The 230686-nt window shown below is 69.4% G+C and carries 203 protein-coding genes, 7 tRNA genes, 1 other RNA gene and 1 pseudogene (2 of these 212 cut by a window edge); 134 read left to right on the top strand and 78 right to left on the bottom strand.

Features of this window, described 5'->3' with window-relative positions:
- Both CCK91_RS06780 and CCK91_RS06775 read right to left on the bottom strand, forming a co-directional pair.
- A protein-coding gene (locus CCK91_RS06780) for a hypothetical protein (RefSeq protein WP_133059943.1) crosses the window boundary here: on the bottom strand, positions 1 to 720 show its 5' portion. The gene continues 327 nt to the left of window position 1, outside the view; 720 of the gene's 1047 nt are visible here — the first part of the coding sequence; the start codon lies at positions 718 to 720; the stop codon falls past the left edge of the window.
- Between the two features lie 23 nt (positions 721 to 743).
- Positions 744 to 1859, bottom strand: a complete 1116-nt coding sequence (locus CCK91_RS06775; RefSeq protein WP_086473412.1) for a hypothetical protein — start codon at positions 1857 to 1859, stop codon at positions 744 to 746.
- A 781-nt stretch (positions 1860 to 2640) separates the two neighbouring features.
- On the opposite strand from CCK91_RS06775, the gene CCK91_RS06770 reads away from it, so the two are divergent.
- From CCK91_RS06770 to CCK91_RS06760, 3 genes are read left to right on the top strand one after another with little or no spacing between them, the layout of a single operon-like run.
- Positions 2641 to 3087: an OsmC family protein gene (locus tag CCK91_RS06770; protein WP_086473411.1), complete on the top strand. Its 447-nt coding sequence runs from the start codon at positions 2641 to 2643 to the stop codon at positions 3085 to 3087.
- Entirely contained in the window at positions 3087 to 3458 is a 372-nt protein-coding gene (locus CCK91_RS06765) for a hypothetical protein (protein ID WP_086473410.1), read from the top strand. The genes CCK91_RS06770 and CCK91_RS06765 overlap by 1 nt, the downstream gene beginning before the upstream one ends.
- Positions 3455 to 4156: an ArsR/SmtB family transcription factor gene (locus CCK91_RS06760; RefSeq protein ID WP_086473409.1), complete on the top strand. Its 702-nt coding sequence runs from the start codon at positions 3455 to 3457 to the stop codon at positions 4154 to 4156. The genes CCK91_RS06765 and CCK91_RS06760 overlap by 4 nt, the downstream gene beginning before the upstream one ends.
- 162 nt (positions 4157 to 4318) lie before the next feature.
- Here the strand turns inward: CCK91_RS06760 and CCK91_RS06755 are convergent, their stop codons facing one another.
- Positions 4319 to 4633, bottom strand: coding sequence for a hypothetical protein (locus tag CCK91_RS06755; protein ID WP_086473408.1), 315 nt, complete (start codon positions 4631 to 4633; stop codon positions 4319 to 4321).
- A 144-nt stretch (positions 4634 to 4777) separates the two neighbouring features.
- On the opposite strand from CCK91_RS06755, the gene CCK91_RS06750 reads away from it, so the two are divergent.
- Entirely contained in the window at positions 4778 to 5311 is a 534-nt protein-coding gene (locus CCK91_RS06750; RefSeq protein WP_207568196.1) for a cysteine hydrolase family protein, read from the top strand.
- 21 nt (positions 5312 to 5332) lie between these two features.
- Here CCK91_RS06750 and CCK91_RS06745 read toward each other — a convergent pair whose 3' ends face one another.
- Positions 5333 to 7072 (bottom strand): PHP domain-containing protein, encoded by a 1740-nt coding sequence (locus CCK91_RS06745; RefSeq protein ID WP_133059942.1) that lies wholly within the window; start codon positions 7070 to 7072, stop codon positions 5333 to 5335.
- 178 nt (positions 7073 to 7250) lie between these two features.
- Here CCK91_RS06745 and CCK91_RS06740 point away from each other — a divergent pair, with 178 nt between their 5' ends.
- Positions 7251 to 7982: a hypothetical protein gene (locus CCK91_RS06740; protein ID WP_086473405.1), complete on the top strand. Its 732-nt coding sequence runs from the start codon at positions 7251 to 7253 to the stop codon at positions 7980 to 7982.
- Positions 7983 to 8018: 36 nt separating this feature from the next.
- On the opposite strand, the gene CCK91_RS06735 is transcribed toward CCK91_RS06740, so the two are convergent.
- The 5 genes from CCK91_RS06735 to CCK91_RS06715 form a co-directional block, all read right to left on the bottom strand.
- Positions 8019 to 9920, bottom strand: coding sequence for an ABC transporter ATP-binding protein (locus tag CCK91_RS06735; RefSeq protein WP_086473404.1), 1902 nt, complete (start codon positions 9918 to 9920; stop codon positions 8019 to 8021).
- 129 nt (positions 9921 to 10049) lie between these two features.
- Positions 10050 to 10274 carry a hypothetical protein gene (locus tag CCK91_RS06730; protein WP_086473403.1) on the bottom strand — a complete coding sequence of 75 codons (225 nt, stop codon included), beginning with the start codon at positions 10272 to 10274 and terminating at the stop codon, positions 10050 to 10052.
- Positions 10275 to 10383: 109 nt separating this feature from the next.
- Positions 10384 to 11433, bottom strand: coding sequence for a FecCD family ABC transporter permease (locus CCK91_RS06725; protein WP_086473801.1), 1050 nt, complete (start codon positions 11431 to 11433; stop codon positions 10384 to 10386).
- Positions 11433 to 12440, bottom strand: a complete 1008-nt coding sequence (locus CCK91_RS06720) for an iron chelate uptake ABC transporter family permease subunit (protein ID WP_242664418.1) — start codon at positions 12438 to 12440, stop codon at positions 11433 to 11435. The genes CCK91_RS06725 and CCK91_RS06720 overlap by 1 nt, the downstream gene beginning before the upstream one ends.
- 7 nt (positions 12441 to 12447) lie before the next feature.
- On the bottom strand, positions 12448 to 13515 hold the full coding sequence (locus CCK91_RS06715; protein WP_086473402.1) for an ABC transporter substrate-binding protein: 1068 nt from the start codon (positions 13513 to 13515) through the stop codon (positions 12448 to 12450).
- Positions 13516 to 13626: 111 nt separating this feature from the next.
- Between CCK91_RS06715 and CCK91_RS06710 the strand changes: the two genes are divergently transcribed.
- Complete coding sequence (locus CCK91_RS06710) at positions 13627 to 14445, top strand: helix-turn-helix domain-containing protein (protein WP_086473401.1); 819 nt, start codon at positions 13627 to 13629, stop codon at positions 14443 to 14445.
- A gap of 92 nt (positions 14446 to 14537) precedes the next feature.
- The gene (locus CCK91_RS06705) at positions 14538 to 14864 is read left to right on the top strand and encodes a hypothetical protein (RefSeq protein ID WP_086473400.1); all 327 of its coding nucleotides are present in this window, start codon (positions 14538 to 14540) and stop codon (positions 14862 to 14864) included.
- 39 nt (positions 14865 to 14903) lie between these two features.
- Here CCK91_RS06705 and CCK91_RS06700 read toward each other — a convergent pair whose 3' ends face one another.
- From CCK91_RS06700 to CCK91_RS06690, 3 genes are all read right to left on the bottom strand, one after another.
- Positions 14904 to 16349 (bottom strand): PepSY-associated TM helix domain-containing protein, encoded by a 1446-nt coding sequence (locus CCK91_RS06700; protein WP_086473399.1) that lies wholly within the window; start codon positions 16347 to 16349, stop codon positions 14904 to 14906.
- Positions 16294 to 18420: a cytochrome c oxidase assembly protein gene (locus CCK91_RS06695; RefSeq protein ID WP_242664417.1), complete on the bottom strand. Its 2127-nt coding sequence runs from the start codon at positions 18418 to 18420 to the stop codon at positions 16294 to 16296. Before CCK91_RS06695 ends, CCK91_RS06700 begins: the two co-directional genes overlap by 56 nt.
- 245 nt (positions 18421 to 18665) lie before the next feature.
- Positions 18666 to 19283, bottom strand: a complete 618-nt coding sequence (locus CCK91_RS06690; protein ID WP_086473398.1) for a hypothetical protein — start codon at positions 19281 to 19283, stop codon at positions 18666 to 18668.
- 185 nt (positions 19284 to 19468) lie between these two features.
- Here CCK91_RS06690 and CCK91_RS06685 point away from each other — a divergent pair, with 185 nt between their 5' ends.
- The 5 genes from CCK91_RS06685 (at position 19469) to CCK91_RS06665 (ending at position 25643) form a co-directional block, all read left to right on the top strand.
- Positions 19469 to 20398 (top strand): WcbI family polysaccharide biosynthesis putative acetyltransferase, encoded by a 930-nt coding sequence (locus CCK91_RS06685; protein WP_086473397.1) that lies wholly within the window; start codon positions 19469 to 19471, stop codon positions 20396 to 20398.
- On the top strand, positions 20395 to 21705 hold the full coding sequence (locus CCK91_RS06680; protein ID WP_242664416.1) for a glycosyltransferase family 2 protein: 1311 nt from the start codon (positions 20395 to 20397) through the stop codon (positions 21703 to 21705). The genes CCK91_RS06685 and CCK91_RS06680 overlap by 4 nt, the downstream gene beginning before the upstream one ends.
- Before the next feature lie 97 nt (positions 21706 to 21802).
- Entirely contained in the window at positions 21803 to 22702 is a 900-nt protein-coding gene (locus CCK91_RS06675) for an SDR family oxidoreductase (RefSeq protein WP_086473799.1), read from the top strand.
- Entirely contained in the window at positions 22699 to 24099 is a 1401-nt protein-coding gene (locus CCK91_RS06670) for an alpha/beta fold hydrolase (RefSeq protein ID WP_086473395.1), read from the top strand. The genes CCK91_RS06675 and CCK91_RS06670 overlap by 4 nt, the downstream gene beginning before the upstream one ends.
- Positions 24096 to 25643 carry a GMC family oxidoreductase gene (locus CCK91_RS06665; RefSeq protein ID WP_242664415.1) on the top strand — a complete coding sequence of 516 codons (1548 nt, stop codon included), beginning with the start codon at positions 24096 to 24098 and terminating at the stop codon, positions 25641 to 25643. The genes CCK91_RS06670 and CCK91_RS06665 overlap by 4 nt, the downstream gene beginning before the upstream one ends.
- Positions 25644 to 25823: 180 nt before the next feature.
- On the opposite strand, the gene CCK91_RS06660 is transcribed toward CCK91_RS06665, so the two are convergent.
- Complete coding sequence (locus tag CCK91_RS06660; protein ID WP_086473394.1) at positions 25824 to 26759, bottom strand: SDR family NAD(P)-dependent oxidoreductase; 936 nt, start codon at positions 26757 to 26759, stop codon at positions 25824 to 25826.
- An 86-nt stretch (positions 26760 to 26845) separates the two neighbouring features.
- On the opposite strand from CCK91_RS06660, the gene CCK91_RS06655 reads away from it, so the two are divergent.
- Positions 26846 to 27388 (top strand): TetR/AcrR family transcriptional regulator, encoded by a 543-nt coding sequence (locus tag CCK91_RS06655; protein WP_086473393.1) that lies wholly within the window; start codon positions 26846 to 26848, stop codon positions 27386 to 27388.
- Between the two features lie 113 nt (positions 27389 to 27501).
- Complete coding sequence (locus CCK91_RS06650) at positions 27502 to 28200, top strand: hypothetical protein (protein WP_086473392.1); 699 nt, start codon at positions 27502 to 27504, stop codon at positions 28198 to 28200.
- A 66-nt stretch (positions 28201 to 28266) separates the two neighbouring features.
- On the opposite strand, the gene CCK91_RS06645 is transcribed toward CCK91_RS06650, so the two are convergent.
- From CCK91_RS06645 to CCK91_RS06635, 3 genes are all read right to left on the bottom strand, one after another.
- Positions 28267 to 29211 (bottom strand): GNAT family N-acetyltransferase, encoded by a 945-nt coding sequence (locus tag CCK91_RS06645; RefSeq protein WP_165766996.1) that lies wholly within the window; start codon positions 29209 to 29211, stop codon positions 28267 to 28269.
- Between the two features lie 96 nt (positions 29212 to 29307).
- Positions 29308 to 30069 (bottom strand): SDR family NAD(P)-dependent oxidoreductase, encoded by a 762-nt coding sequence (locus tag CCK91_RS06640; RefSeq protein WP_086473390.1) that lies wholly within the window; start codon positions 30067 to 30069, stop codon positions 29308 to 29310.
- A 103-nt stretch (positions 30070 to 30172) separates the two neighbouring features.
- On the bottom strand, positions 30173 to 31078 hold the full coding sequence (locus CCK91_RS06635) for a LysR family transcriptional regulator (protein WP_086473389.1): 906 nt from the start codon (positions 31076 to 31078) through the stop codon (positions 30173 to 30175).
- Positions 31079 to 31227: 149 nt separating this feature from the next.
- Between CCK91_RS06635 and CCK91_RS06630 the strand changes: the two genes are divergently transcribed.
- From CCK91_RS06630 to CCK91_RS06615, 4 genes are all read left to right on the top strand, one after another.
- Positions 31228 to 32382, top strand: coding sequence for a tyramine oxidase subunit B (locus tag CCK91_RS06630; protein WP_229938800.1), 1155 nt, complete (start codon positions 31228 to 31230; stop codon positions 32380 to 32382).
- 93 nt (positions 32383 to 32475) lie between these two features.
- On the top strand, positions 32476 to 33735 hold the full coding sequence (locus CCK91_RS06625) for an ammonium transporter (protein ID WP_086473388.1): 1260 nt from the start codon (positions 32476 to 32478) through the stop codon (positions 33733 to 33735).
- On the top strand, positions 33732 to 34886 hold the full coding sequence (locus CCK91_RS06620; protein WP_086473387.1) for an FAD-dependent oxidoreductase: 1155 nt from the start codon (positions 33732 to 33734) through the stop codon (positions 34884 to 34886). Before CCK91_RS06625 ends, CCK91_RS06620 begins: the two co-directional genes overlap by 4 nt.
- Positions 34883 to 36115: an allantoate amidohydrolase gene (locus CCK91_RS06615; RefSeq protein ID WP_086473386.1), complete on the top strand. Its 1233-nt coding sequence runs from the start codon at positions 34883 to 34885 to the stop codon at positions 36113 to 36115. The genes CCK91_RS06620 and CCK91_RS06615 overlap by 4 nt, the downstream gene beginning before the upstream one ends.
- 66 nt (positions 36116 to 36181) lie before the next feature.
- On the opposite strand, the gene CCK91_RS20120 is transcribed toward CCK91_RS06615, so the two are convergent.
- A complete protein-coding gene (locus tag CCK91_RS20120) occupies positions 36182 to 37339 on the bottom strand; it encodes a DUF4396 domain-containing protein (RefSeq protein ID WP_369821874.1) in 1158 nt (385 codons plus the stop codon).
- Between the two features lie 26 nt (positions 37340 to 37365).
- On the opposite strand from CCK91_RS20120, the gene CCK91_RS06600 reads away from it, so the two are divergent.
- Positions 37366 to 38130 carry a hypothetical protein gene (locus CCK91_RS06600; RefSeq protein WP_133059940.1) on the top strand — a complete coding sequence of 255 codons (765 nt, stop codon included), beginning with the start codon at positions 37366 to 37368 and terminating at the stop codon, positions 38128 to 38130.
- Positions 38131 to 38146: 16 nt separating this feature from the next.
- Here CCK91_RS06600 and CCK91_RS06595 read toward each other — a convergent pair whose 3' ends face one another.
- Positions 38147 to 39043, bottom strand: coding sequence for an esterase/lipase family protein (locus CCK91_RS06595; protein WP_086473384.1), 897 nt, complete (start codon positions 39041 to 39043; stop codon positions 38147 to 38149).
- A 26-nt stretch (positions 39044 to 39069) separates the two neighbouring features.
- Entirely contained in the window at positions 39070 to 40275 is a 1206-nt protein-coding gene (locus tag CCK91_RS06590; RefSeq protein WP_086473383.1) for an ROK family protein, read from the bottom strand.
- A 226-nt stretch (positions 40276 to 40501) separates the two neighbouring features.
- Here CCK91_RS06590 and CCK91_RS06585 point away from each other — a divergent pair, with 226 nt between their 5' ends.
- The 4 genes from CCK91_RS06585 (at position 40502) to CCK91_RS06570 (ending at position 45373) form a co-directional block, all read left to right on the top strand.
- Positions 40502 to 41800, top strand: a complete 1299-nt coding sequence (locus tag CCK91_RS06585; protein WP_086473795.1) for an extracellular solute-binding protein — start codon at positions 40502 to 40504, stop codon at positions 41798 to 41800.
- Positions 41797 to 42708, top strand: a complete 912-nt coding sequence (locus tag CCK91_RS06580) for a carbohydrate ABC transporter permease (RefSeq protein WP_079002413.1) — start codon at positions 41797 to 41799, stop codon at positions 42706 to 42708. The genes CCK91_RS06585 and CCK91_RS06580 overlap by 4 nt, the downstream gene beginning before the upstream one ends.
- Complete coding sequence (locus CCK91_RS06575) at positions 42708 to 43601, top strand: carbohydrate ABC transporter permease (RefSeq protein ID WP_086473382.1); 894 nt, start codon at positions 42708 to 42710, stop codon at positions 43599 to 43601. The genes CCK91_RS06580 and CCK91_RS06575 overlap by 1 nt, the downstream gene beginning before the upstream one ends.
- 65 nt (positions 43602 to 43666) lie before the next feature.
- Positions 43667 to 45373: a glycoside hydrolase family 13 protein gene (locus CCK91_RS06570; protein WP_086473794.1), complete on the top strand. Its 1707-nt coding sequence runs from the start codon at positions 43667 to 43669 to the stop codon at positions 45371 to 45373.
- Positions 45374 to 45444: 71 nt separating this feature from the next.
- Here the strand turns inward: CCK91_RS06570 and CCK91_RS06565 are convergent, their stop codons facing one another.
- The 5 genes from CCK91_RS06565 to CCK91_RS06545 form a co-directional block, all read right to left on the bottom strand.
- Positions 45445 to 46626 carry a serine hydrolase domain-containing protein gene (locus CCK91_RS06565; protein ID WP_086473381.1) on the bottom strand — a complete coding sequence of 394 codons (1182 nt, stop codon included), beginning with the start codon at positions 46624 to 46626 and terminating at the stop codon, positions 45445 to 45447.
- A complete protein-coding gene (locus tag CCK91_RS06560; RefSeq protein ID WP_086473380.1) occupies positions 46623 to 47615 on the bottom strand; it encodes a glycoside hydrolase family 68 protein in 993 nt (330 codons plus the stop codon). The genes CCK91_RS06565 and CCK91_RS06560 overlap by 4 nt, the downstream gene beginning before the upstream one ends.
- Positions 47616 to 47678: 63 nt before the next feature.
- Entirely contained in the window at positions 47679 to 48503 is an 825-nt protein-coding gene (locus tag CCK91_RS06555; RefSeq protein WP_086473379.1) for a carbohydrate ABC transporter permease, read from the bottom strand.
- Positions 48500 to 49414 carry a carbohydrate ABC transporter permease gene (locus CCK91_RS06550; RefSeq protein WP_079705826.1) on the bottom strand — a complete coding sequence of 305 codons (915 nt, stop codon included), beginning with the start codon at positions 49412 to 49414 and terminating at the stop codon, positions 48500 to 48502. Before CCK91_RS06550 ends, CCK91_RS06555 begins: the two co-directional genes overlap by 4 nt.
- A gap of 73 nt (positions 49415 to 49487) precedes the next feature.
- Positions 49488 to 50843, bottom strand: a complete 1356-nt coding sequence (locus CCK91_RS06545; RefSeq protein WP_079705827.1) for an ABC transporter substrate-binding protein — start codon at positions 50841 to 50843, stop codon at positions 49488 to 49490.
- Between the two features lie 227 nt (positions 50844 to 51070).
- On the opposite strand from CCK91_RS06545, the gene CCK91_RS06540 reads away from it, so the two are divergent.
- Complete coding sequence (locus tag CCK91_RS06540) at positions 51071 to 52096, top strand: LacI family DNA-binding transcriptional regulator (RefSeq protein WP_086473378.1); 1026 nt, start codon at positions 51071 to 51073, stop codon at positions 52094 to 52096.
- 48 nt (positions 52097 to 52144) lie between these two features.
- Here the strand turns inward: CCK91_RS06540 and CCK91_RS06535 are convergent, their stop codons facing one another.
- The 9 genes from CCK91_RS06535 to CCK91_RS06495 all read right to left on the bottom strand — a co-directional run bounded on the left by CCK91_RS06535 (position 52145) and on the right by CCK91_RS06495 (position 61880).
- Positions 52145 to 53035: a siderophore-interacting protein gene (locus CCK91_RS06535; RefSeq protein WP_086473377.1), complete on the bottom strand. Its 891-nt coding sequence runs from the start codon at positions 53033 to 53035 to the stop codon at positions 52145 to 52147.
- Positions 53032 to 54846, bottom strand: coding sequence for an ABC transporter ATP-binding protein (locus CCK91_RS06530; protein ID WP_086473376.1), 1815 nt, complete (start codon positions 54844 to 54846; stop codon positions 53032 to 53034). Before CCK91_RS06530 ends, CCK91_RS06535 begins: the two co-directional genes overlap by 4 nt.
- Entirely contained in the window at positions 54839 to 56491 is a 1653-nt protein-coding gene (locus CCK91_RS06525; protein WP_086473375.1) for an ABC transporter transmembrane domain-containing protein, read from the bottom strand. The genes CCK91_RS06530 and CCK91_RS06525 overlap by 8 nt, the downstream gene beginning before the upstream one ends.
- A complete protein-coding gene (locus CCK91_RS06520; RefSeq protein WP_086473374.1) occupies positions 56488 to 57276 on the bottom strand; it encodes an ABC transporter ATP-binding protein in 789 nt (262 codons plus the stop codon). Before CCK91_RS06520 ends, CCK91_RS06525 begins: the two co-directional genes overlap by 4 nt.
- A gap of 11 nt (positions 57277 to 57287) precedes the next feature.
- The gene (locus tag CCK91_RS06515; RefSeq protein ID WP_086473373.1) at positions 57288 to 58334 is read right to left on the bottom strand and encodes a FecCD family ABC transporter permease; all 1047 of its coding nucleotides are present in this window, start codon (positions 58332 to 58334) and stop codon (positions 57288 to 57290) included.
- On the bottom strand, positions 58331 to 59440 hold the full coding sequence (locus CCK91_RS06510) for a FecCD family ABC transporter permease (protein WP_242664414.1): 1110 nt from the start codon (positions 59438 to 59440) through the stop codon (positions 58331 to 58333). Before CCK91_RS06510 ends, CCK91_RS06515 begins: the two co-directional genes overlap by 4 nt.
- Positions 59437 to 60498: an ABC transporter substrate-binding protein gene (locus CCK91_RS06505; RefSeq protein WP_086473372.1), complete on the bottom strand. Its 1062-nt coding sequence runs from the start codon at positions 60496 to 60498 to the stop codon at positions 59437 to 59439. Before CCK91_RS06505 ends, CCK91_RS06510 begins: the two co-directional genes overlap by 4 nt.
- A gap of 162 nt (positions 60499 to 60660) precedes the next feature.
- The gene (locus tag CCK91_RS06500) at positions 60661 to 61503 is read right to left on the bottom strand and encodes a helix-turn-helix transcriptional regulator (protein ID WP_086473371.1); all 843 of its coding nucleotides are present in this window, start codon (positions 61501 to 61503) and stop codon (positions 60661 to 60663) included.
- Entirely contained in the window at positions 61500 to 61880 is a 381-nt protein-coding gene (locus CCK91_RS06495; RefSeq protein WP_086473370.1) for a hypothetical protein, read from the bottom strand. Before CCK91_RS06495 ends, CCK91_RS06500 begins: the two co-directional genes overlap by 4 nt.
- Before the next feature lie 143 nt (positions 61881 to 62023).
- Here CCK91_RS06495 and CCK91_RS19805 point away from each other — a divergent pair, with 143 nt between their 5' ends.
- Complete coding sequence (locus tag CCK91_RS19805) at positions 62024 to 62911, top strand: DUF2510 domain-containing protein (protein ID WP_086473369.1); 888 nt, start codon at positions 62024 to 62026, stop codon at positions 62909 to 62911.
- Positions 62912 to 63006: 95 nt separating this feature from the next.
- On the top strand, positions 63007 to 63384 hold the full coding sequence (gene trxA, locus CCK91_RS06485; protein ID WP_086473368.1) for a thioredoxin: 378 nt from the start codon (positions 63007 to 63009) through the stop codon (positions 63382 to 63384).
- Between the two features lie 20 nt (positions 63385 to 63404).
- On the opposite strand, the gene CCK91_RS06480 is transcribed toward trxA, so the two are convergent.
- From CCK91_RS06480 to CCK91_RS06460, 5 genes are read right to left on the bottom strand one after another with little or no spacing between them, the layout of a single operon-like run.
- On the bottom strand, positions 63405 to 65795 hold the full coding sequence (locus tag CCK91_RS06480; protein WP_086473367.1) for a glycosyl hydrolase family 95 catalytic domain-containing protein: 2391 nt from the start codon (positions 65793 to 65795) through the stop codon (positions 63405 to 63407).
- On the bottom strand, positions 65795 to 67093 hold the full coding sequence (locus CCK91_RS06475) for a glycoside hydrolase family 27 protein (RefSeq protein WP_242664413.1): 1299 nt from the start codon (positions 67091 to 67093) through the stop codon (positions 65795 to 65797). Before CCK91_RS06475 ends, CCK91_RS06480 begins: the two co-directional genes overlap by 1 nt.
- The gene (locus tag CCK91_RS06470) at positions 67090 to 68625 is read right to left on the bottom strand and encodes an alpha-N-arabinofuranosidase (RefSeq protein ID WP_086473366.1); all 1536 of its coding nucleotides are present in this window, start codon (positions 68623 to 68625) and stop codon (positions 67090 to 67092) included. Before CCK91_RS06470 ends, CCK91_RS06475 begins: the two co-directional genes overlap by 4 nt.
- Positions 68626 to 68662: 37 nt before the next feature.
- Positions 68663 to 70873, bottom strand: a complete 2211-nt coding sequence (locus tag CCK91_RS06465) for an alpha-galactosidase (RefSeq protein ID WP_086473365.1) — start codon at positions 70871 to 70873, stop codon at positions 68663 to 68665.
- A 53-nt stretch (positions 70874 to 70926) separates the two neighbouring features.
- Complete coding sequence (locus CCK91_RS06460) at positions 70927 to 71925, bottom strand: LacI family DNA-binding transcriptional regulator (protein WP_086473364.1); 999 nt, start codon at positions 71923 to 71925, stop codon at positions 70927 to 70929.
- 258 nt (positions 71926 to 72183) lie between these two features.
- Between CCK91_RS06460 and CCK91_RS06455 the strand changes: the two genes are divergently transcribed.
- From CCK91_RS06455 to CCK91_RS06425, 7 genes are all read left to right on the top strand, one after another.
- Entirely contained in the window at positions 72184 to 73443 is a 1260-nt protein-coding gene (locus CCK91_RS06455; RefSeq protein ID WP_159453329.1) for an ABC transporter substrate-binding protein, read from the top strand.
- An 82-nt stretch (positions 73444 to 73525) separates the two neighbouring features.
- On the top strand, positions 73526 to 74482 hold the full coding sequence (locus tag CCK91_RS06450; protein ID WP_086473362.1) for a carbohydrate ABC transporter permease: 957 nt from the start codon (positions 73526 to 73528) through the stop codon (positions 74480 to 74482).
- On the top strand, positions 74482 to 75375 hold the full coding sequence (locus tag CCK91_RS06445; RefSeq protein ID WP_162852288.1) for a carbohydrate ABC transporter permease: 894 nt from the start codon (positions 74482 to 74484) through the stop codon (positions 75373 to 75375). Before CCK91_RS06450 ends, CCK91_RS06445 begins: the two co-directional genes overlap by 1 nt.
- Positions 75372 to 77726 (top strand): beta-glucosidase family protein, encoded by a 2355-nt coding sequence (locus CCK91_RS06440; RefSeq protein ID WP_086473361.1) that lies wholly within the window; start codon positions 75372 to 75374, stop codon positions 77724 to 77726. Before CCK91_RS06445 ends, CCK91_RS06440 begins: the two co-directional genes overlap by 4 nt.
- 2 nt (positions 77727 to 77728) lie before the next feature.
- Positions 77729 to 79981: a beta-L-arabinofuranosidase domain-containing protein gene (locus tag CCK91_RS06435; RefSeq protein WP_086473360.1), complete on the top strand. Its 2253-nt coding sequence runs from the start codon at positions 77729 to 77731 to the stop codon at positions 79979 to 79981.
- A 49-nt stretch (positions 79982 to 80030) separates the two neighbouring features.
- On the top strand, positions 80031 to 81041 hold the full coding sequence (locus CCK91_RS06430; RefSeq protein WP_165766995.1) for a LacI family DNA-binding transcriptional regulator: 1011 nt from the start codon (positions 80031 to 80033) through the stop codon (positions 81039 to 81041).
- Positions 81042 to 81065: 24 nt separating this feature from the next.
- Positions 81066 to 81776, top strand: coding sequence for a cyclodeaminase/cyclohydrolase family protein (locus CCK91_RS06425; protein WP_086473790.1), 711 nt, complete (start codon positions 81066 to 81068; stop codon positions 81774 to 81776).
- A 7-nt stretch (positions 81777 to 81783) separates the two neighbouring features.
- Here CCK91_RS06425 and CCK91_RS06420 read toward each other — a convergent pair whose 3' ends face one another.
- Positions 81784 to 82791 carry a diacylglycerol/lipid kinase family protein gene (locus CCK91_RS06420; protein WP_242664412.1) on the bottom strand — a complete coding sequence of 336 codons (1008 nt, stop codon included), beginning with the start codon at positions 82789 to 82791 and terminating at the stop codon, positions 81784 to 81786.
- A 79-nt stretch (positions 82792 to 82870) separates the two neighbouring features.
- Here CCK91_RS06420 and arfB point away from each other — a divergent pair, with 79 nt between their 5' ends.
- Positions 82871 to 83293: an alternative ribosome rescue aminoacyl-tRNA hydrolase ArfB gene (gene arfB, locus CCK91_RS06415; RefSeq protein WP_086473357.1), complete on the top strand. Its 423-nt coding sequence runs from the start codon at positions 82871 to 82873 to the stop codon at positions 83291 to 83293.
- 111 nt (positions 83294 to 83404) lie between these two features.
- On the top strand, positions 83405 to 84391 hold the full coding sequence (locus CCK91_RS06410) for an NAD-dependent epimerase/dehydratase family protein (protein ID WP_086473356.1): 987 nt from the start codon (positions 83405 to 83407) through the stop codon (positions 84389 to 84391).
- Positions 84392 to 84403: 12 nt separating this feature from the next.
- On the opposite strand, the gene CCK91_RS06405 is transcribed toward CCK91_RS06410, so the two are convergent.
- Positions 84404 to 85735: an LLM class flavin-dependent oxidoreductase gene (locus CCK91_RS06405; protein ID WP_086473355.1), complete on the bottom strand. Its 1332-nt coding sequence runs from the start codon at positions 85733 to 85735 to the stop codon at positions 84404 to 84406.
- On the bottom strand, positions 85732 to 87087 hold the full coding sequence (locus CCK91_RS06400) for an O-acetylhomoserine aminocarboxypropyltransferase/cysteine synthase family protein (RefSeq protein WP_086473354.1): 1356 nt from the start codon (positions 87085 to 87087) through the stop codon (positions 85732 to 85734). Before CCK91_RS06400 ends, CCK91_RS06405 begins: the two co-directional genes overlap by 4 nt.
- Before the next feature lie 211 nt (positions 87088 to 87298).
- Here CCK91_RS06400 and CCK91_RS06395 point away from each other — a divergent pair, with 211 nt between their 5' ends.
- From CCK91_RS06395 to CCK91_RS06380, 4 genes are all read left to right on the top strand, one after another.
- Positions 87299 to 87958, top strand: coding sequence for a ThuA domain-containing protein (locus CCK91_RS06395; protein WP_242664411.1), 660 nt, complete (start codon positions 87299 to 87301; stop codon positions 87956 to 87958).
- 177 nt (positions 87959 to 88135) lie between these two features.
- Positions 88136 to 88486 carry a hypothetical protein gene (locus CCK91_RS06390; protein ID WP_079705855.1) on the top strand — a complete coding sequence of 117 codons (351 nt, stop codon included), beginning with the start codon at positions 88136 to 88138 and terminating at the stop codon, positions 88484 to 88486.
- Between the two features lie 50 nt (positions 88487 to 88536).
- Complete coding sequence (locus CCK91_RS06385; RefSeq protein WP_086473353.1) at positions 88537 to 89580, top strand: LLM class flavin-dependent oxidoreductase; 1044 nt, start codon at positions 88537 to 88539, stop codon at positions 89578 to 89580.
- A 45-nt stretch (positions 89581 to 89625) separates the two neighbouring features.
- Complete coding sequence (locus CCK91_RS06380) at positions 89626 to 90402, top strand: SGNH/GDSL hydrolase family protein (protein WP_086473352.1); 777 nt, start codon at positions 89626 to 89628, stop codon at positions 90400 to 90402.
- A 24-nt stretch (positions 90403 to 90426) separates the two neighbouring features.
- On the opposite strand, the gene CCK91_RS06375 is transcribed toward CCK91_RS06380, so the two are convergent.
- Together CCK91_RS06375 and CCK91_RS06370 are read right to left on the bottom strand one after the other, a co-directional pair.
- Positions 90427 to 91998, bottom strand: coding sequence for a molybdopterin-dependent oxidoreductase (locus tag CCK91_RS06375; protein WP_086473351.1), 1572 nt, complete (start codon positions 91996 to 91998; stop codon positions 90427 to 90429).
- A 90-nt stretch (positions 91999 to 92088) separates the two neighbouring features.
- Complete coding sequence (locus tag CCK91_RS06370) at positions 92089 to 92733, bottom strand: FMN-dependent NADH-azoreductase (protein ID WP_086473350.1); 645 nt, start codon at positions 92731 to 92733, stop codon at positions 92089 to 92091.
- Between the two features lie 71 nt (positions 92734 to 92804).
- Here CCK91_RS06370 and CCK91_RS06365 point away from each other — a divergent pair, with 71 nt between their 5' ends.
- The 3 genes from CCK91_RS06365 to CCK91_RS06355 all read left to right on the top strand — a co-directional run bounded on the left by CCK91_RS06365 (position 92805) and on the right by CCK91_RS06355 (position 95413).
- On the top strand, positions 92805 to 94103 hold the full coding sequence (locus tag CCK91_RS06365) for a kynureninase (RefSeq protein WP_086473349.1): 1299 nt from the start codon (positions 92805 to 92807) through the stop codon (positions 94101 to 94103).
- 10 nt (positions 94104 to 94113) lie between these two features.
- A complete protein-coding gene (locus tag CCK91_RS06360; protein WP_086473348.1) occupies positions 94114 to 95040 on the top strand; it encodes an aldose 1-epimerase family protein in 927 nt (308 codons plus the stop codon).
- A gap of 133 nt (positions 95041 to 95173) precedes the next feature.
- The gene (locus CCK91_RS06355) at positions 95174 to 95413 is read left to right on the top strand and encodes a hypothetical protein (protein ID WP_086473347.1); all 240 of its coding nucleotides are present in this window, start codon (positions 95174 to 95176) and stop codon (positions 95411 to 95413) included.
- Between the two features lie 14 nt (positions 95414 to 95427).
- Here the strand turns inward: CCK91_RS06355 and CCK91_RS19615 are convergent, their stop codons facing one another.
- The 3 genes from CCK91_RS19615 to CCK91_RS06345 all read right to left on the bottom strand — a co-directional run bounded on the left by CCK91_RS19615 (position 95428) and on the right by CCK91_RS06345 (position 97055).
- Positions 95428 to 95592 (bottom strand): hypothetical protein, encoded by a 165-nt coding sequence (locus CCK91_RS19615; RefSeq protein WP_165766994.1) that lies wholly within the window; start codon positions 95590 to 95592, stop codon positions 95428 to 95430.
- An 80-nt stretch (positions 95593 to 95672) separates the two neighbouring features.
- Positions 95673 to 96092 (bottom strand): organic hydroperoxide resistance protein, encoded by a 420-nt coding sequence (locus CCK91_RS06350; protein WP_064293757.1) that lies wholly within the window; start codon positions 96090 to 96092, stop codon positions 95673 to 95675.
- 63 nt (positions 96093 to 96155) lie between these two features.
- On the bottom strand, positions 96156 to 97055 hold the full coding sequence (locus CCK91_RS06345; protein WP_086473346.1) for a LysR family transcriptional regulator ArgP: 900 nt from the start codon (positions 97053 to 97055) through the stop codon (positions 96156 to 96158).
- A 68-nt stretch (positions 97056 to 97123) separates the two neighbouring features.
- Between CCK91_RS06345 and CCK91_RS06340 the strand changes: the two genes are divergently transcribed.
- The 4 genes from CCK91_RS06340 to rnpB all read left to right on the top strand — a co-directional run bounded on the left by CCK91_RS06340 (position 97124) and on the right by rnpB (position 99813).
- Positions 97124 to 97741 (top strand): LysE/ArgO family amino acid transporter, encoded by a 618-nt coding sequence (locus tag CCK91_RS06340; protein WP_086473345.1) that lies wholly within the window; start codon positions 97124 to 97126, stop codon positions 97739 to 97741.
- A gap of 36 nt (positions 97742 to 97777) precedes the next feature.
- Positions 97778 to 98593 (top strand): Nif3-like dinuclear metal center hexameric protein, encoded by an 816-nt coding sequence (locus tag CCK91_RS06335; RefSeq protein ID WP_086473344.1) that lies wholly within the window; start codon positions 97778 to 97780, stop codon positions 98591 to 98593.
- Positions 98594 to 98637: 44 nt separating this feature from the next.
- Positions 98638 to 99375, top strand: coding sequence for a zinc ribbon domain-containing protein (locus CCK91_RS06330; protein WP_086473343.1), 738 nt, complete (start codon positions 98638 to 98640; stop codon positions 99373 to 99375).
- A gap of 71 nt (positions 99376 to 99446) precedes the next feature.
- An RNA gene (gene rnpB, locus CCK91_RS06325) (RNase P RNA component class A) lies at positions 99447 to 99813 on the top strand.
- A 57-nt stretch (positions 99814 to 99870) separates the two neighbouring features.
- Here the strand turns inward: rnpB and ppgK are convergent.
- Together ppgK and map are read right to left on the bottom strand one after the other, a co-directional pair.
- Positions 99871 to 100647 (bottom strand): polyphosphate--glucose phosphotransferase, encoded by a 777-nt coding sequence (gene ppgK / locus CCK91_RS06320; RefSeq protein ID WP_079705867.1) that lies wholly within the window; start codon positions 100645 to 100647, stop codon positions 99871 to 99873.
- Positions 100648 to 100703: 56 nt separating this feature from the next.
- Entirely contained in the window at positions 100704 to 101558 is an 855-nt protein-coding gene (map, locus tag CCK91_RS06315; protein ID WP_086473342.1) for a type I methionyl aminopeptidase, read from the bottom strand.
- A gap of 34 nt (positions 101559 to 101592) precedes the next feature.
- Between map and CCK91_RS06310 the strand changes: the two genes are divergently transcribed.
- From CCK91_RS06310 to CCK91_RS06295, 4 genes are all read left to right on the top strand, one after another.
- Positions 101593 to 101778 carry a hypothetical protein gene (locus CCK91_RS06310; RefSeq protein ID WP_064293764.1) on the top strand — a complete coding sequence of 62 codons (186 nt, stop codon included), beginning with the start codon at positions 101593 to 101595 and terminating at the stop codon, positions 101776 to 101778.
- Between the two features lie 104 nt (positions 101779 to 101882).
- Positions 101883 to 103847 (top strand): hypothetical protein, encoded by a 1965-nt coding sequence (locus CCK91_RS06305; protein WP_086473341.1) that lies wholly within the window; start codon positions 101883 to 101885, stop codon positions 103845 to 103847.
- A 97-nt stretch (positions 103848 to 103944) separates the two neighbouring features.
- A complete protein-coding gene (locus CCK91_RS06300) occupies positions 103945 to 105300 on the top strand; it encodes a glutamine synthetase family protein (RefSeq protein ID WP_079705870.1) in 1356 nt (451 codons plus the stop codon).
- A 21-nt stretch (positions 105301 to 105321) separates the two neighbouring features.
- Positions 105322 to 108315 (top strand): bifunctional [glutamine synthetase] adenylyltransferase/[glutamine synthetase]-adenylyl-L-tyrosine phosphorylase, encoded by a 2994-nt coding sequence (locus CCK91_RS06295; RefSeq protein WP_086473340.1) that lies wholly within the window; start codon positions 105322 to 105324, stop codon positions 108313 to 108315.
- 75 nt (positions 108316 to 108390) lie between these two features.
- On the opposite strand, the gene glnA is transcribed toward CCK91_RS06295, so the two are convergent.
- Positions 108391 to 109815 carry a type I glutamate--ammonia ligase gene (gene glnA / locus CCK91_RS06290; RefSeq protein WP_056005986.1) on the bottom strand — a complete coding sequence of 475 codons (1425 nt, stop codon included), beginning with the start codon at positions 109813 to 109815 and terminating at the stop codon, positions 108391 to 108393.
- A 139-nt stretch (positions 109816 to 109954) separates the two neighbouring features.
- Between glnA and CCK91_RS06285 the strand changes: the two genes are divergently transcribed.
- Complete coding sequence (locus CCK91_RS06285) at positions 109955 to 110386, top strand: RDD family protein (protein ID WP_086473339.1); 432 nt, start codon at positions 109955 to 109957, stop codon at positions 110384 to 110386.
- 88 nt (positions 110387 to 110474) lie between these two features.
- On the opposite strand, the gene CCK91_RS06280 is transcribed toward CCK91_RS06285, so the two are convergent.
- Positions 110475 to 111179: a DUF4191 domain-containing protein gene (locus CCK91_RS06280; RefSeq protein WP_071260054.1), complete on the bottom strand. Its 705-nt coding sequence runs from the start codon at positions 111177 to 111179 to the stop codon at positions 110475 to 110477.
- A gap of 131 nt (positions 111180 to 111310) precedes the next feature.
- Between CCK91_RS06280 and CCK91_RS06275 the strand changes: the two genes are divergently transcribed.
- Positions 111311 to 112828 carry a hypothetical protein gene (locus CCK91_RS06275; protein WP_165766993.1) on the top strand — a complete coding sequence of 506 codons (1518 nt, stop codon included), beginning with the start codon at positions 111311 to 111313 and terminating at the stop codon, positions 112826 to 112828.
- A 28-nt stretch (positions 112829 to 112856) separates the two neighbouring features.
- Here CCK91_RS06275 and CCK91_RS06270 read toward each other — a convergent pair whose 3' ends face one another.
- The 3 genes from CCK91_RS06270 to CCK91_RS06260 form a co-directional block, all read right to left on the bottom strand.
- Positions 112857 to 114296, bottom strand: a complete 1440-nt coding sequence (locus CCK91_RS06270) for a 2-oxo acid dehydrogenase subunit E2 (RefSeq protein WP_086473337.1) — start codon at positions 114294 to 114296, stop codon at positions 112857 to 112859.
- 61 nt (positions 114297 to 114357) lie between these two features.
- Positions 114358 to 115731, bottom strand: a complete 1374-nt coding sequence (gene lpdA / locus CCK91_RS06265; RefSeq protein ID WP_064293772.1) for a dihydrolipoyl dehydrogenase — start codon at positions 115729 to 115731, stop codon at positions 114358 to 114360.
- 95 nt (positions 115732 to 115826) lie between these two features.
- A complete protein-coding gene (locus CCK91_RS06260) occupies positions 115827 to 117329 on the bottom strand; it encodes a leucyl aminopeptidase (RefSeq protein WP_086473336.1) in 1503 nt (500 codons plus the stop codon).
- A 120-nt stretch (positions 117330 to 117449) separates the two neighbouring features.
- Between CCK91_RS06260 and CCK91_RS06255 the strand changes: the two genes are divergently transcribed.
- From CCK91_RS06255 to CCK91_RS06235, 5 genes are all read left to right on the top strand, one after another.
- Complete coding sequence (locus CCK91_RS06255) at positions 117450 to 118373, top strand: proteasome assembly chaperone family protein (protein ID WP_086473335.1); 924 nt, start codon at positions 117450 to 117452, stop codon at positions 118371 to 118373.
- A gap of 9 nt (positions 118374 to 118382) precedes the next feature.
- Positions 118383 to 119690, top strand: a complete 1308-nt coding sequence (locus tag CCK91_RS06250) for an MFS transporter (RefSeq protein ID WP_086473334.1) — start codon at positions 118383 to 118385, stop codon at positions 119688 to 119690.
- Positions 119691 to 119875: 185 nt separating this feature from the next.
- Positions 119876 to 121198, top strand: a complete 1323-nt coding sequence (locus CCK91_RS06245; protein WP_086473788.1) for an RNA polymerase sigma factor — start codon at positions 119876 to 119878, stop codon at positions 121196 to 121198.
- Between the two features lie 4 nt (positions 121199 to 121202).
- Complete coding sequence (locus CCK91_RS06240; protein ID WP_086473333.1) at positions 121203 to 122465, top strand: MurT ligase domain-containing protein; 1263 nt, start codon at positions 121203 to 121205, stop codon at positions 122463 to 122465.
- A complete protein-coding gene (locus CCK91_RS06235; protein WP_086473332.1) occupies positions 122462 to 123211 on the top strand; it encodes a hypothetical protein in 750 nt (249 codons plus the stop codon). The genes CCK91_RS06240 and CCK91_RS06235 overlap by 4 nt, the downstream gene beginning before the upstream one ends.
- A gap of 107 nt (positions 123212 to 123318) precedes the next feature.
- Here CCK91_RS06235 and CCK91_RS06230 read toward each other — a convergent pair whose 3' ends face one another.
- Entirely contained in the window at positions 123319 to 123549 is a 231-nt protein-coding gene (locus CCK91_RS06230) for a DUF7455 domain-containing protein (protein WP_079705880.1), read from the bottom strand.
- A gap of 231 nt (positions 123550 to 123780) precedes the next feature.
- Between CCK91_RS06230 and CCK91_RS06225 the strand changes: the two genes are divergently transcribed.
- Complete coding sequence (locus tag CCK91_RS06225) at positions 123781 to 125859, top strand: DNA gyrase/topoisomerase IV subunit B (protein WP_242664409.1); 2079 nt, start codon at positions 123781 to 123783, stop codon at positions 125857 to 125859.
- Between the two features lie 92 nt (positions 125860 to 125951).
- Here CCK91_RS06225 and CCK91_RS06220 read toward each other — a convergent pair whose 3' ends face one another.
- Positions 125952 to 128459 (bottom strand): DNA gyrase/topoisomerase IV subunit A, encoded by a 2508-nt coding sequence (locus CCK91_RS06220; RefSeq protein ID WP_086473330.1) that lies wholly within the window; start codon positions 128457 to 128459, stop codon positions 125952 to 125954.
- Positions 128460 to 128546: 87 nt separating this feature from the next.
- Between CCK91_RS06220 and CCK91_RS06215 the strand changes: the two genes are divergently transcribed.
- A complete protein-coding gene (locus CCK91_RS06215; protein ID WP_242664408.1) occupies positions 128547 to 129689 on the top strand; it encodes an alkaline phosphatase family protein in 1143 nt (380 codons plus the stop codon).
- A 12-nt stretch (positions 129690 to 129701) separates the two neighbouring features.
- Here CCK91_RS06215 and sepH read toward each other — a convergent pair whose 3' ends face one another.
- Complete coding sequence (gene sepH / locus CCK91_RS06210; protein ID WP_086473329.1) at positions 129702 to 130820, bottom strand: septation protein SepH; 1119 nt, start codon at positions 130818 to 130820, stop codon at positions 129702 to 129704.
- 199 nt (positions 130821 to 131019) lie between these two features.
- On the opposite strand from sepH, the gene CCK91_RS06205 reads away from it, so the two are divergent.
- The gene (locus CCK91_RS06205) at positions 131020 to 131313 is read left to right on the top strand and encodes a DUF4193 domain-containing protein (RefSeq protein WP_056005937.1); all 294 of its coding nucleotides are present in this window, start codon (positions 131020 to 131022) and stop codon (positions 131311 to 131313) included.
- Positions 131314 to 131400: 87 nt separating this feature from the next.
- Here the strand turns inward: CCK91_RS06205 and CCK91_RS06200 are convergent, their stop codons facing one another.
- Positions 131401 to 131847, bottom strand: coding sequence for a DUF3093 domain-containing protein (locus CCK91_RS06200; protein ID WP_086473328.1), 447 nt, complete (start codon positions 131845 to 131847; stop codon positions 131401 to 131403).
- Positions 131848 to 131885: 38 nt separating this feature from the next.
- On the opposite strand from CCK91_RS06200, the gene dut reads away from it, so the two are divergent.
- The 7 genes from dut to CCK91_RS06165 all read left to right on the top strand — a co-directional run bounded on the left by dut (position 131886) and on the right by CCK91_RS06165 (position 140394).
- A complete protein-coding gene (gene dut / locus CCK91_RS06195) occupies positions 131886 to 132395 on the top strand; it encodes a dUTP diphosphatase (protein ID WP_079705885.1) in 510 nt (169 codons plus the stop codon).
- Positions 132392 to 133012 carry a DUF3710 domain-containing protein gene (locus CCK91_RS06190; protein WP_086473327.1) on the top strand — a complete coding sequence of 207 codons (621 nt, stop codon included), beginning with the start codon at positions 132392 to 132394 and terminating at the stop codon, positions 133010 to 133012. The genes dut and CCK91_RS06190 overlap by 4 nt, the downstream gene beginning before the upstream one ends.
- A gap of 117 nt (positions 133013 to 133129) precedes the next feature.
- Complete coding sequence (locus CCK91_RS06185) at positions 133130 to 133807, top strand: DUF3159 domain-containing protein (RefSeq protein WP_086473786.1); 678 nt, start codon at positions 133130 to 133132, stop codon at positions 133805 to 133807.
- Between the two features lie 246 nt (positions 133808 to 134053).
- Positions 134054 to 136873: an aconitate hydratase gene (locus CCK91_RS06180; RefSeq protein ID WP_086473326.1), complete on the top strand. Its 2820-nt coding sequence runs from the start codon at positions 134054 to 134056 to the stop codon at positions 136871 to 136873.
- A gap of 143 nt (positions 136874 to 137016) precedes the next feature.
- On the top strand, positions 137017 to 138981 hold the full coding sequence (gene dxs / locus CCK91_RS06175) for a 1-deoxy-D-xylulose-5-phosphate synthase (protein WP_086473325.1): 1965 nt from the start codon (positions 137017 to 137019) through the stop codon (positions 138979 to 138981).
- Positions 138982 to 139036: 55 nt separating this feature from the next.
- A complete protein-coding gene (locus tag CCK91_RS06170) occupies positions 139037 to 139420 on the top strand; it encodes a MerR family transcriptional regulator (RefSeq protein WP_056011194.1) in 384 nt (127 codons plus the stop codon).
- Positions 139417 to 140394 carry an aldo/keto reductase gene (locus tag CCK91_RS06165; protein WP_086473324.1) on the top strand — a complete coding sequence of 326 codons (978 nt, stop codon included), beginning with the start codon at positions 139417 to 139419 and terminating at the stop codon, positions 140392 to 140394. The genes CCK91_RS06170 and CCK91_RS06165 overlap by 4 nt, the downstream gene beginning before the upstream one ends.
- Positions 140395 to 140499: 105 nt before the next feature.
- Here CCK91_RS06165 and CCK91_RS06160 read toward each other — a convergent pair whose 3' ends face one another.
- From CCK91_RS06160 to CCK91_RS06145, 4 genes are all read right to left on the bottom strand, one after another.
- Positions 140500 to 142641, bottom strand: a complete 2142-nt coding sequence (locus tag CCK91_RS06160) for a 3-hydroxyacyl-CoA dehydrogenase NAD-binding domain-containing protein (RefSeq protein WP_086473323.1) — start codon at positions 142639 to 142641, stop codon at positions 140500 to 140502.
- A complete protein-coding gene (locus tag CCK91_RS06155; RefSeq protein ID WP_064293790.1) occupies positions 142642 to 143847 on the bottom strand; it encodes a thiolase family protein in 1206 nt (401 codons plus the stop codon).
- 74 nt (positions 143848 to 143921) lie between these two features.
- Positions 143922 to 145169: an HRDC domain-containing protein gene (locus CCK91_RS06150; protein ID WP_086473322.1), complete on the bottom strand. Its 1248-nt coding sequence runs from the start codon at positions 145167 to 145169 to the stop codon at positions 143922 to 143924.
- Positions 145162 to 145758 (bottom strand): DUF3000 domain-containing protein, encoded by a 597-nt coding sequence (locus tag CCK91_RS06145; protein WP_079002473.1) that lies wholly within the window; start codon positions 145756 to 145758, stop codon positions 145162 to 145164. Before CCK91_RS06145 ends, CCK91_RS06150 begins: the two co-directional genes overlap by 8 nt.
- Before the next feature lie 25 nt (positions 145759 to 145783).
- Here CCK91_RS06145 and CCK91_RS06140 point away from each other — a divergent pair, with 25 nt between their 5' ends.
- Positions 145784 to 147040 (top strand): alpha/beta hydrolase family protein, encoded by a 1257-nt coding sequence (locus CCK91_RS06140; RefSeq protein WP_079705892.1) that lies wholly within the window; start codon positions 145784 to 145786, stop codon positions 147038 to 147040.
- Between the two features lie 16 nt (positions 147041 to 147056).
- Here the strand turns inward: CCK91_RS06140 and CCK91_RS06135 are convergent, their stop codons facing one another.
- Positions 147057 to 147491, bottom strand: coding sequence for a SufE family protein (locus CCK91_RS06135; RefSeq protein WP_086473321.1), 435 nt, complete (start codon positions 147489 to 147491; stop codon positions 147057 to 147059).
- Between the two features lie 83 nt (positions 147492 to 147574).
- Complete coding sequence (locus CCK91_RS06130; RefSeq protein WP_086473320.1) at positions 147575 to 148477, bottom strand: sulfurtransferase; 903 nt, start codon at positions 148475 to 148477, stop codon at positions 147575 to 147577.
- A gap of 136 nt (positions 148478 to 148613) precedes the next feature.
- Here CCK91_RS06130 and zapE point away from each other — a divergent pair, with 136 nt between their 5' ends.
- From zapE to CCK91_RS06115, 3 genes are all read left to right on the top strand, one after another.
- Positions 148614 to 149675, top strand: a complete 1062-nt coding sequence (gene zapE, locus CCK91_RS06125; protein WP_086473319.1) for a cell division protein ZapE — start codon at positions 148614 to 148616, stop codon at positions 149673 to 149675.
- Positions 149676 to 149873: 198 nt separating this feature from the next.
- A complete protein-coding gene (locus tag CCK91_RS06120; RefSeq protein ID WP_086473318.1) occupies positions 149874 to 151103 on the top strand; it encodes an ammonium transporter in 1230 nt (409 codons plus the stop codon).
- Between the two features lie 98 nt (positions 151104 to 151201).
- Positions 151202 to 151747 carry a type II toxin-antitoxin system PemK/MazF family toxin gene (locus tag CCK91_RS06115; protein ID WP_240773637.1) on the top strand — a complete coding sequence of 182 codons (546 nt, stop codon included), beginning with the start codon at positions 151202 to 151204 and terminating at the stop codon, positions 151745 to 151747.
- A 20-nt stretch (positions 151748 to 151767) separates the two neighbouring features.
- On the opposite strand, the gene CCK91_RS06110 is transcribed toward CCK91_RS06115, so the two are convergent.
- The 5 genes from CCK91_RS06110 to CCK91_RS06090 form a co-directional block, all read right to left on the bottom strand.
- A complete protein-coding gene (locus CCK91_RS06110) occupies positions 151768 to 152091 on the bottom strand; it encodes a hypothetical protein (RefSeq protein ID WP_086473317.1) in 324 nt (107 codons plus the stop codon).
- A 105-nt stretch (positions 152092 to 152196) separates the two neighbouring features.
- Positions 152197 to 152919: an HAD family hydrolase gene (locus CCK91_RS06105; protein ID WP_086473316.1), complete on the bottom strand. Its 723-nt coding sequence runs from the start codon at positions 152917 to 152919 to the stop codon at positions 152197 to 152199.
- Positions 152920 to 152994: 75 nt separating this feature from the next.
- A complete protein-coding gene (locus tag CCK91_RS06100; RefSeq protein ID WP_086473315.1) occupies positions 152995 to 156375 on the bottom strand; it encodes an ATP-binding protein in 3381 nt (1126 codons plus the stop codon).
- Positions 156372 to 157229: a DUF4194 domain-containing protein gene (locus tag CCK91_RS06095; RefSeq protein WP_086473314.1), complete on the bottom strand. Its 858-nt coding sequence runs from the start codon at positions 157227 to 157229 to the stop codon at positions 156372 to 156374. The genes CCK91_RS06100 and CCK91_RS06095 overlap by 4 nt, the downstream gene beginning before the upstream one ends.
- Position 157230: 1 nt before the next feature.
- Positions 157231 to 158778 (bottom strand): DUF3375 domain-containing protein, encoded by a 1548-nt coding sequence (locus tag CCK91_RS06090; protein ID WP_165766992.1) that lies wholly within the window; start codon positions 158776 to 158778, stop codon positions 157231 to 157233.
- A gap of 248 nt (positions 158779 to 159026) precedes the next feature.
- Between CCK91_RS06090 and CCK91_RS06085 the strand changes: the two genes are divergently transcribed.
- Together CCK91_RS06085 and CCK91_RS06080 are read left to right on the top strand one after the other, a co-directional pair.
- Positions 159027 to 159707: an esterase/lipase family protein gene (locus tag CCK91_RS06085; protein ID WP_086473784.1), complete on the top strand. Its 681-nt coding sequence runs from the start codon at positions 159027 to 159029 to the stop codon at positions 159705 to 159707.
- A complete protein-coding gene (locus CCK91_RS06080; RefSeq protein WP_242664407.1) occupies positions 159704 to 160504 on the top strand; it encodes a glycosyltransferase family A protein in 801 nt (266 codons plus the stop codon). The genes CCK91_RS06085 and CCK91_RS06080 overlap by 4 nt, the downstream gene beginning before the upstream one ends.
- Positions 160505 to 160555: 51 nt before the next feature.
- Here CCK91_RS06080 and CCK91_RS06075 read toward each other — a convergent pair whose 3' ends face one another.
- From CCK91_RS06075 to CCK91_RS06060, 4 genes are read right to left on the bottom strand one after another with little or no spacing between them, the layout of a single operon-like run.
- A complete protein-coding gene (locus CCK91_RS06075; protein WP_119863543.1) occupies positions 160556 to 161437 on the bottom strand; it encodes a glycosyltransferase family 2 protein in 882 nt (293 codons plus the stop codon).
- Positions 161434 to 162420 (bottom strand): glycosyltransferase, encoded by a 987-nt coding sequence (locus CCK91_RS06070; RefSeq protein WP_242664406.1) that lies wholly within the window; start codon positions 162418 to 162420, stop codon positions 161434 to 161436. Before CCK91_RS06070 ends, CCK91_RS06075 begins: the two co-directional genes overlap by 4 nt.
- Before the next feature lie 44 nt (positions 162421 to 162464).
- The gene (locus tag CCK91_RS06065; RefSeq protein ID WP_242664405.1) at positions 162465 to 163607 is read right to left on the bottom strand and encodes a glycosyltransferase; all 1143 of its coding nucleotides are present in this window, start codon (positions 163605 to 163607) and stop codon (positions 162465 to 162467) included.
- The gene (locus tag CCK91_RS06060) at positions 163604 to 164740 is read right to left on the bottom strand and encodes a glycosyltransferase (RefSeq protein WP_086473311.1); all 1137 of its coding nucleotides are present in this window, start codon (positions 164738 to 164740) and stop codon (positions 163604 to 163606) included. The genes CCK91_RS06065 and CCK91_RS06060 overlap by 4 nt, the downstream gene beginning before the upstream one ends.
- A gap of 133 nt (positions 164741 to 164873) precedes the next feature.
- Here CCK91_RS06060 and CCK91_RS06055 point away from each other — a divergent pair, with 133 nt between their 5' ends.
- Positions 164874 to 165932: a hypothetical protein gene (locus CCK91_RS06055; RefSeq protein WP_242664404.1), complete on the top strand. Its 1059-nt coding sequence runs from the start codon at positions 164874 to 164876 to the stop codon at positions 165930 to 165932.
- A 36-nt stretch (positions 165933 to 165968) separates the two neighbouring features.
- On the opposite strand, the gene CCK91_RS06050 is transcribed toward CCK91_RS06055, so the two are convergent.
- Positions 165969 to 166709: a histidine phosphatase family protein gene (locus CCK91_RS06050; protein ID WP_086473310.1), complete on the bottom strand. Its 741-nt coding sequence runs from the start codon at positions 166707 to 166709 to the stop codon at positions 165969 to 165971.
- A 163-nt stretch (positions 166710 to 166872) separates the two neighbouring features.
- Here CCK91_RS06050 and CCK91_RS06045 point away from each other — a divergent pair, with 163 nt between their 5' ends.
- Entirely contained in the window at positions 166873 to 168474 is a 1602-nt protein-coding gene (locus tag CCK91_RS06045; RefSeq protein ID WP_086473780.1) for an MFS transporter, read from the top strand.
- 87 nt (positions 168475 to 168561) lie between these two features.
- Here the strand turns inward: CCK91_RS06045 and CCK91_RS06040 are convergent.
- Positions 168562 to 168634, bottom strand: a tRNA-Val gene (locus CCK91_RS06040).
- Between the two features lie 168 nt (positions 168635 to 168802).
- Between CCK91_RS06040 and CCK91_RS06035 the strand changes: the two genes are divergently transcribed.
- The 7 genes from CCK91_RS06035 (at position 168803) to CCK91_RS06005 (ending at position 171406) form a co-directional block, all read left to right on the top strand.
- A tRNA-Gly gene (locus CCK91_RS06035) sits at positions 168803 to 168874 on the top strand.
- A 60-nt stretch (positions 168875 to 168934) separates the two neighbouring features.
- A tRNA-Cys gene (locus CCK91_RS06030) sits at positions 168935 to 169005 on the top strand.
- A 59-nt stretch (positions 169006 to 169064) separates the two neighbouring features.
- Positions 169065 to 169136 (top strand) — tRNA-Val (locus CCK91_RS06025).
- Positions 169137 to 169483: 347 nt separating this feature from the next.
- A complete protein-coding gene (locus CCK91_RS06020) occupies positions 169484 to 170755 on the top strand; it encodes an HNH endonuclease signature motif containing protein (protein WP_086473309.1) in 1272 nt (423 codons plus the stop codon).
- A 359-nt stretch (positions 170756 to 171114) separates the two neighbouring features.
- Positions 171115 to 171186 (top strand) — tRNA-Gly (locus CCK91_RS06015).
- 56 nt (positions 171187 to 171242) lie between these two features.
- Positions 171243 to 171313, top strand: a tRNA-Cys gene (locus CCK91_RS06010).
- A gap of 21 nt (positions 171314 to 171334) precedes the next feature.
- Positions 171335 to 171406 (top strand) — tRNA-Val (locus CCK91_RS06005).
- A 96-nt stretch (positions 171407 to 171502) separates the two neighbouring features.
- On the opposite strand, the gene CCK91_RS06000 is transcribed toward CCK91_RS06005, so the two are convergent.
- The gene (locus CCK91_RS06000) at positions 171503 to 172156 is read right to left on the bottom strand and encodes a lysoplasmalogenase (RefSeq protein WP_165766991.1); all 654 of its coding nucleotides are present in this window, start codon (positions 172154 to 172156) and stop codon (positions 171503 to 171505) included.
- Between the two features lie 223 nt (positions 172157 to 172379).
- Between CCK91_RS06000 and thrS the strand changes: the two genes are divergently transcribed.
- From thrS to CCK91_RS05940, 12 genes are all read left to right on the top strand, one after another.
- Complete coding sequence (gene thrS, locus CCK91_RS05995) at positions 172380 to 174302, top strand: threonine--tRNA ligase (protein WP_242664494.1); 1923 nt, start codon at positions 172380 to 172382, stop codon at positions 174300 to 174302.
- The gene (locus CCK91_RS05990; RefSeq protein WP_086473306.1) at positions 174299 to 174859 is read left to right on the top strand and encodes an HIT family protein; all 561 of its coding nucleotides are present in this window, start codon (positions 174299 to 174301) and stop codon (positions 174857 to 174859) included. Before thrS ends, CCK91_RS05990 begins: the two co-directional genes overlap by 4 nt.
- Positions 174860 to 174957: 98 nt before the next feature.
- On the top strand, positions 174958 to 175863 hold the full coding sequence (gene pdxS / locus CCK91_RS05985; RefSeq protein WP_079705912.1) for a pyridoxal 5'-phosphate synthase lyase subunit PdxS: 906 nt from the start codon (positions 174958 to 174960) through the stop codon (positions 175861 to 175863).
- Positions 175864 to 175893: 30 nt separating this feature from the next.
- Positions 175894 to 176490, top strand: a complete 597-nt coding sequence (pdxT, locus tag CCK91_RS05980; RefSeq protein WP_086473305.1) for a pyridoxal 5'-phosphate synthase glutaminase subunit PdxT — start codon at positions 175894 to 175896, stop codon at positions 176488 to 176490.
- Positions 176491 to 176589: 99 nt separating this feature from the next.
- The gene (locus CCK91_RS05975) at positions 176590 to 177351 is read left to right on the top strand and encodes a YebC/PmpR family DNA-binding transcriptional regulator (protein ID WP_079705914.1); all 762 of its coding nucleotides are present in this window, start codon (positions 176590 to 176592) and stop codon (positions 177349 to 177351) included.
- A gap of 96 nt (positions 177352 to 177447) precedes the next feature.
- Positions 177448 to 178080, top strand: a complete 633-nt coding sequence (ruvC, locus tag CCK91_RS05970) for a crossover junction endodeoxyribonuclease RuvC (RefSeq protein ID WP_086473304.1) — start codon at positions 177448 to 177450, stop codon at positions 178078 to 178080.
- Positions 178077 to 178703 (top strand): Holliday junction branch migration protein RuvA, encoded by a 627-nt coding sequence (gene ruvA / locus CCK91_RS05965; RefSeq protein ID WP_064293816.1) that lies wholly within the window; start codon positions 178077 to 178079, stop codon positions 178701 to 178703. The genes ruvC and ruvA overlap by 4 nt, the downstream gene beginning before the upstream one ends.
- Positions 178700 to 179731 carry a Holliday junction branch migration DNA helicase RuvB gene (gene ruvB, locus CCK91_RS05960; RefSeq protein ID WP_086473303.1) on the top strand — a complete coding sequence of 344 codons (1032 nt, stop codon included), beginning with the start codon at positions 178700 to 178702 and terminating at the stop codon, positions 179729 to 179731. The genes ruvA and ruvB overlap by 4 nt, the downstream gene beginning before the upstream one ends.
- A gap of 72 nt (positions 179732 to 179803) precedes the next feature.
- Complete coding sequence (locus CCK91_RS05955; protein WP_085510869.1) at positions 179804 to 180187, top strand: preprotein translocase subunit YajC; 384 nt, start codon at positions 179804 to 179806, stop codon at positions 180185 to 180187.
- 64 nt (positions 180188 to 180251) lie between these two features.
- On the top strand, positions 180252 to 182003 hold the full coding sequence (gene secD / locus CCK91_RS05950; RefSeq protein WP_064293819.1) for a protein translocase subunit SecD: 1752 nt from the start codon (positions 180252 to 180254) through the stop codon (positions 182001 to 182003).
- Positions 182003 to 183043: a protein translocase subunit SecF gene (secF, locus tag CCK91_RS05945; protein WP_086473302.1), complete on the top strand. Its 1041-nt coding sequence runs from the start codon at positions 182003 to 182005 to the stop codon at positions 183041 to 183043. Before secD ends, secF begins: the two co-directional genes overlap by 1 nt.
- 48 nt (positions 183044 to 183091) lie before the next feature.
- Positions 183092 to 185347 carry a RelA/SpoT family protein gene (locus tag CCK91_RS05940; protein ID WP_086473301.1) on the top strand — a complete coding sequence of 752 codons (2256 nt, stop codon included), beginning with the start codon at positions 183092 to 183094 and terminating at the stop codon, positions 185345 to 185347.
- Here the strand turns inward: CCK91_RS05940 and CCK91_RS05935 are convergent.
- The 3 genes from CCK91_RS05935 to CCK91_RS05925 all read right to left on the bottom strand — a co-directional run bounded on the left by CCK91_RS05935 (position 185334) and on the right by CCK91_RS05925 (position 188275).
- Positions 185334 to 186011 carry a hypothetical protein gene (locus tag CCK91_RS05935; RefSeq protein WP_086473300.1) on the bottom strand — a complete coding sequence of 226 codons (678 nt, stop codon included), beginning with the start codon at positions 186009 to 186011 and terminating at the stop codon, positions 185334 to 185336. The two genes, CCK91_RS05940 and CCK91_RS05935, sit on opposite strands and share 14 nt — an antisense overlap.
- Positions 186012 to 186105: 94 nt before the next feature.
- The gene (locus tag CCK91_RS05930; protein ID WP_369808437.1) at positions 186106 to 187335 is read right to left on the bottom strand and encodes a DUF349 domain-containing protein; all 1230 of its coding nucleotides are present in this window, start codon (positions 187333 to 187335) and stop codon (positions 186106 to 186108) included.
- Positions 187336 to 187468: 133 nt separating this feature from the next.
- Positions 187469 to 188275, bottom strand: coding sequence for a peptidylprolyl isomerase (locus CCK91_RS05925; protein WP_086473299.1), 807 nt, complete (start codon positions 188273 to 188275; stop codon positions 187469 to 187471).
- A gap of 184 nt (positions 188276 to 188459) precedes the next feature.
- Between CCK91_RS05925 and CCK91_RS05920 the strand changes: the two genes are divergently transcribed.
- The 40 genes and pseudogenes from CCK91_RS05920 to CCK91_RS05725 form a co-directional block, all read left to right on the top strand.
- Positions 188460 to 189911 (top strand): replication-associated recombination protein A, encoded by a 1452-nt coding sequence (locus tag CCK91_RS05920; RefSeq protein WP_082915828.1) that lies wholly within the window; start codon positions 188460 to 188462, stop codon positions 189909 to 189911.
- Positions 189912 to 190133: 222 nt separating this feature from the next.
- Entirely contained in the window at positions 190134 to 190763 is a 630-nt protein-coding gene (gene rpsD, locus CCK91_RS05915) for a 30S ribosomal protein S4 (protein WP_064293825.1), read from the top strand.
- Between the two features lie 160 nt (positions 190764 to 190923).
- Entirely contained in the window at positions 190924 to 191157 is a 234-nt protein-coding gene (locus CCK91_RS05910; RefSeq protein ID WP_064293826.1) for a hypothetical protein, read from the top strand.
- 69 nt (positions 191158 to 191226) lie between these two features.
- Positions 191227 to 193881, top strand: coding sequence for an alanine--tRNA ligase (alaS, locus tag CCK91_RS05905; RefSeq protein ID WP_086473298.1), 2655 nt, complete (start codon positions 191227 to 191229; stop codon positions 193879 to 193881).
- 1 nt (position 193882) lies between these two features.
- On the top strand, positions 193883 to 194353 hold the full coding sequence (gene ruvX, locus CCK91_RS05900; RefSeq protein ID WP_242664402.1) for a Holliday junction resolvase RuvX: 471 nt from the start codon (positions 193883 to 193885) through the stop codon (positions 194351 to 194353).
- Between the two features lie 13 nt (positions 194354 to 194366).
- Positions 194367 to 195938: an endolytic transglycosylase MltG gene (gene mltG / locus CCK91_RS05895; protein ID WP_242664401.1), complete on the top strand. Its 1572-nt coding sequence runs from the start codon at positions 194367 to 194369 to the stop codon at positions 195936 to 195938.
- Positions 195939 to 195954: 16 nt separating this feature from the next.
- On the top strand, positions 195955 to 196854 hold the full coding sequence (locus CCK91_RS05890) for a shikimate dehydrogenase family protein (protein ID WP_086473778.1): 900 nt from the start codon (positions 195955 to 195957) through the stop codon (positions 196852 to 196854).
- A gap of 94 nt (positions 196855 to 196948) precedes the next feature.
- Positions 196949 to 198163, top strand: coding sequence for a chorismate synthase (gene aroC / locus CCK91_RS05885; protein ID WP_086473296.1), 1215 nt, complete (start codon positions 196949 to 196951; stop codon positions 198161 to 198163).
- Positions 198156 to 198674, top strand: coding sequence for a shikimate kinase (locus CCK91_RS05880; protein ID WP_086473295.1), 519 nt, complete (start codon positions 198156 to 198158; stop codon positions 198672 to 198674). The genes aroC and CCK91_RS05880 overlap by 8 nt, the downstream gene beginning before the upstream one ends.
- Positions 198671 to 199768 carry a 3-dehydroquinate synthase gene (gene aroB, locus CCK91_RS05875; RefSeq protein WP_086473294.1) on the top strand — a complete coding sequence of 366 codons (1098 nt, stop codon included), beginning with the start codon at positions 198671 to 198673 and terminating at the stop codon, positions 199766 to 199768. Before CCK91_RS05880 ends, aroB begins: the two co-directional genes overlap by 4 nt.
- 52 nt (positions 199769 to 199820) lie before the next feature.
- A complete protein-coding gene (locus CCK91_RS05870; protein WP_086473293.1) occupies positions 199821 to 200264 on the top strand; it encodes a type II 3-dehydroquinate dehydratase in 444 nt (147 codons plus the stop codon).
- A 116-nt stretch (positions 200265 to 200380) separates the two neighbouring features.
- Positions 200381 to 200944, top strand: a complete 564-nt coding sequence (gene efp / locus CCK91_RS05865) for an elongation factor P (RefSeq protein WP_056005785.1) — start codon at positions 200381 to 200383, stop codon at positions 200942 to 200944.
- Positions 200941 to 201357, top strand: a complete 417-nt coding sequence (gene nusB / locus CCK91_RS05860; protein ID WP_064293834.1) for a transcription antitermination factor NusB — start codon at positions 200941 to 200943, stop codon at positions 201355 to 201357. Before efp ends, nusB begins: the two co-directional genes overlap by 4 nt.
- Positions 201358 to 201359: 2 nt before the next feature.
- The gene (locus CCK91_RS05855) at positions 201360 to 201770 is read left to right on the top strand and encodes a VOC family protein (RefSeq protein ID WP_086473292.1); all 411 of its coding nucleotides are present in this window, start codon (positions 201360 to 201362) and stop codon (positions 201768 to 201770) included.
- A gap of 68 nt (positions 201771 to 201838) precedes the next feature.
- Positions 201839 to 202384, top strand: a pseudogene (gene pyrR, locus CCK91_RS05850) (bifunctional pyr operon transcriptional regulator/uracil phosphoribosyltransferase PyrR); the annotation flags it as partial.
- A complete protein-coding gene (locus tag CCK91_RS05845; RefSeq protein WP_071260160.1) occupies positions 202381 to 203340 on the top strand; it encodes an aspartate carbamoyltransferase catalytic subunit in 960 nt (319 codons plus the stop codon). The pseudogene pyrR and the gene CCK91_RS05845, both read left to right, overlap by 4 nt.
- On the top strand, positions 203333 to 204700 hold the full coding sequence (locus CCK91_RS05840) for a dihydroorotase (RefSeq protein ID WP_207568194.1): 1368 nt from the start codon (positions 203333 to 203335) through the stop codon (positions 204698 to 204700). The genes CCK91_RS05845 and CCK91_RS05840 overlap by 8 nt, the downstream gene beginning before the upstream one ends.
- The gene (locus CCK91_RS05835) at positions 204700 to 205287 is read left to right on the top strand and encodes a PH-like domain-containing protein (RefSeq protein ID WP_086473291.1); all 588 of its coding nucleotides are present in this window, start codon (positions 204700 to 204702) and stop codon (positions 205285 to 205287) included. The genes CCK91_RS05840 and CCK91_RS05835 overlap by 1 nt, the downstream gene beginning before the upstream one ends.
- Before the next feature lie 2 nt (positions 205288 to 205289).
- A complete protein-coding gene (gene carA, locus CCK91_RS05830) occupies positions 205290 to 206456 on the top strand; it encodes a glutamine-hydrolyzing carbamoyl-phosphate synthase small subunit (RefSeq protein ID WP_085510883.1) in 1167 nt (388 codons plus the stop codon).
- Positions 206456 to 209746, top strand: coding sequence for a carbamoyl-phosphate synthase large subunit (gene carB, locus CCK91_RS05825; RefSeq protein WP_086473290.1), 3291 nt, complete (start codon positions 206456 to 206458; stop codon positions 209744 to 209746). The genes carA and carB overlap by 1 nt, the downstream gene beginning before the upstream one ends.
- Positions 209743 to 210588 carry an orotidine-5'-phosphate decarboxylase gene (pyrF, locus tag CCK91_RS05820; RefSeq protein WP_207568193.1) on the top strand — a complete coding sequence of 282 codons (846 nt, stop codon included), beginning with the start codon at positions 209743 to 209745 and terminating at the stop codon, positions 210586 to 210588. Before carB ends, pyrF begins: the two co-directional genes overlap by 4 nt.
- Positions 210589 to 210616: 28 nt before the next feature.
- On the top strand, positions 210617 to 211495 hold the full coding sequence (gene gmk, locus CCK91_RS05815; protein WP_064293842.1) for a guanylate kinase: 879 nt from the start codon (positions 210617 to 210619) through the stop codon (positions 211493 to 211495).
- A 68-nt stretch (positions 211496 to 211563) separates the two neighbouring features.
- On the top strand, positions 211564 to 211821 hold the full coding sequence (gene rpoZ / locus CCK91_RS05810) for a DNA-directed RNA polymerase subunit omega (RefSeq protein ID WP_056005756.1): 258 nt from the start codon (positions 211564 to 211566) through the stop codon (positions 211819 to 211821).
- Positions 211822 to 212024: 203 nt separating this feature from the next.
- Positions 212025 to 213218 carry a methionine adenosyltransferase gene (gene metK, locus CCK91_RS05805; protein WP_085510887.1) on the top strand — a complete coding sequence of 398 codons (1194 nt, stop codon included), beginning with the start codon at positions 212025 to 212027 and terminating at the stop codon, positions 213216 to 213218.
- Positions 213219 to 213244: 26 nt separating this feature from the next.
- A complete protein-coding gene (locus CCK91_RS05800) occupies positions 213245 to 215179 on the top strand; it encodes a primosomal protein N' (RefSeq protein WP_242664400.1) in 1935 nt (644 codons plus the stop codon).
- A gap of 28 nt (positions 215180 to 215207) precedes the next feature.
- Positions 215208 to 216137 (top strand): methionyl-tRNA formyltransferase, encoded by a 930-nt coding sequence (fmt, locus tag CCK91_RS05795; RefSeq protein ID WP_086473288.1) that lies wholly within the window; start codon positions 215208 to 215210, stop codon positions 216135 to 216137.
- Positions 216134 to 217621, top strand: a complete 1488-nt coding sequence (locus CCK91_RS05790) for an RsmB/NOP family class I SAM-dependent RNA methyltransferase (RefSeq protein WP_369821873.1) — start codon at positions 216134 to 216136, stop codon at positions 217619 to 217621. The genes fmt and CCK91_RS05790 overlap by 4 nt, the downstream gene beginning before the upstream one ends.
- A gap of 10 nt (positions 217622 to 217631) precedes the next feature.
- Positions 217632 to 218300, top strand: coding sequence for a ribulose-phosphate 3-epimerase (gene rpe / locus CCK91_RS05785; RefSeq protein WP_086473287.1), 669 nt, complete (start codon positions 217632 to 217634; stop codon positions 218298 to 218300).
- 64 nt (positions 218301 to 218364) lie between these two features.
- On the top strand, positions 218365 to 218628 hold the full coding sequence (locus CCK91_RS05780) for a phosphoribosyl-ATP diphosphatase (protein WP_064293847.1): 264 nt from the start codon (positions 218365 to 218367) through the stop codon (positions 218626 to 218628).
- A 76-nt stretch (positions 218629 to 218704) separates the two neighbouring features.
- Entirely contained in the window at positions 218705 to 219544 is an 840-nt protein-coding gene (hisG, locus tag CCK91_RS05775; protein ID WP_064293848.1) for an ATP phosphoribosyltransferase, read from the top strand.
- A gap of 47 nt (positions 219545 to 219591) precedes the next feature.
- Entirely contained in the window at positions 219592 to 220356 is a 765-nt protein-coding gene (gene hisF / locus CCK91_RS05770; protein WP_086473286.1) for an imidazole glycerol phosphate synthase subunit HisF, read from the top strand.
- The gene (hisI, locus tag CCK91_RS05765; protein WP_086473285.1) at positions 220353 to 220742 is read left to right on the top strand and encodes a phosphoribosyl-AMP cyclohydrolase; all 390 of its coding nucleotides are present in this window, start codon (positions 220353 to 220355) and stop codon (positions 220740 to 220742) included. The genes hisF and hisI overlap by 4 nt, the downstream gene beginning before the upstream one ends.
- Before the next feature lie 13 nt (positions 220743 to 220755).
- Positions 220756 to 221448 carry a Trp biosynthesis-associated membrane protein gene (locus CCK91_RS05760; RefSeq protein ID WP_086473284.1) on the top strand — a complete coding sequence of 231 codons (693 nt, stop codon included), beginning with the start codon at positions 220756 to 220758 and terminating at the stop codon, positions 221446 to 221448.
- Between the two features lie 115 nt (positions 221449 to 221563).
- Positions 221564 to 221794, top strand: coding sequence for a DUF6704 family protein (locus tag CCK91_RS05755; protein ID WP_079705940.1), 231 nt, complete (start codon positions 221564 to 221566; stop codon positions 221792 to 221794).
- A gap of 2 nt (positions 221795 to 221796) precedes the next feature.
- Positions 221797 to 222573, top strand: a complete 777-nt coding sequence (gene trpC / locus CCK91_RS05750) for an indole-3-glycerol phosphate synthase TrpC (protein WP_086473283.1) — start codon at positions 221797 to 221799, stop codon at positions 222571 to 222573.
- A gap of 2 nt (positions 222574 to 222575) precedes the next feature.
- Positions 222576 to 223820: a tryptophan synthase subunit beta gene (trpB, locus tag CCK91_RS05745; RefSeq protein WP_086473773.1), complete on the top strand. Its 1245-nt coding sequence runs from the start codon at positions 222576 to 222578 to the stop codon at positions 223818 to 223820.
- Positions 223817 to 224629, top strand: a complete 813-nt coding sequence (gene trpA / locus CCK91_RS05740; RefSeq protein WP_086473282.1) for a tryptophan synthase subunit alpha — start codon at positions 223817 to 223819, stop codon at positions 224627 to 224629. Before trpB ends, trpA begins: the two co-directional genes overlap by 4 nt.
- 75 nt (positions 224630 to 224704) lie before the next feature.
- Positions 224705 to 225718 (top strand): prolipoprotein diacylglyceryl transferase, encoded by a 1014-nt coding sequence (gene lgt / locus CCK91_RS05735; protein ID WP_079002517.1) that lies wholly within the window; start codon positions 224705 to 224707, stop codon positions 225716 to 225718.
- A gap of 118 nt (positions 225719 to 225836) precedes the next feature.
- Positions 225837 to 230399 carry a glutamate synthase large subunit gene (gltB, locus tag CCK91_RS05730; protein WP_086473281.1) on the top strand — a complete coding sequence of 1521 codons (4563 nt, stop codon included), beginning with the start codon at positions 225837 to 225839 and terminating at the stop codon, positions 230397 to 230399.
- Positions 230392 to 230686, top strand: the 5' portion of a protein-coding gene (locus CCK91_RS05725) for a glutamate synthase subunit beta (protein WP_086473280.1). Its footprint extends 1163 nt past the window's final position; only the first 295 of its 1458 coding nucleotides appear in the window; the start codon lies at positions 230392 to 230394; the stop codon falls past the right edge of the window. The genes gltB and CCK91_RS05725 overlap by 8 nt, the downstream gene beginning before the upstream one ends.

The following is a 230686-nucleotide window of genomic DNA, read 5'->3' as shown; positions in this document are numbered from 1 at the left end:
GGGCGTAAGTCCGCTGTACGTATCGGCGAGGAACTCAAACGGAACGTCCCCGATACGCATCGCCCAGTTCCGCGCGACACCACTCATTGTCGGCATCAGCGGATCGAGCTCTCGAAGCTCGACCTCGCTTCGCCCCTGGTATTCGTACGCGAACATGCGCGATTCCCACAGCATTGAAAGGATCTCTCGTGTGTCTTTCGTTGCGCAGTTGTCGAACGCGTCCTTGAGGGTGGCGAAGAAAGCTTCGACCGTGGGCGGGCGTGCATCCTCCCGCTGGTATGAGCGGACGAGCGAGTTGTAGCTGCTTAGGAGAGCATCCCACCGGGCTTTGCCGACGTCGCCATGTCCGTGGCGATCTAGGTGGTCGGCCAGAGCGCGGCCCATGCCGGTCGTTCCGATGTCCGTGCCCCATCGTGCGGCGTGGGGGCCGATCAGGGTTTCAACGAGCTTGCTGGTGAGGAAGTATCCCTTATCGACGAGGGTGATGTTCGCAGCGCCGGCGAGACGGTCGAGACTCTCGAGCAGCACCGCCCGGTTCCTGGGGAGCAGGGCCGTCTTCGACTTCATTTCTGGAGCCTGAGTGAGAGTGGCGTCCCGCATCCAATCTCGAAGTTCGGCGGCTTGGTCCGCAGCAAGGGCCACACTTGCGTGCACAAAAACCGGGTGCTGGCTTGCGACGAGGTTCTCGCCTTCTGACCCGGATTCGTCACAGCCGATCACCCTCACCTTCCTCGCGGACGGCATCACGCTTCCCGCCAATCCCGTAGGGCAGTGCTGAGTTCCGAGCTGAGGTCGCGAACGAGAGCATCGAGGCTTTCGAACGTCTCGGCAGTCAGGCTCTCAACTATCCCGAACATCGGAGTATTCGAAAAGGCGATCTGGATCTTGCCTCGAATCTCGTAATGAACACTTCGGTTCCGTACCGTCCTCATCCCTGGCGCGGACAACCGGTGAGCGTCAACGGATGAGACGATTTGACGAACCTTGTCCCGCGCTGGTGACGAAGCCGAGGGCAGTGCGTTGAGGATCTTCGTCAGGGACGACAGTGCGTGCCACAGGCTGAGTAGGCGCGCCCGAAAGGCCGCGGCCACGTGTGTTCCCGTGAGCAGGGGAATGAGCTTGGCCGCGGTGTTGACCTCTGACTCAACGAGGAGAAGGAGGAGCTTTTGGTCGAGGCTCAGATGTTTGTCGTACCCGCGCTTGAGGTAGCGCCCAACGAAACGGTCGTTGTCTTCGACCATATCGATAGGGCTGAGACTGAGGGTCGTAGCCGTCTCGACGGTTCCACCCGACAGGTAGGTGTAGACGCGCATCGACCTGAAAAGTTCTTCGCCGAACTGCGCGAAGAACTGCGGGTAGTCCTCCTGCGGCACAGCATCGAGACCGAATCGCAGGTGAAGGGGAATTGTTGCTCCCACGACGTCACCGTTGAGCGTGTAGTAGCCGAGGTCCGGCTGCAGCCACGAGAAGCCTCGTCTGACCGTTTTGAACAGCAATGTCCGCTGCGACATCCATGCCTGATGAATATCGGCTTCGAAGTCGCAAAGGAGTTTGTCCTTGCTGGTCTGGTTGTCGAGCATCTTCGTCGCGTGGCGGGCGAGAGCGATGGAGGGATGTTCCGCATCCGGCAGGTACTCGACGAAAGCCGGGAGCGCAACGTCGGGGTTTGGAGAGGTGAGGAACTCTCGTCCTTCGTAGGCGATGCGTGATGCATGCCCTGAAAGGAGGAGCGGGACCATGGTCCGTGCCCGTCCATCGTGTCGGAACGCGCTCGTGAGAACGTCACCGATCCACATGGCGTCCTCGAGGAGCAGCTGTCGGGCGACGGCGATCCTGAGTTCATCTGTCGTGGGCATCATGTGGTGACCATATCGGAGCCTGGAGGCGAGACCATGATGCGCTCGCCTCGATCGCCCACGAGATGTGAGCGGTCGAGAGACGAACGGAGTGAACTTGAACAGGCGGACTACACCGTTCTCTGGAAGATCATCGCACCCCGTCGCCCTCACTCGTAATGAGGAGGTCAAGGCGGTACGCAGCGAGACGCTCTGCCGCTACCTGCGGCTCGTCCCCGAGTCGTCCCCTCGCGGTGCAATGTAAGCCGCCTAGAGGAGTTCCAGGGAATGTCAGAGGCCCGGAATTATGCGGAACTGCTCGATCCGAGAGTCTTTACACCGTGGATGTCGTCGGTTCGATCCCGGCAGGGCCCACCGAAGGAAGCTCCCCGAGATCACGGGCATCTCGGAGCTTTTTCGCTCAGCCGTGCGCGTCTCATCGCCGGACACGCTGTGTTGGACCACGGAGCACGCCGTGTCCGATCAGATGTGCCAGCCCCTGGCTCCGGGCTGGTGGCGACGCGCCCGCCGGGCCGTGGGGGCGACCAGCAGCCCACCGTCGTCGTCGACGATGACCTTCGCGCTGAGACCGCAGACCTGCAGGAGCAGTTCTGCGGTGATGTGGAGAACAGCAGGCCACCCAGCATGACAAACCTGGAGAGCAGACCCACGGTAATCGCCGCGCATAGGACCCGCGCCACCAGGCAGAACGCGACCGCCACACCGAGTTCTCCCGCGAACCACCGAACGCCGTAGCGGTGTTGTTTCGGTACTTGCCGAAGCATTCGCGTCCTAGCGTGGTTTCATGACGACGCACAACTACACCGCTACCGTGACGTGGAGCGGGCGGACCGATGCCTACCAGACCTACAGTCGGCGCCATGAGGTGCGGCTGGGGGATTCATCGATCGACCTGAGCGCAGCGGCCGAGTTCCGAGGCGACAGCGGGTTGCCGAACCCTGAGCAATTGTTGGTGACGGCGGCGAGTTCGTGTCAGCTGCTGTCCTTCCTCGCGGTCGCCGCCCATGCAGGCGTCGAGATCATCGACTACCGGGACGCGGCGACCGGGATCATGCCGGACGACGCACGTCCGGTGCGGCTCACCGAGATCGTGCTTCGACCGACGATCGTAGCCCAGGGCACGACGACGGCCGTGGTGGAGCGACTCCTGGAGAAAGCCCACCGGCAGTGTTACATCGCGAACAGCCTCACCGCCGTCGTCACCCTCGAACCCGAGATCACGGTGCGGTGATGTTCGACATCGAGATCCCGGCTCCGGACGGTGCTTCCTCCCTCGCGGCGATCGGACGCGCACTGGGTGCGGCCGGTATCGGTTTGGAGGGTGGGGGCCTGTGGTCGGGAGTGGCGCACTATCTCGTAGCCGAAGGGGCTCGCGCTGCGGAGGTATTGCGTGGGACCGGGTTCGGGCCGGTGCTCGTGCGGGAAGTGCTCCTGGTCGATCTCGACGTGGATGCGCCGGGCGCGCTCGGACGGATGATGGAGCGGCTCGCCGGGGCCGGTGTCGTGTTGCACGGTCAGTACAGCGACCATGACAACCGCAAGGTGCTGCTCGTGGACGATGTCGTCGTTGCCCGTCGAGCGCTCGAAACGGCCGGGTCGTGACCGGCGACGCGGACATCTCGGTGCCGGCGCGAGCACTCGGTGATCCCGCTCGCGGACGGATCGTGACAGCTCTGCTCGGTGGCCGTGCCATCCCCGCCGGGGAGCTCGCCCGCGCTGCCGGTGTCTCAGCCTCCACCGCCAGCGAGCATCTCCGGGTACTCCTCGACGCAGGCATCGTCGCGGTCGACCGGGTGGGCAGGAACCGCTTCTTCCGTCTGACGAACGACGAGGTCGCCGGGGCGGTGGAGGCGCTCCAGGCCATCGCCCCTCGCACGGTCGTGCAGTCCTTCCGACAGCACCGAGTCTCGGCCGATCTCCGGGAGGCGCGGACCTGCTACGACCATCTCGCCGGAGACCTCGGCCTACGCGTCACGGACCTGCTCGTCCACGCAAGCATCCTCTCGAGCATCCGCACCGCGGCGACGGGAAACGCCCCGTCACCGTTCCCGGCCGGCCCCGTTGTGGAGTCGCTCCGCCTGCATCCTGGTTCGGGTCCACGGCCGTGGTCACGCGGATGCCTGGACTGGACCGGGCGCCGTGCTCACATCGCCGGCCAGGTTGGAGCTCAAATCCTGGAGGCGATGGAAACGCAGCAGTGGATCGCCCGTCGCCCCGACTCGCGGGCCGTGCGCCTCACTAATCGCGGTGCGCTGGAACTCAGTACCTTGGAGGCAACGATCTCCGCACGCGAGGCGTAGCCAAGCTGCACTACTGAGCCTCACGTGCGAGCGGTCGTCGACGACACGACCGTCGTCGAATGCGCGTCAACCTGACGTGAAGTCGCCCGTCACAGGCGAGGAACTACGGGTCGACCCGCAGCCGTCGTGCCGATGCTCAGCGCCCGGCGGAAGCCGTGCGCGTTAGTCCGCTTGTTCGGTTGCGTGCTGTGGTCTGGGCGCTTGGTGGAGAGACCGAACGGCGTGCACGACGGCGCCGGCGAGCAGCCAGAACACGGCGATGGTCAGTCCAGCCACGATCAATGAGAGACCGCCGGCCGCGCCGCTGTAGCTCGAGAACGTTGCAGCGGTGACCAGCAGACCGATCGCCACCAGGATGGCAGCCGCCAATCCCATCGTTCGCAAGTATGGATTGGAGTAGCGTTCTCGCGGCGTGTTGGTGTTGTACTTGGCCTCGATCTCTTCACGGCTGATGGGAACGTTCGGCTGGTCGGTCATGCCGGCGAGCCTAGCGGCCGCATTCGGCGCTTTGTCCGGAAATGGGGGCCTTCTGGCTCGATGGGCATGGCACCTCCACCGGGCCCGCTGCACGGTGGAAGCATGAACGATCCAGTCACCGCCCGGGAGAAGACCGCGCTCCTCGTGATCGACGTCCAGCAGGCATCCGACGATCCACAGTGGGGGCAACGCAACAACCACGATGCCGAATCGAACGTCGGGATGGTGCTGAGCGACTGGCGCCTGGCCGGTCGACCGGTGTTCCACGTCAGACATCAGAGCGCCAGCGAGGGCCAACTGTTCTCGCTGGGTGGGCCCGGTTACGAAGTCAAGCCGGAGGCTCGCGAAATCGCGGGGGAGCCGATCGTGGTCAAGACCGTCAACAGTGCGTTCATCGGCACTGATCTGGAGGTGCAGCTGCGCCGTGCCGGCATCTCATCGTTGGTCATCTGCGGCCTGACGACCGACCACTGTGTGTCCACCACAACCCGCATGGCGGCCAACCTCGGTTTCCACGTCACCATCGTCAGTGATGCGACGGCGACGTTCGAGCGACTCGGTCCCGATGGGCGGCGGTGGTCTGCGACCGAGCTGCACGACGCCGCCCTGGCCAGCCTGCACCAGGAATTCGCGGTGGTCCAGACGACGAACGAGGTCGTCCGCGCGGCAGGCTCGTGAGCTGACAGGGCGTCGCTGGGCTCAGCGCACGCTGATGAAGATCGGATTCGTGTACAGCCAGGTGTCGGCCCAGGGGTCGGCTGGGGAGACCGGGTACGGCTGGGGTGCCCGCGGGTCGACCTCGGCGCCGAGCGGACCGACCCCGTGCACCTGGCCATCGCTGCCGCGAAGGCGGACGTAGCCGTCCTCAGTGGCCGGCGCGAGCGGCACCACGACACGGAACGGGGAGTCGCTGCGATCGGCGACGTCGAGCATCTCGACGACTCGGGTGCCTGGTGCGCGCTGTTCGTCACGGTCGGCGACGGGCCCGGTGACGCGCCCGCGGATCAGGTCGAGGTGCGCGAGTCTCGGCGTCGTGCCCCGCGAGGTCGGCGTCGTCGTGGGCGTGACGTCGACCACGAGCTCGAGGGCTGTGCCGCTTTCGACGGTGAGGGTCCCACCCAAGGTGACGCCGGTCTCCGGCTGGTCGGTGGCACGGAGCACGACGGAGAGCCCGGCGACGAGGTGCCCGTGGTCGACCCAGACACGGCCGGCGCGGATTGCGTCGAGCAGGGAGACGGACGACCGGTCGACGGCCCCGACGTGCGTCCGACTGAACTCGCCCGGCCAGAAGTCGGCGCCGTTCTGGGGCGTGGCCGTGGCGATCGGGTCCGGCCGACGGCCGGCGCGGTTGAAGTTCGCGAGCGTCGCCCCGGACTCCCAGCCCGGCCCCGTCGGGAAGTCGCCCACGCGTGTCGCGTCGGACTCCTTGAGGTGCAGATCGCTGTTCGTGGTGACCCACCAGCGCCTTCCCTCGCTCAGGAGCGAGTCCCATACGCCGCCGACGACGGCCGTGGTCCAGTCGAAGCCGCCGTGCGTCAGATAAGCCTCCGCGGGGTAGCCGGGGAAGGAGAACTCGCTGGGGGCGTTCTCGTACTCGCCACGCCGTGAACGTTCGGTCGCGTTCGCTGCGATCGCTCCGGCCTGGGCGCCGGGAGCGCCCTCCATGCCGACGAACACCTCGGGGTCGGCGTCCTGCCACGCACGGAGCTCGCCGGGCGAGTCGATGCCGAGGCGGCTCGGGTGGTTCGCCAGGACGATCACGTCGTCGATGACGCCTGCACGCTTCTGGGTGCCGAGCCAGGCGATCCCGTCGGTCGCGTGCACGAGCCACTCGGCGGCGTCTTCGGTGCCGGGGCGCGGTTTCTCCCATCCGTTGAGCTTGCCGTCGTGGTCGAGCTCGAAGCGGCGCAACACGAGGGTCGTCTGGGGCCCGGGCGCGATCAGCACGGTCGCGTGCTCGGCTCCCGGGATGTACCACTCGAGCCCCTGGAGCACGAGCATGTCGGGGCGAGCCGCCCGCGCGGTGTCGATCTCGCGTGCCGCGTTGAACACCCCGCCGACGTTGGCATGCCCCTTGTTGCTGTGCTCGGTGAAGGCGATCGCGTCGACCGCGAAACGTTGCGCCTGGTCGAGGATCGTCGTCATCGGGTACTTGGCGTCGTGCGAGTAGACCGAGTGCACGTGGTGGTCGAACACCAGCCAGGAGAGCGCGTCCGGGTCGACGACTGCCGACGCGGACGGCAGCGGCGCGGCCTGGGCAGAAGCCGCGCTCCCGAGCCCCTGGGCGGTCGCTCCCACTGCGACCGTCGCAGCGACGGAAGCCCCCAGGAAGGACCGGCGGGAGAGGCCGGGCCGGGCCGATGCGCCCCGCTTCACCTCGGGCACGGAGGATGAGCCACCAGTTGGCGCGGGCTGCTCGAGGCGGGGATCGAAGGGCATGGCATCACTTTCATCGGACGGACGCGCCGATCGTAGGCAGCGGAGGTGAACCTCGGCCCAACGGCCGGTGCCATGAGTGACGCCCCGCGTTCACGACCCATTCACCTGCGTGGGCGATAGTCCTGGCGTCACCGGGTATCCCCGTCCCGGAGGCCCACCGCACCCACCAAAGGTCCCGATGTCTTCCACCGTTCGCGTCATCCACCGTTCTCCGCTCCGTGCCGCAGGGCGCACCCTGCTCGTCACGGCAGCGCTCAGCGCCAGCGCGGTGCTCTGCCTCGCCGGCGCTGGTGCTGCCGTCGCCGCCTCGGCGCCGGCACCGCTCACGCTGCGCGACACCGCCGGCGCCGCGGTCACGTCAGGTGACGCGCGCGCCGTCCCGTCGTTCGGCTCCGCGGTGCTCGCCGCGGGCTGCCCAGCCGATGCGGACGACGCCGCCCGACTCTCCGTGACGGCGGGAGGGGTCACCGTCGTCACGTCTCCGACCGTCACGGTGGCCGCCGGGCAGCCGGTCGAGGTGCCGATGGCCATCTCGTTCCAGGAGGTCGTGGACGGCGGCGTCGAACAGGGAGATGCGACCCTCGCGATTGAGTGCCTCGTTCTCGAGTCAGGCATCCCGTCATCGGTGGTCACGGCGGCGACCCTGCCCGTCACGTTCGCCGCGGGAACCTGGTCGGTGCCCGGCGCTCAGGTCGAGCCGGTTCCTCCGACGGTCACGCCGACCGCGGCCCCACCCTCGGGAGGTTCTGGAGCAGGGGCGATCGCGTCGCCGGGCCCCTCGGCCACAGCGCGACCCTCCGCTGACGGAGACCTGGCGCTGACGGGCTGGCAGCTCGGCGGGGCCGGCGTCGTCGCCGCCGGCCTGCTCGCGGGCGGCGCCGCCCTGCTCCTGCGCAGGCGTCTCCGGTAACCCATCGGCCCGGAGGCTGCGACGGGGCGACCGCGGTCAGGTCTCGCTCGGTGTCTCCTCCGCCGCTGCCAGGTTCTTCTGGACGGCGAACTGCGTCCGGTGCAATTCTTCGTACCGCCCACCGGCAGCGAGCAGCTCCTCGTGCGTGCCCCGCTCCACGATCGACCCTTCCTCGACCACGAGGATCAGGTCCGCACTGCGGATGGTCGAGAGCCGGTGCGCGATGACCATCGCCGTCCGACCCTCGAGCGCCTCGCTGAGCGCGGCCTGCACCGCGGCCTCCGAGGTCGAGTCCAGTGCCGCTGTCGCCTCATCGAGGATGACGACGCGCGGCTCGGCGAGGAGCAGTCGTGCGATGGTCATCCGCTGGCGCTCACCACCGGAGAGTCGGTAGCCACGCTCGCCCACCATCGTGTCCAGCTGGTCCGGCAGGGACCGGATGAGTGGCTCGAGCCGCGCGCGGCGGACGGCGTCCCACACCTCGTCCTCGGACGCCTCCGGCCGTGCGAGGCGCAGGTTGGAGCGGATCGTCTCATGGAACAGGTGACCGTCCTGCGTCACCATGCCCAGGGTGTGCCGCATGGAGGCGAAGGCGACATCGCGGACGTCCGTCCCCGCGAGACGCACGGCGCCCTCGTCGACGTCGTACAGCCGCGACAGCAGCTGCGCGATCGTGGACTTCCCCGCTCCTGACGAGCCGACGAGGGCGACGGTCTGCCCCGGCTCGATCCGGAAGGAGACGCCGTGCAGCACCTCCTCGCCGCCGCGGGTGTCCAGCGTCGAAACCTCTTCCAGGGAGGCGAGGGACACCTTGTCCGCGGACGGGTAGGCGAAGTGGACGTCGTCGAACTCGACGGACACCGGACCATTGGCGACGGTGACGGCGTCGGGCTTCTCCTGGATGAGCGGTTCGAGGTCGAGCACCTCGAAGACGCGCTCGAAGCTGACCACCGCGCTCATGATCTCCACCCGGGCGTTCGCGAGGCCGGTCAGCGGCGCGTAGAGGCGGGTGAGGAGGAGCGCCAGGGTGACCACCTCACCGGTGTCCAGCTGCCCGGCGAGTGCGAGGAAACCGCCGAGGCCGTACACGAGGGCGAGCGCGAGGGCGGAGACGAGCATCAGCGCGGTGAAGAAGACGAACTGCAGCATCGCCGTCCGGACGCCGATGTCGCGGACGCGGGCGGCACGGACGCGGAACTCCTCAGCCTCCTGATCCGGTCGACCGAACAGCTTGACGAGCGTGGCACCGGGCGCTGAGAAGCGCTCGGTCATCTGCGTGCTCATGGCCGAGTTGTGGTCGGCGGCTTCGCGACGCAGCGCGGCGAGGCGGCTACCCATGCGGCGCGCAGGTACCAGGAAGATGGGCAGCATCACCACGGCGAGGACCGTCACGAGCCAGGACGTGCTGAGCATGACGATCAGCGTGAGGATCAGGGCCACGAGGTTCGTGATCACGCCGGACAGCGTGCCGCTGAAGGCCTGCTGCGCGCCGATCACGTCGTTGTTGAGGCGGCTGACGAGCGCGCCCGTCCTGGTGCGGGTGAAGAACGCGATCGGCATCTGCTGCACGTGGTTGAAGACGGCGGTGCGGAGGTCCAGGATCACGCCTTCGCCGATCCGCGCCGAATACCAGCGCGTCACGAGGGACACGGCGGCGTCGGCGACGGCAACGAGGGCGATGACGACGGCGAGGCGGACGATCGTGGATACCTCGCCCCGGGCGACGATGACGTCGACCACCTGGCCGGCGAGCACCGGGGTCGCGACCGCGAGGAACGCTCCAGCGACGGAGAGCGCGATGAAGACCAGCAACTTGGACCGGTAGGGCACTGCGAACGTCATGATGCGCCGCACGGACTCACGGGATATGCCGTGCTTGCCGTCCTTGGCGGTCGAGATCTTGTACAGCGAGCTCCAGGCCGCGCTTTCCATGCTCATTGCGATTCCTCACGCCCCGCTGCGCATGAGCACGTCCCTGACCCCGGTCACGACCCGGGTGGCGACGCGAACGCAGACCTGCGAGAGCGTATCAGCCTCGCCGTTCCCGACCTGAACGCTCTGGAGGCGTCAGCGTTCGGCGCGCAGGGCCGTCCACATCACGACGAAGGCGGCGGCGATGCCGAGCACGCTTCCGGCGAGCCCGACGATCATGGCGGGATGGCCGGTGTCTGCGAGGCCGATCGAGCACGCGACGACACCGATGCCGGACGCCATCAGCGCGACGAAGCTGAAGGCGGCGAGGATGAAGCGCTTCGTGGTTCGGGTGGGATCGGGGGCGGGAGGGAGCGACATCGTGCCTCGTCTCCGCCGTCGCGTGGGCTGCGTCGGCTCTTCGGCATCAGGCTAGAGGGCCGCCGATCGATGGGGTGAGGGGGTATCCCCGGTCCTCACGACAGAACGGTCACGAGCGCCTGCGGATCTCGTGGACGAGGAGCCACACGAGGTAGCCGCCACCCACGATCACGGTGACGACCCCCACCGGCAGCGATGTCGGCAACAGGTGCTGCGCGACGATGTCGGATGCGAGCAGCACGAGCGCCCCGAGCAGGGCGGACGGCACCAGTGCGATGCCGGCGGTGCGGGTGATCCGCTGCGCGATCTGCGGGGCGGCGAGGGCGACGAACGCGATGGGTCCGGCCGCGCCCGTGACGACAGCCGTGAGCGCGACGGCGCACGCCACGAGACCGAGGCGTGAGCGTTCGACCCGCGAGCCCAGCGCCTTCGCCGCGTCGTCGCCGAGCTCGAGCTGACGGAGTGATCCGCCGAGCGGACCGAGGGCGATGATGACGGCCAAGATCACCACTGCGGCGGGGAGGAGTTGCGCCCAACCCACGCTGTTCAGCGAGCCGGCACCCCACACGGTGGCGAGCATCGCGACTTCGAGCTTCGCCCTGAGTACAAGGTATGAGCTGAGCGCTTCGAGCATGGCGGAGACACCGATGCCCACGACGATGAGACGGAAGCCCTGGACGCCTCGACGGTAGCTGAGGAGGTAGACCAGCGCTGTGGCGATCAGCCCGCCACCGATGGCACCACCCGCGACGGCGGCCGACCCGGCACCCGCACCGATCACGATGATCACGATGAGACCGCCCGCGTACGATCCCGCGGTGAGCCCGATGATGTCAGGGCTTGCGAGTGGGTTGCGGGTGAGGGACTGGAAGATCGCGCCGGAGAGTCCGAGGGCCCCTCCGAAGAGCAGCGCTGCGAGGACCCGCGGGAGGCGCCACTCGAGCACCACCGTCCGCACCAGACCGCCTGACCCACCGACGAACGCCGACGCCACCTCGTCGACCGACAGGGGCAGATCGCCGAGACACAGCGCGAGCAGCGCCAGGGCGAGGAGGATCGCGCAGAACACCCCGCACACGATGATCGTGCGCAGCCGGACGCGGAGGGAGAGCGAGCGTCGACGCCACACGACCGCGCGGGGTCCCGTTTCGACCCCGATCACAGTGTGCTCGCCTTCGCGCGCCGCACGAGGTGGATCAACACGGGCGCACCGATGAACGCGGTGACGATCCCGACCGGGACGTCACTCGGCCAGAGGATCACACGACCGATCACGTCGGACGTGAGCAGCACGGCCGGCGCGATCAGGATCGAGTACGCCACGATCCACCGCTGGTCGGGGCCGACGATCCACCGCGCGATGTGGGGCACCATCAGGCCGACGAAGCCGACCGGTCCGGCGATCGCGGTCGCCCCGCCCGCCAGCAGGGTGATCGCGACGACCGCGAGCACGCGGGTGCTCACGAGGCGCGTGCCGAGTGAGGAGGCGAGATCGTCGCCCAATGCCAGGGCGTTCAGCGATCGAGCACTGAACAGTGCGATGACGACGCCCGCGACGACGAAGGGGAGTGCCGGCAGGATGACGTCGAAGCCGCGCTCGACGAAGGACCCGGCGTTCCACCCGCGGAGCTGCCTGAACGTCACAGGGTCGAGGAGCATCATCGCGGTCGTGATGCCGCTGAGCACCGCTGCCAGGGCGACGCCGGCGAGGGTCAGCCGGACCGGATCCGCGCCACCACGTCCTGACGAGCCGATCACGTAGACGAGTGCCGTCACGACCAGGGCTCCCAGGAAGGCGAACGGTAGGTACTGCACGGGCGTGCGAGCGCCGAACAGGACACCGATCGCGACGAAGAGTGCCGCGCCCGCGTCGACGCCGAGGATGCCCGGATCACCGAGGGGATTGCGGGTGAGGCCCTGGATCAGGGCGCCGGAGACGCCCAGCCCGACGCCGACGACGAGTCCCGCCACGGTGCGGGGGATCCGCAGATCGAGGACGACCAGATCGGTGACGGAGCCGTCGGGCCTCGTGAGTGCCCGCCAGACGTCGCTCGGGCCGACGGGGTGGGACCCCACGAGGACGCTGAGCAGGATCGCGGTCGCGAGTGCCGCGACCGCGATCCAGAGCCCCAGCGAACGGCGCCCGCGGGGGGTGCGCGAGGTCACCGACGGGTCAGCCGTCGACGCTCTGCGGAGCTGTGCCAGCGACGGCGTCCACCAGGCGCGGCACCAGCTGCTCGAGGACGTACTTCTGGCTGAGTGGGGTGAGGAAGTAGATCGCGCCGGCGAGCTCGCCGTCGGTGAAGACCGCTCGCCCGCCGGTCACGGCGTCGAGGCTCGAGGTGGTGCCGAAGCCCAGCACTTCCTGGACGGCATCCGCGGACTCCGTGGCGAAGACGATCACGTCAGCGTCGATGACACCGACGTTCTCCGCGGCGATCTGCGCCTGTCCGCCCTCGCTCGGGACGTACTGCTGCAGCCCGGGCGTGATCGTGAACCCGAGATCCGTCAGGAAGTCGGTGTTGAGGCCGTCGGGGTAGACCCACAGGTTGCCGTCCCACGGCCCACCCTGCGAGAAGGTCGCCGTGAGGCCCGCGAACTCCGGGTGCGCTGCTGCCGCCGCCGCGTAGGCCTCGTCGACGCCGGTGATGAGCGCCTCGCCTTCCGCCGACCGACCCACGGCTTTGGAGACCATCCTGGTCTGGTCCCGCCAGTCCGCGAAGTAGAGCCCAGCGCCCTCCTCATTGGTCACGGTCGGCGCGATCTCCGCGAGCTTCCCGTAGTTCTCCTCGGTCATGCCGGCGTTCGTCCCGATGATCAGGTCCGGCCGCAGTGACGCGATCTTCTCGTACTCGAACCCGTCGGTCGTGGTGAGGACGGTCGGCTCGGCATCGCCCAGGAGATCCGTCGCCCACGGCCACACCGCATACGGCTGCTCGCCGTACCACTCCGTCGTCGCGATCGGTGTGACACCGAGTTCGAGGAGGATGTCCTGCTCGGTCAGACCGACCACGACGATCCGCTGCGGCTCCGACGGGATCACCGTCTCGCCGTACTCGTGCTCGATCGTCACCGGGAACGAGTCGCTCGGCTCGGTCGTGTAGTTCGGGTTCTCGGCGGTGGTCGACGCGGCGCTCGAGCAGGCGGAGAGCGCGACACCGACGAGGGCGAGCGCGCTCACCGCGGCAAGCAGACGAGCGGTCCTCGCGCTCGGGGCGCGGTGGTGCTTCGGGACGATCATGGGGTCCTTCATCGGTTCGGCTGGCGGGATGACGACAGTCAGGTTAGCCTTGCCTAATCGCTTCGCGCTATCGCGCTGAGTGGACAGGACTTGTCGAATGGAGACAGCTGGATGTCTGGTCGCGATCACTCGGACGGCGAAATCAAGCTCCTCGGCCCGCTGGATGACGCCGAAGGGACATCGGGGGAGTTCCGGGTTTCCCGCTCGCGGGTCGACGCGACGACACGGTTCGACGAGCACTCCCACCGCGAGGACCAACTCGCGTGGATGAGTTCCGGCGCGATGGAGGTGTCGGTCCTCGGCGATCGACGGCGACTGCGGCGAGAGCACCTCGCATGGATCCCCGCGGGGATGGTGCACGAAATGAGCTTCAGCGAGCCCGGCGAGCTCATCAGCGTCTACGCCGACCCGGAACTGCGCCCCCAGGGCGGCCGGTGGAACGGTGCACGGACCGTCCGGGTCGACGACCTGTCGGGAGCGCTGCTGGCGCACCTGCTGGAGGCCGATCCGGCCGGCCGACGTCGATGGCGGTGCTGGACGCTCCTGGTCGACCTGCTGTCGGCTGCGGCTCGCGATGACGAGGCGTTGGCCATGCCCCGTGAGCCGCGCGCGCGTGCCATCGCGTCGGCCCTGATGGCGGACCCCGCCGACCCGCGCGGGCTCGACGATTGGGCCTCGGCGGCAGGTGTCAGCTCGAAGACGATCGGCCGGGCGTTCGTGGACGGCACGGGATGCACCTTCCGTGAGTGGCGGGTCCGCGTGCGCCTGCATGCTGCCGCGGGCATGCTCGGACAGGGTGCCGCCGTACAGGATGTCGCACCCGCGGTCGGCTACGAGTCGGTGAGCAGCTTCATCGGGGCCTTCCGGGCCCGGTTCTCCGTGACCCCCGCCGTCTACGCCGCGAGGAGCCGGTCGGCGGAGGTCATCTGACGCGAAGTCGGATGCGGCTTCAGGCGACTTGGGGAGAGCGACCGTCTCCGTCGGTCTGGCCGACGCCGCTGCTTCCGCTCTAGGGTGGCCGTATGGCCCACCCGCACGCACGGCGGGCGACCACCCGGACACGTCTCGTCCTCCGGGTGATCGCCGGTGTCGTCGCCGCCGCGGCCGCCACCGTGTTCCTGCTGGCGATCTGGATGGTGGTGTCGAGCCGGTTCGGCTGGGACGAACGCGACGTCCACGGCTACAGCCTGCTCTTCGGAACCCCGATTGCACTCTTCGCCGGGCTGGTCATGGCAGTCTCCTTCCCGCTGGCGGTGCCGCCGGCGCACCGGAGCCGTACGCGGGCCGTGTCCCTGGGAGTGCTTGCGGCGACCGTCGTGCTGCTCGTCATTGCAGTCGTCACCGCCTGAATCCACCCAGCGTGACCTCTCCGCATCGCTCCTCAGCGATCAACCGGTCTCGGCCGATCGTAGGCGGGCTCGGAGTCCGAGCAGGACGTCGACCACGACGAAGGCGGCCAGGCTGAGGCCGAGGAGCGGCAGGAGCGTGCCGATACCGGCCGCGACGACGAGGACCGCGACGATGCCCCACCAGGGTGCACGGCGGATCGCGCCGCGCGCTGGTGTGCGGCCGACGATGCGTCCAGGCTCGCGGGTCGGTCGTCGCTGCCACCACATGACGTAGCCCCAGACGATCATGGCGATGATCCCGGACGCGAGGGCGAAGAGGAGCAGCTGGTTCGGGAGGCCGAACATGGAGCCCATGTGGGTGTCGACGCCCCATCGGGTGAGCTTCGCGGCGAGGGGGTAGTCCGCGAAGTCGACCCGATCGGTGACCTGCATCGTCCGTCCGTCGATCGCGACCGCGTCGACCTCGGTCGGGAAACTGCGCTGGATCTCCTGCACCACCCACGCCGTGCCCGCGGTGGCCGGTGGCGTGATCTCGACGAGGCCCGTGTTGACGTTGACCTCCCGGGCGACGGAGAGCACCGCGTCGAATGTCGCCGGGTTCGCCGTCACCGTCTCGGGATCGGATGTGGGAGCCACGGTGCCTCCGTGGCCGGCATGCTCATCGGCCGGTGCGGACTCACCGCCGAGGTCGGTGGTCACGGATGGCGTGGACCAGTCGAAGGCGGCGCGGAGGGTGCCGACGTTGCCGCCGCCGTACTGCGACCAGGTGATGCCGGTTGCGGAGAGGAACAGTGCGCCGACGAGGAGCCAGATGCCGGTGGAGGTGTGCCAGGAGAGGATGCGCCGGTACCCCTTGGCTCGGTTGTTCGGGCGGACGAAGTCCTTCTTGGTGCGAGCTTTGCGGATGCGGGCGATCCAGAGGCCGAGGCCGGCGAGGGCGACGACACCGAGCCAGGAGGCGGCGAGTTCGCTGTAGAGGCGTCCGACCTCGCCGAGGTGCAGGTTGCGGTGGAGCTGGTCGATCCAGGTGCGCAGCGGCAGTGCTCCGCTGGTGCCGTACGCGGTGAGGTCGCCGCGGATCTGGGCGGTGGCCGGGTCGACGAACACGGCGCGGGTCTCGCTCTCGCCGAGCCCGTCACCGGTGTACATGACGCGCGTGGTGTCGCCGGGGTTCGGTGCGGGGCGCACGGCGACGATGGTGTCCTGGTCCTTCGTGTACGCGTTCGCAGCTTCGATCTGGTCTGCGAGCGGCAGATACTCGTCGGCCTCCGGCGCATGGAGCTGCTCGGCGTACACGAGCTGCTCGAGTTGCGGGGTCAGGGCGTAGAGCGCGCCGCTGGTCGCCGCGACGAGGATGAACGGTCCGACGAAGATCGCGGCGATGAAGTGGAGGCGGAGCAGCAACTGCGAGAACCAGCCTCGGCTGCGGTCAGGTTTCGGGGGTGGGCCGTCGGCGTCGAGTTGGGTCGGTGCGTGTGTGGTCACGGGTGGTCCTTTCGAGGAGCCTGGTCGTGGTCGTTGATGCGGGCGAGGCGGGCGTTGTAGTCGGTGAGTTCCGCGTCCCGTCGCGGTCTGCACGGCGGTCGTAGCGTTTCGCGGCACGTTCGTCACTCCGCACCCACTGGGACACGACGATCAGGGCGACGAGGACGGCCGGGATCTCGCCGACGCTCCACGCGATGCCGCCGCCGACCGCCTGATCGGCGAGGAGGGCTGCGGTGTTCGTGTAGCCGAGGGCGGTCCACCACCCTTCGGCGAGCACGGTGGCGCTCGACATGATCGCGAGTCCGAAGAAGGCGTGGAAGGCGAGGGTCGCGAGCAGCAGGATGATCCGGAACGGGTAGGCCGGGCGGTTCGGGCCCGGGTCGATGCCGATGAGGACCCAGAAGAACAGGTACCCGGTGGCGAGGAAGTGCACCGTCATCAGGATGTGACCCTGGTGGGCGAGCATCGCCCACTCGAACCAACCCGTGTAGTAGAACACCACCAGACTCCCGGCGAAGAGCACTCCTGCGACGGCCGGTTTCGACAGCAGCCGCAGGTACCGCGAGTGCACGACGGCGAGGATCCACTCCCGGAGGCCTCGGCCTCCGTCGGTGCGACTCGGCAGGGTTCGCAGTGCGAGGAGGATCGGGCCGCCCAGGACGAGCAACGGCGGCACGATCATCATGAGCGCCATGTGCTGCAGCATGTGCGTGCTGAAGTGGATCTGCCCGTACACGGCGAGGCCACCGCTGGTCGCGTACAACAGCGCCGCGCAGCCGGCCAGCCAAGCGATCAGGCGGACCACGGGCCAGGCGTCGCCGCGGCGCCGGAGCGTCCGGAACGCCCACAGGTACCAGGCCGCACCGACCACGGCGAGGCCGGCCCACATCCAGTCGACGTGCCACTCGGTGAACATCCGCAGTGGCGTCACCTCCGGCGGGTAGGCGAACCCGAGGAGCCGGCGGCGGACGTCGTCGGCGACCGGCTCCTGCGACACCGGCGGTTGGCTGCGCGACAACGCGACCGAGACGCCCATCGTGACCGCCATGACGACGACCTCGACGACCGCGAGCCGGATGAACGTCGACCGCTTCCCGGGTTCGGCCTGCAGCCGGGGGATGAGCCGGAGCCGGTGCCACACGCCGGCGAGTCCGAGCAGCACGAGCGCGACGGTCTTCGCGACCAGGAGCAGCCCATACTGGGTGAGGAGGTCCGTCGGGCCCGCGAGTCGCAGCGAGGCGTTCACGAAGCCCGAGAAGGCCACCGCACCGAACGCCCAACCGGCGAGCACCGAGTAGCGTGCGACGACCGCGCCGATCTGATCACCGATCTTCCGACGGAGCAGGATCACGGCCACGAGACCGCCGACCCAGGCGGTGACGCCGATCAGGTGGATCGCGAGCGAGTTGACCGCGTTGCCGTGCTCGTCGGAGCCTGCAGCATGACCAGACAGGGACAGCGGAAGCAGTGCGAAGACGGCGATCGCGTTCGCGGCGGCGATCCACGCCAGACGGCGGGCGAGGAGCACGATGCAGAACACCACCAGCACGCACGCGAGCGAGCACACCAGGGTCTGCCCGAGTTCCAACTGCGTCGCGTAGAACACGAAGGTCTTCGCGAACGTCGGCGAGGACACCGGCACACCGATGGAGTTCGCCGCGGTGAACACCAGCACTGCGATTCCCGCCGCGAGCCAGACGGAGGCCGCCCAGGCCGCCCAGCGGATCGCCTTCGACTGCGAGAACGACACGACACCCGGGAGGATCCGCTGCCCTGGCAGCAGGAAGGTCGCAGCGATGAGCAGGCCGATCGTGACCGACGCTGCCGCATCGTGGACGACCCTCGCGACCGGCAGACCGCGAGTGACGATCACCCCCGGATCCGACAGCAGCGTGCCGGTCGTGAACGCACCGGTGAACTGCAGCGCGGAGAGCGCCACGACGACCGCCACCGGCAACGCGGCCAGCATGACGGCTTCAGGTGCACGGATCGGCACGAGGACGGGCGACGGGCCTCGCTCACCGCTCGGATCGGCTTCGGGCGCATTCGACGGAATGGTTGTTTCGGCCACAGGAGGTGGCTCCTTTCCCGCGGGCTCGAGTGGACGAACCCTGCGGCACAGCTCACCCGCCGAGCCCGCGATCGCACCCGAACGGGCGCCGGGGCAGGGCCGAGCGGCGGAAATGGTGGCACTCCGCCGGTGCGCGGCGCGTCGGGACGACCATGGTTGGAGGGTCGTCGTCGAGGAAGCGTCCTATGCGCACGCAGCGGTGACCGTCGACCGAGCGAGCAGCTCGGCGAGGTCGTGCCGTGATCTCAGAGGAAGGACAGCGCCGGAGGCCCGCGCAAGGCGGTCGTCTCCGGATACACGCCGAGTGGGCGCAGGATCGGCACGTCACGCTGCGGCAGCACCCGCGCGGGCAGCACCGGCGACGCCAGGGCCGCGAGGACCGCGGGCACCAGCCGTGCGAGGACGAACTCCGTGATGGCTCCGGCCGTCGACAGCAGCGTCTCGGCTCGGTGGAGCGCGGCGATGGTCACGAGGCCGGCGACGAGGTGGGCGAACCACATGGCGGCACCGGCGTGGCCGTCGTGCATCATCGGCATCGACGACGTCTCGAGGATCACCGGTGATCCGTGGGAGAGGTGGCCGCTCGGCGTCGTCGTCGAGGTGGTGCCCTGGGCGGTGCCGAGGACGAAGAGCGTGTGGAACAGGACCTGACTCACCGCGACGGAGACTGACAGACGGACGATCGAAAGCCGTCTGCCCGCGAGCAGGACGCAGACGAGCGTCGAGAACACGAGTGGCACGACGACACCGAGGACGCCGGGCAGGGAGCCGCCACCGGCGACGTGCGACAGGAGCGCGACGAAGGTCGAGAACGCCGCGGCGACCACACCACGAAGGGTGCGGGTCGAGCGGGCGGACGACATGTGCCCATTCTTGCAGACCGTCATCACCGTCATGAGGCCGCGCCGTGCCGCCAGGCGAGCAGCGCCGCCCCGATGGAGCGCGGTACTGACGCGCATGTCCGACGCTGATGGCAGACCCCGGCGTCCCGGCGCAACCCCGATGTGGCAGGACCACGCCACGCACGGCGACGGTATACCGTCGACGCATGAGCCACACCCTGGAACCGGGCACGACCGCTGCGCCCGCCGGGTCGCCGGCGGAGGCACGCCGCAAGCACTACGCGGAGTTCTACGGCCTCGCACCGTTGCCGACGGACTTCGGGGTGGTGCTCGGCAACTGCCAGGCTGAATCCCTGCGCACCGTGATGGATGCGCCGGACCGCAGGTTCGTGCGCGTGCCTGCCGTGCATGAGATGACCCCCGAGGACGCGGAGCGGCTGCACGAAGTGGTGGGCGTCGCGCACACCGTGGTGTCGCAACCCGTTCGGGACGATTACCACGATCTGCCTCTCGGCACGCGTCAGGTGGCAGCCTCCACGAGCGGCCGCGTGCTCACGGTGACGCCGGTGCGCTTCGGGGGCTTGCATCCGTTCCAGGCCGCCGTCCGGGTCCCCGGCGTCGAGGAGAACCCGCCGATCGTGGCGTACCACGACGTCCGGACGCTCGCCGCCGCCGCAGGCCTCCCCGTCGCGTCTGCGCTCCAGCCGGACGCCGTGCGCGGGATCGGCCGCGCCTCCGTCGAGGAACTGCGGAGACGCGAGGCTGCGACCGACGTGCCGGTCTCCGACCTCTTCGACTCGGTCACCGCCGACCACGCGCGCACCGTCAACCACCCGGGGAACGCGATCTGGCTGCCGCTCGGCGCCCGCATCCTCGAAACCCTGGGGGCCCCTGGTGGCGTCACCGACCCCGGACGCCCTTTGCTCAACGCGGTGCGCGCCCCCATCGCACCCGAGGTCGTCGACGCCTGGTCGTTGACGGACGAGCCCCGCGACCACTGGATCCTCGAGGGCGTCGAGGTCGACGACGCCGAGGTGCGCGCCGCCCACACCGATTGGTATGCGTCCCACCCCGAGTTCGTCGTCGCTGCCGTCGACCGGCTCGCGGCCCTGCTCTCCGTGTGGCGCAACGCGTGACCGGGAGTGCGCAGCCGTGGGTCGTCGGCAACCGATGGGACACGCTCGACGACGTCCATCCTGATCCGTTGCCACGCGTCTCGGCGATCGTCGCGCACTACGACCAGCCCGGTGAGCTACTCCGGACCCTGCACGCCCTCGCCGCGCAGGACTACCCGCGTCACCTCCTGGAGGTGATCGTCGCCGACGACGGATCCCCGGGTGACGTGTCGGTTCCGGACGACGTGATCCTCGTCCGGCAGGAGGACCAGGGGTTCCGGCTTGCCGCCGTCCGCAACCTGGGCGCGCGGGCGAGCAGTGGCGAGGTGTTGTGCTTCCTCGATGCCGACACGGTCCCCGAGCCGGGGTACGTGCGCGCACTCACGCGGCTGCCCGCCCTGCTGCCCGAGGCGGTCACGGTGGGGCGCCGTCGCCACGCCGATTTCGCCGGGGTCGCCCCGGAGACACCGGTCGTCGAGGCGGCCACCGGCCGTGAGCTCGCCGAACCGGCGTGGCTCGCCGACGAGTACGCGCGCAGTCGGGATCTGCGCGACGCGGACGACCGCTCCTATCGATTCATGATCGGCGCGGTCATCGCATGCTCGCGGAGCCTGTTCGACGAGGTCGGCGGATTCGACGAGTCCTTCACCTCCTACGGGGGTGAGGACTGGGAGTGGGCGCACCGCATGTGGCAGGCGGGAGCGGTCTTCGCCCATGTCCCGACCGCGGTGGCATGGCACGACGGCCCCGAGTGGGCCGAGCGCGACGGCTCAGGCATGGACCGCGCGAACGCCCAGACCATGCGACTGCTCTCGTCGATCCCCGTGTCGGGGTCCGCGCCGCGGGCGCTGTGGTCGGACACGGTGGATCTCGCCGTGCGGTTGCGGGGCGTCCACACGGCGGCCGCTCGGTTCGTTGCAGCGGACTCGCTGTTCACCGCCTTCCCGCAGGCGCGGTTCGTCCTCGAGGACGGCGGAGCGGAGGAGCTCGGGGGAGACCCGCGCGTCCTCAGCGAAGCAGCCGGAGTCGACGCCCGAGTGACGTGGGAGCTCGACCGTCCGATCGTGATACTCGACCCGACGTGGATCATCGATCTCGTCGGCCGCCTCGGCACCGGGGACGTGGGCTCCGTCGAGCTCGTCGACACGGACGGCGCGTCGCTCGGCCGCCTGCGATCCCGGCGGGCCAGGCGGCGCGAGGAACGCTGGGGCAGTCCCGATGCCTTCGAGACGCAGCAGCTCGTCGCCGACGGTGTCCACCAGCTCCGGCCTGATCCCCGGGTGGCGGCCTGGGTCGGCGGCTGGGGCGGACCCTCGTCGTTCTGTTGACCCGATCGGCGACGACGCGCTCCACACGTCTGCACCACCGGACGCACTGAGTGCAACCCCACCGGTTCCGGCCTGCGTCTCGTTTAGCGTGGTCGTCATGTCTCCGCGCGACCAGTACGACCTGACCAACCCCGTGACCCAGTACGACCGGGTCGAGCCACCACTGCAGCACCAGCCGGAGCCCGGCGTGCAGGCCAGGATGACCCCCGTTCCCGACCTCGGTGAAGCGAGCTACCGGGGCAGCGGACGGCTGGCCGGTCGGAAGGCGCTCATCACGGGCGGCGACTCCGGTATCGGTGCGGCCACAGCGATCGCGTTCGCCCGCGAAGGTGCGGACGTGGTCATCGCCCACCTCCCGGGTGAGGAGGAGGACGCCGAGCACGTGCTGTCGCTCATCGCCGACGCAGGGCGCCGAGGCAAGGCGATCGTCGCCGACATCTCGCACGCCGACCAGTGCCGTCGGCTCGTCGCGGAGGCCGCCGACTTCCTCGGAGGCCTGGACGTCCTGGTCAACAATGCGGGCAAGCAGATCGCGGTCGACCGGGTGGAAGACCTCAGCGACGAGCAGTTCGAGGAGACCTTCCGGACGAACGTGTTCGCGAACTTCTGGATCACCAAGGCGGCGCTCGAGCACCTGGGCGAGGGTGCGAGCATCGTGAACACGGCGTCGCTCGAGGCGTACAAGCCGTCACCCGACCGGCTCGACTACGCGGCGACGAAGGCCGCGATCAACAACCTCTCGAAGGGCCTCGCGCTGCAGCTCGCCTCGCGCGGGATCCGCGTGAACGTGGTCGCTCCCGGCCCAGTGTGGACCGCCTTGCAGGTCTCCGACGGCGTCTCCGACGAGCAGATGGAGCACTTCGACGACGAGAACACCTACCAGCGTGCCGGGCAGCCGGCTGAACTCGCGCCGGCGTACGTCTACCTCGCCTCGGCGGAGTCCGGCTACGTCTCCGGGGCGACGCTGAACGTCAACGGCGGCATGGTCACCCCGTGACCGCGGCTGCGTGCACGGTCTTCTTCCTCCCCGGGCTGGGCCTCGACGCCGCCGCGGTCGCACCCGTGGCTCGTGAGCTCGATGCTCGGTTCCGGGTGATCGCCGTCGAGCTGCCCGGCCAGGGAGACACGGCCGACGCGCCGGACGGCTCGGTCGACTCGCAGGTCGACGCTGCCCTCGCCGTGATCGCGGAGCAGGCCGACGGCGGACCCTGGCTGCTGTGCGCCCACAGCATGGGCGGCAAGGTCGCCGCCGGGATCGCCGCCCGGGTCCGCGACGGCGACGTCCCCGTCTTCGGCCTCCTCGGTGTCGTGCTTCTCGCGCCGTCACCGCCCACGCCCGAGCCGATGCCGGACGCCAAGCGCCACCAGATGCTCGCCTGGGTCGAGGACGGGCCCATCGCCGTGGCGGACGCGCAGACCTTCGTGGATGACAACGTGGGTGCGCCCCTGCCGGCCGAGCTGCAGACCGCCGCCGTGGCGTCCGTGCAGGCCATGTCGCCCGTCGCGTGGCGCCGCTGGCTGGAGCAGGGGAGCGTGGAGGACATCGCGTCCTCCGTCGGCACCCTCGACCTCCCGTGCACCGTGCTCGCCGGAGATCAGGACGATGCTCTCGGAGCCGCGGTGCAGCCCGAGCTGCTCTCGGACGTCTACCCCCGCGCACGATTCGTGTCGCTCGCCGGAGCCGGACATCTGCTCTCCTTCGAGCGTCCGGTCGAGGTGGCGCGCGCGATCACCGAGCTGTGGGACGAGATCGTCGCCCACAGTGCGATCGTCCCCGCGGAATGGGGGCTCGTCATCGCGTCCCCGCGGACCACGCCGCGGGTGCGGGGTGCGCTGGCACGCCGCGCCTTGCCGGACGACCCCCGGTATCGGCCCCGTGTGCTGAGCACGGAGCAGCTGGACCTGCTCCGAGCCGTCGCCGCTCGCCTGGTTCCGCAGCCGGCGGGTGGGCGGATCGACCTCGCCGCGCGAGTCGACGCCGACCTCGCAGCCGGTGGTGGCGACGGATGGCGGCCGGTCGGAGGACTCACGGACGACGAGGCCTACCGCGCCGGGCTGGATGACCTCCGAACCGCTTGGCCGGACTCGGCCGATGATCAGGATGCCGTGATCCGTGCCGTGATCGACGGCCAGGGCGTCCCCGGGGGCGCCATCGACGGAGACGATCTGCGGCGCTGGTTCGAGGACCTGCGCGTGGACGTCACGCGGGAGTGGCTCATCCACCCCGCGTCGTTGGCCCGGGTCGGGTACGACGGGTTCGCGACCGGAGCTGAGGACGTCGACTTCGCCGGTTACCGCGAGCTCGGTGCCGACACCCGAGATGACTGGGAGCCCGCCGACCTCGGCGCGGCACCCGCCCCCACACCCGCACAGCAGCAGGAGGACACAGCGTGAACCTGGACGCGATGAAGACCTACGACCTCGACGACAGCGTCGATGTCGTGGTGGTCGGTACCGGTGCGGGTGGTGCACCACTGCTCGCGCGACTCGCTGAGGCGGGGCTACGCGTCGTCGCGCTCGAGGCCGGGCCGAATCACGACCCCGCGGAGTCCACGCCCGACGAGGTCGACGCGACGACGATCAACTGGATGTCCAGCCGGTTCAGCGGCGGAGACGCTCCGACGGCGTTCGGCCCGAACAACAGCGGGTTCGGCGTCGGCGGTGGCACCGTCCACTGGGGCGCGTTCACGCCCCGTCCGGACGCCCGCGACCTGCGTCTGCGCAGCGAGACCGGTCTCGGGCGCGACTGGCCAATCGACCATGCGGAGTTCACCCGCTACGTCGAAGAGGTCGAGGCGACCATCGGCGTCTCAGGGCCTACGCCGTATCCGTGGGACCCATCGCGCAGCTACCTGTACGCGCCGCCGAAGCGCAACGCTCCGGCAGACCTCATGGCGAAAGGCGCCGAGTCGCTCGGTATCCGTGCGACCGACGCACCCGCCGCGATCATCACGCGCGACCGCGATCAGCCGCACCACGGCCTGCGACGCGCCACGACGAACGTCGGCTCGATCCACCAGGGCGAGCGCCACGGTGCGAAGGCGACGACCGCCATCACGTACCTGCCTGCTGCGGTCGCGGCGGGAGCGGAGATCAGGCCGGACGCCGTCGTGCACACCATCGAGCGGGATGCCCGCGGTCGGGTGACGGGGGTCGTCTATCGCCAGGACGGCGTCGACAAGCGGCAGCGCTGCGAGGTGCTCGTGTTGGCCGGCGGCGGGGTGGAAACTCCTCGGCTCCTGCTGCACAACGACCTCGCGAACGCCAGCGGTCAGGTCGGACGGAACTTCCTCGCCCATGGCGCGGTGCAGGTGTGGGGACGGTTCGACGAGCAGATCCGCGGCTACCGCGGCTACCCGTCGGCGCTCATCACCGAGGACTTCGTCCGCCCCGAAGGTGCTGACTTCGCCGGAGGATATCTGCTCCAAAGCCTCGGCGTCATGCCGTTCAACTACGCGACCACCCTCGTGCGCGGCGGCGGTCTTTGGGGCACCGAGCTCGTCGACGAGCTCGACGCGTCCCGGTACAACGCCGGCATCGGGATGAACGCCGAGTGTCTGCCCACCGACGGCAACCGGCTCGAGCTGTCGTCGGAGGAGGACGAGTGGGGTCTACCGCGTGCGACCATCTCGTTCTCGCCCGGCGACAACGAGCAGGCCATCGACCGCCACGCCATCCGCACGATGACGGACATCCTCACGGCGGCCGGGGCACGGAGCACCAGGGTGCTCGCGCGCACGGCGCACACGCTCGGCACGTGCCGGATGAGCGACGATCCGAGTGACGGCGTGGTCGACGGGGACGGTCGATCGCACGACATCGACAACCTGTGGATCTGCGACAACTCCACGTTCCCGAGCGCGCTCTCCGCGAACCCGGGCCTGGCACAGATGGCGCTGTCGCTGCGCACGGCCGACCGGCTGCTCGCGGCCCGGTAGCCGCCACAGCACGGCTCGGCGAGGAGTCGGACCGTGCTGTGGCGCCTTGACTCGCACCCAGTGGGTCGAGGCGCTCCGTACCTTCATCGATGCCCGATGAGATGACACGCACCGCATCAGGCCGGGCCCATCCCACCGGACGTGCCAGCTCGACGAGGCGGGCTCCGGGGTCGCCTCGCGTCAGGCGCCGACGTCGATGGTCACGCCCGCGAGGTCCTCGACCTGCCGCCAGAGGGACGACGCCGCGTCGCCCGCCGGCGTAGCAGTCCTGGCCGTTGGAGCGATGGCGACGGGAGCGCCCCGAAGTCGGCCGACCGGCGAGAAGTACTCGCCGCCCCGGACTTCGGGATCCGTGAGCGCCCTGACCGCGGACCAGGCGGCGGTGTCCTTTCCTTGTGCCCAAGGCGTGTACGGATTCCGCTGGTATGGAGTCGTGTCGTCGCGGATGCCAGGTCGCTCCGGGGTCTTCGCATCGACGCCGACACCGGGCCGGGTCACGACCGATGCGGCGGGCAGTCCGACCGCTCGGAGCCTGCGGTCGAGCTCGAAGGCGAAGACCTCCGTCGCGGTCTTGGCCTTGGTGTAGGCCACGACCCCGATCGCGGGCACCTGATGGAGGTCGTCAAAGCCGACACGCAGCAGTTGGACGAACCCGGTCGAGGTGTGGACGATCCGAGCCACCGAGCCATGATCCACGGCCGTGGCGACCAATGTCGGGAGCAACCTGGCAAGCAGTCGGGCGTTGGCGGCCACGTGGGTGCCGAGCAGGAGGGGCAATCCGTCCGCAGTCAGCTCGCGTCGGTTCATGCTCATCGCACCGCCGTTGAGCAGGACGGCGTCGAGGCGGGGGAGCAAGGCGAGTTCGGCAGCAGCCTCGTCGACGGCGGCGAGCGAGCCGAGCTCGAGTCCCACGTGGCGGACCCGGGCCTGCGGGACTCGGCTCCGAATGGAGGTGGCGGCCCGTCGCAGCTTGTCATGCGATCGGGAGGCGAGCACGACGTCCGCGCCAGCGGCAGCCAGCTGCTCCGCGGCGAAGTACCCGATTCCGGCGGTGGAACCGGTCACGACGATGGTTCGTCCTGTCTGGTCTGGCAGGCGGGTGGGGTCCCAGGTCATACTGTCCTCGTTCCTTAAGCGGATGATCTATCCGTTTGGACGATAGCACAAGCGGATAGGCAATCCGTTTGGCGTAGAGTGGTCCTATGGCCGCTCTCCGTTCCGACGCAGCACGTAGCCGGGCGAACATCCTCGATGTCGCCCGGACCCACGACCGCGCGACGCTTCGACTCAACGACGTCGCCCGCGAGGCCGGGGTCGGGGTCGGAACCGTCTACCGGCACTTCCCGACGGTCCACGCACTCATCGAAGCGCTGTCAGCCGACGCGCTCGACGCGATGCTCGAGACCTCTCGGCGTGCCGCAGCCGAGCCGGATCCGGGCGATGGGCTGGCGCTCTACCTCGGTTCGGCACTCAGGCTGCAGCTCGAGGACGGCGGTCTGCAGGCTGTCCTCCTCTCGCCGGAGGACGAGGCCGACTCCGTGCGGAACGTCAAACGCGAGATCTTCGAATCCTTCACGACCGTCCTCGAGGCGGCCCGCGCCGCGGGTGCCGTCCGCGCCGATCTCACGGTCGATCGTCTGTCGCACCTCGTGTGCGGAATCGAGCACGCGGTGCGGCTCGGTACTCCCGAAGACCTGCCCCTCCTCCTGCAGGTGATGCTCGACGGGCTGAAGCCTCGACCGTGATCACCGGCGCAGCCCCGATGGACCCGGCTTCGGCGAACTCGGCCGCGCCGTGCGGACGGTTCCGGGTGGCCCTGTCGCCTTCCCCCGGCACGCGGTCGGCGTAAGGTCGGCACATGCACCCCGAGCGAACCCGCCAGCCGGCCCTGCGGCGAGCACCATCGAGGCCGCCGGCCGCGTCATCCACTGCGGCAGCCTGGAACGCCTTCCTGCTCCGCCCTGAGGCGAGAGCGTGGATCAGTGCCACCGAGCGTGGACAGCGACAGCCTGAGGTCGGCGACGTTGCGCTGGAGGTCCTGCTCCTGGAGTACCGTCGCCCGGCCCGCCTGGCGCTCGGGCTCGTCTCGTCCGTAGCACTCGTCGCGGCCGCCACCCTCTCCGTCGCGACCGTGACCGTCCTCGGTCCGTTCTGGGTGGGGGAGAGCGGGGCGCTCTTCGGCTTCGTGGTCCTCGTCGGGTTCGCGGTCGCGTTCACGAGCGTCGTCATCCTGCTCGGGCTGCAGGTCTCCGAGAACCGCATCATCCACGCCATCTCCGTGTGGTCCGGCGTCACTCCGGGAACCGGCGGCCCGCCGGAGCCACAGACGGCGACTGCGCAGTCCGTGGACCGGCGGGAGGCGGCGGCGACGCGCACCCTCTTCCTGGCGGTCTCGGGCGCAGGGATCGCCGCAACCGTCGTCTCGATGGTCTGGCTGTCCTCCGCCGAAGGCGGATCGTTCGTGCTGCCACTCGTCGTCGCTGCGGTCTTGCAGCTGATCATCTGGCTCGCGGTCTGCTTCGGGGTCGTCCGCGTGCTGCGGTCGTCGCGGGTCTGACACGCGCGGCGGTCGACCGTGTCGCAGTGCTCGGCTGACACGGTCGGAACCGAGCCCGGGGCGAACCTACTGCTCGTGCACGATCCGAACGCGCGTGACCGAGAAGCCGGCTCGTTCGAACGCGCCACGCATCGGCGTGTTGGCGGCATCCGTGGTGCCGACGATCCGGTCCTGTCCCGACCCGTGGTGCACGTGGACCATCTCCGCCAAGAGGTCGTGCACGTAACCGTGTCCGCGATGCTCGGGGAGCACGCCCAGGTAACTGATGCTCGCGTCGTACGCCGTCCTCGTCGGGATGATGAACCCGGCGGTCGTCCCGTCGAGGAGCTCAGCGACCCGCCAGGCGTCGCGTTCGCCGGGGAGTGATCGGTAGAACGCCAGGTCGTCGTCCGCGAGCGCCTCGAGCCCTTCGCGCGCGACCATGTCCTGCGTGTGCGCATCGAGGGTGCCGGTCGCGACCAGGGCGAACAGCTCGTGGAACGCGTCGTCCGGGGCGGCGACGAAACGGAGGCGCTGCGATCGTCCCGGCACGGGATCGGAGCTGGACCTCGCGAAACTGACCCGCTCGGTCGTGCGCGAGAACCCGCCCGCGCGTGCAGCCTCATGGCGCCACCGCACCGCCTCCACACTCGCAGCGTCATCCGCCCACGCAGGGGAGACGTCGACGTTGAACTCCAGTGCGGGTCCCGCGCCGAAGGCGTCCAGTCCGGCACGGATGAGCGCGGCACCGACACGTTCGGGCTCCGCGACTTCGACCGTGGTGGTGACGCAGTCGAGTGTGGCGGGCCGGTTCGCGTCCGCCTGGCCCCACCAGAGTGCTCGTGCCACCGGGCGACCGTCCTGCTCGGCGATCCACGACCATTCCGGCCGATAGTTCCGACTCCCGAGTTCGGCGGTCAGTCGTTCCGAGTCGATCCAGGCGACGGGTTCGTCGCAGCTCCACGCTTGCAGGAGGGGGACGTCGTCCAGGGTGGCTCGTCGGATGGTGAAGTCGTCGCGGGTGTCGGTCATCGGTTCCAGCTTGGACAGGCGCGACTCGTTTGTCCAGGCCATGCCGCAAGCCCGGCGCGCCGTCGCCAGCGGCGGGACGCGCGAGAGGTTGCCCACTTAGTCGATGGTGTGGCCGCCGTTGACGGTGATCCGCTGCCCGGTGATGAAGCCGGCCCGGTCCGAGGCGAGGAAGGCGACGGTCTCCGCGATGTCGTCGATGGTGCCCATCCGCCCCATCGGCACTTCGGCCAGGTAGGCGGCGATCTCCTGCGGGGAGGCATCGGCGTGGCGCTCGACGGGGATCCATCCGGGTGCAACCAGGTTCACGGTGATCCCGGACGGTCCGAGTTCCCGAGCCCACGAACGGGTCAGGCCGAGCTGCGCGCCCTTCGCCGCGACGTAGGCGGACATCTCCGGCAGGGCCCGCTCGAACATGTCGGATCCGATCTGGATGATCCGGCCGAATCGTTGCTCGCGCATGTGCGGGACGGCCGCCCGCACCAGCAGTGTCGGGCTCTTCACGAAGAAGTCCAACTGGGCGAGGTGGTCGTCCCAGTCGAGGTCGTCGATCGCGACCGTCGGTTGCGGCCCGGTGGCGTTGGCGACCAGGACCGCGAGGGGACCCGCGGTTCCCGTGATGCGCTCGACGAGCGAGGAGACGGCTTCCTCATCCGTCACGTCCGCGCTGAACGCGTCGGCGGCACCGCCGGCCTGGCGGATGGACTCGACGACCTCCGCAGCCTGGTTGGCCCCGGAGCGGTAGTTGACGGCGACGAAATAGCCCTCGGCACCGAGTCGCCGGGCGATCCCCGCGCCGAGGCCTCTGGATGCGCCGGTCACCAATGCGACCCGTCGTCCTGCGGACGCGAGAGACGTCATGCTGTTCCTCTCCTGGTGGTGAGCTGCCGACCGGATTCCCGGCCTCGCCGAGCCTGGCCTTCCCGAGGATACCCGTCGCATTGAGACTGTCTCCGGCTGACCTTCACCCGAGCTGCGCGGCCGCGTCGCGGAGACACGCGATGAACGCTTCGTGGACCGGGCTGTCGTCCGCCCGTTCCTGACGAGCGGCCAGCAGGCGTGTCGTCGGCGACCCGGCGAGCGGCACGACGACGATCGACGGCGGCACCAGCTGCCGCACCGACTCGGGCAGGATCGTCATGCCCACGCCGGCCGCGACGAACCCGAGTGCGGTCTCCTGATGGACGACCTCCTCGACCACCTGCGTCCGACTCGACGTGCCGAGGACCTCCGCGACGCGGTCCACGAATCCTGGCATGAGCGCCCGCGGGTAGGAGATCATCGGGACGTCCATGAGCTCCTCCGCGGTGACCTCGGGTCGGCCCGCCAGCGCATGACCCACCGGGAGGCACGCCACGAGACGCTCCTCGAAGACGACCTCGGTGGTGAGCGCTGGAGAGCTGTCGGATGGCGTCTGCGGGACCTCGTCACGGACGATCCCGACGTCGAGCGTGCCGTCGCGGAGCCGGTCGAACTGTTCTCCTGAGGTCAACGGCACCAGGCGTAGCGTCACCCCGGGGCGGCTCGCCCGGAACAGCTGCACGACACCGGGGAGGACCGTGTAGTTGGCCGAACTCACGAACCCCGCGGTGAGCTCCCCGGCGAGACCGTCGACGAAGTCGCGCATCTCACCCCGGACCGTGTCGAGCTCCTCGACGATGTGTCTCGCCCGCGCCTGGAGATGTCGTCCAGCGGGGGTCAGCGCCACCCGCCTCGTCGAACGGTCGAACAGCGCGGTGCCGACCTCCTGCTCGAGCCGTGCGACCTGGACGCTCAGCGGTGGCTGCGACATGTGCAGCCGTCGAGCGGCGCGCCCGAAGTGGAGCTCCTCGGCGACGGCGAGGAAGTAGCGCAGCTGGCGGAGCTCCATCCCATCGACGATACGACCCTCGTATTACCGCGCTGTTTCGTCCAGATTGCGAGCGGAACGCTCTCAATCGAGGTTCGAATCGGTATTTGACCAGGACGATCGCGACCGTGTTCGCTGAGGACCACACACCCCGACCTGGAGGACCACCCGTGACCGCAGACGCTTCCCCGAACACCCGGATCGACATGCTCTACCTGAGCGAACCGGAGGTCATCGCCGCCGGCATGAAGGACATGGCCCACTGCATGGAGGTCATGGAGGAGGTGTTGGTGCTCGTCGCGAAGGGTGACTACCGGATGGCCGGCCCGACCGCCAACTCGCACGGAGCACCGATCGGGTTCCCCTCCACCTCACCGTTCCCCGGCATGCCGCTCGACGCCGCCGACCGCCGGTTCATGGCGATGCCCGCCTACCTCGGCGGACGCTTCGACACCGCCGGCGTCAAGTGGTACGGGTCGAACGTCGACAACCGCGAGCGTGGCCTCCCGCGCTCCATCCACCTCATCGTGCTCAACGACAAGGACACCGGCGCGCCCTACGCGATCATGTCCGGCAACCTCGAGAGCGCCTACCGCACCGCTGCCGTGCCGGGAGCCGCCGCGAAGCTCCTGGCACCGGTGGACGCGAAGTCACTCGGCATCATCGGGCCCGGCGCCATGAACAAGAGCGCCCTGCACGCCATGACCACCGCCCGTCCCTCGCTCGACACCATCCGCATCCACGGGCGCCGACGGTCGACCTCCGAGGCGTTCGCCGACTACGTCCGCGAGCACTACCCGCAGTTCACGACGATCGAGATCGCCGAGACGGTCGAGGCCGCCGTGCGTGACTCGGACATCGTGTCCGAAGCCGTCACCGGCCTGGTCGGCTCGGAGAACTACCCGTTCATCGACGGCGACTGGATCAAGCCGGGCGCCTTCCTGAGCCTGCCCGCCAACCTGCGGATGGACAAGGAGTACACCCTCTCCGGCAAGGCGCGCCTCATCGCGGACGCGAAGAAGATCTACGAGGCGTGGGCCGAGGAGTATCCGGCGCCGTCACACGAGACCGCGTTCGGCATGATCGGCCTCCACTGGCAGGACCTCATCGGGACCGGCGAACTCGACGAGTCACGCGTGGTCAACATCGGAGACGTCTTCGATGGGAACGCCGTCGGGCGCGAGTTCCCCGAGCAGCCGGTGCTCTTCAGCGTCGGTGGGATGGGCGTCGAGGACGTCGCGTGGGCGAAGACGATCTACGAGAACGCCGTCGAGCAGGGGATCGGCACGAAGCTCAACCTCTGGGACGCCCCGGACCTGGCCTGACCGCCGACCGGCACCGAGCACCGACACCTGTTCCACCCGAACCCGACGCTGTGGCCGCCAGGCCGCTGTGCACCTCGAACGATGGAGTGATTTGTGGACGCTGGAAACGTCGCCTGGATCCTGACGAGCTCGGCGCTCGTCGCCCTCATGATCCCGGCCCTGGCTCTGTTCTACGGCGGGATGGTCTCGTCCCGCCGCATCCTCAACATGATGATCATGTGCTTCGGCGGGGCCAGCCTCGTCGCGCTGCTCTGGGTGGCCTTCGGGTACTCGCTCGTCTTCGGTGACTCCGTCGGCGGGCTCGGACTCATCGGGAACCCGTTCGAGTTCGCGGGGCTCGACCAGGCACTCGTCGACGACCCCGATGCCGGCATTCCCCTCGCACTCTTCGCGGCGTTCCAACTGCTGTTCGCCGGGGTGACGACGGCACTCGTCGCCGGCGCGGCCGCCGGTCGCATGAAGTACGGCGCCTGGTTGTTGTTCGCCGGGCTCTGGGCGACGCTCGTGTACTTCCCGGTCGCGCACTGGGTGTTCGCCTTCTCGAACGACACGGCGACCGGTGGATGGATCGCGAACACCCTCGGTGCCGTCGACTTCGCCGGCGGGACGGCCGTGCACATGAACGCCGGCGTCGCGGCGCTCGCACTGGCCCTCGTGCTCGGGAAGAGCAAGGACTGGGGCGGCAAGCTCCGTCCGCACAACCGCCCGCTCGTCCTCGTCGGCGCCGGGTTGCTCTGGATCGGGTGGTACGGCTTCAACGCCGGCTCGGCGCTGGCAGCCGGCAACGCGGCAAGCGTCGTGTTCCTCAACACCACCGTCGCCGCCTGTGCCGGGCTCATCGGCTGGTCCATCGTCGACCGGCTCCGCCACGGAGCGGTCACGAGCCTCGGCAGCGCATCGGGGATCATCGCCGCCCTCGTGGCGATCACCCCCGCCTGCGGTGCCGTCTCGCCCATCGGTGCCATCATCATCGGGGCCATCGCGGGCGTCGTCTGCTGCCTCGCCATCGAGTGGAAGTTCCGGCTCGGCTTCGACGACTCCCTCGACGTCGTCGGGGTCCACCTCGTCGGAGGCATCATCGGGACGCTCCTCATCGGGGTGTTCGCGACGGATGCGGCTCCGAACGGACGTTCGGGTCTGCTGTACGGCGGCGGATTCGAACTGCTCGGCGTGCAGACGATCGCGACCGTCGCGGTCCTCGCCTACTCGTTCATCGTCACCTGGGTGATCGCGAAGCTGATCCAGATCACCATCGGTCTGCGGATCCCCGAGGAGCACGAGGTCGCCGGGATCGACGAGCACGCGCACGCCGAGCGCGCCTACGAGGACGAAGACCTGGAAGCACGCGCATGACGAGCGTCATCGTCGTCGGAGCCGGGCTCGCAGGTGCTGCGGCGGCCTGGCGCCTCGCCCAGGCCGGGCACGACGTCACCGTCCTCGAGCGGAGTCGCCCGGCCAACGAGTGGGGATCGTCCCACGGATCGGCCCGGATCTTCCGCTACGCCTACCCGGAGGCGTCCTACACCCGTCTCGTCCTCGCGGCGGCGTCAGGGTGGGACGAGCTCGGCCTGGAACACGGGCGTCCACTGATCACGCAGACGGGGGCGCTCGACTTCGGGACGACCCGCCGCCCGGAGCACCTCGCGTCAGTGCTGGCGGAGCACGGCATCGATCACGAGCTGCTCTCCCGAGACGAAGCCAGAGCCCGTTGGGACATCGGCTTCGACACGCCCACTCTGTGGCATCCGGGAGCCGGCGTCATCGACGCGGAGCGGGCGGTGATGGCGATGCTCGAATCCGCCGTCCGCGCCGGGGCCACGGTCCTGAACGATCAGCCGGTCGAGCGGGTCGCGCGGACTGCCACCGGATACCGGGTGCTCGGGTCTCGGGGGAGGGCGTTCGATGCGGAGCAGGTGGTCGTCGCAGCCGGCGGCTGGCTTCCGGACCTCCTCGGCGAGCTCGCGCTGCCGGGCGGGTTCCTCGACGCGTTCCCGGCCCTCGAGGTCAGTCAGGAGCAGGCGTACCACTTCCCGTATCGGGACCGGATCGGCGTCGACGCGGAAGATCCGGCGCGATCCGGTTCAGTGTGGCCCACCTTCATCCACAAGTCCGAGCGGATGCAGGTCTACGGGCTCCCCGGTGGGCGCGACGCCGAGTGGCGTGGTCAGAAGGTCGCCGAGTACAACGGCGGCAGGCGCATCCCCTCGGCAGCCGATCATGACGGCGTCGTCGACGACGCGAACCGCCGACGGGTCGTCGCCTACGTCCGCGAGTTCCTCCCGAGCCTCGTCCCGGAACCGTATGCGGAGACGACCTGCCTGTTCACGAACACCCCGACGGAGGACTTCGTCATCGACCGGGTCGACGGGATCACTGTCCTGGCGCCCTGCTCCGGCCACGGTGCCAAGTTCGCCCCGCTCATCGGCGAATACGCCCTCGCGCTGATCGAGGGGCGAGACGTTGTGCCAGCGATGTTCCGGCCGAGCCTGGCAGCGGTCCGGTGACCCGCGACACCGTGGTCTCGCTCCTAGACGAGATCGCGGGGATCGGTCGGGATCAGCGTCGGGGAGGCTACTCGAGGCCTGTCTATTCCGCGGCTGAACTCGAGCTGCGGGAGTGGTTCGTCGGTCAGGCCGAGCGCCGTGGCCTCGACGTGGACATCGACGGGAACGGGGTCATCCGTGCCTGGTGGCATGCGCCATCACGTTCGACGGCGGGTGCGGTGGTCACCGGGAGCCATCTCGACTCGGTGCCGGGCGGTGGCGCCTACGACGGACCACTCGGGGTCGCATCGGCGCTGGTCGCTATCGATCACCTGCGCTCGCGTGGCGTCGAGCCGACCAAGCCGATCGTCGTCGCCGTCTTCCCCGAGGAGGAAGGCTCGCGCTTCGGCGTCGCATGCCTCGGCTCACGGCTCCTCACCGGTGCGATCAGTCCGGAGCGGGCGCTGGCCCTGCGCGACGTGGAGGGCGACACGTTCGCCGAGGTCCTCGCACGCAACGGTGTCGATCCGCGGGGTGTGGGGCCCGATCCGGCCGGGCTCGGAGCGATCGACGCGTTCGTCGAGCTCCACGTCGAGCAGGGTCGGGCGCTGGTCGACCTCGATCGCCCGGTCGCGATCGGCTCGAACATCCTGGGGCATGGACGGTGGCGGGTGTCGATCCGCGGTGAAGGGAACCATGCGGGGACGACCCTCATGCAGGATCGACGGGACCCGCTCGTCGCGGCCGCTCGGATGATCACCGATATCCGCGCGATCGGAAGCGCGACGCCTGACGCTCGGGCGACCGTCGGCCGGGTGCTCCCGTTGCCGGGAGGCACGAACGTGATCGCGTCGAGCGTGGACTTCTGGATCGACGTCCGCCATCCCGACGACGTCGTGACCGCCGCGATCGTGGCGGCGATCACCGAACGCCTGTCGCTCGTCGCAGCGGAGGAGGGTTGCGTGGCCGCGATCACCGAGGAGTCGTTCAGCGCCACGACCGACTTCGACCCGTTCCTCCGCGGGCGTCTCGAACGGATGCTGCCGGAGGCGCCCGTGCTCGGTACCGGAGCGGGGCACGACGCCGGAGTGCTCGCGTCGCACGTGCCGACCGCGATGCTCTTCGTCCGGAACCCGACCGGCGTCTCCCATTCGCCGGAGGAGCGCGCCGAGGACGCCGACGCCGAGGCCGGCGCCGTGGCACTCGCGGACGTCCTGGAGGGACTGGCGGTCGGCGTCGGGACCACCTGATGGCCTCGGTCGGCCGTGTGCGGGAGATGGTCCTGCTTGTCCGGCCGGCCGACGAGCCGCGGGACGTCAGCGGTGGAGCTCGTGGACGACGGCGTGCCCCTTGCCGCGGCTGATCAACCAACGGTTGACCGGTGTGGTGACGACGAAGGCCAGGGCGAGAGCGGCGACCAGGGAGCCCCAGAAGAGACCACTGGTGAGGCCGGCGTCCATCGCTCCGGGGATGGCGAGCATCGCGGTGTTGTCGATGATCTCCATGACCGCGATCGACACGGTGTCCGCAGCCAGCGCGACACCGATGGCGGCGCGCCAGGACAGGCCCGCGCGCAACACACCACGCATCGTGAGCGCGTAGCCGAAGACGAAGGCCAGTGCGATCGAGAGCACCACGGTCCCGAGATTGTGCAGTCCGAGGGCGGTGCCGATCACCATGCCCAACACCTCGCCGATGGCACAACCGGTGAGGCAGTGGAGGGTGGCGGTGGCCGCCATCCGCCAGGAGGTCGCGTTGTCGGATGCGTGGCCGTGGTTGTGGTGGGTGTGGTCGCTCATGAGCACTCCTTCGGTTCGCCCATCAGCCCGAACAATACCCCTTAGGGGTATATTCCGCTCGTCTGATCCGCGTGCCTGGCGGCGGACCGAGCTGTTTCGGTCCGGCAGGTGGGCGTGCTGCCCGTCGTTGGTCAGGATGGTGAGGACTTCGACGGGGATCCCGCCATATGCACCGATGGCGTGCGGGATCATCGTGCTGAATTCGGCGGCATCGCCCGCTTCGACGATGATGAGCCTCTCGCCGAGTCGGAGTTCGGCGGTGCCGGTGAGTACGGTGAACCAGTCTCGTCCGGGATGCACCCCCGCTTCCTCCGCCGGTGGTGCTGGTGTGGTGATGCGCATCTTCGCCACGCCCAGGCCGTTCGGGGCGCGATTGTTCGCGAGCGTCCACACGGTCATCCCGCGCTCGTGCACCTGACGAGGTCGGATCACGACGTCGGTGTCGTCCGTCGGTTCGATGAGCTGATCCACGCTCGCGTCCAATGCCCGGGCGATGGGGATCAGCTGGTCGAGGGCGATCCTCCGGGCTCCAGTCTCGATCCGGCTGAGGTTCGACGGACTCAGGAAGCTGCGTTCCGCAAGCGTGTCCAAGGACCAACCGCGGGAGTGGCGGAATGCTCTGATCCCGCTGTCCACGATGACGAGGTCGCTCGCACTGGATACGCTGTCCGACAACGGTGGCTGAGTGAATGGAGCGCGTGATGAGTTCGGTCGATCCCCGGGAAGTCCGTCGTCGCCAGGCGGAGGCTCGGGTCGGTTCGCCGGGCGCTGCGGTCGGGATCGCCGTCGGGCTCGGGTTGATCACCGCCGGTGCGGCTTTCGTCGCCCGTGCGATGTTCGGATTCGCCGAGTTCGACCTGATGGACGAGGTGAACGAGCCACCCCTGGCGATCTTCGGGATGATCGCCGGCCTCCCGACGATCATCCTGGGCTTCCTGATCCATGCCGGAGCGAGTCGCCGGTTCACCGGCCGGGTCCTGAGCGCACCCGGCGTGGGTCCCGGGTCCATACTGTTCGTCGGTCTCGCCGTCGGGGCCTGGTGGGGCGTCGGTTCGATGACCACTGTCGGCGAGCTGTGGCTGGTCCCGGCCGCTCTGACGGGCCTCGCCGCCGCGCTCCTCATCATCGGAGCGATCGTCAGAGCGCGTCGTCGATCACGTCAGGACGGCCTCCGTCAGCTGGTCGCGACGGGGCGGATCGTGCCGGCGGTCGTCGTCGAGATCCCCGAGATCGACGCGTCCTCCGGCGGCCTCGTCGGCGAGATCACGGCGACGTTCACGGACACGGCCGGGGTGGACCGCTGGGTGACGAAGCTGGGCCAGTGGAAGCGCGCGGAACTGCCCGCGACGGGCGATCCGGCCATGGTCGTGTTCGACCCGGCCCGACCCTCGGACACCGCTCGGATCTGGATCGGACCTGCGGGATCGAGCACGGCCGCCGACTTCACCCGCTGGCACCAGGGCTGAGGCACGGTCCTTCCGGTCAGGAGTCGAGCGCCTCGTCGACCACGGCGAAGACCTCGGGATCCCAGGTGAGCGCGCGCTCCCACGGGAGGTCGAAAGCGTCGGCGAAGAAGATGCTGTGGACGTCGTCCTCGAAGGAACGGCGGACCACGCGGGGGAGCACGTCGACCGGGACGTCGTCGGCTCGGGCGCTTCGCAGGGCCACCAGACCGTCGTGTGGCCACAGCTGCCGGGGTTCGGCTGCCGTGTGGAAGTGACCCGCACCGACTGCGGTGACGGCGACGCCATCGAGGAAGCCGGCCTGCGTCGTGTTCCACTCGCGCAGGAACCGGCGTGAGACCTCGTCGGCAGCGCCCTGGGAGTTCTCTGCGGCATAGCCGCTCGAGCGCTCGAGGATCGTCGTGGTCCCCTCGTCGCCGTGGGCGTCGTGGACCGAGACCTCACCGGTGAGCACGTCGCCGAGGAGCGATCCCTCCCATGGTGTGCCGAGGGTGACGAGGCGGCCGATCGACGGGCCGGAACCGCGCAACTCGCGGATCGCGGCACGAGAGAAGAGACCGCCCATGGAGTGGGCGACGAGGTCGACGCTCGCGAAGCCGTGTTCGTCGGACAGCCACCGCAGGAACGCGGCCAGGCTCGTCCCGCCGGCGTCGATCCCACCGACGGCGTTGACGGTCACCTCGGCGGGCAGCACGATCGGGACGTCGGCGAACCCCTGCCAACCCGCGTCCTCGTGCACCTCCCCGGCACCGATCCGTGCCGGCGCGGTGAAGACCGGGATCTCCCGCCCGAGCAGGTGCGCACGCAGCGCGGTGAGGGTGTTCCCGGCGGCGAGGCCGGAGCCGGCGGCATGGTCCGGACCCGTGAACGGGGTCACGGCCGCACCTCCTGACACGAGGACGATCGCATCGGCCATGGTGCTCCTTCCGGCTGGCTACGACGTCAGCGTACTGGTCGGGCGAGGTCGATCCGCAGTGCGTTGCGACGCACGTCGTCGATCGCGGTCGCGACCGCACCCTGCGCCACCATGTCGGCACCGAGTTCCGACGCGACGAGCACGGGAGGTTCCGCGCTCATGTAGCCGGGGATGCGCTCCGACGCGACCTCGAGCAGCTGCGACATCGACGGAGCGATCCCGCCGGCGAACACGATGCGCTCGACGTCGAGCAACCCGCCCAGGATGGCGCTCATCCGCGCGATGCGATCACCCATCCGGCGCACCAGGTCGAGCGCGACCGTGTCGCCATGGTCCGCCGCAGCGAGGACCGACTGCGCATCCACCTGCGCAACCGGTATGCGGCTGAGCGGGCTGCTCTCCGGGAGCCCGCCGCTCTCGCGGTACTCGCGACCCCAGTCGCGCAGGAGTGCGGCGATGCCTCGCGACGAACCGACGCCGTCGACGAGGTCGAGGAGGTGCAGCTCGCCCGCCCGGCCGCGACCGCGGACGAGTCGACCGTCGACGACGTATCCGGCTCCGAGCCGCTCGCCGGTGACCACCGTGATGTAGGAGTCGACGCCGACGCCGGCGCCGATCGCACCCTCGGCGACGGCGGCGAGGTTCGCGTCGTTGTCGGTGACGACCGCGCAGCCGTGGTCGCGGATGCGCTCACCGAGCCGAGGGTTCATGCGGTCCCAGAAGACGTTGCCCTCGGGTGACCGCCCGAGTGCGTCGATGGGGGCCGGGACGCCGAGCACGATGCAGAGCGGCGGTTTCGGCCCGCACTGCCGCAGGGCCTCGTCGATCGCCGCGTCGACGGCGTCGACCCGTGCCTCAGCGGTGGCCGCCGGATCGACGGTGTGGTGCGACCTCGCGAGTTCCCGACCGCGCAGGTCTGCAGCGATGGCGGTGATGGAGTGGGCTCCGGCGTCGACACCGACGACGATCCCGGCGTCGATGCGCAGCTCGTAGCGACGGGCGGGGCGACCTTTCCGATAGGCGGCACCGGCCTGACGTGCGTCGTCGAGCTCCGTCAGCCAACCCAGTCCGATGAGTTCGTCGGAGAGCGTGATCGCCGTCGATCGTGACAACCCGGTGGCGGTGATGACGTCGGCCGCGGTGAACGCGGACGTCGCCCAGGCGTGATCGAGGACGGCGGTGATGCTGGAAGAGCGCGGCTCCGCTGCCCGCTCCGTCGTCGTCGCTTCCATGACCGACAACGATATCCACGATCCGCAGGCCGCGCGCGGATGCCGAGCCGGGGAGGCACTGCACCGTGCGCAGAACCGTGAACGATCACGGTGTCCGACCCGTGGATGTCGTGATGGAACCGGTGCTTGACCAGACGCCGAACGGATGGCAGAGTTTCTGTCATCAGTTGATTTACTCTCTGTATTTAGTCAGCGGATCCATCGATGGAGCCGCGGAAGGACAATGATGTCGAACCCACTGAAACGCGCGATACGCGCCACGGCCGGAGTGGCGGGGGTGGCGCTCCTGGCCAGCGTCCTCGTCGGTTGCTCGAGTGATGGTCGCGAGACCATCCACTTCACGTTCAGCAAGCGTGAAGCGTTCACCTTCATGAACCAGGCCGTCGCGGACTACAACGCCTCGCAGCAGCAGTACGAGGTCGTCATGGACACCTCGGGGCCCGATCCGCTCGCGGCCAGCTTCGTCCGCGGCAACCCGCCGGACCTCATGCTCTCGAACTACAACCACGAGGTGTCGCGCTTCGTCGAACGGTGCGCGCTCTCCGACCTGTCCGACACGACAGCGGCGGCGTCCATCCGCAACGACCTCCAGCCGTTGCTCGACCAGTACGGCGTCTGCGAGGGACGCACGAGCGCGCTGCCCTACTCGGTGATGGCCGCTTCCGTCATCTACAACAAGACGATCTTCGCCGAGTACGGCCTCGAGGTGCCGACGACCTGGAGTGAACTCATCGCCGTCTCCGACACACTGAAGGCGGCCGGCGTGGCGCCGTTCTACGCGACGTTCGCCGATGCCTGGACCGCCAACCAGGGTTGGTTCGACTACTCGGTCGGTGGTGCCGTCGACATCCCGGACTTCTACGACCGGCTCGCGGAGGAAGGCACCGAGGTGGGACCGGATGCTCCGGTCTCCTTCGAGAAGGACTTCCTGGATCCCATCGAGAAGATGCAGCTGCTCGCCAAGGAGTACACACAGGCTGATGCGCCGAGTCGCACCTACGACGCCGGCAACGTCGCCTTCGCCGAGGGCAAGGGCGCCATGTACTTGCAGGGCCCGTGGGCGTTCAGCCAGATCGCACTCACCGCACCGGATCTCGACCTCGGGACGTTCCCGCTGCCGATGACCGAAGACCCGAAGGACCTCAAGGTCCGGGTGAACCTCGACCTCGTCACCATCATCCCCGAGGAGGCGAAGAACCCCGAGGGTGCCCGCGACTTCCTCGAGTACCTCTTCCAGCCGGAGGTGATCCAGGCCTACAACGAGTCCCAGCTCGGATTCGTCCCGACGGACGACGGCAAGGCTCCTGACGACCCGCGCGTCGCGGGCATGATCCCGTACTACGACGCCGGCGCGTTCTACCAGGGGCCGGGCGTGCTCAACCCCCGCGCCATCCCGACCGAGAACTACGCGCAGTCGCTGGTCCTCGGCACCAACGCGGCGTCGATGCTCCGCACCATGGACGCGGACTGGGCACGACTCGCGTTCCGACAGCCGCCCGTCACGAGCAAGGAGGGTTCCGAATGAGCGCCACCACATCGATCGTGACCGGAGGCAACCCGAAGGTCCGACGCAGCACCAAACGGGTCGAGCCGATCTACTACTTCTTCCTGTTCCCGGCCGTCATCCTGTTCACACTCGCGATCACGCTCCCCGGCGTCGTCGGCATCTTCTTCAGCTTCACCGACTCCATCGGGATCGGCGACTGGGAGTTCATCGGCTTCACGAACTACATCGCCGCGTTCAGCGACCCGGCCATCCTCACGAGCTTCCTCTTCACCTTCGGGTTCTCGCTCGTGACGGTCATCGCGGTGAACGTCATCGCGTTCCTGCTCGCGGTCGGCCTGACCGCGAAGATCCGCTTCAAGATGGGGCTCCGCGGGATCTTCGTCATCCCGATGGTCATCTCGGGCATCATCATCGCCTACGTGTTCCAGTTCCTCTTCATGAACTCGGTACCGGCCGCCGGCTCGGCGCTCGGGATCCCGTTCCTCGAGACCAGCATCCTCTCCAACCCGGACCTGGCCTGGCTCGGCATCGTGATCGTGACGGCCTGGCAGTCGATCCCCGGCACGCTGCTCATCTACATCGCTGGTCTCCTCGCGGTCCCCGGTGATGTCTACGAGGCGGCGTCGCTCGACGGCGCGAACAAGCGCCAGCAGCTGCTGCGGATCACCCTGCCACTGGTCATGGGATACGTCGTCATCAACGTGATCCTCGGCTTCAAGAACTACCTGAACGCCTACGACATCATCGTCGGCCTGACCAACGGTGGCCCGGGAACCTCCACGCGGAGCATCTCGATGACGATCATCCGCGGGTTCCAGACCGGTGACTACGCCTACCAGATGGCCACGGCCACCCTGTTCTTCATCATCACGATCATCATCGCCCTCGTGCAACTCTCGGCGACGCGCGGAAGGAACGCACTCTGATGGCCACGCCAACCGTGCTCAGCACCCAGTCCATCACCACGGCGAACGCCACCCCGAAACAGCGGACCAGGGGAGAGCGGGTGAGCTGGTCGACGACGATCATCCTGCTGCTCTGCGCCGTGACCGTCCTGCTGCCGCTCTACGTGACGATCTCGATGGCGTTCAAGACCGACACCCAGTCGGTCGACGACAACGCCTTCTCGCTCCCGGCACCGTTCAGCATCGACGGCTTCGTCCAGGCCTGGACGCTCACGAAGTTCCCGGTCGGCTTCGCGATGTCGCTCCTCGTCACAGCAGGGACCGTGGTCGCGACGATCATCCTCGCCTCCTTCGCCGCGTACGCCATCGTGCGCAACTGGGATCGCCGACTGTTCCGCTTCTCGTTCTTCTACCTGCTCGCCGCGATGTTCATCCCGTTCCCGGTCGTCGCACTGCCGCAGATCCAGCTGACCGGTCGGGTCGGACTCGACAACCCGTTCGGGGTGATCATCCTCGCCACGATGTTCCAGCTGAGCTTCAGCGTGCTGCTGTTCACGGCGTTCCTGCGATCGATCCCGATCGAACTCGAGGAGAGTGCGCGCATCGACGGTGCGAGCACCTGGCAGACGTTCTGGAGACTGATCTTCCCGCTCCTGGCTCCCATGAGCGCCACGGTCGGCATCTTCGCGTTCCTCTACGCCTGGAACGACTTCATGATGCCGTCGCTCATCATCTCGGACGCGGGACTGCAGACCCTCCCGGTGCGACAGAACCTCTTCCAGACCCAGTTCAGCAGCAACTACAACGTCGCCTTCGCCTCGTACCTGATGGCGATGGCCCCCGCGATCATCGCCTACCTGTTCGCGCAGCGTTGGGTGATGTCGGGCGTCACCCAGGGTGCCGTCAAGGGGTGACCCGCCCGACCGACCGCCCGACACCGGATCCATCCATCATCAGAGAGACCGAGGACCACGCCGTCATGACCGACGCACTACTCGTCGACACCGACACCGACACCGAGTCCGCCGATGCCGGGCGGACGGCCGCCGCCAGCTGGTGGCGTCAGGCCGCCGTGTACCAGATCTACCCGCGGAGCTTCGCCGACGCGGACGGGGACGGTCTCGGCGACCTGCCGGGCATCCGCTCGCGGGTCGACTACCTCACGGACCTCGGGATCGACGCGATCTGGCTTAGTCCGTTCTATCCCTCGGCGCTGGCCGACGGCGGGTACGACGTCGCGGACTACCGCGACGTCGACCCGCGGCTCGGCACGCTGGAGGACTTCGACGAGCTGATCGCCGCCCTGCACGACCGCGGGATCCGGGTCATCGTCGACATCGTGCCGAACCACACCTCGGATCTACACGAGTGGTTCCAGGAGGCGCTCGCCGCCGGCCGCGGGTCGGCGGCTCGCGACCGGTACCTCTTCCGCGAGGGGAAGGGAGCATCGGGGGAGGAACCGCCCACCGATTGGGAGTCGGTCTTCGGCGGCCCCGCCTGGGAGCGGGTCGAGGACGGCCAGTGGTACTTCCACAACTTCGCCACCGAGCAGCCGGACCTCAACTGGGACCACCCCGAGGTCCGCGCCGACTTCCTGAAGACGTTGCGGTTCTGGTCGGATCGGGGCGTGGACGGCTTCCGGATCGACGTCGCGCACATGCTCACGAAGGACCTCACCGAGCCGCTGCCGAGTCGTGCTGAACTGGAGCTCATGCCGCAGGACGGCACCCACCCGCTGCTCGACCGCGACGACGTGCACGAGGTCTACGCCGAGTGGCGGCGGGTGTTCGAGGAGTACGACCCGCCGCGCACCGCTGTCGCCGAAGCGTGGGTGAGTTCACCTGAGCGCCGGGCGAAGTACGCATCGGCCGAGGGACTCGGCCAGGCCTTCAACTTCGACCTGCTCGAGGCGGACTTCGATGCCGACGAGTTCCGCACGGTCATCACCGACAACCTGGCACAGGCGGCGGAGACGGGGTCGTCGACGACGTGGGTGCTGTCCAACCACGATGTGACCCGTCACGCCACGCGGTACGGACTCCCGCCCCTGGCCGGGCGACCGGTGAAGCAGGGCACCGAGTGGGTCGCGGCGGGTGGTCCCGAGTCCGACATCGATCGCGACCAGGGGCTCAAACGCGCCAGAGCGGCGACGCTCCTGCTCCTCGGGCTTCCCGGGAGCACCTACCTCTACCAGGGTGAGGAGCTCGGCCTGCAGGAGGTCGCCGCGATCACGGCGGAGCAGCGTCAGGACCCCGCGTTCTTCCGCGGCGGCGAGTACGACGGGCTGGGCCGCGACGGTTGCCGCGTGCCGCTGCCATGGTCGGCGGACGGACCGGCCTTCGGCTTCGGAGGTGCGGTCGCGCACCTGCCGCAACCAGCCTGGTTCGCCGAGTACGCGGTCGACGTGGAGGCAGCGGATCCGACCTCGACGCTCTCGCTCTACCGCGAGGCACTCCGGCTGCGACGACTACTGCAGACCGAGGAGCGCCTCGAGTGGATCGAAACGGGGAGGCCCGACGTCGTCCGATTCGTGCGGCCGAACGGTTGGCAGGTCGTGACGAACTTCGGCACCGCGCCGTTCCCACTCCCCGCGGAGGCCGGACCGGTCGTGCTCGGCGCGCTCGTGGACGGGGAGCTTGCCGGAGCGTCGACGGTGTGGATCGCCTCGCCGAGCCTGCTCGAGTGATCGTCGAGCGCTGATCGGGGCGGAATCGACCTGGCCCCGATCAGCCGACCATTGTCGCGAAGCGATCCGTGTCAACGAACGGTGCCGGTGAGGGACTCGTGCAAGGCGTCGATGATCGCCGAGGCGCGCACGTCGCCGACGCCCTCCATCTGATTCGTCAAGAACGCGAACCCGATGTCCTGGCGTGGATCGGCGAACGCGACCTGTCCGCCGGCACCGTCGTGCCCGAAGCTGCTCGACGACAGGTAGTGGCGGGCCTCGCTGTCGAGCTGGAACCCCATACCCCAGGCCGGCCACGGCCCGGGAACCTCCCAGACGGGCGGACCGGACGATTGCACGGTGGTGGCCGCGGCGATGGTGGGCACGTCGAGCAACCGGACGCCGTCGGTCTCGCGGAACGAGGCCGACCAGATTGCGGCCAGGGCCCGGGCGCTGGCGATCCCTCCGGCGCCGGGAATCTCCGCCGCCTGGACCTCGGTTCGGTTGAACCCGGCCTCCGGGCCGACGAGTTCGGGCGGCAGAGCACCGCCGAGCGTCATCGCCTGCTCCGACCAATCGACGACGCCCGCTGTCCGGGCCGCCGCCTGGACCCGCGTCAGCTCCGCGAGCGAGTCGCCGACGAGCATGGTGGCGACCCGCCCGTGTTCGGAGGGAGGCAGACCGATCCACGCGTCAGCGCCGAGCGGACGCGCGACCAGGTCCTGGAACGCTGCTCCGACGCTCATCCCCGTCACTCGGCGGACGACCTCACCGATCAGCCAACCGTGGGTGATCGCGTGGTAGGCGTATCCGGCTCCCGGCTCCCAGAGCGGCGCCTGCGCCGCGAGTCGCCCGGTGACCGTGTCCCACGCGAGCAGCTCGCTGGGGGTGAGCGGGATCCGTGGTGCGGAGAGCCCTGCCCGATGCGCGAGCAGCTCCCGCACGCGCACCGCCGACTTGCCCGCAGCCGCGAACTCCGGCCAGTACTCGACAACCGGTGCATCGTAGGAGAGCCGTCCCTCCTGCACGAGCCGCGCCGCCAACAGCGACATCAGACCCTTCGTACAGGAGAAGACCACGCTCAGCGTGTCGTCACGCCACGGGATGGAGGCCGCGGCATCGGTGGTCCCGGCCCAGAGGTCGACGACGGACACGCCACGGTGACGGACGGCGAGCGCGGCACCCATCGTCGGCTGGCCGTCGAAGGCACGCTCGAACGAGGCGGCGACCGACTCGAAGCCGGGGGAGACCAGGCCGTGCACCGTTACCGTCATGAGCCCACCTCGTCCATGGTCGCACGTCGAGGCTTCGGGGGTTCCGGTCGTGGTGGGAGGAGATCCTCGACCGGCAGCGGGTCGCTGATCGTCCCGACGAACCGACCGTCGTCGTCCTGGTTGACGAACGCGAGCAGCACCTGCCTACCTGATCGGTCCGTGATGATGCGCCCGCTGTAGAGCCGTTCGTCGAAGATGAGCCTCGCGTCCTCGGGGAAGAACGGTCCCGCAGGGCCCGCCGCGGGAGCGATCCACACCCCTCCCGTCTCTCCGGACACCTTGCGCGAGCCGGCGAGCATCGACGTGTCGCAGGAGAACAGCACGGACCAGCCCTCCGCCGTCTCGATCGGTTGCAGGACTTCCAAATGCTCGAACCCGGCACCGGGCTCACTCAACGGGGGAGCGGGACGCCACGAGCTGAGGTCATGGGAGACCGCGTGTCCGACGACGCCGCGGTCCGAGTCCGGACCGCGATTCGCCCGGGCGGTCACGAGCATGTGCCAGCCGTCACCGGCCGGATCGGCGAACACCCACGGGTCGCGCCACGCCTCCTCCGGCCAGCTGCCGTCACCGAGTCGTTCGTACCACGGGCCGTCGGCAGCCAGGACGGGGCCGTCCTGCTTCGACCAGGTGTGCAGGTCGCTCGACGTCGCGACGCCCACCGTCTCGATGTTCGCGTGGCTCTCCGCGTCGAGGAACCGCGAGCCCGTGTAGAAGAGGTACCAGCGGTCGTTCGGCCCCAGCACGACGCTGCCGGTCCAGGTGGCCGTCCCATCGAAGGCGGACGGCTCGCCCGGCGACAGGACCGGCCCGAGATCGGTCCACGTCCGCAGGTCCTCCGAGGTCGCGTGTCCGATCCGGGCGTTGCGGTGCCGTCGCTGGGGGTCGCCGAGCGATTTCGGCGCGTGCAGGTAGAAGAGGTGGAAGGTGTCGCCGTCGTCGGCGAACCAGAAGTCCCACACCCAGTGGTCGTCGATTTCGAAGGTCATGTACGGAGCCGATCGTGGAAGGAGTGGGTTGATTCAGGGCGCTGGTGCGGAGCCGTCATGGGGTCAGCCCTTGACGGCGCCCTGCAGCAACGCGGTGATGAACTGGCGCTGGAAGACGACGAACACGAGGATCGTCGGGACGACGATGAGTAGCGCGCCCGCGTTCAGCAGCGGGATGCTGTTGCTGTACTGCCCCTGGAAGAACGTGAGAGCGCCGGCGACCGTCCGGTTGAGCGGGTCGGACACGAGCACCACCGGCAGGAGGAACTGGTTCCAGGTCCACAGGAACAGGAGGATGGCGAGTGCCGACAGCGCCGGGCGGGCGAGCGGCAGTTGAATGCGCACGAATTCCTGCCAGGTCGTCGCACCGTCGACCCGAGCCGCTTCCGAGAGCTCGGAAGGGATCCGCACGAAGTGTGCTCGCATCCAGACCACGCTGAACGGCATGAACAGGCCGATGAGCGGCAGGATGATCGCCCACTGCGTGTTCAGCAGTCCGAGCGATTGGATCTCGTAGTACAGCGGGATGATGAGCGACTCGAACGGGATCGTGAGTCCGACGATGAGGAAGACGAACACGAAGCCTCCACCTCGAATCCGCAGGTTGCCGAGCGCGTACCCTGCCAGTGTCGCGAACAGCAGACTCACCGGTACGACGCCGAGGACGATCAGTGCGCTGGAGCCCATCAGCTGCCACACGTGGCCGGTCTCGAACGCGAGGACGAAGTTGCCCCACTGCGGGTCGGTGGGCCAGGTCAGCCCCGTCGGGTTCACCTCTGCAGGCTGCAGGGCCGCCGAGATCATGTTGAGGAGGGGCAGGACGGTGAGGACGAGGACGACGACCAGGATGGCACGGCCGAGGATGACTTCGGTCTTCGAGGTGATCATCGATCGCTCACTTTCGCCAGACGCTGCAGGGGGAGGACGCAGGCGAGGACGAGCACCATGAGGACGATGCCGAACGCCGAGGCGAGGCCGACGTCGCTCTGGGTGAACCCGATGCGGTAGATGGAGATGCCGGGCACGAGGGTCGAACGGCCGGGGCCTCCGAGGGTGGTGGTGTAGATGATGTCGAAGCTGCTGAGTGCGGCGATGACCGTGATCGTCACGAGCACGGAGATCTCCTGACGCAGTCCCGGCACGGTGATGGTGGTGAACTCGCGCAGCCAGCCGGCGCCGTCCAAGCGGATCGCCTCGTACAGGGACGAGTCGATCTTGCCGATACCGGTGAGGAACAGGACGGTGCAGAGGCCCGTGAGCACCCACGAGCCGATGAGTCCGACCGCGGGCAGCGCCGTCTGGAAGTCACCGAGCCACGGACGCGCCAGACCGCCGAGTCCGACGGCGCCGAGGATCTGGTTCACGGCGCCCGTCTGCGCGTACATCCAGGACCAGGCGATACCGGCTGCCGCGAGCGGGATGATCTGCGGGAGGAAGAGGATCGTCTGTGACACCGTGGAGAACGGGCCGGGACGCATGGACCGCATCAGGTTGGCGAGAACGAGCCCAGCGGACACCGGGATCGCGGTGAAGAAGACGATGAGGATGAACGCGTTGCCGATGGACCCGAGCAGGTCGGGGTCGGTGAACACCCGCAGGTAGTTCGCGAACCCGACCCATTCGGACGGACCGACGCCGTTCCATCGGTAGAAGGAGTACTGCACGCCCGTCAACAGCGGATAGACGACGAACCCGATGTAGGCGAGTAGGGCGGGGATGGTGAAGAGCCACCCGATGAGGACCGCCCGCCGGGCCGCGGTGCGTCCGCGGGCCCGACGGGGTGCAATCGTGCCGGTCATGCCGGCAGCCCACGTCGGAGGTCGGCGTGCGTGAGCCGCACGCAGAGGATCGGTCGATTGCGGGTCATGGTGCTCAGCCGGCCAGTTCCTTGGTGTAGAAGTCCTGGACGGCGTCCACGAAGTCCTGGCCGGTGATCTTGCTCGTGACGAGCAGCTGGGACTCGGGGATGATGGCGCCCGCGTAGATACCGGCGGTCGCGTTCGACATGAAGTCGACCTGACCGTTCTCGGCGCCGATCTGCGCGGACATCTTCAGGGCGTCCTCGAGGAGGGAACCGGCCGGCACGGTGGGCAGCGCCTGGCTGGGGTCGCCTCCAGGAGCGGCTCCGGTGACGTCCACGACGATCTGGCGGGCTGCCTCGTCCGTGTGGATCCAGTTGAGGAAGTACACGATCTCGTTGAGGTGCTTGGACTTCGCCGCCACCGAGAAGGAGTTGGCGGCACCCATGGCCACGTGATCGCCGCCCGCCTTCACCGGCGGGACGAGGAAGAAGTCGACGTCGTCACCCATCTTCGCCTGCGTGTCCGCTGCGGCCCAGTTGCCGTTGAAGGTGAAGAGTCCCTCGCCGCCTTGGAACCGACTCACGAACGACGCGTAGTCGATCGCGTTGATGTCGCTCGGGAAGTATCCCGCGTCGGCCCAGCTCCGGATGAGCTCAGCGCCTTGGACGTTGCCCTTCGTGTCGTACGTGGCACCGGGCTTGTTGAAGATCCAGTCCGACATCTCGGCCTTGTCGCCGTACTGGTTCATGGCCGCCTGGATGACGAAGTTGACGACGCCGTCCTTGTCTCCCGCCATGATCGGCAGGACCCCGGCCGCCTTCGCGGTGGCGAAGTCGTCCTCGAGTTCGCCGAGCGTCGCCGGCGGCGCGTCGATTCCGAGTTGCTTGGCCAGCTTCAGGTTCATGTAGATGCCCGTCACGCTGTAGCCGAGGCCGAGCTGGTACAGCGATCCCTTGCCGCGGATGCCGTCGGCGTCGACCCGCAGCGGCGCGAGTTGCGACTCTGACCAGGCGTCCCAGCCGTAGGCCTCGGAGTACGGGTCGAGATTGGCGAGCAGGCCGTCCTTCACCGTGTCGCCGATGGTCGGGAGCCTGATGAGGTCGGGCGGGGTGTCGCTCGCGAGGAGTTTCGGCGCGTTCGCCGTGAGGTTCGCGAAGGTGTCGCGGTTGATCTTGAAGGTGATGTTCGGGTGTTGCTTCGTGAACTCGTCGGCCAGCTTCTCGGTGACCGGGAAGCCGGTCTCGTCGGCGATGGTGAGCTCGACCTTGTCCTTGGTCAGCGTGGTGCTGACGTCGACCGATGACGAGGCTGCGGGCGCCGAGCCGCCCGGAGCGCAGCCGGTGAGGGCGAGCGCGGAGGCCGCGGCGAGCGAGGTGAGGGCGACCGCTGAGCGGACGACTCCCCGACGGGAGGGACGGGTGAACATGAGGAGACTCCTTTGTCGAAGGTGCAGTGCTGTGACGTGCGCCGAGCGCGTCGAACCGCCTCGGCCGCGCGCCTGAGGGGGACGAGCGGGTAACCGGACCGGCCTACCTAAATCCATGTAGTTCGTCACTAAAAGGTTTTAGATAGCAGTAATGTTCTGCGGAGGCCCGAGGTTTGTCAAGTGTGATCTGATGGACGGGTCGGAGACCGGAACCGAGGGGAGTAGCGATGGCTCGAAACAGGGTGACGCTGGCGGATGTCGCGCGAGAGGCGGGGCTGTCGATCACCGCGGCCTCGATGATCCTCAACGGTCGTCCGGAGACCGGGCTGTCGAAGGAGTCCCATGATCGTGTCTTCGCCGCCGCCGAGGCGCTCAACTACCGGCCGAACGTGGCCGCCCGCGGACTCCGGACGGACAAGACCCGCACGATCGGGTTCATCTCCGACGAGATCGCCACCACACGGTACGCCGGTGGACTGATCAAGGGCGCTCTCGAGGCCGCCGAGGAGGCTCGCCACGTCATCCTCCTCCTCGAGACCGGCGGTGATCCCAGACGGGAGGCCGAGGCGATCGGCGCGGTCCTCGATCGACAGGTCGACGGCATCATCTTCGCGACCATGCGATCGCGCGAGTTCTTCGTTCCCGAGCTTCCGACCTCGACCTCGGTCGTCATGCTGAATGCGACGAATTCGCATCATCCCGTCTCCGTCCTCCCGGATGAGTTCGCCGGCGGACGCGCAGCGATCGAACTGCTCCTCGACCACGGTCACTCAGCGGGCATCGCGCTCATCGGGCAGAACGACGAAGTGGAGCGGGACCGCTTCCGTTCCGCGACGGTGGAGGCCCGGGTGGCCGGTATCCGCGGGGCGATGCGGGAGCGCGGCCTGACCTTCGTGGCGGAGGAGTCCATCCCGGTCTGGGAGCCCGAGCACGGCTATCGCGCGGTGCACGAACTCTTCGCTCGGCGGGACGACGTCCGGGCCCTGCTCTGCCTCAACGATCGTCTCGCCTTCGGTGCTTATCAAGCGTTGGCCGAACTCGGTCTGTCCGTGCCCGGAGACGTCTCCGTCGTCGGGTTCGACAACGACGAGGTCGCCTCCTATCTGCGCCCGGAGCTCTCGACCATCGCGCTGCCCCACGAGGAGATGGGCCGTCGTGCGGTCAAACTCCTGCTCGAGGGCGCATCGGGCGAGCCGGTGCTCGTCCCGATGCCGGTGGTGTCGCGCTCGTCCGTCGAACCACCGCGCGGCTGAACGGACTCGAACCGGAGGACGGCCCTCCGGCGGCGGGCCCCACCGCGGTCAGAGGCCGAGGCGGTCGAGCTGCTCCTCGAACCGGATCTGCACGTCCTCCGGCTCGGCGTCCTCCTCGGTGCTCCAGATCGCGTCGAGCTCCTGTTGGACGGACGCCGGGAGGGCGGCGAACTTCTCGTCCCACGCGGCGATCGGCGTCCAGTACCCGACGACCTTGAACCGGGTGGCGGGTAGCCCGAGCTCCTTGCGCAGGTACTTGCGCACGTCGCGGAGGGCCACCGTCTCACCCGCCACCCAGATGTAGCCCTGATCGAGCGGGAGGCGCTCGTCCACCACACTCCGGACGAGCCGGCCCAGCGCACTCGGGCCGTGTCCGTTGCCGCCCACCACCCAGGTCACCGTCACATCGTCGTTCGTCTCGATGACGATCCGATCCCGCTCGCTCGGTACCTCGAGCACCACGCGGGTCCGCAGTCCGGGCGGTGTCTGTTCGACGATGCGCTTGACTGCGGGAAGACCGGTGAGGTCAGCGACGAGGACCTGCCAACCGATGTCGGCGGGCGGCGCGTACAGGCCGGTGGGCGAGTTCAGGCCGAGCACGTGCCCGGGCTGGGCGCGAGCCGCCCACGGCCCCGCGACCCCGGCCTCGTGCACGACGAAGTCGATGTCGATCTCGAGGGGGTCCTGCCGCACGGCGCTGATCGTGTAGGTCCGCATCGGTGCCTGCGGGGAGCCCTCCGGCGTCTCCCACCAGTCGCCTGCCGGTACCGGGAGCGAGACCTCCGTCGGGTCGGCACCGTGGGGGAAGAAGACGCGGACGTACTCATCGCCCGTGCCGGTGCTGACGAAGTCCTCGACGCCCGGACCGCCGAGGGTGATGCGGATCAGGTTCGGACTCAGGGGTGTCGCTGCGGTCACGATGCCGCGGTGGATCTTCATGGCGTCTCGGCCTCTCGGGTCGGTTCGGTGTGCTGGGTCGGGTGCGGCCTGTGCGCGAGCCAGGACTCGCGGTAGGGGCCGGGGGAGGCGAGGAGTTCCGCGTGCGTGCCGTGCTGGACGATCCGACCGTCCGCGAAGACCGCGATCCGGTCGGCGGTGGCGGCCTGCTCCAACCGGTGCGCGATCAGCAGCGCGGTCCGGTCCGTCCGGAGGACGGCGATCGCCGCTTCGACGGCGTCGCGATGGTGCAAGCCGACGTCGGCCGTCGCCTCATCGAGGATCACGATCGCCGGGTCCGCCAGGAACGCCCGAGCGACCGCGAGTTGCTGGATGCGTCCCTCGTCCAGCGGCACGGGCGACTCCCTCGAGTCGGTCGGGTCCGCCGCCGGGTCGTCCTGCAACGCGGTGACCGCCCACTCGGCTCCGACGGCACGGAGCGCCGAGACCATCTCGTCCCGGCTGGCGTCCGGAGCCCCGAGCCTGAGGTTGTCGGCGATCGAGCCGCGGAAGTGGTGGAGCTCCTGCGACAGGTAGTACGGGGTGTCGTCGACGAGCACACGCCCCGACGTCGGGGGATGGTGTCCGGCGACGACCCGCGCCAGGGTGCTCTTGCCCGAGCCGGACGTGCCGACGAGCGCCGTGGTCGTTCCGGGCGGCACGTCCAGGGTGACCTGCGTGATCCCGCGGTCCGTGGTCCGGTACCGGAATGTCAGGTCACGCACTCGGATCCCGGGCGGTGCGGCGACACCGTCTGCGGCACCGCCGACGGGCGAGCGTGAATCCGTCATTGTGGACGACGAAGCCGCCGCGAGGTCGATGACCCCGACGAGCCGAGCCAGCCCGACCGTGGCCCGCTGGATGTCGTCGAGCCCGAAGATGAGCCGGCCGACCGGATCGAACAGCCGGTGGAACAGGAGCGCGGCGGTGGTCACGAGCCCGACGGTGATCGTGCCCTGCAGGTTGAGGAGGAAGCCGGTCGCCAGGATCGCCGACAGCCCGACGAGCTCACCCGAGTTGATCCATCGGAACAAGCGGTTCGCGACCCGCACGCCCTCGATCTGCGCGTCGATGGAGGCGGCCGCGCGTTCCCGGACACGTTCGAGCGCGTGGTCCGTGCCCACGAACGCGGCGAGGGTCTCCGCGCCGTCGACCGCGTCCAGCACGGCCTGACTGCGCGATGCCTCGCGGATCCGGACCGTTCGGAACACCACTCGGGATCGCCGGAGGAACGCCCGGGTCCCGAGGACGTAGCACGGCACCGAGGCGAGACCGGCGAGCGCGAGCCACGGGTCGACGGCTGCCAGGGCGACGGCCGACACTCCGATCGCGAACCCGGCGGAGAGGAGTGTCGGGGCGACGTTCCCGCCCGCCTCCGCGACCGCATCGACGTCGCCGGTGACCCGGGACAGGAGATCGGCACGCTCGCCGTCGTCGACGGTGCTCACCGGGAGCCGCATGGCCGAGGCGAACACGTCCTCGCGCAGTTCGGCGAGCAGGTCCTGCACCAGCCCCGTGAGCACCCGAGTCGCCCACAGCGTCACCGCGACGGCCCCGACAGCGCCGACGGCGGCTGCGGCCACCCAGCCTGAGACGACGCTCAGCCCGGTATCGGAAGCGACGGCGTCGACGATCCGCCCGAGACACGCGGGCATCACGACACCCAGTGCGGCGGCTGCGAGGAAGAGGACCACCACGGCGGCGGTCCGTCCGCGGTGTCGTCGGAGGAGGGCACCGACGACGGTTCGGACGCGGGAGCCGTCGGCGACGGGGAGCATCTCGGCGGTGGTGGGCTCCATGGCGGGATCAGTCATGGCGGGTCTCCGAACCGGGAGTGAGCTCGACGACTCTGTCGCAAGCGTTCAACAGGACAGGCGAGGTGGTGATGACGACGACGGTGCCGTCGTGCGCCGCGAGTGCTCGGGCGATGCGGGTCTCCGTGAGGACGTCGACGGCCGACGTCGGTTCGTCGAGGACGAGCACGTCCGCACCGGCATGGAGCGCCCGGGCGATGCCGATGCGCTGGCGCTGCCCGCCGGAGAGCCGCCTACCCGCCTCACCGACCGGTGACGACCAGCCGCCGAGCTGCACGACCGCATCGTCGAGCGCCGCCATGCCCACGAACACCGCGTCCGGGTCGCCGGTCACGTCATGACCGCGGACCGCCTCCGCCAGGGTGCCGCTCATGATGCGCTGGCCATGCGGTGGCGCGACCACACGACGGCGGTACGCCACCGGGTCGAGGTCCACCTGGTCGACGAGCCTGCCGTCGACGGCGAGCGAGACGCTGCCGCGCTCCGCGGGGGTCCGCATGCCGAGCAGGCGGGAGAGGGCGCGCGCGGTGTCGCTGTCTGGCGGCCGGATGCCGAGGAGTTCACCAGCACGGACGTCCACCGGTCGGTCCTGGTGTTCGAGGAGGAAGGACAGCACGACGTCGGTCGCAGGGCCGGAGTCGGACGGCTCGTCCGGCCGACCGCGCGCTTCGAGCAGGTCGTCGGCGTCGACGACCGCGGCCAAGCGCTTGGCGGAGGCGAGCTTGTGGATCCAGTTGGACGGGAATGTTCCCGCCTGTGCGAGGTATCCGCTGATGAACTGCGCGAGGCCGAGCACCGTCACGAGCTCGCCGATGCTGATCCGCCCCTCCGCGGCGAACCAGGCGGACAGGCCGACGAGTGCGGCCATGACGAATGCCGCCAGCGTGCCGCTCACGGCGTCGAAGAGGGCGAGGGACCGCCCGGCGGCCGTCGCTGCGCGTCGTGAGACGTCACTGGCGGCGTCATAGCGGCGAACGGCCTCAGCACGCCCGCCGATGCCCACGAGCACCCGGAACCCGCTCATGAAGTCGGCGGCCACCGCTCCGGCCTCGGTCGCCGCCCGTTGCTCGGCGAAGCCTCGGCGTTCCAGTGGTCGAGAGACGACGCGCATGACGAGCATCATCCCGATGGTCGACACGAACACCACGATCGTCGCCACCGGCGAGATCACCGACATCGCCAGGGCGGCTCCGATGATGGCCGCGATGGTCGCCGACTGCTGCGCGACCGACCAGGCGACCCCGGCCACCCGGTAGGTGTCGGACGTGACGACCGTCAGCGCCTCACCCGCCGAAAGGTTCTGTCGCGAGAGCTGCGGCCGAAGCATCCGGGACAGCGTGAGGTGCCGGAGCGCCTGTTCGCCGTGCCCGTAGATCGACACCATGAGGCGCGACGCCGACTGGTAGCTCACCGTCAGGACGAGGAAGGTTCCGACCAGGACCCCGATCCAGATCCCGAGGGCGACCGGATCGGACGGCACCACCGCACGGTCGATGGTCGCCCCGATGATCACGGGGATCGCCGCCTCCGACAGAGCGTGCACGATGAGGAGGCCGGTCGCGGCGACGAGCATGGCGCCGCGACCGTCCGCTCCCAGCGCGATGCCGAAGAGGCGCCGCGGCGTGCTGGTCGTCGTCTTGCTCATCGGGTCCGCCGTCCGAGCGGGAGCACCAGCGGGGTGCCGGAGACGGGGTCGGTGATGACCTGGCACGGCAGGTCGTACACGGCCTCCACGAGGTCGGCGGTGATGATCTCCTGCGGATCGCCCTGAGCGACGATCGCGCCGTCGCGCATCGCGACGAGATGGGTCGCATAGCGGGCGGCGTGGTTGAGGTCGTGGAGGACCGCGACGAGGGTGGTGCCGTTGCGGTGCAGATCCGTGAACAGCTCCATCAGCTCGATCTGGTGCGCGATGTCGAGGAAGGTCGTCGGCTCGTCGAGCAGCAGGTGCTTGGTCTGCTGGGCGAGTGCCATCGCGACCCAGACGCGTTGCCGCTGGCCGCCCGAGAGCTCGTCGACCAGCCGGCGGGACAGCTCCGTGACCCCGGTCGCGGCCATCGCCTCCGAGACTGCCGCTTCGTCGGCGCTGCTCCACGTCCGCATCGCGCTCTGGTGCGGGAACCGCCCGCGCCCGACGAGGTCGGCGACGGTGATCCCGTCGGGGGCGATGGCGGATTGGGGGAGGAGCCCGAGTCGGCGGGCGGTGTCCTTCGGTTTCGACGCGCGGATGTCAGCACCATCGAGGAGGACCGCGCCGGCGGTCGGGCGCAGGAGCCGCGCGAGTCCGCGGAGCAGGGTCGACTTGCCGCAGGCGTTCGGTCCGATGATGATCGTGAACGAGTCGTCCGGCACCTCGAGCGACAGCTCGGAGACGATCGGAGCATCCCCGTAGCCCAGGGTGAGGTCGCGGGCGAGGAGCGACGTGGTCATGGGGGTTCCTTTCACGTGCGGCGCACGAACTGGGCGGCCAGCAGGCAGGTCAGATAGATGCCCCCGACCGAGAGCGTCACCACGCCGACCGGGACCGCGAGCAGCTGGGCGACGGCGTCGGAGACGACGACCAGGGCGGCTCCGGTGAGCATCACCGGCGCGAGGCCCATCGGAGTGTTCGAGCGGGTGAGCCGTTGAGCGATCTGCGGGGCTGCCAAGGCGATGAACGAGATCGGGCCGGCCGCGGCGGTGACGAGCGCCACGAGGGCCACACCGACGACCATGGCGATCAGCCGGGTGCGTCCAGGGCGCACTCCGAGGGCCATGGCGGTGTCGTCGCCCATCTCGAGCACGGGGAGCGAGCGTCGGAGTGGCCGCGCCAGCAGGGCGAACACGACGAAGGCCGTTGCGGCGGGGAGCAGCTGGTCGAAGCCGAGCGAGGCGAGGGATCCGGCCCCCCACGTGGCCGCCATCATCGCCTGCTCGACGCTGACGGAGATGAGGATCCAGGAGGTGAGGGAACCGAGCCCGGCCGAGACACCGATGCCGACGATGATCAGCCGGAACGACGACATGGTGTGGCGGTTCGCGAGGAGGGCGACCAGGAGGGCTGTCAGCAGACCGCCGACGAGTGCCCCGGCGGCTTTGAACAGGTAGGTGTTGAGCCCGAGGACGAGCATCGTCAGCGTGACGCCGAACTGCGCGCCGACACCGAACCCGATGATGTCCGGTGAGCCGAGCGGGTTGCGGGTGAGCGACTGGAAGATGCCCCCGGCGAGCGCGAGCGCCGCTCCGCAGAGCACCGCGAACAGCACCCTCGGCAGTCGCCACTCGGTCACGACCTGGCGGACGTCCGGGTCGGATGCGGGGTCGACGATCGCCCGGATCACCGCGTCGAAGCCGATCTCGTACGCTCCGATCGTCGTCGCGAACAGCCCTGCTCCGATGATCACCACGATGAGAGCGAGGCACACGAGGACGGACCGCACGGGTACGAGCGTCGCGATGTGCGCGGTCTCCACGCGGATCAGCCGTCGTCCGTGGTCGATGACGCTCACAGTCCGCTCACCCGCTTCCGACGCACCAGCATGATCAGGATGGGGGCGCCGAGGAGGGCCGTGACGATCCCCACCCGGAGCTCTCCGGACGGCAGCACGATCCGGCCGAGGACGTCGGCGAGCAGCAGGAACGCGGGGCCGATCACCATCGAGTACGTCAGCACCCAGCGTTGGTCGGGGCCTGTGAACCACCGCACGACATGGGGGATCATGAGTCCCACGAAGGCGATGGGACCGGCGGCTGCGACGCCCGTGCCGGCCAGGAGGGTGACGGCCACGACGACCCACACCCGGGTGCTGCGCACTCGCGCACCGAGCGCCTGGGCGAGCTCGTCTCCCAGGGTCAGGGCATTCAGCGACCGGGCGCAGAGCAGACCGATCACGAGGCCCGCGACGATCAGCGGAGCAGCCCACGTGAGCTGGTCGAGGGTGCGTCCACCGATGGATCCCACGCTCCAGAAGCGCATGACCTGGAGGGTGCCTTCGTCCCGCAGCACGATCGCGGTGGTGAAACCGGTGCAGGCGGCACCGAGGGCGACCCCTGCGAGGGTCAGTTTCATCGGGGTCGCGCCCGAGGCCCCGACGGATCCGAGCGTGTAGACGATCACCGTGAGGATGAACGCACCCGCCAGGGCGAACGGGACGTAGGTGCCGGGAGTCGTCAGTCCCAGGACACCGACCGCGAAGGTCACGGCGAACGACGCGCCGGCGTTCACCCCGAGGATGCCCGGGTCGGCGAGCGGGTTGCGGGTGAAGGCCTGGATGAGCCCGCCGCAGACGGCGAGCGCCGCACCGACCAGGATGCCGAGCAGCGTCCGTGGGACGCGCAGCTCCATGACCATGAGGTGCAGGGGGTTCGCGTCGTCGTAGGCGACGAGCGCGCGGACGACGGTCAGTGGATCGATGGCCCGATTGCCGATGGCGAGTGAGGCGACGGCTGCGGCGATCAGCACCACCGTGGCGACGAGGAGCCCGACGGCGAGGGTCCCGGTGCGGTGGGGCGAGACGTCTGCGCGTCCGGCCCAACCGGGCATCGGGACGTCCGCCGCCCCGCCCGCAGCAGGCGCTGCTGACGGGGCGGCGGACCGGGAGATCTCCGACGTCACTTGCCGTCGATGGTCGGCTCGCCCTGCAGTGCCGCTGCGAGGTCGTCGACGTAGCCGGGCAGGACGTACTGCAGGGACAGGACGGTCGGCGCGCTGATCGCCGAGGCCTTGGCGGCGTCGGCGTAGATCACGTAGGACCCGGCGGCGATCGGCGACCAGCGCGACACCACGGCGTTCTCGACCGTGTACGTCCCTTCCTCGGCACTTCCGCCCCATGCGGCGAACAGGTCGGCGTCCACGTCGTAGAGCTGTTCGAGGCTGACGCCGGTGTACCAGTTGTCGCCCTCGGCGCTCGCGAGGAAGCTGTCCATCGCCGAGGTCGAGGTGAAGCCGAGCGCTTCGGTGATGCGGACCCGCGGGTCGTACTCGAGGTAGACGCCGAGGTCCGTCCCGCCCTCGTTCAGGGTGAGGCCCCAGACGAAGCTCTTGTCGTCGAACTCGGGGTGTGCGTCGGCGAGGGAGGTGATGAGGTCCTCGGTCTCGCCGATGAGCTCCTCGGCCTTGGCCTCCTCCGACATCGCCTTCCCGACGGTGCGGGTCATGCCCTCCCAGGTGCCCGGGTTCCAGGGTCCCTCGATGTAGGGGACGGTCGGGGCGATCTCGGTGAGCCGCTCGTATTCGATGTCGGTGACACCGGAGTAGAGGCTCAGGATCAGGTCGGGCTTCAGGGACTTGATCGCCTCGTAGTTCGGGCCGTCGTCCGTGAAGGGGATGATCTCGGGCATCTCGCCGTACGCCTCGGAGACGTAGTCCTCGAACCAGGGCTGGTAGCCGCTCTCACCGGCACCCCAGACCTCTTCGATGCCGACGGGGTTGGTGCCGAGGGCGGCGACGATGTCAGGCGTCATCCACCCGAGAGCCACGATCCGTTCCGGCTTCTCCGGGATGACGGTCTCACCGTGGGCGTGTTCGATGACGACGCCGTCGGTCGATGCCGTCGTCGATCCGGTGTCGCCGGTGGCGGCCGAACATCCGGCGAGGGCGAGAGCGGTGGCGATGACGGCGGCGAGGAGGGTGGATCCTCGGCGGACGTTCGGGCGCGCGAAAGCGTGCGGCATGGGGCTCCTTTGAAGAGGGGGGAGTGGGATCACCGCTGGCGATCCAGAAGTTAGGTAAGCATGTCCTAACAGAACGATCGTAGGGCGCTTCCGCGCGCGACAGCGTCGAGGAACCGACGAGTTCTGTCGCGGATCCGACACGGTGGTGCGTGCCCGGGTGGATCAGCGCCAGTAGAGCTGGTGGGCGGGGTCCGCCTGCACCCGTGCCACGTACTCCCGAGGGGTCATGCCGAACCGGGCTCGGAAGCTCGCGGAGAAGGCGCTCGAGGACGCGTACCCGCACCGGTGCGCGGCCGCCCCGATCGGCATGCCGTCGATGATCAGCCGCGCCGCCAGCGTCATCCGGACGCCCGTCCGCCACCGGGCGAAACTCATCCCGGTGTCGTGCTGGAAGATCCGTAGCACGGTGCGCTCGTGGAGGCCGTGCACGTCGAACAGCTCGCGCGCGCCCCGGAGGTCACCCGGGTCGGCGAGGATCGCACGGACGAGCGGACGGACACGATCGTCGGACGGCATCGGGATCTCGCCCCAGCCGTCCGCCGACTCCGCGGCGGGCTGCTGCAGCATCTCGATGAGCACCGCCTGTGCACGGACCCGGAGGTCGGTCGGCATGTCGTTGATCCCGAGGTGGAGCAACATCTCCTGCACCGCACGCGGGACCAGGACCTGGGTGACGGTCTCCACGGGCGCGATCAGCGAGGTGGCGGGGAGGTAGGTGTAGCACCCGGTGGAGTCGCGTTCGTGGTGCGCGGTGTGCGGCGTGTGTGCTGGGATCCAGACGCCCTGACCCGGTGCGAGGCGCCACATCGCGTTCGGGAGATGCACCCACACGGTGCCGCGGTAGCACCAGGCGAGCATGGCGTCCGGATGACGGTGCGGTGGCGAGAGCGGTCGGCTCCCGGTGTCCTCGTCGGTGACGACGCCGGTGCCCATCAGATACGGTTCGGCGACGGACGACGGATGCTCGGGGCTCGCGTCCCAGTCGACCTGGCTGTACGGGCTCAACGCGCGCTCGTGCCGGCGTCGCCGATCAGCGGGAGGCCGTCGTCGTCGAAGTGGACGCCCTTCGCTGCCAGCCGGCGTTCCGCCTCGTGGTGGACGACGCCGCGCTTGCGCGGATCGGCTTCGAGGAGACGGAGCAGGAGCTCGTCGGTCGCGTTCGGGTGCAGCGCGATCTCGATGCGCGCACCCCAGAAGCGATCCTTGAGGAAGAGCTCCAACGCCGCTGGGTCGGCTGCCGGGTTGTGCGCCGCAGCGGCGCGGATCGCCTGATTGGGGTCCTCCGCCAGGACGGAGAACTCCTCGAACGTGCTCGCCGATCGCGCAAGCTCGTAGCGACGTTGCTCGTCGGCGATCTGCTCCGGTGTCTTGCGTCTGGCCACGGTGGTCCCTTCATCGCGTCGCCGTCAACCTACCTGGCTCGCACGATGTTCGACAACGGCGGCTTGCCGCGATGACTCGCAGACGGGACACTGGGGTCGCTGCATGGACGTCATGAGCGTGATCTTCGGGGGAAGGAGCAGCGATGACCGCTGCACCGGGATGGTACGAGGCGGGGAAGCCGGGCAAGCTGCGCTGGTGGGATGGAACGCGGTGGACTGCTCAGGAGGCCGACGCCGCGCGACCGGTGCAGCAACAGCAGGTGCCGGTCGCACCGCTGGCGCCGACTCCCATGGTGTCGCCGTCGCAGCTGCCGTCCGGACCGCAGCTGGGCTGGTATCCGACCGGGCCGGATCAGCTCCGATGGTGGGACGGCTCGCATTGGACGGGGCTCAGGGTCAAGAACGGGAAGCCCGGGACCGATTGGGCGACCACCGAGCAGCCGAGCTTGGCCTGGGTGTTCGGATCGGTCTTCCTCGTGCTGGCGATCGCGCAGTTCAGCCTCGGCGCGCTGTCTACCCACCTGTCGTTCAACGGATTCCCGATGCTCCTCCTGACGCTGCTCTGGTTCGGTATCGCCGCCCAGACGACCGCCGTGCGGCGGATCCCGCAGCCGGTCGGTGCCCCGGTGGTCGTCGACGTGGTCCGTCCGTTGCCCGGTGAGCAGGACGGCCCCGGTGCCGGGTGGTACTCCGTGTCGCCTCGGGCGACGAGGTGGTGGACCGGCTCACGCTGGGCCCAGTACGTCGGAACCCAGTACGGCATCCGGCCGACGTTCCATGGAGCGCGCGCGTTCCGCACCTATCTCGTCATGTCCTGGGTCGTCCTCGGGATCGGTGTGCTCGCCGTGATTGTCGGTGTGGTCATCCTCGTCAACAGCAGCGGCGACGGCTACGGCTTCCTCGGAGGGTTCATCGGCGGCATCGTCGTGGGTGGCGGTGTCCTGTTCGCGGTCCTCGGCGGGGTGCTCCTGATCATGTCGCGGATACAGCGCCGGCTCCTGCTCCTCCCGGAGCAGCCGCCCGGGCGCTGACCGCGGCGCGGCACAAGGGGAGGACGGCCCGTCGTCCGCGGGTAGGCTCGTCAGTCGGATGCGACGCGTCCGACCACCGATCCGAAGGGCACACGATGACCACGCAGGAACTGACCATCTCGAACTTCGAGGACACCGTGTCGGCCGACGGCATCGTCCTGGTCGACTTCTGGGCCGAGTGGTGCGGCCCGTGCAAGGCTTTCGGCCCCGTCTTCGAGCAGTCGAGCGAGCAGCACCAGGACGTCGTGTTCACCAAGGTCGACACTGAGGCGAACCAGGAGCTCGCGAGCGGGATGCAGATCACGTCGATCCCCACGCTCATGGCGTTCCGCGACGGCGTGCTCGTCTTCTCGCAGGCCGGTGCCCTCCCCGCGCCGGCACTCGAGGACCTCATCTCGCAGGTGCGCGGTCTCGACATGTCCGAGGTGCACGCCGCCATCGCAGCGGCGAAGGCCGAGGCACAGGCCGAGTAGCGGACGTCGGGAGGAGGCGGTCAGTCTTCCGGATCGCCGGGCGGACGCGCGAACTCAAGCCGGTGGACACCGGGCTCGTCGAGCCCGATCCGCCGCCGCCCGGCCGGGGCGCCGTCCTCCAACCGGGTCGGCAGTGCGCCGCCAGGGCCCGTGATGGTGATCATCGAGCCGTCGTCCGGCAGCTCGACGAGCACGCCGCCGGCCGTGAGAAGCAGGGTCGCCGCGACGGGGCGATGACGGCTCCACTCGACATCCGCGACGTGTCCACCCCGGACCCGGAACCCTCGGAACCGTCCCGCCGACCACTCGGCCGGGAGGGTCGGCAGCAGCGACAGGACACCGCCGTGCCCCTGGACGAGCAGCTCGACGACACCGGCCGTCCCACCCAGGTTGCCGTCGATCTGGAACACGTCGTCGAGGTCGCCCATCGGGTGCAGGTCGAGCAGCGAGGCCGATGACATCGGACCGAGTAGCGTGTCGAGCGCCTCGGACGCGAGCCCTGGATCACGGAGTCGTGCGGCCAGGCAGAGGACCCAGGCCATGCTCCACCCGGTTCCGCCACCGCCGTTCGCGAGTCTCCGTCGCAGTGCGCGTCGGGCTGCCTCGAATTGCTCGGGCGTGGCCGATTCGGTGATCCGGGTCCCCGGGTACAGACCGTACAGGTGGGAGAGGTGTCGGTGGCCGGGCTCGGTCGGCTCCCGCTCCTCGGCCCACTCCAGGAGTGTTCCGTCGCGGCCGACCTGCGGCAGTCGGAGGGTGGCCACGGTGTCGCGTGCTCGAGCCAGGAGCCCGACGTCCGCGATGCCGTCGCCGACCCTCTCCGCGAGGGCGAGGTACTCGCGGAGGCACTCGTGCGCCAGCTCCTGGTCCATCGCCACGCCGGCCGTCACCGCCGCCGTGTGATCCGTGTCGACCACGAACCGGTTCTCCGGTGAGGTCGACGGACTCACGACCAGCGATCCGGCGGCATCCGTGACGACCATTCCCAGGACGAACGAGACCACCGGCTCGACGGCCTGCAGGACGGCGACGCGTGCGGCGTGATCAGCTCCGCCGTCGTCCAGACGGCGGTGGAGGTGCGCGACGAGCCAGGGGAGCGCGCTCGGCCAGTTCGCCCAGTGCGCGTCGAGCGGCACGGCGTCCGTGTGCCTCCAGAGGTCGCTGTTGTGGTGGGCTGCCGCCCCGTCGAGGCCGTAGGACTCGCCGGCGGTGCGCTGCCCGGCGTCAACCAGTTCGCCGATGAACCGGGTGAGTGGCTCGACCAGGTCACCCAGGCCGGTGCTCTCCGCCGGCCAGTAGTTCATCTGGAGGTTGATGTTGGTGGTGAAGTTCGCGCTCCAGGGTGGCCTGACCTGATCGTTCCAGACCCCCTGGAGGTTCGCCGGTTCGGTCCCCGGTCGGGAGCTGCCGATGAGGAGCGCCCGTCCGAGGTCGAAGTACCGCTCCGCGAGGTCGGCCGACGCGGACGCCGATGCCGAGAGGTCCAGATCGACGCGGTCGAAGAGCGACCGATGGTCGGCGACGTGCCGATGGAGCAACGCTTCGCCGGATCGCTGCAACGCACTCGAGACCGTCGCCCGGGCGTGCTCCAGCAGCGTGGACGGGTCGCCCAACGGCCGATCTCGCCACCCGCGGTGTCCGGATCGTGCACCGGCGACGAGGCGGAACCCGCCCGGGATCGGTTGCACCGCGATCGACAGCGCCCAGGCCATGCCGGTGTCGACGAGACCGTCGGCGTCCGGGACGTCGGTCGGGTACCGGATGGCCTCGTCATCGTCACCGCCGAGATACGAGGGTCGCACGCTCGCGGGCGCACGGCCGGTCGCCGACCACCACCGGGTGTCGCCGACCGTGCGCTCCTCCGTCCTCGACGGGTGCGGCGTCGCGAACCCGACCCTCGGTTCACGGACACCGTCACCCAGCAGCTCGACGACCAGCACGTCGTCCACCGCCGACACGAACGCGTGGAGCGTGACCGCCTCGCCACCGCTCGCGGACGTCGTCTCGACGACGCCGCGCGCGAGATCGGAGGTCCGTGTCGAGCGCGAACCGCTGTCGGGCGACGCGTAGTCGATGGTGAGGCGCCCGAGCGGCTGGAAGGACTCGGTGAACGTGGTCCCGCGCAGTGCAGCCGAGCGGACATCGGCCGCCACGGGATCGCCGTCGGCGATCGCCCGGCGCACGGACTCCAGCGGACTGGGCAGCGAGCGGCCCGCCGGCCCGTCGCCAGGACGTCGCGGACCTCCCGACCACAACGTGTCCAGGGAGAGGTCCATGCCCTCCCGTCCGGGCACGCCGTCGAGCGCCGCGCCCAACGTCCCGTTCCCGATGAGGAACCGATCGACGAACCGGGTGGCCGGTCCGTCGAGTTCGATTCGATGACGCTCGACGCGCTGCTGTCGGTGATCCATCAGTGGTCGAGTCGGAGCAGCACGGCACCATGCGCGGGCAGGGCCGTGTCGACGGCACCGTCGACGACCGGCAACGGCCGACCACTCCACAGCTCCGTGACGGACGATCGATCGGCGCAACCGAGATCGGCCAGGTGGACCCGCAGCTCGGTGTCCGCATCGCCGAGCCAGAACACCGCGCGCCACCGGGTCTCGCCGAGCTCAGCCGCCCAAACGACGAGGTCGCCGTCGCGGATGATCTCCCGGCTCCCGTCGCTGCCGAGCAGTGCGAGCACGTCCGGGTTCGTCAGAAGCGCGAGCGTGTGCGCCGGGGTGTCCGGGAGGTGGCCGCCGAAGAAGAGCGGCGACCGGCCGATGCACCAGAGGGTCATGAGCGTCTGTTGTTCGGACAGGGTGAGGCGGCTCAGCCGGTCCGAACCGACGTGGGCCCGGATGCCGATCCGCCCGAGCGGGAGCATGTCGGCATCGGCCCACGCCCCCGGACGCTGGAGGGGCGCCCAGCGGGCCAGGCGCTGGAACTGTTCGAGCACCGCCGACCAGTCGTCCCAGAGGTCGTCGGAGATCCGCCACAGCTGCGCCGTCGATCGAAGGGTGTCGAGGTGCTCGGTCGAGAGTCGCTTCCCCGGGGACAGGCTGAGCACCATCGGTCGACCGGTCGCGTCGATCGCGCGCGAGATGGCCTCGATCTCGGCGGTCTGGATCGGTGGGTAGAGCACGTCGTCGAGCTTGATGAGGTCGACGCCCCACTCGGCGAGCTGCGCCATGACCGAGTCGTAGTAGGCCTGCGCACCCGGGGCCGTCATGTCGACGCCGACGTTGTCAGGGTTCCACGGGCAGACGTTGGTCGGATCGGCGATCTCCCCGCAATGGGCCGTCGAGCCGAGGATCGGCAGGTCGAGGTCGACGGCCCGCCGCGGCACGCCACGCATGAGATGCACCCCGAAGCGGAGCCCGAGCGCGTGCGCGCGGTCGGCGAGCGCGCGGAAGCCGCCCGACGCCGCAGACGGGAACCGGTTCGGCGCGGGTTGCGGCCGGCCCCAGGCGTCGAGCGTCGGCTGGGAGACGCGCTCGTAGTCGCCGACCCCGGGCGCCGGTTCGTACCACTGGATGTCGACGACCACCGTGTCCCAGCCGACGGGCAGCAGGTGCTCGGCCAGGAACGCGGCGTTGGCAAGTACCTCGGCCTCCGTGACGGACCCTCCGAAGCAGTCCCAGCTGTTCCAGCCCATCGGCGGGCGGTCCGCCCGCGCCCGACGTGCTGCACGCACCTCGGTGACAGCGATCTCCACCTCGCTCATGGCGCGACGACCTGAGCCGTGATCGTGGCGAACGAGTGCGGTGGGAGCGTGACGCGAAGACCCGTCGGTGTGACGTCGAGACCCGTGAGCGGTCGCGGTGACACGGCGTCGGTCTCACCGGGACGGTTGTGGGCGTCGGGCCGCGCAGCGGTGAGCAGCCGGCCGTGCGGCTCGACCACGGACCCGCCACGGACGTCGACCTCGATGACGAGTGGCGCGTCGAGGTCGACGTTCGTCAGCGAGCAATGGAGGACGCCGTCCTTGACGCTCGCCGAGGCGGAGACGGTCGGGATGCCACCCGGGTGTGCGGCGTCGGCGTCGCGGACCGGCCCGACCACGTGCGTCGGGAGGGACGTGGCGTCCTGGTGCGGGCTGTTCATCTCGAAGACGTGGAAGGTGGGCGTCCGGACCATCTCGCCGCCGTCGGGATCGGTCAGGAGCATCGCCTGCAGGACGTTGACCGTCTGCGCGATGTTGGCCATGCGCAGCCGGCCCGCGAATCGGTGGAACACGTCGAAGTGCCAGGCGGCGACCATGGCGTCGCGGATGGTGTTCTGCTGGAACAGATGCCCGGGGTGCGTGCCCGGCTCGACGTCCCACCAGGTGCCCCACTCGTCGAGCACCATGCCGAACTGTTCCTCCGGGTCGTACACGTCCATGACGGCGGCGTGCGACGACAGCAGCTGCTCGACGCCCTGTGCTGCGGTGATCGTGCTCCAGTACTCCGCGGCGTCGAACCCGGTCGCGCTGCCCTTCGCCTTCCAGCTGCCGCCGATCGTGTAGTAGTGCACCGAGACGGCTTCCCAGGGGGTCGCCGAGAACGGGTGGGTGGCCACGTCGGCGACGACCTCCATCAGCGTCTTGGTCCAGGCCACGTCGAACCCGTCGGCGCCGGCGGCGACCCGGTAGAGCGGGACCTTCCCGCCGCTCTCGCAGAAGGTACCGAACTGGCGTGCGAGGTCCGCGTAGGCGCCGGCGCGCAGGTTGCCGCCGCAGCCCCAGGGCTCGTTGCCCAAGCCCCAGAACGGGACGTCCCACGGCTCCTCCCGGCCGTTCGCGCGACGCAACTCGGCCATCGGGGTCTCCCCGGCACCGGTCAGGTACTCGATCCAGTCGGCCATCTCCTGCACCGTGCCCGAGCCGAGGTTGCCCGAGACGTAGGCGTCGGCACCGAGGAGCTCGCACAGCTCCATGAACTCATGGGTGCCGAACGCGTTGGTCTCGCTCGTCCCGCCCCACTGTGTGTTGACGAGCTTCGGGCGATCCTCACGAGGTCCGATGCCGCTCGTCCAGTGATAGCGGTCCGCGAAGCAGCCGCCCGGCCAGCGCAGGTTCGGGATGCGCAGTTCACGGAGCGCCTCCACGACGTCGAGCCGGATGCCGCCGACGTTCGGCACGGGCGAGTCCTCGCCGACCCAGAAGCCGTCGTAGATGCCGCGCCCGAGGTGTTCCGCGAAGTGGCCGTAGACGTGTCGACTGATCGTGGGGCCCGGCCGGTCGAGGTCGACGGTGACGGTCGCAGTGGAATCCATGGGTGATGTGGTCCTGTTCTGTGCAGCGGGTCGTGGGTCAGACGGCGGTCACGAGGATCGTGATCGCGCGGTCGGGCTGGAAGGTGGGGAGGTCGAGGCCGATCACGGCGAGCTGGCCACCGCTCAGCACGGGCGCCGCCGCGAGCGTGGCCGGGTCGGCGTCGAGTGGCGGCGCATCCCGGAGCCACTGCGGGATCACCCAGCGCGGGCCGAGGGAGTCGTCCTGCGCGACAGCGAGGCGGTAGTGACCATCCGGGCGGAGTCCGGGAAGGCGCACCCGACGACGGGAGTCGGCCGACCGCGGGGGAGTCACGAGGGTGTACAGCGCGGTGGTGCCGTCCTCCGCGACGACCCCGCGCAGGGTCGGAGCGTCGTCGTCCCACTCGCCGTCGCCGACGACGCGGCCGGTGGCGATGAGTCCGCGATGCCGCGTGAACACGGTGATCCATCTGGCGAGGGTCGTCCGATCCGCATCGTCGAGCTCGCGCAGATCCCACTCCACACCGAAGTGCCCGAGCAGGGCGACCGCGCACCGGGTGTGGAGCGTGTGCGTGCGTCCGGTCGTGGCTGATCTGGCCGAGGCCACGTGCGACCCGAGCATCTCGGGCGGGACGAGGAGCCCCGTCCACCGGAGCATCCGGGCCCGCTCGATCGGGTCGTGGTTGTCGGAGGTGTGGACACGATCGGACCGCTCGAGGACACCGAGGTCGACGCGGCCTCCGCCCGACGCGCAGCTCTCGATCTCGAGGTGCGGGTGCCGCGATCGGAGCTCGTCGAGCAGCCGGTAGAGGGCTTCGGTCTGGTCGTGCACGGCTGGCCGGCCGGTCGACGGATGGCCGGCGTCGACGAGGTCGCGATTGTGGTCCCACTTCAGGTACGCGATCCCCAGCTCGACGACCAACGTATCGATGGCCTGCAGGATGTGGTCGAAGGCCGCCGGATTGCCGAGATCGAGCACGTGCTGATGTCTGACGGGCGACGGGAGCTCGTCCCGCGCCCGGAGGATCCAGTCCGGGTGCTCCCGTGCCAGGTCGGAGTCCTCGTTGATCATCTCGGGTTCGAACCACAGCCCGAACTCCATGCCGAGTGATCGCACCCGGTCGGCGAGCGGCGCGAGACCGTCCGGCCAACGCTCGGGGTCCGGTGTCCAGTCGCCGAGGCCGCGGGTGTCGTCGTGACGTCCGCGGAACCATCCGTCGTCGAGCACGTAGCGCTCGACGCCGATGGCCGCGGCCCGGGTCGCCAACTCGGTGAGGACGTCGAGGTCGTGATCGAACAGGACCGCCTCCCAGACGTTCAGGGTGACGGGTCGCGGACGACGAGCCGCCCGCGAGGTCGAACGCAGCCACCGGTGGTATCGCGACGAGGCGGCATCGAGGCCGACGCCGTGGGCCCCGTACACCCATGGGGTCCGGTGGTCCTCGCCAGGGCCGAGTCGGACCTCGCCGGGCAGGAGCATCTCGCCGCCACGGAACGCGAGGTGTCCGTCGGTGCGCTCGACGCCGATCGTGTGGTTGCCGCTCCAACCGACATGGCACAGCCAGACGTCGCCGGTCCGGCTGTCGAACCCCGGTGTTCCGATCGCGGTGACCCCGGTGGCGTCGAGACCGGGACGACCGTGCCGCGACTCGCGGAGGTGCGTCCCGGTCGTGACCGGAAGCCGCTGCGGCAGCTTCTCGTTGCCCCACCGACCGGTGAAGTCGACGATCTCCCGAGCCGACGTCGGGATCGGGAGGGCCGGCACGACACCCTCGATCTCCAGAAGGTCGTCGCCCCGGTTCGTGACCGTCACGCGCGTGCGCAGCAAGCCACTCGGTGTCAGTTCGATCGCCACGAGGAGAGCGCTGCCGGTCTGGTCGTCGAGCGCGGTCACCTCGACCAGCGCGGCGCCGTACTGCCGCACCTCGCCGGCCGGGAGGGCCGTCCCGTCGACCTCGACCGAGGCAACGTCGAAGCGCGACGACCAGGCCGTCCCGGCGCGATGCGCGCGGAGACCGGGGAGACCAGGCCAGCCCGACGCGTGCTCGGGCAACAGGCTCGGTTCGTACGGCGCGTCCGAGCCGTCGACGAGGTCGCCCCGCACGGTGGTCGTGGCCGCGGCCAGCCAGTCGAGGTCGTCGGCCTCGACGGCGGCACCCCAGTGCGCGATCGTCGGGAGACGGGTCCCGTGCTGGACGAGGACGACGGAGACGCCGTCGCACTGCAGATGGACGACGCGGTGTTCGAGCGTCGCTGCGAGGTCGGACATGGTTCCTCCGAACCGGTCGGTGAGGCGTGTGTGACGGCCGGGCAGGCCGAAGGTCAGGCTGAGTCCCGGACGACGAGCGTGGTGTCGAGCCAGCGCGGAGCGGTCGTCCGGCCGGCGATGAGCTCCATGACGAGTTCCGCGGCGACCCTGCCCATCTGCTCCAGCGGCTGGCGGACCGAGGTCAGCGGTGGCTCCGCCGTGGCCGCGACGACCGTGTCGTCGAATCCGACGAGCGCGATGTCGTGCGGGACCGTGCGGCCGCTGGCCTCGAGGACGCGCATCGCTCCGACAGCCATGAGGTCGGAGCCCGCGAAGACGGCGTCGAGGTCCGGGTACCGGGAGAGCAGCCGCGCCATGGCCGACGACCCGCTCGGCATGGTGAAGTCGCCTCGGGCGACCGCACGGGTGTCGAGGCCGCGTTCGGTGAGGACGTCCCGCCAGCCTCGGACACGGTCGCTGGAGGCGGCCATGTCGGCGGGACCCGAGATGACGCCGATCCGCGTGCGGCCGAGCGCGATCAGATGTTCCGCCGCGAGCCGACCGCCGGCGTAGTTGTCGGAGTCGACGAAGGTGACGTCCTCCGTGTGCTCACCCATCGGGCGGCCGACGAAGACGATGGGGAGGTCCACCGAGGCGAGCGCCTGGGTGATGGTGCTGATCTCGTGCTGCAGGATCACCACCGCCCCGTCCACGTAGTGCGCCGCCAGGTAGGCGACGAGCGCGTCGAGTTGGCGCGGGTCGGCGAGGAAGAGTGCGGGTTGCTGAGCTGCCGAGAGGAGCGCCGCGGTGGCGCCTTTGAGCGGTGCCGCGACGAACGATCCGGAGAACGGCTCGAGCTCGCCCGCTGCGAGGACGATCGCGACGGCGCCCGTCCTGCCGCCGGCGAGCGACCGGGCTGCGACGTTCGTGCGGTAGGCCAGTCTCACGGCTGCTTCGCGCACCGCGACGACCATCGAGGCGTCGACCGTCGAGGCACCGGCGAGGACCCGCGATGCGGTCGCTCGGGAGACGCCGGCCTCTCGGGCGACGTCCACCAGGGTCGGTTTGCGCATCCTCGCTCCTTTGCGATCCTCCACCTGCCGGTGGTCTGGCAACGAGCATCGCAGAATCCGAGAGAGCGGTCTCCGAGTTGCGCAATATTGCCCTGGTGCCCTGGAACCCCGCTGCCTATGGTGATCACCACGCCCGAACGGTCCGGATGCTCCCCGATCCAGTCGGCATCGGCGCGAGCCGGAGAGCGATCTCCGGCCGGTGACCGCAACGTAGCGCGACACCGCGGAACACGATCCCGCATAGGAGGGGGATTTCCAGTGAAATTCCGTCTTGCAGCAGCAGCAACCGTCGCCGTCATGGTCGGCGCCCTGGTCACCGGTTGTTCCGGGTCCGGCGGCGGCGATGACAAGACCTTCCAGTTCTGGTCCTTCACGGGCATCAACCAGAAGGCCGATGTCGAGAAGTACAAGGAAGCGCACCCCGACATCACCGTCAAGCTCACCGAGGTCGGCAGCACGCAGGAGACCGCCCAGGCGCTCACCGCGGCGTTGGCCGGCGGCAAGGTCCCCGACCTGGTGCTCATCCAGGGGGACGACATGCCCAACTTCGTCGCGAACCCCGACAACTTCGTCGACCTGAGCACGATGGGCGCCGACGACATCTCAGGGGACTACCTGCCGTGGGTCTGGGACCAGGCGGTGGCCCAGAACGACGCCGTCATCGGGGTGCCGACCGACGTGGGCGGGATGTCGATGGCGTACCGAGCCGACCTCTTCGAGGCCGCCGGCCTGCCGTCGGAACCGGACGCGGTCGCTGCGCTCTGGCCCACCTGGGACGACTTCATCTCCGTCGGCCAGCAGTACGTCGCCGCCACCGGGAAGCCGTTCCTCGACAACGCCGGCACCTCGGTCTTCTTCCAGACCGTGAACCAGGTCGACGAGAAGTACTACACGCCCGAGGGTGAGCTCGTGTACGACACGAATCCGCAGGTGAAGGAGGCGTTCGACATCTCGATCAAGGCGATCGAGGCCGGTATCACCGCGAACGTCCCCGCCTTCTCCACCGGCTGGAGCACGGGCAAGACCAACGGCGCCTTCGCCGCGATGGCAGCTCCCTCCTGGATGCTGAAGAGCATCAAGACGGACGCTCCCGACACCTCGGGCCAGTGGCGCGTGACGACGGTCCCCAAGGTCGCCGGCAACTGGGGTGGCAGCTACCTCGCCATCCCGAAGCGCGCGGCGAACCCGGAGGCGGCGTGGGCCTACATCAAGGAGATGCAGTCGCCCGAGTCGCAGCTGAAGAACTTCACCGACACCGGCGCCCTGCCCAGCACGGTCTCCGCGTACGAGTCCACGGCGATCGCCGACTACACCGACCCGTTCTTCGGCGACTCGAAGATCGGTGCCGTGCTCGGTAAGTCCCTGCAGGAGTTCAAGCCGTTCTTCAACGGTCCGGAGACGGCGACGATCGGTTCGGCGATGATCAACACCGTGACGGACGTCGAAGCCGGCAACACCCCACCGGACAAGGCCTGGGACGTCGCGATGAAGGCCGTGAAGGACGCCCTCGGCGGCTGACCCGACGACCCCGTCCACCCGTCCGCTCCGACCCGGGGCGTTCCGGCCGAGCAGCACGCCGGAACGCCCCTGAAGGATCATCGTGACCACGCACATCGCCCCACCTCGGCTGCCGAAACAGTCGCCACCCGGTATCGGGACGCGGATCCGCAACACCCTGCCGGAACGCTTCGCCCCCTACGTCTACATCGCCCCGTTCTTCCTGATCTTCGCCGTCTTCGGCCTAATCCCGCTCCTGTTCACCTTCGTGGTGTCCCTCTTCGACTGGAACCCGATCGGTCAGCAGACCTTCATCGGCTTCGACAACTTCACCAGGCTCGCGGCCGACCCGCGGTTCTGGAACGCGATGCTCAACACCTTCGCGATCTTCATCATCTCCACGGTGCCGCAGCTGGTCATCGCCCTGGGCCTCGCCCATCTGCTGAACCACGTCCGCCTTCGCTTCGCCACCGGGTTCCGGATGGCGATGCTCGTGCCGTACATCACCTCGGTCGCCGCGACCACGATCGTGTTCGCCCAGCTGTTCGACCGTGACTACGGGCTCTTCAACTACCTCATCAGCTTCTTCGGCGGTGACCACGTCGACTTCCTCAACGACAAGGTCGGCTCGTGGTTCCTCGTCGCGCTCATGGTCGTCTGGCGGTGGACGGGCTACACGACGCTGCTGTACCTGGCGGCACTGCAGGCGATCCCTCGCGACGTGTACGAGGCGGCCGCCGTCGACGGCGCCGGCGGCTGGAAGCAGTTCGTCTACATCACCATCCCGTCGTTGCGTCCCATCATCGTGTTCACGATCGTCACCTCGACGATCGGTGGGCTCCAGGTGTTCACCGAACCACTGCTGGTGAACCCGGCCACCGGCCTCACCTGCGGTGCGGCACGACAGTGCCAGACGCTCACGCTGTTCCTCTACGAGCAGGGCTTCGGCCAGTTCGAGTTCGGATACGGCTCGGCGATCGGCGTCGCGCTGTTCGTGATCGTCGTCCTCGTCGCCCTGCTGAACTTCTTCCTGTCCACCCGCACCCGAGGAGGACGCTGATGTCCGAGACGCTCAACTCCACCCAGCTGATGGCGAGCGCGACCTCCGCCGGCCGGAAACGGAACGGCGGCCGGATCGGCCGCATCCCCTGGTACACCTACGTCCTCCTCGTGTGCGCCGTCATCGTGAGCATGTTCCCGCTGTACTTCATGTTCGTCGTCGCGACCACGGACTCGGCGACGGCGACCACCCTGCCACCGCGGCTGTACCCGGGCGACAATCTGTTCCACCTCGTGGGGCTCGTGCTCGAGACCGTGCCGTTCATCCAATCGATGATCAACAGCCTCATCGTCGCGCTGTCGATCGGCGTCGGATCGGCGCTGCTCTGCGCCCTGGCCGGATTCGCCTTCGCGAAACTGGAGTTCCGCGGCCGCAACGCGCTGTTCATCCTCGTGGTCCTCACCATGACCGTGCCGACGCAGCTGAGCGTGATCCCGCAGTACCTGATCATCTCCGCGCTCGACTGGGTGGACACCTTGCAGGCACTCATCGTCCCCGGCCTCGCGAGCGCGTTCGGCATCTTCTGGATGCGTCAGCACATCTCGAGCTCCGTGAGCGACGAGCTGCTCCAGGCGGCGAGGCTCGACGGTGCCAACACCTGGCAGATCTTCTGGCGGATCGTCTTCCCGGTCATCCGACCGGCGGCGTTCGTCCTGGGACTGCTCGGCTTCGTCGGATCCTGGAACGACTTCCTCTGGCCGTTCATCGTCCTGAAGTCGCCCGAGATGTACACGGTCCAGATCGCGATCAAGGCCCTGCAGTCGCAGCGGTCGATCGACCTCGGCCTGGCGATGGCCGGGTCCTTCCTGGCCACCATCCCGCTGCTCATCGCGTTCATCTTCGTCGGCAAGCGCATGGTGACCGGGATCATGGACGGAGCGTTCAAGGGATGACCCTGCAACACGACGGCGTCACGCCGACCACGTCGGGCAGCGTCCGCGGCATCTGGAACGACCGACGGGCGTCACCCGACGAGCGGGCGCGAGCACTCCTCGGTGAGATGACCCTCGAGGAGAAGGTCGGGCAACTCGGTTCGGTCTGGTTCACCGACGCGGCGGGCGACTTCGCGCCGAGCGTGGACGGCTCCGACGACCCGGCTGCGCCGGCATCGGCGTCCACCGGCGACTTCACCGGTGGCCTCGGGCAGTTGACGCGCATCTTCGGGACCGAACCGGTGACGGTGGCCGAGGGCGTCGATCGCCTGCGGGAACGGCAACGACAGGTCGTGGCCGGCAACCGGTTCGGTATCCCCGCGATCGCGCACGAGGAGTGTCTGACGGGGTTCGCCGCGCACGGTGCGACCGCCTTCCCGACGCCGCTCGCCTGGGCCGCCTCGTTCGACGAGGAGCTCGTGGAGCGGATGGCGGAGGCGATCGGAGACGACCTCCGCTCGGTCGGGGTCCATCAGGGACTCGCGCCGGTCCTCGACGTCGTGCGCGACTACCGCTGGGGCCGGGTCGAGGAGACGCTGGGGGAGGACCCCTACCTCGTGGGTCAGCTCGGCGCCGCGTACGTGCGTGGTCTCGAGCGGTCCGGGGTGGTGGCGACGCTCAAGCACTTCGCCGGCTATGCCGCGTCCCGAGGCGCGAAGAACCACGCCCCGGTGAGCATGGGGCGCCGCGAGCTCGCCGATATCGTGCTTCCGCCGTTCGAGACGGCGATCCGGCTCGGGGGAGCGCGAAGCGTGATGAACGCCTACACCGATCTCGACGGCGTCCCCGCGGGCGCCAGTGTCGAGTTGCTCACCGGTATCCTGCGCGACGACTGGGGTTTCGACGGCACCGTCGTCGCCGACTACTGGGCGATCCCGTTCCTCGCGACGATGCACCACGTCGCGAGCGAGGCGACGGAAGCCGGCGCGCTCGCCCTCACCGCCGGGATCGACGTCGAGCTCCCGGAGACCGCCGGCTACGGCGCCGGTCTCGTCGGGCTGGTCCAGGACGGGGCGCTCGACGAGCGGCTCGTCGACCGGGCCGTGCTCCGGCACCTGCGGCAGAAGATCGAGCTCGGCCTGCTCGACGGGAGTCCGCTCGTGCCGGAGCACGCCGCATCGACCGATCTCGACGGCCCCCGAAACCGCGCCATAGCGACGCGTCTGGCCGAGGAGTCGGTCGTCCTTCTCCGGAACCGCGCAGTGCTCCCGCTCCGGCCCCCAGCGCGCATCGCCGTGATCGGGCCGGCGGCCGACCAGTTCCGCAGTCTCGTGGGATGCTACGCGTTCCCCAACCACGTGCTGTCGAAGCACCCCGGGCACGATCTCGGCATCACCATCCCGACGATCCTGGACGCGGTTCGTACCGAGTTCCCCGCGGCGGACATCGTCGTCGAACCGGGATGCAGCATCACCGAGATCGGTCAGGAGGACGTTCCGGCCGCCGTCGAGGCCGCCCGTGCGGCCGACGTCGTCGTACTGGCCGTGGGTGACATCGCGGGCCTGTTCGGCGATGGCACCTCGGGAGAAGGCTGTGACGCCGAGGACCTGCGCCTCCCAGGGGGTCAGCACGATCTCGTGCTCGCCGTCCTCGCGACCGGGACGCCCGTCGTCCTGACCGTGCTGTCCGGGCGACCCTACGCGCTGGGGGACTACGACCGGGCCGATGCCCTGGTCCAGGCGTTCTTCCCCGGCCAGGAGGGCGCGGCGGCCGTCGCGGGGCTGCTGTCCGGCCGGGTGCAGCCGAGCGGACGGCTCCCCGTGCAGATCCCTCGCTCACCGGCCATGCCGGGCACGTACCTGCAACCGCCGCTCGGTCTGGCCTCCCGCGGGATCAGCGTGCTCGACCCCACGCCGCTCTTCCCGTTCGGTCACGGCCTCACCGCCGGGGACGTCCGCTACCGATCGCTCACGAGTGCAGCGGAGCTCGCCGTCGACGGTGAGGTCCTCGTCGACGTCACCGTCCAGAACATGGGCGTCGACGACGCCGTCGAGGTGATCCAGCTCTACGGCACGGATCCGGTCGCCTCCGTCGTGCGTCCCTCGGTCGAACTGCTCGCATTCGCACGCCTCACGGTCGCTGCCGGGACGTCGGCCACGGTGCGTTTCTCGGTGTCGGCCGACCGCTTGTCCTTCACCGGGGTCGACGGCAGCCGGGTGGTCGAACCTGGGACGTACGTCCTGTCCGCCGGGCCGTCGGCACTCGAGCGTCCGCTCACCCACACGATCGAGGTGACCGGCAGCAGGCGGGAGCTGGTCGGGCCGCGCGAGCTCCGCGTGGACTGGCGGCGCGTCGACGCGAGGAAGGCCTGACCATGCCGTTCGTCCCGATCTCCCAGGTCACCCTCACGGGCGGGCCACTGTTCCAGGCGCAGGAAGCCGACCGCGCGTACCTGCGAGCCCTCGAGCCCGATCGCCTGCTCGCCCCGTTCCTCCGTGAGGCGGGCCTGGAGCCTCGGGCAGCATCGTACGACGACTGGGAGGTGCGCGGACTCGACGGCCACACCGCCGGGCACTACCTCTCGGCCTGCTCCCTGATGGTCGCCTCCACCGGGGACGACGTCCTGCGCTCCCGGCTCGCGTACACGGTCGCCGAACTGGCCCGCGCACAGGACCACCTGGGGTCCGGGTACGTCGGTGGCGTCCCTCGAAGTGCCGAACTCTGGTCCGAGGTCGCAGCGGGGATCACCGAGTCGACCTTCCGCGCCGGCCGTTGGGTGCCCTGGTACAACCTGCACAAGCTGTACGCCGGTCTCATCGACGCGGCCCGATTGACCGGGAATCATGTGGCACGGGACGTCGTCCTGCGCCTCGCCACCTGGTGGGAGGAACTCGCCGCCGGGATCGACGACGAGCACTTCCAGCTCATGCTCGAGACGGAGATCGGCGGGATGAACGAGGCGTACGTCGACCTCTTCGACCTCACGGGCGATCCCCGCCATCTCGCGATGGCGGCCCGCTTCACGTCCACCGCCCTCAGCGAACCGCTGTCGCGCCGGTCCGACGAACTGACCGGCCTGCACGCCAACACCCGCATCCCGCAGTTCGTCGGGTTCGCCGCGCTCGCCACACGAAGCGGTGATCCGGCCCTCGCCCGCGCGGCCCGGTTCGCCTGGGAGACGATCCTGACCCGGCGCACGGTCGCGATCGGCGGCAACAGTGTCCGCGAGCACTTCCACGCCATCGACGACTTCACCCCGATGACCGAGGATCGGGAGGGGCCGGAGACCTGCAACAGCTACAACCTCATCAAGCTGGGCCGACGGCTCAGTGCCGACGAGTCCGACCCGGCGATCGCCGACGCGCTCGAACGGATCCTCTTCAACCACCTCCTGTCATCGCAGCACCCCGAGCACGGAGGGCTCGTCTACTTCACCTCGATGCGACCCGACCACTACCGCGTCTACTCCGCGCCGGAGCACAGCTTCTGGTGCTGCGTCGGGACCGGCTTGGAGAGCCACGCGAAACACGGTGAGTCGCTGTACCGGTTCGACGACGACACGCTGTCGGTCGAGCTCTTCGCGCCCTCCGTCGTGCGGCTCCCGGAACTCGGTCTCGAGCTGGAGCAACGGACGGCTTTCCCGTCCGACGGCGTCGTTGGACTCACCCTCGGGCTCACCGGCTCGCGGCGGTTCCGGCTCCGCGTCCGAGTCCCCGGGTGGAGTGATCCGACACCCGAGGTGTTCCTCAACGGCGCTCCGGTCACCGCCGAACTCGAACGCGGCCATCTCGTCCTGGATCGTGAGTGGAGCGACGGCGACACGGTGTCATTCGAGCTCACCATGGGCGGTCGTGCGGAACCGTACCCGGACGGCTCGGACTGGACCTCGCTCCTCTGGGGTCCGTCCGTCCTGGCCGCCCGTGGCGAGTCGCTGCCGACCGACGTGGTGCTGGCCCGACGCGCCCACGCCCCGCATACCGCCGTCGGCCCGCTCACCCCGCTCGCCTCGGCACCGATCGTCCCGCGGTCGGCTGTGCCCTACCGGGACGCCGACGGGCGACTCCGGATCGACTCCGACCGAGGACCGATCCCGTTGGAACCCTTCGCCGGGCTGCACGACGCGCGGTACACCGTCACGTTCCCCGTGGCGTCCACGGCGGACGAGGATGCCGTCGCTCGGCGCCGCACGGCCTTGGTCGAGCGGGACCGACGCGCCGCGAGCATCGACGGACGGACGGTCGACCGGGTCGCTCTGGGCGAGCAGCAGCCGGAGGCGGATCACGGATTCGAGGGAGTGGCCAGCGCCAGCGGCGCGGTGGGTGGTGTCCGCTGGCGGAGCACGGCCGAGCGTCTGTCCGTGACGCTCGTCGACCCGCATCTCCTCGGCCGGGTCGTCAGAGTGACCTGGCTGCACGACCCGGCTGGCCACGGTTTCACCCTGGAGATCGACGGCTCGCCGGTCGCTCCGCAGGAGGGCGGGCGAGACGACGACCTGGAGTGGGCGGAGTACCCACTGACGCCGACCAGCGCCGGGTGGGGTGTCCGGCGGTTCGCGCTCGTCGCGCAGCCGGATCGCGAGACCCCGCGGTGCACCGAGCTCCGAGTGTTGACCGCCGAGGGCGCCTGACCACCGAGACCGGCGCGCACAGCACCCCGGGATGCGGGACCATGGAGCCATGACGACGACGCCGGAGCGGGACGACCTCAACGTGACGCTCGCCGACGTCGCCGCGAAGTCGGGATGCTCCGTGTCACTCGTCTCCCGGGTGCTCGCCGGGAAGCGCCATGCGTCCCCGGACACCCGGGACCGCATCCTCGCTGCAGCGCACGACCTCGGGTACGACCGAGCAGCACAGCGTCGCGGCCGACCTCGCTCGGTCCCGCGCCTGCTCGACCTGGCGATGAGTCAGTGGGACGACCCCTGGGCGAACACGGTCGTGACGAGTGTGCGGCGGGCGGCCGCTGCGGCGAACTACGACCTGGTGCTCACGCCGGAGAGCGAGTCGATGGTCGACGACTGGCCCAGTCGGGCACGCGCGCGGGGTTCGGCCGGTGTCGTCGTGTGCCTCATCCGTCCCAATGTCTCCCAGCTCGACATCCTCGCCTCGGCCAACATCCCCGTCGCGCTCCTCGATCCGCGTGCGGAGCCGGCGCGGAGTCTGCCGAGCGTCGGGTCCACCGACTGGCAGGGCGGCTTCGACGCGGGTCGGCACCTCGCCCGGCGGGGAACACGTCGGTTCCTCATCATCACCGGTCGGCCGAAGTACCGGTTCGGTCGCGCGAGGGAGGCCGGTTTCCGAGCGGCGGTCGAACGGCACGCCGACGGGGCGACGGTCGAGGAGATCTCGTCTCCCTGGTCCTCGGAGAGTGCGTTCGTCTCCGTGCGCAAGCTGCTCAGGCAGGGGGGCCTCCCGATCGGGGTGTTCAGCTGCAACGACGAGATGGCCTACGGCGTCTACCGGGCCGCTGAAGAACTGCAGCTCCGCATCCCCGACGACATCAGGGTCGTCGGCTTCGACGACCTCCCGCAGTCCAGGTTGATGCCGCCGCCGATGACGACGGTGCGACAGCCGATGCGTGCGATGGCCGCGCGTGCGGTCCAGCTCGTCCTCGAGGCGGAACCCGGGACGGATCCAGGGGACCGGGCGGAGTTCCCGACCGAACTCATCGTCCGCGCCTCGAGCTGACGCTGACGCGGGAGAATGGTCGCCATGACGGGATCATCGGACACCGACGAGGTGTCGACGGAGCATTCGAGCGTGTCGACCTGGATGCAGGCGCTCGGTACGGCGACCGGGAACCCCGGCGGCGGGGCCGCATCCGGACTCATGCTGGCGATCGCGGCCGGTCTCACCGCGATGGTCGCCGGCTACACCCGGGCCACGCATGTCGCCGAGGACGCGAGCGGGCAGGACGAGAACGGATCCAAGGCCGAGGCGACGATCGCCGCACTCCGCGCTCGCGCTGAGGCACGCTCCGAGCTGGCGTTGCGTCTGGCCGACGAGGACGCCCATGCCTCGCGAGCGTTCGGCAGTGCCTTCCGGCTCCCGGCCGGCGTCGAACGCGACGAAGCGATCCGTGCCGCGTCCATCGAGGCGGCCGCGGCCTCCGCGCGGCTCGGGGAGCATGCCGTCGACGCGATCGACGATCTCGCCTGGCTGACCGTGCACGGCAACCCGGCGCTGATCGCCGACGTGGCGGTGGCGATCGGTGCACTCCGTGCCGCGATCACGGGAGCGCGGACCAACGTCAGCTTCGATCTCGGTTCGGTCCGCAGCGCACACGCCTCCCTCGAAGAGGTCCGCGCCGACGAGCCGCGCCTCTGGGAACTGGTCCCCGTGTTCGACCGCGCCCTCGAGCGGATCGACCGGCTCGCGGCGTCGATCGACCCCGAGGCCGCTCCCACCGACGCGGCGTCGTAGCCGGTGGTCAGCGCCCGCCGGGGCGCGCAGCCGGGCCGCTCGGGACCCGCACGATCAGGGCGTGGTGCAGGTTCGTCAGCGAGACCGAGATCACCGAACCGTGCGAGTCGCCGTCGAGCTGAATCTCCTGCGGCTCCTCGAGTCGGAGGTGCATCGTCCGTGCCTGTGCGTAGCTGATCGCGCGTGCCTTCGGCGAGAATTGACCGACCAGTCGGCCGAACCGCGTGCGGTGCAGCATCCGGTTGAACGTCAGGCGGTAGCCGATGTTGCCCCAACCCGGACCCTTTCCCGGGCGCAGCATGACGGCATCGAGTAGGCCGTCGTCCACGACGGCCTCGGGGAGCAGCAGGACCCCACCGGTGAGCGTGCCGGAGTTCCCGACGATGATCGTGTGCGCTCGGGCAGCCGCCTCCGGACGGTTGTCGAGCCGATAGTGCAGGTCGAACTGCCGGTTGCCGATGATGCTCCGCGCGATCGGATCGGAGTAGGCGAGCCAGCCGATCCGTCGCTTCAGTCGCTCGTTGGTGTGGCCGGCCATGTGCGCGTCGAGGCCGATGCCGGCCATGACGAGGAAGACCTCGTCCCGGTTCGTGCCGTCGCTGCGCCCGAGACTGACCTGACCGACGTCGACCACCTGGTCACGCCCTGAACAGGCGATGTCGACCGACCGCTTGAGGTCGCCCAACGGCAGGCCGAGCGCTCGGGCGAAGAGGTTGCCCGTTCCGGCCGGGAGGAGCCCGAGGGGGATGCCGGTGGATGCGATGGCTTCGGCGGCGACCCGCAGCGTCCCGTCGCCTCCCGCGACCAGGATGACCGAGGGTGCCGAGGCGATCGCCGCCGCGGACGCACCCCGGCCGTCGTCGTCGGCGCTCGTCTCGTGCCAGGTGGAGGGTGCCAGTCCGTGCGTCGATTCAGCGGCTGCGACGGCCGAGCGGAGGACCTTGATGTCGACCTTGGAGGGATTGACGACGACGGCTGCGCGTCGACGTCCGCGTTCGGCTGGTCCTTCGTTCACAGCGTCAAGGATAGGAGGCACCGGCTCGGAACCAGCGGTGGACGCGAGCCGTGCCGCGGGTTCGTGAGACGCTTGCCCCATGGACCTCGAGGTGTCGCCCGGACTGACGATCCCAGCAGCCGAGCTGCAGTGGCGTTTCTCCCGGTCGTCCGGCCCGGGCGGACAGCACGTCAACACCTCCGACAGCCGTGTCCAATTGACGTGGAGTGTGGCCGAGTCGGCCGTCCTCACCGACGAGCAGCGCGACCGACTGCTCGAGCGGCTCGGCGCTCGGCTGGTCGGCGGCGCCATCACCGTGACCGTCTCCCGCGAGCGATCGCAGCTCCGGAACCGCGAACTCGCGCTCGAAGCGCTCGCGACACGCATCAGGTCGGCACTCGCGCCGCCGGCGCCGACGCGCCGACCCACGCGTCCGACCCGCGGATCGGCACGACGCCACCTCGCCGCGAAACAGCAGCGGAGCGCCACCAAACAGCAACGACGACGTCCCTCCGACGACTAGCGGGTCGCGACGTCGCCTCCCGCAAGGGCGTGCGTCGAACGGTCCGGTCCGTTAGCGTTCCCGGAGAGCGCACCCGTCGACGCCGTCGTCGTGCGCGAACGGAGGAACACCATGCGCATCGTCGTCATCGGCGGGACCGGCCACATCGGCACCTTCCTCGTCCCACGACTCGTCCGGGCCGGCCATGAGGTCGTGAGCGTGAGCCGCGGCGATCGGTCACCGTACACGGACGCGCCCGAGTGGGACCAGGTCGAGCGGATCCGGGCCGATCGGGAGGCCGAGGACCGGGAGGGTGTCTTCGCGCGACGCGTCGCGGACCTCGGCCCGGACGTCGTCATCGATCTGGTCTGCTTCACGGTCGCTTCGGCGACGGCGCTCGTCGAGGGACTGCGCGGCAACACGGGTCAGCTGCTCCACTGCGGATCGATCTGGCGCTACGGTCCCAGCGCGTCCGTCCCCATCGTCGAGGGCTCCGGGACGGCGCCGTTCGGCGACTACGGAGTCCAGAAGGACCAGATCGCCCGGCTGCTCCAGCAGGAGACCGCCGACGGCGGACTGGTGACGACCTCCCTGCATCCCGGGCACATCGTCGGACCGGGGTGGGCGCCCATCAATCCGTTGGGCAACCTCGACCCCGGGGTCTGGCGGACCCTCGCACTCGGTTCACCGCTGCGCATCCCCGGACTCGGTGCCGAGCTGCTGCACCACGTGCACGCCGACGACGTCGCGCAGGCGTTCGAGCTCGCCGTCGCGAACCGGGATCGTGTCGCCGGCGAGGACCTCAACGTCACCTCGGCCGCAGCGGTGACCGTCCGCGGCTATGCCGACGTCGTCGCCGGCTGGTTCGGACGCTCGGCCGACCTCGAGTCGGTGACCTGGGAGCAGTTCCGAGCCGAGACACCGACGGAGCACGCCGACACCACCTGGGAGCACCTGGTCCGGAGCCACTGCGCGTCGATCGACAAGGCACGGTCGCTGCTCGGATACGAACCCGCCTACACCTCGACGGAGGCGGTCCTCGAGTCCGTCCGTTCGCTCGTCGCCCGCGGGGAGTTGGACCTGCCCGAACCACGAGCAGCGCTGCAGACGAGCCGCTGACGGCGGGACCGGTCAGGGGGCCCGCAACGCGCTCCGGAGTCCGTGCGGTGCGTCGATCTCCGGCCGACGGAGGATCCCGCGGCGCCGGAGGATCGGCACGAGTTCGTCGAGCATGCGGTGCACCGTGACCGGATGGAGGTCGCCCGAGAAGATGAACCCGTCGTTGTCCGCCTCACTGCCGGCGCGCTCGATGTGGTCGGCCACCTCAGCCGCCGTGCCGACGACACCACTGCCGTCGGTGATCCGCCCGAGGCGTGCCTTGGGCACGAGCAGCTCCCGGAGCGTCGCCGCCGCGAAGGACTCGTGTGGTCCGCGCAACGCGTCGAGGCTGCCCCGCGACACGTGGTCACCGAAGACGGCCGGGTCCACCGGTCGGTCGAGGTCGAGCGCGGTGAGGTCCGTCTCCAGGTCGCTCGACCACGCGAGTGCGACGGAGCGCAGGGTCTCATCGTCCGGCTGTTCCGAGGCCGCGACGAGTCGATCGGCCTCGGCGCTGCTCGACACAATGACGGGCTTGAACACGAACAGGATCGCGGGAGGGGTGTCACGACCGACGGCAGCCGAGGCGTCGAGGACCCGCTTCCGGTAGGCGCGGAGGCTCGCGATGTCGAGCGGCGCGAGGGCGAGCTGGACGTTCGACTGTCGTCCGGTGAAGGCGAGCCCTCGCGGCGAGGAGCCCGGCGACACGATGACGGGCTCCCCACCGGAGTCCTCATCGAAGGGGAGGGCGTTGAGCGGCCCGTCGAAGTCGTAGTGTGCGCCGCGATGCTCGACGCGGTCGAGATGGCGGCCGTCGGCGAAGCGTCCGGAGGCGGTGTCGCCGACGTACGCGCCGGGTCGCCAGCTCCGCCAGAGCGCGCGCACGCCGTCGAGCCATTCCTCCGCCCGCTCGTAGGCGATGTCGTGCGGCACGACCGGCTCGCCGAAGTGACGGCTGCTGCCGACGTCGGTCACCACGTTCACCCCGAACCGTCCGCGACTGAGGTGCTGCAGGGTCGCGAACTGCCGTGCCGCTTGGTACGGCGGCAGTTGCAACGGGTTCACGGTCGGGATGATGCCGATGCGCTCCGTCACCGCGAAGAGGAACGGGGCGAGGCTCAGTGGGTCGTGCTTCGGCCCGCCGTAGGCGCCGCGGATGCGGAGGTCGAGCGTCTCGGGGTTCCCCAGCGAGAGGGCGTCCTCGATGATCAGGAGGTCCAGGCCGGCCTGCTCGAGCTCGCGGACGGCCTGCTGGTAGAGGGCGGGTTCCTGCCAGCGGTAGTCCCAGTCGAGGTACGGATGCCCCCAACCGTGCGGGCCGAACCCACGTGACAGGAACCAGCCGAAGCGTTGCCGGGCACTCATGCGGCGACCGCCACATCCGCCGTGACGCTCGCGGCGGTGCTCGTCGACGGTTCCCGGACCGGGAGCGCGTCGAACGCCGAGGCGAGGTCCGCGATGAGGTCGGCGACGTCTTCGATGCCGACGGAGATCCGCACGAGTCCTTGACCGATGCCGCTGGCCGCGAGCTGCTCGGCCGAACGCTGGGCGTGCGTGGTCGAGGCCGGGTGGAGGATCAGCGACCGGACGTCGCCGAGGTTCGTCATCCGTGTGAACAGACCGACGTGGTCGATGACCGTCCGTGCTGCGTCCCGTCCGCCGTGCAGGGTGAACGAGAACACCGATCCCTGTCCATCCGGCAGGTACCGGTCCGCCAGGCCGCGGAACGGGCTGTCGTTGAGCCCCGAGTAGTCGACCGAAGCCACTTCCGTCCGTCCCGCCAGCCACGTCGCGAGGGCGAGGGCGTTCTCGCTCTGCCGTTGGACGCGGAGTGACAGCGTCTCGATGCCCTGTGCGATGAGGAACGCGTTGAACGGCGAGGGCGTCGGGCCGAGACGCAGTGCGACCGATGCCCGTGCGTAGGCGGCCAGCGCTGCACGCCCGTCCGCCTCGACGTGGCTGAGCCCGCCGAGTGCGGCGAGCGGCGAGGTGAGGTGGCGGTAGCGGTCTGCGCGAGCTGCCCAGTCGAACGTGCCGCCGTCGACGACGACCCCGCCCAGCACGGTGCCGTGGCCCGCCAGGAACTTGCTGGCCGAATGGACGACGATGTCGGCGCCGTGCTCGATGGGACGCAGGAGGTAGGGGGTGGCGAAGGTGTTGTCGACGACGAGCGGGACCCCGTGCGCATGGGCCACGTCGGCGACGAGACGGAGGTCCGTGAGGTCGTTGCGGGGGTTCGGAATGGACTCGACGAAGATCGCGCGTGTCTCGGGTCGGATGGCACGCGCCCAGGCGTCGGCGTCGAGCGGATCGGCGACCTCGCTCGTGGTGATCCCCAGCCGACCGAAGTTCTCCGTGAAGAGGCTGCGCGAGCCCTCGTACAGACTCGGCGCGGTGAGCAGGTGGTCGCCGGCCTCGAGCAGGGAGAGCAGGGCGACGCCGACGGCCGCTTGGCCGGAGCCGAGGAGCAGCGCGTCCACACCACCCTCCAAAGCCGCGAGGCGGCGCTCGACGGCGTCGATCGTCGGATTGCCGACCCGGCTGTAGCTGTATCCACCAGGGTCCGGACCGAACCGCCGCTCCGCCTCGTCGAAGTCCGTGAACACGAACCCGGCACTCGCGTAGATCGGCAGCGCCCGTGGTTGGAGCGGCGCATCGGGTGCGCCACCGGCGTGCAGCTGTCGGGTGCTGAAGCCCCCTCGGTCCCGCTCGTGCATCGCCTCATCCTCTCCGTCAGCTCGGCCGTCGTCGACGCCCCGGCGTCGGTGACAGGCACTCTACGGTCGGCACCGGGGTGGGCGCAGGTGACGACGACATGCGCGGACACAATCGGCCGGCGACGCAGCCGTCGGGGGAGGCCCCGTACCCTGGAGAGGCGTCGGCCGCGGACACGGTGACCGGCGTCGAGGGATCGGACGAGGGGGAACCGTGAAAGCACTCATCGCATCGGGGAGCGGTCGGTATGCGGATCCGTGGCACCCGTACGCGCAGACGAGCCCGCTCATCGCCGAGGTCCTGGGGACGGCCGGCTTCGCGGTCGAGATCGACGAGGACGTCGATCGTGCGATGACGCGACTCGAGGGCGTGGAGCTCCTGGTGGTCAACGCCGGCGACCCGTGGCGCTCCGAGGACCAGGGCCGAGCGCCGGTGGCCGCGATCGACGGTTTCGCGGAGGCGCTCGGTCGGGGTGTCGGCGTACTCGCCATGCACGCGGCGCTCGCCTCACTCCGCGACTACCCGGACTGGGCGCCGACGATCGGGGCGCTCTGGCTGCCCGGCGTGTCGTGGCATCCGCCGATGGGCCCGATCGTCGTCCGCGGCATGGCGTCCCCAGCAGGCGGACCGCTCGGCGACATCCCGGTGGACGACGAACAGTACCTGCGGCTGCAACCGGTCGGTCGGAGCACCACCGTCGCCGAGCACGACGTCGACGGCGAGCGGTTCCCCGCGGTGTGGGTCCGCGAGGTGGGGACCTCCCGCGTCGCCGTCGACGCACTCGGACACGACGAGCGGTCCTACGCCTCGGCGGAGCACCGTGCCCTGCTCGCGACCCTGGCACGGTGGGCGGCCCGGGCACCGTCTGCGTGATCCGTCACGCATCCTCGACCGGCCTCGTCTGTGTCGCGACCCCCCTCGGCGCAAGCCCCCGTCGAACGGGAAGCACCTGTCTCGAGCAGGTCTAAGCTCCTGTTCGGGGCTGCGAGCGACCATGATCGCCGGCCGCGGCCCGCGTCAGGAATCGGAACCTCGAGAAAGCCGCACCACGTGTCACAGGACCTCATGTCACCCGAGAACAACGTCCAGCGCATCATGCGCACCGGAACCGTCTGGTTCGGCGTCGCGGTCGGGAGCACCGCGATCGTCCTCGGACTCCTCCTCAGCTCTGGCTGGCGGCCGGCCGTCCTCGCCGAGGGACTCCGCGTGGTGTGGTGGTGCTGCTCGGTCATCGTGGGTCTGAGCATCGGCCTGCTGGGCTGGTCCGGGTGTCCGATCCTCGAGGTGGACGTCCCGACAGCGTCGCGGAACAAGTCGCTGACCATGCAGCTCGGAACGATGCTGTTCATCCTCGGAAGCCTCGGCGCCATGTTCACCGTGCTGGCCGGGTCGCCGAGCTGACACCCGCGGCGCGGGCACGTCCGGCTCCGGCGTCGTCGTAGAGTCGATGCATGGCCCGATCCTCAGCACCGCTCCGCAGACTCGGCTTCCTCACGATGGGCCTGTTCGACCCCGAGGAGCCGGCGGCGGGGCACGAGGCGACCCTGCAGCTCATCGAGCTCGGTGAACGCCTGGGGTTCGACAGTGCCTGGCTGCGGCACCGGCACCTGCAGTTCGGCATCTCCTCACCGGTCGCCGTCCTCGCGGCGGCGACGCAGCGCACGAAGCGCATCGCACTCGGCACCGCGGTCACACCGCTCGGCGCGGAGAACCCCTTCCGGCTCGCGGAGGATCTGGGCACGGTCGACGTCCTCTCGGGAGGCAGACTACTTCCCGGCTTCAGCACTGGGGAGCCGATGCGGTTCGACGCGTTCAAGCACGCGATCTATCCGTCGACGCTCGACCAGGAGGACCTCGGGTACGACCGCGTCCTCCGCCTCCGCTCCTTCATCCGCGGTGACGTCGTCAGTGACAGCGCCGGGCGCGAGGGCCAGGAGGACTACTCCTCACGGGTCGAGCCGCATGCCGACGGTCTGGCGGAGCGGCTCTGGTACGGAGCCGGCAGCCTGCGGTCGGCGGCTTGGGCCGGCGAGCATTCCTTCAACCTCCTCACGAGCAGCGTCATCGCCGCCGAGGACGGCACGACGGACTTCGCCGCGAACCAGGCCGCCCAGGTCCGTCGGTTCCGAGAGCTCCACCCGGCCGGTGAGCGGGCCCGCGTGTCGCAGGGGCTCGTGGTCATCCCGACGGACTCCGCGACGGCGTCCCAGCGAGCCCGGTACCACGAGTACGTCGAGTCGAGACGGCACCGCGTCGGCGTCGCGCACGGACCGCGGCGGATGCTCTTCGCGGAGGACCTCGTCGGCAACAGTGCGGAGATCGCGGAGCGGCTGCACGAGCACGCCGGATTCCAGGAGGTCGACGAGGTCGCCTTCGCGCTCCCGTTCACGCTCGAACCGGACGACTACACGCAGCTGCTCACCGACATCGCCGGCGCGCTCGGGCCCGCCCTCGGCTGGCGACCGGCCTCGGACGGGGAGTCCCGTCCGGCCTGAGCGGACCGGTCGGAGACGGCTTCCGGTCGCGCGTACAGTGCAGGTATGACGCAGCACGGGTTCAGACGGTACGTGGCCATCGGCGACAGCTTCAGTGAGGGATACGGGGATATCCGCGAGGACGGCACCCTCCGCGGGTGGGCGGACTTCGTGGCCCTCGGCCTCGCCCGGGCGTCCACGGAGACCGTCAGCTACGCGAACCTCGCCATCCGCGGTCGGAAGCTCCTGCCGATCCTCGACGAACAACTCGACCGTGCGATCGCGATGGGTCCGGACCTCGTCAGCTTCAACGGCGGCGGCAACGACATCATGCGCCCGCGGGTGTCGATCGACGGTGTCGCCGACCGCTTGGACGGTGCGGTCGAGCGCCTCCGTGCCGGGGGAGCCCACGTGCTGCTGCTGAGCGGGGCGAACCCCTCGGCTCACATCCCGATGGGTTCGCTCCTCGCCCGCCGCGGCGAGCAGCTGGCCCAGGCCGTGCGGGTGCGGTATCCGCGTGACGGGGTGACCTTCGTCGACAACTGGGCTGATCGGACGCTCGCCGACCTCCGGTACTGGTCGGTGGACCGCCTGCACCTCAACGCCCTCGGCCACGCCCGGGTGGCGAGCAATGTGCTGACGGCGCTCGACGTGCCGGTCCCGGAGGAATGGGGGATCGATGACGTCGCTGCGGCGCCGCCCGGTCCGCGTCAACGTCGCACCGCGGCCTACTACCGCGAGCACGTGCTGCCCTGGATCGGACGCCGCCTGACCGGACGTTCCTCCGGAGACGGCCGCGAACCGAAGATCGCCCAGCTGCAGCCGGTCGACACCCGCGGCTGACCGGCACCGGTCAGCCGCGGGTCGTCAGCCGACGCGGACGAGCGTGCGCTGCCAACCGGAGGATCCGTTGGGAGCGATCGGCGCCTGCTCCTCGATCTGGAGGTTCCCGGCCTTGTCGGTCGCACGGACGGCGACGTAGTGCGTACCGGCGGTCGCCTCCCAGTCCATCCACCACTGCACCCAGGTGTCGTCGTTGATGGCGGTCGTGAGGTTGACGCTCTGCCAGTCGCCGTTGTCGATGCTGACCTCGACCTTGGCGATCCCGACGGTCTGGGCCCAGGCGACACCCGCGATCTTCGCCGGTCCGGCCGGCAGCTGCTTGTCGATGCGGGGCGTGTCGATCCGCGATGAGAGCTTGATCGGCGCCTTCGCGTCGTATCCGCGCGGGGTCCAGTAGGCCTCGTCCTTGTCGAAGGTCGTGACCGTCAGCTTCGTCAGCCACTTGGTCGCCGACACGTAGCCGTAGAGGCCCGGGACGACCATGCGAACGGGGAAGCCGTGCTCGAGCGGCAGCGGCTCGCCGTTCATCGCCACGGCGAGGATCGCGTCGAGGTTCGGGTCGGTGAGCGACTCGAGCGGTGTGCTCGCCGTGAACCCGTCGACGCTCGTGGACAGGACCATGTCGGCCTTCGAGTCGGGCATCGCCCGCTTGAGGACGTCACGCACCGGGATACCGAGCCACTTCGCGTTGCCCAGGAGGTTGCCGCCCACCTCGTTCGAGACGCAGGTCATGGTGATGACGTATTCGTCGAGCCCCATGGCGAGGAGCTCCTCGAAGGTGATCTGCACCTGCTCGCCGACCATGCCGTCGATCGTGAGCGTCCAGGTGGCCGGGTCGACCGTCGGCACGGTCAGCGCGGTGTCGACGCGGTAGAACTTGTCGTTCGGTGTGAAGAGCGGGCTGAGGCCGTCGACGTCCGCCTCGGCTCCGTCGGGGATCGTGACGGTCGACTTCGGCGCAGGGAGCTTGAGGGCGTCGCGGACGGCCGTGATCGACGAGGTGGTGACGTTCACGAGGCGTGCGCCCACGCCGACGACGACGGCACCGGCCGCCGCGATGCCGGCCACGCGGAAGAAGCCTCGGCGGTCGAACGCCGCGCGCTCGTCGTCCGAGCCGTTCGCGGCTCGCTTCGGCAGGCGACGACTCAGGAGGACGAGGATCACGACACCGGCCGCCAGACCGAGGATCACGGGGACGACGGCGAGCGGGGTGGCGCCGGCACGGGTTACGGTCGTCGCACCGGCGAAGACGCCGGCCGCGATGAGGACCACGACACCGAGCGGTGGACGGATCTGCTGCAGGACCCCGGCGATCGCCGCGGCGATCACGACGGCGACCCCGAGGCTCACGAGGAGGAAGATCTTGTCGTTGCCACCGAAGGTCTCGATCGCGAACTCCTTCGCCCACCGCGGGACGATGTCGATGACGAACGATCCGACGGTGAGGAGAGGACTGCTGCCTCGGGCGAACAACAGCGCCGCCAGCTCGGCGATCGCGAGGAACACCGCTGCTGCGACGATGCCGGACAGTGCTGCCGCGAACCAGACGAGGCGTCGTCCGCTCCGCGTGGTGCCGGTCTGGTGCTTCGATGGCATGTGCTTCTCCCTGATCGTGGCTCGACAGGAGTTCGGAGCACTGCCCGGATCAGACGGGTCGGATTCGTCGTCCGCCCGTCTCCTCGGCGGTCAGGCCGTCGAGACGGCCAGCCGCAGTCCCGTCTCGGACGCCAGCCGGATGGCCTCGGCGAACTCCTGCTCGCTCCGGTCGCGCTGCGCTACGAGCGCCGGATCACGGTCGGCGAGGGTCAGACTCGTCGTGATGACGTGGACGTCCATGCCGAGCGCTCCGCCGAACAGCGTCCGCAGCGCCGGCACCTCGTGATCCCAGCCCTCGGTCGGGCTGCCCGCGTCGTAGGCGATCCCGCGGCTGGTGGCGATGACGACCGGCCGACCGGTGAGCGCTCCCGTGTCCGCGGAGGTGACGCCCGGCACGTGGATGTGGTCGATCCACGCCTTGAGCGACGACGGGATCGAGAAGTTGTAGAGTGGCGCGCCGATCACGACGACGTCGGCGCCGAGCAGCTCGTCGAGCAGGACGCGCTGGAGGGTCTCGGCCTCGGCGGGCGGGTTCGCGCCGGGGAGGCGGTCGGCCGGCGCCCAGTGGAGACTCGCGTCGGCGAGGTGGGGGACCGGATCCAGATGCAGGTCGCGACGGACGACGATGCCGGTGGGGTCGGCGGTCGACCAGGCGTCCACGACGGCCTGCGAGAGCCGGCGGGACCGGGAGGTGTCGAGATCGGCGGAGGAGTCGAGGTGCAGGAGGGTGGGCATGCGGCAACGCTAGCAAGCCGCGTCCCGTCCGCTTCCTTGCGGCACGCACTGGTGGCGGTTACCGTCGCAGGATGGTCGACGCCCCAGCCCCCACCACGTCCGCCCGCCCGGACGCACGCGTCCTCGACGAGACCGACCCGCTCGCGGAACACCGCGCGGCGTTCGTCCCGGCCGAGGGCGTCGTCGCCTACCTCGACGGGAACTCCCTGGGGCGGCCGTTGCGGGCCACGGCGGAGCGGCTACAGTCGTTCATCGCCGAGGAGTGGGGGACGAGGCTCATCCGGTCGTGGGACGACCGCTGGTTCGAGCTGCCGCTGACGCTCGGCGACCGCCTGGGATCGGTCGTGCTCGGTGCAGCAGCAGGCCAGACGGTCGTCGCCGATTCGACGACCGTGCTGCTGTACAAGCTGATCCGCGCGGCAGTCGACGCGACGTCGTCCGCCGGAGGAGCCGCTGGGCGCGACGAGCTCCTGATCGATGCGGGGAACTTCCCGACGGACCGCTTCGTGATCGAGGGGATCGCCGCTGAACGGGGTCTGCGCGTCCGATGGATCGACGCCGACCCGGTCAACGGTGTCGCCGTGCACCAGTTGCGCGAGGTGGTCCACGAGCAGACCGCACTCGTCGTGCTCAGCCAGGTCGACTACCGGTCCGGAGCGCTGCTCGACGTCGAGGAACTGACCGCGATCGCGCATCAGGCGGGAGCACTCGTCCTCTGGGACCTGTGCCACTCCGCCGGTGCGGTCCCGATCCAGCTCGACGAGTGGGGCGTGGACCTCGCGGTGGGCTGCTCCTACAAGTACCTCGGCGGCGGACCCGGTGCTCCGGCCTTCGCCTACGTCGCGGCGCGCCATCAGGATCGGCTCCTCCAGCCCATCCAGGGGTGGATGGGCGCTGCCGACGTCTTCGCCATGGCCGACGCCTATCAGCCGGCCGTCGGGATGCGCCGGTTCCTCAGCGGGACACCACCGATCGTCGGCATGCTGCCGCTCGAGGACTCGCTGACGCTCATCGAGTCCGCCGGGGTCGTCGCCATCCGCGCGAAGTCCGTGGCGCTCACCACGTTCGCGATCTCCTGGGCCGATGAGCACCTCGCGAGCTCTGGTGTCAGGGTGATGACCCCTCGTGACCCGGCGCGTCGCGGTGGTCATGTGACGCTCGGTCACCCGTCGTTCCGAGAGATCACCCCGCTGCTCTGGAATGCGGGCGTGATCCCCGACTTCCGGCACCCGGACGGTCTCCGCATCGGGGTCGCACCCTTGAGCTCCGGCTTCGCCGAGCTCGAAGTCGGGCTGACCCGGATCGCCGAGGCTGTCGACCGGTGGACGGCCTCACCCGGATCCACTCCGCTTGACGGACGTCCGTCGTAGGCTTGGCGGCATGCCCGCTGCCTCTGGAACCCAGTACCGTCTCCACCGCGCCGGTCCGCAGGGCGAGGTCCGAGCGACGGTCACCGAACTCGCCGCCGGACTGCGCGAACTGACGGTCGGCGGACGCACCCTCGTGCAGTCCTTCGGTGAGGACGTCGTCGCCCCGATGGGGTGCGGGATGGTGCTCGTGCCGTGGCCCAACCGCGTCCGGGACGCCCGGTGGACACTCGACGGTGAACCGCAGCAGCTCGACGTCACCGAGGCGGCCACCGGGAACGCCTCCCATGGTCTCCTGCGCAACACGGGATACCGGGCGGGGGAGCACACCGATCACGCGGTTACCCTGCTCGCCTCGGTGTTCCCGCAGCACGGCTACCCGTTCCGCCTCGACACCTCGGTCGCCTACACCTTGGACGACGACGGCCTCCGGGTGACCCACACCATCGTGAACCGGTCGAGTCGCCCCGCGCCGGTCGCCGTCGGCGCTCACCCCTACCTGGCGCTCGGCGGGGTGCCCACCGCCGACCTCACCGTGACGGTGGCCGCCGACACCTGGTTCGAGACGGACGAGCAGCGCATCCCGGTCGCCTCCCGTCCCGTCGACGGCACCCCGTACGATCTGCGCTCGGGTGCGCGCGTGGGCGACCTCTCGATCGACGTCGGCCTGGGTTCGGTCCGGCAGGTCGACGGTTCCGTCCGACACCGGCTCACCGCACCGGACGGCGACACCGTCGAACTCTGGGCGGACGACGACTTCCGGTTCGTCCAGGTCTACACGCCGAAGAACTTCCCGGCGGCAGACGGACCGACGCAGGCCATCGCCGTCGAGCCCATGACGGCCCCCGCCGATGCGCTGAACAGCGGGACCGGACTCCGGTGGTTGGACCCCGACGAGCGGTGGTCGCTGTCCTGGGGGATCCGACTCACGCAGGTGTGACCGGCACGCCGTTCGGCGGACGGTCGACCGTCCCACGGGCGGAGGAGGATCAGCTCAGAGGATGACGCCGCGGGGGCGATGATCGCCCCGGCGTCCGATGTGCCGCCCCCGGGTGTCGGCGGACACTGGTGGCATGACCACGCACCTGGACACCAGCCCGAATCTCTTCACCCTGTCCACGCCCCGGGTCGCGCAGACCGAACGGCTTCAGGTGGCGCGGCCGACGGCTCGACCGCGCGGACGGTTCGGGGCCTTCGTGGGCGTCCTCCTGGGGAACATCGTCCTCTGGAGCACGCTCTTCATCACGATCGGCATCGTGCTCGCGCTGCAACTCGGCATCGTCGGCGTCATCGCCGCGTCGATGTTGCGCTGAATTCGATCCCCGCGTCAAGTCCCTGAGCCGGCGAGGCCCGTACCGGATTCGTCTGCTGCGTCCTCGGCGGGCGCGTCGTCGTCCAGCGCCTCGTCCTCGACCACGGCGTCCGGGAGCCCGGGCAACATGGCCGCCGCGCCCTCGTCACGGATGCCTTCGACCGCCCCGAAATCAGACATGATGCTTCCTCTCGATCGTCGTGCCCGTCAGCGTAACCGGCGGACACGACGATCGACAGCCCTTGCGGGCGGGAGCTTCGTCAGTCGACGATCGACACCGTCACGTCGATGTTGCCGCGCGTGGCGTTCGAGTACGGGCACACCTGGTGCGCCTGGTCGGCCAGCTGCTGGGCTTCATCGTGCGTCACGTTCGGCACGTAGACGTCGAGCTCGACGGCCAGGCCGAAGCCGCCCTCACCGTTCGATCCGATGCCGACGCTGGCCGACACCTCGGCGTCCTTCGTGTCGAGCTTCGCGGTGCGCCCGACGGCGTGGAGGGCGCTGAGGAAGCACGCGGCGAAGCCGGCGGCGAACAACTGCTCGGGGTTGGTGCCCTCGCCGCTGCCGCCGAGTTCCTTCGGGGGACGGGTGTCGAAGTCGAGGAGGTCGTCCTCACTGCGGACGTGTCCGTCTCGTCCGCCTCCGGTGGCATGGGCAACTGCTGTGTACGCGATATCCATTGCTCCATCCTTGCACCGTCGTGCGTGCGCGATGCACCTTCGCCGGGACCTCTCGGCAGTCGTTCAGTGCAGCGTGGATCGAGCCGCGTCGACCACCGCCGTCGTGACGAGCTCGAGCAGCCGGGAGTGGAGTCGCCACTGCTGCCAGAACAGCGGGACGTCGACGCCGCCGGTCTCGTCGAGCACGACGAGTTCGCCCCGGCGCAGCGGCGCCTCGGACTGCGCGTCCGGGAGCATGCCCCAGCCGAGACCGAGGCCGACGGCGGTCGCGAAGTCCGCCGACGCCGGGACATGGTGTCGCGGCGGGTCCGCGGGGTCGACGCCCCGTCGTCGGAGGTAGGCGTCCTGGAGATCGTCCTTCCGGTCGAACACGACGACCGGCGCAGCCGTGAGCGCCGGAGCGGTCGCACCATCCTCGAACCAGCGCGCCGCGAACGTGGGTGACGCCATCGGTCGGTATCGCATCCGGCCGAGGGGGCGCACCGTGCACCCCTGGACGGGCTCCGCATTCGAGGTGACCGCGGCCATGACGCTGCCGGCACGGAGGAGGTCGGTCGAATGGTCCTGGTCCTCACGAGCGAGGTCGAAGACGATCGACTCCCGGGCGGCGACGTCCGCCAGCACCGGCAGCAGCCAGGTGGCGAGGGAGTCGGCGTTCACGACGATCGGGATCACCGCCGGGCTGGCCGGCGTGAGCGCGTCGTCGGCGTGCAACTCGAGCGCCGCGTCGTGACCGAGCAGGTGCACCGCGCGGCCGAGGCGGAGCACGATCTCACCTGACGCCGTGATGGTGATCGGTTTGGTCCGGAGCAGGAGGACCCGGCCGACGCTCTGCTCGAGGGCCTTGATGCGTTGGCTGATCGCCGACGGCGTCACCATCAGCTCCCGTGCGGCCGACTCGAAGGTGCCGTGGTCGACGGCGGCGACGAAGGCCCGCAGTTGCTCGAAATGGACATCCATCATAAGAGGATCTTACGATTCATCAGAATATTGAACTGGATTCATCACCCTGAGCCTCCTACGGTCGGAGGATGACCTCCGCACTGCAGGCCGTGATCGCGGGCCTCGGCCTCGGCCTCTCACTCATCGTGGCCATCGGCGCCCAGAACGCCTTCGTCCTCCGGCAGGGCATCCGGCGCGAGCACGTCCTGCCGGTCGTCCTCGTGTGCGCTCTCTCCGACGCGGTGCTCATCATCGCCGGTGTCAGCGGCATCGGCTTCGTCGTGGAGCGGTTCCCCGTGGTCCTCGTCGTCCTCCGTTGGGCCGGCGCGGCCTTCCTGCTCGGCTACGGCCTGCTGGCCGCACGCCGCGCACTCGCCCCGTCCGGTCTCGCCGCCGACCGTGGTGGCAACGGTCTCTCACTGAGGGCGGCGGTGCTCACCGTGGTCGGCCTCACCTGGCTGAACCCGCACGTGTACCTCGACACCGTCCTCCTCCTCGGCTCGATCGCGAACACGCACGGGGAGGTGGGGCGGTGGTGGTTCGCCGCCGGCGCGGTCCTCGGGAGCATCCTGTGGTTCACCGCTCTGGGGTACGGCGCTCGGTTGCTCCGCGGCGTCTTCGCGAAGCCCGTGGCCTGGCGCATCCTCGACGTCGCGATCGCGGTCGTCATGATCGCCCTCGCGATCATGCTCGTCCTGCGGCCCTGAGCGTGCTCGAGGGTGCCTGGTTAGGATTGCCGGGTGATGAGAACCCTGCGTGAGGTCAACACGGTCGTCGAGCGCCTCTGGCCACTGTCCGGAGCCGAGGACTGGGATGCCCCGGGGCTCCTCGTCGGCGACCCGGACCAGCCGGTCGGGCACGTGCTCCTCGCGGTCGACGCGGTCGGCGTGACCGTCGACGAGGTGCTCGAGCGCCCCGACGGTCTGCTGCTGGTCCACCACCCGCTGCTGATGCGTGGTGTCACGACCGTGGCGGGCGACCGGTACAAGGGGTCGCTCATCACGCGCCTGATCCGCGGCGGCGCCGCGCTCATCGCCGCCCACACCAACGCCGACGTCGTCGCCGACGGGACCTCGGACGTCCTCGCCCAACGTCTCGGCCTCCACGACCCGACTCCGATCGTCCCCGCCGCCGACGGCCTGACCGGGCTGGGTCGGGTCGGCGAGCTCCCGGAGGAGACCTCGCTCGGCGCTCTCGCACGTGCCCTCGCCGAGATCCTGCCGGCGACCGCCACCGGGATCCGTGCCTCCGGGGACTACGACCAGGCCGTCCGGAGGATCGCGCTCTGCGGAGGAGCGGGGGACTCGCTCCTGTCCCACCCCGCGGTCCGCGCGGCCGACGTGTACATCACGGCCGACCTCCGCCACCACCCGGCGTCCGAGGCCCGGGAACAGGCACTCCTCGGCGGCGGTCCGGCCCTCATCGACGTCTCCCACTGGGCGAGTGAGTGGCTGTGGCTGGAGGGGGCCGCTGACGCGCTCCGACGAGAGCTCCCTGGACTCGACGTCCGGGTCAGCGAACTGCGTACCGACCCGTGGGACTTCGTCGTCACCCAGTAGTCGGCGCGGCCGGTAGGGTGATGAGTCGAGAGTTTGGAACAGACGTGAAAGCCAGCCCAGCAGACCAGAAGACGTTGCTCACCCTGCAGAGCATCGACACCGGCGTGCAGCGCACCGCCCACCGCGCGGCGAACCTCCCCGAGGCCGCGCGCATCGCGCAGCTCCAGGCCGAGATCGAGACCGTGCGCCTCCGTCGCCTGGAGCGCGTCGGCGTCCGCGACGACGCACAGACCGAGCTCGGGCGCATCGAGTCCGACGTCGCCGTCGTCGCGGCCCGCATGAAGCGCGACGCCGACCGTCTCCAGTCGTCCACCTCCGTCAAGGACGTCGAGGCGCTGCAGAGTGAGATCGCCTCCTTGCAGAACCGGCAGAACAACCTCGAAGAGATCCAGCTGAACGTCATGGAGCGGGTGGAGGCCGCGGAGGACGCCGTCGCCCAGGTCGACGCCGAGCGCGCCGGACTCCAGGAACTCCTCGACGAGGTCGTCGCCAAGCGCGACGCCGAACTCGTCGAACTCGAGGCCGAACGGGCACGACTCACCGCCGACCGCGAGTCACTCGCACCCGGCATCCCCGCCGACCTCCTGGCCCTCTACGACCAGCGCCGCGCCCGCGGCGGTATCGGTGCAGCGCTGTTCCGCGCCGGCACCTGCGGCGCATGCAAGATGTCGCTCACCGGCAACGACCTCCAAGCCGTCCGCGCTGCACCGTCCGAAGACGTCGTGCAGTGCCCGGAATGCGCCGCGATCGTCGTCCGTACGGACGAGTCCGGCCTCGTCTGAGCCGGACGCGGGCTGCACCACACCGGCGGTCCGCGGCCGCTGTCACGGGCCGGTAGACTCGTCTCCGTGAACGGGCCGGCTAGACGGTCGCGTCACCGAGACCTCCGGGTGTCGGTGCCGAGGAACGTCCGGGCTCCACAGAGCAGGGCGGTGGGTAACACCCACCCGGGGTGACCCGCGAGACAGTGCCACAGAGAACAGACCGCCGTGGGCGACCACGGTCAGGGTGAAACGGTGGGGTAAGAGCCCACCAGCGACCGGGGTGACCCGGTCGGCTCGGTAAACCTCGTCCGGAGCAAGGTCAACAGGGAACGCTGAGGCTGCTCGCCAAGTTCCCGGGTAGACCGCTAGAGGGCGGCGGCAACGTCGTCCCGAGAGAGATGGCCGTCGAAACGCGCAAGCGTGGGACAGAACCCGGCGTACCGGTCGACCCGTTCACACCCCACTCCCACGCCGAGCGCTGCGACGGAACCGCCGCAGCGCGTGGCGCAGTGCTCAGGCGATGCGTTCGGCGGGGCCGGCGGCGAGAGCGGCTGCGCCGAGGATGCCCGCGTTGTTCCGGTGCACGGCGGGGATGATCGGGGTGTCGAGCTGCAGCAGCGGCAGGAAGTGGTCCGCGTGCTTGGACACGCCGCCGCCCACCACGAACTGGTCGGGCGAGAAGAGGAACTCGAGGCGCTCGTAGTACTTCTGGAGACGCTTGGCCCACTTCTCCCAGCTCAGGTCCTCGCGCTCCTTCACCGCGTAGGACGCCCGCGTCTCAGCGTCCTTGCCGTCGATCTCCAGGTGCCCGAGTTCGGCGTTCGGGATCAACGTGCGGTTGTAGATGAGCGCCGTACCGATGCCGGTGCCGAGGGTCGTCAGGATCGTGAGGCCGCTGGCGCCCTTGGCCGCGCCGAACTCGGTCTCGGCGTAACCGGCCGCGTCGGCGTCGTTCACGAAGGTGATCTCGCGCCCGAGTCCCTGCTCGAACAGCTGCTCGGCTTCGAGGCCGATCCAGGCGTCGGAGACGTTCGCCGCGGACATCGTCCGGCCGTTCCGGACGATCGCGGGGAAGCAGACGCCGAGCGGGAGTCCATCCGAGGCCGGGGACAGCTGCTCGAGCACCTCGCGCACCGTCACGACGATGTCCTTCGGCTCGCCGCCCTTCGGCGTGGGGATCTTCACCCGATCGGTGAGGAGGGCACCCGTCGTGAGATCGACGACCGCACCTTTGATGCCGGTCCCTCCGATATCGATGCCGACGGCGGACCGGGGAGCTGCGTTCGTCATGCGTCCAGCCTAGAGCGCCGCGGGCGGTGCGGCGGTGTCGATCGCGCTCGGAACGGTCAGACCTCGGCCCCGCGTTCGGTGACGACGAGCGTGTGCTCGAACTGCGCGGTCAACGACCGGTCGCGGGTCGTGACCGTCCAGTCGTCGTCCCACTGCTCCCAGTCCTGGGAGCCGATCGTGAGCATCGGCTCGATCGTGAACACCATGCCCGGCTCCATCACCGTGTCGTAGAGGGGCGCGGCGTCGTAGTGGGGGACGATCAACCCCGAGTGGAATGACCGGCCGACGCCGTGGCCCGTGAAGTCGCGGACGACGCCGTACCCGAACCGCTTCGCGTAGGACTCGATCGCACGACCGATGACGTTGATCTGCCGGCCGGGCGCGACGGCCTTGATCCCTCGGTTGAGGGCTTCGCGGGTGCGCTCGACGAGGAGACGTGTGTCGTCGGCGACGTCGCCGACGAGGAAGGTCACGTTGCTGTCGCCGTGCACCCCGTCGAGGTAGGCGGTGATGTCGATGTTGACGAGATCACCTTCGCGCAGAGCGGTGTCGTCGGGGATGCCGTGGCAGACGACCTCGTTGATCGAACTGCAGATCGACTTGGGGTAACCGCGGTACCCGAGCGTCGACGGATAGGCACCCTTGCCGATGACGAACGCGTGGCCGATGGCGTCGAGTTCGTCAGTGGTCACCCCGGGACGGACCGCCGCTCCGACGGCCTGGATCGCATCGGCGGCGATGGTCCCGGCGACCCGGATGCGCTCGATCTCCTCCGCCGAGTACAGATCGCCCCGGGTGTCGGTGGCCGGTGCGGCGCGGCCGACGTACTCGGGGCGGACGATCGTCTCCGGCACCGATCGGGGGCGGCCGACGCGACCGGGGATCAGGTGACCTGCGGTGTCGAAAGGCATAGGATCAAGCCTAACCGAGCAGGGGAGACGCGCCGTGGCGAAGGAACCATCCGAGCAGTACTGGTACAACACGAAGACCGGTCAGGTCGAGTTCGGCTTCGAGTCGAGTGTCGTCGACCGCGTCGGTCCCTTCGAGACGGCTGCGGAGGCCTCGCACGCACTCGAGCGACTGCGCGCCAACAGCGCGAAGTGGGATGCCGACGAGGCTGCCGAGGACTGAGCCACCCGGGTCGCAACACGAGCGGATTGCGGGCAAGCCCTCTTCCGCAGGCGTGGTGTGATCCGCCAGGATGGGCCGAGCGATGAAGCTCGAGCGGGGGGAACATGCACAGGATCGACCGTCTGCGGAGGCGACCGATCGCCGTCGGACGAGGTGCCGTCGCGGCCCTCAGCCTCGTACTCCTCCTCATGCCGACGTCGCCGGCCGGCGCAGCGCCGGTGGTCGCCACCGAGGTCAGCGCAGCCGAGTGCGTCACCCCGGTCCCCGGCGGTTCCCGCTGCGGCGTGTTGACGGTGCCCCTGTCGCGGGCGGTGCCGGACTCGCCGGAGGCGACCCTGCCGTACGTGCTCGTACCGGCCACCCTCGAGACGGGACGGCCACCGCTCGTCTACCTCGCCGGGAGCTCGTCGCTGTCGACGCTCGACATCGACGCACTCGCGGTCGCCGGCGGCCTTGCCGCCGATCGTGACGTGGTGTTCGTCGAGCGCCGGGGCGGTCCCGACGCCACGCCGTCGCTCGACTGCGCGCCGGCGACCGCAGCCATCCGCGCCTCGCTCGGCGTGGACGGGGACCGCGCATCGCGCGTCGCCGCGGTCGGCACGGCCTTCGCCTCCTGCGCCGCGGCCTGGCAGGAGGACGGCGTCGTGCCGAGCGACTTCGCCGTCGCGCCTGCGGCGGCGGATCTCCGCGACCTCCGGCAGCAGCTCGGTTACGACCGGTGGACCATCCTGGCCGCGGGCTCGTCGGCCGGTGTGGCCCTCGCGGCCGCCGACGTCGATCCGGGTGGCGTCGACGGCGTCGTCCTCGACGGCCCCGATCTGGGTGCACCCGGGATCGTTTCCGCAGGCGGCGTGGCGGCCGCCCTGGCCGTCGTCCGAGCGCGCGGTGTCGAGCCGCAGGGTCCTGTTCCGTCCCCGTCGGCGGCACCACGGGCCGCCGCCGCTGAGGAACCGGAGTCCGCGACCCCGGACACCGCGCCGAGCGAGCCGTCGCGTTCCGCCGGCATCCTCACCGCCGCCACCGATGGGCTCGTCGCCGAACCGCACCGCACCTCCGGAGCGCGACCGATCACCCTCGGTGGCGACGCGCTCCTGGCGATCACCTCATACGCGTTGTCGGAACCCACCGCCCAGGCGGCACTCCCGGTGCTCCTGAGCTCGGTCGCGGACGGCGACAGCACGGTGCTGGATCCCGTGGCGAACGATGCGATCGCCCAGCTGGCCGACTCCGGCGGCATCCTCGACCGCGTGCTCGGGTGTTCGACGACCGGCTGGCCTGGTTCGATCGAACGCTCGGACGCGGAGGTCACCACGACGACGCTGCTGGAGGACGTTTCGGCCGCTGCCTGCTCCTCGTTCGCCGTTGCTGCGACGCCGCCACCGGGAGCGATCGGGACGTCGGTCCTCCTGCTCGGTGCCCCGGAACAGGCCGCCGCCTTCGCCGTCCCCGTCGCCGACGGCACGCCGGACGCCCTCGTGGCGGTCTTCCCCGGGTCGGGCGCCGTCCCAACGTTGAGCAGTGCGTGCGCACGGGTCGCGGTGCGCGCGTGGCTCAGCGATCCGGCGAGCTATCGGGCGCTCTGCGACACTGACGACGCAGCCGTCGCCGTCGTCGATCGAGCCGATGTCGCGGCGAGCCCACGGTGGGCCCAGCAGACCTCGTCGGACGCCGGCGGCAGGTGGTTGCTGCTGGTGCTGCCCATCCTGTTCGGGCTCGTGGCCATCGGATGGTCCGTGGCGTGGGGCTACCGCTTGATCACGCAGGCGCTTCGGCGCCAGTCGGTCCAGGACGGTCTGCTCCTGGGGATCGCTCCGGTGTTCGGAGCGACGTGGGCGATCGGAGGAGCCGTCGTGCTCGTCCGTGCGGCTGCGTCGAACCCGGCGATCGCTCTCGTCGGGGTGCCCGCCGCGTTGCCGTGGCTCTCCATCGCCCTCCTCGTGAGTTGCCTCGGGTTGGTGCCCGTCTGGCAAGGGGCCAACCGTGGATCGCGGCTGCGGATCGCCGTACTCTCGCTGCTGTGGGCGGCGACGGCCGGCTGGACCGCACTCTTCGTCCTCGCCTGGTGGTGAGCCGTGGATCGCCCACGCCCGGCGCGCGCTGATGAGCGGGAACGGGGACGGAGCCAGTAGCCTAGACACGGGCCGCCGGCCGAAGGAAGAGGGGCAGATGGATAAGCAGCGCGACTTCGTTCTCCGCACGATCGAGGAGCGGGGCGTCAAGTTCGTCCGGCTGTGGTTCACCGACGTCGTCGGGACCCTCAAGTCCGTCGCGATCGCCCCGGCCGAAGTGGAAGGCGCGTTCTCCGAGGGCCTCGGCTTCGACGGTTCCGCGATCGAGGGGCTCAGCCGCTCCTACGAGTCGGACCTCCTGGCCCACCCCGATCCGACGACCTTCCAGATCCTGCCGTGGCGCGGCGAGATCGACCCGACGGCGCGCATGTTCTGCGACATCACGACGCCCGACGGCCAGCCCGCCGTCGCCGACCCGCGGAACGTCCTGAAGCGCACCCTGGCGAAGGCCGCCGACATGGGGTTCACGTTCTACACGCACCCCGAGATCGAGTTCTACCTGCTGAAGTCCTCGCAGTACGGCGTCGACGGACCGGAGCCGGTCGACTCCGCGGGCTACTTCGACAACGTCCCAGGTGGCACCGCGCACGACTTCCGTCGACGTTCCGTCCGGATGCTCGAAGACCTCGGGATCTCCGTCGAGTTCAGCCACCACGAGGCGGGACCCGGCCAGAACGAGATCGACCTGCGGTACGCCGACGCCCTGACGACGGCCGACAACATCATGACCTTCCGCACCGTCGTGAAGGAGGTGGCGATCGAGCAGGGCGTCTACGCGACGTTCATGCCGAAGCCGCTCGTCCACCAGCCCGGCAGCGGCATGCACACGCACATGTCGTTGTTCGAGGGTGACTCGAACGCCTTCTACGAGGCGGGTGCGCAGTACCAGCTCTCAAAGACGGGCCGGCAGTTCATCGCCGGACTCCTGACGCACGCTCCGGAGATCACCGCGGTGACGAACCAGTTCGTGAACTCCTACAAGCGACTCTGGGGTGGCGTCGGACCGAACAAGCTGTCCGAGGCCCCGAGCTTCGTCTGCTGGGGCCACAACAACCGCTCGGCACTCGTGCGCGTGCCGCTCTACAAGCCCAACAAGGGCCAGAGCGCTCGGGTCGAGTACCGCGCCATCGACTCCGCCGCCAACCCGTACCTCGCCTTCTCGCTCATGCTCGCCGCTGGGCTGAAGGGAATCGAGGAGGGCTACGAGCTCCCGCCGGAGGCCGAGGACAACGTCTGGACCCTCTCCGACACCGAGCGTCGGGCACTGGGATACAACGCGCTGCCCGCCAGCCTCGATCGCGCCGTCAGCCTCATGGAGGGTTCCGAGCTCGTGGCGGAGACGCTCGGCGAGCAGGTGTTCAACTACGTCCTGCTGAACAAGCGACAGGAATGGCACGAGTACCGGGCCCAGGTGACCCCCTTCGAGTTGGCCAGCAACCTGGAGATGCTCTAGACGAGGGGACCGGTCGGTCGCATGGTCCGCGAGAACATCTCCCTGAGCACGCTCGCCCGACTCGGGTTCACCGGTCTGGGTGAGGCCCGTGACCGGCTGGACGAGCTCGCCGAGCTCGTCCAGCTCGACCCGGCGTCGCTCTCGCCGTCCTTCGCCGTCGCGGCCGACCCCGACGCCGCGCTGGTCGGTGTGCTGATGGTCGGTCGGAAGTCACCCGACGAGCTCTCAGCGCTCCTGGCGGACCAGGCCTCGGCCGAGCGACTGTTCCGATTGTTCGGCGCCTCGCAGGGGTTCATCGACTTCTTCCTCCGCCACCCCGACCAGCTGTCGGTGTTCGAGTTGCCGGTCACCCGCGTCCCGACGCTGCAGGAGGCGCGCGACGAATTGCTCGCGAGCGTCGGTGCCGAGGACGGCTTCGCCGCGATCGTCGAGGAGCCGGCCTGGGACGCGATCCGCGTCGTGTACCGGCGACTGCTCGCCGAGGTCGCCCTCTTCGACCTCTGCGCCCCGGATCCGATCGTCGTGCTCGACCGGGTCGCCAGTGCCCTCTCCGACCTCGCTGCCGGTGCGTTGGAGGCCTCCATCGCCGTCGCACGCACGCAGACGAGCGGCCCGAGGGGTCCCGGCGTGTACCCGCGCGAAGAGGTCGCAGCCACCCGCTTCGCCATCATCGGCATGGGCAAGGCGGGCGCACGGGAGCTGAACTACGTCTCCGACGTCGACGTCATCTTCGTCGGTGAGGGTTCGGGGGACGGCGAGGACGGGCTCGACAACGGGCGTGCCGTCGAGATCGCCACCCGGCTCGCGGTCCTCACCATGCGCGGTCTCGGACAGGCTGGTCTCGAGCCGAGCCTGTGGGAGGTCGATCCGAACCTCCGCCCGGAGGGGAAGGCAGGCGCCCTCGTCCGCACGCTCGAGTCGCATCTCGTGTACTACGACCGCTGGGCGAAGAGCTGGGAGTTCCAGGCACTCCTCAAGGCACGGGCCCTCGCCGGCGATCCCGACCTCGGTGCCCGTTACATCGAGGCGGTCCAGCCGAAGGTGTGGGGGAGTGCGTCCCGCGAGGGCTTCGTGGAATCGGTGCAGCGCATGCGCGAACGGGTCACCGAACACATCCCGGCGGAGGACGTCCACTACCAGCTGAAGCTCGGCCCGGGCGGGCTCCGCGACATCGAGTTCACGGTGCAACTGCTGCAGCTCGTCCACGGACAGCTCGACGATTCCGTGCATCAACGCGGAACTCTCGCAGCCCTCGACGGCCTCGCGACCGCCGGCTACATCGGTCGTGCCGAGGCGCAGGAGTTCGCGCACGACTACCGCCTGCTCCGCGTGCTCGAACACCGCTTGCAGCTGACGCGACTGCAGCGCACGCACATGATGCCGCGCGACGAGCCGTCGCTCCGATCCCTGGCCCGATCGAGCACGCTCGCGACGACCGCACAGGCCCTCGTCACGCGATGGGAGGCCACGAAGCACGGTGTCCGGCAGCTGCACGAGCGATTGTTCTACCGGCCGCTGCTCTCGGCGGTCGCAGCCTTGCCCGAGAGCGGTCTGAGTCTGACGAGCGGTCAGGCGGAGGCGCGGCTCGCGGCGATCGGCTTCGTCGACCCGCGCGGCGCGCTCGCCCACATCGGGGCACTCACCGCCGGCGTGTCTCGGCGCGCCAACATCCAGCGGCATCTGCTCCCCGTCATGCTCGGCTGGTTCGCGGACGGCGCCGATCCCGACTACGGATTGCTCGCGTTCCGGCGGCTCAGCGAGTCCCTCGGCGAGTCGCACTGGTTCCTGCGGATGCTTCGCGACTCCTCAGGTGCGGCCGAGCGGCTCACGCGGGTCCTCTCGGGGTCCCGGTTCATCGGCGAGCTCATGGACCGCATCCCCGAGTCCGCCGCTTGGCTCGCGGGCGACGAGGACCTCCTCCCACGCTCGTCCGCCGCGCTCGGCGAGGAGATCGCCGCCATCCTCAGACGACACGACTCACCGGACACCGCAGCCGCCGCCATCCGCGCGGTACGGCGACGCGAAGTACTCCGCCTGGCGATGTCGTCGACCGTCGGCATGCTTGACGTCCAGGGCCTCGCCGCCGGGCTGACGGACGTGTCGACGGCGACGCTCGCAGGGCTCCTCGGCGCCGTCAGACGCATCGGCGGCCTGGGAGCGGACATCGAGTTCGCCATCATCGCCATGGGCCGCTACGGCGGCGCAGAGCTCGGCCTCGGTTCCGACCTCGACGTCCTCTACGTGTTCCGGCCGAAGGACGGGGTCGACACCCAGGATGCACAGCGCCAGGCCGGAGCGATCGCCGCAGAACTCAAGCGTCTGAGCGAGGACGCCCGGCTCCCGCTCGACCTCGACCTCGACCTCCGTCCCGAGGGGAAGAACGGTCCGCTCGTGCGCTCCCTCGATTCCTACCGGAACTACTACGCGCGCTGGTCCCTCACCTGGGAGGCGCAGGCGCTGCTCCGCGCCGCCGGGGTCGTGGGCGACACCGAGCTCATCGAGGCGTTCACGGAGGTGGCGGACACGGTCCGCTACCCAGCCGCGATCAGCGAGCAGTCCGTCCGCGAGGTCAAGCGGATCAAGGCACGCGTCGAGAACGAGCGGCTGCCGCAGGGTGCCGACCCGACGAGACATCTGAAGCTCGGGCGCGGCTCGCTCAGCGACGTCGAGTGGTTCGTGCAGCTCCTCCAGCTCGAGCACGGAGCGGCGGTGCCGTCGTTGCGGACCACCTCGACGCTCCGAGCGCTCGACGCGGCGGTGGAGGCGGATCTCGTCGACGGGGAGTCCGCCGAACGACTCCGAGAGGCCTGGATCCTCGCGTCGCGGATCCGCTCGGCCATGACGCTGTGGTTGAACAAGACGCAGGACGTGCTGCCGAGCGACCGACAACAGCTCGAAGGCGTGGCGCGACTCCTGGAGTACCCGACCGGGTCGGCGAGTCTCCTGGAACAGGACTACCTCGCGGCCACCCGGCGTGCCCGGACGGTCTTCGAGCACGGCTTCTACGGCATCTGAGCCGATCGCCTCGACCACACGGAACCGCCCGCCATCCGAGAGGATGACGGGCGGTTCGCGGTGCAGCAGGTGTCGTCAGACGCCGTAGTACAGCTCGAACTCGAACGGGTGCGGACGCTGGGCCAGCGGCTTGATCTCGTTCTCGCGCTTGTACTGGATCCAGGTCTCGATGAGCTCCGGCGTGAAGACGTTGCCGGCGAGGAGGAACTCGTGGTCCGCCTCGAGTGCCTCGAGCGCAGCACCGAGCGATGCGGGCACCTGCGGGATGTTCTTGGCCTCCTCGGGGGGAAGCTCGTAGAGGTCCTTGTCGACGGGCTCGTGCGGCTCGATGCGGTTCTTGATGCCGTCGAGGCCGGCCATCAGCTGAGCGGCGAACGCGAGGTACGGGTTGCCGGAGGCGTCGGGCGCGCGGAACTCGATGCGCTTGGCCTTCGGGTTCGTGCCCGTGATCGGGATACGGATCGACGCCGAGCGGTTACCGGCCGAGTAGACCAGGTTGACGGGAGCCTCGAAGCCGGGGACCAGACGGTGGTACGAGTTCACCGTCGGGTTCGTGAACGCCAGGACGGCGGGGGCGTGCTTCAGCAGACCACCGATGTACCAGCGGGCGAGGTCGGAGAGACCGCCGTAGCCGTTCTCGTCGTAGAAGAGCGGCTTGCCGTCGCTCCACAGCGACTGGTGCGTGTGCATGCCCGAGCCGTTGTCGCCGAAGAGCGGCTTCGGCATGAAGGTCGCGGTCTTGCCCCACAGCTCGGCCGTGTTCTTCACGATGTACTTGAACTTGAGGATGTCGTCCGCCGCGGCGACCATGGTGTCGAAGCGGTAGTTGATCTCGGCCTGGCCGCCGGTGCCCACCTCGTGGTGCGCGCGCTCGAGGATGAGGCCGGCGTCGATCAGCTTGAGGCTGATGTCGTCGCGGAGGTCGGCCTGCTTGTCGACGGGGCTGACGGGGAAGTAGCCACCCTTGTACGGCGTCTTGTTGCCGAGGTTGCCGCCCTCTTCGGCGCGGCCGGTGTTCCAGGCTCCCTCTTCGGAGTCCACCGAGTAGAAGCTCGAGTGCTGGTTCACCTCGTACCGGACGTCGTCGAAGATGTAGAACTCGGCCTCGGGGGCGAAGAACGCGGTGTCGGCGATGCCGGTCGAGGCGAGGTACTTCTCAGCCTTCTTGGCGACCTGACGCGGGTCCTTGGAGTAGATCTCGCCGTTGCGGGGGTTGTAGATGTCGAACACCATGATGAGCGTGCGCTCGGCACGGAAGGCGTCGATGTAAGCGGTGGAGACATCCGGGATGAGCTGCATGTCCGACTCGTGGATGTTGGCGAAGCCACGGATGGACGAACCATCGAAGAGCTGGCCGACGGTGAAGAACTCCTCGTCGACGGTGCTGGCCGGGATGTTGAAGTGCTGCTGCACGCCGGGAAGGTCCGTGAAGCGGATGTCGAGGAACTTGACATCGGTGTCCTTGATGAACTTGAGCACTTCGGAAGAATCACTGAACATGTGAATGGCTCCAAATGGGGTTGGTACAGGGAGGCTGCACAGCGCAGCCATCTGTGAGACTACGGGGAGGGGGTTACCCCGCCATGACACCCATGTTTCGTGGATGTTACGAGAATCCCCGCCCGAATAGAATGGCACAGTGCCCCACACCCCGCAGAATCCACGGACCTTCGGAGAGCTTCCTCCCAGCGCCTTCCCCGGTGAACGCCTCGGACTCCCGGAGAGCGGCGTCCGATCGGTCGCGCGGGTCGGTCGGCGCATCACCGCGCTCGTCATCGACTGGGCCATGGCGGTCGTCCTCTCCGTCGCGTTCTTCGCCTACGACGCCACCGCGACGCTCGTGATCTTCGCCATCATGCAGTTCGTGTTCATCCCGACCATCGGCGGCAGTCTCGGTCATCGCCTGTGCGGCATGCGACTCATGCCGCTGACCGGCGGTTGGGTCGGACTCTGGCGGCCGGCCGTGCGTACCGTGCTCCTCTGCGTGCTCGTCCCGGCGCTCGTCTGGGATTCGGACCAGCGCGGCTTCCACGACAAGGTCGCCGGCACGGTGCTCCTGCGGGTGCGCTGAACGCAGCCGGAAACGCGAACGGCCGCCCTCCGTCAGGAGGGCGGCCGTCGTTTCCGTACCGCGAGGTGTTCCGAGCGGGGTCGGTGGGTCAGCGCGCGCGCTGCGGGCGGACCCGCATCGGGTCGACGCCCTTCGGGATGGGGAGCTGCGTACCGAACGAGGACAGACGGTTGCTGACCGCGAGCACCTCGGGGTTGGTCAAGGACTTCTTGACCTTCCGGAGGGCGCCGGAGAGCTGACGGAGCTGCACGGAGTCGGCGTCGGGGCCGACGTGGAAGACCGTGATCGGCACGTTCGGGAGGATACGGGTGACCTTACGCTTCTCGTCCTCGAGCAGGCGTGAGGTCCGCGATCGGGGTCCTTCGGCGATCAGTGCGACGCCACCACGGCCCACGGCGCGGTAGATCGCGTCCTGGGTCTTCGGGTTCACGGCGACGGGCATCTCGCTGGTCTGCCACGAGCGCGGAGCAGCGCGGAGCACCTGGCCCACCGCGCCCGGCCGACCCTCGATCTGCGTGTAGACGACCTTGTCCGCGCGCCGGGTGAGGATGAACAGGGCCGCGAGGATACCGGCGAGCACTCCCGCGATGATCCACATGACGAGCGCGAAGATGTTGCCCGCCGAGAACAGCAGCGCGACCGCGACACCGATGAGCACCGGCAGGATGAAGCCGCCGAGCATCAACCACTGCGCCGCCTTGTCGTGGCGACGGGTGAGCTGGAACACCTGCCAGAGCTGCTTGATCCGCCCTGGTTCCTTCTGCGCCGCCGGGGGCGCGTCCTTCTGAGCCATGCTCCCAGGATAGCCGGTGACGGAGGGTCCTGATGCTGCGTTCTCCTCCACAGGCCGGCGGCGCGGGGACCTTGTCCACAGCCGCGTGCGTGGACGCCGTCGGACGGGGCTCCGCGTCGGAGGATCGAGCTATGGAAACACTGCCAGACCCGTCCACGAACGCAACCCGAGTGGCCGGCCGTCGTCTCGTCCGGCGCCTGGGTGAGGGCCGGCAGTGGACGGCCTACTCGACGGTGCTCGCCCACGCCGGACCCGCGCACGGCCGGCGTACCGACCAGGCCGCCCCGGTGGGCGACGCCGTGCTGCTCCGAGCGAGGGCGGACGCCGCCGAACGCGACCTCTGGCGTCGCGCGGCCGTCCTGTCCCGACTCGACCACCCGCACATCGTGAGACTCGTCGACGTCGCCGAGGACCCGAACGGCCTCCCGTGCCTGCTGATCGAGCGGCTCGCCGGCGGCACGTTGGGAGAGCTGCTGCGCCGCCGGGATTCGATCGCTCCCGGTGAAGCGGTCACGATCCTGGCACCACTGGTCGACGCCATCCGCGCGGCGCACCTCTCGGGCGTCAGCCACGGGTCGATCACCGCATCGGCCGTGCGCTTCGCCGACGATGGCCGACCGGTCCTCACCGGCTGGTCGGGCGCAACTCCCGTGGACCACCAGACCATCGATGGCGGGCTCGGTCGTACCGCTCCGGCGTTCGCTGCCGATTGGACGGCGTTCGCGGGGCTCATGGACGGTGTCCTGCAGGCGACCGACCCCGATGAGGTCCCCTCGACCGCGGCCTGGGCCGATGTCGTGCCTGAGCTCGCCGACCACGAGATCGCCAACCGACTGCAACAGCGGATCCACGCCCTGGCACGACCGCTCCCGGTCCTGCTCGACCGCGCCGACCCGCCGTCCACATCACCTGCCGATGCCATCCGTGCTTCCGCCGATCGCGCACAGCGGACCACTCCGCCCCCACCGACCCGACGGGCGGCGGTCGAGGCGAGGCGTCGGACACGACATCCCGCAACGTCGCTGCGACGTCGTCTGGCCTGGCGACCCGGTCGAGGCACTCGGGTCGCGGCCGCCGCCCACTCGTCGCCTTCCGTCGACTCCAGCCCGAGACGTCGTCGACTCGTGATCGGAGCGGCGGGCGCGGCAGCGGCACTGGTGTCGGCTGCGATGGTGTTCCTGCCGTCCGAAGACCCGAGCACCGCGATCGCGCCGACGCCGGCCGGTTCGGTCGGCCCGGCGCCCGAACCGGTCACGGGTACTGCGCCGCCGGTGGAGACGCCGACGTCACCGGCGGATGAATCCGACGCGGTCGACGTGGTCACCGGTGACGATCCGGCGGCCGCGGCCCGCGAGCTCGTCCGCCGACGGGATCAGTGCCGCACGACGGGGGAGGAGGGGTGCGTCTGGGACTCCGTCGAACGAGGGTCCCCGTTCGACGACGACGAGCACCTCGGTGTCGGGATCGGATCGATCGATGCGACGAGTCTGGAGCTCGTCGACCGTCAGGGCGACGCGGCGGTCCTCCGCGGCACGGCCGAGCCGACCGAGACGGACGAGGCCGCCGCAGGACGACGACAGCCCGTCACGCTCCTCGTGGTGAGGGGCGAGACGGGCTGGCGTCTGCGGGAGGTGTTCACCGCCGGATGAGGCGGTGGACGTCGCGGTCGGTTCGGGATCAGATCCCGAGCGAGCCGCGGAAGTCGCCTGCTTCGAGGCGGTTCTTCACCTGGACGAGGAAGCGTGCAGCGTCCGCGCCGTCGATGATGCGGTGGTCGTAGCTCAGCGCGAGGTAGACCGTCGAACGGATCGCGATGGCGTCTGCACCGTCGACCGTGACGACGACCGGCTTCTTCGTGACGATACCCGTACCGAGGATCGCCGACTGCGGCAGGAACACGATCGGGGTGTCGAACAGGGCGCCGCGCGAACCGGTGTTGGTCAGCGTGAACGTGCCGCCCGACAGCTCGTCCGGCTGCAGCTTGTTGTCGCGAGTGCGCTGCGCGAGATCGGCGATCTCGGCGCCGAGCTCGGCGATCGACTTGGAGCCCGAGTTGCGGATGACCGGCGTCAGCAGGCCACGCTCGGTGTCCACGGCGATCGCGAGGTTCTCCGTCTCCGGGTACACGATCTGGTCGCCGTCGACGGTGGCGTTGATGATCGGGTAGGTCTGGAGCGCCTCGCTGGCAGCAAGGGCGAAGAACGGCAGGAACGACAGCTTGTTGCCGGTCTTGGCGAGGAACTCGTCCTTGACGGCCGTGCGGAGTGCCGCGACCTTCGTGACGTCGACCTCGACGACGCTCGTCAGCTGGGCGGTGCCCTGCATCGAAGCGACGGCACGCTCGGCGACGACCTTGCGCAGACGCGACATGGCCTTGCTCGTGCCACGCAGCTCGGAGACCTCGACGGTCGGAGCAGCGGGCGACTCCGTGGTGCCACCGGCGCTCTGAGCCTGCAGGACGTCTTCCTTGCGGATACGTCCGCCGACACCGGTGCCGGTGACCGTGCTGAGGTCGACGCCGTGCTGGTTGGCGAGACGACGGACCAGCGGAGTGACGTAACCGGAGTTGACGACCCCGCCGGCGGCAGGCGTCGAAGCGGCGGCCGGAGCAGCAGCAGCGGGAGCCGGAGCAGTAGGCGCAGCAGCGGGAGCCGGAGCAGCGGCGGGAGCCGGAGCAGCAGCGGGAGCCGGAGCAGCAGCAGGTGCAGCGGCGGGCGCCGGAGCCGGAGCAGCAGCAGCAGGTGCAGGCTCAGCAGCGGGAGCCGGCGCGGCAGCAGGTGCCGGCTCGGGCTCGGCCGCGGGAGCGGGCTCAGCAGGAGCGGGCTCGGCAGCAGCCGGTTCCGCGGCGGGCGTGGGCTCCTCGGCAGCAGCCGCACCCGAACCATCACCGATGGTCACGAGAGCGGTGCCGACCTCGACGGTCTCGTCCTCCTGGACGAGGATCGCTTCGATGACACCCGCGACGGGCGAAGGGATCTCGGTGTCGACCTTGTCGGTCGACACTTCGAGCAGCGGCTCGTCGACCTCCACGGTGTCGCCGACATTCTTCAGCCAGCGGGTGACCGTACCCTCGGTGACACTCTCGCCGAGTGCCGGGAGGCTGACGGATTCGCTCATGACCTTGTCTCCTTTGAAACCTGTTGTGTGTTCACTAGCTTATTGGGGTGTTCGGAATGCGTCACAGCGCGTGCAGGGGCTTGCCTGCGAGCGCGAGGAATGCTTCGCCGAGCGCCTCGTTCTGCGTGGGGTGCGCGTGGATCAGCGGCGCGATGTCCTCGGGGTAGGCCTCCCAGTTGACCGCGAGCTGGCCCTCGGCGATGAGCTCACCGACGCGGGCGCCGATCATGTGCACACCGATGACGGGGCCGTCGTTGACGCGGATGACCTTGACGTTGCCGCTCGTGCCGATGATCTCGCTCTTGCCGTTGCCGGCGAGGTTGAAGTCGTAGCTCGTGATGTTGTCGGCGCCGTACTGCTCGGCCGCCTTGGCCTCGCTGAGACCGACGGACGCGATCTCGGGGTCGCTGTAGGTGACCTTCGGGATGTTGACGTCCTCGATGATGACCGGCTTGAGACCGGCGATCTCCTCGGCCACGAAGATGCCCTGCTGGAAGCCGCGGTGCGCGAGCTGCAGGCCGGGGACGATGTCGCCGACGGCGTAGAGGCCGGGGATGTTCGTCTCGAGACGGTCGTTGGTGATGACGAAGCCGCGGTCGATGGTGACACCGACCTCCTCGAAGCCGAGTCCGGCGGTCGACGGGCCACGGCCGACGGCGACGAGCAGCAGCTCGGCGTCGATCGTCTTGCCGTCCTCGAGCGTGATGTGCACGCCCGAGTCGTCCTGGGTGACACCCTGGAACCGCACGCCGAGCGAGTACTCGATGCCGCGCTTGCGGAACGCGCGCTCGAGGGCCTTGCTGATCGACTCGTCCTCGTTGGGGACGAGGTGGGGGAGCGCCTCGATGATCGTGACCTCGGTCCCGAACGACTTCCAGACGCTCGCGAACTCGACGCCGATCACACCGCCGCCGAGAACGGCGACCTTCTTCGGCACGAAGTCGAGCTGCAGCGCCTGCTCGCTCGTGATGACGCGGCCACCGATCTCGAGACCGGGGAGCGAGCGGCTGTAGGAGCCCGTCGCGAGGATCACGTTCTTGCCGGTGATGAGGTCGTCGCCGACCTGCACGCTCGTCGGGGAGACCAGACGGCCCTCACCCTCGATGGTGGTGATGCCGCGGGCCTTCACGAGGCCCTGGAGTCCCTTGTACTTCTTCGCGACGATGCCCTCGCGGTACTTCGTGACGCCCTCGATGTCGATGCCTTCGAAGGTGGACTTGACGCCGTACTTCTCCGACTCGCGCGATGCGTCCGCGACCTCGGCGGAGTGCAGCAGCGCCTTCGTCGGGATGCAACCGCGGTGGAGGCAGGTGCCGCCGACCTTGTCCTTCTCGATCATGCCGACGGTGAGGCCGAGCTGCGAAGCGCGCAACGCCGCAGCGTATCCGCCGCTTCCGCCTCCCAGGACTACCAGGTCAAAATTCTGCTCGGACACTCCGTTGCTCCTTGTGTGTGCTTCGTGGTCGATCGGAAACCGTCGTGGTGTGTTCGGCGGCGTCGAGGCGGGTCGAACCGCCCCCACCGACCTTACTACGGGTGGCTAATCTCCTCGGCCATTGCGAGGAGGGTGCGGACCGCGACGCCGGTCGGGCCCTTGGTGGTGAAGCCGTAGGGGGCGTCGCCGTTCATCGCACTCCCGGCGATGTCCAGGTGTGCCCACGGGATGCGGGTGGTGCCGCCGTCCTCGTCGGTACGCTCGGCGATGAACTCCTGGAGGAACGTGCCTGCGACGAGCATGCCGCCCGCGGTGGTCCCGGGCTTGGCGTTGGCGAGGTCGGCGACGTCGGAGTCGAGGACCTTGCGCAGCTCCGCGGGGAACGGCATCGGCCAGAACAGTTCGTCCGCACCGGAACCGGTCGCGATGAGGTCGGTGACGAAGGACGCGTCGCCCATGACGCCCGTGTAGCGGTTGCCGAGCGCGACCACGGCGGCTCCCGTGAGGGTCGCCACGTCGATGATGGCGTCCGGGCCCTCCTCGCCTGCAGCGACGAGTCCGTCGGCGAGGACCAGCCGGCCCTCGGCGTCGGTGTTGGTGACCTCGACCGTGCGTCCGCCCCGGATGGTGAGGACGTCGTTCGGCCGGATCGCCGTGCCCGACGGGAGGTTCTCGGCGAGGCAGAGCCATGCGGTCAGCCTGGTGGGCACCCCGAGACGCGCGGCCGCGGCCAGGACGGCGAGCACGGTCGCCGCGCCGGTCATGTCGTATTTCATGCCGACCATCGAGACCGGCGGCTTCAGGGAGAGGCCGCCACTGTCGAAGGTGATGCCCTTCCCGACGAGGGCCAGGTGGCTCCTGGCGGCCTCCGGGTGGTAGCTCAGCTTGACGAGTCGCGGAGGCCGCGAGGAACCCTGCCCGACGCCGAGGATGCCGCCGAAGCCGTCCTCGGCCAAGCGGGTCTCGTCCCATTCCTCGACCTCGACGTCGAGGCCGTCGACCGCTGCTCGGGCCGCGTCGGCGAAGGTCGCCGGGTAGAGCTCGTTCGGCGGCGTGTTGACCAGGTCCTTCACGAGCGCGATGGCCTCGGCGACCGCGGTGGCGTGTTCCGCGAGCCCGGCATCCGGTGCGTCGACGGTCGACGGGACGACGACGGTGATCTGCTCGAGCGGTGTCGGCGCCGGCGCGGATCCGACCCCGCGCGACGCGGTGTAGCGGTAGGCACCGATGGCCGCCCCCTCGAGGACGGCTTCGGCGGCGGCGGCCGTCTCCTCCGTCAACGCGAACGTGATCGAGGCCTGGCCGTCGATCGTCCTGGTCACTGCACCCGCGGCTCGTCGGAAGGCCGCGTCGTCCGCATCCGGACCGAGGCCGACCAGCACGAGACCGGAGGCCGCGCCGAACCGGTCCGGGAGGCGTCGCACCTGGTCTTCGGATCCCGTGACACCGGAGGCGCGCAGCTCGTCCGCGAGCGGCGCGTAGACATCGGGCGCCAGGAGCTCAGGTCCGTCGTCGCCCTTCCTCACCGCGAGGACGAGCAGCTCGGCCTCGACTCCCTCGACGGCAGCGGACAACACGGAGAGCACAGGGATCGTCATGCCTCCATCGTAGGCACGTGCCGTTCCGGACCGAGGCGGGGCCGCCGGTGTTCGCTCTCGGCGGTACCGCCGACGCTCGGAGGGGAAGGGCGCTGCGACACCCCCGTTTAGAGTTGAACCATGCCTACGCCTGACGACCTCTACGAGGTGCACCCGGAGATCGACATCCCCGCCGGCCTCCACCTCGTCGCGGGGCTCACCGGGTTCTCCGACGCCGGCGGCGCGGTCGGGCAGTTGAACGCCTACCTCGACGACGTCCTCGACACGACGGTCATCGCCGAGTTCGACGTCGACGTCCTGCTCGACTACCGGGCCCGCCGGCCGATCATCTCGTTCGACCAGGACCACCTGACGGAGTACCGGCCACCTCGGCTGACCCTGTCGCTCGCCCACGACGAGCTCGGGTCGCCATTCCTGCTGCTCACCGGTTTCGAGCCCGACTTCCTCTGGGACCGCTTCGTCGCGGCCGTGCTCGAGCTCGTCGATCGCTTCCGGGTCAGCGACACCACGTGGGTGCACGCCATCCCGATGCCGGTCCCGCACACCAGGCCGATCGGCGTCACCGTCAGCGGCAACCGGTTCGACCTCATCGAGTCGCTCTCGGTCTGGCGCCCCCGCACCCAGGTGCCGTCCAACGTCCTCCACCTCCTCGAGTACCGCCTCTACGAGCGCGGCGACAGCATCGCGGCGTTCGTGCTCCTCGTTCCGCACTACCTCGCCGACACGGAGTTCCCGGCCGCGGCGATCACGGCGATCGAGAGCCTCAGCGCGGCGACCGGGCTCATCTTCCCTACGGACCGCCTCCGCGAGGACAGCCGCGACTTCCTCGTCAAGATCGATGAGCAGGTCGGGACCAACCACGAGCTGGGCCAGCTGGTCACGACGCTCGAGGAGCGGTACGACGCCTACATGGCCGACAACTCGCCGAAATCGCCGCTCACCGACATCGACGGGGCGCTCCCGACGGCCGACGAGATCGCCGCGGAGCTCGAGAAGTTCCTCGCCAGCCGGCGCCACGGCGACGAGGACCGCTCGACCACCTAAGCTGGATCGGTGGGATCTCGACGCGTCTGGTGGGTGTTCGGCGTCGGGGTGTTCGCCTACCTCATCACCGTCATGCAGCGGTCCACGCTCGGCGTGGCGGCGGTGGACGCCACCGAGCGGTTCCAGATCGACGCCGCAGCGCTGTCGACCCTCGCCGTCGCACAGCTGATCGTGTACGCCGCGATGCAGGTCCCGGTCGGGGTGCTCATCGACCGCCTCGGACCTCGCGTCCTGATCCTCGCTGGGCTGACGGTCGTCATGGCGGGCCAGGTCTGGCTGGGTCTCACGACCGAACTCGGCGGCGCGATCGTCGGGCGGATGCTGGTCGGCCTCGGCGACGCCGCGGTGTTCACTTCCGTGTTGCGGCTCGTGAACTCCTGGTTCCCGACCCGTCGGGTGCCGATCGTCTCGCAATGGGTCGGCAACATCGGGCAGATCGGACAGATCCTCTCGGCGGTGCCGTTCTCCTTCGTCCTGCACGCCTTCGGCTGGTCGCCGGCGTTCCTCAGTGCGGCCGGACTCGTCCTCCTGGCGCTCGTCGGGGTGGTGATCGTCGTCCGCGACCGGCCGTCCGGTTCCGACGAGGCGCCGCGCCCCGAGACGTGGGGCCACGTCGTCCGCGAGGTCGTCATCAGTCTGCGTCGGCCAGGGACGCGTCTCGGGTTCTGGTCGCACTTCGTCACCCAGTCCTCCGGTACGGTCCTCACGCTCCTCTGGGGCTTCCCGTTCATGGTCTACGCCCTCGGCTACCCGCAGCCCCTCGCCGCATCGTTGCTCATCGTCATCGTGGTCTCCGGCATGATCGCCGGACCCATCCTCGGGGTGCTCACCGCCCGGTTCCCCTACCGGCGGAGCAACCTCGTGCTCGGGATCGTCACGGTCATGGGCGTCGCCTGGGCCGCACTCCTCCTCTGGCCGGGCGTCCCACCGATGTGGCTCGTGATCGTCCTGTTCGTCGTGGTCGGAGTCGGCGGCCCCGGTTCACTCATCGGGTTCGACTTCGCCCGCACCTTCAACCCCATCCGCGCGCTCGGCGGAGCGAACGGCATCGTGAACGTCGGAGGGTTCCTCGCCAGCTTCGTCATGATGTTCCTCATCGGTCTCATCATCGACGCGGTCAGCGGGGGATCCCGTGCCGACTACTCCATGGACAGCTTCCGGATCGCCTTCTCCGTGCAGTACCTGGTGGTCGGATTCGGGGTCGCGATGCTGCTCGTCGCCCGGTCCCGCACGCGGAGACGCTTCGCCGAGGACGAGGGCATCGCCGTCGGTCCGCTGTGGATCGCTGTCCGTGCCAGGCTCGGTCGCCGTCGCTGAGCGTTCGCTTCGTCCACCGATCCCACCCTTGACAAACGGCCTGTGGCTCTGAGGTCTTCCGCCGCGCGCTATAATGGAACACGGACCCGTTCACCTCTCGGAATGTCGGCGGCCCTTTTCGGGTTGCACTGCACCAAGACTTGACATGGGTCCTCGTAATGTCCGAAATCACGGACGATCCGGCGATGACTGTCCATGCCGGGTCCGAACAGGAAGGTGCAGCTATGGCCACCAAGACGGCTCGCGCAGACGAAGCAGCGCCAGCAGACGAGGCCACGGAGGCTCCCGCAGCGAAGGCTCGGACCACCAAGGCCACCACGACCCGAGCGAAGGCTGCTCCCAAGAAGGCCACCCGCGCCAAGGCGGGCACGAAGTCCAGCACGGAGCCCGATGAGGGCACGGACGACGAGGACGTCGTCGTCGAGGTCGTCGCCGACGACGCCGTGGTCGACGCGCCCGCAGTCGACACCGCCGAGGCGGTCGAAGAGGAGGACGACAAGTCCGTGCCGGAGATCACCCTCCCCACCGACGCACTCGTGCTCTCCAACAGCGACGACGACGAGATCCCGGTGTATTCGGCCGCGATCACCGGCGCCACCGCCGACCCGGTCAAGGACTACCTGAAGCAGATCGGCAAGGTCGCGCTCCTCAACGCGGCCGAAGAGGTCGAGCTCGCGATGCGCATCGAGGCGGGCCTCTTCGCCGAGGACAAGCTCGCCCAGCTCTCCGACCTCGAGAAGCGCTCGCGCGTCGGCCGTGAGCTCCAGTGGGTCGCGAAGGACGGCGCCCGCGCCAAGAGCCACCTCCTCGGGGCGAACCTCCGACTCGTCGTGAGCCTCGCCAAGCGGTACACGGGCCGCGGCATGCAGTTCCTCGACCTCATCCAGGAGGGCAACCTGGGCCTCATCCGTGCGGTCGAGAAGTTCGACTACACCAAGGGCTTCAAGTTCTCCACCTACGCGACCTGGTGGATCCGTCAGGCCATCACGCGCGCCATGGCCGACCAGGCGCGCACCATCCGCATCCCGGTGCATATGGTCGAGGTCATCAACAAGCTCGCCCGCGTCCAGCGGCAGATGCTGCAGGACCTGGGCCGCGAGCCCACGCCCGAGGAGCTCAGCCGCGAACTCGATATGACGCCTGAGAAGGTCATCGAGGTCCAGAAGTACGGCCGCGAGCCCATCTCGCTGCACACGCCCCTCGGCGAAGACGGCGACAGCGAGTTCGGCGACCTCATCGAGGACACCGAGGCGGTCGTGCCGGCCGACGCCGTCAGCTTCACGATGCTGCAGAAGCAGCTGGAGTCGCTCCTCGACTCGCTCTCCGAGCGGGAAGCGGGCGTCATCCGGATGCGCTTCGGCCTCGGCGACGGCATGCCGAAGACGCTCGACCAGATCGGCGACACCTTCGGAGTCACCCGTGAGCGCATCCGGCAGATCGAGTCGAAGACCATGGCGAAGCTGCGTCACCCGAGCCGATCCCAGTCGCTCCGCGACTACCTCGAGTAGGAGCATGCGCTACGCCCCGGCCATCCTCGCCGGTCGTGCCGTCCGATTCCTCGCCAGGCTGCGCAAGCCGGGCGGGGGATCGGCCGTTCCCGGCCTCGTGGTCAACCGCATCGCGCCCGGGTTCCTCCCCGACACGTTGAACGCCTTCCCGCGTGGTCTCGTGATCGTAAGCGGCTCGAGCGGGAAGTCGACGACGACCAAGATGCTCGTCGGCATCCTGCGTGCCCACGGTGTGTCGGTCTTCACGAACCCGTCCACGGCGAACATCTCCCAGGGCCTCACCTCGGCTCTCCTCGAACGAGCCGACCTCCGTGGCCGGATCGACGCCGAGCTCGGGGTGCTCGAGATGGACGAAGGACACGGCGCGCTCATCGCGCCGCGACTCGCGCCCGCCCACGTCATCCTGACGAACGTGTCCGTCGACCAGATCGACCGCTTCCACGACGCTGCCATGGTGGCGCGCATGCTCGACGCGATCGCTGCCCGATCCAGCACGTCGCTTGTCTTGAACGGCGATGACGCGCTCATCGACGCCGTCGCGCCAGGCAGCGACGCGACGCGATGGCGGTACGGCGTCTCGACGGCGGTGCTCGGCGCCAGCGCACGCGGCCTCGGGTACAGCACGACCTCATCCGATCGGGTCGACCCCGGTTCCGGAACCGTCGTCGAAGCCCTCGACGGCGACCTGGTGTCCATCACCCACCGCGGCGAGACCGTCCGGTTCCGTCTGCCGGCTCGCGGCGTGCACTACGCCGTGGATGCCGCTGCAGCCCTCTCCGGCGCCGCCGCGATCCTCGGCCCCGAGTTCCAGCTCACCATCGCGTCGGAGTCGTTCCGTGCGCTCACGCCGGTGTTCGGCCGCGGTGAGGTGACGACCGTCCGCGGTGTCGAGGTCGAGTTCGTCCTCGTCCAGAACCCCGCGAGCTTCCAGCTCAACGTCGACAGCCTGGCGGCCGACACGGAGCAGATCCTGGTTGCCGTCGGGAGCGACGTCCGCGATCCCTCGTACCTCTGGCCGGTCGACACGTCCAGGCTCGGTCGTGTGGCGCTCGTGTCTGGGTCCAAGGCCTGGGAGGCCGCGCTGCAGCTGGGCTACGACGGCGTCGAGATCGACCGGATCGAACCGGACCTCGGCACGGCGTTGGACGCGTTCCTCGCCCTCCCTGCGCCCTCGCACGGTCGGAAGACCGTGATCTTCACCGCCGACTCGATGCGCCGCACCCGCGCGCACCTCGGCCTCGCCTCGAACGATCAGGACGACGCATGACGACCGAGCCGACGATCACCATCGCCGTCCTCCTTCCCTCGAGCTGCAATGTGAACGGCGACGCCGAGAACGGCGCGGTCCTCGCTCGCCGGGCCCGCGCGCGTGGCCTCGCCGTCGAGCTCGTCCCGGTCGAGTCGGTCGCCGAGCTCCCGAGCACGGTCCACGCGGTCGTCCTCGGGTCGTGCGACGACCCGTCGGCGCCACAGGTGCTCGAGGCGCTCCGGCCGTTCCGCGACGCGTTCATCGCCTGGGTGGAGGCCGGCGTGCCCGTCCTCGCGGTCGCCAACGGATGGAAGCTCCTCACTCGCCGGCTCGAGCTGGTACCGGGGAGCTGGGTCGAGGGCCTCGCCATCATCGAGGGCGACGCCCCGTTGCGGCGCACGCGGGCGAGTGACGACCTCGTCGTCGTGCCGAGCGGCGGCCTCGAGCTCGACGCCCCGGTACTCGTCGGGTACGAGAACCACGGGCGGGACTTCCGAGCCGGGACGGGCGTCGAGTCGATCGGCACCGTGCAGCACGGACGAGGCAACGGCGACGGCACGGAGGGTGCGCTGGTCGGACCGTTCGTCGGAACCCACCTGCACGGTCCCGTCCTTGCCAAGAACCCGGAACTGGCGGATCGGCTGCTCCGTCTGGCGATCACGGTCGCCGGGGGCACGTCGATGCTCGACGAATCTCCGGAACTCCACGCCCTCGACGAGATCGCCGCCAACGCCAGAGCGCAGATCGTCTCGGCCCTCGCCTGAGTCCGCGCGCGATCGAGCCCGCGCTGGTCTGAGACCGAGCTTCCTCGATGACATGACGAAGGGCCCCGGATCTCGGATCCGGGGCCCTTCGTCGTGATGCCGGTGGACTAGGCGCGCTGCTCGTTGAAGAGTCGCGCGGACTCGTCGTGCCAGTCGGTCGCGACCTGCGTCAGCTTCTCCTGGTACTTCTTGCCGTGGTGCGCGCAGAACAGCAGTTCACCGCTGTTCATCTGCACGCGGATGTAGGCCTGTGCTCCGCACAGATCGCAACGATCGGCGGCAGTCAGTTGCTGGGCGTCGAGGTCACTCGGCGTGCTCTCGGTAGCAGTCTGTGACATGTGCTCCTCCTGACTCGGGCGGCTACGAAACTCGTAGTACTCATGAAAGCACGCGATTGTCACAACGGGGTCCCATTCCGTGTTCGTTTCGCTGTGCGCGTAGATGATTCGGATCAACCGTGCAGCCGGATGGGTCGACGGCCCGCGAGAACGCGCCGTCGAGCGGGTCCGGGCGATCGCGCGCCGAGTGTCTCCCTCGGCGTGTCGGTGCCGACGACTACGCTGGGAAGCGTGAGCAGCGACTACTCCGCCAGGCATCTCTCCGTCCTCGAAGGCCTCGAGGCGGTGCGCAAGCGACCGGGCATGTACATCGGTTCCACCGACTCGCGTGGCCTCATGCACTGCCTCTGGGAGATCATCGACAACTCCGTCGACGAGGCCCTCGGCGGATACGGCGATCAGATCGAGATCGTCCTCCACGCCGACCAGAGCGTCGAGGTGCGCGACCACGCACGTGGTATCCCGGTGGACATCGAGCCGAAGACCGGCCTCTCCGGTGTCGAGGTCGTCTTCACCAAGCTCCACGCCGGTGGGAAGTTCGGCGGCGGTTCGTACGCCGCGTCCGGCGGGCTGCACGGCGTCGGCGCATCCGTCGTCAACGCCCTGTCCGAGCGACTCGACGTCGAGGTCGATCGCGGCGGCAAGACCTACGCCATGTCGTTCCACCGCGGTGAGCCGGGTATCTTCGCCGACACGGGGGAGCCGACCCCGGACGCACCCTTCACGCCGTTCGAGAAGCAGAGCGAGCTCCGCGTCATCGGCAAGACGAAGCGCGGCGTGACCGGCACCCGGATCCGCTACTGGGCCGACCGCCAGATCTTCACGAAGGGCGCCCAGTTCCAGGCCGAGGAGCTCCTCGGCCGCGCGCGCCAGACCGCCTTCCTCATCAAGGGGCTCGGGATCCACATCCGCGACGAGACCGTCGAGGAGCCGACCGAGGCGATGTTCCGCTACGAGGGTGGGATCTCCGAGTTCGTCGACTACCTCGCGGGCGACACCGCACTCACCGACACCTGGCGCCTCACCGGCAGCGGCACGTTCACCGAGACCGTCCCGGTGCTGTCGTCGTCGGGCACCATGGTCGCCACCGAGGTGGAGCGCGAGGCGGAGGTCGACATCGCGCTGCGGTGGGGGACCGGATACGAGACGGTCATGCGCAGCTTCGTCAACATCATCGCCACGCCGAAGGGCGGTACGCACCAACTCGGATTCGATCAGGGCCTCCTGAAGTTCCTCCGCGCCCAGGTCGAGCAGAACGCCCGTCGACTCAAGGTCGGCTCGGACAAGCTCGAGAAGGACGACGTCCTCGCGGGCCTCACAGCGGTGCTGACGGTGCGCCTCGCGGAGCCGCAGTTCGAGGGCCAGACTAAGGAGATCCTCGGTACGCCGGCGGTCCGCGCGATCGTCGCCAACGTCGTCACGAAGGAGCTCAAGGAGCGGTTCGCCTCGACCAAGCGCGACGACAAGGCGCAGACCGCGCTCGTGCTCGAGAAGATCGTGTCGGAGATGAAGTCCCGGATCTCCGCGCGGACCCACAAGGAGACGCAACGCCGCAAGAACGCGCTCGAGAACTCGTCGCTCCCGGCCAAGCTGGTCGACTGCCGCTCAGGCAACCTCGAGTCCAGCGAACTCTTCATCGTCGAGGGCGACTCGGCACTGGGTACGGCGAAGCTCGCCCGAGACAGCTCCTATCAGGCGCTGCTCCCGATCCGAGGCAAGATCCTCAACGTGCAGAAGGCCTCCGTCTCCGACATGCTGTCGAACGCGGAGTGCGCGTCCATCATCCAGGTCATCGGCGCGGGCTCCGGACGATCGTTCGATCTCGACGCCGCCCGCTACGGCAAGATCATCCTCATGAGCGACGCCGACGTCGACGGCGCCCACATCCGGACGCTCCTGCTCACGCTCTTCTTCCGGTACATGCGGCCGCTGATCGAAGCGGGTCGCGTGTTCGCCGCGGTACCGCCGCTCCACCGCGTCATCGTCATCAATCCCGGCTCCAAGCCGAACGAGACGATCTACACCTACTCCGAAGCCGAACTGCACGCGGTGCTCAGCGACCTCAAGCGCACCGGCAAGAAGCACCAGGAACCGATCCAGCGCTACAAGGGCCTGGGCGAGATGGACGCCGACCAGCTGGCCACGACCACCATGGACCGCCGTCACCGGACGCTGCGCCGTGTCCGGGTCGAGGATGCGGAGTCGGCCGGACGGATCTTCGAACTCCTCATGGGCAACGACGTCGCCCCGCGCAAGGAGTTCATCGTCGACAGCTCCGACCGGCTGTCACGGGAGAGCATCGACGTCTGATCGTCGGTCGTCCACCAAGAAGCAGGACCGACGACGAAGGCCCGGATCGAGCAGTGCGCTCGATCCGGGCCTTCGTCAGTGCGCAGCTCCGATCAGGGCGATTCGTCGCTCGCTACCGCGTCGTCCGTCGCCGGTGCTGCCGGTGCGGTGATCGCGCCACCGATGAACCCGACGGGGGCGTCGAGCGGCACCCCTGAGGCATCCCGCTTCGCGCCGACCTCCGGGAGCGTCCGCGGTGTCCCGTCCGTCCCGACTGCGTGCGCCGGAGCGGCACCGACCCACGCGACGGCCAGCTGGTCCTCGCCCTTCAGGAAGCGCTGCGACCGGACACCGCCGGTCGCACGACCCTTGGCGGGGAACTCGGAGAACTCCGACACCTTCGCGCTCCCGGTGTCCGTTCCGGCGAGCGTCAGCGAATTGGTCGCGACCGTCACGACGACGACGTCGTCGGTGGGCAGGACCGCCGTGAACGAGATGACCTTCGCACCGGCCGCCAGGTTGATGCCGGCCATGCCACCCGCGGCCCGCCCCTGCGGACGGACGGACGTCGCGGCGAACCGGAGCAGTTGGGCATCGGAGGCGACGAAGACGAGTTCCGCGTCGTCGCCGACCTGGGTGGCCCCGACGACGTGGTCGCGTGGCTTGAGCGTGATGACCTCGAAGTCCGGCTTGTTCGGCAGGTCGCCGGGGATGACCCGCTTGACCACGCCGGTCTCGGTTCCCAGCACGATCGGTTGCTCCGAGGTCAGCGAGACGATCGCCAGCACGCGCTCATCGCGGTTCGGGAGCGACAGGTACTCGCCCATCCGGACCCCGGCCGCGAGCTGGATGGAGGCCGCCGGCACCGCGGGGAGGTCGAGCGGGGTGAACCGGATGACGCGACCGAGGCTCGTGACCGCACCGAGTTCGGTGCGGCTCGTGGTCTCGACGACACTCAGGATCGCATCGTGCTTGCTCCGCCGACCGGGTCGTGGGGCGGGCGCGTCCTGCTCGAGGTCGACGCGGAGCGCCCGTCCGGTCGCGCTGAGGTAGACGCGGCACGGGGTGTCGGCGAGCTCGAGCACCGGGGCGCTCTTCCCTCGGCCGGTCGTCGCGACGCTCGGCTTCGCGTTCGTCAGCATGGTCCGGCGCGGTGTGCCGAACTGCTCGGCCGCAGCGGCGAGCTCAGCGGCGACCGCGGCGCGGATGAGTCGTTGGCTCCCGAGCAACCGCTCGAGTTCGGCGATCTCGGCCAGCAGCTTGTCGCGCTCGGCCTCGAGCTCGATCCGCGAGAACTTGGTGAGTCGTCGAAGACGGAGCTCGAGGATGTACTCGGCCTGCAGCTGCGAGAGGTCGAAGACCTCGATGAGCCTCGCGCGGGCCTGTTCGGAGTCGTCGCTCGCGCGGATGACCTGGATGACCTCGTCGATGTCGAGGATGGCGATGAGGAGGCCCTCCACGAGGTGGAGGCGTTCCTTGCGTCTCGCCAACCGGAACCGGCTCCGGCGGGTGACCACGCTGATGCGGTGGTCGACGTACACCTGCAGCAGTTCCCGGAGGCCGAGCGTCTGCGGGCCGCCGTCGACGAGCGCGACGTTGTTGATGCTGAAGGAGTCCTCGAGGGGCGTGTAGCGATAGAGCTGCTCCAGGACGGCTTCGGGGGAGAAGCCGGTCTTGATCCCGATCACGAGGCGGAGCCCGTGGATGCGGTCCGTCAGGTCGGTGACGTCGGAGATGCCGTTGAGCTTCTTGGAGCTGACACCGTCCTTGATCTTCTCGATGATCTTCTCCGGACCGACCAGGTAGGGCAGTTCGGTGATGACCAGACCGGTCTTCCGCGCGGTGACCGGCTCGACGGAGACCTTCGCGCGGGTCTTGAAGGAGCCGCGACCGGTGGCGTAGGCGTCCTTGATGCCGTCCAGACCGACGATCGTGCCGCCCGAGGGGAGGTCGGGACCCGGGACGAACTCCATCAGGTCCTCGAGGGTGGCCTGAGGATGCGCGATGAGGTGCCGTGCCGCACCGATCACCTCGACGAGGTTGTGCGGCGCCATGTTGGTGGCCATGCCGACCGCGATGCCGCTGGCGCCGTTCACGAGGAGGTTCGGGAACGCGGCCGGGAGGACCTCGGGCTGCATGAACTGGTTGTCGTAGTTCGGGACGAAGTCGACGACGTCCTCGTCGAGGTCGGCCGTCAGCGCGAGTGCGGCGGCATCCAGCCGGGCCTCCGTGTACCGCGGCGCGGCGGGTCCGTCGTCGAGCGAGCCGAAGTTCCCATGCCCGTCGATGAGCGGGACGCGGAGCGTGAAGGGCTGTGCGAGGCGGACGAGTGCGTCGTAGATGGCCGTGTCGCCGTGCGGGTGCAGCTTCCCCATCACTTCCCCGACGACGCGGGCCGACTTCACATGGCCACGATCCGGGCGCAGGCCCATCTCGGTCATCTGGTAGAGGATGCGGCGCTGGACCGGCTTCAGGCCGTCGCGCGCGTCGGGGAGGGCACGGGCGTAGATGACCGAATAGGCGTACTCCAGGAAGGAGGTCTGCATCTCCGACGAGACATCGATGTCCTCGATGCGCTCGCCACTGGTCTCCGTCGGCGGGGTCTGCTGTTGGCGGGTCATTCCGTGTCTCTGCTGAGGGGAGTCGAGCCGGTGCTCGGCGAGGATGGCGGGGCGTGGTCGTCAGCGCGGTGTGCGAGACTGAGCCCGATGACCACCATGCTACCGACGGTCGATCCGGAGTCACGCAGCCTTGCCGGTGTCCTCCCGGATTGCCTCGCATCCCTGACGGTGGGCGGTGGATCGCTGCCCCGGGCCGACCATGCCGTCGTCGTCCTCGTCGACGGCCTCGGCGCCGCGAACCTCCGCGGAGCGGCCGCCCACGCTCGGTTCCTCGCGCCGCGCCTCGGTCCGCGCTCCACCACGACGTCGGCGTTCCCGTCGACGACCGCGGCCGGGATCGCGACGCTGACCACCGGCTCGTTGCCGGGCCGGCACGGCCTCGTCAGCTACCGAGCACGGGACGTGTCGGGGGACCGGGTCGTGAACCAACTCAACGGCTGGGACGCCGGCATGGTGCCCGAGACCTGGCAGCGCCTCCCGACCGTGTTCGAGCGAGCGAGAGCCCAGGGTGTCACGACGACGGTGATCGGCCAGGAGCGGTATCGCAACTCGGGCTTCACCCGAGCGGTGCTCCGAGGGGCGGACTACCGGGCCGGCCGCTCGATGGCGGACCGCCTCGACGCCGCCCGCGAGATCGTTTCCACGACCGCCGGACCCACACTCAGCTACGTGTACGTCCCCGAGCTCGACCAGGCGGCGCACGAGTACGGGTGGGAGTCGGGACGCTGGACGGCGCTCCTCGAGGAACTCGACGGCGATCTCAAGCGGTGGTCGTCCCGCCTGCCCGCGTCGACCGGCGTGCTCGTCACCGCCGACCACGGGGTGATCGACGTCGCACCCCACCAGCACGTGCTCTTCGACCAGGTCCCCGAGCTCGTGGCCGGCGTCCGCCACATCGGCGGGGAGCCGCGATGCCTCCACCTCTATCTGGACGCCGACGCGGGCCCAGTGGATCGGGAGCGCCTGGCTGAAGCCTGGCGAGCCGAGGAGGGCGGCCGCGCCTGGATCGCGACACGCGAGCAGGCGATCGACCACGGCTGGTACGGCGAGGTCGACCCTGAGGTACTGCCACGGATCGGCGACGTCATCGTCGCAGCCCGGAAGCGCATCGCCTACTACGACTCACGTCCCGCCGATCAGAGCGCGAGGGGCATGATCGGGCAGCACGGATCACTCACCGACGAGGAACGCCGGATACCGCTGCTCGGCCTCGGTCGTTACGAGCCCTGAGGCCCGGACCGATCAGACCGGGTCGTCGTCGGACTTCGCTCCGAACACGATCTCGTCCCAGGACGGCATCGACGCCCGACCTCGGCGTGCCTTCGCGCCGGACGGCGTGCCGCCATCGGAGGACTCGGCATCGCCCGCGCGTCGCTGCTGGGCGGCCTCGAACTCACCGGTGTCGAACACCGCCAGCGGGGTCTGCTGGTCCGGGACGGCGTGCGGCGCACTGGGGCGCTCGACAGGTTCGGGTTCGCTGGGGGCGGCCTCCCGCTCGCCACGGCGCTTGCGGAGCGCCTCCAACAGGTCGGCGGTCTGGTTGTGCTGCTCTGGGCTCGACGCCTCACGGTTGATCGCGGCCTGCGTCGCAGCCTTCGAGGACGGTGCGCGGCCGAAGCCAGTGTCGGCGGCGAACGGCAACGGCTCGATCGGACGCGTCTCGGCGGGACGGTCGGTCTCGGTCTGCTGCGGCGTCGACACCCGGTCCAGGGAGAACGCGCCGCTGTCGAAGCGTGAGGTGTCGGGGGAGTCGTCGGTGTCGACCGCGCGCAACCGGGGGATCAATGCGGCCGGCAGGTCGCCCTGACGCGAGAGAGTCGTGGCTTCGCTCCCGATGGGCGTGAGGGCGAGCTTCTTCGGCTCGAACGCCCATCGGGCGTCGTGGTCGACCTGGTCGGCCGTGAAGGACAGCTTGACGATCCAGCCGCCCTCGGGTTCCTTCCAGCTCGTCCACCGTTCGTCGGTCGCGCCGAGCTTCTCGAGTCGAGCCCGGATGACGTTCCCGAAGGTGGCTTCGATGTCGTCGGCCGACGTGTCCGTCGTCGGCAGGACGGCGACGCCCAGGGCGGTGCCGACGATGTGCTCGCGCTCCGCCATCACCGGACCCTCGAACCGCTGCACGTACTCCAGTGAGGCACCGGTGACCGCTGCGACGTCCTCGGCGGAGAGCCCGCTGCGGATGTGCGCCTGCACTTCCCTCGGGGAGATCTTGGTGTTCCCACCGATCGGCGCACCGGCCGGCTTCGCCCGCCGCAGGTGGACGTGGAACGAATCGTCGACGATGAGGCGGTATTCCTCCTCGTTCCGATCTGCAACGATCAGAGCGCCGAGCTCCGCTCCGACTACCTTCAATTCCTGCATGATGAATGCCTCTCAGCGTGCCACGTGATTGACCCACGTTCTCACGGATCACGGGCGTATTCGGGGAATACGCCGGGCGTGCCGTCAGTTGCACGGGAAGGTTCCGCACACCCTCCCGAACACGGTTTGCAATTCATGCGGAACTGATGCAAACTGTGCCCGCCGATTTTGTTCCGACGGCATCGAGAAGTGGATAGGCATGGCAACTGATTACGACGCTCCCCGCAAGACCGACGACGATTCCGAGTCGATCGAGGCCCTGAAGGAGCGCGTTCCAGACAAGCTGTCCGGAGTCGTCGACTCCGAAGACGCTGACAACCCGGGTGACTACAACCTGGGTGGATCCGACCTCTCCGACCTCGACCTCGACGTCGTCGTGCTCCCGCCCCAGGCGGACGAGTTCACCTGCATGGAGTGCTTCCTCGTGAAGCACCGCTCGCAGCTCGACCACGAGGGCAAGTTCGGCCCGATCTGCGCGGAGTGCGCAGCCTGACAGCACCGCCGCGCGAGTGGCACACAGAACCCCTCCGGATCACGATCCGGAGGGGTTCTGTCGTTGCGGCTTCGAGCGGTGGTCGCCTCAGGCGTGCGTGCGTGCGGCGGCGATCGCATCCGCCAGGGCCTGCGGCCGACGGGACGACAGCAGCCAGTACGGCGTCGGGTCGGCGGGGTCGACGATCTCCACCTTCACGAGGCTGTGCACCCACCCGCGGATCATGAGCCAGGCGCGTGCATCGAGCTTGGTGCGGAGCTGCGCGGTCGCGTCCGTCCCGGTGTACACCACGACCTCACCGATGAACCCGAGCGGGATCGACGCCTTCCCGACCGACAGGCTCGCCTCGGAGACCTGGATCCTCGGCGCCGTCCCGAACGCCAGCGCAAGGCACCCGCCGTACAGCACCACCGCCCCGACGATCCCCGCCGCGAGCGAAACGGGCGCGAGGACGAGCATGGTCGCCGGCACCACGAGGGCGAGAGCGATGATGACCCAGGGGCTGGGCCAGAGGGTTTCACGGTACGGCTGCATGTCTGCCTTGTCTCAGAGAACTGCACTACCCTCGATTCGTGACCGAAAGCGTTGACGTACTCATTATCGCGCCGGATCTGCCCGGCTATGCACACCCCGGCGATGCGGGTGCGGATCTCGTGTCCGCCGAGCACGTCGTGCTCGAACCGGGTGAGCGTGCGCTCGTCGGCACCGGCGTCTCGATCGCCCTGCCCGACGGCCATGCCGCGTTCGTCGTCCCGCGAAGCGGTCTCGCGGCGAAACACGGCATCACCGTCGTCAACTCGCCGGGCACGGTCGACGCCGGGTATCGCGGCGAGATCAAGGTCACGCTCCTCAACACCGACCGTCACACCTCCTTCACCGTCGAGCCGGGCGACCGCATCGCCCAGCTCATCGTGATGCCGGTGTCCCGCGCCAACTTCATCCCGGTGGAGCGATTGCCAGGCAGCGCACGAGGAGCCGGAGGCTTCGGTTCGACCGGCGTCGGCTCGCTCGCCACGACACCGGCCGCCACCGACCCAACCATCAGCACCGACGGTGCCGCGCAGACAGGAACCCTCGCATGAGCGAACTCGAAGACCTCCCAGACCTCGACCTCGACGCGGAGCTGCCCGACGACGCGAAGTCCGCACCCGAGGACCGCGAGACCGCCGGCCCGTTCGACGAGAGCGAGGCGAACCCCGTCCGCCCCTACATCGACCTCGGTGGAGTCAAGGTGCTGCCGCGGGAAGGCCTGAACCTCCGCCTCGAGGTGGAGGAGGCGACGAAGCGCGTCGTCGCGGTCGGCCTCGACTACGCCGGTTCCACCCTGCAGGTCCAGCCGTTCGCCGCCCCGCGGTCGACCGGTCTGTGGAACGAGACCCGGTCGCAGATCGCCGAGCAGATCGCCCAGCAGGGCGGCACCGTGACCGAGCGCGAGGGCGAGTTCGGCCCGGAGCTCGTCGCCGAGGTGCCGACCGGTGGTGCCGCGGGCACCGATGCGACCCACCTGGCACGCTTCATCGGCGTCGACGGTCCTCGCTGGTTCCTCCGCGGCGTCGTCGCGGGGGAGGGCGCGTCGAAGCCGGACGCCGCAGCGCTCGTGGACGACCTCTTCCGCAGCCTCGTCGTCGTCCGGGGCAACTCGCCCATGCCGCCGCGCGACCTCATCCCGCTGCGTATGCCGACGGCCACGAGCGCGTAGTCGATGACGGACGCACGAGAACCGGAGCCCCGCGGAGTCGACCCGGTCGAGCACCGTGACGCGTCGGGTTCCCCTGATGCCACGGGTGATGCGGATCGGCAGCGGCTCGGTGAATCGATGTCCGCTGCGTTCGGTGCCGCCGCACGCAAGTCCGGTCTGGGCGCGATGGCCGAGGGCGACGCCCCCACCGGCAAGGCGTTGCTGCTCGCCATGGGTGGCGTGCGCGGCATCGTCGAGGCGATCCTGCCCGGACTCCTGTTCCTCGTCGTCTATACGCTGACCCTCGACCTGCTCCCGTCGATCATCGCTCCGGTCGCACTCGGGGTCCTCTTCTCCGTGGCTCGCCTCGTTCAGCGGCAGCCGGTCACGCAGGCCGTCGGTGGCCTGCTCGGCATCGCACTCTCAGCAGCCCTGGCCCTGCTGTCCGGGCGCGCTGAGGACTTCTACGTCGTCGGGTTCTGGACCAACGGCGCCTACGCCGTGGCCCTCCTCGTCTCGGTGCTCGTCGGGTGGCCCGTCGTCGGACTCGTGGCCGGCTACCTCATGGGCAGCGGCACGAGCTGGCGCTCCCACCCCGGACAACGACGCGCCATGCGGTGGCTCACGCTGGTGTGGGTGGCCATGTTCGCCGCACGACTCCTCGTGCAGCTGCCCCTCTACTTCAGTGGGAACGTCGAACTCCTCGGGACGCTCCGGCTCCTCATGGGCATCCCGCTCTACGCGCCGCTGCTCGTCCTCAGCTGGCTCGTCGTCCGCGCCGTGTTCCCGAAGGCGCCGCAGGCATCCACCGAGTGATCCGCCGAGAGCCCGGCCCGACGCGTCAGCGTGTCTCGGGCCGGGCTCTCGTCATGTCGGGAGGACCCGATCCTCGATGCTAGAATTGTCTCGACATCAAGATAGATGAGCGATGCCGAGATGACACGACGCGCCCCAGCCTGTAGTTAGGCAAGCCTTGCTAGCCGCGGAGCACCCGCCAGCAGCAAGATTGGTCGGAACGCACGTGAGTGAGCACTCGCCGCCGCCAACGAAGGAGAAGACGATATGTCCACCGTGAACAGCTTCGGGGCGAAAGGCACCCTGACTGTCGGGACGACCGACTACGAGATCTATCGCATCGACACGGTGGAGGGTCACGAGAAGCTGCCGTTCAGCCTCAAGGTGCTCCTCGAGAACCTGCTGCGCACCGAGGACGGTGCCAACATCACCGAGGCGCACATCCGCGCGATCGGCGACTGGGTTCCGACCGCGGATCCCGACACCGAGATCCAGTTCACCCCGGCTCGCGTCGTCATGCAGGACTTCACCGGCGTGCCGTGCATCGTAGACCTCGCCACCATGCGCGAAGCGGTCGAGGCACTCGGCGGCTCCGCCGACAAGATCAACCCGCTCGCCCCGGCCGAGATGGTCATCGACCACTCGGTCATCGCCGACCTCTTCGGCAGCGAGAACGCGCTCGAGCGCAACGTCGAGCTCGAGTACGAGCGCAACGGCGAGCGGTACCAGTTCCTCCGCTGGGGCCAGACGGCGTTCGACGACTTCAAGGTCGTCCCGCCGGGAACCGGCATCGTGCACCAGGTCAACATCGAGTACCTCGCCCGCGTCACGATGACGCGCGAGGTCGGCGGCGTCCTGCGCGCCTACCCCGACACCTGCGTCGGCACCGACTCGCACACGACCATGGTCAACGGCCTGGGCGTGCTCGGCTGGGGCGTCGGCGGTATCGAGGCAGAGGCCGCCATGCTCGGCCAGCCCGTCTCGATGCTCATCCCGAAGGTCGTCGGCTTCAAGCTGAACGGCTCCATCCCGACGGGCGTCACCGCGACGGACGTCGTCCTCACCATCACCCAGATGCTCCGCAAGCACGGCGTCGTCGGCAAGTTCGTCGAGTTCTACGGAGCAGGCGTCGCCGAGGTGCCGCTCGCGAACCGTGCCACCATCGGCAACATGAGCCCCGAGTTCGGCTCGACGGCCGCCATGTTCCCGATCGACGACGTCACGCTCGACTACCTGCGCCTCACCGGTCGCAGCGACGAGCAGATCGCACTGGTCGAGGCCTACGCCAAGACCCAGAAGCTGTGGCACGACGCCGACCAGGAGCCGGTCTTCAGCGAGTACCTCGAGCTCGACCTCGCCACCGTCGTCCCGTCGATCGCCGGCCCGAAGCGTCCGCAGGACCGCATCGAGCTGACGGACGCGAAGGCTCAGTTCGAGCGCGACCTCGTCGACTACGCCACGGTCGAGCACGACATCGTCGACCTCGTGGGCGCCGGTTCGTTCCCCGCCTCCGACCCGGCCGGTACCACGCCGCAGGACGAGGACGAGAACAACCACCACCACCACACGCACCGGAGCCACGCTCCGGCGTCCCTCTCGAAGCCGACCCAGGTCACCCTCGAGGAGAACGGGGTCGACTTCACCCTCGACCACGGTGCCGTCGCGATCGCCGCGATCACCTCGTGCACGAACACCTCGAACCCGTCGGTCATGCTGGCCGCAGGCCTCCTGGCCCGGAACGCCAGCAAGAAGGGCCTGAAGGCGAAGCCGTGGGTCAAGACCACGCTCGCTCCGGGTTCCAAGGTCGTCACCGACTACTACGCGAAGGCCGGTCTCACCGAGTACCTCGAGGACCTCGGCTTCTACACGGTCGGTTACGGCTGCACGACCTGCATCGGCAACTCCGGTCCGCTGCTCGACGAGATCTCGACCGCCGTCCAGGACAACGACCTCGCCGTCACCGCCGTCCTCTCGGGCAACCGCAACTTCGAGGGCCGGATCAACCCGGACGTCAAGATGAACTACCTGGCGAGCCCGCCGCTGGTCATCGCGTACGCCCTCGCGGGGTCGATGAACTTCGACTTCGAGGTCGACGCCCTCGGTGTCGACGCGGACGGCAACGACATCTTCCTGAAGGACATCTGGCCCGACGCGGCAGAGGTCCAGCACACGATCGACACCTCCATCAACAAGGAGATGTTCGACCACGAGTACAGCGGCGTCTTCGACGGGGATGAGCGCTGGCGTTCGCTCCAGACCCCCGAGGGCTCGACCTTCGAGTGGGACGAGGAGTCGACGTACGTGCGGAAGCCCCCGTACTTCGACGGCATGACCATGGAGACGACCCCCGTCTCCGACATCGTCGGAGCCCGCGTCCTCGCGAAGCTCGGCGACTCGGTCACGACCGACCACATCAGCCCGGCCGGCAACATCAAGGCCGACTCGCCCGCAGGCCGGTACCTCGACGAGCATGGCGTCGGTCGGAAGGACTACAACTCCTACGGCTCGCGTCGCGGTAACCACGAGGTCATGATCCGCGGCACGTTCGCGAACATCCGCCTGAAGAACCAGCTGCTCGACGGCGTGGAGGGCGGCTACACCCGCGACTTCACGCAGGCCGACGCACCGCAGTCCTTCATCTACGACGCGTCGCAGAACTACCAGGCCGAGGGCACGCCCCTCGTCATCTTCGGTGGCAAGGAGTACGGCTCCGGTTCCTCCCGCGACTGGGCGGCCAAGGGCACGAGCCTCCTCGGTGTCAAGGCGGTCATCACCGAGAGCTTCGAGCGCATCCACCGCTCGAACCTCATCGGCATGGGCGTCGTCCCGCTGCAGTTCCCGGAAGGCGAGAGCTGGGCCTCGCTCGGACTCGACGGCACGGAGATCGTGTCGATCGCCGGTCTCGAGGAGCTCAACAACGGCACCACGCCGAAGACGGTCCGCGTGAGCGCCGTCCCGAGCGAGCACTCGGCCCCCGGCAAGGAGCCGGTCGAGTTCGACGCGGTCGTCCGCATCGACACGCCAGGTGAAGCCGACTACTACCGCAACGGCGGCATCCTGCAGTACGTGCTCCGCAGCCTCGTCTGACGACGAGGCTCTACCACCAGGCCGGTCCCGACAGCAACCGTCGGGGCCGGCCTGCTGCGTTCGCCGCCCACCCCGCCCACGACGCGTACACTCGAAAGACGGGCTCCGAGCGATCGGACGGCCCACGGTGGAGGGACGACAGCGTGACAGTGCTCGATCAGGTGAACGGACCCCGGGACCTCGACGGCCTCTCCGAGGCGGAACTCGTCGAACTCGCCGGCGACATCCGCGCCTTCCTCATCGCGAACGTCTCGAAGACGGGCGGACACCTCGGTCCGAACCTCGGCGTCGTCGAGCTCACGATCGCGATGCACCGGGTGTTCGACTCCCCAACGGACCCGATGGTGTTCGACACCGGTCACCAGTCCTACGTCCACAAACTCCTGACCGGCCGTCAGGAGTTCTCCGGGCTCCGGACCCGGGGCGGCCTCGCCGGCTACCCGCAGCGTTCCGAATCCGAGCACGACATCGTCGAGAGCTCGCACGCGTCGAGCTCGCTCAGCTGGGCGGACGGTATCTCCCGCGCCTTCCAGATGACCGGGCAGGACGAGCGCCATGTGGTGGCGGTCGTCGGCGACGGCGCACTGACGGGCGGCATGACGTGGGAGGCGCTCAACAACATCAGCGACGACAACACCCGCCGGCTCGTCATCATCGTCAACGACAACGGTCGGTCGTACGCGCCGACCATCGGCGGTATGGCGCGGTTCCTGAGCGGTGTGCGGACCCGCCGGAGCTATCGCGACCTCCGCGAGCGCAGCCAGCGGGCCTTCAACCTCCTCGGCGGTCCGGGACGCGCGCTCTATCGGGGCGTCCGCGGAGGCGCCCACGGGTTCCTGTCCCGCCTCACGAACAACGAGGCGCTCTACTCCAACCTCGACATCAAGTACATCGGGCCGGTCGACGGACACGACATCCACGCGATGGAGGAGGCCCTGACCCAGGCGAAGCACTACGGTGCGCCGGTGATCGTCCACGCGATCACCGAGAAGGGTCGTGGGTTCCAGCCGGCACGGGACGACGACGCCGACCAGTTCCATGCCGTCGGCGTGATCGATCCCGAGACCGGGGAGCCCGTCGGGGCAGCGTCCCGACCGTCCTGGACGGCCGTGTTCAGCGAGGAGATCCTCGCGGTGGCCGAGGCCGACGACCGCGTCGTGGCCATCACGGCCGCCATGCTGCGGCCGGTCGGGCTCCACGCCTTCGCCGAACGCTTCCCCGAGCGGGTGCACGACGTCGGCATCGCCGAGCAGCACGCCTTCACTTCGGCGGCCGGGCTCGCGTTCGGTGGACTGCACCCGGTGGTGGCCGTGTACGCGACGTTCGTGAACCGCGCCTTCGACCAACTGCTCATGGACGTCGCGCTGCACCGCGCGGGGGTCACGATCGTCCTCGACCGCGCCGGCGTGACCGGCCCCGACGGACCGAGCCACCACGGCATCTGGGACCTCGCGATCCTGCAGGTCGTCCCGGGTATCCGGATCGCGGCACCGCGTGATGGCGAGCGGCTGCGCGAGGAACTGCGTGAGGCCGTCTCGATCGACGACGCCCCGACCGTCATCCGGTTCCCGAAGGGCAGCGCCCCCGCCGAGCTCCCGGCCGTCGAGCGTCTGCACGACGGTGTCGACGTCATCCGGACGACCGAGCAGCCGGACGTCCTCATCGTCGCCGTCGGCCCGATGGCGCCCATCGCGATCGACGTGGCGGACCGACTCGCCCAGCAGGGCATCGGCGCGACCGTCGTCGACCCCCGCTGGGTGGTCCCCGTCGCCGAATCGCTCGTCGAGCTCGCCGCGGCGCATCGGCTCGTGATCACCATCGAGGACGGCATCCGCGTCGGAGGTATCGGCACCCGCATCAGGCAGACCCTCCGCGAGGCCGGCGTCGACACGGCCGTCGACGAGCTCGGCGTGCCGGACGAGTTCATCGACCACGCGTCACGCGAGCAGATCCTCGAGGATGCGGGCCTCACAGCGCAGCAGATCGCCCGCGACGTCGTGGCACAGGTCCTCGGCAGCCGGATCCCCGTCGCCCGCCCACTGCCTGACGACCGCGTCGAGCAGGACACGTCTTCGGAGCGGAGCACGACGAGGCCCCACGGCGCCTGAGCGGGGGCTGTGGCACGCTTGACTTCGAGTGCACTCGAAGTCGTATCGTGTGGACATGACCACTCTCCACGAGGGCTACGCCATCTCCGACGTCGCCGAACGAACCGGACTGAGCGTCCACACGCTCCGGTACTACGAGCGCGCGGGGCTCATGCCACGTCCGATCGGCCGCAGCTCATCGACGCACCGCCGCTACAGCGAGGGCGACGTGTCCTGGGTCGTGTTCCTGACGAGGCTCCGATCGACGGGCATGCCGATCGCGACGCTCCGCGAGTACACGGAGTTGGCTCAGCGCGGTGACGACACCGCCGAGGCGAGGCTCGAGCTGCTGCTGCGGCATCGGATCTCGTTCCTGGCCCGCCTCGAGGAGATGCAGCAGTCGCTGGAGGTCATCGATCGCAAGATCGAACTCTACACAGAACAGGTGGCAACACGATGAAGCACATCACACTCGGCACAGCCGGACCAGACATCGCCCGGATCGGCCTCGGCTGCATGGGGATGTCCGCGTTCTACACCGGTGCCGCCCTCGACGACGCGGCGTCGACCGCGACGATCCACCGCGCCTTGGACCTCGGCGTCACCTTCTTCGACACCGCGGAGATGTACGGCCCCCACCTCAACGAGGAACTGCTCGGAGCTGCACTCGGCTCGCGCCGGGACGAGGTGACCCTCGCGACCAAGTTCGGGACGATCCGCAATTCCAGTGACGGACAGTTCGGCGCTGATGGCAGCGCCGCGAACGTCCGCCTGTCGATCGAGGGATCGCTGCGCCGACTCGGCACCGACGTCGTGGACCTCTACTATCTCCACCGCGTGGATCCGGGCGTGCCCATCGAGGAGACGGTGGGTGCACTCTCGGAGCTCGTCACCGAGGGCAAGATCCGGTACATCGGTCTGTCGGAGGCGGCGCCGGACACGATCCGGCGTGCACACGCCGTGCACCCGATCACCGCGCTGCAGACGGAGTACTCGCTCTGGAGCCGCGACCCCGAGGCGGAGATCCTGCCGACCGTCCGCGAGTTGGGCATCGGCTTCGTCCCCTACTCACCGCTCGGTCGCGGGTTCCTCACCGGCACGATCCGATCGCTCGACGTGCTCGACGAGACCGACTTCCGTCGCGCCAACCCGCGCTTCACGGGGGACAACCTCGCTGCGAACATCGCGATCGTCGAGGAGGTCGACCGGATCGCCGCGTCGCTCGATGCGACACCGGCCCAGGTGGCGCTCGCCTGGTTGCTGGCCCAGGGTGACGACATCGCGCCGATCCCCGGCACGAAGCGGATCCCGTACCTCGAGGAGAACCTCGGCGCCGACGAGCTCTCCCTGTCGGCCGACGCGCTCGCTCGACTCGACGCACTCCGTCTCCCTGCCGGCGACCGGTATCCGGACATGAGCACCGTCAACCGCTGAGCTCCGGCAGGCGCTGAGGGCCGGCGTCGCTCGAGGCTCAATCATGAGAGCGGGGTGCCGTCCACCGATGGTGGAGGACACCCCGCTCTCGCGACACCGCGCGGACTACGCCTGGACGCCCCGGATGGGCGGGTGGTGGAAGGTGTCGCCGAAGGCACGCTCGCTCGCACCCACGCGGTCCAGGTACGGCGTCGCTCCGCCGTCCTGGAACGGCCAACCCGCACCGAGGATGAGCCCGAGGTCGATGTCCTGGGCGGCTGAGACGACGCCCTCGTCCAACATGAGCTTGATCTCCGACGCGAGGCCGTCCTCGACCCGTCGCAGGATCTCGTCCTCGCTGAGCGGGCTGTCGCCCGTGACGAGCACCTTCTGGGCCTGCTTCGTGAAGCCGGTCACCTTGCCGCCCTTGTCCTTCTCGACGACCGAGTCCAGGCCGGCGAGCCGGTGGAGGTTCTCCGACGCGAAGAACCGGTCGGGGAACTTCCCGACCATCGTGTCCTGCACGTGCGCGGCGACCTTCCAACCGACGAGGTCGATGAGCTGGAAGGGCGTCATCGGCAGGCCGATGGGCGCGAAGGCACGTTCGACCGTCAGCAGCGGGGTGCCGGCGTCCAGGGCGTGCGCCGCCTCACCCATGACCTTCGCCAGGAGTCGGTTGACGATGAAGCCGGGAGCGTCGGCGGTGAGGATGGCGCTCTTCTTCAGCTTCGCCGCGGTGGCGAAGGCCGTCGCGAGCGTCTCGTCGTCCGTCTGGGGTGTGCGGACGACCTCGAGCAACGGCATGACGGCGACCGGGTTGAAGAAGTGGAAGCCGACGAGCCGCTCGGGGTGCGCGAGCTTCGCCCCGATCTCCTCGACGGAGAGCGAGGAGGTGTTCGTTGCGAGGACCGCCTGCTCCGAGACGTACTGCTCGACCTCGGCGAACACGCTCTGCTTGACGCCGACCTCTTCGAAGACGGCCTCGATGACCCAGTCGCAGTCCGCGAAGTCGGCCTTGTCCGTGGTGCCGGACAGGAGCGCCTTCAGGCGGTTCGACTCGTCGGGGGAGATGCGCCCCTTCCCACGGAGGGTGTCGATCTCGCCGTGGATCCGGGCGACGCCGGCGTCGACGTGGCCCTGGTCGAGGTCGGTGATGACCACCGGCACCTGGAGTCGCCGGAGGAAGAGCAGCGCGAACTGGCTCGCCATGAGCCCGGCACCGATGATGCCGACCTTCGTGACACGCCGGGCGAGCTGCTTGTCGGGCGCTCCTGCCGGGCGCTTGGCGCGCTTCTGCACGAGGTCGAACGCGTACATGCTCGCCTGGAACTGGTCGCCGACGATGAGCTCGGACAGCGCCCGGTCCTCTCGCTCGAACCCCTGTGCCTTCGTGCCGCTGCGGGCGGCCTCGAGCAGGTCGAGGGCCGCGTAGGGCGACTTCGCGACCGTGCCGATCTTACTCTCGAGCATCTTGCGGGCGGTGCTGATGGCGAGCGGCCACTTGATCGTCCGCTCCACCTTGCCCGGCACGTTCTTGCGCTGCACGGTCACCGTGCCACCGAGCACCCCGTCGGCCCACCGCAAGGAGTCCTCGAGGAAGTTGGCGGACGGGAACATGACGTCCGCGATGCCGTAGGCGAGCGCGTCCTGCGCCTTGAGCATCCGGTTGTTCTTGAGCGGGTTCGAGATGACGACGTTGAGTGCGTTCTCGATGCCGATCAGGTTCGGGAGCAGGTAGGCGCCGCCCCAGCCCGGGATGAGTCCGAGGAACACCTCGGGGAGCGCGATCGCGGGCGCCGAGGCGTCGACGGTCCGGTAGTTCGCATTGAGGCCGATCTCGAGTCCGCCACCGAGCGCGAGTCCGTTGATGAAGACGAAGGTCGGTACGCCGAGGTCCTCGAGCTTGCCGAAGACGTGGTGGCCGAGCTGCGCGAGCTTGGTCGCGACCTCACGGGACGGGATGTCGCCGACCTTGCTCAGATCGGCGCCGGCCGCCAGGATGAACGGCTTGCCCGTGATGGCGACGCCGTCGATCTCGCCGGATGCGGCACGGGTCCGTTGCGCCTCGAGGACGCCGTCGAGCTCGAGCAGCGTGACCGGGCCGAGCGTGTTCGGCCTCGTGTGGTCGCGTCCGTTATCGAGGGTGATGAGCGCGATCGTGCGTCCGCTCGCCACGGTGACGTCCTTCACGAAGGAGCGCGTCACGACCTCGTCGTCGCCGCTGATCGCGACGAGCTCCGAGAAGTCGATGGTCGTGTAGTCGGTCATCTACTTGCGTCCCTTCTTGCCGGTGAAGTACGGGTTCTCCCAGATCACGGTGCCGCCCTGGCCGAGGCCGACACACATCGCCGTGAGGCCGTAGCGCACTTCGGGGTGCTCGGCGAACTGCGCCGCGAGCTGGATCATGAGGCGGACGCCGGATGCCGCGAGCGGGTGCCCGACCGCGATCGCGCCACCCCACGGGTTCACCCGCGGGTCCTCGTCGTCGATGCCGAAGTGGTCGAGGAAGGAGAGCACCTGGACGGCGAACGCCTCGTTCAGTTCGAACAGACCGATGTCCTCGATCGACAGACCGGCCTTCCGCAGCGCCTTCTCCGTGGACGGCACGGGACCGATGCCCATGATCTCGGGCTCGACGCCCGCGAACGCGAAGCTGACGAGGCGCATCTTCGGCGTGAGGCCGAGTTCCTTCGCCGTCGAGGCACTGGCGAGCAGACTCACCGTGGCGCCGTCGGTCAGCGGCGAGGCGTTGCCTGCGGTGACACGGCCGTGGGGCCGGAACGGCGTCTTCAGTCCGGCGAGCCCCTCCATCGTGGTCTCGGGACGGAGCCCTTCGTCGCCGGTGGCGAGTCCCCATCCGCTGTCGCTCCGGAGCGCGACCGGGACGAGGTCGGGCTGGATCCGTCCGGCTTCGTAGGCGGCCGCGACCTTCTGCTGGCTGCGCATGCCAAAGCGGTCGGAGCGTTCCTTCGTGAGCTGTGGGAACCGGTCGTGGATGCGCTCGGCCGTCTTGCCCATGTTCAGCGCGTCCTCACTGACGAGGCGCTCGGCGAGGAACCGCGGGTTCGGGTCGGCGTCCAGCCCCATGGGGTGACGTCCCATGTGCTCGACGCCACCGGCGAGGACGAGGTCGTAGGCACCGAACGCGATGCCGCTGCCAAGGGTCGTGACCGAGGTCATCGCTCCGGCGCACATGCGGTCGATCGCGAATCCGGGGACGGACTTCGGGAGGCCGGCGAGCAGCGCGGCGGTCCGGCCGAGCGTGAGCCCCTGGTCGCCCTGCTGGGTCGTCGCCGCGATGGCGACCTCGTCGATGCGGTCGAGCGGCAGACCGGGATGACGTTCGAGCAGCCCGATGATCGCCTTGACGATCAGGTCGTCAGCCCGGGTGTTCCAGTACATGCCCTTTTCGCCGGCTCGTCCGAACGGTGTCCGGACTCCATCAACGAATACGACGTCGGCTTGTTCGGCCACGTTGCCTCCTCATTCTCGGGGTACGCCCCGATCCTAGGCGGCAGACACGGGTGGACACCCGGGTGCAGCGCTTCCTACGAAGCGTCCGGGTCAGGCTCCACCGGGGATTGGGCCGACTCGACAAAGGCGTCGGTGATCGCCCGGGCGGTCGCGTCGATCTGCCACGGGCGTGCCTCATGCTCGGCGAGTGCTGCAGCGACCGTCTCGACGGTGAGTGGTTCGGGCGGCGTCCAGGCCAGGCGACGAAGCGTCTCCGGCGTGAGCAGGTTCTCGACCGGCATCGTCAGGAACTCCGCCGTCGCGAGGATCTTCGTCCGTGCCGCGGTGTACCTGGCGTGCGCATCCGGGTTCTTGTCGGACCAGCTGCGCGGGGGCGGCAGCGTGTCGCTGGCCGGGCGGGCACCGGGGAGGTCCTCGGTGGTCTGGCCGGTGTGGATCGCGTTCCACCAGAGGTCGAGTTCGGTTCGGCTCGCCCGCCCACGGAAGTCCGAGAGCGCTGCGAGGTCCCGCTTCGAGCCGGGGTTGGCCTTCGCGGCCGCGGTGATCGAGGCGTCGGGGATGAGCCGCCCGGGGGCGGTGTCGCGGCGCTGCGCGAGTTCGTCACGCGCGACCCAGAGCTCGCGAGCGACGGCGAGGTTGCGTTGCCCGCGGACGGCATGGAGTCCGGAGAGGCGGCGCCAGGGCTCGGCGCGGGGAGCCTTCGCCTCCCGGGCGAGCGTCGCCTGGAACTCCTGCCGCGCGATGTCGCTCTTCCCGGCATCCTCGATGCGGGCTGCCAGTTCCTCCGCGGCGTCGACGAGCAGCTCGACGTCGAGCGCCGCGTATTCGAGCCAGGAGGCGGGGAGGGGGCGGGTCGACCAGTCGGCGGCGGAGTGCTCCTTCGCCAGATGGATGCCCAACAGTTCCTCGACCACGGCGCCGAGCCCGACACGCGGCAGCCCGAGCAGACGGGCCCCCAGCTCGGTGTCGAAGAGCTCGCTCGGGTCGATGCCCACTTCGCGGAGACAGGCGAGGTCCTGGCTGGCCGCGTGCAGGATCGACCGCTCACCCTGGATCAGGGCACCGAGTTCGGCCATGGAGCCGATGGCGGGCGGGTCGTAGAGGAAGACGCCGGCACCGCGACGGTAGACCTGGATCAGGTAGGCACGCTGGGAGTACCGGTAGCCCGACGCGCGTTCGGCGTCGAGCGCGAACGGTCCGTGGCCCGCGGCGAGCACCTCCAGCGAGCCGAGGTAGGCCTCACGGGTGTCGGTGACGACCCGTGGTGCGGTGGGCGCGGGCGGCGGGAGGAGCGGTGCTGATTCGGGCGCCGCGTCACTCACGGTGAGCTCGTTTGACGGACAACAGGGAGACCCCTTCGGTGGTCGGAGGCAAGCCGGCGAGCATGCACAGCAGCTCTCCCCATCCTTCCACGTGCGCCGCGACGTCGCTCTCCAGCGGGGTCCACGACGCTCGGAGCTCGATCTGTGCGCCGTCGCCCTGCCGGGCGAGCTCCCCGAAACCACTCGAGATGATCTTCGTCGCGGTGCCGGACGCTGCCTGGTAGGAGGCGCCACGGGTGTCGAGGGCGTCCACGAGCCAGGACCAGGCGACCTCGGCCAGGAATGGGTCGAGTCCGATCTCGGTCTCCAGGGGGGCCTGGGCGAAGCAGACGACGCGGAAGCGTCCACCCCAGGCGTCAGAGCCGTCCGGGTCGTAGAGGAGGACGAACCGCCCCGTACCGAGGTCGGAGTCGGCATCGTGGCGACTCGGTGAGACGTCGGCCGCGAGGGCGATGGCGAAGGGCGCGAGATTGCTCGGCGCGGGGATCTCCGTGACTCTCAGATCGGGCCGGACGGCTGCAGCGCGAACAGCGTCCACCGCTCGGGCGAACTCTTCGGGAACCTTTGCCGTCGTCGGACTCTCTACCACGACTGAAGACTAGAGTTACATCCCGATGAATGGGCAGAGGCACGCCGGGCGGAGACGCGGACCCGGGTCGCAGGCAGGCGGTCGAGGAGCGGCGAGCACCGGCATCCGACGGCGGGGTTCGGCGACGGATGCGATCGTCATCGCCGGTGGAGCCGCTGCCGCCGTGGGCGCCCTCGGCCTCGCCGTCGTCGCGACCATCGCCCGCAAGGTGGTGGTCCCGGCTCGGGACCGCCCGAGTGAGGCACGCATCGTCGGGTTGGACCGTGCCGGCGGGACGGTCGAACTCGTCGCGTCCCCGGACACGATCGTCCCCGGCCGCTACGGCAGCTGGGTGACGAGACGTGCCGCCTACGTGCAGCTGGGCGACATCCTCGAGGTACGCCAACACACCGTGGTCCGGACGCTGCTCGGCGGCGACGTCGACGCACTCCGGGTCGGCCAGGAGGCCGAGTTCAGCGGGTGGTTCTTCCGCCGCCCGGAGGAGCTGGGCCTCGCCCACGAGGACGTGCTCGTACCGACCCCGCTCGGGCCGGCGCCGGCGTGGGCGATCCACCCGGAGGACGGACCGTCCACGCGCTGGGCCGTCCTGGTGCACGGCCGGGGGACCACGCGATCCGAAGCGCTCCGAGCGGTGCCGAGCTTCCGCAACGCCGGGTACTCGTGCCTGCTCGTCTCCTACCGCAACGACGGCGACGCTCCGCCCGCGCTGGACTTCCGCTACGCGCTCGGCGACGAGGAGTGGCGCGACGTGGACGCCGCGATCGGTTGGGTGCGTGAACAGGGCGCCGCCGACGTCGTGCTCATGGGCTGGTCCATGGGCGGAGCGATCGTGCTCCAGGCCTCACGACGGACGACGCACCCCGAACTCCTCCGCGCCGTGGCGCTCGATTCGCCGGTCATCGACTGGGTGGACGTCCTCCAGCACCAGGCCCGGGAGAACCGGATCCCCAGTGTGGTCGGTCGGGTGGCCCTGCTCGCCATCAGCCGCCGGTGGGGACGCCTCCTGACCGGGCAGGCGACGAGCATCGATCTCGGTCGGCTCGACTACGTCGCCAACGCCGCCGACCTCGCCTTGCCGATCCTGCTGATGCACAGTGACGACGACGGTTACGTCCCGGCGGGGCCGTCGCGGGCGCTCGCTCTCGCACGACCGGACATCGTGACGTTCGTCCCGTTCACCGTCGCCCGTCACACGAAGCTCTGGAACTACGACCCGGAGCGTTGGACCGCCGCGGTCTCGGACTGGCTCGACGAGCTCGTGCCGCTACCGCCCGGGCACTGACCGACGGGCCGACGACTCAGACGAGTTCGCGGAGGCGGCGCTTCGTCCGGCCGAGCAGCGCCGACATCCCGCGCAGCCGCAGCGGCGACACCGCCCGGGAGAGTCCGATCATCTGCGGGAAGTCGTCGGGGACGGCGAGGACCTCGTCGACGGTGAGTCCGGCGAGCCCCTGGACGAGGATGCTCGCGAACCCACGAGTGGTCGGCGCCTCCTCGGGAGCCGTCGCGAACAGGTGCACGATGCCGTCCTCGTCGACCTCGACGAAGAAGAACACGGGCGCCTGGCACTCGAGCACCCGCTCCATCAGATCGGGGTGGTCGCGGTAGCGCTCCGGGAGGTCCGGCAGCTCGTCGCTGAATTCGAGGAGCAGCTGCAGCCGTGAGCGTTCCTCGACGGCGAGGAACTCATCTCGGATCTCGGCGAGGTTCGGGGCGAGGAGGGAATCGGTCATGGTCTCTCCAGTATCGCAGCCGTGAACAGCGGACCGCCCTCCCGCACGGTGCAGCCGTGCGGAAGGGCGGTGGGCGGACGAGCTCAGCGCTTCGGTGCGTCGCCCGGCTCGGCGCCCTGCACGATCGGCACGCGCACGGCGCTGCCCCATTCCGTCCAGGACCCGTCGTAGTTGCGGACGTTGTCGAACCCGAGCAGGTGCTGCAGGACGAACCACGTGTGACTCGACCGCTCGCCGATGCGGCAGTAGGCGATCACCTCGTCGCCCTCGGCGAGGCCTGCGCCGTCGCGGTAGATCGCGTCCAGCTCCTCGACCGGCCGGAAGGTCCCGTCCTCGGCGACCGCCTTGCCCCATGGGACGCTCTGCGCACTCGGGATGTGACCGGCGCGGAGCGCACCCTCTTCGGGGTAGGCGGGCGCCGTGGTGCGTTCACCGCTGTACTCCTCTGGGGAGCGGACGTCGATGAGCGGCTTGCCGAGGTGGGCGAGCACGTCGTCCTTGTAGGCGCGGAGGGCAGCGTCGTCGCGCTCCACCACGGGGTACTCGACGGCGTCGCGCTCCGTGGCGTCGCGGGTGATCGCCCGGCCGTCCGCGATCCACTTGTCGCGTCCACCGTCGAGCAGCCGGACGTCCTCGTGTCCGAAGAGGCTGAAGACCCACAGGGCGTAGGCGGCCCACCAGTTGTTCTTGTCCCCGTAGATGACGACGGTGTCGTCTCGCGAGATCCCCTTGGATCCGAGCAGTGCGGCGAATGCGGCTCCGTCGATGTAGTCGCGCTCGACCGGGTCGTTGAGGTCGGTGTGCCAGTCGACCTTCACCGAGCCGGGGATGTGGCCGGTCTCGTAGAGGAGGACGTCCTCATCGGACTCGACGACGACGAGACCGGGTTCACCCAGGTGCGCTTCGAGCCACTCCGCCGTCACGAGGCGCTCGGGGTGGGCGTAGGCGGTGAACTTGGTCGAGGTCGAATCGGCGTCGACGGTCATGGGTACCTCCGGTCGTGCAGCTGGCTGCGGTGGGGCTCGGGTGTCGTGCATCTAGGCTGGAAGCCTGTCCCTTCGACAGTACGCCGTCCGCACCACCGAACCGCACCGATGCGTCAGACGCCGTAACCCAGCACCCATGCAGAGCCAGAGGTTTGCCGTGACCACGCCTTCCGTCCCGACCGGATTCCGCAGCCTCACCGACCGTGTCCCCACGGCCAGTGGCGCCGAGATCGTCGCGAGCCTGACGCCGCCCCGGCAGTTCGAGCAGGCGAGCTTCGACTCGTACCGTCCGGATCCCGACTTCCCAGGCCAGGCGGCCGCGGTCGAGAAGCTCCGCGGTTTCTTCGCGCCCCAGGCCGGCGGCGGTGGCGGATTCTTCGGACGGCGGAAGTCCAAGGCCCCGGCGGCCAAGCCGGGCATCTACCTGGACGGTGGCTTCGGCGTCGGCAAGACCCACCTCCTGGCCGCGCTCTGGCACGATGCGCCCGGTCGGAAGAAGTACTTCGGCACCTTCATCGAGTACACGGCCCTCGTCGGCGCGCTCGGCTACGCGGCGGCGGTCGCGCAGCTGACGGGCGCGACGCTCATCTGCATCGACGAGTTCGAGCTCGACGACCCGGGCGACACGATGGTCATGACCCGACTGCTCGGGGAACTCGTCGCGACCGGGACGAGGATCGCTGCGACCTCCAACACGCCGCCGAACGCCCTGGGGGAGGGCCGCTTCGCCGCAGCCGACTTCCTCCGCGAGATCCAGGCCATGAGCGCCAACTTCGAGACCCTCCGCATCGACGGCACCGACTACCGCCGTCGCAGCATCGAGGGGCACGCCGTGGTGAGTTCCGAGGAACGGTTCGACGCCCGCACCGCGGAGGCGGCGGCCGCCGACCGGGACGTCACGGTCGACACCTTCGACGGTCTCATCACCCACCTCGCCGCCGTCCACCCGTCACGGTTCATCGGACTGCTCGACGGCGTCGACCTGATCGCGCTCCGCGACGTCCACGAGTTGACCGACCAGGGCCAGGCGCTCCGGCTCGTCGCGTTCATCGACCGGGTGTACGACGCACAGATCCCCGTGGTCACGACCGGCACGGCCCTCGACGAGGTGTTCGGTGGCGACATGCTCAACGGTGGATACCGCAAGAAGTACCTGCGCGCGATGTCGCGCATGATCGCCCTCACCTCGATGGACTGACCGGTCCCACCGCGTCACGAAACACGCTGTTTACCTGGGCGGCACTCGCGTAACACATCGGAAACACGCTGACAGTCGTGCGGAAACCTCCGTTCTCCAGACTGGTCGCTGTACCGAGTCGGACGGCGAGACCTAGCTCAGCCAGTCCTCACCATCTCGGGCACCCGTTGCAAGACCACGATGTGTGAGGAAGATCCAATGGATACAGGCAGTATCGCTTGGGGAGTCACGGCAACCGCTCTGGTGCTGTTCATGACCCCCGGCGTCGCATTCTTCTACGGCGGCCTCGTGAAGGCGAAGAGCGTCGTCAGCATGATGATGATGAGCTTCGGCGCGCTGGGCCTCATCAGCGTGCTGTGGATCCTCTACGGCTTCAACATGTCGGCCGTCGGCAGCCCGCTGGAGTTCGCGGGCAACCCGTTCTCCGACTTCGGGATGACCGCACTCGCGAGCGGCGAGAGCGCGAACACCGACCTCGTGGGCGCGACCTACGGCGCCACCTTCGCGATCATCACGATCGCGCTGATCTCCGGCGCCATCGCCGACCGTGCGAAGTTCGGCTCCTGGATGATCTTCGCCGGCCTCTTCGCGACCATCGCGTACTTCCCGATCGCCGCGTGGGTCTGGGGCGGCGGCTGGATCATGAACCTCGGCACCACGCTGTTCGGTGAGGATGCCGGCATCGGCGTCATCGACTACGCGGGTGGAACCGCGGTGCACATCAACGCCGGAGCCGCCGCGCTCGCCCTCGCCCTGGTGCTCGGCAAGCGCATCGGCTTCCAGAAGGGCATCACGAAGCCGCACAACGTGCCGCTCACCCTCCTCGGTGCCGCCATCCTGTGGTTCGGCTGGTTCGGCTTCAACGCCGGCGCCGAGTGGCTGAACGAGCTCGCGAACGTCGGACTCATCGTCGTCAACACCGTCGGGGCCACCGCTGCCGCCATCATCGGCTGGATCGTCGTCGAGAAGTTCAAGGACGGCAAGGCGACCTCGGTGGGCGCCGCCTCCGGTGCCGTCGCGGGTCTCGTCGCCATCACCCCGGCGTGTGCGAACCTGACTCCGGGTTGGGCGCTGCTCCTCGGCATCGTGGCCGGCGCCGTCTGCGCCATCGCCGTCGAGCTGAAGTTCAAGCTCGGCTTCGACGACTCCCTCGACGTCGTGGGCATCCACCTCGTCGGTGGCCTCATCGGCACCCTGTACCTCGGCTTCTTCGCGACCGAGACCGGCCTCTTCGTCGGCGGCGGCATCGAGCAGCTCGCGGTCCAGGCCATCGCCGCCTTCGCCGTCCTCGTCTACTCCTTCATCGTGGCCTTCGTCATCGGCTTCGCGATCGAGAAGACGATCGGCTTCCGCGTCAAGAACGAGGACGAGATCGCCGGCGTCGACACCTCCGTGCACGGCGAAGAGGGGTACGCCCTCGTCGACTGACCTCGACCGCCTCCGCTTCGCCGAACGGGCGTCGTCCACCAGGACGGCGCCCGTTCGGCGTTCCCTGCGGTGGGAGCCGCGGACGATAGGGTGACGGCGTGTCAACCTTCACCTCGATCATCCGCCGCGTCGCGAACGCACTCCTGGGCCCCTCCACCCGCGCCGCCTCCAGTGCGGTGCGCACCGCCGGCCTCGCGACACCACCGACCACCACCGCCGCTTCACCCGGACGCTCAGGACGGACGGCGACGGTCGAGGTCGATCCGCGGGCGGTGGGCACCGTGTCCATCGACTACGCCCCGGCCGTCGACGGCGATCCCGATCCTGGCGAGATCGTCTGGACCTGGGTGCCGTACGAGGAGCGCGACGGGCGTGGCAAGGACCGTCCGGTGCTCATCGTGGCGCGCTCGACCGGAGGCTGGGTGCTGGCGGTGCAGCTGACGAGCAAGGATCATTCGCAAGACGGTGAGTTCGTGCCGCTCGGCACCGGCGGATGGGACAGTGCCGGCCGTCCGAGTTGGGCGAACCTCGACCGCGTCTTCCGCGTGCACCCCGACGGGATGCGGCGGGAGGCGGCTCAGGTCCCGCGTGATCGCTTCGCCCGAGTCGCCACTGGGCTCCGTTCACGGTACGGGTGGCGCTGACCGACCTTGTGACCCGCCGCTCAGGCGTACCGGTCGCTCCGTCGCGGCGCTGCGTCCCACGGCACCTGCCCGTGCTCCCAGGCGTCCGCGGAGCTTGGGGTGGCCGGTGCAGCGGACCGGCGTCCACCCGGCACGGCACGCTCCGCCTCGGCGAGCGTCGCGAACCGACCGATCAGTCGGCGGTCCTCTGACCGCGGAGCCCAGGTGACGCAGCGGAAGTAGGCCGGTGCGCCGCTCGGTGCGAAGTACTTCACGAGACCGGCTGGCCGGTCGGGTACCTCTCGCATCACGATCCACTCGGCCTCGCCGATGCGGATCGGCGGGGCAGCGGGCCGGTCGGACATGGTTCGAACATATGTTCGATTTCGGGGGTTGTCAAGCCGCATCGGACGCCGGCCCAGTGCAGCAACGGTGGCCCTCCTGCTTCACGACGTCACACCGATGGTTTGCTACGGGCTCGCCAGGGCGAACGCTCGCCACGTCCCGTCCGGGGGCACGATCAGGCACGGCATCCCCAAGGCGGCACCGCCGACATCGTCGTGCGCTGAGTCGCCGATCATGAGGCAGTCCGCCGGATCGACGCCGAGCGCGTCCGCGGCCAACCGGAAGATCCGCGGATCGGGCTTCACACATCCGACCTCGTAGGACAGGATCACCGCGTCGATCGCGTCGGCGATGCCCCATCGCCCGAGCGCCGGGCGGATGTCCAACGCGATGTTCGAGACGATTCCGAGACGCATCCCCGCCGCGGATGCTCGGGCGATGAAGTCGGATGCGCCTGCGTTCAACGTCCATTGGTTCGGCATCACCGCGTACAGCGCTTCGGCGACGTCGATCGGTATCGCGTCGTCATGGCTCAGGGTCGAGACGAAGGCGTGCCGATGCGCGGTGGGGTCGAGATCCCAGTCCAGAGCCGGGAACAACCGTCTGGCTTCAACCCACACGTTTCGGATCCGCTCACGTGGGATCACCCCCGGCGCAGGCCCACCCGCGAGCAGGTCGCTCGCTTCGTCGATCCACTCGTCCACCGAGCGGACGACCGCCAAGGTGTTGTGGAAGTCGAGGAGCACCGCGCTCGGGCGCGGAGCCGACTGGTGCGACGGTCGCGCCTCAGTCGATCCCGTTGCGCGCACCGGCTGACCGGAAGCTCCATCACCGTCGTCGTCGCTCATCCCAGCAACCTAGCTCAGCACCGCAGCCGGAGGAACCGGTCACCGCGCGTGGTGGAGGGTCGGCGGGTCTCCTGCCTATCCGACGCGTTCGAGCGGCTCGACCGGAGCCGACCGCTCGATCTCGGCGACCCAGGCGTGTCGGGTCTCCGGATCCTTCCGGATCGACAGGAGCCGGTCCATGTAGGGCTCGAGCGCCGTCACCTTGTCGAGCGGGGCCCCGATCACGAGCTGGAAGCCGAGCCGCAGCCAGGCAACCACCGCGCGGCCGGCGAACTCCGAGTCCGCCTTGATGAAGCCCTCGTCGAGCAGCACCGGCGCGAACCTCGGACGCGGCCGGTCCTCGTCACCGAGCTGGTAGCGCAGGGCGGCACCGACGATGAACGCGACGAGCTCCTGGGTCTCGCCACCGCTCTTGTCGCCGAGCGAGGAGTAGACGCTGACGTCCTGCCCGGACGTGTCGTAGCGCACGGCGGTGATCTCGACGTGACGGCGCACGTCGAGCACCTGGTCGCGGGTGGACTGGGAGCCGGCACCCGTGTCGCGCATCGACTCCATGAACCGGCGGAGCCGCTGGAACCGGGCCTCCAACTCCTCGTCGCCGAGGTTCGCGGTGACTTCGCTCGACAGGGCGCGCAGCTCACGTCGAAAGGCTGACGCCTCCTCGCGATGCACCCGGCGGAGGACGATCTTCAGACGATCGTGCGCCGGTCCGAACGGCAGGTCGCGCAGGATGTCGTTGACCGGGACCAGGCGGTCCTCGATCTCCTCGACGGCGCTGTCGAACGCGCTGCTGAGGGGGACCAGGTCCTCGCCGCTCCACTGGGACAACCGACGGCGCCACTCCTGACGGCGCTCGGGGAGACCGGTGCCGAGGATGCCGTCGAGGATCGCCCGGTAGTCGCCATAGGACTCGAGCGTCGTGCCGAGGTTGGGGTCGTGCCAGATCGACTGGTACTGCTCGAACACATGCACCTGTGCGAGCGCGGCCTGCTCCGCCTGGCGGACGGCCGAGGACAACTCATCACCGAGCCGGGCGCGGAGCCGCTTCATCGCATCGCCGAACCCGCCGAGTGACGGCACGCCGCCCACCGCTGCGAGAGCGGCTTCGATCCGCTCGACGTCGGCGGGGGAGACCTCCTCCACCTCGGAGCGCTCGAAGAGGTCGATGACCGTCGTCGCAGCGTCCTGCTGATCGACGAGGACCCCGTGCTCCTCGTCGAGGCGTCTGACACGGTCCTCGGCCGGGAACCGCTCGGCGTTCGCGGCGTCGAGTTCGCGTTGAGCGGCCGCCACCGACCCCTGGAGCTCCTGCAGGACGTCACTGGCGTCGAGCAGACGCTCCAGCTCGGCCGCGGCGGCGTCACGATGCACCGCAGCACCGGCGACGTCGATCCTGGCCCACTCGGTGTCGAGACGATACCGGTGGGCGGCCCGCTCGGCCTCACGACGCGACAGCCGCTGCTGGATGCCGGCCTGTCGACCGGCGATGACCTCGAGGCGCCCGCGGATCTCCGCCGTCTCCGCCTCGATCGACGCGATCCGCGCCTCATTGGTGAAGCCGAGGATCGGTGCACCGCCCGTGTCGCCGTGGGAGCCGCGGCGGCCGTCACGCAGCTGGCCGTTCACGGTCACGCGGCGACCGCCACCCGAGAGTTCCGACGGAGACTCCACGCACCGCGCGTCGATCCGGTCCGAGGTCACGCGCTGCTCGATCCACGTGCTGAACGGCGAGGTGCGGTAGGTGACACGGCCGGAGATGAACGCGGGGTCACCTGCGTCGGGGGAGGACGGCTCGTGCAGCGGGACACCCTCGAACTGCAGGCGGACCGGGATCCGGACCGCGTCGATCGCACGGCCGAACGCGTCGAGGTTTTCCTCGTCGACGAGGACGGTCCTCGCGAGCCCGTGCAGGGTGACCTCGATCGCGGGACGCCAGGCGGCATAGGCGGGAGCGACGTCGATGAGCTCGGCCACGAACGGCAGCTGTTCGGGATCGAGTCCGGCCGCCTCGGCGAGGGCGAGCCTCGCCCGGTGGAGTCGATCGGGGACCGCGCCGTCACGGCCGCGAAGCGACTGCAGCTCACGGCGGAGCTCGGTGTTGCGTTCCTCGAGGGGGAACGCTTCGCGATGCAGCTGGGCGCGATCGGTCTCGATGGCGTCGAGCGCGGTGTCGTCGTCGGCGAGGAAGTCCTCGCTACGGCCGAGCGCACGCCGGAACGATGCTTCGTCCTCGATCGGATCGTCGAGGACCTCGGTGCGCTCGTCGAACAGCGACCTGGCTCGCGCCACCTCGGCGTGCGTCGCCTCCGCGGCCTCACGCCGTTCCTCGGCGCGCCGCAGCGCGCTCCCGCCCTGCTCCGACACCTGACGCTCGAGTTCACGGACCCGGACTCCCGCCGCAGCGGCTCGTGCCCGGGCCGCCTCCAGCGTGGCTCCGGCCTCGAGCTTCTCCCGCCGGTTCCGGGAGACCGCTTCATCGAGCAGCGCCTCGTGTGCGCGACTGCGCCAGACGGTGAACGGGGTCGTGCCGTCCTCGGTGAAGCCGAGGCGCTCGAGGTCGGCAGCCGCCCGGTGCCCGTCCTCGTAGTCGCGACGCAGCTCACCGAGCCGCTCGAGCACCCGAGCCTTGCGGCTCTCGGTCTCCATCGCGAGGTACGCCTCGTCGAGGGCCTCGAAGTGCGACAGCGCCCGGTCGGCCGCGTCGTACGTGCTCGGACGCTCCAGCACCATCGACTTGTACAGGCCGTCGACCGTCGGCAGGTGCTGCCCCGCCTGGATCCGGGCCAGTAGACGCATCGCCCGACCACCGTCGCCGCCGGCACCGATGCCGAGACGGGTGTGCAGGGTGTAGGACAGCTCGGCGTAGGTGTCGCGGACGACGAATCCGGGGATGCGACCCTGGAGCTCGCCGGCGTCGAACCGCTTGGGCACGAACGCCTCGAGGTCCGTGAGCTCGAACGGGCCGTCGACGGTCGCCATCGTCATCGACAGGTCACCGGTGCGCAGCGCGCGACGGGGGACGAGGTAGGCGCGCACGACGGTGAAGCGACGGTCGTCGTCGTTGAGGAACGTCACCGCCACGGCACCCCAGGTGAGCTGGTCCGTACCGCGCAGGTTGATGTCGCGCATCGCCCCGGTCTGCGGGTCCCGGGCCGAGTCGACCTTGCCGCGGAGATACGTGAGCAGGTTGCGCTGGTCCGGGTTCCGCGCGCGTCCGACCGCCGCGTCGTTGGATGCTCCGTTGAACGGCACGTCCGACGGCATCATGACCGCGAGGTACGCGTCCATGAGCGAGCTCTTCCCGGTGCCGGAAGCGCCGGAGATGAGTGTCGCGCGGGAGGCGAAGTCGACCGATCGGTACCCGTCGAACCCACCCCAGTTGATGACCTGCATCCGTTCGATGCGCCACTGCTCGACGAGGTCCAGCAGGGTGTCGGTGTCCGTGGAGCGGCTCATCGGTCGTCCTCTGCTGCTGGTGGCTGGGTCTGGTCGTCGGGGGAGTCCTGCGACTCGGCTGCGGTGCCGTCGGGCTCATCGTCCGAGTCCGAGTCCGAGTCCGCGTCGGCATCGGGTCGCGGCTGCTCGGAGGCCGGATCGACCGCTGTGGTCTGCGTTTCGAGCCACTCCAGGAGCTCCTGGAGGCGTTCGAGGGGGAGGAGCGTCTCCACCACCGACGCGATCCGGTGGCGGCGGGCGTCCTTGGTCCGCAGCAGGACCCGCGCGGTCAGCAGCTTGTCGATCGCGCGTTCGACGCGTCCGTCGTCACGGGCGCGGTCGGTGGCGTGCTCGGGGCGGAAGCTGGCGACGAAGCCGAGCAGCTCGTCGTGTTCGACGATCGCGGCTCGTGCGCCGTTGGCCAGTTCGGTCCGGAGGCGCGTCCGCAGGTAGACGAGCAGGATCGTCTCCTCGCGGCTGTAGCTGGTGTCGTGCAGCAGGGTCGGGAAGGGACGCCGCCCGCTCTCCGAGCCCGCCTGACGCTTGAAGGCGACCTCAGCCGAGCGGTCCACCTCGAGCTCCAGGAACAGCTCGTTGAGACGGGACCGGAGCAGCGACTCGGACTCGAGGACCGTCCGCCACTCGGCAGGCTGGAGCGCGGGGCTGACGTAGCGGTGCTTCAGCAGAGCGACCAGCGCACGACGTTGAGCGGCATCGAGACGTCCCTCGTCCCCTTCGAAGAGGGCGAAGGAGTCGTCATCCGGGCCGGCGACCGGCGCCTCGGCTGGTGCGAAGGCGTCGAGGCCGTCCGTCGTCAGGTCGTCCGACATCGGGTCGGTCGTCGCCGTCACGGTGGCTTCCGTCTCGGAGGTCATGTCATTCCGTTCCGCGCCGGGCCTGGTCGGCCGGAGCAGTGGTCGTGGTGGTCGTGGCCCGCGTCAGCGCTGCGACACCGGCCTCACCGAGCGGGAAGGCCGGGAGTTCGAACGCGGTGGTCGTCCCGTCCGGACGGACCGTCTCGTAGCGACGGCGTGGTGCCTGCTCGTCATACGTGCCCAGCTGGGTCATGAGGTGGACGAGGCCGAAGAGCTCCACCGGTCGTCGGAGTTCCGGATCGAGCCCGGAGAACGCCGCATGGGCGTCCTCGGCACCGGAGGTCACCGCATCGAGGAGTCCGGCCCGGAGCTCGTCGAGGAGCGGACCGCCCTGGGACCGGAGGGTGTCGAGCGACATCGCCGCGCCGTCGGTCCGTTCGACGGACGTCGCGATCGGCGGCGGAGCGACCTCGACGTCCGGATCGTAGAACCGCTCGCGCAGGTGCTCGATGTCGATGGTCTCGGGGAGGAGCGGCAGGTCGACGGTCGCGCGTGGTCCGGCGGTCCGCATCCAGATGCCGAGGCGCTGGTTCAGTGCTCGCAGGGTCGTGTCGAGTTCGCGGTCCTGCACGACGTCGTGATGCACGATGTGGTCGCGGAGCGTCGCGGTGAGCCGCCGACGCTGCGCGAGGACGTCGTCGATCCCCTGTCGGATGATGCCGACGGCACCCCGGAAGCCACGGAGCTCCGCGGGCCCGAGCCTGGCCGAGAAGGGGTGGTCGAGGATCGTGGAGAGGTCGCGCTTGAGGTCCTGCAGCAGATCGTCGTTGCGGAGGAGCTCGAAAGCGCCCTCGAAGGCCCGACCCTCGGCCGTCGCCGTCATCAGTTCGTCGGTGCGCCGCAGGTAGTCGTCGAGGATCTCGCCGATCGGACGGGTGTCGTTCCGGAAGTCCTCGACGATCCGCCGGTGCATCGCGATGACCGACTCCTCGACCCGGCGGAAGTCGCTCGGGAGCTGACGGATGAGGTCGGCGATGTTCGCGTAGCCGTCCTGCATCCGGTCGTCGCTCGCCGCCACGACGGTGCCGCCGGCCGCGACCCGTTCGCGTTCCGCCTGGAGCTCGGCGAGCTGCGCGTCGATACGACGCAGATGCTCGTCACGGTCCGGGTCGGCCTGCAGCGCCCATCGGCGCACCGAGTCGAGGATCATGGTCAGGCGCGACTCGCTGATGAGGGCACGGTCGTGTGCGAGGCCGTCGACGAGCGACACCGCTTCGAGCGCGTGCGAGGTGAGCGAGTACTGCTCCTCGCCGTCGTCGGTGCTCGTCCGGACGAGCCACTGGTCGTGCACCCATTCCCGGCAAAGGGTCCGTCCGCCACCGCGTTCGTCGCCGCCGGCCGGGATCCGCGCACCGCGTGCCGCGAGTTCGCCGAGGTACTCCTCGACCTGCAGATGGAAGCGGTCCGCTGCGACGAACTGGACGTCGCGACCGAACGTGGTCCGGAAGATCGCCACCACCGCGGGTGCGGTCGGTCGGCTCAGCAGCCGGATCGCAGGACGCTCCAGCGCGTCCCGGACGCGGCCGAACTCTCCGTCGATCTCTCCCACTGCACTCCTCGATCGTCCGGGCACACGAACACCCCGAGGCCACCGCAGCTGCCAGATTATCAGCGCACCGCACCCGTGGTGAGCCACGCCCGGCATCGACGCTCCCGATCCGCCCGGGCCCGGTCCGGCCGCTGTCAAGGTCCAGGGTCAGGCCGGGTGGTCCGGTTACGGTGAGGACATGGGAACAGAGCGATGCCCCGAGGTCCTGCGGGGAGACGGTTGAGCCGCGCGAACGGTGATCGCCGGTGATCCGTTCGGCGCTGCGGACGCTCGGTTGGTGGGCGCGCGACTACGCCTACGCACTCGTCTGGCAGGTCCGGGCCTTCGTCAGCCGGACCGACCCGCACGACTTCCTGTCCGGCGACCGGTCACCGATCGTCGTCCTCCCGGGCGTCTACGAGACCTGGCGGTTCCTCGAGCCGCTCATCCGCCGACTGCACGACGACGGACATCCGGTGCACGTGATCGACCCGCTCGGACGCAACGACCGCTCGGTCCCGGTGGCGGCACGACTCGTCGCCGACTACCTCGAGGCGAACGGGCTCGGCGACGTCGTCCTCCTCGCGCACAGCAAGGGCGGGCTCGTCGGCAAGTACGTCATGTCGCTCGGCGGCGGCGGAGCGCGGATCTCCGGGATGCTCGCCGTGGCGGCGCCGTTCGCCGGGTCACGGTACGCGAGGCTCATGCTCCTCCCGAGCCTGCGCATCTTCACCCCCGACGACCCGACCATCCTCGCGCTCTCCCGAGAGGCGACCGTCAATCCGAGGATCGTCTCCGTCTACGGGCGCTTCGATCCGCACATCCCGGGCGGCAGCCGACTCGACGGCGCCAAGAACGTGGAACTCGACACCGGCGGACACTTCCGGATCCTCGCCCACCCGCGGGTGTTCGCGGAGGCACAGCTGCTGGCGGATGGGCGGGACGCATGACGGTCGAGACGCTCGAGACCGCGGCCAACCCGCTCATGACCGTGGACGTGGTCGTTCCGGTGAAGGACGACGCCGCACTCCTCCGACGCTGTCTGCGCTCGCTGCGCGCGCAGCACACCAGACCCGCATCGATCATCGTCGTCGACAACGGCAGTCGCGATCGCGCCGAGGTCGCGGCCATCGCCGAGCGGTACGACGCGGTCCTCATCGACGAGCCGATACCCGGCATCCCCGCGGCGAACGCAGCCGGCTTCGACCACGCGACCGCGACGGTCGTGGCGAGACTCGACGCGGACTGCGTGCCGCCACCGGACTGGGTGACCAGTATCGCCGAGGCGTTCGCGACGGATCCGGAGCTTGCGGCACTCACCGGCCCCGCCGTCTTCATCGACGGTCCGCGCCTGCTCCGTGCACCGCTCGCCGGCCTCTACCTCGGGGCGTACCGGCTCTTCGTCGGAGCCGCCCTCGCCCAGGTCCCGATCTTCGGATCCAACTGTGCGATCCGGCGCACGACGTGGGACCAGATCGCCGAGGCGGTGCACCGCGAGGATGCGGAACTGCACGACGATCTGGACGTCTCGGCCCATCTGGGTCTCCACCGACGCGTGCGCTACGACCGGTCGCTCGGGATGGGGATCTCGATGCGCCCGTTCACCGATGCCGGTTCACTCGCACTCCGGATGCGTCGGGGCTGGACCACCCTGCGTGTGCACTGGCCGGAGGAGCTGCCCGCCGTCCGGTGGCTCCAGCGCGGCACACGACTGCGCACCGGTTCACCGGGCTCGCTTCGTCGCTGACGAGTGATGCCCCGGGCGGCGGCCGACGAGACGGCACTGCCCGGTCGACCGTTACGCGCCGGACCCCGTCGCCACCACACTGGTGGTCGCGATCGACAGACGGCTCGGGGTGGTCGACTGAACGCGGACCCAGTCGTCACCCGCCCGCCGCACGGCGCCGGCCTCAGCGAACGCCTCCAGCCAACCGGTCATCGGCCAGGTTCCCCACCGGTCGGCGAACCGCGCGCCGTTGCGGAGGATGTCGTCGAAGTGCTGCCAGGGCGGGCGCTGCGTCTCGTGGTGCTGGTGGTAGGCGTGGGCGCCTCCGACCCACACGAGTGGCGTCCCCGCCGCGTTCAGGGCGAACGCGAAGTCGGTGTCCTCGCCGCCGTAGCCCTCGTAGCCCTCGTCGAAGCCTCCGGTCCGGGACCACGTCGACGCACTCGTCGCGAACGACAACGACCAGAACAGCGGGTACTCGTCCTCGGTGGCGACGCGCTCCGAGCCGTCGTCCGGGTTCGGTCTCGCCGCATGCGGTGCCGTCGCCGCCGCCAATGCGCGGCGGTCGGTGACGTCCACGCCGGGCGGCAGGTAGGTCACCGGGCCGCAGAGGACGGCGCGCGGGTGGCGATCGGACGCCTCACGGTATCGGTCGAGCAGGGCCGGCCCGGGGACGCAGTCCGCGTCGAGGAACACGATGAGGTCGGCACCGCGGTCGATGGCGAGCGCTGCACCGGCGTTCCGGCCTGCCGCGAGACGGAGTCCGTCGGACCCCGGTGGAAGGTGGACCGTCAGTTCCGCATCGAGAGCCGGTGGTGCGTCGTCACCGATCCACACGACGAGTCGCTCCACCACGTCGCCCGACGTCGGCATGAACGCCCCGACGGCCTCGAGCTGCCGTTCGAGGTGCCCGAGTCGTGGGCGCGAGCACAGGGTCACGATCGAGGTCCTCATCGCCCACCCCCTGCAGGATCGCCGGCCGCGACCGCCTCGATCGCCTCCGCAGCTCGTCGGGCGGCGCCCGCCACCTGCCAACGAGACCAGTCGGGGTGGAACTCCGAGGCCCGGTCGAGGATGCCCGTCCAGTCCGCGGCGTCGGGCCAGGACGACCGCACGACCGCCAGCTCGCCCGCTTCGAGGGCACGGGCGGTGGACACCTGCTCGTCGAACGGGCGCTCCTGTGGGACCACGACGGCCGTGACGCCGGCCGCGGCGAGATCGGCGACCGCGTTCTGACCGGCCCACGACACCACCACCTCCGCCCGGCAGAGGGCGTCCCACGGGTCGTCGGTCCAGACGGACCCGGCACCGGTGCCGAGCGAGGTCCAGTCGCGACCGCTGGCGTAGGCGGCCTCCTCCACGGCTTCCTGCGACACCGAGGAGCCGCCGGCACCGGCGAGGAGGAGCACTCCGCTGCGCCCGGCTTCCGCGGCCGTCCGCTCGCGTCCCTCGAAGCGACTGATGCCGCCGGTGTGCACCACCTTGTCCCGCACGGGACGGAGGTGCTCGAGGTCCAGGACCCCGTGCGGCCACGGAGCGATGATCGTCGACGCCGCACGGAAGGCGAGGGCGTGCGGTTCGTCGTCGCGACGGCCAGGCTGTGCCATGACGACGGTGGGAACGCCGAGCAGGCGTGCAAGGAGCACCACCTCAACGGAGACGTCCACCACCATCGCGTCCATCTGCTGCTGCGCGAGGGCGGCGGCGATGGTCGCAAGACGAGCACGGTGCCCGGCGTGACCGAGCGGCGCCCAGTGCAGCAGCCCCTCCGCGGTCGGATCGCAGTCGTCCGGGGGAGACGCACCGTCCGGCACGTCGTCATCCCGGTCGAGCACCACCCAGGAACAGTTCGAGGGGAGTCCCATCGGCGCCGGGAACGAGCTGAAGCAGACGATGTCGGCGTCGAGGTGGGGTGCGACGGCGAGCAGACGCGTCACGTGTCCCCGTCCGTGGTGATGCACGTACCAACCGATGCGGGGCCTCACGAGCTGAACTCGTCGACGCGACCGGAACCGAGCACGGGCGAGTCGCCGAGGAGCGCGGCGAAGTGCTCCTCGAGCCGACCCACCCTGGCGTCGAGCGAGAAGCGGGCTAGAGCGGATGCCCGGATCGAGGCGCGGAACCCTCGGTCCAGCTCCGACTGCCGGATCAACCCGTCCACGCGGTCCGCCATGGCCGCCAGGTCTCCTGGTGCGACGACCTGCATCCCGACGCTCGCCTGGGCGATCTCGGGCACGCCGCCGACGGCGAAGCTGACCACCGGGGTCCCGGTCATCAGCGCTTCCGGCGCGACGAGACCGAACGGCTCGGCCCATGCCGGCGTCGAGACCGCTGCCGCGCTCCGCCCCACGAGCGTGGCGAGCCGCGTCGGGTCGAGCGGCCCGACATGTCGGACGTCACGTCCCAGCAGCGGCGACAGCACGCGCTCGGCGTACACCGGATCGCCCACGCGACCGGCGATGACGAGTCGGCGCCCCAGTCGGCGGGCGACGTCGACCGCGAGATGCGGGGCCTTCTCCGCGACGACCCGTCCGAACCACACGAGGTCGTCACCGCCTCGGCCTGCCCGCCAGGCATCCGGATCGATGCCGTTCAGGAGCACCTCGGACTCGACACCGGCCGTCGCCCACGTGCGCTTCGTGAACTCGCTCACCGCCAGGAACCGGCTGCCGTCGGAACCGGCCCGGTTCGCTGCTGCGGCGACGGCCTCGTCGACCGGTGTGTGCAGGGTGGTGATCATGGGGACGCCCAGCTCAGGTGCCAGTTCCACCGGGAGCGCGTCCAGGCAGTGGTTCGACACGACGTCGTAGCGCCCCGGCCGAGCGGCGATCGCTTCGAGCGCGCGACGCAGTGCCGGGACGGATCGGGTCATGTGGCCCGGGGGATACCGCTCGTCGTCGGGGGAGGACCAGCGCGGCCACCGCAATTCCGGCAGTTCGAAGACGCTGCCGCGCTCGACGAAGTCGGACCCGCGGACGCCGATGAACGTCACCTCGTGGCCTCGTGCGCGCAGTGCGGTGACCTCCGACCACACGGCGGATTCGAGCCCGCCGGCATGCGGGCGACGGATGGGGAAGCGCAGCGGGGCGATGACGACGACGCGCAGTCGTTGACCGGCCGTCACGAGGCGCGCTCGGCGATGACGCGGCGGTACAGCTCGGCGTGCGCTGCTGTGTTGACGGCGTCGTCGACGTCGCGCCGGGCGCGGCGCTCGGCGACGGCCGTGATCCGGGCGGAGGAGCCGGCACGGGTCGTGCCGTCCGCGTCGAGCAGCGCGCCGATTGCACGCTCGAGTGATGCTCCGTCCCCGAGGTCGTAAGCGGAGACGGTGTCGTCGGGATGCTGATCGAGGTAGGCCCCGATTCCAGACGGGACGGCGACGGACACGCCGAGATCCCAGCACAGTTCGAGCCAACCCGAGTGCGTGCCGTGCCGGTAGGGGAGGAGACAGACGTCCAGGCGGCTGAGTGCGATGGCGAGTCCGAGGTCGTCGAGACGCTCGTGCTCGATGAGCAGCGCCGCTTCTGAGCTGCCGACAAGCCGTCGGACGGCCTCGCGTGCCTCCGGATCGCGGACCGCATGGTGCATCCGGACCTCTGCGACGACGTCCGCTCCACGGCGGCGGCGACGTTCGACCGCGTCGATGAGGGTGGTGACGGCACCGATCGCGTCGACATTGGGGCGCAGGTCCTTCAGGTGGACACCGACCCTCGTCTCCGCCGACGGCAACACGAGCGGAACCGTGACGTCATCCGACAGGAGCGACGGGTGCGGGATGACGACGGCGTCGCGGCCCCAACGTTCCCGGATGCCGGCGGCGGCGCCAGGGGTCAGGGTGATCAGGGCGTCTGCTCCACGGACGAGCTCGTCGAGCTGCCGGTCGTAGGCGGCCTGGTTGTCGAGCTGCGGGTGTTCGAGATCGTGCACCGTGTACACGACCAACCAGCCGACCTGGTGCGCTGCCTCGATGCACGCGGTCACGTGTCCGGGTGGGAACGACTCCGTGCCGAAGTGGATGTGGAGCAGGTCGGCATCGGCGGCGTGGTCGTGGATCCAGTCCGGATCGAGGGCGGCGGGCGGCCACCAGACGCCCGATGGCGCTCCATCGACCGGCGGATCGCTCAGCACGTCGATGTCGGGCGAGGCGGTGATGCGGCCGACGTAGGGGTGCGCGGCCGGGATCGAGACGACGCGGATCGGACGAGATGCCGGGTCGGCAGCTCGATCGGTGGCGTGCGACATCACGGTCGACTGCATGGCGGGATCCCCTGTACGGATGCGGGCGCGAGAGGCGCGGACGGGTCGGCGCGATACGGGCGCCGTCCTCCGAACATAGGTCCGATGACGAGAGTGCCCGCGACCCTTGACGCGGGCCCCCCACTGCACCACCATGACGCAGGTGATCGCAGCCCCACCCCGTCTCCTCATGGTCGGCCCACAGCACCACGGCGTCGTCCAGTACGCGATCGACGTCGCCGACGCTGTCGTCCACGCACACCCTCGCGCGGAACGGATGTACGCCTCGACCCCGGCCGACGCCGTGCTTCTGCTCGACGGCGTGGACCGTGCCCACGTCCACGTCACCGACCGTCTCTTCGGCCGGTCACCCGAAGAGGCGGCGGACGCCGTCGAGCGTCTCGCGGACGCCACCGAGTTGACGGTCACCCTCCACGACGTCCCGCAGACCTCCGACGGCAGGATGCTGGACCGCCGCATCGCCGCCTACGCCCGGTTCATCGCCGCCGCCCATGCGACAGCCGTCAACAGCCGGCACGAACAGGCGCTGGCTGAAGAGTTCCTCGGTGTCAGTGCCGCGACCGTTCCGCACGCCATTCCGCTCGGTTCCCGGATCGGTACGGCGGCGGTCTCGGCCGACGATGCATCGCTGACGGGAACGGCCCGCCCACTCACCGTCCTCATCGCCGGATTCATCTACCCAGGTAAGGGTCATTCGTCGGCGATCCAGGCGGCTTCGCGTGCGGCGAAGGATCTCCGTGCCACCGGTCACCCGATCGCCGATGTCGTCGTCCGTGCCATCGGCGCCCCCTCGGCCGGCCATGAGGACGACGTGCTCGACCTCGAGGCGGAAGCACGCGCCGCCGAAGTCTCGTTCGAGGTCACCGGGTATCTCGACGATGCGGCGTTCACCGCGCAGATCTCGCGCCCCGGCATACCCCTGGCCGCGCACGGCCATGTCTCCGCGTCACGCTCGATGCTCGACTGGGTCGAGGCCGGCCGCCGGCCGCTCGTCGTCGACTCGCGCTATGCAGCGGAGATGGAGCAACTGCGCCCGGAGACGATGATCCGCTACGACCCGTCGACCCTTCACACCGAGTTGGCCGCGGCCTGGCTGGATCCCTCCCGGACGCGCCTGCCCGCCGGTCGCAGCCTCCGCCCGGCGCTGCCGGACACCGCGAGCGCCTACCTCGACTGGTGGGGTGGTCGCTGACGCTCGCCGTGCCGATCGGGCACCGCGGTGGTGGGGTCAGCTTCGGACATCGGTCGCCCCCGAGTGCTCGGTGACCGGGACCTGCGCCTGCTGCAGGTGTGCGGTCGCATTCGCCGCTCGCGCCTTCCACGCCCGTCCGTCGTGGACGAGGTGGGTGAAGGACGCGTTCGGCGTCGGACGGAGAGCGGCCTCCTCCAGGACGCGACGCTCGTCCCACCCCTCGCAGATGTAGCGGAAGAGCGATATGACGGCGTCGTGACAGACCACCAGGGCCCGCGTGCGGTCGGTGTGCCGGTCCAGGTCGCCGATGAACGAGCGGAGGCGGAGGGCCACGTCCGTCCAGGCCTCACCTCCTGGCGGTCGATAGTAGAACTTGCCGAGGAACCGTCGTCGAGCGGCCTCTTCCGGGAACTCGGCGTCGACGCCGATCGAGGTGAAGGTGTCGAGGATACCGAGTTCGCGATCACGCAGCCGCTCGTCGACGACAGGACGAAGCTCATCGGCGTCGAGCGCTGCGGCTCGAAGGGCGACCACGGCCGTCTCGTGCGCTCGCCGATAGGGCGAACTGAACACGATGTCCGGCCGGTCGGCGGGCGTGAGGGCCGCGAGACGTCTCCCCACCGCAGCCGCCTGCTCGAGCCCGAGTGCTGAGAGCGGGACGTCGGCGTCACGGCTCGGAACGGCGATGCGGTGGGATTCCGAGCGATCGGCTTCGAGTGCGGCGACGTTCCCGGCGCTCTCACCGTGGCGGACAAGGATCAGTTCCGTGATGGCCATGGATCCACGGTAGCCAGCACGATTCGGCGGCCGCAGACCTTGACGAGTCGATGATCCTCCATGAAGCGACGCCGGCCGCCGACCGCTCGCCGGTGGTGGCACAGCTCGATGATTGCGACAAACCGACGATGCCCGGGCCGTGACGGAGTCCTATCGTTCGACCATGTCGTCACCCACCGCAGTTCGATCGCCGCAACCGTCAGCATGGGCGCCCATGGCGATCACCGCCTTCAGGGTGCTGTGGTTCGCCCAGCTGGGGAGCAACATCGGCACCTGGATGCAGACCGTGGGAGCCCAGTGGGTCCTGGTCGAGGCCGCCGCCGGTGCGGCGCTCATCGCCCTCGTGCAGACCGCGAGCCTCGCGCCCGCCATCCTGGTCGCCCTGCCAGCAGGCGTCCTCGCGGACTCACTCGACCGGCGACGGCTGCTCATCTGGGGATCGGCGGCGAGTGCGGTCCTCGCAGCCGCGCTCACCGTCGTGGCGGCGGTCGGCGCGCTGACGCCGTGGACGATCCTGGCCTTCACCTTCCTGCTCGGCATCACCTCGGCCCTGACCTCACCCGCATGGCAGGCGATCCAGCCGGAGCTCGTGCCCCGCAACCTGATCGCGGCGTCGTCGGCGCTCGGCGGTGTCACCGTGAACGGAGCCCGCGCGGTCGGTCCCGCCCTGGCCGGTGTCGTCCTGTCGACCTTCGGCGCCCCCGTCGTGTTCGGCGTCAACGCGCTGAGCTTCGTCGTGGCCGTGATCGCCCTCCTCTGGTGGAAGCGACCGTCGCAGACCGGTCTCGACGACCGCGAGCCGTTCGGGGCGGCGTTGCGAGCGGGGGTCCGGTACGTCGTCTCCGCGCACCTCGTCCGCCGGATCCTGCTGCGTTCCGCACTTTTCGCACTCCCTGCCAGTGCCCTCTGGGCGCTGCTGCCCCTCACGGCGAAGCGCCTCCACCTCGACTCGAGCGGATATGGTCTCCTGCTCGGTGCTCTCGGTGTCGGTGCCGTGCTGGGCATCTTCGCCCTGCCGCTCGCTCGGCGTCGGTTCTCAGACAACCTCGTCATCGCGGTGAGCGCGGTCCTCTTCGCGACGGGGACGCTCGCAGCGGCTGTCCTGCCCGTCATCCCGACGCTGGTCCTCCTGGTCCTCGCGGGGCTGGCCTGGATCGGCACGCTGACCGTGCTGAACGCCGCCCTGCAGCTCACCCTGCCGCAGTGGGTGCGGTCGCGTGGCGCGTCGATCTACATCCTCGTCTTCATGGGGGCGATGGCCATCGGCTCGACCGGCTGGGGCCTCGTGGCACAGTGGCTCGGGACGTCGCTCGCCTACAGCGCTTCGGCCGTCCTGCTCCTCCTGGTGGCGGTCAGCGTGCGGGTGCTGCCGCTGCTGCCCGGAACAGGGACCATCGACCGCAGCATCTCCATGTCGTGGCCGACACCCACGCTCGTGTTCGATCCGCAGCCGACGGACGGGCCGGTGCTCGTGCAGATCTCCTACACGGTTCGACCCGACGCGCTCGCCGCCTTCCGGAGCGCGATGCGTCGCGTCGAGGATTCCCGTCGCCGGACCGGCGCTTCGCGATGGGCCCTGTGCCGGAGCGGTGACGAGGAAGACGTGCAAGTCGAGATGTTCGTGGTGCCGTCGTGGGGTGAGTTCCGGCGACAGGAGACACAGCGACTGACCGGCCGCGACCGCGAACTCAGAGCTGCAGCGCTGGTCCACGCGGAGGCCGAACCCGTCGAACGGCACTTCTTCCTGAGCAGGGACTCGGCCTGAGTGGAGCGGGCGTTCCAAGCTGGCACGGCATCGGGGGAGCGGTCGGGACCAGAAAGACGAAGACTCCCGGCGAACCGGGAGTTGCAGTGGGCGATACCGGACTCGAACCGATGACCTCTTCCGTGTGAAGGAAGCGCGCTACCAACTGCGCCAATCGCCCGCAGGTCGTCCGCACCGGAGAGGTGCCGAACAGCCGCGAGTCACGATACTAGCCGATGCCGGGGGACGAACGCACATCCGCATCGCTGTCGACAAAGGACGCATGCCGGTTTGAACATCGGTCCCGGTTTCGGCTAGAGTCGTTCGAGCACGCAGTGATGCGGGCAATGCGGATGTGGCGCAGTGGTAGCGCATCACCTTGCCAAGGTGAGGGTCGCGAGTTCGAATCTCGTCATCCGCTCGAGTGTCAGTGGTGTCGTTCCGTCAGGAGCCCTGCTCGGCAGTGTGTTCGGTCACACATGGTGGCGTGGCCGAGAGGCTAGGCAGCGGCCTGCAAAGCCGTCCACACGGGTTCGAATCCCGTCGCCACCTCACCTCAGCAACACAGTTCCATCAGCAACATCCCGGCGTCGTGTCCACACACGCCACCCGGGCGATTGGCGCAGCGGTAGCGCGCTTCCCTGACACGGAAGAGGTCACTGGTTCGATCCCAGTATCGCCCACTACAGAAAGCCCCCGGACTCCGGGGGCTTTCGTCGTTTGCGCGCGTCTTCCCGGTCTGCTTCAACCGGCCCGCGAGGACGCCATAGCTCCGCCAGTCGCAGAGCCCGCGGGCACCCTTCCGGCCCCGAGCCTGTCGAAGGGGCACAGAGGAGCCCATCGGGCACCTCACTCCCATCCCTGAGCAACTCCTCCGGTCCCGGAGTACCCCCTCTGGTCCCTGAGCACCCCCTCCGGCCCCTGAGTACCCCCTCCGGTCCCTGAGCCTGTCGAAGGGCACACGCGGAGACTTCCGCAACTGTGACGACTCGGCATCTGGAATGTCAGTGGTCCATGGTGGACTGGTTCCATGACCGAGACCACCCGCACCGCGACCCGCGTCGGCGACGAATACGCCGCGCAGCTGGCGGAGTTCTCGGACGGATGGGCGGAGCTCCACCGGCTGCAGGCCGTCCTGGACGCCCGGAAGGCGCGCCTCCTCGCCCGGTCCGCCGCCTATGCCGATGCCTTCGCGGACGTCACGGTCCCGGCGATCTTCCCGCCGGCTGAGCGTCGGGCGCTGTCCCGTCGGTCGACGTGTGCGGCCCTGGCGATGGCGACCCGGATGCCGGAGCGGACGGTCCAGCGTGCGACGAACGACGCCGAACGTCTCGTCAACGAAGCGCCGGCCGTGCTGGCGTCGCTGGAGGCAGGCCGTATCTCGGTGCGGCATGCGCAGGTGATCACCGACCAGCTCTGCGACGTCCCTGCTGCTGGGTGGGCGGCGTTCCTCGAACAGGTGCTGCCGGTCGCGGAGAGCGCGACCGCCTCGTACCTCCGGCACCGCGCGCGCGTCCTGCGCGAGCGCCTCCACCCCGAGTCGATCACCGCCCGAGCGGTCCGCTCAGAGGCAGACCGCCGCGTCGAGTTCGAACCGGCCGCCGACGGCATGGCCTGGGTGCATCTCTTCACCACCGCGCCGATCGCGCAGGGCATCGTCGAGCGCGTCGACGCAGCCGCCGCCGCGTCACGCGCTGCAGGCGACACCCGCACCTGCGGGCAGCTGCAGGCGGACGCCCTCGCGGCGCTCGCGCTCACCGGTGTCACGCCCGAAGACGTGGCGTCGAGCCCGGTCCTGCCGCACCCCATCGAGGTCCAGGAGCACATCAAGTCCACCGTGCAGATCACCGTCCCCGCCCTGAGCATGGCCGGCGTCAGCGATGCCCCGGCAACGCTCGACGGCTACGGCCCGATCGACCCGGAGACCGCCGCGCGTATCGCGGTGAACGCGCCGAGCTTCACCCGGATCCTTGTCCAGCCGGAAACCGGCGCGGTCCTCTCCGTCGGGCGGAATCAGTACCGCGTCCCGGCCGACCTCCAACGCGCGGTCCGGCTTCGGGACGGCACCTGTCGGGCACCGGGGTGCGGCAGGCGAGCCCGGGCCTGCGACCTCGATCATTCGGTCGCGTGGGAGGACGGCGGCACGACGGACGTCGGCAATCTCGCCTGCCTCTGCCGACATCACCACCGGATGAAGCACCTCCCCGGGTGGAACCTCGACCACGGGCCCGGCGGGGTCCTCGACTGGACGACACCAGACGGGAAACACCGTCGGACGAAACCGGACCCCGCACCGTTCTGACCGTTTCCGGTCCCTGAGCCTGTCGAAGGGGGTGGATCTTCGTGGGCACTTCGACAGGCTCAGTGACCGGGAAAGGTGTGCCCGCACCTTCAGTCCCCGAGCCGTGCCGCACTTCGACAGGCTCAGCGACCTGGGGAGTGCACCCGGACGGCTCCGGTCCCTGAGCCCGTCGAAGGGTGGTTCGGCCCTGAACGCTGCCGCTCCGGACGTCGCCCCGGGCCGACGCGCCGAGGAAGATGGATTTTCAGCCCGATTTTCCGCGGAACATCAAGGGTTGGGCCGACTCGCCCGCGCCGAGGTGTCAACGAGCGACCTCAACATCGGCTAGAGTTTCCAAGCACCCGGAAACGGGATGCAATGCGGATGTGGCGCAGTGGTAGCGCATCACCTTGCCAAGGTGAGGGTCGCGAGTTCGAATCTCGTCATCCGCTCGAGTGTCAGTGAGAACGTGCAAGCGTTCCACTCGACAGTGTGTTTCATCACACGTGGTGGCGTGGCCGAGAGGCTAGGCAGCGGCCTGCAAAGCCGTCCACACGGGTTCGAATCCCGTCGCCACCTCGCTGGCAACACCACTCACCTGGGCGATTGGCGCAGCGGTAGCGCGCTTCCCTGACACGGAAGAGGTCACTGGTTCGATCCCAGTATCGCCCACAGGAACACGAAGGGCCCGAGCGAACAGCTCGGGCCCTTCGTCGTTCCACAGACCACCTCTTGCGCAGACCACCCGTCGCACGCCCGGACGTCCGTTCAGACGGCGAGGACCGCCCGCTCTCGTCGACGCAGGACCTCCGCGACGCCCCACACGATGAGGCCTTGGCCCGCGGCGTACGTCGCCATGATGATCTCGTCTGCCGCCCAGATCGTCACGGCAGGCACGAAGCGGTCGAGCCCGATCAACGAGTCGGAGACGAGGAACAGCGCACCGCCCACGGCGATCGTCGGCGTCGTCATCGTAGACGAGGCCGCCATGGCCCCGATCACGACGGCGTAGAGGACGACCGCCGGATACAGCGGCCCCATGTCCTGCTGACTGAGGAGCGCGATGCCGGCGACGAGCCACACCAGGTACAGGAGCGCCCAGACCGGCGGGCGGTTCCTGGTACGCAGATGCCGCACGAAGAGCACGACATAGCCGGCCTGAGCGAGCATGAAGAACAGGATCCCCACGCCGAACGCGAGTTCGCCCGGAACCATGAGGGCGACGTCGCCCAGCCAGCTGCAGAGGATCGCAACCAGCGCCGTGATCGCAGCGGCCGACAGCCGTCGGACCGACCACAGGAGCGCCAGCGCGAGGACCAGCATGATGAACGGCTTGGTGAGGAGCGACAGCCATTCCTGACCGGACGCAAGGGCGATGATGTGCACGAGTGCGACCACGGGCAGCGCGGCGAACAGCGCCATCGCAGCCCCGCTCCTCTGCACAGCCGTCATCAGCGTCACCCCCGTCACGTCGTAGGCCTTCACTCTAGCGATGCGACCGAGCGCGAACCATGGCCGCCGACCGACGGCAGCGTCTCCTCGTCGTGGACGACGATAGGCTTGCACGGCCAAGGTTTCACCTGAGAAAGAGAGATCATCCGTGAGTGACGGGTTCGCACTGTTCACCGACCGATCCGTGGTCGCCATGCGCGTCAACGGCGAACTGAAGGACCTCGCCGCCACGGTGACGGAGACGGACACCGTCGAGCCGGTGCACCTCGACTCGCCCGACGGCCTCAACATCCTCCGGCACTCCGCAGCCCACGTGCTCGCGCAGGCCGTGCAGCAGGTCGACCCGCACGCGACCCTCGGCATCGGTCCGCCGGTCACCGACGGCTTCTACTACGACTTCGACGTCGCCGCACCCTTCACGCCTGAGGCGCTCAAGGTGCTGCAGAAGACGATGGACCGCATCATCCGCCAGGGCCAGCGCTTCGTGCGACGCGTCGTCACCGAGGACGAGGCTCGCGCGGAACTCGCGGGGGAGCCCTACAAGCTCGAACTGATCGGCCTCAAGGGCGGATCGGCAGCCGACGACGAGAACGTCGAGGTGGGCGGCGCGGAGCTGACCATCTACGACAACGTCGACCCGAAGACGGGGGAGACGGTCTGGAAGGACCTCTGCCGCGGTCCACACCTGCCGAACACGCGCATGATCGGCAACGGCTGGGCCTTGACGCGTCTCGCCGCGGCGTACTGGCGGGGGAGCGAGAAGAACCCGCAGCTGCAGCGGATCTACGGCACCGCTTGGCCGACCAAGGACGAGCTGCGCGCCTATCAGACTCGGATCGAGGAGGCGGCCAAGCGCGACCACCGCAAGCTCGGTGCCGAGCTCGACCTCTTCAGCTTCCCCGAGGAGATCGGCTCGGGTCTCGCGGTGTTCCACCCCAAGGGCGGCATCATCCGCAACGAGATCGAGAACTACATGCGCGAGCGCCTGCTCGCTTCCGGCTACGAGCTGGTGAACACCCCGCACATCACGAAGGGGCACCTGTTCGAGGTCAGCCAGCACCTGGCCTGGTACAAGGACGGGATGTTCCCGGCGATGCACCTCGACCAGGAGGTCGACGCCGACGGCCATGTCACCCGTCAGGGCCAGGACTACTACCTGAAGCCCATGAACTGCCCGATGCACAACCTGATCTACCGCGCTCGAGGCCGCAGCTACCGCGAACTGCCGCTGCGACTCGCCGAGTTCGGCACGGTCTACCGGTACGAGAAGAGCGGCACCCTCTCCGGGCTCACGCGCGTCCGTGGCCTCACGCAGGACGACGCCCACATCTACGTGACCGACGACCAGGTCAAGGACGAGGTCGGCCGCCAGCTGCAGTTCGTCCTCGAGACCCTCCGCGGCTACGGTCTCGACGACTTCTACCTGGAGCTCTCGACGAAGGACCCCGACAAGTACGTCGGCACCGACGAGGTCTGGGACGAAGCGACCGAGACCCTCCGCCAGGTGGCGGTCGAGTCCGGTCTCGAGCTCGTCCTCGACCCCGCCGGCGCAGCCTTCTACGGTCCGAAGATCTCGGTGCAGGCGCGCGACGCGATCGGCCGGACGTGGCAGCTGTCCACCGTGCAGCTCGACTTCAACCTGCCCGAGTTGTTCGAGCTGGAGTACACGGCCGCGGACGGCACGCGCAAGCGCCCGGCGATGATCCACCGCGCGCTCCTCGGCTCGATCGAGCGCTTCTTCGCGATCCTGCTCGAGCACTACGCGGGTGCCTTCCCGGTGTGGCTCGCCCCCGTGCAGGTCGTCGGTATCCCCGTCTCCGAGCAGTACGAGGAGTTCCTCGGCGGTGTCATCGCCGAGCTGCGCTCGTCCGGAGTCCGCGCGGAACTCGACGCCTCCGACGATCGGATGCAGAAGAAGATCCGCAATCACACCAAGGCGAAGACCCCGCTGCAGCTGATCGTCGGCGAGGAGGACCAGGCCAACGGGGCGGTGAGCTTCCGATTCCGCGACGGCACCCAGGAGAACGGTGTCCCCGTCGCCGACGCCGTGCGCCGGATCCGCGCCGCCATCGCCGCGAAACTGCAGGTGAACACCGCAGCGGATCTGCCGGCATGACCCCGGGCACCGAACCGGAGTCGTTCGAGTCGATCGACACCTCCCACCTGGTGGGCGTCCCGGACGCGTTCCAGCGTCTCTGGACGCCCCACCGGATGGTCTACATCAAACAGGGCCAGCCATCCGACGACGGGTGTCCGTTCTGCATCGCGCCGACGCTCGACGACGAGTCCGCGCTCATCGTGCATCGGGGCGAGCACGCCTTCGTGCTGCTGAACCTCTTCCCCTACAATTCCGGGCACCTGCTCGTCTGCCCGTACCGCCACGTCGCGATGTACGACGATGCGACGACGGAGGAGGTCGCCGAGATCGGCGCCCTGACGCAGACGGCGATGCGGGTCGTCCGGTCCGTCTCACGGAACGACGGCTTCAACCTCGGCATGAACCAGGGCGCCGTCGCCGGTGCCGGGATCGCGGCGCACCTGCACCAGCACATCGTCCCGCGCTGGGCGACGGACGCCAACTTCTTCCCGATCATCGCTCAGACCAAGGCGCTCCCGCAGCTGCTCGGCGACGTCCGGCAGTCGGTCGCGGACGCCTGGCCGGCCTCGGCCTGATCCGTCGTGGACCGGTCCACCTGGACCGCTCCACCCAAGTCCAATTTCCGGCCTGTGGACGGAGCACCGTCAGGCCACCCGGCGGTACGCTCGCCACCATGACCGAGAGCAGCACGACCACTGGACAGCACGGCTCGAACCGCGTGAAGCGCGGACTCGCGGAGATGCTCAAGGGCGGCGTCATCATGGACGTCGTCACCGCCGAGCAGGCCCGTATCGCGGAGGACGCCGGGGCCGTCGCCGTGATGGCCCTCGAGCGCGTCCCGGCCGACATCCGGTCCCAGGGCGGCGTGGCTCGGATGAGCGATCCGGACCTCATCGAATCCATCATCGCCGAGGTGTCCATCCCCGTGATGGCGAAGGCCCGCATCGGACACTTCGTCGAAGCCCAGGTCCTCCAGGCGCTCGACGTCGACTACATCGACGAGTCCGAGGTCCTGAGCCCGGCCGACTACGTGAACCACATCGACAAGTGGGGCTTCGACGTCCCGTTCGTGTGCGGTGCCACCAACCTGGGGGAGGCGCTGCGGCGCATCAACGAGGGTGCCGCGATGATCCGCTCGAAGGGTGAGGCCGGCACCGGCGACGTATCCGAGGCGACGAAGCACATCCGCAAGATCCGCTCCGAGATCGCGCACCTGTCGTCGATGTCGAAGGACGAGCTGTACGTCGCGGCGAAGGAGCTGCAGGCCCCGTACGACCTCGTCGTGGAGATCGCCGAGACCGGCAAGCTCCCGGTCGTGTTGTTCACGGCCGGAGGCGTGGCGACACCGGCCGACGCCGCGATGATGATGCAGCTGGGTGCCGACGGTGTCTTCGTCGGATCCGGCATCTTCAAGTCCGGCAACCCGGCTCAGCGGGCGGCGGCCGTCGTCAAGGCGACGACCTTCTTCGACGATCCTCAGGTCATCGCCGAGGTCTCCCGCGGGCTCGGTGAGGCGATGGTCGGCATCAACGTCGCCGACCTCGCGGCACCGCACCGCCTCGCCGAGCGTGGCTGGTAGCCCCGCGTCCGCCCTGAACCAGGTGACGTCGTGACCGGGTCGGCACGCGTCGGCGTCCTCGCCCTGCAAGGTGATTTCCGCGAGCATGCCGCCGTCCTCACCAGCCTCGGGGCGGACGTCAGCCTCATCAGGCGTCCCTCGGAACTGACCGGCATCGACGGACTCGTCCTGCCCGGCGGCGAGTCGAGCGTGATGGACAAGCTCGCTCGCTCCTTCGACCTCGCCGGACCGTTGCGCGAAGCGATCACCGCGGGGTTACCCGTGTACGGCACCTGCGCCGGACTCATCCTCCTGGCCGACCGGATCCTCGACGGGATCGCCGGCCAGCAGAGCCTCGGCGGGCTCGACGTCTCCGTCCGGCGCAACGCCTTCGGGTCGCAGCTCGACTCCTTCGAGACGGACCTGTCGATCCCGGTCCTCGGTGACCCGCCCGTGCACGCCGTGTTCATCCGCGCGCCGGTGGTCGAAGCCGCCGGTCCGGCGGTGACACCCCTCGCCTCGCTGCCCGACGGTCGGATGGTCGCCGTCGAGCAGGGGAACCTCCTCGGCACGTCCTTCCACCCCGAGGTCACGGGCGACACCCGTTTCCACGCCTACTTCCTCGACAAGGTCGAACGATCCCGCTGAGGCGGTGGCGCCCGATCCCGCGGCCCGTCCCGGTGTGATCGCGAGTTCCGGGTCGCTGGCCTAGACTGGTCAGGTTCTTTTCACGCAGTTAGGGAGCACATGTCCGGACACTCCAAGTGGGCGACGACCAAGCACAAGAAGGCGGTCATCGACGGCCGTCGCGCGAAGTCGTTCGCCAAGCTCATCAAGAACATCGAGGTCGCGGCCAAGATGGGCGGCGCAGACCTCGCGGGCAACCCGACGCTGCAGGACGCCATCCAGAAGGCGAAGAAGACCTCTGTCCCGAACGACAACATCGACCGCGCCGTCAAGCGTGGTGCCGGCCTCACCGGTGAGGTCGTCGACTACACCACGATCATGTACGAGGGCTACGGTCCGAACGGCGTCGCCCTGCTCGTCGAGTGCCTCACCGACAACAAGAACCGTGCAGCAGCCGATGTCCGGACGCTGATGTCCCGCAACGGCGGCACCATGGCCGACCCGGGCTCCGTCGCCTACAACTTCCAGCGCAAGGGCCTCATCGTCGTCCAGGCCGAGGGGACCACGGAGGACGACGTCCTCGGCGCCGTGCTCGATGCCGGCGCAGAAGAGGTCAACACCGAGGGCGAGACCTTCGAGGTCGTCACCGAGCCGAGCGACATGGTCGCGACCCGGACCGCCCTGCAAGAGGCCGGTATCGACTACGACTCCGCCGACGTCGCCTTCGTCCCGAACCTCAAGGTGGAGATCGACGCCGACACGGCGCGCAAGGTGTTCAAGCTGATCGACGCCCTGGAGGACAACGACGACGTCCAGAACATCTACAGCAACTTCGACCTCACCCCCGAGGTGCAGGCCGAGCTGGAGGCCGACGACGAGTAGTCCGGCACCCGCGCCGGGCGAAGATCGTTCGAACGGATGTACGACACTCCGCCCTCGCGGAGTGCTCGGCGCATCGCCCGCGCCTAGGGTCGGAACATGACTCTGCGCGTCCTCGGCATCGATCCCGGCCTGACCCGATGCGGGGTGGGGGTCGTCGACGTCCTGCCGGGACGGCAGGCCACGATGGTCGAGTACGGCGTCATCCGGACGGACGCGCACGCCCCACTCGAGCAGCGACTCCTCATGATCGCGCAGGGCATCGCCGAGGCGATCGAGCGCACCTCACCGACCGCGATGGCCGTCGAGCGGGTGTTCGCGCAACACAACGTCCGGACGGTCATGGGCACGGCTCAGGCGAGTGGGCTCGCCCTGCACGCTGCGGCCGCGAACGGGATCCCCGTCGGCCTGCACACCCCGAGCGAGGTCAAAGCCGCGGTGACCGGATACGGCCGGGCGGACAAGCTCCAGGTGCAGACCATGGTCGCGCGGATCCTCGGTCTCGACGAACTCCCGAAGCCCGCTGACGCCGCCGATGCGCTCGCGCTCGCGATCTGCCACGCCTGGCGACCCGTCGTGTCGACTGCGGCGACACCCGTCGGCGCACCGCCGCAGGGGAGTGGAGCACTCACCCCCGCCCAGCGTGCCTGGGCGGCGGCGGAACGCGGCGGCGGAACGCGCGAGGCGGCCGTCCGGGCCCGGGCAGCGCGGAGCCCTAGGCTGGAAGCATGATCTCCTCCCTCCGCGGCACCGTCCTGAGCGCGGTCGGCAACCTCGTCGTGATCGAGGTGGGCGGCGTCGGATTCGCCGTCCAGGTGACGCCGGCCCATGCCCTCTCCCTCCGGGTCGGCACCGAAGCACTCCTCTCGACGACACTGATCGTGCGGGAGGACTCACTCTCCTTGTTCGGGTTCCGATCCGCTGAGGAGCTGTCCGTGTTCGAACTCCTGGTGAGCGTCACCGGGGTCGGCCCGAAGTCGGCTCTCGGCGTCCTGGAGGCGTTGACGCCGGAGCAGATCGCCGCCGCCATCTCCGCGGACGACGACGCCCCGTTCCGGAAGGTCTCCGGGATCGGGCCGAAGACGGCGAAGCTCATCACCGTCTCGCTCGCCGGCAAGCTCCGCGTCACGAGGACCACGCCTGAAGCTCCGGCGACCACCGTGAACGCGGCCGCGATCGCCGATCAGGTCGTGACGGCGCTCATCGGGCTCGGTTGGCCCGAGAAGACGGCGACGCAGGCGGTCGTGGAGGCCTCCGCCTCCGCAAGTGCGGACGACCTCTCGACCGTGCCGTCGCTCATCCGCCTGGCCCTCGGCAGACTCGGCCCGGCGCACGCCGGAGGCCGTACCTCGTGACGGACGCTCCGGAAGACCTCACCAATCCAGCTGCGGAGTCCGACGCGGAACTGGCGTTCGAAGGGGCGCTCCGTCCGCGGTCGCTCTCCGAGTTCGTCGGTCAGTCCAAGGCCCGCGGTCAGTTGCAGCTCCTGATCACTGCCGCCGGGATGCAGAACCGCACGCCCGACCACATCCTGCTGGCCGGCCCTCCTGGACTCGGCAAGACGACCCTCGCGATGATCGTGGCGCACGAGACCGGGAAGCCGCTCCGGCTCACGAGCGGTCCGGCCATCCAGCACGCCGGCGACCTCGCCGCGGTCCTGTCGTCGCTGACCCCGGGTGAGGTCCTCTTCATCGACGAGATCCACCGCATGGCCCGCCCTGCCGAGGAGATGCTGTACCTCGCCATGGAGGACTTCCGCATCGACATCATGGTGGGCAAGGGTGCCGGCGCGACGAGCATCCCGCTCGAGCTGGCACCGTTCACCCTGGTCGGAGCGACCACCCGCTCCGGTCTGCTACCGAACCCGCTCCGCGACCGCTTCGGGTTCACCGCCCACCTCGAGTTCTACGACGAGCCGGAACTGCAGCAGGTACTGCATCGCACCGCCGACATGCTCGGGCTCGACATCGACGGTCGGGCCGTCGCGGAGATCGCCGGACGCTGTCGGGGTACGCCGCGCATCGCCAACCGACTCCTCCGACGTGTCAGGGACTACGCGCTCGTGCACGGTGGCCGCGCCGACCTGGAGACCGTCCAGGCCGCGCTCGAGCTCTACGACGTCGACGCCCTCGGTCTCGACCGACTCGACCGATCAGTCATGGAGGGCATGCTCGACCGCTTCGCCGGAGGCCCGGTCGGGCTCAGCACACTCGCGGTCTCGGTCGGCGAGGAAGCGGAGACGATCGAGTCCGTCGTCGAGCCGTTCCTCGTCCGGATCGGCCTCATCACGCGCACGCCACGGGGCCGCGTGGCGACCCCGGCCGCCTGGCGGCACTTCGGCCGAACACCTTCTCAGCATGGCGCGACCCTCGATGGCCTATAATTTCCCTTTGGCGGTGCGTTCCCAACGTCTCCCGCCCTCAATCTCCTCTGGAAGGTTCCCATCGTGGATGCAATGACCCTCGTCCTGTTCGGCCTCGCCGGCGTCATGATCGTGTTCATGATGGTGAGCAACAACAAGCGGAAGAAGCAAGCCGCGGTGACGGAGCAGAAGCTCGTCCCCGGTGCCGAGGTGCTCACCGGCTTCGGTGTCTACGGCACGCTCATCTCGATGGACCGCGACTCGCGCAAGGCCGATGTCGAGATCGCTCCCGGCGTCATCGTCACCATCGACCCCCGCTACGCAGGTGCGGTCGTCGCCCCGACGGTCGCCGAGACCGCGGAAGAGGCTCCCGTCGTCGAGTCGATCCCCGACGACGCCTCCTCGCTCGACCTCTCCAAGCCCGAATTCGGCCAGCGCGTCGAGGACACCTCGAAGCCGCAGAAGAGCGACGACTAGTCCCAACCCCTTCCCGGGCGGTGGCCGTCGTGCCACCGCCGGCAGAGAAAGCTGAGTTCCGAGTTTGGCAAAGTCGACTCCGGTCAAGAAAGCGTGGCGTTCGCTCACCTGGCTTGGCGTAATCCTCATCGGTTTGTTCGCGATCAACGCGGCCGGGGTCCTCTGGGGGAACAGCTCTTGGGCGCCCAAGCTGGCCCTCGACCTCGAGGGCGGCACCCAGATCATCCTCGCGCCGAAGCTGGAGTCCGGCCAGACGGTCTCCAACGAGCAGCTGAACCAGGCCGTGGCCATCATCCGCCAGCGCGTCGACGCTTCCGGCGTCTCGGAGGCTGAGATCACGACGCAGGGTCAGAACGTCGTCGTCTCGATCCCTGGCACCCCCGACGAAGCGACGCTGAACCGAATCGAGAGCTCCGCGAAGCTCGAGTTCCGTCCGGTCCTCACCTCGCAGCAGCTGACCCCCGGTCAGCCGTCCAACACCTTCATCGGTGAAGACGGTGCCTCGACCCCGTATCCGACGCCGGATCCGGGCCTCGAGAGCACGCCCACCGCCTCACCGACGAACGCGAGCGACCTGTCGCAGGTGACGCCGGCGCTGTACGCCGCCTTCCAGGCCTACGACTGCGCCGCGAACGCGGACTCGCTCGACGCCACCGCAGCGCCCGCTGCCGACCCACTCATCACGTGCGACGTCGACGGCACCTTCAAGTACGTCCTCGGCCCGGTCGAGGTGTCCGGAGAAGACCTGTCCGACGCGAGCGCCGGCATCAAGACGACGTCGTCGGGTGCCAGCACGGGCGAGTGGGCGGTGTACCCGGTGTTCAACGAGAAGGGCACCGCGCTCTTCGCCGACGTCACCGGCCGCCTGACCTCGCTGCAGAGCCCGCAGAACCAGTTCGCGATCGTGCTCGACGGCAACGTCATCTCCGCACCGCAGTCGCTCGCCGTCATCTCGGACGGCAAGCCGGAGATCAGCGGCTCGTTCACCGAGGAGTCCGCCAAGACCCTCGCCGACCAGCTCAAGTTCGGCGCCCTGCCGATCAGCTTCGTCGTGCAGAGCCAGGACACCATCTCGGCGACCCTCGGTTCGACGCAGCTGGAGAGCGGCCTCATCGCCGGTCTCATCGGGCTCATCCTGGTCGTCATCTACACGCTGTTCCAGTACCGGCTCCTCGGCACCGTGACCATCGCCTCGCTCGTCGCGGCCGCGGTGCTCACGTATGTGGTGATCCTGCTGATGTCCTGGCGTCAGGGCTTCCGGCTCTCCCTCGCCGGGATAGCGGGCCTCATCGTCGCCATCGGTTTCACCGCGGACTCGTTCATCGTGTACTTCGAACGCATCAAGGACGAACTCCGCGACGGCCGCGGTCTGGAGTCCGCCGTCGAAGCCGGCTGGAAGCGCGCCAAGCGCACCATCTACGCGGCGAAGGGTGTCAACCTCCTGTCCGCCGTGGTGCTGTACGTCCTCGCGATCGGCAACGTCCGCGGCTTCGCCCTCACCCTCGGCGTGACCACGATCATCGACGTCATCGTCGTGCTCCTGTTCACGCACCCGATGATGCAGCTCCTCGGCCAGACGAAGCTCTTCAACAGCGGCAAGCCGTTCACCGGTCTCGACCCGTCGGCGCTGGGCGCCATCTACCGCGGTCGTGCAGAGTTCCGGAAGCCCGTCTCGGTACCCGGCGCCAAGGCCGCGTCCAGCAGCCGCGAGGCGGCCAAGCGCCAGACGATCGCCGAGCGCAAGCAGGCGGCCCTCGTCGGAGGCGGCTCCGACACCAGAGCAGACGATCTGCCGACCGATGGGAAGGACTCCTGATGGGTGCGTTCGCACGGTTCGGAAACGAGCTCTACACCGGGAAGCGCTCCTACGACTTCGTCGGCAAGCGCAAGATCTGGTACACGATCGCCATCATCGCGGTCGTCCTCTCGGTGTTGATCCCGGTCGTCAAGGGCGGATTCAACTTCGGCATCGAGTTCCGCGGTGGTTCGCAGTTCCAGATCGCCGACGTCAAGAGCACCGATCAGACGCTGGCCGAAGACGCGGTCGCGTCCGTCGTCAGCGGCGCGACCACCCACGTGACCGTCGTGGGCGGCAACTCGGTCCGCGTGCAGACCGACCAGCTGAAGAACGACAAGGTCACCCAGCAGGTGTCGGCAGCCTTGGCCGAGGCCTATGGCGTCGAACAGTCCGACATCACGAGTTCGTTCATCGGCCCATCATGGGGTCAAGACGTCTCCAAGCAGGCGATCGTCGGCCTCATCGTGTTCCTCGTGCTCGCGGCGATCCTCATGGCCCTGTACTTCCGCACCTGGAAGATGTCCGCGGCCGCGCTGCTCTCCCTCATGCACGACCTCATCATCACGGCCGGTGTCTACGCCGCGACGGGCTGGGAGATCACGCCGGCCGCCATGATCGGCTTCCTCACCATCCTCGGGTTCTCGCTGTACGACACCGTCGTGGTATTCGACAAGATCCGCGAGAACACGACGCTCGACGCCGACGGCGCGGCCCGGACGTTCGGGGAGTCGGTCAACCTCGCGGTGAACCAGACCCTGGTGCGCTCGATCAACACCGGCGTGGTGGCAGCCCTCCCGGTCGCGGCGATCCTGTTCTTCGGTGCCTTCGTCCTCGGTGCCGACACGCTGCGCGACATCTCGCTCGCGCTGCTCGTCGGTATCCTCGTCGGCACGTACTCGACGATCTTCGTCGCCGCACCGCTGTACGCGAACTTCCGGCACAACGAGCCCCGCATCGCCAAGCACGACAAGCGCGTGCTGCAGGCGCGCGAGCGCGCTCAGACCTCGGATGACGCCGAGGGCGAACGCACGGAAGCAGACGCGCCGCTGGCGCGTTGACCCTGACAGCGACCGACAACCGCGTGCACGAGCGCAGGGAGGCCTGAGATGGCGGACACCACGACATCCTCGACGGCCTCCCTGCGCCGTCTCGTCCCACGGATCTTCTCGAAGGCGCAACCGGCCGGCGCCGTCGACACCCTGATGCGGACGGTGCGGCAGCACCATCCCAAGGCCGACCTGGCGCTCATCGAACGTGCGTACACGGTCGCCGAGCGGGCCCACTCCGGCCAGAAGCGCCAGAGCGGCGAGCCGTACATCACGCACCCGGTCGCCGTCTCCCAGATCCTGGCCGACCTCGGCATCGGACCGAAGACGATCGTCGCCGCCCTCCTCCACGACACCGTCGAGGACACCGACTACTCCCTCGACCAACTCCACGCGGACTTCGGCGACGAGGTCGCCATGCTCGTCGACGGCGTCACGAAGCTCGACAAGGTCAAGTACGGCGACAGCGCGCAGGCCGAAACGGTCCGGAAGATGATCGTCGCGATGTCGAAGGACATCCGTGTCCTCATCATCAAGCTCGCCGACCGGCTGCACAACGCCCGGACCTGGGGATTCGTCCCGGCCGAGAAGGCGGCGAAGAAGGCCACGGAGACCCTCGAGATCTATGCGCCGCTCGCGCACCGCCTCGGGATCCAGGCGATCAAGTGGGAACTCGAAGACCTGTCCTTCGCCGTGTTGTACCCGAAGCTCTACGCCGAGATCGAATCGCTCGTCAAGCAGCGGACACCGCAGCGCGAGGAGTACGTGCAGCACGTCATCGACGCGGTGAACGAGGATCTCAAGGCGCAGAAGATCCGTGGCAAGGTCGCCGGTCGCCCGAAGCAGTACTACTCGATCTACCAGAAGATGGTCGTCCGCGGCCGCGAGTTCGACGACATCTACGACCTCGTCGGCATCCGTGTCCTCGTCAACTCACTGCGCGACTGCTACGCGGTCCTCGGGTCGATCCACGCACGGTGGACCCCCGTCCCAGGGCGCTTCAAGGACTACATCGCCACGCCGAAGTTCAACCTGTACCAGTCGCTGCACACCACCGTCGTCGGACCGGGCGGGAAGCCCGTCGAGATCCAGATCCGCACGAACGAGATGCACCAGCGGGCCGAGTTCGGTGTCGCCGCGCACTGGAAGTACAAGGAGCGGATCAACAGCGGGAAGACCGCGTCCTCCGCCGAGCCCGACAGCTCGATGGCCTGGCTCGCGCACATCTCCGACTGGCAGGCGGAGACAGCGGACCCGGGGGAGTTCCTCGACTCGTTGCGGTTCGAGATCGGTGCGAAGGAGGTCTACGTCTTCACCCCGAAGGGGCGTGTCGTCGGCCTGCCCGCCGGCGCGACGCCGGTGGACTTCGCCTACGCCGTCCACACGGAGGTCGGCCACCGGACGATGGGCGCCCGGGTCAACGGGCGGCTCGTGCCGCTGGAGAGTTCGCTCAACACCGGGGACGTGGTGGAGGTCTTCACCTCGAAGAACCCCGACTCCGGTCCGAGCCAGGACTGGTTGAACTTCGTCAAGAGCCCTCGGGCGCGGAACAAGATCCGCCAGTGGTTCACGAAGGAGCGACGCGACGAGGCCATCGAGCAGGGCCGTGACGCGATCGCGCGGGCGATGCGCAAACAGAACCTGCCGCTCCAGAAGCTCATGAACCAGGACTCGTTCGCCGAGGTCGCGGCGCAACTGCGCTATGAGGACGTCACGGCGCTCTACGCCGCCGTCGGCGAGGGCCACGTCTCGACGCAGTCAGTGCTCGAGAAGGTCGTCGCGCTCCTCCAGAAGGACGCCGACAGCGAGCACGCCGAGTACACCGTCCCGGTCCGCGGGAGCCGCCGTGAGCGACTGCAGAACAGCGACTCCGGGGTCCTCGTGCTCGGTGCTCCCGACATCCTGGTCAAGCTCGCGAAGTGCTGCACCCCGGTGCCGGGTGATGAGATCGTCGGGTTCGTCACGCGAGGCTCCGGCGTCTCCGTCCACCGTTCGGACTGCCACAACGTCCAGGGGCTCCTGCAGGAGCCCGAGCGCATGATCGACGTGGAGTGGGCTCCGTCGTCGAAGAGCGTGTTCCTCGTCCAGATCCAGGTCGAGGCACTCGATCGAGCTGGACTGCTGTCTGATGTGACGCGGGTGCTGTCCGAGTACCACGTTAACATCCTGTCGGCGACGGTGAACACGTCGAGCGACCGCCTGGCCATCAGCCGCTTCGTGTTCGAGATGGGGGACACCACCCACCTCGACCGGGTCCTGAACGCGGTCCGGCGGATCGACACCGTCTACGACGTCTACCGGGTCAACGGCGGCTGAGCGGGAGCGACCAGGACGCCAGTTCACTCCGGGTCGGCTCCAGGCCGGGGAGCATCACCTCGGTGGCACTCGACACGACACGGACGATCCGTGTCCCGCCGAGGACCCGCGGCACGGAGCGGACCCATGCGACGACCTCCTCAGGGCTCGTGAGCCCGAGGAGGAAGTAGTTGCGGATCGTCGTCATGGCCTCCTCCGCGTCGGCCCCGGTGCGCCGCGCCAGGTCCGCGACCGTGCGCGTGGGGGTCGTGACCCGCAGTGCGCCGCACCGCTCGCTGTCGTCGGCGCGGAGTGACACCTGACGCAGACGCAACCGGGACGAACGCGCGCTGCGCCGTTCCATCGACACGAAGCCCGTGTGGACCCTCGGTGCGACGAGTGCCGCGCCATGCAGCCACGCGGCACTCGTCTCGGCGATGACCGCGCCGGCCAGCCCGGTCAGCCGTTCGAGGACCGCCGCGCGCAGCCTGACGGTGTCGGGTTCGTCGACACTGCAGTAGCCGTCTTCGAAGGCGAAGAGCTCGCCGTCGAGCCGCGCGGCGGCGAGCTCGGCTACGGAGAGCTCAGGTGGCTGGAGGTAGGCGGGGAGGCGGCTCGTGGAGGCCGAGGGATCCGTCGCGCAGCCTGGCTCGATGGGGGAGGACGTCTGGAGTGCCGTGGACATACGACGATCCTCCTGCAGCCGTCCGGCAGCAGGAGGATCGTCGACGGATCTGTGGAGAACCGCGACCGTCACGCGGTTGGTGGAGCGGATCCGCCTAGCGGATCGCCCCGAGCCACGCCTTGCGTGCATCCAGCGCCTCGATGGCCGCGGTGAGCCGATCGGCGTCACCGGAGGCTCGTGCCGCCTCGACCTCGTCCTCGAGCTTGGCGATGGCGTCGGCGAGCTGGCTCGCGAGCCCCTCGGTGCGCGCCTTCGTCTCGGGGTTGTTGCGCTTCCAGTGCTCGTCCTCGAGCTGCTTGACGTGGGTCTCGATCTTGCGGAGACGGTCTTCGACGACGCGGACCTGCTCGCGCGGGACCTTGCCGATCTCGTCCCACCGACGCTGGATGTCGGTGAGCGCCTTGCGCGCCGAGTCCCGGTTCGTGTCGGCGAGGATCGGCTCGGCATCCGCCAACACCGCGAGCTTCAGGTCCAGGTTGCCCTGGAACTCCTCGTTGTCGCGCGCGTCGATCTCGGCCTTCGCGCCGTAGATCGCGTCGCCCGCGGCCTTGAACTTCGCCCAGAGCGCGTCGTCCTGGCGCTTCCCGGCACGCGGGGATGCCTTCCACTCGTCGAGCAGGCTGCGGTAGGCGGGGATGCCCTCGGCGCCCTTGGCGATGAGGGCCTCAGCGCGCTCGACGAGCTTCTGCTTGATCGCGCGTGCCTCCTTGTGGACCGAGTCCAGCTCCGTGTAGAACGCACGACGGTGCTGCTCGATCGTCGCGCGCGCCGTCCGGAACCGCTTCCAGAGGTCGTTGGCGTCGTTCTTCGCGAGACGCGGACCGTCGTGCTGCTGGCGCTGCCACTCGGCGAAGAGTTCGTCGAGTCGCGCCGAGGTCTGTTTCCACTGCACCCGTGCCGGATCCTGCTGCGCGAGCTGCTCGGCTTCCTCGACGATCGCGAGACGCGCACGTGCCGCTTCCTCGAGCGCTGCCTTGGTCTCCTGGCTCTGCGCCTCGGTCAGCTCGCTCACGGTGCCGTCGAGCGCCGCGAGGCGGGTCAGGAGCGCCTGCAGGTTGCCGACCGCGTTGGCGGACTCGACCTGCTTGGTGATCGACTTCACGGCCTTGGCGACGTCCGTCGCCGGTGCACCGCGCTTCGCGCGCTGCTCGAGGAGCGTCACCTGTCCGGCGAGGTCCGTGAACTTGCGCTCGAAGTACGCGAGCGCCTCCTCCTTGGAACCGTCGGGGTACTGTCCGACCGCTCGTTCACCGTCGGCCTCACGGACGTAGACGGTGCCGTCGTCGTCGACACGACCCCACGGTTCGATCTCTGGACTGGTCACGCGCATCACCCTTGCTGTGTGTTGACCGCCGTTCGTGGCGATCGTGATCGATCCACAAGCCTATTACCCCGAGTCCTGCTCGGGGCGACCGCTTGCGCCGGTCGGTTCCGTCTGGTGCAGGTTACTGCACGCGCTACTGGACCGTCACCGAGGTGATGGTGGCCGGGACCGCTGGAGCACCGTCACCGCTGCCGTCTGCGACGCCGCCGGACACGACGCCCGAGACGAGCTGGTCGAGACCACTCGTGATCTGGCCGAGCACGGTGTAGCCGCCGGCGGCGTCGGACGGGATGGTCGAGTCCTGGTACACGAGGAAGAACTGCGAACCGTTGCTGTAGCCGTTCCCGCCCTGGCGCGCCATGGCGATGGTGCCGGCCGGGTAGACGTCGTCCGTCGGTGCGTTCTCGACCGGGCCGTAGCTGTACCCGGGGCCGCCGGTGCCGGTGCCGTCGGGGTCGCCGCACTGCAGGACGTAGATGCCGCTCGTCGTGAGGCGGTGGCAGGTGACGCCGTCGTAGAAGCCGGACTGGGCGAGGGAGATGAAGGAGGAGACACCCTGCGGCGCGCAGGCGCCGTCGAGGGTGAGGTTCATGACGACGTCGTTGATCGTCATCTCGCCACTCCAGTCGCGGTCCTCGGCGATGGTGCTCGCGGGGACTTCGCCGGTGTTCGCGCCGTCGGTGGCCCCGGTGACACCGCAGGCCCCGGCCTCAGCGGAGGCGGTGGGCGTCGCGACCGGGGCGCCCGGACCGCCGGCGAAGAAGAACACCTGCGCAGCCGTGGCACCGGCCAGGATGACGACGAGCGCCGCAGCGGCGATCACGTTGTCGCGGACGCGGCGCTTGGAGCGGTGCTCGTGCACGGTGCGCCGGGCGTTGTAGGCGCGCAGCCGTGCGCGTGCTGCGCGTGCCTCTTTGTCCGGACCCTTGCTCGTTGCCACGTCGTTCCCTCCAGGTGCCGTCGGCCGAGCGGCGGCATCGCGCTGTCATCTGGCACCACGCCCGCGGCGGACTGCCCAGGAGAACCTTACGGGGAGCGCTCCGCGCGGACCAAACGGCGCACGACGGCGGCGACCCCGTTCTGCAGCGGGTCCGCGTGTCGCAGGCTGCGGCTAGCCTGGTGGAATGTTCAGTCGAGGACCCGGCATCGCCGGCGCACCGGTACCGCTCGCCGTGCGCATGCGGCCCCGCAGCCTCGAGGAGGTCGCCGGCCAGCAGCATCTGCTCCGTCCCGGCTCGCCGCTCGTCCGCCTGGCGAGCGACAACGAGGGGACGCAGGCGGCCGTGTCCGTCATCCTCTGGGGCCCACCGGGCACCGGGAAGACGACGCTGGCGCAGGCCATCGCGCACAGCTCCGGCCGCCGGTTCGTGGAGCTCTCGGCCGTGACGGCGGGCGTCAAGGACGTCCGGCAGGTCATGGAGGAGGCGATGTCGAGCCGCGACCTCTACGGCAGCTCGACCGTCCTCTTCCTCGACGAGATCCACCGGTTCACGAAGGCGCAGCAGGACGCCCTGCTCCCCGGCGTGGAGAACGGCTGGGTCATCCTGGTCGCCGCGACGACCGAGAACCCGTCGTTCTCCGTCATCTCCCCGCTGCTGTCGCGTTCGCTGCTCCTCACGCTCGAACAGCTGAGCGACGACGACCTCGGCATCCTCATCGACCGCGCCGTGACCGACCCGCGCGGCCTGGCGGGTCGCTTCACCGTGACGCCGGAGGCCCGCGCCGCGATCATCCAGTTGTCCTCCGGCGATGCCCGACGAGCCCTGACGGCGTTAGAGGCGGCCGCGATCGCCGCCGACTCCGATCTCGGCGCTCCGGTCGACCCCGACGAGCTCGATCTCGACGACGCGGGCCTCCTCGACGTCGGCGATGAGGATGATGAAGACGACGAAGACGGGGTGGACGACGACTCCGACACCGCGACGCGGGCGCCCCGCGGTCCCGTCATCACCGACGAGCTCGTCTCGCAGGCGGTCGACCGCGCCCTGCTCCGATACGACCGCAACGGCGACGAGCACTACGACGTCATCAGCGCGTTCATCAAGAGCATCCGCGGATCCGACGTCGACGCCGCGCTGCACTACCTCGCTCGGATGATCGAGGCGGGGGAGGACCCGCGCTTCATCGCCCGCCGCATCATCATCTCCGCGGCCGAGGACATCGGCATCGCCGACCCGCAGGCGCTGCCCATCGCCGTGGCGGCCGCCGACGCCGTCCAGTTCATCGGCATGCCCGAGGGTCGCATCCCGCTGGCCGAGGCCGTGGTGTACCTGGCCACCGCCGCCAAGTCGAACGCGGCCTACGTCGCCATCGACCAGGCCATCGCCGACGTCAGGGCCGGAGCCTTCGGACGTGTGCCGAAGCCGATGCGCGACGCCCACTACGCGGGCGCCAAGCGCCTCGGACACGGCAAGGGCTACCGCTACCCGCACGACCACCCGATCGGTGTCGTCGCCCAGCAGTACCTGCCCGACGAGCTCCGCGACGTCCGGTACTACCAGCCCACCGACCACGGCCACGAACGCGACATCTCGGCACGGTTGGACAAACTCCGGAAGATCGTCCGGGGCGAGTGATCCTCGGGTCGCGGCGGCCCGGCGACCGGGGGACGTCGTGCTAGTATTGATCCGCCTAGAACCGGTGTGACTGCGCGGCTGCTCGATCACCGTGTTCGACGGGCGTGTTCTGTAGCCGAACAGCCCCGGCGGACCCCTCTGACTTTGTCCGGTGTGATTCCGGATCACCGACGCGTCTTCGCGCCGGTCATTCATCGTTTGAGACTTCATCGAAAGGAAACCGTGTCTACCAAGTCACGTACCCGCAGCAAGACCCGCCTCTCGCGGGCACTCGGCATCGCCCTCACCCCGAAGGCCGCCAAGTACCTCGAGAAGCGTCCCTACGCTCCCGGTGAGCACGGCCGCACCAAGCGCAAGGCAGACAGCGACTACGCCGTCCGTCTGCGCGAGAAGCAGCGTCTGCGCGCCCAGTACGGCATCCGCGAGGCTCAGCTCAAGATCGCCTTCCAGGAGGCACGTCGCACCCAGGGCCTGACGGGTGAGAACCTCGTCGAGATCCTCGAGACCCGTCTCGACGCGCTCGTCCTCCGTGCCGGCTTCGCCCGCACCACGGCTCAGGCCCGCCAGATGGTCGTGCACCGCCACATCATGGTCGACGGCCAGCTCGTCGACCGCCCGTCCTTCCGCGTGAAGCCGGGGCAGCTCATCCACGTCAAGCCGCGCTCCGAGGGCACCGAGCCCTTCCAGGTCGCCGCTGCCGGCGGTCACGTCGACGTCCTGCCGAAGGTGCCCGCGTACCTCTCGGTCGAGCTCGACAAGCTCCAGGCACGTCTCGAGCGTCGCCCGAAGCGCGCCGAGGTCCCCGTGACCTGCGAAGTGCAGCTCGTCGTCGAGTACTACGCAGCCCGCTAGGACTGCGGCCCGACTCAGGGCACCACACGAAGAGGCATCGGCTCCGGCCGGTGCCTCTTCGTCGTTGTACGACGCCATCGGTCCACCGCGCTCGACTACGATGGATGCTTGGTACGCCCGGCGACGCCCGGGTGGTCGCACCGCAGATGAGGAGTTCCCCATGAAGAACGTGTTCTGGCTGATCGTCGGCATCGGCGCCGGCTTCGTCGTCGCCCACGAGATCAACAAGACACAGTCCGGCAAGCGGTTCTTCTCCGAGCTGGACTCACGCGTCAGGGAGTTCACCGACACCGTCGGCGACGCCTACAAGGAGCGCGAGGCGCAGCTGCGCGACACGGCGGAGACCGTCGTCGCGCGCGTCGAGGACGCCGCAGAAGACCTCACCAAGCCGTAGCGGCACGCCCGGACGGGCATCGCCGCAGCGCACGAACATCGACACGCACACCCCTGACGTACGGACACCATGGACACCGCTGACATCCGCTCCCGCTGGCTCACCTTCTTCGGCGATCGGGGGCACACCGTCGTCCCCTCCGCCTCTCTCGTCAGCGACGACCCCTCGCTCCTCTTCACGGTCGCCGGCATGGTGCCGTTCGTGCCGTACCTCACAGGCGTCGTCCCCGCGCCGTTCGACCGCGCCACGAGCGTCCAGAAGTGCATCCGCACCAACGACATCGAAGAGGTGGGCAAGACGCCTCGGCACGGCACCTTCTTCCAGATGAACGGCAACTTCTCCTTCGGCGACTACTTCAAGGAGGGCGCGATCACCTACGCGTGGGAGCTCCTGACCGGCAGTGAGTCGAGCGGCGGCCTCGCCTTCGACGAGAAGGATCTCTGGGTCACCGTGTACAAGGACGACGACGAGGCGATCGACCTCTGGAAGCGCGTCGCAGGGCTCCCCGAGCACCGCATCCAGCGGCTCGACAAGGACACGAACTACTGGTCGACGGGTCAGCCCGGACCGGCCGGCCCGTGCTCGGAGATCTTCTTCGACCGTGGTCCCGCCTACGGAGCCGACGGCGGCCCGGCGACCGACGACGACCGGTACGTCGAGATCTGGAACCTCGTGTTCATGCAGTACCTGATCGAGAACGTCCGCGGCAAGGTCGACTTCGACATCGTCGGCGAACTCCCGAAGAAGAACATCGACACCGGCATGGGGCTCGAGCGGGTGGCCTTCCTCAAGCAGGGCGTCGAGAACATGTACGAGATCGACCAGGTGCGCCCGGTCCTCGATCGCGCCGCCGAGTTGAGCGGCCGTCGCTACGGCGCCGACCACGACGACGACGTCCGGATGCGCGTCATTGCCGACCACGTGCGTTCCTCGCTCATGCTCATGAGCGACGGCATCACGCCGTCGAACGAGGGACGCGGGTACATCCTCCGCCGCCTCATGCGACGCACCGTCCGTGCGATGCGCCTCCTCGGCGTCGACACCGCGACGTTCCCCGAACTGTTCTCCGCGTCGCGCGACGCCATGAAGGCCGCTTATCCCGAGGTCGAGACCGACTTCGGCCGGATCTCGCAGAGCGCCTACGCCGAGGAGGAGACCTTCCTCCGGACGCTGGCCAGCGGCACGACCATCCTCGACCTCGCGCTCGAGCAGACCAAGGGCACGGGCCGGACGGCCCTCGCCGGCGACTCCGCGTTCCTCCTGCACGACACCTACGGGTTCCCGATCGACCTGACCCTCGAGATCGCGGAGGAGGCCGGCCTCTCCGTCGACCGTGACGCGTTCGATTCACTCATGACCGCGCAGCGCCAGCGGGCGAAGGCCGACGCGAAGGCGAAGAAGAGCGTCCTCGCCGACCTCTCGGTCTACAGCGACATCCGCGCCAAGGGCGAGACCGTGTTCACCGGCTACACCGAGCTCGAGACCGAGAGCCGCATCCTCGGCATCATCGTGGGCGGACACCCGGTGCAGCGCGCGGTCGCCGGAGACATCGCCGAGGTGATCCTGGCGGAGACCTCGCTGTACGCGGAGTCCGGCGGGCAGGAGGCCGACCAGGGCGTCATCGTCGGTCCCGGATACGAGCTCGAGGTGCTCGACGTCCAGAAGCCGGTCAAGGGTCTCATCGCCCACAAGGTGCAGGTGAGCCAGGGTGAGGTCGGCGTGGACGCACCGGCGACGACCATCGTCGACGCGAGCTACCGCCGCGGCGCGCAGCAGGCGCACTCCGGCACGCACATCATCCACGCCGCCCTCCGGCAGGTGTTGGGCGACAGCGCCCACCAGTCCGGTTCGTCGAACAAGGCAGGCTATCTCCGGCTCGACTTCACCTGGAACCAGCCGCTGTCACCGGCGACGAAGTCGGAGATCGAGGAGATCTCCAACAACGCCATCCGCGACAACCTGCAGGTGACCACCCGCGAGATGGCGCTCGACGACGCGAAGGCGCTCGGAGCCATGGCGCTGTTCGGCGAGAAGTACGGCGAGACCGTCCGCGTCGTCGACATCGGCGGACCGTGGTCGCGTGAGCTGTGTGCGGGCACCCACGTCACCTCGAGCGCCGAGATCGGGTTGATCAACCTCGTCAGCGAGTCGTCCGTCGGGTCGACGAACCGTCGCGTGGAGTCGCTCGTCGGACTCGAGGCCTTCCGCGACCTCGCCGCCGAGCGGGCGCTCGTGTCACAGCTCTCCGGCAGCCTCAAGACGCCGAAGGAGCAGCTGCCCGACCGCATCGCCGAACTCGTCGCGAACCTCAAGGCCGCTGAGAAGAAGATCGCCGCGTTCGAAGCCCGTGGGCTGAGCGAACGCCTCCCGGCATTGGCGCAGACCGCTCACCGCGTCGGCCCGGTGTCGCTCGTCGCCGAACACCTGGGCGAGCTCGGGTCACCGAACGACGTCAGGACGCTCGTCACGCAGCTCCGCGAGCAGCTCGGCGCGAGCCCGGCGGTCGTCGCCCTGGGCGCGGTCGTCGGCGGGAAGCCCGCGATCGTCGTCGCGACGAACCAGGGTGCCCGCGACGCCGGACTCAAGGCAGGCGTCCTCGTCCGGGTCGCAGCCGGTGTCCTCGGCGGCAACGGTGGTGGGAAGGACGACCTCGCACAGGGTGGCGGCGTCGATGCCACCGCGCTTGGCGATGCCCTCGCGGCGATCGCACGCGAGATCGCCTGACGTGACGGACGAGTTCCGTCGCGGAGTCCGACTCGGGATCGACGTCGGGAAGGCCAGGGTCGGGGTCGCGAGAAGCGATCCCGACGGCCTGTTGGCCACGCCGGTGGAGACGGTCCCACGCGACCTCGGCGGCGATGCCGACATCCGGGCGATCGCGGTCATCGCCGAAGAACTCGGCGCCGTGGAGCTCGTCGTCGGTCTCCCGATCGCCCTGTCGGGGAAGGACACGGCGTCCACGCAGGACGCCCGGGAGTTCGCCTCCCGGCTCAGGTCGATCACCGGTGTCCCGGCCCGTCTCGTCGACGAGCGGCTGACGACGGTGACCGCCCACAGCGCCTTGCGCTCCGCTGGGAAACGACAGAAGCAGACCCGCTCGATTGTCGATCAGGTGGCGGCCGTCATACTCTTGCAGTACGCCCTCGACGCCGAACGCGGCTCGGGGCGACCCCCCGGAAGCCCCGTCGACCCGTGAACAGGACGTGCCTGTGTCGAATCTGACACCTCAGAACAACTCAGCAGACGATCCGCTCGCCGACCTCTTCACGTCGGAACGGAACGCCGCGGGGGAGCAGCCGGTGCCACTGTCCCGACGCGAGGCACGTCAGCAGCGGGAGGCCGCGGAAGCCGCCTCGACGCCGTCCGAGCCCGCCGATGGAGACGCCGCGAGCGATCCGGTCGGACCGGTCCCGACCGACGCCTCAGCGGTCGACACCCCATCGGTCGACGCCCCCTCGACCGCCGCGTCGTCGGGTGACTCCAGCGTCGGCGAGGCGGCCGCGAGCGACACACCCGTGAGCGCGCCGACCTCACGTGCGCCCGAGTCGGACGACACCGAGTCTTCGGCGTCCCGGGCCAGGACCACGACCATCCCCGCGTTCGAGGACCTGCTCGCTGAGGACGACACGGCGAACGACAGCGGGCCGCAGCCGATCCATCGGGGGCGCCGTCGTGCGCTGGCCGGCGGGGAACCGCCGAAGCGCCGACGTGGCCGTCGCGGGCTCATCGCGCTCATCGTGTCGATCGTCGTCGTCGGGGGTCTCGTCGCGTGCGCCGCGGTCGTGTGGACGAGTTACGAGCCGCAGATCCGCAAGGTCCTCGGCTGGGAGGAACCGAACGACTACGAGGGTGCCGGCAGCGGCGAGGCCGTCGTCATGGTCAACGAGGGCGACATCGGCGAGGACATTGCGACGAGCCTGCACGACGCGGGGGTCACGAAGTCGTTCGACGCCTTCTACGACCTCCTCCTCGCACAGCCCACCCAGCCGGAGTTTTTCCCGGGCGCCTACAAGCTGAAGCTCAAGATGAGCGCAGAGTCCGCCCTCGCGGCCCTGACCGACGAGGCGAACCGCATGGAGGACATTTTCGTCATCCCCGAGGGCACCGCTGAGCAGGACGCCCTGCCGTCGATCGCGGAGGGCACCGGCATCCCGCTGGAGGAACTCCAGGCGGCGGCCGCCGACGTCGCGTCCTTCGGCCTCCCCGCCGAGGCGACCTCGCTCGAGGGGTTCCTCTTCCCGGCGACCTACAGCCTCCCCGACGGCGGCGATGCGCACGCGGTCCTCCAGACCCTCGTGAACCGGTCGTTCCAGGCGCTCGACGACGCCGGTGTGAAGCCCGAGGACCGTTGGAAGACCATCGTCCTGGCCTCGCTCATCCAGAAGGAGGCGGGCCTCCGCGACGACTACTACAAGGTGTCGCGGGTCTTCCTCAATCGGCTGGACCCGGCCCAGTGGGAGAGCGGTCTGCTGCAGTCCGACGCCACGGTCGCTTACGGGACGGGCAACACCCACCGGGTGTCGACCACGGACGCCGAGCGCGCCGACGCTTCGAACCCGTACAACACCTACGTCCACCCGGGCATGGTCGTGCGACCCATCTCGAACCCGGGCGACCTCGCGATCGACGCCGCGCTGCACCCGGCCGACGGACCCTGGCTCTACTTCGTCACCTGGAACCTCGACTCCGGCGAGACGATCTTCTCCACCACCCAGGAGGAGCACGAGGCCGCGGTCGACAAGTGGCTGTCCTGGATGGACGAGCACCCCGAGTACCAGTAGCGGGAGCGTGGCGCACATGAGTGGAACAGGGCCGGGTCACGGCCAGGGCGGGCAGCCGCGGCTCGCCGTGCTCGGCGCGCCCATCGCCCACTCCAAGTCCCCGGCACTGCACGAGGCCGCGTACCGGGTGCTGGGGCTCAACTGGGACTACGGTCGCCACGAACTCGAGGCGGCCGGCCTGTCGGCCTTCCTCGACGACCTCGGCTCTGACTGGCGGGGGCTCTCGCTGACCATGCCCCTGAAGCATCGCGCGCTCGAGCTGGCCGACGTGGCCGATCGCGCCGCAACCGAGACCGGGGCGGTCAACACGCTGCGTCTCCGCCGAGCCGAGGATGGATCCCGTCGGATCGAGGGGTTCAACACCGACGTCGGCGGCATCGTCCGTGCGATCGGGGCGGCCGGCGTCGACACGATCGCGTCCGCCGTCGTCCTGGGCGGGGGAGCCACGGCCTCCTCGACGATCATGGCGGCGGCGGACCTCGGTGCCGAGCACGTCCACGTGGCGCTCCGACGACCGGCCCAGGCGCGACCACTCGAGGACCTCGCCGGCCGGCTGGGGCTGCGGTTCGCCTCAGGGCCGCTCGACGGCGAGACGCCCGCCGCACCACTCGTGATCAGCACCCTTCCCGGCGGCGTCCTCACCGAACCGGGTCCGGTCCTGTCCCGTGCTCCAGGCGCGCTCCTCCTCGACGTCGCGTACGACCCGTGGCCGAGTGTGCTCGCGGAGGCGTGGTCGCAGGCCGGCGGGTCGGTCCTCAGCGGACTGTCGATGCTCGTGCACCAGGCGTTGCTCCAGGTCCGGATCTTCGTCCTCGGCGATCCGCTCCTGCCGCTCGAGGACGAGACGACGGTGCTCCGGGCGATGCTCGACACGGTCCACCTCGATCACACCGGGGCTCCGGTCGCCTCGCACTGACCGCTCCGGACGCATCCGTCGCCCACCTGCACACCCGCCGGGCCGTCGACCGAAGGCGCACGGTCGCGTCCCGGCTCTATGGAAGGATAGGACCATGCTTCGTTGGCTCACTGCCGGAGAGTCTCACGGCCCGGAACTCATCGCCGTCCTCGAGGGACTCCCGTCCGGCGTCCCCATCTCCATGGACGGCGTCCGCGCCGACCTCGCCCGACGGAAGCTCGGCTACGGCCGAGGATCCCGCATGAAGTTCGAGGAGGACGAGCTCAACCTGTCCGGCGGCGTCCGCCACGGCTTCTCCATGGGCAGCCCGATCGCGATCCGCATCGGCAACACCGAGTGGCCGAAGTGGGCCGAGGTCATGAGCCCCGAGCCGACCGAGATCTCCGAAAAGTCTCGTGGCCGCAGCGCCGCGCTCACCCGTCCGCGTCCCGGGCACGCCGACCTGACGGGCATGCAGAAGTACGGTTTCGACGAGGCGCGTCCGGTGCTCGAACGCGCCAGCGCACGCGAGACCGCTGCGCGCGTGGCCCTGGGTGCCGTCGCGCGCTCCTTCCTCGGCGAGCTGGGCATCACCCTCGTCAGCCACACGCTGTCGATCGGTCCCGTGCGCGTTCCCGAAGACAGCCCATTGCCGGTCCCGGCCGACGTCGACGCGCTCGACGCCGATCCGCTGCGCTGCTTCGACAAGGCGACCTCGGAGCGCATGGTCGCCGAGGTCGACGCGGCCAAGAAGGACGGCGACACCCTCGGCGGCATCGTCGAGGTCCTGGCCTACGGACTCCCACCGGGACTCGGCTCCTACGTCCACTGGGACCGCCGACTCGACGCACGGCTCGCAGCAGCGCTCATGGGCATCCAGGCCATCAAGGGTGTGGAGGTCGGCGACGGCTTCCTCACGACGACGCGTCGCGGTTCCGCGGCCCACGACGAGCTCGTCCAGGAGAGCGACGGCATCGCCCGACAGAGCGACCGCGCCGGCGGCACCGAGGGTGGCATGACCACCGGTACCGTCCTCCGCGTCCGTGCCGGCATGAAGCCGATCGCGACCGTCCCGCACTCGCTCCGCACGGTCGACGTCGCGACGAGCGAGGCCGCCACCGCGCACCACCAGCGCTCGGACGTCTGCGCGGTCCCGGCCTCCGGTGTCGTGGCCGAGGCGATGGTGGCCCTGGTCCTCGCCGAAGCGGTCCTCGAGAAGTTCGGTGGCGACTCCGTCCCCGAGACGAAGCGCAACCTCGACGGATACCTGGCAGCGATCCCGTCGAACCTGCGCACGCGAGGCGACCACGCCTCCAGCGCCGATGCCTGAGCAGGCCGTCGATCTCCGACTCCCCGTCGTCCTCATCGGACCGATGGGGTCGGGGAAGAGCCGGGTCGGCAAGCAGCTGGCGAAGCGCCTGGGCCTGCCGTTCGTCGACACCGACAACGTCGTGTCCGGCGAGCACGGCGCGATCGCTCGCATCTTCGATCAATACGGCGAGGCGCACTTCCGCGCTCTGGAACGGGCCGCCGTCGCCGCCGCGCTCGGGCAGCCGGCGATCGTGTCGCTCGGCGGGGGAGCGGTCCTCGACGAGGACACGCAGCGTGAGCTCGCCGACGCACGCGTCGTGCTGCTGACGGTCACCGAGGAGGCCGTGCTGGCGCGGGCCAACCTCGACAAGCGTCCGCTCCTCCGCGACGACCCCGGCGCGTGGTCGCGCATCGCCGCCGCCCGGGGTCCCGTGTACGAACGACTCGCGGATGTCACCTTCGACACCTCGCACCGACCCATCTCAGGCATCGTCGACGAGCTCGTCGCCTGGGTGAAGGAGCCTGCATGAGCACCGAACCGACCACCCAGACCGAGCGGACCGTCATCGAGGTGACGGGATCCTCCCCGTACCCCATCACGATCGGGAGAGGGCTGGTGGACGTGCTCGTCGACGCCCTCGGGACCGGCGTACAGCGGGTCCTCATCGTCCACCCGGCGACGCTGGGCGAGAAGGCGGCCAAGCTGCGCGAGACCCTGAGCGACCGGTACCAGGTGCTGCTCGCCGAGGTGCCGGACGCCGAGGCCGGGAAACGGGTCGAAGTCGCCGCGTTCTGCTGGGGAGTCCTCGGGCAGGCCGACTTCACGCGCTCCGACGCGGTCATCGGGTTCGGCGGTGGCGCGGTCACCGACCTCGCCGGCTTCGTCGCCGCCACCTGGCTGCGCGGCGTCCGGCTCGTGCAGGTCCCAACGACGGTCCTCGGCATGGTCGACGCGGCCGTGGGCGGCAAGACGGGCATCAACACTGCCGAAGGCAAGAACCTCGTCGGCGCCTTCTACGCCCCGGCCGCTGTCGTCTGCGATCTCGACACGCTCGACACCCTCCCGAAGAACGAGATCCTCGCCGGGTTCGCCGAGGTGGCCAAGGCCGGGTTCATCCGCTACCCGGAGATCCTCGACCTCATCGAGGCCGACGTCGACGCCGCGACCGACCCCGACACACCCGCCTTCCGCCGCTGCATCGAGCTCGCGATCCGGATGAAGGCCGACGTCGTCAGCGAGGACTTCACCGAGCAGGGCCTCCGCGAGATCCTCAACTACGGGCACACGCTCGGGCACGCCATCGAGCACGCCGAGCGGTACCAGTGGCGACACGGTGCCGCGGTGGCGATCGGCATGATGTACGTCGCCGAGCTGTCCCGCCTCGCCGGCCGGCTGTCGGACGAGGTCGTCGACCGCCACCGTCGCGTCCTGGAACTCCTCAGCCTGCCGATCGCCTATCCGGTGGGCCGCTGGAACACCCTGCTCGCGACGATGCAGCGCGACAAGAAGACGCGTGGTTCGATGTTGCGGTTCATCGTGCTCGACGACCTCGCCAAGCCGACCGTCCTCCAGGGGCCCGAGACCTCGCTGCTCTTCGCCGCCTATCAGGAGATCGGCTCCTGACCGACGCCGTCGCGCTCCGTGAGCGCTCGTCCCGAACGGATACCCTCGACTCATGATCACCGTGCTCGTCCTCAACGGACCGAACCTCGGACGCCTCGGCAGCCGTGAACCCGACGTCTACGGCTCGGCCGACCTCGAAGCGCTGCGCACCGTGCTCGAGGCGGACGCTGGCGACGGGACGCGGATCGACCTGCGTCAGACGGACGACGAAGGCGAGCTGATCGGCTGGCTCCACGAGGCCGTCGACGCCGGCACGTCCGTGATCCTGAACCCCGCGGCGTTCACCCACTACAGCTACGGGCTCCGCGACGCAGCGGCCATGGTCACGAAGGCGGGCCTCCTGCTCGTCGAGGTGCACCTCTCGAATCCACACGCCCGCGAGGCGTTCCGTCACACGAGCGTGATCTCCGGTGTCGCGACCGGCGTGATCGCCGGTTTCGGCTTCGACTCGTACCGCCTCGCCCTCGACCTCGTGGTCCGCCGCAGCACCGAGTGACGTGCACGGCGCCCCGGTCCACCACGGGCGCGTTGGTCAGGGGTCCTCGCAGCGGTTACACTCGTTCGTTGGGTCGTATCCGGCCGCACACTTTCCACGAACGGACATTCTCGCGCATGGCTTCTACCGCTGACATCAAGAACGGCATCGTCCTGAACATCGACGGGCAGCTCTGGACGGTGATCGAGTTCCAGCACGTCAAGCCGGGCAAGGGTGGCGCGTTCGTCCGCACCAAGATGAAGAACATCATGACCGGCAAGGTCGTCGACAAGACGTACAACGCCGGCACGAAGATCGACGTCGAGAACGTCGACCGCCGCGACTTCACCTACCTGTACGCGGACGGCGACTCCTTCGTCTTCATGGACAAGAGCGACTACGACCAGATCACCATTCCCGCCGTCGTCGTCGGCGACACCAAGAACTTCCTCCTCGAGAACCAGGACGTCACGGTCGCGCTCAACAACGGCAACCCGCTGTACGTCGAACTCCCCGCGTCGGTCATCCTCGAGGTTACCTACACGGAACCCGGGCTCCAGGGTGACCGCTCGACCGGTGGCACGAAGCCGGCGACCGTCGAGACCGGCTACGAGATCCAGGTCCCGCTCTTCCTCGAGACCGGCACCAAGGTCAAGGTCGACACCCGCACGGGTGACTACCTCGGTCGCGTCAACGAGTGAGCGCTCGTACCAAGGCGCGCAAGCGCGCCCTCGATCTGCTGTACCAGGCCGACGTCCGTCAGCAGACCCTCGCTGAGGTCCTGTCCGCGGAAGCGTCTCGCGCCGTCAGCGAGCCCGACCGCCAGGCCTCGTGGTTGTACGCGCGAGAGATCGTCGACGGCGTCGGTGACCACGCCGAGGAGATCGACGAACAGATCGAGACGTACGCGCAGGGCTGGACGCTCGCGCGGATGCCCACGGTCGACCGGGCCATCCTCCGGATCGCGATCTGGGAGATCCTGTTCAACGACGAGGTGCCGCACGGCGTGGCCATCGACGAAGCGGTCGAGGCGGCCAAGACGCTGTCGACCGACGACTCCGCCGGCTTCATCAACGGCCTGCTCGGCAAGATCTCGCAGATCAACCCGCGGTGACGATGAGCGACGAGACCGGTGCGGCCCTGCCGCTGAAGCGCGTGCACCACATCGCGATCATCGCCAGCGACTACGAGGCCTCGAAGCGCTTCTACACCTCGGTGCTTGGCTGCGAGCTGCTCACCGAGGTGTACCGGGCCGAGCGCGACTCCTGGATGGGCGACCTCGCCCTGAACGGTGAATACCTCATCGAGCTGTTCTCCTTCCCGGACCCGCCGGCGCGCGCATCCGGGCCCGAAGCGCTCGGACTGCGGCACCTCGCCTTCGCGGTCGACGACGTCGACGCCGGCCACGCCCGTCTGGTGGAGCTGGGTGTCCGCGTCGAAGACGTCCGGATCGACCCGCACACCTCGCGGAAGATGCTGTTCTTCTTCGATCCCGACGGCCTCCCGCTGGAGCTCTACGAGGCCTGATCCGACTGCTAGGCTCGGGTGTTGACCAAGACAACCTTTAAGACCGTCCAGAGAGGCGGAGAAGGGAGTCGGCGATGAGCGCACGTACCGTGCTGCACGAAGCTGACATCGCGCGGGCGTTGACTCGGATCTCCCACGAGATCCTCGAGTCCAACCGCGGAGCAGACGACCTCGTGATCCTCGGCATCCCGACGCGCGGGGTCATCCTCGCGAAGCGGATCGCCGCCACGATCTCCTCGATCTCGGGCGCGACCATCGTCTCGGGTGCGCTGGACGTCACGATGTACCGCGACGACCTGGCGAAGCACCCGACCCGTGCGCCGCAGCCCACGACGCTGCCGCCACAGGGGATCGACGGGCGCACGGTCGTCCTCGTCGACGACGTCCTGTACTCGGGACGCACGATCCGCGCCGCCCTCGACGCACTGACCGACCTGGGCCGCCCGCGCGTCGTGCGGCTCGCCGCCCTCGTCGACCGCGGGCACCGCGAGCTCCCGATCCGACCCGACTTCGTGGGGAAGAACCTGCCCTCCTCGCAGGCGGAGCGCATCTTCGTCCGGCTCACGGAGTTCGACGGCGACGACTCGGTGACGATCGAGGGGAGCGGCGAATGAGACACCTGCTGTCGACGAAGACCCTCACCCGCGATGAGGCGATCGAGATCCTCGACGTCGCGGAGGACATGGCCGAGACGCAGTTCCGTGAGGTCCGCAAGCTCCCGACCCTCCGTGGGAAGACGGTCGTCAACCTCTTCTTCGAGGACTCGACCCGCACGCGCATCTCGTTCGAGGCTGCCGCCAAACGGCTGTCCGCGGACGTCATCACCTTCAGCGCGAAGGGGTCGAGCGTCTCGAAGGGCGAGAGCCTGAAGGACACCGCGCAGACCCTCGCCGCGATGCATGCCGACGCCGTCGTGATCCGACACTCGGCCTCCGGTGCGCCGCAGACCCTCGCCGACAGCGGGTGGATCGACGCCGGCATCCTGAACGCGGGGGACGGGACGCACGAGCACCCGACGCAGGCCCTCCTGGACGCGTTCACGATGCGCAAGCGCCTCCACGGTGAGCGGTCCCGCGGTCGCGCGCTCGACGGGGTGGCGGTGACGATCGTCGGCGACATCCTGCATTCCCGGGTCGCCCGGTCGAACGTCTGGCTGCTCGACACGCTCGGCGCCGAGGTGACCCTCGTCGCCCCACCGACGCTGCTTCCGGTGGACCTCGGTCCGTGGCCGGCCACCGTCCGCTACGACCTGGACGACGCGATCGCCCAGCGCCCCGACGTGCTGATGATGCTCCGGATCCAGTCCGAACGCATGCACGCCGCCTTTTTCCCGAACAGCCGGGAGTATTCCAGGCGCTGGGGGCTCGACGACGAGCGGCTCGCCCGCCTCGATCCGGCTAGCATTGTCATGCACCCCGGGCCGATGAACCGCGGTCTGGAGATCTCGTCCGGGGCAGCCGACTCACCCCGGTCGACCGTCCTCGAACAGGTCGCCAACGGGGTGTCGGTCCGGATGGCCGCGTTGTACCTGCTGCTGTCCGGCGATCGAGAGGAATCCACCCGTGTCTGAGCCCACTTCGAACCACGACGTCACGCTGATCACCGGAGCGACGCTCGCCGACGGGACGCGCACCGACCTCCTCCTGCGCGACGGACGGATCGCGGAACGCGGCTCCGGGCTGAGCGCTGTCGGCGCGACCGTCGTCGACGCGGACGGTCTCCTCGCGCTGCCCGGGCTCGTCGACCTCCACACGCATCTCCGGGAACCCGGGTTCGAGCAGAGCGAGACGGTGCTCACCGGCACGCGTGCCGCAGCCGCCGGCGGCTTCACCGCGGTGTTCGCGATGGCCAACACCTCGCCGGTGGCCGACACGGCCGGGGTCGTCGAGCAGGAGCAGTCGCTCGGTGAACGCGCCGGCTACGCCACGGTGCAGCCGATCGGTGCCGTGACGGTCGGACTCGCCGGGGAGCGGCTCGCCGAACTCGGCGCCATGGCCTCCTCACGTGCCAAGGTGCGGGTCTTCTCGGACGACGGCCTCTGCGTGTCCGACCCGTTGCTCATGCGCCGTGCGCTGGAGTACGTGAAGGCCTTCGACGGCGTGATCGCCCAGCACGCGCAGGAACCTCGGCTCACGGTCGGCGCGCAGATGAACGAGGGCGCCCTCTCCGGCGAACTCGGGCTCACCGGGTGGCCTGCGGTCGCCGAGGAGTCGATCATCGCCCGCGACGTGCTCCTCGCCGAGCACGTGGGTTCCCGCCTCCACATCTGCCACGTCTCCACGGCCGGTTCCGTCGACGTCATCCGCTGGGCGAAGGCCCGAGGCATCCCCGTCACGGCCGAGGTCACGCCGCACCACCTGCTGCTCACGGAGGAACTGGTGGCGAGCTACGACGCACGGTACAAGGTGAACCCGCCCCTGCGACGGGCGGAAGACGTCCAGGCGCTGCGCGAGGCCCTGGCGGACGGCACGATCGACATCGTCGCGACGGACCACGCACCGCATCCGGTCGAGGCCAAGGACTGCGAGTGGGACGCCGCCGCGAACGGCATGGTGGGCCTCGAGTCCGCCCTCTCCGTCGTGCACGCGTCGATGGTGGCGACCGGGCTCCTGGACTGGAGCGACGTCGCGCGGGTGCTCTCGGCGACGCCGGCGAGGATCGGACGGATCACCGGACACGGGGTTGCGCTCGACGCCGGTGCCCCGGCGGAGGTCGTGCTCTACGACACCGCCGCCACCCGTCCGTTCGGCACGGCCGACCTGGCCGGCAAGGGCGTGAACTCGCCCTACCTCGGCCTGGAGCTGCCCGGCCGCGTCGTCGCCACCTTCCACCGGGGCTACGCGACCGTCCTGGACGGTGCGGTGCTCCCGACGGAGCAGGTCGCGGCCGCAGCGCGCCGCGCCGCGCGATCCGCGGAGGTCGAGCGCTGATGGACGGGCGGATCCTCGCGGCCGTCCTCGTCGCCCTCGTCCTCCTCGGCATCCTCGCCCTCATGGCCTTCGCCTGGCGACGCCGTGTCGCGCGCGATGCCCAGGTCGGTCCCCTCGCGGAGCTCCCCGACCCTCGGCCGGTCCCGTCACTGACGGTCGAGGTCCTCTACGTCGCGACGTCGAAGCACGACCAGCCACTCGAACGGCTGGCGTTGCAGGGACTGCGCTACCGATCCCGGGTCACACTCGAGCTCGGTACCGACGGGGTCGTCGTCGACGTCCCGGGGGAGCGGCCGACGTTCATCCCGGCGACGAGCATCGTCGGCGTCGACCAGACCAACCTCACGATCGACCGGGTCGTCGAGCCCGGCGGGCTCATCCGCCTGAGCTGGCGCCCCGTCCCGACGGTGATCGCGGACAGCACCTTCCGCGTCCTCGAGCAGGCGGACCGCGCCCGCATCATCGAGACCGTCACGAGCCTCATCCCCGCCACGGACGCCGGACTCCGGCCGACCGGCACCCCAGACACCGTCGCCGACACCACCTCGGCCGACGACTCCACCCCACCGCCTCACGAGAGGGCTTGACCATGACCTCCTTCACCCCACCCAGTCCAGCGGTGCTCGTCCTCGAGGACGGCAACCGCTACGTCGGGCACGCCTACGGCGCGACCGGCCGCACGCTCGGCGAGGTCGTCTTCGCCACCGGCATGACCGGCTACCAGGAGACGCTGACCGACCCGTCCTACGCCGGACAGATCGTCCTGATGACCGCGCCCCACATCGGCAACACCGGCGTCAACCGCGAGGACATGGAGTCCGCCCGCGTCTGGGTCGCCGGATACGTGGTCCGCGACGCGTCGCGCGTCGTCTCGAACTTCCGGGCGGACCGCTCGCTCGACGACGAACTCGTCCAGGACGGCGTCGTGGGCATCAGCGGCATCGACACCCGCGCGGTGACCCGGCACATCCGCTCCGCCGGTTCCATGCGCGGCGGCGTGTTCTCCGGCGAGGACTTCGAGCTGTCCGGCGCCGAGCAGCTCAGTCTCGTCCGCGCCGGCGCGCAGATGGCCGGTCTGAACCTGTCGAGCCAGGTCTCCACGACCGAGCAGTACACCGTGCCGGCGGTGGGCGAGCGCGTCGGTTCCGTCGCGGTCCTCGACCTCGGCGTCAAGACGTCGACGCTCAACCACCTCGCCGCCCGCGGCTTCGACGTCGTGGTGCTGCCGCAGTCGGTGACCTCGGCCGAGGTCCTCGCACTCGAACCGTCCGCCCTGTTCTTCTCCAACGGCCCCGGCGACCCGGCTGCGAGCGACGCGCACGTCGCCCTCCTGCAGGACGTGCTCCGCGCGGGCGTGCCGTACTTCGGCATCTGCTTCGGCAACCAGCTGCTGGGCCGCGCGCTCGGCTTCGAGACCTACAAGCTGCCGTTCGGTCACCGCGGGATCAACCAGCCGGTCCTCGACAAGGCGACCGGTCGGGTGGAGATCACCTCGCAGAACCACGGCTTCGCGGTCGACCTGCCGATCGAGGGCCGACACGAGACGCCTGCCGGGTTCGGCCTCGCCGAGGTCAGCCACTACAGCCTGAACGACGAGGTCGTCGAGGGCATCAACTGCATCGACATCCCCGCGTTCTCGGTCCAGTACCACCCCGAGTCCGCCTCGGGTCCGCATGACGCGGTCTACCTGTTCGACCGGTTCCGCGACCTCGTGACCGGCCACGCCACCACTTCCAGCACCAAGGAGAACAACTAGTGCCCAAGCGCGACGACATCAACAGCGTCCTCGTCATCGGCTCCGGGCCGATCGTCATCGGGCAGGCCGCCGAGTTCGACTACTCGGGCACCCAGGCGTGCCGCGTGCTGCGCGAGGAGGGCGTCCGCGTCATCCTCGTCAACTCGAACCCGGCGACGATCATGACCGACCCCGACTTCGCCGACGCGACCTACGTCGAGCCGATCACCTGGCAGGTCATCGAGACGATCATCGCGAAGGAGAAGCCCGACGCGATCCTCCCGACCCTCGGCGGCCAGACGGCGTTGAACGCCGCGATCCAGCTGCACGAGCACGGCATCCTCGAGAAGTACGACGTCGAGCTCATCGGCGCGAACTTCGAGGCGATCAACAAGGGCGAGGACCGCCAGATCTTCAAGCAGCTCGTGCTCGACGCGGGCGCGGACGTGGCCCGCTCGTACATCGCCCACACGGTCGAGGAGGCCGTCGGCTACGCCGAGGACCTCGGCTACCCGCTGGTCGTCCGCCCCTCGTTCACCATGGGCGGCCTCGGCTCGGGCTTCGCCTATACCGAGACGGAGCTCCGCCGGATCGTCGGCGACGGCCTCCACCAGAGCCCGACCACCGAGGTGCTCCTCGAGGAGTCGATCCTCGGCTGGAAGGAGTACGAGCTCGAGCTCATGCGCGACACGGCCGACAACACCGTCGTCGTCTGCTCGATCGAGAACGTCGACCCGGTCGGCGTGCACACCGGGGACTCCATCACGGTGGCTCCCGCCCTGACGCTGACGGACCGCGAGTACCAGAAGCTCCGCGACATCGGTATCGACATCATCCGCGCGGTCGGCGTCGACACCGGCGGCTGCAACATCCAGTTCGCGGTCGACCCGGCCGACGGCCGCATCATCGTCATCGAGATGAACCCGCGCGTCTCCCGCTCGAGTGCCCTCGCCTCGAAGGCGACCGGCTTCCCGATCGCGAAGATCGCGGCGAAGCTGGCCATCGGGTACCGCCTCGACGAGATCCCGAACGACATCACGAAGGTCACGCCCGCGAGCTTCGAGCCCACGCTCGACTACGTCGTCGTCAAGGTGCCGCGCTTCGCGTTCGAGAAGTTCCCCGCCGCCGACCCGACGCTCACGACCACCATGAAGTCGGTGGGTGAGGCGATGGCCATCGGACGCAACTACGCCACCGCCCTGCAGAAGGCGCTGCGGTCGCTCGAGAAGCGCGGTTCCAGCTTCCACTGGGGCGACGAGTCCCGCAGCGTCGAGGAACTGCTCGAGGTCATGAAGACCCCGACCGACGGCCGCATCGTCGTCGTGCAGCAGGCGCTCCGCAAGGGTGCCACCGCCGAGCAGGTCTTCGAAGCCACCAAGATCGACCCGTGGTTCATCGACCAGATCGTCCTGATCAACGACGTCGCCGACTGGATCGCCGCGGCGGAACGCCTCGACACCGAGGTGCTCCGCACTGCGAAGAACCACGGTTTCTCGGACGCGCAGATCGGTCAGCTGCGCGGGTTCGGCGAGCAGGAGGTGCGCGAGGTCCGCCACATCCTCGGTGTCCGCCCGGTCTACAAGACCGTCGACACGTGCGCCGGCGAGTTCCCGGCGCTCACCCCGTACCACTACTCGAGCTACGACACGGAGACCGAGGTGGTCGCGAGCGACCGCCGCAAGGTGGTCATCCTCGGGTCCGGCCCGAACCGCATCGGCCAGGGCATCGAGTTCGACTACTCCTGCGTGCACGCGTCCTTCGCGCTGCAGGCCGCCGGCTTCGAGACCATCATGATCAACTGCAACCCGGAGACCGTCTCGACGGACTACGACACGAGCGACCGACTCTACTTCGAGCCGCTCACGCTCGAGGACGTCCTCGAGGTCATCCACGCCGAGAGCGAGTCGGGCGAACTCGTCGGTGTCGTCGTCCAGCTCGGCGGCCAGACGGCGCTCGGGCTCGCGAAGGGGCTCGAGGCCGCAGGCGTCCCGATTCTCGGCACCACGCCGACCGCCATCGACCTCGCCGAGGAGCGCGGCCAGTTCCAGGAGATCCTGGACGCCGCCGGCCTCGTCGCGCCGAAGAACGGTACCGCGGTGGAGATCGAGGGTGCGCTGCGCGTCGCCGAGGAGATCGGCTACCCGGTCCTCGTCCGCCCGAGCTTCGTGCTCGGCGGACGCGGCATGGAGATCATCTACGACAGCGCCTCGCTCACGGACTACTTCGTGCGCATCGAGGACCAGGGCATCGTGGGCCCGGCCCAGCCGCTGCTCGTCGACCACTTCCTCGACGACGCGATCGAGATCGACGTCGACGCCCTGTTCGACGGCGAGGAGCTCTACATCGGCGGCGTCATGGAGCACATCGAGGAGGCCGGTATCCACTCGGGCGACTCGAGCTGCACCCTCCCGCCTGTCTCGCTCGGTCGCGCCGAGATCGATCGCGTGCGGAACGCGACGCTCGCGATCGCCCAGGGGATCGGCGTGCGCGGTCTGCTGAACGTCCAGTTCGCGATCGGCGCCGGCATCCTCTACGTCATCGAGGCGAACCCGCGTGCGTCCCGCACGGTGCCGTTCGTGTCGAAGGCGCTCGGCATCCCGCTGGCGAAGGCCGCATCACTCATCATGACCGGTGCGACGGTCGCCGAGCTCAAAGACTCGGGGCTCCTGCCCCCGGTCGACGGCTCCCGTGTGCCGATCGACTCCCCGGTGTCGGTCAAGGAAGCCGTGCTGCCCTTCAAGCGCTTCCGCACGAAGGACGGCCAGATCGTCGACAGCGTGCTCGGCCCGGAGATGCGCTCCACCGGCGAGGTGATGGGCATCGACAAGGACTTCCCGCGCGCCTTCGCGAAGAGCCAGGAGGCGGCCTACGGCGGCCTGCCGTCGAGCGGAACGGTATTCGTCTCGGTCTCCGACCGCGACAAGCGCTCGATCATCCTGCCGGTGCTGCGCCTCCAGCAGCTCGGGTTCGACATCCTCGCGACCGACGGCACGGCCGAGGTGCTGAACCGGAACGGCATCAGTGCCCGGACGGTGCGCAAGTACAGCGAGACCACGGCCGCGGGCGAGGACGACTCGATCGTCGACCTGATCAACCGCGACGAGGTCGACATGGTCATCAACACCCCGAGTGGCCGGTCGGCTCGCGCGGACGGCTACGAGATCCGCGCGGCCGCCGTCGCGGCCGACAAGCCGCTCTTCACGACGATCGCACAGCTCACCGCAGCGGTCGGCTCCTTCGAGGCGCTCGGCGGGGGCTTCGAGGTCCGCTCGCTCCAGGAGTACGCACTCGATCGGGCTGCGCGCTCGTGACGGCTTCGTTCGGAACCCGACTGGACGAGGTCTTCGTCCGGTCGGGCCGACTCTGCGTCGGCATCGATCCGCACCGCTTCCTGCTCGAGGCGTGGGGCCTGCCCGACACCGCCGCCGGCGCGGGAGCCTTCGGCCTCGCCGTCGTCGAGGCCGCAGCCGGTCGCGCCGGGATCGTCAAGCCGCAGGTGGCGTTCTTCGAACGGTTCGGATCGGCCGGGTACATCGCCCTTGAAGGGGTCCTCGCCGCGGCACGCGACGCCGGGCTCCTCGTGATCGGCGACGTGAAGCGCGGCGAGATCGGGACGAGCATGGAGGGCTATGCCGAGGCGTGGCTGACCCCCGGTTCGCCGCTGGAGGTCGACGCCATCACCGTGAACCCCTACCTCGGCTTCGGCTCACTGCAGCCGGCGCTCGACCTCGCCGAGCAGCACGGCAAGGGCGTGTTCGTGCTGACCGCGACCTCGAACCCGGAGGGTCGCGACGTCCAGCGCGCCGAGGACAGCGCCGGCCTCACCGTCGCGGCGTCGATGCTCGACGAGATCGACCACTGGAACGCACGGCACCACCCCGGGTCGACCGGTTCGATCGGTGCGGTCATCGGTGCCACGCTCCGTCTCGAGGAGTTCGGCCTGACGGCGGTACCGCCGACGACCACGCTCCCGATCCTGGCACCCGGCTTCGGCCACCAGGGAGCCGCGGTCGCCGACCTCGGATCCATCTACGGCGACCTCGCACCGGGTGTCATCGTCTCCGAGTCCCGGAGCATCCTCGCCGCCGGACCCTCGGGGATCGCGGACGCCGTCGAACGTTCCGTCGCAGCCGTGAGGAGCGCCCGTGCTTGACCAGGAGCAGGACCTGCCCGGCAGGAACATGCCGGAGGTCGACCGGGCCGCCGCCTCACGTGAGGCCGTTCGCAAACGCCGTGCCCGCGCGACCGTCAAGGCGTCCATCGCCTCCGGCGCCCGCACCCCGTTGGAGGTGCTCGACGCCGCGACCGCCGATCCGGACGGCATCGAGGGCGGCATCCGCATCACCGAGTACCTCCTCAGCATCCCGAGTGTCGGCGTCACCAAGCTCGGACGGATCCTCGAATCGCTCGGCATCTCCTCGGTCAAGCGCCTCGGTGGTCTCGGACGGCTGCAGCGGGATCGTCTGCGCGCCTTCATCGCCGAACGCTACCCGGGCACCGCGCGCAGCCGACTCGTCGTGCTCGCCGGCCCGACGGCCGTCGGTAAGGGCACGGTGGCCGCGTACATCCGCGACCACTACCCGGAGGTGCACCTCTCCGTCTCGGCCACGACGCGCAAGCCGCGGCCTGGGGAACAGCACGAGGTGAACTACTACTTCGTGACCGACGACGAGTTCGACGGCCTCATCGAGGGCGACCGTCTGCTCGAACACGCCACGGTGCACAACGCGTACCGCTACGGCACGCCGCGCGAGCCGATCGAGCGTGCGCTCGCGGCCGGCGACAGTGCGCTGCTCGAGATCGACATCCAGGGTGCCAGGCAGGTCCGAGAGGCGATGCCGGAGGCGACCCTGGTGTTCCTGCTGCCCCCGAGCTGGGACGAACTGGTCCGTCGGCTGGTCGGACGAGGCACCGAGGACGAGGAGGAACGGGAGCGTCGGCTGCGCACCGCGAAGGTCGAACTGGCCGCCGCGGACGAGTTCGACCACCGTGTCGTCAACGACGACGTGGCCCGCGCGGCCCAAGAGGTCGTAGACTTGATGAAGATTCACGGGGATTGACGTCCGACGCGCACCCCGCATCGATCCGATCTTCCCCGAACACAACCACACGAGGAGTGTGAACCTGCATGGCTGACAAGCTCAAGGGCATCATCGATCCGCCCATCGACTCCCTGCTCACCAAGGTCGAGTCCAAGTACGCACTCGTGATCTTCGCGTCCAAGCGCGCGCGCCAGATCAACGACTACTACGCCGACCTCCACGAGGGCAGCCTGTTCGACAACGTCGGGCCGCTGGTCGACTCGTCCGTCGAGGACAAGCCGCTCTCGATCGCAATGCACGAGATCAACGAGGACAAGCTCCAGATCAAGCCGATCGCCGAATAACCGCTTCACCACGACGAATCCGCCGGGCGCCAGACGACCGGCGGATTCGTCGTGTCGGGCCCGTTCTCGCGACCGCCGACGCCCCGCGTCACGGACGGACGACGTGTCCGGGGCCTCGACTAGAGTGATGAACGGTCGGGCCCAGAGACACCGCGACGGCCGATCCCTCCACCATCGCACCACCACTTCCGACGGGAGACCGCATGACCGAGCTGCGCCTGTTCACCTCCGAATCCGTGACCGAGGGGCACCCCGACAAGATCTGCGACCAGATCTCGGACAGCATCCTCGACGCGCTCCTCGAGGTGGATCCGCGCAGTCGAGTCGCCGTCGAGACGCTCGTCACCACCGGGCTCGTCCATGTCGCAGGTGAGGTCTCCACCAGCGGCTACGTCGACATCCCGACGATCGTCCGCGAGCGCATCCGGTCCATCGGCTACACCTCCTCCGACATCGGATTCGACGGTGACTCCTGCGGCGTGAGCGTGTCGATCGGCTCGCAGTCCGCCGACATCGCCGCCGGAGTCGACCATGCCTTCGAGTCCCGCGAACAGTCCAGTGTCGACGCCTACGACCTCCAGGGTGCCGGCGACCAGGGCATCATGTTCGGGTTCGCGACCACCGAGACGCCGCAGTACATGCCGCTGCCCAGCTGGATCGCGCACCGCCTCGCGGAACGACTCGCCGAGGTCCGCAAGTCCGGTCAGCTCGACTACCTGCGCCCGGACGGCAAGACCCAGGTCACCATCGGGTACGACGGCTTCCTCCCGAAGACCGTCGAGACGGTCGTGGTGTCCACGCAGCACAACCCGGGCATCTCCACGGAACAGCTGCGTCGCGACGTCCAACGTCACGTCATCGAGCCGGTCCTCGCGACGGTCGAGCTCGACAGCTCGAACGTCACGCACCTGATCAACCCGACCGGCATCTTCGTCGTCGGTGGCCCGATGGGCGACGCGGGGCTCACCGGACGCAAGATCATCATCGACACCTACGGCGGAGCGGCCCGACACGGCGGTGGAGCCTTCAGCGGGAAGGACCCGTCGAAGGTGGACCGCTCGGCCGCATACGCCATGCGCTGGGTGGCGAAGAACGCGGTCGCCGCCGGATTCGCCGAACGTCTCGAGGTCCAGGTCGCCTACGCGATCGGCAAGGCCGCGCCGGTCGGACTCTACGTCGAGACCTTCGGGACGGCCCATGTGCCGGAGGCGGACATCACGCGCGCGATCCGCGACGTCTTCGACCTCCGTCCGGCCGCGATCATCGCCGACCTCGACCTCATCCGCCCCATCTACGCCGCTACGGCGGCGTACGGGCACTTCGGCCGCGAACTCCCCGACTTCACCTGGGAGCGTCTCGACCGGGTGGAGGCGTTGCGGTCAGCAGCCGGGCTGTAGCCGTGGTCGGCGCGAGGGTCGCCAGGGTGGTACTCGACTCCCCGTTGCCACAGCTCGACCACCTGTTCGACTACGCCATTCCCGACGAACTGGCCGATGGCGCCGTGCTCGGCGCCCGCGTCTCCGTCCCGTTGCGCTCGGCCGGGCGGTCGGCGAACGGGTTCATCGTCGACCTCGCCGACTCGAGCGAGTTCGGCGGAGCGCTCAGCCCGCTGAGCTCGGTCGTGTCGTCGGTACCGGTCCTGACCCCGGCCCTGTGGACGCTCGCACGCCGTATCGCGGATCGCAGCGCCGGGAGCGCGATGGACGTCCTGCGTCTCGCCATTCCGCCGCGACAGGTCCGGGTGGAGAAGACCTGGACCGCCGCGGCCCCGCCGGAGCCTCCGTCGGTCGAGCGGCGCACCGTCCCGGGGTTCGCCCCAGGCACCCTCGACCGTCTCGCGCCGGGGGAGCGATACGCGATCAGCGCGATCCCCACCCTGACCGCGACGAGCGCGGGCGTCTGGCTCCCCGACTGGTCCTTCACGCTGGCGGCTCTCGCGGTGAACCAGCTGGCCGAGGGGAGGAGTGCGATCCTGTGCGTCCCCGACTACCGGGACGTCGAACACCTCCTGGCGGCGCTCGACGACCTCGGTGTCGGTGCCGCGGTCGCGAGAGCCGACGCCAAGCAGACCCCGGCTGCTCGCTACCGCTCCTACCTGGACGGACTGCATCCGGTACCCCGGATCGTCGTCGGCAACCGGTCGGCCGTCTATGCACCGGCGCACGACCTCGGACTCATCGCCCTCTGGGACGACGGCGACCCCCTCCACCAGGAACAGCTCGCCCCCTATGTGCACGCTCGCGACGTCGCGTTGACCCGGCAGGAGATGAGCGGCTCCGCCCTCGTCTTCGCCGGGCACTCACGCAGCACCGAGACGCAGCGACTCGTCGAGCTCGGCTGGCTGCGCGAGGTCGCACCGACCCCGCCGATACGACCGAGAGTCGTCGTGTCCCGGGCGAGCGGCGACGACGCCATGACGAGCCAGGCGAGGATCCCGTCGAGCGCCTGGCGCGCGGTCGACGAGGCACTGCATCACGGCCCCGTGCTGGTCCAGGTCGCGCGGCCGGGGTACGCGCCGCACCTCGCCTGTCGCCGGTGCGGGACGAGGGCCCACTGCTCGGTGTGCCACGGTCCACTCCAACTCGCCACAGCCCGTTCGCAGCCCTCCTGCCGGTGGTGCGGTCACCTCGCGGCAGGGTGGTCGTGCGAGACCTGCCACGACACCGCGTTCCGCGTCACGGCCGCCGGCACCGGCCGGACCGCCGAGGAACTGGGCCGGGCGTTCCCCAGATACCGGGTCGTGGTGTCGGACGGCGACGCCCCCAAGTTCGAGGTCGGCCCGGAGCCCGCGCTGGTGATCGCGACCCGAGGCGCGGAGCCGGTCGCTGCAGGCGGCTATGCCGCCGTCCTCCTGGTCGACGCCGACCGCATGCTGGCGCGGGAGTCGCTCCGTGTCGCCGAGGACTGCCTGCGGTGGTGGTCGAACGCCGCAGCCCTGGCCGCTCCACGCGCGCCGGTGCTGCTGATCGGCGTCGAGGCCCCCGTTGCGAACGCCTTCGCCCTGTGGCAGCAGCCGCGGTTCGCGAGCGAGGAGCTCGCCGAGCGCCGAGAGCTCGGGTTCCCGCCCGCCGTCCGGAGCGCGACCCTCACCGGCACCCGTGACGCCGTCGACGCCGCTCTCGCCGCGCTGCCCGCCGAGTACCGAAGCCGCGTGCTCGGTCCGACCGTCGACGAAGCGGGGGACAGCGTCGCGATCCTGCGGGTCGACTACGGCCATGCCAGGGCCGTCGCCGAGCAGTTGCGGGCCACCGTCGTCGCACAGGCGGCGAAGCGTCGACGGCCGACCCCCGGCAGGCGGGCACCGAAAGCCCCGCCTACACTCAGAGTACGATTCGACGATCCGGAGATGCTGTCATGATCCACCCCGTCCACGAAGGCCGAACCGCATGAGGCTGGTCTTCGCCGGCACCCCCGCCGTCGCCGTCCCGACACTCGACGCGCTCGTCTCGGCCGGGCACGAGGTCGCGGCCGTCGTGACCCGACCCGACGCCCCGCTCGGCCGCAAACGGGTCCTGACCCCGTCGCCGGTGGCCGTGGCCGCCGAACGACTCGGGCTCCCGGTCATCCGCGCTGCACGTCTCGACGACGACGCGACCGCGCGGATCGTCGCGCTCCGTGCGGAACTCGGCGTCATCGTCGCGTACGGCGGGCTCGTCCGCGAGCCACTCCTGTCCGCACCGGCACACGGTTGGATCAACCTGCATTTCTCGTTGCTGCCGGCCTGGCGCGGCGCGGCTCCCGTCCAGCGGTCCGTCATGGCCGGAGACGCGGTCACCGGTGCGTCGGTCTTCCAGCTCGTGCCGGCCCTCGACGCCGGAGACGTCTTCGCGACGGTGGAGACGCCGATCGCCGAGGGCGAGACGTCGGGAGGGCTCCTCGACCGCCTCGCCGAGCTCGGCGCACCGCTCACCGCGGACGTCGTCGGCGCCATCGCCGCCGGCACCGCCGTCGCGGTACCGCAGCAGGGTGAGGTGTCGCTCGCGCCGAAGCTCGACGGCCAGGACGGCCGGATCGTCTGGGACCGCCCCGTCGCCGACGTGTGGTCGCAGATCCGCGGGGTCACCCCAGAGCCGGGCGCGTTCACGCTCCTCGACGAGGCACGGGTGAAGGTGCACCGCGCCGTCCCCGTGTCGACCATGCCGACGGACCCACCGGCGCCCGGGACGATCGTGTGCGTCGACGGCCTCGTCCTGGTCGGCACGGCGGACACACCGTTGCAACTCCTGCAGGTGCAGCCGGCCGGACGCACGACGATGCCAGCCGCCGACTGGTGGCGCGGTGCCTCCGCTGGAACCGATCGGCTGGTCACCGCGTGAGCGGCCAGTTGCCCGAGGGCCAGCGACGCCGCGACCGACGCCCCCGCGACGAGGAACCCCGACGCGGACGCCAGCGTCCCACCCGGCCGCGTGACTCGGCGACCGTGCAGCCGGCACGCCGGGTCGCCTTCGACGTCATCCACGCCGTCAGCACCTCGGACGCCTACGCGAACCTCCTCCTGCCGCACCGCCTGGCCGAGGCGAAGTTGAGTCCGGCGGATGCCGGCCTCGCGACCGAGCTGACGTACGGCACCCTCCGCCGACGCGGGTACTACGACCGCGTGATCGCACACGCGGCGAAGCGTCCCGTGACCGAGATCGACGACGCGATCCTCGACGTCCTGCGGCTCGGCGCCCATCAGCTGCTCTCCATGCGCGTCGCAGGCCACGCCGCCGTGAACGAATCCGTCGAGCTCGCCCGGTCCGCCGGTTCGCGGTCGGCGGCCGGCTTCACCAACGGTGTCCTCCGCACCATCTCGCGGACCGAGCCCGGCGAGTGGGAGCGCATCCTGCTGGGTGAGGTCACGAACGACACCGATCGCCTGGCCGTGAGCACCGCCCACCCGTCGTGGGTCGTTCGGGCCATCAGGCAGGCGCTCGACCTGCAGGACCGCGGCGACGAACTCGAGGACGCGCTGGCCGCGGACAACCTCGCCCCGCAGGTGAACCTCATCGCGCTCCCAGGGCTCGCCGACCGGCCTGAGGACGCCGAGCCGAACCGGTTCTCGCCGTACGGCTTCCGGAACCCCGGCGGCGACCCGGTCCAGCTCGTCGGGACCGGCGGCGGGCGCCTCCGCGTCCAGGACGAGGGCTCACAGCTCGCGGCGCTCGCGCTGACGCGGGCGGCACCCGTCCGTTCCGGCGAGCGGTGGCTCGACCTCTGCGCGGGGCCCGGTGGCAAGGCTGCGCTCCTGGCCGCCGAAGCCCTCGCCGGGGGAGCACGTCTCGACGCGAACGAACTGGTCCCCGCGAGGGCCCGTCTCGTGGAACGCGCCCTCGCAGGTGTCCCACTCGACGTGTCGGTCTCGACCGCCGACGGTACGACGCTCGCGGCGGAGCATCCCGGGACCTACGACCGCATCCTCCTCGACGCCCCGTGCACCGGGCTCGGCGCGCTGCGACGACGACCGGAGGCGCGGTGGCGGAAGACCCCGAAGGACGTCGCCGAACTGACCCGACTGCAGGGCTCGCTGCTCGACGCCGCCATCACCGCACTCGCTCCCGGCGGGATCGTGGCGTACGTGACGTGTTCGCCGCACGTCGGCGAGACGGCACTGATCGTGGAGAGCGCCCTGCGAGCCCACCCCGGGATGGAGCGACTCGACACCCCCGCGGTGCTCGACCAGGTGACGACCGAACCGCTCGACGCCGCGGCGCCCGGTGGCGCGGTCCAGCTCTGGCCGCACCGCCAGGGCACCGACGCCATGTACATCGCGCTGCTCCGCAAGCCCGCGGAGTCGGCCGAACCCACTGTCGGTCGATAGGCTCGAGCACATGTCCGCGCGCATCAACCCGAGCATCCTGTCCGCCGATTTCGTGAACCTCCAGGCCGACCTGGAACGGATCGCGAGCGCCGACCTCGTCCATGTCGACGTCATGGACAACCATTTCGTCCCGAACCTCACGTTCGGTCCGCAGATGGTGGGTCGCATCCAGGACGTGTCCCCGGTCCCGCTCGACGTCCACCTCATGATCTCGGACGTCGATCGATGGGCTCCCGGCTATGCCGAGCTCGGGGCGTACTCGGTGACGTTCCATGCCGAGGCCACCGGCGACCCCGTCGCCCTCGCCAGACGTCTGCGTTCGATCGGCGCGCGTGCCGGGATCGCCGTGAAGCCCGGTACCCCCATCGAGCCGTACCTGGAACTCCTGCCGGAGTTCGACCAGGTGCTCGTCATGACGGTCGAACCGGGCTTCGGCGGACAGTCGTTCATGCCGGAGACCATGCCGAAGCTGCAGGCGCTGTCGGCCGAGGTCGCCCGCACCGGTCTCGACGTCTGGCTCCAGGTCGACGGCGGGATCTCGGCGGACACGATCGGGATCGCGGCCGCCGCCGGTGCCGACACCTTCGTCGCGGGGTCGGCCGTCTACAGCGGTTCCGATCCGGCATCGAACATCGCGCTCCTCCGGGCCGCAGCCGAGGCGTCGACGCACACACACTGACTCGGCTGGCCGGTCGATCGCCCCGCGGTGCGCGCCGCCGCCCGGAACCGGTACCCTGGAGCACGTGAAAACCTTCGACGAGCTGTTCGACGAGCTGCGCCTGAAGGCCGAGACCCGGCCGGAGGGTTCCGGCACCGTCCGCGAACTGGACACGGGTGTGCACGGCATCGGGAAGAAGATCGTCGAGGAGGCCGCCGAGGTCTGGATGGCGGCCGAGTACCAGAGCGACACCGAGACGGCCGAGGAGATCTCGCAGCTGCTCTACCACGTGCAGGTGATGATGGTGGCGAAGGGGCTCACCCCAGCCGACGTCTACCGACATCTGTAGGAGCACGTCGCGGCGCATCCGCCGCGCCTCCTGATCACCCTGTCGAGACACCATCGCACAACACGAAAGTCACCCCATGCTGAGAGTCGCCGTGCCCAACAAGGGCTCGCTGTCCGAGACCGCCGTCGAGATGCTGCAGGAGGCCGGCTATGCGACCCGTCGCGACACCAAGGAGCTCCACGTCGTCGACGCACGGAACGACGTCGAGTTCTTCTACCTCCGTCCGCGCGACATCGCGACCTACGTCGGTTCCGGCGCCCTCGACATCGGCATCACGGGGCGCGATCTGCTCCTGGACTCGCACTCCGCCGCGACCGAACTCGCCGAGCTGGGCTTCGGCGGCTCGACGTTCCGCTTCGCCGGTCCGGCCGACGAGTTCTCCGAGCTCTCCGATCTCGCGGGGAAGACGGTCGCGACCAGCTACCCCGGTCTCGTCGGCAACTTCCTCCGCGACGCCGGAGTGGATGCGACGCTCGTCCACCTCGACGGTGCGGTCGAGTCGGCCGTCCAGCTCGGGGTCGCGGACGCGGTGGCCGACGTCGTGTCCACCGGCACCACCCTCCGGAAGGCCGGCCTCGGCATCTTCGGCCCGGTGATCCTCGACTCCACCGCCGTGCTCATCGCGTCGCCGGAGACGAAGCCCACCACGGCGACGCTCATCCGCCGACTGCAGGGCGTGCTCGTCGCGCGGCAGTACGTGCTCGTCGACTACGACCTCCCGGTCCGGCTGCTCGAGCAGGCGACCGCCGTCGCCGGTGGCATCGAGTCGCCGACGATCTCGCCGCTCCGCGACCCCGAGTGGGTGGCGGTCCGGGTCATGATCCCTCGCGGCGACGCGAACGACGTCATGGACCGCCTCTACGAGCTCGGCGCACGCGCCATCCTCGTCACGGCCATCCACGCCGCCCGACTCTGAGTCGCCCGTCCCTCACCACCCGTCCCAGTCGCTCTGCGGAGGCCTCCGTGTCACTCGCCACCCGAGTCATCCCCTGTCTCGACGTCGCCGACGGGCGCGTCGTGAAGGGTGTCAACTTCCTCGACCTCCGCGACGCCGGCGACCCCGTCGAACTCGCGAAGCGCTATGCCGAGCAGGGTGCGGATGAGCTGACCTTCCTCGACGTCACGGCCACCGTCGCCGAACGCGACACCACCTACGACCTCGTCAGCCGAACCGCCGAGCAGGTCTTCATCCCGCTCACGGTCGGCGGCGGGGTCCGCTCGACCCAGGACGTCTCGCGTCTCTTGGCCAGCGGTGCGGACAAGGTCGGTGTGAACAGCGCCGCGATCGCCCGGCCGGAGTTGCTGGGGGAGATCGCCGACCGCTTCGGCGCTCAGGTCCTCGTCCTCTCCCTGGACGTGAAGCGACACGCCGGCAGCGCATCAGGATGGATCGTCACGACACACGGCGGCCGACGTGAGACCGAACTCGACGCGCTCGCCTGGGCCATCGAGGCCATCGAACGCGGTGCGGGCGAGCTGTTGGTGAACTCGATCGACGCCGACGGCACCAAGGCCGGGTTCGACACCGAGCTCATCAGCGCCATGCGCGAGATCAGCCGGGTTCCGGTCATCGCGTCCGGGGGAGCAGGCCGCCTCGCCGACTTCCCACCCGCGATCGCCGCGGGCGCCGACGCCGTCCTCGCTGCGAGCGTCTTCCACAACGGCGAGTTGACGATCGGCCAGGTCAAACAGGAGCTCGCCGATGCCGGTTGGACGGTGCGGGCATGAGCGCGGACATCACCATCCCGGTGGGCGCCGATCCGGCGACCGCGATCGGCCAGCTCACCTTCGACGCACAGGGACTGCTGCCCGCGATCGTGCAGCAGTGGGACTCCCGCGAGGTGCTCATGCTCGGGTGGATGGACGCGGAGGCCGTCCGCCGGACGATGACCGAGGGTCGGGTCACCTACTGGTCCCGGTCACGACAGGAGTACTGGCGCAAGGGCGACACCTCCGGCCACGTGCAGTTCGTCCGGGCGCTCGCCTACGACTGCGACGGGGATACCCTGTTGGTGGAGGTCGATCAGCACGGTGCCGCCTGCCACACGGGAACGCGCAGCTGTTTCGACGGCCGGAGCCTCGACGTCGTCGCAGCGCCATCGCCGACACCATGAATCGAGTTGGAGCATGACCGAGAGCACTGCAGCACCCCAGTCCGGACCGGTGGAGCCGCCGAGGCCCGACGAACCGTCCGAGGCTGACGAGTTCGAGTCCAGGGCTCTCCGCAGTCGTCAGCGCCGCCTGAAGACCCTGCTCCTCGTCACCGCCGTCCTCGCAGACGCGCTCATCCTCGCGGCGTGGACCCAGACCTGGCTCTCGATCAGCCTCGTGGGCGTCGGCCCGCACTCCGGCGCGCTCGACGTGGTCGGCTCAGTCGCCGCTCCCGCCCTGTCCGCACTCGCCCTCGCCGGTCTCGCCCTCGTCGCGGCCCTGGCGATCGCCGGGCCGGTGTTCCGCATCATCCTCGGCCTGCTGGAGGCCGTGATCGGCGCCTGCGTCATGATCTCGTCGATCGCCGTGCTCGCCTCGCCGGCGACCGCGGGCGCGGCCGCCGTGACCGAGGCCACGGGCGTCGCGGGAAGCCAGTCGACCATCGACCTCGTCGCGGCGACCACGCTCACCGCCTGGCCGGCGATCACCCTGGTGCTCGGCGTGGTGCTCGGACTCGCCGGGCTCGCGACCGTGCTCACCCACCGCCGGTGGCCCGGTCCGTCGAAGAAGTACCAGGCGGTCCGGTTCACGCAGGTCGAAACGGCCCCGAGCGCCGACCCGGTGGGCGCCTGGGACGACCTCAGCCGCGGCGACGACCCGACGCGCTGACCGCTCCGCCGACCCACGACGGCACCCCGGGCCACCTGGGAACTCGTGGCCCACGCACGGAACCGCGCACCGCTTGCCGGTACACTGGAACCCGCACTCGCACAGAAGGAGAACCATGAGCACCGACCCCTCGGACCCCGGCCACGGACACTCGCCCGCCGCCTGGACGGCCGTGATCATCATGTTGGTCGCGTTCGCCGCCGGTACGGTCTTCTTCTGGCTCGACATGCCCGTCCTCGTCTGGGCCTCGGCCGGCGTCCTCCTCCTCGGGTGGATCACGGGCGGTGTCCTCGCCAAGGCGGGATACGGCGTCGGCGGGTCCAAGACCGTGGCGAAAGAGCACTGAACATGCTCGCCGACCTGATGGCCGGCGCGAAGGAGGATGCTCTCGGGCGCCTCGCGGGCCGTCCGGCTGCAGTGGTCGAAGCCGCTGCTGTCGACGCCCCACCGGCCATCGACGCCCTCGCTGCGCTCGCTCCGGCCGACCAGGTCAAGATCATCGCCGAGGTCAAGCGGTCCAGTCCGTCCCGCGGCGCGCTGGCCGACATCCCCGACCCGGCGCTCCTCGCCTCGCTCTACGAGCAGGGTGGTGCCAGCGCGGTCAGCGTGCTGACCGAGGGCCGGAAGTTCGGCGGTTCGTTGCAGGACCTCGAGGCCGTCCGTGCCGCGATCCGCATCCCGGTCCTTCGCAAGGACTTCATCTCCTTGCCGTACCAGGTGTTCGAAGCCCGGGCATCCGGCGCCGACCTGGTCCTCCTGATCGTCGCCGGACTCGACCAGGCCACTCTGTCGTCGCTGCACGAGCTCGTCGTGCAGCTCGGCATGACCCCGCTGGTCGAGACCCACTCCGCCGAGGAGCTGGCCAGAGCGAGCGACATCGGCGCCCGGCTCATCGGCGTCAACGCGCGGAACCTCAGCACCTTCGAACTCGACCAACACCTCTTCGGATCGTTGACCGACCGTTTCCCCGCCGACGCCGTCAAGGTGGCCGAGTCCGCTGTGCTCCGCGCCGCCGACGTCGCCGCCTACCGACGTGACGGCGCCGACGTCGTCCTGGTCGGCGAGGCGCTCGTCACCGGCGACCCCGTCGCCACCCTCGAACAGTTCCTGGGAGCCACCGTATGACCATGTCACCAGCCACCCCCGCCCACGCGGAACCGACGCACCTCCGAGACGAGGCCGGTCCGTTCTTCGGAGACTTCGGCGGACGCTACATGCCGGAGGCGCTCATCGCCGCGGTCGACGAACTCGCGACGGCCTACGAGGCCGCCAAGGCCGACGAGAGCTTCCAGACCGAGCTGACGACGCTGCTCCGCGACTACGCCGGCCGCCCGTCGATCATCACCGAGGTGCCACGCTTCGCCGCATCGGCCGGTGGTGCGCGCATCTTCCTCAAGCGCGAGGACCTCAACCACACCGGTTCGCACAAGATCAACAACGTCCTGGGCCAGGCGCTCCTCACGAAGCGCATCGGCAAGACCCGCGTCATCGCCGAGACGGGGGCCGGTCAGCACGGTGTGGCCACGGCCACCGCGGCCGCACTCTTCGGCCTCGACTGCACGATCTACATGGGCGAGGTCGACACCGAGCGCCAAGCGCTCAACGTCGCCCGCATGCGACTCCTCGGCGCGACCGTCATCCCCGTCACGACGGGCTCGCGGACCCTCAAGGACGCCATCAACGAGGCGTACCGCGACTGGGTCGCCTCGGTCGAGACGACGAACTACATCTTCGGCACCGCGGCGGGCCCACACCCGTTCCCGGTCATGGTCCGCGACTTCCAGAAGATCATCGGAGAAGAGGCCCGCGCACAGCTCCTCGAGCTGAACGGTTCGCTTCCCGACGCGGTCGTCGCCTGCGTCGGCGGCGGCTCCAACGCCATCGGCATCTTCCACGCCTTCCTCGACGACGCGGACGTCGCGCTCTACGGGGTCGAGGCTGCCGGCGACGGCGTCGACACCCCACGGCACGCCGCGTCCATCGGCCGCGGTCGTCCGGGTGTCCTGCACGGTGCGCGCACCTTCGTCCTCCAGGACGACGACGGCCAGACCGTCGAGTCCCATTCCATCTCCGCAGGCCTCGACTACCCGGGCGTCGGACCGGAGCACGCCTGGCTCGCCGACACCGGCCGGGCGACGTACGTCCCCGCGACGGACGCCGAGGCGATGGAGGCCTTCCGACTCCTGAGCCGCACCGAGGGGATCATCCCCGCGATCGAGTCCGCCCACGCACTGGCCGGGGCCATCGTCCTCGGCAAGGAACTGGGCCCCGAGGCGACCATCCTGATCAACCTCTCCGGGCGCGGAGACAAGGACGTCGAGACGGCTGCCACCTACTTCGGACTCCTCGACGAAGCTGGGCGGAACGCATGACCGCCCCGGCCACCGACCACACGACGGTCTCACCGGTCGCCTCGGCGATCGACGCCGCCGCCGTCGACCGCCGCGGCGCCCTCATCGGGTACCTCCCCGTCGGGTTCCCCGACCTCCAGACGAGTGTCGACGCCGCCATCGCGCTCGCGCAGAACGGCGTCGACGTCCTCGAGCTCGGCGTGCCCTACTCCGACCCCGTCATGGACGGAGCGGTCATCCAGGCCGCGACCATGACCGCCCTCGCGGAGGGGTTCCGGTTGCGCGACGTCTTCACGGCGATCAGCGCCATCCGCGCCGCCGTGGACGTCCCAGTCCTCGTCATGACGTACTGGAACCCGGTACTGCAGTACGGCGTCGAGCGCTTCGCCTCCGACCTCGCAGCGGCCGGGGGAGCCGGGCTCATCACCCCCGACATCACCCCCGACGCCGCGGCGGACTGGCTGGACGCCAGTGAACGCCACGGTCTCGACCGGGTCTTCCTCGCAGCGCCGACGTCGAGCGACGAGCGCCTGTCGCTCGTGACCGAACGCTCTCGCGGCTTCGTGTACACCGTCTCCACGATGGGCATCACCGGCGCTCGACAGGACCTCGACGCCGCCGCGAAGACCCTCGTCGGTCGTCTCCGCGCGGCGGGGGCCCAGCACGCGTGCGTCGGCATCGGCATCTCGACCGCCGAACAGGTCCGCTCGGTCCTCGAGTACGCCGACGGAGCCATCGTCGGATCCGTGTTCGTCAAGGCACTCGCCGACGGCGGTGTCCCGGCGATCACCGAGGTCGCCCGTTCACTCGCGGCCGGCACCGCCCGCTGAGGGTATCCTCAGCACGTCCGCGATGCTGAAAGCCCTACACTCGATCAGAGTTCGTAACGAAAGGCGACCACTGCAGTGATTGCACCCCTCAGCATCCCGAGCCCGAACCCGGACATCGCGACCTTCAGCGTGGGCCCGTTCACGGTGCACATGTACGCGCTCTGCATCATCGCCGGGATCATCGCCGCCACCATCCTCACCTCCCGGCGGCTGACGAAGCGCGGTGCCGAGCCGGGCATCGTGCTCGACATCATCCTGTGGGCCATCCCGCTCGGGATCATCGGTGCGCGGATCTTCCACGTCCTGACCCACCCCGGCGACTACTTCTACCCGGGAGCCGACCTCCTGCGGACGCTCTACATCTGGGAGGGCGGCATCGCGATCTTCGGTTCGCTCATCGGCGGAGCGGTCGGCGCCTACATCGGCTGCCGCATGACCGGGATCCGGTTCTGGACCTTCGCCGACGCCCTCGCGCCCGGCCTGCTGCTCGCCCAGGCGTTCGGTCGCCTCGGCAACTACTTCAACCACGAGCTCTACGGGCTCCCCACGGACCTGCCCTGGGGTCTCGAGATCGAGGCCAGCAACCCTGCGTTCCCGATCGGTCTCCCCGCCGGCACGCTGTTCCACCCCACGTTCCTGTACGAGATCATCTGGAACCTGCTGGGGGTGGCCGTCATCCTCTGGATCGGACACCGCTTCAACCCGCAGTGGGGTCGCCTGTTCGGGGTCTACCTCATCTGGTACGGCGCCGGTCGCACGGTCTGGGAGACCATCCGGATCGACCCGAGCGAGTACCTCTTCGGCATCCGCGCCAACGTCTGGGCCGCGATCCTCGCGATCGTCGTCGGACTCGCGATCATCGTCATCCAGTCGCGTCGCCACACGGGTGCCGAGCCGTCGCCGTACGTTCCGGGCCGTTCCTGGGCCGATCCGAAGGCTGCGGTAGACTACTACGACACCGACGCGGAGAACCTGGGGCTGCGCAGTGCCTCCGCCGACGACGATGCCGACGGATCAGACCGCACTGCGTCATCCACTCCGTCATCCGAAGCCACGGTCGCCACAAGCAAGACCGGCTCTCGCTCCTAGGCTGAACGCACCCTCGTCGGCCCGGTGGATCCCGGCCCAGCAGGGGATCCATCACCCGTTTCGTCCCAGGGCCAGCGACGTCCCCCTTCTGATCTCCTTTCGTGAGGACGGTAATTCCATGGCGCATGCACCGTACGCTTCGTTCAGCTCGGTTCCGCCCAAGCAGGGCATGTACGACCCGGCGAACGAGAAGGACGCCTGTGGCCTGGCGATGGTCGCGACCCTGACGGGCGAGGCCTCGCACAGCATCATCGACGCGGCCCTCGGTTCGCTCCGAAACCTGGAGCACCGCGGCGCGATCGGTTCCGACGCCGGGACCGGCGACGGCGCGGGCATCCTCACCCAGATGCCCGACGCCTTCCTGCGCGGCGTCGCCGGATTCGACCTGCCGCCGCTCGGTGCGTACGCCGTGGGCATCGCCTTCCTGCCCACCGACGCCTCCGAGCGCGCACAGCTCCAGACGCGCATCGCCGCGATCGCCGCCGAGGAGGAACTCACCGTCCTCGGCTGGCGCGAGGTGCCGGTCGACCCCGACGAGTTGGGGAAGCTCGCCCGTGCGGCCATGCCGGCGTTCGAGCAACTGTTCGTCACCGGGTCCGGCGCGTCGACGCCGACCGGGATCGCCCTCGACCGACTCGCCTTCCGGCTCCGGAAGCGGGCGGAGCGCGAGCTCGGTGCGTACTTCATCTCCCTGTCCAGCCGCACGCTCGTCTACAAGGGCATGGTCACGACGCTCCAGCTCGAACCGTTCTACCCCGACCTGTCCGACGAGCGGTTCGCGACCAAGCTCGCCATCGTCCACTCGCGGTACTCCACCAACACGTTCCCGTCCTGGCCGCTCGCCCAGCCGCTGCGCATGATGGCGCACAACGGCGAGATCAACACGGTCGAGGGCAACCGCAACTGGATGCGCGCGCGGCAGTCGCAGCTCGAGTCCGAGCTCATCGGCGACATCCGCCCGCTGCTCCCCATCATCACGCCCGGAGCGAGCGACTCCGCCTCGTTCGACGAGGTCCTGGAGCTGCTGACGTTGACCGGACGGTCCCTCCCGCACGCCATGATGATGATGGTGCCCGAGGCCTGGGAGAAGCAGACCGGGCTGTCGCAGGAGCGACGCGACTTCTACGAGTTCAACTCGATGCAGATGGAGCCGTGGGACGGCCCGGCCGCCCTCACCTTCACGGACGGCTCACTCGTCGGGGCGACCCTGGACCGGAACGGCCTGCGTCCCGGTCGCTGGCTGGAGACGACCGACGGTCTCGTCGTCCTGGGCAGCGAGATCGGCGTCCTCGACGTCGACCCGAGCCGGGTCAAGCGCAAGGGCCGCCTGCGCCCCGGGAAGATGTTCCTCGTCGACACCGAGGCCGGGCGGATCATCGAGGACGACGAGATCAAGGACGAGCTCTCGGCATCGGCACCCTGGGGCGACTGGCTCGACGCCGGACGCATCAACCTGAGCGACCTGCCGGAGCGGGAGCACATCGTGCACACGCCGGCGTCCGTCACCCGCCGCCAGCGGACCTTCGGGTACACCGAGGAGGAGGTGCGCATCCTCCTGCAGCCCATGGGTCAGAACGGTGCAGAGCCGCTCGGCGCGATGGGCTCGGACACCCCGATCGCGGTGCTCTCCGACCGCCCTCGGCTCCTGTTCGACTACTTCGTGCAGCAGTTCGCCCAGGTCACCAACCCGCCGCTCGACTCGATCCGCGAGGAGGTCGTCACCTCGCTGAAGCTCGGGCTCGGCCCGGAGCGCAACCTCCTCTCGTGGGGCCCGGAGCACGCCAAGCAGGTCGTCCTCGACTTCCCGGTCATCGACAACGACGAGCTCGCCAAGATCCAGCACATCGACCCGAACCCGGCGAGCCCGCTGACGACGACCGTCAAGGCGCTCTACCGCGTCGAGGACGGCTCGGCCGGACTCGAGACGCGCCTGCGCGAGATGTGCGACGAGGTCGACCAGGCGATCCTCGCCGGCTCGGAGTTCATCGTCCTGAGCGACCGTGACTCGAACTCCGACCTCGCGCCGATCCCGTCGCTGCTCTCGCTCGCCGCCGTGCACCACCACCTCATCCGCGCCGAGAACCGGATGAAGGTGGGGCTCGTCGTCGAAGCCGGCGACGTCCGCGAGGTCCACCACGTCGCGCTGCTCATCGGCTACGGCGCCTCCGCGATCAACCCGTACCTGGCCATGGAGAGCTGCGAGGACCTCGTCCGCAGCGGCCTCATCCAGGGCGTCACCCGCGAGCAGGCCGTGAAGAACGTCATCAAGGCGCTCGGCAAGGGCGTGCTCAAGATCATGTCGAAGATGGGCATCTCCACAGTGTCCTCCTACGCCGGAGCACAGGCCTTCGAGGCCGTCGGCCTGAGCCAGCAGCTCGTCGACAGCTACTTCACCGGTACGGAGACGAAGCTCGGCGGTGTCGGCATCGAGGTGATCGCCGAGGAGAACGCGAAGCGTCACCGGTACGCGTACCCCGAGGACGCCGCATCGACGGCCCACGAGCGGCTGCAGTCGGGCGGCGAGTACCAGTGGCGTCGCGACGGCTCGCCGCACCTCTTCAACCCGGAGACGGTCTTCAAGCTGCAGCACGCGACCAAGACGCGACGGTACGACATCTTCCGCGAGTACACCCACATGGTCGACTCCCAGGCGGCGCAGCTCATGACGCTCCGCGGGATGTTCACGCTCCGTGCCGGTGCGCGGCCGCCCGTCCCGCTCGACGAGGTCGAGTCGGTCGCGTCGATCGTGAAGCGGTTCTCGACCGGAGCGATGAGCTACGGTTCCATCTCGCGCGAGGCGCACGAGACGCTGGCGATCGCGATGAACAGCATCGGTGCCAAGTCGAACACGGGTGAGGGCGGCGAGGACGTCGACCGTCTCCTCGACCCGACGCGCCGCAGCGCGATCAAGCAGGTCGCCTCCGGTCGGTTCGGCGTGACGAGCATGTACCTGACGCACGCCGACGACATCCAGATCAAGCTCGCCCAGGGTGCGAAGCCCGGCGAGGGCGGGCAGTTGCCGCCGACGAAGGTGTACCCGTGGGTGGCGCGGACGCGGCACGCCACGGCGGGCGTCGGACTGATCTCGCCGCCGCCGCACCACGACATCTACTCGATCGAAGACCTCAAGCAGCTCATCTTCGACCTGAAGCGCGCGAACCCGAAGGCCCGGATCCACACCAAGCTGGTGAGCCAGTCCGGCATCGGTGCGGTGGCCGCGGGTGTCGCGAAGGCGCTCTCGGACGTGATCCTGGTCTCCGGTCACGACGGCGGAACCGGTGCGAGCCCGTTGAACTCCCTGAAGCACGCCGGGACACCGTGGGAGCTGGGTCTCGCCGAGACGCAGCAGACGCTCATGCTCAACAACATGCGCGACCGCGTCGTGGTGCAGGTCGACGGTCAGATGAAGACCGGACGCGACGTCGTCATCGGCGCCCTGCTCGGTGCCGAGGAGTTCGGCTTCGCGACGGCACCGCTCGTCGTCTCCGGGTGCGTCATGATGCGCGTGTGCCACCTCGACACCTGCCCGGTCGGCGTCGCGACGCAGAACCCGGTGTTGCGCGAGCGGTTCACCGGCAAGCCGGAGTTCGTCGTGAACTTCTTCGAGTTCATCGCCCAGGAGGTGCGCGAGTACCTCGCCGAGCTCGGGTTCCGGACGCTCGAGGAGGCGATCGGCCACAACGAACTGATCGACGCCGACCGGGCGATCGACCACTGGAAGGCGTCCGGGCTCGACCTCGCCCCGGTCCTCGTGGGTCCCGTCTTCGCCGACGACGAACCGCGGATCAACCGCCGCCCGCAGGAGCACGAGCTCGAGAAGCACTTCGACCAGCAGCTCATCACGGCCGCCTCGGACGTGCTCGAACACGGCGGCCACTTCTCGGTCGACCTGCCCATCCGCAACACGGAGCGGGCGGTCGGTACCATGCTCGGCCACGAGGTCACCCGGCGGCACGGCGAGAACGGGCTCCCGGCAGGGAGCATCGACATCACCCTGCGCGGCTCGGCCGGGCAGTCCTTCGGTGCGTTCCTCCCCGGCGGCATCGCGCTGCGGCTCATCGGTGACTCGAACGACTACGTCGGCAAGGGCCTGTCCGGTGGGCAGATCGTCGTCCGGCCACCCGAGCGTGCAGCCTTCGCGCCCGAGGAGAACGTGATCGCCGGCAACGTCATCGGGTACGGCGCGACCCAGGGCACCATGTTCCTGAGCGGGATCGTCGGCGAGCGGTTCCTGGTGCGCAACTCCGGCGCCACGGCGGTCGTCGAAGGCGTCGGCGACCACGCACTCGAGTACATGACGGGTGGTCTCGCCGTCATCCTGGGTCAGACCGGCCGGAACCTCGGCGCGGGCATGTCCGGCGGCACGGCCTACGTGTTCGACCTCGAACGCGACCAGGTCAACCGCGACTCCCTCGCCTCGGGGGAGCTCACCCTCTCCGAACTCGACAGCGCCGACGCCGAGATCGTCCGCGACCTCCTCGAACGGCACGTCGTGGAGACCGGTTCTCCGCTGGCCGGCCGGCTGCTCGCCGACATCGAGGACTCACTCGCCCGGTTCGTCAAGGTCCTCCCGCGTGACTACGCGGCAGTCCTGGCGACCCGACAGACCGCACTCGACGAGGGGCTCGACCCCGACGGCGACATCGTATGGAACCGAATCCTGGAGGTGACCGGTGGCTGATCCCAAGGGATTCCTGAAGGTACCGGAGCGCGAGCTCCCGAAGCGCCGGCCCGTGCCGGTCCGCATCATGGACTGGAAAGAGGTCTACGAGCAGAGCGACCCCGCGACCGTCCGCAAGCAGGCTGGTCGCTGCATGGACTGCGGCATCCCGTTCTGCCACCAGGGCTGCCCGCTGGGCAACCTCATCCCGGAGTGGAACGACCTGATGTGGCGAGGCGAGGGACGCTCGGCCATCGAGCGGCTGCACGCCACGAACAACTTCCCGGAGTTCACGGGTCGTCTCTGCC

It is taken from the genome of Plantibacter elymi (nom. nud.) (assembly GCF_900177795.1).
GTDB lineage: Bacteria > Actinomycetota > Actinomycetes > Actinomycetales > Microbacteriaceae > Plantibacter > Plantibacter elymi.
This window is presented reverse-complemented; position numbering and strand designations above follow the sequence as displayed.

Coding starts and splice junctions, on each gene's coding strand:
- CCK91_RS06775 (WP_086473412.1), bottom strand. CDS start 1,859: ATGATGCCCACGACAGATGAACTCAGGATCGCCGTCGCCCGACAGCTG.
- CCK91_RS06770 (WP_086473411.1), top strand. CDS start 2,641: ATGACGACGCACAACTACACCGCTACCGTGACGTGGAGCGGGCGGACC.
- CCK91_RS06765 (WP_086473410.1), top strand. CDS start 3,087: ATGTTCGACATCGAGATCCCGGCTCCGGACGGTGCTTCCTCCCTCGCG.
- CCK91_RS06755 (WP_086473408.1), bottom strand. CDS start 4,633: ATGACCGACCAGCCGAACGTTCCCATCAGCCGTGAAGAGATCGAGGCC.
- CCK91_RS06745 (WP_133059942.1), bottom strand. CDS start 7,072: ATGCCCTTCGATCCCCGCCTCGAGCAGCCCGCGCCAACTGGTGGCTCA.
- CCK91_RS06740 (WP_086473405.1), top strand. CDS start 7,251: ATGTCTTCCACCGTTCGCGTCATCCACCGTTCTCCGCTCCGTGCCGCA.
- CCK91_RS06735 (WP_086473404.1), bottom strand. CDS start 9,920: ATGAGCATGGAAAGCGCGGCCTGGAGCTCGCTGTACAAGATCTCGACC.
- CCK91_RS06730 (WP_086473403.1), bottom strand. CDS start 10,274: ATGTCGCTCCCTCCCGCCCCCGATCCCACCCGAACCACGAAGCGCTTC.
- CCK91_RS06715 (WP_086473402.1), bottom strand. CDS start 13,515: ATGATCGTCCCGAAGCACCACCGCGCCCCGAGCGCGAGGACCGCTCGT.
- CCK91_RS06710 (WP_086473401.1), top strand. CDS start 13,627: ATGTCTGGTCGCGATCACTCGGACGGCGAAATCAAGCTCCTCGGCCCG.
- CCK91_RS06705 (WP_086473400.1), top strand. CDS start 14,538: ATGGCCCACCCGCACGCACGGCGGGCGACCACCCGGACACGTCTCGTC.
- CCK91_RS06690 (WP_086473398.1), bottom strand. CDS start 19,283: ATGTCGTCCGCCCGCTCGACCCGCACCCTTCGTGGTGTGGTCGCCGCG.
- CCK91_RS06685 (WP_086473397.1), top strand. CDS start 19,469: ATGAGCCACACCCTGGAACCGGGCACGACCGCTGCGCCCGCCGGGTCG.
- CCK91_RS06675 (WP_086473799.1), top strand. CDS start 21,803: ATGTCTCCGCGCGACCAGTACGACCTGACCAACCCCGTGACCCAGTAC.
- CCK91_RS06660 (WP_086473394.1), bottom strand. CDS start 26,759: ATGACCTGGGACCCCACCCGCCTGCCAGACCAGACAGGACGAACCATC.
- CCK91_RS06655 (WP_086473393.1), top strand. CDS start 26,846: ATGGCCGCTCTCCGTTCCGACGCAGCACGTAGCCGGGCGAACATCCTC.
- CCK91_RS06650 (WP_086473392.1), top strand. CDS start 27,502: ATGCACCCCGAGCGAACCCGCCAGCCGGCCCTGCGGCGAGCACCATCG.
- CCK91_RS06645 (WP_165766996.1), bottom strand. CDS start 29,211: ATGACCGACACCCGCGACGACTTCACCATCCGACGAGCCACCCTGGAC.
- CCK91_RS06640 (WP_086473390.1), bottom strand. CDS start 30,069: ATGACGTCTCTCGCGTCCGCAGGACGACGGGTCGCATTGGTGACCGGC.
- CCK91_RS06635 (WP_086473389.1), bottom strand. CDS start 31,078: ATGGAGCTCCGCCAGCTGCGCTACTTCCTCGCCGTCGCCGAGGAGCTC.
- CCK91_RS06620 (WP_086473387.1), top strand. CDS start 33,732: ATGACGAGCGTCATCGTCGTCGGAGCCGGGCTCGCAGGTGCTGCGGCG.
- CCK91_RS06600 (WP_133059940.1), top strand. CDS start 37,366: ATGAGTTCGGTCGATCCCCGGGAAGTCCGTCGTCGCCAGGCGGAGGCT.
- CCK91_RS06595 (WP_086473384.1), bottom strand. CDS start 39,043: ATGGCCGATGCGATCGTCCTCGTGTCAGGAGGTGCGGCCGTGACCCCG.
- CCK91_RS06590 (WP_086473383.1), bottom strand. CDS start 40,275: ATGGAAGCGACGACGACGGAGCGGGCAGCGGAGCCGCGCTCTTCCAGC.
- CCK91_RS06585 (WP_086473795.1), top strand. CDS start 40,502: ATGTCGAACCCACTGAAACGCGCGATACGCGCCACGGCCGGAGTGGCG.
- CCK91_RS06580 (WP_079002413.1), top strand. CDS start 41,797: ATGAGCGCCACCACATCGATCGTGACCGGAGGCAACCCGAAGGTCCGA.
- CCK91_RS06575 (WP_086473382.1), top strand. CDS start 42,708: ATGGCCACGCCAACCGTGCTCAGCACCCAGTCCATCACCACGGCGAAC.
- CCK91_RS06570 (WP_086473794.1), top strand. CDS start 43,667: ATGACCGACGCACTACTCGTCGACACCGACACCGACACCGAGTCCGCC.
- CCK91_RS06565 (WP_086473381.1), bottom strand. CDS start 46,626: ATGACGGTAACGGTGCACGGCCTGGTCTCCCCCGGCTTCGAGTCGGTC.
- CCK91_RS06560 (WP_086473380.1), bottom strand. CDS start 47,615: ATGACCTTCGAAATCGACGACCACTGGGTGTGGGACTTCTGGTTCGCC.
- CCK91_RS06555 (WP_086473379.1), bottom strand. CDS start 48,503: ATGATCACCTCGAAGACCGAAGTCATCCTCGGCCGTGCCATCCTGGTC.
- CCK91_RS06550 (WP_079705826.1), bottom strand. CDS start 49,414: ATGACCGGCACGATTGCACCCCGTCGGGCCCGCGGACGCACCGCGGCC.
- CCK91_RS06545 (WP_079705827.1), bottom strand. CDS start 50,843: ATGTTCACCCGTCCCTCCCGTCGGGGAGTCGTCCGCTCAGCGGTCGCC.
- CCK91_RS06540 (WP_086473378.1), top strand. CDS start 51,071: ATGGCTCGAAACAGGGTGACGCTGGCGGATGTCGCGCGAGAGGCGGGG.
- CCK91_RS06535 (WP_086473377.1), bottom strand. CDS start 53,035: ATGAAGATCCACCGCGGCATCGTGACCGCAGCGACACCCCTGAGTCCG.
- CCK91_RS06530 (WP_086473376.1), bottom strand. CDS start 54,846: ATGACTGATCCCGCCATGGAGCCCACCACCGCCGAGATGCTCCCCGTC.
- CCK91_RS06525 (WP_086473375.1), bottom strand. CDS start 56,491: ATGAGCAAGACGACGACCAGCACGCCGCGGCGCCTCTTCGGCATCGCG.
- CCK91_RS06520 (WP_086473374.1), bottom strand. CDS start 57,276: ATGACCACGTCGCTCCTCGCCCGCGACCTCACCCTGGGCTACGGGGAT.
- CCK91_RS06505 (WP_086473372.1), bottom strand. CDS start 60,498: ATGCCGCACGCTTTCGCGCGCCCGAACGTCCGCCGAGGATCCACCCTC.
- CCK91_RS19805 (WP_086473369.1), top strand. CDS start 62,024: ATGACCGCTGCACCGGGATGGTACGAGGCGGGGAAGCCGGGCAAGCTG.
- trxA (WP_086473368.1), top strand. CDS start 63,007: ATGACCACGCAGGAACTGACCATCTCGAACTTCGAGGACACCGTGTCG.
- CCK91_RS06480 (WP_086473367.1), bottom strand. CDS start 65,795: ATGGATCACCGACAGCAGCGCGTCGAGCGTCATCGAATCGAACTCGAC.
- CCK91_RS06475 (WP_242664413.1), bottom strand. CDS start 67,093: ATGAGCGAGGTGGAGATCGCTGTCACCGAGGTGCGTGCAGCACGTCGG.
- CCK91_RS06470 (WP_086473366.1), bottom strand. CDS start 68,625: ATGGATTCCACTGCGACCGTCACCGTCGACCTCGACCGGCCGGGCCCC.
- CCK91_RS06465 (WP_086473365.1), bottom strand. CDS start 70,873: ATGTCCGACCTCGCAGCGACGCTCGAACACCGCGTCGTCCATCTGCAG.
- CCK91_RS06460 (WP_086473364.1), bottom strand. CDS start 71,925: ATGCGCAAACCGACCCTGGTGGACGTCGCCCGAGAGGCCGGCGTCTCC.
- CCK91_RS06445 (WP_162852288.1), top strand. CDS start 74,482: ATGTCCGAGACGCTCAACTCCACCCAGCTGATGGCGAGCGCGACCTCC.
- CCK91_RS06440 (WP_086473361.1), top strand. CDS start 75,372: ATGACCCTGCAACACGACGGCGTCACGCCGACCACGTCGGGCAGCGTC.
- CCK91_RS06435 (WP_086473360.1), top strand. CDS start 77,729: ATGCCGTTCGTCCCGATCTCCCAGGTCACCCTCACGGGCGGGCCACTG.
- CCK91_RS06430 (WP_165766995.1), top strand. CDS start 80,031: ATGACGACGACGCCGGAGCGGGACGACCTCAACGTGACGCTCGCCGAC.
- CCK91_RS06425 (WP_086473790.1), top strand. CDS start 81,066: ATGACGGGATCATCGGACACCGACGAGGTGTCGACGGAGCATTCGAGC.
- arfB (WP_086473357.1), top strand. CDS start 82,871: ATGGACCTCGAGGTGTCGCCCGGACTGACGATCCCAGCAGCCGAGCTG.
- CCK91_RS06410 (WP_086473356.1), top strand. CDS start 83,405: ATGCGCATCGTCGTCATCGGCGGGACCGGCCACATCGGCACCTTCCTC.
- CCK91_RS06405 (WP_086473355.1), bottom strand. CDS start 85,735: ATGAGTGCCCGGCAACGCTTCGGCTGGTTCCTGTCACGTGGGTTCGGC.
- CCK91_RS06400 (WP_086473354.1), bottom strand. CDS start 87,087: ATGCACGAGCGGGACCGAGGGGGCTTCAGCACCCGACAGCTGCACGCC.
- CCK91_RS06385 (WP_086473353.1), top strand. CDS start 88,537: ATGGCCCGATCCTCAGCACCGCTCCGCAGACTCGGCTTCCTCACGATG.
- CCK91_RS06380 (WP_086473352.1), top strand. CDS start 89,626: ATGACGCAGCACGGGTTCAGACGGTACGTGGCCATCGGCGACAGCTTC.
- CCK91_RS06375 (WP_086473351.1), bottom strand. CDS start 91,998: ATGCCATCGAAGCACCAGACCGGCACCACGCGGAGCGGACGACGCCTC.
- CCK91_RS06370 (WP_086473350.1), bottom strand. CDS start 92,733: ATGCCCACCCTCCTGCACCTCGACTCCTCCGCCGATCTCGACACCTCC.
- CCK91_RS06365 (WP_086473349.1), top strand. CDS start 92,805: ATGGTCGACGCCCCAGCCCCCACCACGTCCGCCCGCCCGGACGCACGC.
- CCK91_RS06360 (WP_086473348.1), top strand. CDS start 94,114: ATGCCCGCTGCCTCTGGAACCCAGTACCGTCTCCACCGCGCCGGTCCG.
- CCK91_RS06355 (WP_086473347.1), top strand. CDS start 95,174: ATGACCACGCACCTGGACACCAGCCCGAATCTCTTCACCCTGTCCACG.
- CCK91_RS19615 (WP_165766994.1), bottom strand. CDS start 95,592: ATGTCTGATTTCGGGGCGGTCGAAGGCATCCGTGACGAGGGCGCGGCG.
- CCK91_RS06350 (WP_064293757.1), bottom strand. CDS start 96,092: ATGGATATCGCGTACACAGCAGTTGCCCATGCCACCGGAGGCGGACGA.
- CCK91_RS06345 (WP_086473346.1), bottom strand. CDS start 97,055: ATGATGGATGTCCATTTCGAGCAACTGCGGGCCTTCGTCGCCGCCGTC.
- CCK91_RS06340 (WP_086473345.1), top strand. CDS start 97,124: ATGACCTCCGCACTGCAGGCCGTGATCGCGGGCCTCGGCCTCGGCCTC.
- CCK91_RS06335 (WP_086473344.1), top strand. CDS start 97,778: ATGAGAACCCTGCGTGAGGTCAACACGGTCGTCGAGCGCCTCTGGCCA.
- ppgK (WP_079705867.1), bottom strand. CDS start 100,647: ATGACGAACGCAGCTCCCCGGTCCGCCGTCGGCATCGATATCGGAGGG.
- map (WP_086473342.1), bottom strand. CDS start 101,558: ATGCCTTTCGACACCGCAGGTCACCTGATCCCCGGTCGCGTCGGCCGC.
- CCK91_RS06305 (WP_086473341.1), top strand. CDS start 101,883: ATGCACAGGATCGACCGTCTGCGGAGGCGACCGATCGCCGTCGGACGA.
- CCK91_RS06300 (WP_079705870.1), top strand. CDS start 103,945: ATGGATAAGCAGCGCGACTTCGTTCTCCGCACGATCGAGGAGCGGGGC.
- CCK91_RS06295 (WP_086473340.1), top strand. CDS start 105,322: ATGGTCCGCGAGAACATCTCCCTGAGCACGCTCGCCCGACTCGGGTTC.
- glnA (WP_056005986.1), bottom strand. CDS start 109,815: ATGTTCAGTGATTCTTCCGAAGTGCTCAAGTTCATCAAGGACACCGAT.
- CCK91_RS06280 (WP_071260054.1), bottom strand. CDS start 111,179: ATGGCTCAGAAGGACGCGCCCCCGGCGGCGCAGAAGGAACCAGGGCGG.
- CCK91_RS06275 (WP_165766993.1), top strand. CDS start 111,311: ATGGAAACACTGCCAGACCCGTCCACGAACGCAACCCGAGTGGCCGGC.
- CCK91_RS06270 (WP_086473337.1), bottom strand. CDS start 114,296: ATGAGCGAATCCGTCAGCCTCCCGGCACTCGGCGAGAGTGTCACCGAG.
- CCK91_RS06260 (WP_086473336.1), bottom strand. CDS start 117,329: ATGACGATCCCTGTGCTCTCCGTGTTGTCCGCTGCCGTCGAGGGAGTC.
- CCK91_RS06255 (WP_086473335.1), top strand. CDS start 117,450: ATGCCTACGCCTGACGACCTCTACGAGGTGCACCCGGAGATCGACATC.
- CCK91_RS06245 (WP_086473788.1), top strand. CDS start 119,876: ATGACTGTCCATGCCGGGTCCGAACAGGAAGGTGCAGCTATGGCCACC.
- CCK91_RS06240 (WP_086473333.1), top strand. CDS start 121,203: ATGCGCTACGCCCCGGCCATCCTCGCCGGTCGTGCCGTCCGATTCCTC.
- CCK91_RS06235 (WP_086473332.1), top strand. CDS start 122,462: ATGACGACCGAGCCGACGATCACCATCGCCGTCCTCCTTCCCTCGAGC.
- CCK91_RS06230 (WP_079705880.1), bottom strand. CDS start 123,549: ATGTCACAGACTGCTACCGAGAGCACGCCGAGTGACCTCGACGCCCAG.
- CCK91_RS06220 (WP_086473330.1), bottom strand. CDS start 128,459: ATGACCCGCCAACAGCAGACCCCGCCGACGGAGACCAGTGGCGAGCGC.
- CCK91_RS06215 (WP_242664408.1), top strand. CDS start 128,547: ATGACCACCATGCTACCGACGGTCGATCCGGAGTCACGCAGCCTTGCC.
- sepH (WP_086473329.1), bottom strand. CDS start 130,820: ATGCAGGAATTGAAGGTAGTCGGAGCGGAGCTCGGCGCTCTGATCGTT.
- CCK91_RS06205 (WP_056005937.1), top strand. CDS start 131,020: ATGGCAACTGATTACGACGCTCCCCGCAAGACCGACGACGATTCCGAG.
- CCK91_RS06200 (WP_086473328.1), bottom strand. CDS start 131,847: ATGCAGCCGTACCGTGAAACCCTCTGGCCCAGCCCCTGGGTCATCATC.
- CCK91_RS06190 (WP_086473327.1), top strand. CDS start 132,392: ATGAGCGAACTCGAAGACCTCCCAGACCTCGACCTCGACGCGGAGCTG.
- CCK91_RS06185 (WP_086473786.1), top strand. CDS start 133,130: ATGTCCGCTGCGTTCGGTGCCGCCGCACGCAAGTCCGGTCTGGGCGCG.
- CCK91_RS06180 (WP_086473326.1), top strand. CDS start 134,054: ATGTCCACCGTGAACAGCTTCGGGGCGAAAGGCACCCTGACTGTCGGG.
- CCK91_RS06170 (WP_056011194.1), top strand. CDS start 139,037: ATGACCACTCTCCACGAGGGCTACGCCATCTCCGACGTCGCCGAACGA.
- CCK91_RS06165 (WP_086473324.1), top strand. CDS start 139,417: ATGAAGCACATCACACTCGGCACAGCCGGACCAGACATCGCCCGGATC.
- CCK91_RS06160 (WP_086473323.1), bottom strand. CDS start 142,641: ATGACCGACTACACGACCATCGACTTCTCGGAGCTCGTCGCGATCAGC.
- CCK91_RS06140 (WP_079705892.1), top strand. CDS start 145,784: ATGAATGGGCAGAGGCACGCCGGGCGGAGACGCGGACCCGGGTCGCAG.
- CCK91_RS06135 (WP_086473321.1), bottom strand. CDS start 147,491: ATGACCGATTCCCTCCTCGCCCCGAACCTCGCCGAGATCCGAGATGAG.
- CCK91_RS06130 (WP_086473320.1), bottom strand. CDS start 148,477: ATGACCGTCGACGCCGATTCGACCTCGACCAAGTTCACCGCCTACGCC.
- zapE (WP_086473319.1), top strand. CDS start 148,614: ATGCAGAGCCAGAGGTTTGCCGTGACCACGCCTTCCGTCCCGACCGGA.
- CCK91_RS06120 (WP_086473318.1), top strand. CDS start 149,874: ATGGATACAGGCAGTATCGCTTGGGGAGTCACGGCAACCGCTCTGGTG.
- CCK91_RS06110 (WP_086473317.1), bottom strand. CDS start 152,091: ATGTCCGACCGGCCCGCTGCCCCGCCGATCCGCATCGGCGAGGCCGAG.
- CCK91_RS06105 (WP_086473316.1), bottom strand. CDS start 152,919: ATGAGCGACGACGACGGTGATGGAGCTTCCGGTCAGCCGGTGCGCGCA.
- CCK91_RS06100 (WP_086473315.1), bottom strand. CDS start 156,375: ATGAGCCGCTCCACGGACACCGACACCCTGCTGGACCTCGTCGAGCAG.
- CCK91_RS06095 (WP_086473314.1), bottom strand. CDS start 157,229: ATGACCTCCGAGACGGAAGCCACCGTGACGGCGACGACCGACCCGATG.
- CCK91_RS06080 (WP_242664407.1), top strand. CDS start 159,704: ATGACGGTCGAGACGCTCGAGACCGCGGCCAACCCGCTCATGACCGTG.
- CCK91_RS06075 (WP_119863543.1), bottom strand. CDS start 161,437: ATGAGGACCTCGATCGTGACCCTGTGCTCGCGCCCACGACTCGGGCAC.
- CCK91_RS06060 (WP_086473311.1), bottom strand. CDS start 164,740: ATGCAGTCGACCGTGATGTCGCACGCCACCGATCGAGCTGCCGACCCG.
- CCK91_RS06055 (WP_242664404.1), top strand. CDS start 164,874: ATGACGCAGGTGATCGCAGCCCCACCCCGTCTCCTCATGGTCGGCCCA.
- CCK91_RS06050 (WP_086473310.1), bottom strand. CDS start 166,709: ATGGCCATCACGGAACTGATCCTTGTCCGCCACGGTGAGAGCGCCGGG.
- CCK91_RS06045 (WP_086473780.1), top strand. CDS start 166,873: ATGTCGTCACCCACCGCAGTTCGATCGCCGCAACCGTCAGCATGGGCG.
- CCK91_RS06020 (WP_086473309.1), top strand. CDS start 169,484: ATGACCGAGACCACCCGCACCGCGACCCGCGTCGGCGACGAATACGCC.
- CCK91_RS06000 (WP_165766991.1), bottom strand. CDS start 172,156: ATGGCGCTGTTCGCCGCGCTGCCCGTGGTCGCACTCGTGCACATCATC.
- thrS (WP_242664494.1), top strand. CDS start 172,380: ATGCGCGTCAACGGCGAACTGAAGGACCTCGCCGCCACGGTGACGGAG.
- CCK91_RS05990 (WP_086473306.1), top strand. CDS start 174,299: ATGACCCCGGGCACCGAACCGGAGTCGTTCGAGTCGATCGACACCTCC.
- pdxS (WP_079705912.1), top strand. CDS start 174,958: ATGACCGAGAGCAGCACGACCACTGGACAGCACGGCTCGAACCGCGTG.
- CCK91_RS05975 (WP_079705914.1), top strand. CDS start 176,590: ATGTCCGGACACTCCAAGTGGGCGACGACCAAGCACAAGAAGGCGGTC.
- ruvC (WP_086473304.1), top strand. CDS start 177,448: ATGACTCTGCGCGTCCTCGGCATCGATCCCGGCCTGACCCGATGCGGG.
- ruvA (WP_064293816.1), top strand. CDS start 178,077: ATGATCTCCTCCCTCCGCGGCACCGTCCTGAGCGCGGTCGGCAACCTC.
- CCK91_RS05955 (WP_085510869.1), top strand. CDS start 179,804: ATGACCCTCGTCCTGTTCGGCCTCGCCGGCGTCATGATCGTGTTCATG.
- secF (WP_086473302.1), top strand. CDS start 182,003: ATGGGTGCGTTCGCACGGTTCGGAAACGAGCTCTACACCGGGAAGCGC.
- CCK91_RS05940 (WP_086473301.1), top strand. CDS start 183,092: ATGGCGGACACCACGACATCCTCGACGGCCTCCCTGCGCCGTCTCGTC.
- CCK91_RS05935 (WP_086473300.1), bottom strand. CDS start 186,011: ATGTCCACGGCACTCCAGACGTCCTCCCCCATCGAGCCAGGCTGCGCG.
- CCK91_RS05920 (WP_082915828.1), top strand. CDS start 188,460: ATGTTCAGTCGAGGACCCGGCATCGCCGGCGCACCGGTACCGCTCGCC.
- CCK91_RS05910 (WP_064293826.1), top strand. CDS start 190,924: ATGAAGAACGTGTTCTGGCTGATCGTCGGCATCGGCGCCGGCTTCGTC.
- alaS (WP_086473298.1), top strand. CDS start 191,227: ATGGACACCGCTGACATCCGCTCCCGCTGGCTCACCTTCTTCGGCGAT.
- CCK91_RS05890 (WP_086473778.1), top strand. CDS start 195,955: ATGAGTGGAACAGGGCCGGGTCACGGCCAGGGCGGGCAGCCGCGGCTC.
- aroC (WP_086473296.1), top strand. CDS start 196,949: ATGCTTCGTTGGCTCACTGCCGGAGAGTCTCACGGCCCGGAACTCATC.
- CCK91_RS05880 (WP_086473295.1), top strand. CDS start 198,156: ATGCCTGAGCAGGCCGTCGATCTCCGACTCCCCGTCGTCCTCATCGGA.
- aroB (WP_086473294.1), top strand. CDS start 198,671: ATGAGCACCGAACCGACCACCCAGACCGAGCGGACCGTCATCGAGGTG.
- CCK91_RS05870 (WP_086473293.1), top strand. CDS start 199,821: ATGATCACCGTGCTCGTCCTCAACGGACCGAACCTCGGACGCCTCGGC.
- efp (WP_056005785.1), top strand. CDS start 200,381: ATGGCTTCTACCGCTGACATCAAGAACGGCATCGTCCTGAACATCGAC.
- CCK91_RS05855 (WP_086473292.1), top strand. CDS start 201,360: ATGAGCGACGAGACCGGTGCGGCCCTGCCGCTGAAGCGCGTGCACCAC.
- CCK91_RS05845 (WP_071260160.1), top strand. CDS start 202,381: ATGAGACACCTGCTGTCGACGAAGACCCTCACCCGCGATGAGGCGATC.
- CCK91_RS05835 (WP_086473291.1), top strand. CDS start 204,700: ATGGACGGGCGGATCCTCGCGGCCGTCCTCGTCGCCCTCGTCCTCCTC.
- carA (WP_085510883.1), top strand. CDS start 205,290: ATGACCTCCTTCACCCCACCCAGTCCAGCGGTGCTCGTCCTCGAGGAC.
- gmk (WP_064293842.1), top strand. CDS start 210,617: ATGCCGGAGGTCGACCGGGCCGCCGCCTCACGTGAGGCCGTTCGCAAA.
- rpoZ (WP_056005756.1), top strand. CDS start 211,564: ATGGCTGACAAGCTCAAGGGCATCATCGATCCGCCCATCGACTCCCTG.
- metK (WP_085510887.1), top strand. CDS start 212,025: ATGACCGAGCTGCGCCTGTTCACCTCCGAATCCGTGACCGAGGGGCAC.
- fmt (WP_086473288.1), top strand. CDS start 215,208: ATGAGGCTGGTCTTCGCCGGCACCCCCGCCGTCGCCGTCCCGACACTC.
- rpe (WP_086473287.1), top strand. CDS start 217,632: ATGTCCGCGCGCATCAACCCGAGCATCCTGTCCGCCGATTTCGTGAAC.
- hisG (WP_064293848.1), top strand. CDS start 218,705: ATGCTGAGAGTCGCCGTGCCCAACAAGGGCTCGCTGTCCGAGACCGCC.
- hisI (WP_086473285.1), top strand. CDS start 220,353: ATGAGCGCGGACATCACCATCCCGGTGGGCGCCGATCCGGCGACCGCG.
- CCK91_RS05760 (WP_086473284.1), top strand. CDS start 220,756: ATGACCGAGAGCACTGCAGCACCCCAGTCCGGACCGGTGGAGCCGCCG.
- CCK91_RS05755 (WP_079705940.1), top strand. CDS start 221,564: ATGAGCACCGACCCCTCGGACCCCGGCCACGGACACTCGCCCGCCGCC.
- trpC (WP_086473283.1), top strand. CDS start 221,797: ATGCTCGCCGACCTGATGGCCGGCGCGAAGGAGGATGCTCTCGGGCGC.
- trpB (WP_086473773.1), top strand. CDS start 222,576: ATGTCACCAGCCACCCCCGCCCACGCGGAACCGACGCACCTCCGAGAC.
- trpA (WP_086473282.1), top strand. CDS start 223,817: ATGACCGCCCCGGCCACCGACCACACGACGGTCTCACCGGTCGCCTCG.
- gltB (WP_086473281.1), top strand. CDS start 225,837: ATGGCGCATGCACCGTACGCTTCGTTCAGCTCGGTTCCGCCCAAGCAG.